At 62.4% G+C, this 199,074-nt stretch carries 182 protein-coding genes, 6 tRNA genes, 1 other RNA gene and 2 pseudogenes; 103 read left to right on the forward strand and 88 right to left on the reverse strand.

The annotated features are described in order from the left end of the window. The 11 genes and pseudogenes from BM438_RS23845 to BM438_RS23895 form a co-directional block, all read right to left on the reverse strand. Positions 1-643: pseudogene (locus BM438_RS23845) on the reverse strand (hypothetical protein); the annotation flags it as partial. 441 nt (positions 644-1,084) lie between these two features. Further along, positions 1,085-3,256, reverse strand: coding sequence for an ABC transporter ATP-binding protein (locus tag BM438_RS23850; RefSeq protein WP_093638856.1), 2,172 nt, complete (start codon positions 3,254-3,256; stop codon positions 1,085-1,087). Beyond that, a complete protein-coding gene (locus tag BM438_RS23855; protein WP_093638859.1) occupies positions 3,253-4,131 on the reverse strand; it encodes an ABC transporter permease in 879 nt (292 codons plus the stop codon). Before BM438_RS23855 ends, BM438_RS23850 begins: the two co-directional genes overlap by 4 nt. Further along, positions 4,128-5,138, reverse strand: coding sequence for an ABC transporter permease (locus BM438_RS23860; RefSeq protein WP_093638862.1), 1,011 nt, complete (start codon positions 5,136-5,138; stop codon positions 4,128-4,130). Before BM438_RS23860 ends, BM438_RS23855 begins: the two co-directional genes overlap by 4 nt. Positions 5,139-5,228: 90 nt before the next feature. Further along, the gene (locus BM438_RS23865; protein ID WP_093638865.1) at positions 5,229-6,893 is read right to left on the reverse strand and encodes an ABC transporter substrate-binding protein; all 1,665 of its coding nucleotides are present in this window, start codon (positions 6,891-6,893) and stop codon (positions 5,229-5,231) included. A 332-nt stretch (positions 6,894-7,225) separates the two neighbouring features. Beyond that, positions 7,226-8,245 (reverse strand): HoxN/HupN/NixA family nickel/cobalt transporter, encoded by a 1,020-nt coding sequence (locus tag BM438_RS23870; protein WP_093638868.1) that lies wholly within the window; start codon positions 8,243-8,245, stop codon positions 7,226-7,228. 18 nt (positions 8,246-8,263) lie between these two features. After that, positions 8,264-8,779, reverse strand: a complete 516-nt coding sequence (locus tag BM438_RS23875) for a cupin domain-containing protein (protein ID WP_093638871.1) — start codon at positions 8,777-8,779, stop codon at positions 8,264-8,266. Positions 8,780-8,993: 214 nt separating this feature from the next. Then, the gene (gene fusA / locus BM438_RS23880) at positions 8,994-11,099 is read right to left on the reverse strand and encodes an elongation factor G (protein ID WP_093638874.1); all 2,106 of its coding nucleotides are present in this window, start codon (positions 11,097-11,099) and stop codon (positions 8,994-8,996) included. 313 nt (positions 11,100-11,412) lie between these two features. After that, complete coding sequence (locus tag BM438_RS23885) at positions 11,413-11,919, reverse strand: DUF192 domain-containing protein (RefSeq protein ID WP_093638877.1); 507 nt, start codon at positions 11,917-11,919, stop codon at positions 11,413-11,415. A gap of 145 nt (positions 11,920-12,064) precedes the next feature. Beyond that, on the reverse strand, positions 12,065-12,259 hold the full coding sequence (locus tag BM438_RS23890; RefSeq protein ID WP_011489640.1) for a hypothetical protein: 195 nt from the start codon (positions 12,257-12,259) through the stop codon (positions 12,065-12,067). Positions 12,260-12,714: 455 nt separating this feature from the next. After that, on the reverse strand, positions 12,715-13,284 hold the full coding sequence (locus BM438_RS23895; protein WP_054042670.1) for a pseudouridine synthase: 570 nt from the start codon (positions 13,282-13,284) through the stop codon (positions 12,715-12,717). Between the two features lie 329 nt (positions 13,285-13,613). Here BM438_RS23895 and icd point away from each other — a divergent pair, with 329 nt between their 5' ends. Next, entirely contained in the window at positions 13,614-14,870 is a 1,257-nt protein-coding gene (gene icd, locus BM438_RS23900; RefSeq protein ID WP_093638881.1) for an NADP-dependent isocitrate dehydrogenase, read from the forward strand. A 251-nt stretch (positions 14,871-15,121) separates the two neighbouring features. Here the strand turns inward: icd and BM438_RS23905 are convergent, their stop codons facing one another. Next, positions 15,122-15,328, reverse strand: a complete 207-nt coding sequence (locus tag BM438_RS23905) for a cold-shock protein (RefSeq protein WP_007180614.1) — start codon at positions 15,326-15,328, stop codon at positions 15,122-15,124. A 553-nt stretch (positions 15,329-15,881) separates the two neighbouring features. Here BM438_RS23905 and clpS point away from each other — a divergent pair. Continuing rightward, complete coding sequence (gene clpS, locus BM438_RS23910; RefSeq protein ID WP_006050100.1) at positions 15,882-16,196, forward strand: ATP-dependent Clp protease adapter ClpS; 315 nt, start codon at positions 15,882-15,884, stop codon at positions 16,194-16,196. Further along, positions 16,193-18,490 carry an ATP-dependent Clp protease ATP-binding subunit ClpA gene (gene clpA, locus BM438_RS23915; RefSeq protein ID WP_074282414.1) on the forward strand — a complete coding sequence of 766 codons (2,298 nt, stop codon included), beginning with the start codon at positions 16,193-16,195 and terminating at the stop codon, positions 18,488-18,490. Before clpS ends, clpA begins: the two co-directional genes overlap by 4 nt. Positions 18,491-18,628: 138 nt before the next feature. Here clpA and dut read toward each other — a convergent pair whose 3' ends face one another. The 6 genes from dut to BM438_RS23945 form a co-directional block, all read right to left on the reverse strand. Next, positions 18,629-19,075, reverse strand: a complete 447-nt coding sequence (gene dut, locus BM438_RS23920) for a dUTP diphosphatase (protein WP_054042650.1) — start codon at positions 19,073-19,075, stop codon at positions 18,629-18,631. 14 nt (positions 19,076-19,089) lie between these two features. Further along, positions 19,090-20,109 (reverse strand): LLM class flavin-dependent oxidoreductase, encoded by a 1,020-nt coding sequence (locus tag BM438_RS23925; RefSeq protein ID WP_093638884.1) that lies wholly within the window; start codon positions 20,107-20,109, stop codon positions 19,090-19,092. A 75-nt stretch (positions 20,110-20,184) separates the two neighbouring features. Then, positions 20,185-21,399 carry a bifunctional phosphopantothenoylcysteine decarboxylase/phosphopantothenate--cysteine ligase CoaBC gene (gene coaBC, locus BM438_RS23930; protein ID WP_093638887.1) on the reverse strand — a complete coding sequence of 405 codons (1,215 nt, stop codon included), beginning with the start codon at positions 21,397-21,399 and terminating at the stop codon, positions 20,185-20,187. 37 nt (positions 21,400-21,436) lie between these two features. Next, positions 21,437-21,943, reverse strand: a complete 507-nt coding sequence (gene lspA / locus BM438_RS23935; protein ID WP_093638890.1) for a signal peptidase II — start codon at positions 21,941-21,943, stop codon at positions 21,437-21,439. Continuing rightward, the gene (gene ileS, locus BM438_RS23940) at positions 21,943-24,780 is read right to left on the reverse strand and encodes an isoleucine--tRNA ligase (protein ID WP_093639270.1); all 2,838 of its coding nucleotides are present in this window, start codon (positions 24,778-24,780) and stop codon (positions 21,943-21,945) included. Before ileS ends, lspA begins: the two co-directional genes overlap by 1 nt. A 170-nt stretch (positions 24,781-24,950) precedes the next feature. Continuing rightward, positions 24,951-25,946 carry a bifunctional riboflavin kinase/FAD synthetase gene (locus BM438_RS23945; protein WP_054042648.1) on the reverse strand — a complete coding sequence of 332 codons (996 nt, stop codon included), beginning with the start codon at positions 25,944-25,946 and terminating at the stop codon, positions 24,951-24,953. Positions 25,947-26,064: 118 nt separating this feature from the next. Here BM438_RS23945 and purN point away from each other — a divergent pair, with 118 nt between their 5' ends. From purN to nadC, 6 genes are all read left to right on the forward strand, one after another. Next, positions 26,065-26,718, forward strand: coding sequence for a phosphoribosylglycinamide formyltransferase (gene purN, locus BM438_RS23950; protein WP_093638893.1), 654 nt, complete (start codon positions 26,065-26,067; stop codon positions 26,716-26,718). Beyond that, the gene (locus BM438_RS23955) at positions 26,715-27,974 is read left to right on the forward strand and encodes an RsmB/NOP family class I SAM-dependent RNA methyltransferase (RefSeq protein ID WP_093638896.1); all 1,260 of its coding nucleotides are present in this window, start codon (positions 26,715-26,717) and stop codon (positions 27,972-27,974) included. The genes purN and BM438_RS23955 overlap by 4 nt, the downstream gene beginning before the upstream one ends. A gap of 79 nt (positions 27,975-28,053) precedes the next feature. After that, positions 28,054-29,409 carry a mechanosensitive ion channel family protein gene (locus tag BM438_RS23960; protein ID WP_093638899.1) on the forward strand — a complete coding sequence of 452 codons (1,356 nt, stop codon included), beginning with the start codon at positions 28,054-28,056 and terminating at the stop codon, positions 29,407-29,409. 202 nt (positions 29,410-29,611) lie between these two features. Continuing rightward, a complete protein-coding gene (locus tag BM438_RS23965) occupies positions 29,612-30,808 on the forward strand; it encodes a DesA family fatty acid desaturase (protein ID WP_054042639.1) in 1,197 nt (398 codons plus the stop codon). Positions 30,809-30,950: 142 nt separating this feature from the next. Beyond that, a complete protein-coding gene (gene nadA / locus BM438_RS23970) occupies positions 30,951-32,090 on the forward strand; it encodes a quinolinate synthase NadA (RefSeq protein WP_093638902.1) in 1,140 nt (379 codons plus the stop codon). Further along, on the forward strand, positions 32,090-33,001 hold the full coding sequence (nadC, locus tag BM438_RS23975; RefSeq protein WP_093638905.1) for a carboxylating nicotinate-nucleotide diphosphorylase: 912 nt from the start codon (positions 32,090-32,092) through the stop codon (positions 32,999-33,001). The genes nadA and nadC overlap by 1 nt, the downstream gene beginning before the upstream one ends. Positions 33,002-33,085: 84 nt before the next feature. Here nadC and nadB read toward each other — a convergent pair whose 3' ends face one another. The 4 genes from nadB to radC all read right to left on the reverse strand — a co-directional run bounded on the left by nadB (position 33,086) and on the right by radC (position 36,452). Then, positions 33,086-34,684 carry an L-aspartate oxidase gene (nadB, locus tag BM438_RS23980; protein WP_093639273.1) on the reverse strand — a complete coding sequence of 533 codons (1,599 nt, stop codon included), beginning with the start codon at positions 34,682-34,684 and terminating at the stop codon, positions 33,086-33,088. Positions 34,685-34,922: 238 nt separating this feature from the next. Further along, positions 34,923-35,090 carry a 50S ribosomal protein L33 gene (gene rpmG, locus BM438_RS23985; protein WP_006050116.1) on the reverse strand — a complete coding sequence of 56 codons (168 nt, stop codon included), beginning with the start codon at positions 35,088-35,090 and terminating at the stop codon, positions 34,923-34,925. A gap of 10 nt (positions 35,091-35,100) precedes the next feature. Continuing rightward, the gene (gene rpmB / locus BM438_RS23990) at positions 35,101-35,334 is read right to left on the reverse strand and encodes a 50S ribosomal protein L28 (RefSeq protein WP_007180631.1); all 234 of its coding nucleotides are present in this window, start codon (positions 35,332-35,334) and stop codon (positions 35,101-35,103) included. Positions 35,335-35,576: 242 nt separating this feature from the next. Beyond that, complete coding sequence (radC, locus tag BM438_RS23995) at positions 35,577-36,452, reverse strand: RadC family protein (protein WP_234487508.1); 876 nt, start codon at positions 36,450-36,452, stop codon at positions 35,577-35,579. A gap of 210 nt (positions 36,453-36,662) precedes the next feature. Here radC and BM438_RS24000 point away from each other — a divergent pair, with 210 nt between their 5' ends. From BM438_RS24000 to BM438_RS24030, 7 genes are all read left to right on the forward strand, one after another. Next, positions 36,663-37,118, forward strand: a complete 456-nt coding sequence (locus BM438_RS24000; protein ID WP_054042637.1) for an FKBP-type peptidyl-prolyl cis-trans isomerase — start codon at positions 36,663-36,665, stop codon at positions 37,116-37,118. Positions 37,119-37,120: 2 nt separating this feature from the next. Then, a complete protein-coding gene (gene ispH / locus BM438_RS24005) occupies positions 37,121-38,080 on the forward strand; it encodes a 4-hydroxy-3-methylbut-2-enyl diphosphate reductase (protein WP_093638909.1) in 960 nt (319 codons plus the stop codon). Between the two features lie 542 nt (positions 38,081-38,622). Next, positions 38,623-39,822 (forward strand): branched-chain amino acid ABC transporter substrate-binding protein, encoded by a 1,200-nt coding sequence (locus tag BM438_RS24010; protein WP_093638912.1) that lies wholly within the window; start codon positions 38,623-38,625, stop codon positions 39,820-39,822. Positions 39,823-40,052: 230 nt separating this feature from the next. Further along, a complete protein-coding gene (locus tag BM438_RS24015) occupies positions 40,053-41,003 on the forward strand; it encodes a branched-chain amino acid ABC transporter permease (protein ID WP_074282431.1) in 951 nt (316 codons plus the stop codon). 13 nt (positions 41,004-41,016) lie between these two features. After that, the gene (locus tag BM438_RS24020; protein WP_093638915.1) at positions 41,017-42,186 is read left to right on the forward strand and encodes an ABC transporter permease subunit; all 1,170 of its coding nucleotides are present in this window, start codon (positions 41,017-41,019) and stop codon (positions 42,184-42,186) included. Positions 42,187-42,201: 15 nt separating this feature from the next. Further along, a complete protein-coding gene (locus tag BM438_RS24025) occupies positions 42,202-42,975 on the forward strand; it encodes an ABC transporter ATP-binding protein (RefSeq protein WP_054043663.1) in 774 nt (257 codons plus the stop codon). Next, entirely contained in the window at positions 42,975-43,691 is a 717-nt protein-coding gene (locus BM438_RS24030; protein WP_093638918.1) for an ABC transporter ATP-binding protein, read from the forward strand. The genes BM438_RS24025 and BM438_RS24030 overlap by 1 nt, the downstream gene beginning before the upstream one ends. A gap of 88 nt (positions 43,692-43,779) precedes the next feature. On the opposite strand, the gene BM438_RS24035 is transcribed toward BM438_RS24030, so the two are convergent. Both BM438_RS24035 and BM438_RS24040 read right to left on the reverse strand, forming a co-directional pair. Further along, positions 43,780-44,247 (reverse strand): GNAT family acetyltransferase, encoded by a 468-nt coding sequence (locus BM438_RS24035; RefSeq protein WP_093638921.1) that lies wholly within the window; start codon positions 44,245-44,247, stop codon positions 43,780-43,782. Between the two features lie 18 nt (positions 44,248-44,265). Beyond that, entirely contained in the window at positions 44,266-45,450 is a 1,185-nt protein-coding gene (locus BM438_RS24040; protein WP_093638923.1) for an acetylornithine transaminase, read from the reverse strand. Between the two features lie 558 nt (positions 45,451-46,008). Here BM438_RS24040 and BM438_RS24045 point away from each other — a divergent pair. Then, the gene (locus BM438_RS24045) at positions 46,009-46,401 is read left to right on the forward strand and encodes a hypothetical protein (protein WP_093638926.1); all 393 of its coding nucleotides are present in this window, start codon (positions 46,009-46,011) and stop codon (positions 46,399-46,401) included. On the opposite strand, the gene BM438_RS24050 is transcribed toward BM438_RS24045, so the two are convergent. Further along, entirely contained in the window at positions 46,367-47,398 is a 1,032-nt protein-coding gene (locus BM438_RS24050; RefSeq protein ID WP_093638929.1) for a CDP-6-deoxy-delta-3,4-glucoseen reductase, read from the reverse strand. The genes BM438_RS24045 and BM438_RS24050 overlap by 35 nt on opposite strands. Positions 47,399-47,492: 94 nt before the next feature. Here BM438_RS24050 and BM438_RS24055 point away from each other — a divergent pair, with 94 nt between their 5' ends. Continuing rightward, positions 47,493-48,527: an NAD-dependent epimerase/dehydratase family protein gene (locus BM438_RS24055; RefSeq protein WP_093638932.1), complete on the forward strand. Its 1,035-nt coding sequence runs from the start codon at positions 47,493-47,495 to the stop codon at positions 48,525-48,527. A 102-nt stretch (positions 48,528-48,629) separates the two neighbouring features. On the opposite strand, the gene BM438_RS24060 is transcribed toward BM438_RS24055, so the two are convergent. Together BM438_RS24060 and BM438_RS24065 are read right to left on the reverse strand one after the other, a co-directional pair. Continuing rightward, positions 48,630-48,818: a hypothetical protein gene (locus tag BM438_RS24060; protein WP_093638935.1), complete on the reverse strand. Its 189-nt coding sequence runs from the start codon at positions 48,816-48,818 to the stop codon at positions 48,630-48,632. Between the two features lie 168 nt (positions 48,819-48,986). Then, positions 48,987-49,697, reverse strand: a complete 711-nt coding sequence (locus tag BM438_RS24065; RefSeq protein WP_093638938.1) for a pseudouridine synthase — start codon at positions 49,695-49,697, stop codon at positions 48,987-48,989. A 94-nt stretch (positions 49,698-49,791) separates the two neighbouring features. Between BM438_RS24065 and BM438_RS24070 the strand changes: the two genes are divergently transcribed. The 9 genes from BM438_RS24070 (at position 49,792) to BM438_RS24110 (ending at position 60,821) form a co-directional block, all read left to right on the forward strand. Continuing rightward, entirely contained in the window at positions 49,792-51,054 is a 1,263-nt protein-coding gene (locus BM438_RS24070) for an MFS transporter (RefSeq protein WP_093638941.1), read from the forward strand. A gap of 183 nt (positions 51,055-51,237) precedes the next feature. Further along, positions 51,238-52,203: a MurR/RpiR family transcriptional regulator gene (locus BM438_RS24075; protein ID WP_093638944.1), complete on the forward strand. Its 966-nt coding sequence runs from the start codon at positions 51,238-51,240 to the stop codon at positions 52,201-52,203. Beyond that, positions 52,200-53,192 (forward strand): isoaspartyl peptidase/L-asparaginase family protein, encoded by a 993-nt coding sequence (locus tag BM438_RS24080; protein WP_093638947.1) that lies wholly within the window; start codon positions 52,200-52,202, stop codon positions 53,190-53,192. Before BM438_RS24075 ends, BM438_RS24080 begins: the two co-directional genes overlap by 4 nt. A gap of 99 nt (positions 53,193-53,291) precedes the next feature. Continuing rightward, complete coding sequence (locus BM438_RS24085) at positions 53,292-55,214, forward strand: dipeptide ABC transporter ATP-binding protein (RefSeq protein WP_093638950.1); 1,923 nt, start codon at positions 53,292-53,294, stop codon at positions 55,212-55,214. Between the two features lie 118 nt (positions 55,215-55,332). Further along, complete coding sequence (gene gsiB, locus BM438_RS24090) at positions 55,333-56,895, forward strand: glutathione ABC transporter substrate-binding protein GsiB (protein WP_093638953.1); 1,563 nt, start codon at positions 55,333-55,335, stop codon at positions 56,893-56,895. 108 nt (positions 56,896-57,003) lie between these two features. Then, entirely contained in the window at positions 57,004-57,924 is a 921-nt protein-coding gene (gene gsiC / locus BM438_RS24095) for a glutathione ABC transporter permease GsiC (RefSeq protein ID WP_054037376.1), read from the forward strand. Between the two features lie 7 nt (positions 57,925-57,931). Then, complete coding sequence (gene gsiD, locus BM438_RS24100) at positions 57,932-58,837, forward strand: glutathione ABC transporter permease GsiD (RefSeq protein WP_054037373.1); 906 nt, start codon at positions 57,932-57,934, stop codon at positions 58,835-58,837. After that, complete coding sequence (locus BM438_RS24105; RefSeq protein ID WP_093638956.1) at positions 58,834-59,979, forward strand: DmpA family aminopeptidase; 1,146 nt, start codon at positions 58,834-58,836, stop codon at positions 59,977-59,979. Before gsiD ends, BM438_RS24105 begins: the two co-directional genes overlap by 4 nt. Before the next feature lie 8 nt (positions 59,980-59,987). After that, positions 59,988-60,821 (forward strand): M55 family metallopeptidase, encoded by an 834-nt coding sequence (locus BM438_RS24110; RefSeq protein WP_093638959.1) that lies wholly within the window; start codon positions 59,988-59,990, stop codon positions 60,819-60,821. 32 nt (positions 60,822-60,853) lie between these two features. Here BM438_RS24110 and BM438_RS24115 read toward each other — a convergent pair whose 3' ends face one another. Next, on the reverse strand, positions 60,854-61,807 hold the full coding sequence (locus tag BM438_RS24115) for an alpha/beta fold hydrolase (RefSeq protein ID WP_093638962.1): 954 nt from the start codon (positions 61,805-61,807) through the stop codon (positions 60,854-60,856). A gap of 214 nt (positions 61,808-62,021) precedes the next feature. On the opposite strand from BM438_RS24115, the gene BM438_RS24120 reads away from it, so the two are divergent. Together BM438_RS24120 and BM438_RS24125 are read left to right on the forward strand one after the other, a co-directional pair. After that, positions 62,022-63,407 carry an amino acid permease gene (locus BM438_RS24120; protein ID WP_093638965.1) on the forward strand — a complete coding sequence of 462 codons (1,386 nt, stop codon included), beginning with the start codon at positions 62,022-62,024 and terminating at the stop codon, positions 63,405-63,407. Between the two features lie 141 nt (positions 63,408-63,548). Continuing rightward, positions 63,549-63,773, forward strand: a complete 225-nt coding sequence (locus BM438_RS24125; protein WP_093638969.1) for a DUF6900 domain-containing protein — start codon at positions 63,549-63,551, stop codon at positions 63,771-63,773. Positions 63,774-63,870: 97 nt separating this feature from the next. On the opposite strand, the gene BM438_RS24130 is transcribed toward BM438_RS24125, so the two are convergent. Both BM438_RS24130 and hemN read right to left on the reverse strand, forming a co-directional pair. Further along, a tRNA-Leu gene (locus BM438_RS24130) sits at positions 63,871-63,955 on the reverse strand. Positions 63,956-64,063: 108 nt separating this feature from the next. Then, positions 64,064-65,449, reverse strand: coding sequence for an oxygen-independent coproporphyrinogen III oxidase (hemN, locus tag BM438_RS24135; RefSeq protein ID WP_093638972.1), 1,386 nt, complete (start codon positions 65,447-65,449; stop codon positions 64,064-64,066). A gap of 232 nt (positions 65,450-65,681) precedes the next feature. Here hemN and BM438_RS24140 point away from each other — a divergent pair, with 232 nt between their 5' ends. From BM438_RS24140 to BM438_RS24150, 3 genes are all read left to right on the forward strand, one after another. Further along, a complete protein-coding gene (locus BM438_RS24140) occupies positions 65,682-66,011 on the forward strand; it encodes a YkgJ family cysteine cluster protein (RefSeq protein ID WP_093639279.1) in 330 nt (109 codons plus the stop codon). An 87-nt stretch (positions 66,012-66,098) separates the two neighbouring features. Further along, complete coding sequence (locus tag BM438_RS24145; RefSeq protein WP_054037362.1) at positions 66,099-66,692, forward strand: DUF1439 domain-containing protein; 594 nt, start codon at positions 66,099-66,101, stop codon at positions 66,690-66,692. A 79-nt stretch (positions 66,693-66,771) separates the two neighbouring features. Then, entirely contained in the window at positions 66,772-67,608 is an 837-nt protein-coding gene (locus BM438_RS24150; protein WP_093638975.1) for an undecaprenyl-diphosphate phosphatase, read from the forward strand. An 85-nt stretch (positions 67,609-67,693) separates the two neighbouring features. On the opposite strand, the gene trmB is transcribed toward BM438_RS24150, so the two are convergent. Further along, positions 67,694-68,494 carry a tRNA (guanosine(46)-N7)-methyltransferase TrmB gene (trmB, locus tag BM438_RS24155; RefSeq protein WP_093638978.1) on the reverse strand — a complete coding sequence of 267 codons (801 nt, stop codon included), beginning with the start codon at positions 68,492-68,494 and terminating at the stop codon, positions 67,694-67,696. 398 nt (positions 68,495-68,892) lie between these two features. On the opposite strand from trmB, the gene BM438_RS24160 reads away from it, so the two are divergent. Continuing rightward, entirely contained in the window at positions 68,893-69,276 is a 384-nt protein-coding gene (locus tag BM438_RS24160; protein WP_093638981.1) for an aggregation-promoting factor C-terminal-like domain-containing protein, read from the forward strand. Between the two features lie 3 nt (positions 69,277-69,279). Further along, the gene (locus tag BM438_RS24165; RefSeq protein ID WP_093638984.1) at positions 69,280-69,759 is read left to right on the forward strand and encodes a hypothetical protein; all 480 of its coding nucleotides are present in this window, start codon (positions 69,280-69,282) and stop codon (positions 69,757-69,759) included. Between the two features lie 173 nt (positions 69,760-69,932). Here the strand turns inward: BM438_RS24165 and BM438_RS24170 are convergent. The 4 genes from BM438_RS24170 to BM438_RS24185 all read right to left on the reverse strand — a co-directional run bounded on the left by BM438_RS24170 (position 69,933) and on the right by BM438_RS24185 (position 72,211). Beyond that, positions 69,933-70,006: transfer RNA gene (locus tag BM438_RS24170), tRNA-Gly, on the reverse strand. Positions 70,007-70,092: 86 nt separating this feature from the next. Then, positions 70,093-70,656, reverse strand: coding sequence for a YggT family protein (locus BM438_RS24175; protein ID WP_093638987.1), 564 nt, complete (start codon positions 70,654-70,656; stop codon positions 70,093-70,095). A 218-nt stretch (positions 70,657-70,874) separates the two neighbouring features. Then, the gene (locus BM438_RS24180; protein WP_093638990.1) at positions 70,875-71,195 is read right to left on the reverse strand and encodes an EthD family reductase; all 321 of its coding nucleotides are present in this window, start codon (positions 71,193-71,195) and stop codon (positions 70,875-70,877) included. A gap of 77 nt (positions 71,196-71,272) precedes the next feature. Continuing rightward, entirely contained in the window at positions 71,273-72,211 is a 939-nt protein-coding gene (locus BM438_RS24185) for a Rossmann-like and DUF2520 domain-containing protein (protein WP_093638993.1), read from the reverse strand. 768 nt (positions 72,212-72,979) lie between these two features. Here BM438_RS24185 and BM438_RS24190 point away from each other — a divergent pair. Both BM438_RS24190 and BM438_RS24195 read left to right on the forward strand, forming a co-directional pair. Further along, positions 72,980-73,282, forward strand: coding sequence for a hypothetical protein (locus BM438_RS24190; protein ID WP_093638996.1), 303 nt, complete (start codon positions 72,980-72,982; stop codon positions 73,280-73,282). 157 nt (positions 73,283-73,439) lie between these two features. After that, complete coding sequence (locus BM438_RS24195; RefSeq protein WP_093638999.1) at positions 73,440-74,405, forward strand: threo-3-hydroxy-L-aspartate ammonia-lyase; 966 nt, start codon at positions 73,440-73,442, stop codon at positions 74,403-74,405. Positions 74,406-74,485: 80 nt separating this feature from the next. On the opposite strand, the gene BM438_RS24200 is transcribed toward BM438_RS24195, so the two are convergent. Further along, positions 74,486-75,163: a LysE family translocator gene (locus tag BM438_RS24200; protein ID WP_093639002.1), complete on the reverse strand. Its 678-nt coding sequence runs from the start codon at positions 75,161-75,163 to the stop codon at positions 74,486-74,488. Positions 75,164-75,296: 133 nt separating this feature from the next. Then, positions 75,297-76,865, reverse strand: coding sequence for a UbiD family decarboxylase (locus tag BM438_RS24205; protein WP_093639005.1), 1,569 nt, complete (start codon positions 76,863-76,865; stop codon positions 75,297-75,299). Positions 76,866-77,471: 606 nt separating this feature from the next. On the opposite strand from BM438_RS24205, the gene BM438_RS24210 reads away from it, so the two are divergent. Next, positions 77,472-78,665 carry a lytic transglycosylase domain-containing protein gene (locus BM438_RS24210; RefSeq protein WP_093639008.1) on the forward strand — a complete coding sequence of 398 codons (1,194 nt, stop codon included), beginning with the start codon at positions 77,472-77,474 and terminating at the stop codon, positions 78,663-78,665. Positions 78,666-78,777: 112 nt separating this feature from the next. Here the strand turns inward: BM438_RS24210 and BM438_RS24215 are convergent, their stop codons facing one another. The 4 genes from BM438_RS24215 to ribBA all read right to left on the reverse strand — a co-directional run bounded on the left by BM438_RS24215 (position 78,778) and on the right by ribBA (position 82,163). Beyond that, complete coding sequence (locus BM438_RS24215; protein ID WP_093639011.1) at positions 78,778-79,974, reverse strand: pyridoxal phosphate-dependent aminotransferase; 1,197 nt, start codon at positions 79,972-79,974, stop codon at positions 78,778-78,780. Between the two features lie 64 nt (positions 79,975-80,038). Further along, on the reverse strand, positions 80,039-80,473 hold the full coding sequence (nusB, locus tag BM438_RS24220; protein WP_028197808.1) for a transcription antitermination factor NusB: 435 nt from the start codon (positions 80,471-80,473) through the stop codon (positions 80,039-80,041). After that, a complete protein-coding gene (ribH, locus tag BM438_RS24225; RefSeq protein ID WP_054037335.1) occupies positions 80,470-80,976 on the reverse strand; it encodes a 6,7-dimethyl-8-ribityllumazine synthase in 507 nt (168 codons plus the stop codon). Before ribH ends, nusB begins: the two co-directional genes overlap by 4 nt. A gap of 50 nt (positions 80,977-81,026) precedes the next feature. Beyond that, positions 81,027-82,163, reverse strand: a complete 1,137-nt coding sequence (ribBA, locus tag BM438_RS24230; RefSeq protein ID WP_054037333.1) for a bifunctional 3,4-dihydroxy-2-butanone-4-phosphate synthase/GTP cyclohydrolase II — start codon at positions 82,161-82,163, stop codon at positions 81,027-81,029. 203 nt (positions 82,164-82,366) lie between these two features. Between ribBA and ilvD the strand changes: the two genes are divergently transcribed. Further along, on the forward strand, positions 82,367-84,229 hold the full coding sequence (gene ilvD, locus BM438_RS24235) for a dihydroxy-acid dehydratase (protein ID WP_093639014.1): 1,863 nt from the start codon (positions 82,367-82,369) through the stop codon (positions 84,227-84,229). Positions 84,230-84,318: 89 nt separating this feature from the next. Here the strand turns inward: ilvD and BM438_RS24240 are convergent, their stop codons facing one another. The 4 genes from BM438_RS24240 to BM438_RS24255 form a co-directional block, all read right to left on the reverse strand. After that, positions 84,319-84,954, reverse strand: coding sequence for a riboflavin synthase (locus tag BM438_RS24240; protein ID WP_093639017.1), 636 nt, complete (start codon positions 84,952-84,954; stop codon positions 84,319-84,321). Between the two features lie 15 nt (positions 84,955-84,969). Then, positions 84,970-86,139 carry a bifunctional diaminohydroxyphosphoribosylaminopyrimidine deaminase/5-amino-6-(5-phosphoribosylamino)uracil reductase RibD gene (ribD, locus tag BM438_RS24245; RefSeq protein ID WP_093639020.1) on the reverse strand — a complete coding sequence of 390 codons (1,170 nt, stop codon included), beginning with the start codon at positions 86,137-86,139 and terminating at the stop codon, positions 84,970-84,972. A gap of 70 nt (positions 86,140-86,209) precedes the next feature. Continuing rightward, complete coding sequence (hemL, locus tag BM438_RS24250) at positions 86,210-87,493, reverse strand: glutamate-1-semialdehyde 2,1-aminomutase (protein WP_093639023.1); 1,284 nt, start codon at positions 87,491-87,493, stop codon at positions 86,210-86,212. A gap of 91 nt (positions 87,494-87,584) precedes the next feature. Then, the gene (locus BM438_RS24255; RefSeq protein ID WP_093639026.1) at positions 87,585-88,082 is read right to left on the reverse strand and encodes a hypothetical protein; all 498 of its coding nucleotides are present in this window, start codon (positions 88,080-88,082) and stop codon (positions 87,585-87,587) included. 249 nt (positions 88,083-88,331) lie between these two features. On the opposite strand from BM438_RS24255, the gene BM438_RS24260 reads away from it, so the two are divergent. From BM438_RS24260 to BM438_RS24270, 3 genes are all read left to right on the forward strand, one after another. Further along, positions 88,332-89,552, forward strand: coding sequence for a Bcr/CflA family multidrug efflux MFS transporter (locus BM438_RS24260; RefSeq protein ID WP_054037418.1), 1,221 nt, complete (start codon positions 88,332-88,334; stop codon positions 89,550-89,552). 188 nt (positions 89,553-89,740) lie between these two features. Further along, positions 89,741-89,971, forward strand: a complete 231-nt coding sequence (locus BM438_RS24265; RefSeq protein WP_093639029.1) for a hypothetical protein — start codon at positions 89,741-89,743, stop codon at positions 89,969-89,971. Between the two features lie 87 nt (positions 89,972-90,058). After that, on the forward strand, positions 90,059-90,463 hold the full coding sequence (locus tag BM438_RS24270) for a RidA family protein (RefSeq protein WP_093639032.1): 405 nt from the start codon (positions 90,059-90,061) through the stop codon (positions 90,461-90,463). A 38-nt stretch (positions 90,464-90,501) separates the two neighbouring features. Here BM438_RS24270 and BM438_RS24275 read toward each other — a convergent pair whose 3' ends face one another. From BM438_RS24275 to rph, 6 genes are all read right to left on the reverse strand, one after another. Further along, positions 90,502-90,960, reverse strand: coding sequence for a hypothetical protein (locus BM438_RS24275; protein ID WP_093639035.1), 459 nt, complete (start codon positions 90,958-90,960; stop codon positions 90,502-90,504). Positions 90,961-91,104: 144 nt separating this feature from the next. After that, positions 91,105-91,278: a hypothetical protein gene (locus BM438_RS45595; RefSeq protein WP_167378452.1), complete on the reverse strand. Its 174-nt coding sequence runs from the start codon at positions 91,276-91,278 to the stop codon at positions 91,105-91,107. A 204-nt stretch (positions 91,279-91,482) separates the two neighbouring features. Next, positions 91,483-91,572, reverse strand: a tRNA-Ser gene (locus BM438_RS24280). 55 nt (positions 91,573-91,627) lie between these two features. After that, positions 91,628-92,857, reverse strand: a complete 1,230-nt coding sequence (hemW, locus tag BM438_RS24285) for a radical SAM family heme chaperone HemW (RefSeq protein WP_093639038.1) — start codon at positions 92,855-92,857, stop codon at positions 91,628-91,630. After that, entirely contained in the window at positions 92,854-93,501 is a 648-nt protein-coding gene (rdgB, locus tag BM438_RS24290; RefSeq protein ID WP_093639041.1) for an RdgB/HAM1 family non-canonical purine NTP pyrophosphatase, read from the reverse strand. The genes hemW and rdgB overlap by 4 nt, the downstream gene beginning before the upstream one ends. Then, positions 93,494-94,234 (reverse strand): ribonuclease PH, encoded by a 741-nt coding sequence (gene rph / locus BM438_RS24295; RefSeq protein ID WP_054037414.1) that lies wholly within the window; start codon positions 94,232-94,234, stop codon positions 93,494-93,496. The genes rdgB and rph overlap by 8 nt, the downstream gene beginning before the upstream one ends. 256 nt (positions 94,235-94,490) lie before the next feature. Here rph and BM438_RS24300 point away from each other — a divergent pair, with 256 nt between their 5' ends. From BM438_RS24300 to BM438_RS24320, 5 genes are all read left to right on the forward strand, one after another. Continuing rightward, positions 94,491-95,414 carry a YicC/YloC family endoribonuclease gene (locus BM438_RS24300; RefSeq protein ID WP_093639044.1) on the forward strand — a complete coding sequence of 308 codons (924 nt, stop codon included), beginning with the start codon at positions 94,491-94,493 and terminating at the stop codon, positions 95,412-95,414. An 18-nt stretch (positions 95,415-95,432) separates the two neighbouring features. Further along, positions 95,433-96,113 (forward strand): guanylate kinase, encoded by a 681-nt coding sequence (gmk, locus tag BM438_RS24305; protein ID WP_093639047.1) that lies wholly within the window; start codon positions 95,433-95,435, stop codon positions 96,111-96,113. Positions 96,114-96,173: 60 nt separating this feature from the next. Further along, positions 96,174-96,377: a DNA-directed RNA polymerase subunit omega gene (gene rpoZ, locus BM438_RS24310; RefSeq protein WP_006025620.1), complete on the forward strand. Its 204-nt coding sequence runs from the start codon at positions 96,174-96,176 to the stop codon at positions 96,375-96,377. A 91-nt stretch (positions 96,378-96,468) separates the two neighbouring features. Further along, complete coding sequence (locus BM438_RS24315; protein ID WP_054037314.1) at positions 96,469-98,823, forward strand: RelA/SpoT family protein; 2,355 nt, start codon at positions 96,469-96,471, stop codon at positions 98,821-98,823. 134 nt (positions 98,824-98,957) lie between these two features. Continuing rightward, a complete protein-coding gene (locus tag BM438_RS24320) occupies positions 98,958-99,446 on the forward strand; it encodes a phage protein NinX family protein (RefSeq protein ID WP_093639050.1) in 489 nt (162 codons plus the stop codon). Positions 99,447-99,552: 106 nt separating this feature from the next. Here the strand turns inward: BM438_RS24320 and BM438_RS24325 are convergent. Next, positions 99,553-99,629: transfer RNA gene (locus BM438_RS24325), tRNA-Arg, on the reverse strand. A gap of 89 nt (positions 99,630-99,718) precedes the next feature. After that, positions 99,719-99,795: transfer RNA gene (locus tag BM438_RS24330), tRNA-Arg, on the reverse strand. A gap of 120 nt (positions 99,796-99,915) precedes the next feature. On the opposite strand from BM438_RS24330, the gene greB reads away from it, so the two are divergent. After that, positions 99,916-100,494, forward strand: a complete 579-nt coding sequence (gene greB / locus BM438_RS24335) for a transcription elongation factor GreB (protein WP_093639053.1) — start codon at positions 99,916-99,918, stop codon at positions 100,492-100,494. Positions 100,495-100,545: 51 nt separating this feature from the next. Here the strand turns inward: greB and BM438_RS24340 are convergent, their stop codons facing one another. Next, on the reverse strand, positions 100,546-101,694 hold the full coding sequence (locus tag BM438_RS24340; RefSeq protein WP_093639056.1) for a porin: 1,149 nt from the start codon (positions 101,692-101,694) through the stop codon (positions 100,546-100,548). Between the two features lie 530 nt (positions 101,695-102,224). After that, the gene (locus tag BM438_RS24345; protein WP_093639059.1) at positions 102,225-102,473 is read right to left on the reverse strand and encodes a hypothetical protein; all 249 of its coding nucleotides are present in this window, start codon (positions 102,471-102,473) and stop codon (positions 102,225-102,227) included. A 445-nt stretch (positions 102,474-102,918) separates the two neighbouring features. Between BM438_RS24345 and BM438_RS24350 the strand changes: the two genes are divergently transcribed. Together BM438_RS24350 and BM438_RS24355 are read left to right on the forward strand one after the other, a co-directional pair. After that, a complete protein-coding gene (locus tag BM438_RS24350) occupies positions 102,919-103,122 on the forward strand; it encodes a cold-shock protein (RefSeq protein WP_054037310.1) in 204 nt (67 codons plus the stop codon). A gap of 353 nt (positions 103,123-103,475) precedes the next feature. Further along, the gene (locus BM438_RS24355; protein WP_093639063.1) at positions 103,476-104,630 is read left to right on the forward strand and encodes an exonuclease domain-containing protein; all 1,155 of its coding nucleotides are present in this window, start codon (positions 103,476-103,478) and stop codon (positions 104,628-104,630) included. Between the two features lie 102 nt (positions 104,631-104,732). On the opposite strand, the gene BM438_RS24360 is transcribed toward BM438_RS24355, so the two are convergent. The 3 genes from BM438_RS24360 to BM438_RS24365 form a co-directional block, all read right to left on the reverse strand. After that, positions 104,733-105,329, reverse strand: coding sequence for a chorismate mutase (locus BM438_RS24360; protein ID WP_093639066.1), 597 nt, complete (start codon positions 105,327-105,329; stop codon positions 104,733-104,735). A 297-nt stretch (positions 105,330-105,626) separates the two neighbouring features. Further along, positions 105,627-105,776 carry a hypothetical protein gene (locus BM438_RS45600; RefSeq protein ID WP_028200145.1) on the reverse strand — a complete coding sequence of 50 codons (150 nt, stop codon included), beginning with the start codon at positions 105,774-105,776 and terminating at the stop codon, positions 105,627-105,629. Positions 105,777-106,286: 510 nt separating this feature from the next. After that, complete coding sequence (locus BM438_RS24365; RefSeq protein ID WP_093639069.1) at positions 106,287-107,402, reverse strand: aldo/keto reductase; 1,116 nt, start codon at positions 107,400-107,402, stop codon at positions 106,287-106,289. A gap of 128 nt (positions 107,403-107,530) precedes the next feature. On the opposite strand from BM438_RS24365, the gene BM438_RS24370 reads away from it, so the two are divergent. Beyond that, positions 107,531-108,442, forward strand: coding sequence for a LysR family transcriptional regulator (locus BM438_RS24370; protein ID WP_244179444.1), 912 nt, complete (start codon positions 107,531-107,533; stop codon positions 108,440-108,442). Between the two features lie 224 nt (positions 108,443-108,666). Beyond that, positions 108,667-108,867: a hypothetical protein gene (locus BM438_RS24375; RefSeq protein WP_093639072.1), complete on the forward strand. Its 201-nt coding sequence runs from the start codon at positions 108,667-108,669 to the stop codon at positions 108,865-108,867. A gap of 116 nt (positions 108,868-108,983) precedes the next feature. Here BM438_RS24375 and BM438_RS24380 read toward each other — a convergent pair. From BM438_RS24380 to pepN, 5 genes are all read right to left on the reverse strand, one after another. After that, positions 108,984-109,059 (reverse strand) — tRNA-Thr (locus BM438_RS24380). Positions 109,060-109,114: 55 nt separating this feature from the next. After that, entirely contained in the window at positions 109,115-110,131 is a 1,017-nt protein-coding gene (locus BM438_RS24385) for a class 1 fructose-bisphosphatase (RefSeq protein WP_093639075.1), read from the reverse strand. 122 nt (positions 110,132-110,253) lie between these two features. Next, complete coding sequence (locus BM438_RS24390; RefSeq protein WP_093639078.1) at positions 110,254-110,709, reverse strand: HigA family addiction module antitoxin; 456 nt, start codon at positions 110,707-110,709, stop codon at positions 110,254-110,256. Between the two features lie 16 nt (positions 110,710-110,725). Continuing rightward, positions 110,726-111,007, reverse strand: coding sequence for a type II toxin-antitoxin system RelE/ParE family toxin (locus BM438_RS24395; protein ID WP_093639081.1), 282 nt, complete (start codon positions 111,005-111,007; stop codon positions 110,726-110,728). A gap of 196 nt (positions 111,008-111,203) precedes the next feature. Further along, entirely contained in the window at positions 111,204-113,900 is a 2,697-nt protein-coding gene (gene pepN, locus BM438_RS24400) for an aminopeptidase N (RefSeq protein WP_093639084.1), read from the reverse strand. 242 nt (positions 113,901-114,142) lie between these two features. Between pepN and BM438_RS24405 the strand changes: the two genes are divergently transcribed. From BM438_RS24405 to BM438_RS24495, 19 genes are all read left to right on the forward strand, one after another. Then, a complete protein-coding gene (locus BM438_RS24405; RefSeq protein WP_093639087.1) occupies positions 114,143-114,841 on the forward strand; it encodes a DUF4136 domain-containing protein in 699 nt (232 codons plus the stop codon). A 695-nt stretch (positions 114,842-115,536) separates the two neighbouring features. Then, entirely contained in the window at positions 115,537-116,250 is a 714-nt protein-coding gene (locus BM438_RS24410; RefSeq protein ID WP_093639090.1) for a beta-ketoacyl synthase chain length factor, read from the forward strand. After that, a complete protein-coding gene (locus tag BM438_RS24415) occupies positions 116,234-117,028 on the forward strand; it encodes a lysophospholipid acyltransferase family protein (RefSeq protein WP_093639093.1) in 795 nt (264 codons plus the stop codon). Before BM438_RS24410 ends, BM438_RS24415 begins: the two co-directional genes overlap by 17 nt. Further along, entirely contained in the window at positions 117,003-117,302 is a 300-nt protein-coding gene (locus BM438_RS24420; RefSeq protein WP_054037294.1) for a phosphopantetheine-binding protein, read from the forward strand. Before BM438_RS24415 ends, BM438_RS24420 begins: the two co-directional genes overlap by 26 nt. A gap of 2 nt (positions 117,303-117,304) precedes the next feature. After that, a complete protein-coding gene (locus BM438_RS24425) occupies positions 117,305-117,556 on the forward strand; it encodes an acyl carrier protein (RefSeq protein WP_093639096.1) in 252 nt (83 codons plus the stop codon). Then, on the forward strand, positions 117,556-118,218 hold the full coding sequence (locus tag BM438_RS24430) for a COG4648 family protein (RefSeq protein ID WP_093639099.1): 663 nt from the start codon (positions 117,556-117,558) through the stop codon (positions 118,216-118,218). Before BM438_RS24425 ends, BM438_RS24430 begins: the two co-directional genes overlap by 1 nt. Then, entirely contained in the window at positions 118,215-119,915 is a 1,701-nt protein-coding gene (locus BM438_RS24435; protein ID WP_093639102.1) for an ApeI family dehydratase, read from the forward strand. The genes BM438_RS24430 and BM438_RS24435 overlap by 4 nt, the downstream gene beginning before the upstream one ends. Further along, a complete protein-coding gene (locus BM438_RS24440) occupies positions 119,915-121,684 on the forward strand; it encodes a glycosyltransferase family 2 protein (RefSeq protein ID WP_093639286.1) in 1,770 nt (589 codons plus the stop codon). The genes BM438_RS24435 and BM438_RS24440 overlap by 1 nt, the downstream gene beginning before the upstream one ends. After that, a complete protein-coding gene (locus tag BM438_RS24445; RefSeq protein WP_093639105.1) occupies positions 121,671-123,278 on the forward strand; it encodes an HAL/PAL/TAL family ammonia-lyase in 1,608 nt (535 codons plus the stop codon). Before BM438_RS24440 ends, BM438_RS24445 begins: the two co-directional genes overlap by 14 nt. After that, a complete protein-coding gene (locus BM438_RS24450; RefSeq protein WP_093639108.1) occupies positions 123,275-123,706 on the forward strand; it encodes an acyl-CoA thioesterase in 432 nt (143 codons plus the stop codon). The genes BM438_RS24445 and BM438_RS24450 overlap by 4 nt, the downstream gene beginning before the upstream one ends. Next, on the forward strand, positions 123,694-124,377 hold the full coding sequence (locus BM438_RS24455) for an outer membrane lipoprotein carrier protein LolA (RefSeq protein ID WP_093639111.1): 684 nt from the start codon (positions 123,694-123,696) through the stop codon (positions 124,375-124,377). The genes BM438_RS24450 and BM438_RS24455 overlap by 13 nt, the downstream gene beginning before the upstream one ends. Beyond that, complete coding sequence (locus BM438_RS24460) at positions 124,377-126,788, forward strand: MMPL family transporter (protein ID WP_093639113.1); 2,412 nt, start codon at positions 124,377-124,379, stop codon at positions 126,786-126,788. The genes BM438_RS24455 and BM438_RS24460 overlap by 1 nt, the downstream gene beginning before the upstream one ends. Then, complete coding sequence (locus tag BM438_RS24465; protein ID WP_093639116.1) at positions 126,785-127,981, forward strand: beta-ketoacyl-[acyl-carrier-protein] synthase family protein; 1,197 nt, start codon at positions 126,785-126,787, stop codon at positions 127,979-127,981. The genes BM438_RS24460 and BM438_RS24465 overlap by 4 nt, the downstream gene beginning before the upstream one ends. A gap of 8 nt (positions 127,982-127,989) precedes the next feature. After that, on the forward strand, positions 127,990-128,475 hold the full coding sequence (locus tag BM438_RS24470) for a hotdog family protein (RefSeq protein ID WP_093639289.1): 486 nt from the start codon (positions 127,990-127,992) through the stop codon (positions 128,473-128,475). Beyond that, positions 128,472-129,197, forward strand: a complete 726-nt coding sequence (locus tag BM438_RS24475) for a 3-ketoacyl-ACP reductase FabG2 (protein ID WP_093639119.1) — start codon at positions 128,472-128,474, stop codon at positions 129,195-129,197. Before BM438_RS24470 ends, BM438_RS24475 begins: the two co-directional genes overlap by 4 nt. Then, positions 129,197-130,423: a beta-ketoacyl-ACP synthase gene (locus BM438_RS24480; protein ID WP_093639122.1), complete on the forward strand. Its 1,227-nt coding sequence runs from the start codon at positions 129,197-129,199 to the stop codon at positions 130,421-130,423. The genes BM438_RS24475 and BM438_RS24480 overlap by 1 nt, the downstream gene beginning before the upstream one ends. Next, entirely contained in the window at positions 130,420-131,649 is a 1,230-nt protein-coding gene (locus BM438_RS24485; RefSeq protein WP_093639125.1) for a beta-ketoacyl-[acyl-carrier-protein] synthase family protein, read from the forward strand. Before BM438_RS24480 ends, BM438_RS24485 begins: the two co-directional genes overlap by 4 nt. A gap of 35 nt (positions 131,650-131,684) precedes the next feature. Then, complete coding sequence (locus tag BM438_RS24490) at positions 131,685-132,107, forward strand: signal peptidase (protein WP_093639128.1); 423 nt, start codon at positions 131,685-131,687, stop codon at positions 132,105-132,107. A gap of 53 nt (positions 132,108-132,160) precedes the next feature. Further along, the gene (locus BM438_RS24495; RefSeq protein WP_093639132.1) at positions 132,161-132,607 is read left to right on the forward strand and encodes an excinuclease ABC subunit A; all 447 of its coding nucleotides are present in this window, start codon (positions 132,161-132,163) and stop codon (positions 132,605-132,607) included. 105 nt (positions 132,608-132,712) lie between these two features. On the opposite strand, the gene BM438_RS24500 is transcribed toward BM438_RS24495, so the two are convergent. After that, positions 132,713-133,441: a class I SAM-dependent methyltransferase gene (locus BM438_RS24500; protein WP_093639135.1), complete on the reverse strand. Its 729-nt coding sequence runs from the start codon at positions 133,439-133,441 to the stop codon at positions 132,713-132,715. 103 nt (positions 133,442-133,544) lie between these two features. Here BM438_RS24500 and BM438_RS24505 point away from each other — a divergent pair, with 103 nt between their 5' ends. Continuing rightward, positions 133,545-134,798, forward strand: a complete 1,254-nt coding sequence (locus tag BM438_RS24505; RefSeq protein WP_093639293.1) for an NAD(P)/FAD-dependent oxidoreductase — start codon at positions 133,545-133,547, stop codon at positions 134,796-134,798. A gap of 117 nt (positions 134,799-134,915) precedes the next feature. Here the strand turns inward: BM438_RS24505 and guaD are convergent, their stop codons facing one another. From guaD to BM438_RS24555, 10 genes are all read right to left on the reverse strand, one after another. Continuing rightward, entirely contained in the window at positions 134,916-136,262 is a 1,347-nt protein-coding gene (gene guaD / locus BM438_RS24510; RefSeq protein WP_093639138.1) for a guanine deaminase, read from the reverse strand. A gap of 106 nt (positions 136,263-136,368) precedes the next feature. Beyond that, the gene (locus tag BM438_RS24515) at positions 136,369-137,421 is read right to left on the reverse strand and encodes an adenosine deaminase (protein ID WP_093639141.1); all 1,053 of its coding nucleotides are present in this window, start codon (positions 137,419-137,421) and stop codon (positions 136,369-136,371) included. 97 nt (positions 137,422-137,518) lie between these two features. Next, positions 137,519-138,532, reverse strand: a complete 1,014-nt coding sequence (xdhC, locus tag BM438_RS24520) for a xanthine dehydrogenase accessory protein XdhC (protein ID WP_093639144.1) — start codon at positions 138,530-138,532, stop codon at positions 137,519-137,521. Between the two features lie 127 nt (positions 138,533-138,659). Beyond that, on the reverse strand, positions 138,660-141,125 hold the full coding sequence (xdhB, locus tag BM438_RS24525; RefSeq protein WP_093639147.1) for a xanthine dehydrogenase molybdopterin binding subunit: 2,466 nt from the start codon (positions 141,123-141,125) through the stop codon (positions 138,660-138,662). Beyond that, positions 141,125-142,672, reverse strand: a complete 1,548-nt coding sequence (gene xdhA / locus BM438_RS24530) for a xanthine dehydrogenase small subunit (RefSeq protein WP_093639296.1) — start codon at positions 142,670-142,672, stop codon at positions 141,125-141,127. Before xdhA ends, xdhB begins: the two co-directional genes overlap by 1 nt. Before the next feature lie 412 nt (positions 142,673-143,084). Continuing rightward, a complete protein-coding gene (locus BM438_RS24535; protein ID WP_093639150.1) occupies positions 143,085-143,594 on the reverse strand; it encodes a disulfide bond formation protein B in 510 nt (169 codons plus the stop codon). A 135-nt stretch (positions 143,595-143,729) separates the two neighbouring features. Further along, positions 143,730-145,109: an amidase gene (locus BM438_RS24540; RefSeq protein WP_093639153.1), complete on the reverse strand. Its 1,380-nt coding sequence runs from the start codon at positions 145,107-145,109 to the stop codon at positions 143,730-143,732. A 109-nt stretch (positions 145,110-145,218) separates the two neighbouring features. After that, positions 145,219-145,899: a GntR family transcriptional regulator gene (locus BM438_RS24545; RefSeq protein WP_093639156.1), complete on the reverse strand. Its 681-nt coding sequence runs from the start codon at positions 145,897-145,899 to the stop codon at positions 145,219-145,221. A 148-nt stretch (positions 145,900-146,047) separates the two neighbouring features. Then, the gene (locus BM438_RS24550; RefSeq protein WP_093639159.1) at positions 146,048-147,400 is read right to left on the reverse strand and encodes an MFS transporter; all 1,353 of its coding nucleotides are present in this window, start codon (positions 147,398-147,400) and stop codon (positions 146,048-146,050) included. A 7-nt stretch (positions 147,401-147,407) separates the two neighbouring features. Continuing rightward, positions 147,408-148,094, reverse strand: coding sequence for a DUF2848 domain-containing protein (locus tag BM438_RS24555; protein ID WP_093639162.1), 687 nt, complete (start codon positions 148,092-148,094; stop codon positions 147,408-147,410). 209 nt (positions 148,095-148,303) lie between these two features. Here BM438_RS24555 and BM438_RS24560 point away from each other — a divergent pair, with 209 nt between their 5' ends. The 3 genes from BM438_RS24560 to BM438_RS24570 all read left to right on the forward strand — a co-directional run bounded on the left by BM438_RS24560 (position 148,304) and on the right by BM438_RS24570 (position 152,794). Further along, positions 148,304-150,061, forward strand: coding sequence for a cation:proton antiporter (locus BM438_RS24560; protein ID WP_093639165.1), 1,758 nt, complete (start codon positions 148,304-148,306; stop codon positions 150,059-150,061). A gap of 127 nt (positions 150,062-150,188) precedes the next feature. After that, positions 150,189-151,700 (forward strand): gamma-glutamyl-gamma-aminobutyrate hydrolase family protein, encoded by a 1,512-nt coding sequence (locus BM438_RS24565; protein WP_093639168.1) that lies wholly within the window; start codon positions 150,189-150,191, stop codon positions 151,698-151,700. A 377-nt stretch (positions 151,701-152,077) separates the two neighbouring features. Next, the gene (locus BM438_RS24570; protein ID WP_093639171.1) at positions 152,078-152,794 is read left to right on the forward strand and encodes a DUF2968 domain-containing protein; all 717 of its coding nucleotides are present in this window, start codon (positions 152,078-152,080) and stop codon (positions 152,792-152,794) included. A 133-nt stretch (positions 152,795-152,927) separates the two neighbouring features. On the opposite strand, the gene BM438_RS24575 is transcribed toward BM438_RS24570, so the two are convergent. Then, positions 152,928-153,452: a GNAT family N-acetyltransferase gene (locus BM438_RS24575; protein WP_093639174.1), complete on the reverse strand. Its 525-nt coding sequence runs from the start codon at positions 153,450-153,452 to the stop codon at positions 152,928-152,930. Between the two features lie 310 nt (positions 153,453-153,762). On the opposite strand from BM438_RS24575, the gene tcuC reads away from it, so the two are divergent. Continuing rightward, positions 153,763-155,064, forward strand: coding sequence for an MFS transporter (gene tcuC, locus BM438_RS24580; RefSeq protein WP_093639177.1), 1,302 nt, complete (start codon positions 153,763-153,765; stop codon positions 155,062-155,064). A gap of 102 nt (positions 155,065-155,166) precedes the next feature. On the opposite strand, the gene BM438_RS24585 is transcribed toward tcuC, so the two are convergent. After that, positions 155,167-157,014: a tetratricopeptide repeat protein gene (locus BM438_RS24585; RefSeq protein ID WP_093639180.1), complete on the reverse strand. Its 1,848-nt coding sequence runs from the start codon at positions 157,012-157,014 to the stop codon at positions 155,167-155,169. 138 nt (positions 157,015-157,152) lie between these two features. On the opposite strand from BM438_RS24585, the gene BM438_RS24590 reads away from it, so the two are divergent. The 3 genes and pseudogenes from BM438_RS24590 to BM438_RS24600 all read left to right on the forward strand — a co-directional run bounded on the left by BM438_RS24590 (position 157,153) and on the right by BM438_RS24600 (position 160,588). Next, positions 157,153-157,500: an ArsR/SmtB family transcription factor gene (locus tag BM438_RS24590; protein ID WP_093639183.1), complete on the forward strand. Its 348-nt coding sequence runs from the start codon at positions 157,153-157,155 to the stop codon at positions 157,498-157,500. After that, positions 157,497-158,795: pseudogene (locus BM438_RS24595) on the forward strand (cation diffusion facilitator family transporter). The gene BM438_RS24590 and the pseudogene BM438_RS24595 overlap by 4 nt, the downstream one beginning before the upstream one ends. Before the next feature lie 68 nt (positions 158,796-158,863). Beyond that, positions 158,864-160,588, forward strand: coding sequence for an FAD-dependent monooxygenase (locus BM438_RS24600; protein WP_093639186.1), 1,725 nt, complete (start codon positions 158,864-158,866; stop codon positions 160,586-160,588). 22 nt (positions 160,589-160,610) lie between these two features. Here BM438_RS24600 and BM438_RS24605 read toward each other — a convergent pair whose 3' ends face one another. Genes BM438_RS24605 through BM438_RS24620 form a run of 4 tightly spaced genes read right to left on the reverse strand, consistent with a single transcriptional unit; the run spans position 160,611 to position 165,914 of the window. Continuing rightward, positions 160,611-160,862 carry a formate dehydrogenase subunit delta gene (locus BM438_RS24605; RefSeq protein WP_093639190.1) on the reverse strand — a complete coding sequence of 84 codons (252 nt, stop codon included), beginning with the start codon at positions 160,860-160,862 and terminating at the stop codon, positions 160,611-160,613. Between the two features lie 8 nt (positions 160,863-160,870). Continuing rightward, positions 160,871-163,846, reverse strand: a complete 2,976-nt coding sequence (fdhF, locus tag BM438_RS24610) for a formate dehydrogenase subunit alpha (RefSeq protein ID WP_093639193.1) — start codon at positions 163,844-163,846, stop codon at positions 160,871-160,873. Positions 163,847-163,860: 14 nt separating this feature from the next. Further along, complete coding sequence (locus BM438_RS24615; RefSeq protein WP_093639196.1) at positions 163,861-165,432, reverse strand: formate dehydrogenase beta subunit; 1,572 nt, start codon at positions 165,430-165,432, stop codon at positions 163,861-163,863. Continuing rightward, a complete protein-coding gene (locus BM438_RS24620; protein WP_093639199.1) occupies positions 165,429-165,914 on the reverse strand; it encodes an NAD(P)H-dependent oxidoreductase subunit E in 486 nt (161 codons plus the stop codon). Before BM438_RS24620 ends, BM438_RS24615 begins: the two co-directional genes overlap by 4 nt. A gap of 134 nt (positions 165,915-166,048) precedes the next feature. Between BM438_RS24620 and BM438_RS24625 the strand changes: the two genes are divergently transcribed. After that, positions 166,049-167,128, forward strand: coding sequence for a substrate-binding domain-containing protein (locus tag BM438_RS24625; RefSeq protein WP_093639202.1), 1,080 nt, complete (start codon positions 166,049-166,051; stop codon positions 167,126-167,128). A gap of 109 nt (positions 167,129-167,237) precedes the next feature. Then, complete coding sequence (locus tag BM438_RS24630) at positions 167,238-167,504, forward strand: hypothetical protein (RefSeq protein WP_054037237.1); 267 nt, start codon at positions 167,238-167,240, stop codon at positions 167,502-167,504. 123 nt (positions 167,505-167,627) lie between these two features. On the opposite strand, the gene BM438_RS24635 is transcribed toward BM438_RS24630, so the two are convergent. The 5 genes from BM438_RS24635 to ompA all read right to left on the reverse strand — a co-directional run bounded on the left by BM438_RS24635 (position 167,628) and on the right by ompA (position 171,112). After that, on the reverse strand, positions 167,628-167,996 hold the full coding sequence (locus BM438_RS24635) for a COG4315 family predicted lipoprotein (protein ID WP_093639206.1): 369 nt from the start codon (positions 167,994-167,996) through the stop codon (positions 167,628-167,630). A 254-nt stretch (positions 167,997-168,250) separates the two neighbouring features. Next, positions 168,251-168,620, reverse strand: a transfer-messenger RNA (tmRNA) gene (ssrA, locus tag BM438_RS24640). A 181-nt stretch (positions 168,621-168,801) separates the two neighbouring features. Continuing rightward, the gene (locus BM438_RS24645; protein ID WP_093639209.1) at positions 168,802-169,515 is read right to left on the reverse strand and encodes an HAD family hydrolase; all 714 of its coding nucleotides are present in this window, start codon (positions 169,513-169,515) and stop codon (positions 168,802-168,804) included. Between the two features lie 33 nt (positions 169,516-169,548). After that, positions 169,549-170,247, reverse strand: coding sequence for a bifunctional 2-polyprenyl-6-hydroxyphenol methylase/3-demethylubiquinol 3-O-methyltransferase UbiG (gene ubiG / locus BM438_RS24650; RefSeq protein ID WP_093639212.1), 699 nt, complete (start codon positions 170,245-170,247; stop codon positions 169,549-169,551). Positions 170,248-170,464: 217 nt separating this feature from the next. Next, positions 170,465-171,112 carry an outer membrane protein OmpA gene (ompA, locus tag BM438_RS24655; protein WP_054037229.1) on the reverse strand — a complete coding sequence of 216 codons (648 nt, stop codon included), beginning with the start codon at positions 171,110-171,112 and terminating at the stop codon, positions 170,465-170,467. 492 nt (positions 171,113-171,604) lie between these two features. Between ompA and gyrA the strand changes: the two genes are divergently transcribed. Continuing rightward, positions 171,605-174,241, forward strand: a complete 2,637-nt coding sequence (gene gyrA, locus BM438_RS24660; protein WP_093639215.1) for a DNA gyrase subunit A — start codon at positions 171,605-171,607, stop codon at positions 174,239-174,241. A gap of 123 nt (positions 174,242-174,364) precedes the next feature. Continuing rightward, a complete protein-coding gene (locus tag BM438_RS24665; protein WP_054037403.1) occupies positions 174,365-174,967 on the forward strand; it encodes a DUF2059 domain-containing protein in 603 nt (200 codons plus the stop codon). Between the two features lie 5 nt (positions 174,968-174,972). Here BM438_RS24665 and BM438_RS24670 read toward each other — a convergent pair whose 3' ends face one another. Next, positions 174,973-175,215 carry a hypothetical protein gene (locus tag BM438_RS24670; RefSeq protein WP_093639218.1) on the reverse strand — a complete coding sequence of 81 codons (243 nt, stop codon included), beginning with the start codon at positions 175,213-175,215 and terminating at the stop codon, positions 174,973-174,975. 79 nt (positions 175,216-175,294) lie between these two features. Between BM438_RS24670 and serC the strand changes: the two genes are divergently transcribed. The 15 genes from serC to cysM all read left to right on the forward strand — a co-directional run bounded on the left by serC (position 175,295) and on the right by cysM (position 191,280). Further along, entirely contained in the window at positions 175,295-176,377 is a 1,083-nt protein-coding gene (gene serC, locus BM438_RS24675) for a 3-phosphoserine/phosphohydroxythreonine transaminase (protein WP_093639299.1), read from the forward strand. A gap of 78 nt (positions 176,378-176,455) precedes the next feature. Then, on the forward strand, positions 176,456-177,538 hold the full coding sequence (gene pheA, locus BM438_RS24680; protein ID WP_093639221.1) for a prephenate dehydratase: 1,083 nt from the start codon (positions 176,456-176,458) through the stop codon (positions 177,536-177,538). 81 nt (positions 177,539-177,619) lie between these two features. Next, complete coding sequence (gene hisC, locus BM438_RS24685) at positions 177,620-178,732, forward strand: histidinol-phosphate transaminase (protein WP_093639224.1); 1,113 nt, start codon at positions 177,620-177,622, stop codon at positions 178,730-178,732. A 50-nt stretch (positions 178,733-178,782) separates the two neighbouring features. Next, positions 178,783-179,724: a prephenate dehydrogenase gene (locus BM438_RS24690; protein ID WP_093639227.1), complete on the forward strand. Its 942-nt coding sequence runs from the start codon at positions 178,783-178,785 to the stop codon at positions 179,722-179,724. Positions 179,725-179,742: 18 nt separating this feature from the next. Continuing rightward, positions 179,743-181,047: a 3-phosphoshikimate 1-carboxyvinyltransferase gene (gene aroA, locus BM438_RS24695; RefSeq protein ID WP_093639230.1), complete on the forward strand. Its 1,305-nt coding sequence runs from the start codon at positions 179,743-179,745 to the stop codon at positions 181,045-181,047. A 35-nt stretch (positions 181,048-181,082) separates the two neighbouring features. Then, positions 181,083-181,769, forward strand: coding sequence for a (d)CMP kinase (gene cmk, locus BM438_RS24700; protein ID WP_093639232.1), 687 nt, complete (start codon positions 181,083-181,085; stop codon positions 181,767-181,769). 170 nt (positions 181,770-181,939) lie between these two features. Then, the gene (gene rpsA, locus BM438_RS24705; protein ID WP_028200080.1) at positions 181,940-183,673 is read left to right on the forward strand and encodes a 30S ribosomal protein S1; all 1,734 of its coding nucleotides are present in this window, start codon (positions 181,940-181,942) and stop codon (positions 183,671-183,673) included. 104 nt (positions 183,674-183,777) lie between these two features. Then, complete coding sequence (locus BM438_RS24710; RefSeq protein ID WP_028200079.1) at positions 183,778-184,104, forward strand: integration host factor subunit beta; 327 nt, start codon at positions 183,778-183,780, stop codon at positions 184,102-184,104. Positions 184,105-184,478: 374 nt separating this feature from the next. Continuing rightward, positions 184,479-184,772 carry a LapA family protein gene (locus BM438_RS24715; protein WP_054037219.1) on the forward strand — a complete coding sequence of 98 codons (294 nt, stop codon included), beginning with the start codon at positions 184,479-184,481 and terminating at the stop codon, positions 184,770-184,772. Positions 184,773-184,841: 69 nt separating this feature from the next. Next, positions 184,842-186,017 carry a lipopolysaccharide assembly protein LapB gene (lapB, locus tag BM438_RS24720; RefSeq protein ID WP_093639235.1) on the forward strand — a complete coding sequence of 392 codons (1,176 nt, stop codon included), beginning with the start codon at positions 184,842-184,844 and terminating at the stop codon, positions 186,015-186,017. 126 nt (positions 186,018-186,143) lie between these two features. Continuing rightward, positions 186,144-187,559 carry a UDP-glucose dehydrogenase family protein gene (locus BM438_RS24725; protein WP_093639238.1) on the forward strand — a complete coding sequence of 472 codons (1,416 nt, stop codon included), beginning with the start codon at positions 186,144-186,146 and terminating at the stop codon, positions 187,557-187,559. Continuing rightward, the gene (rfaE1, locus tag BM438_RS24730) at positions 187,513-188,520 is read left to right on the forward strand and encodes a D-glycero-beta-D-manno-heptose-7-phosphate kinase (protein WP_093639303.1); all 1,008 of its coding nucleotides are present in this window, start codon (positions 187,513-187,515) and stop codon (positions 188,518-188,520) included. Before BM438_RS24725 ends, rfaE1 begins: the two co-directional genes overlap by 47 nt. Before the next feature lie 102 nt (positions 188,521-188,622). Further along, positions 188,623-189,615, forward strand: coding sequence for an ADP-glyceromanno-heptose 6-epimerase (rfaD, locus tag BM438_RS24735; RefSeq protein ID WP_093639241.1), 993 nt, complete (start codon positions 188,623-188,625; stop codon positions 189,613-189,615). A 77-nt stretch (positions 189,616-189,692) separates the two neighbouring features. Next, positions 189,693-190,091: a ComEA family DNA-binding protein gene (locus BM438_RS24740; RefSeq protein WP_093639245.1), complete on the forward strand. Its 399-nt coding sequence runs from the start codon at positions 189,693-189,695 to the stop codon at positions 190,089-190,091. A gap of 286 nt (positions 190,092-190,377) precedes the next feature. Then, positions 190,378-191,280 carry a cysteine synthase CysM gene (cysM, locus tag BM438_RS24745; protein WP_093639249.1) on the forward strand — a complete coding sequence of 301 codons (903 nt, stop codon included), beginning with the start codon at positions 190,378-190,380 and terminating at the stop codon, positions 191,278-191,280. A gap of 141 nt (positions 191,281-191,421) precedes the next feature. Here cysM and mltB read toward each other — a convergent pair whose 3' ends face one another. Continuing rightward, a complete protein-coding gene (gene mltB / locus BM438_RS24750) occupies positions 191,422-192,609 on the reverse strand; it encodes a lytic murein transglycosylase B (RefSeq protein ID WP_234487511.1) in 1,188 nt (395 codons plus the stop codon). A gap of 242 nt (positions 192,610-192,851) precedes the next feature. Between mltB and BM438_RS24755 the strand changes: the two genes are divergently transcribed. Both BM438_RS24755 and BM438_RS24760 read left to right on the forward strand, forming a co-directional pair. Further along, positions 192,852-193,775, forward strand: a complete 924-nt coding sequence (locus BM438_RS24755) for a histone deacetylase family protein (RefSeq protein ID WP_093639255.1) — start codon at positions 192,852-192,854, stop codon at positions 193,773-193,775. 61 nt (positions 193,776-193,836) lie between these two features. Further along, positions 193,837-194,637 (forward strand): enoyl-CoA hydratase, encoded by an 801-nt coding sequence (locus tag BM438_RS24760; RefSeq protein WP_093639258.1) that lies wholly within the window; start codon positions 193,837-193,839, stop codon positions 194,635-194,637. 88 nt (positions 194,638-194,725) lie between these two features. Here the strand turns inward: BM438_RS24760 and BM438_RS24765 are convergent, their stop codons facing one another. Then, positions 194,726-195,628 carry an alpha/beta hydrolase gene (locus BM438_RS24765; protein WP_093639261.1) on the reverse strand — a complete coding sequence of 301 codons (903 nt, stop codon included), beginning with the start codon at positions 195,626-195,628 and terminating at the stop codon, positions 194,726-194,728. Between the two features lie 251 nt (positions 195,629-195,879). Between BM438_RS24765 and BM438_RS24770 the strand changes: the two genes are divergently transcribed. From BM438_RS24770 to BM438_RS24785, 4 genes are all read left to right on the forward strand, one after another. Then, positions 195,880-196,914: a methionine ABC transporter ATP-binding protein gene (locus tag BM438_RS24770; protein ID WP_093639264.1), complete on the forward strand. Its 1,035-nt coding sequence runs from the start codon at positions 195,880-195,882 to the stop codon at positions 196,912-196,914. After that, positions 196,904-197,557: a methionine ABC transporter permease gene (locus BM438_RS24775; protein ID WP_054037200.1), complete on the forward strand. Its 654-nt coding sequence runs from the start codon at positions 196,904-196,906 to the stop codon at positions 197,555-197,557. Before BM438_RS24770 ends, BM438_RS24775 begins: the two co-directional genes overlap by 11 nt. Positions 197,558-197,590: 33 nt before the next feature. Further along, a complete protein-coding gene (locus BM438_RS24780; RefSeq protein WP_093639267.1) occupies positions 197,591-198,391 on the forward strand; it encodes a MetQ/NlpA family ABC transporter substrate-binding protein in 801 nt (266 codons plus the stop codon). A 249-nt stretch (positions 198,392-198,640) separates the two neighbouring features. Then, a partial coding sequence (locus tag BM438_RS24785; protein WP_143131748.1) for an electron transfer flavoprotein subunit beta/FixA family protein occupies positions 198,641-199,074 on the forward strand: 434 nt, incomplete at its 3' end.

A 199,074-nucleotide genomic window follows, 5' to 3' on the forward strand; every position in this document is an offset into this window, starting at 1 on the left:
CACCGCCGCTGCTGCCACCGCCGCTGCTTCCGCCACCGCTGCTTCCGCCACCGCCGCTGCTGCCACCGCCGCTGCTGCCACCGCCGCTGCTGCCACCGCCGCTGCTGCCGCCACCGCTGCTGCCGCCACCGCTGCTGCCGCCACCGCTGCTGCCACCGCCGCTGCTGCCACCGCCGCTGCTACCACCGCCGCTACTTCCACCGCCGCTACCGCTGCCGTTACCCTTGCCGCCGCCACTGCCCGAGCCCGCTGCGCCGCCGGCGCCATTACCGCTCGCACCTGCGCCACCGCTGCCAGCGCTCGCCGCGCCGTTGCCGCCGCGATGCTGCGTGCACCCGCCGATACTGGTGGTTGTGCAATCGCGCGGACTGAACACAATGGCCGCGTCGTCGGCAGCGGTCGGTTCATCAGGCGCGGTGCCAGTCGCCGCTGCGCCCGCCGCCGAACTGTCGTCCTGCACGCTTTGCGTCGCTGCGTGCGCGCCGCTCGCAGGCAGCGGTGCATCGGCAACCGTCATCAACTTGGGGACCGCATCCGTCGACGCCGAATACGCGACCTGGGTGATCAGCAAAGCTACACCCGCCGCGATTGCCGTACTCCGTAGTACCCCGAAGTAGTACTGATTGAATTTTGTGGTTTTCATCACGTCTCTCCCGAGGGGATGCCGACACCTCGCTGCCGCCATCTCCCACGCTGAATCGCCGACGCCGGGCCTGTCTGAACGCGAGCCTCGCCGTCCCCCGAGTCTGTTTTGCGGATGCAAGTCAAACACCATCACTGTCTTCCCGGCGCCGTAGCCGGTTTGCTGACAAACACTTACGTGCGCTTCAGCAGATACCGTTCAAACGCGCTTCGTCACGTACCGCTTCTTGTCACTGCGATTCGCGCAAGCGGCGCTCTCAGGCTCTCTTCCGATCTCTTCTGGATTCGAATGTCTGGACAGTACTTAGCGATATCCATGCCACGGTCCGCAAAGCCTTGCGGCGACGGGCGTCGAATAGGGGTGTGCGATGGCCGCGAGGAAAAAACGCAGGAAAATGTTTCGATGATGAAACGCGTGGCCGGAAAGCCGCCTTATTGCGCGTTATTCGTTGCGCGCGGCGTTTTCCGGCGTGTTTTCCGAGCCGCTGCCGGAGACCTTGCCGGCGTTGTCGCGCGCGGCCAATTGCAGTACACGCAGGTCGTCGACGGGGATATGACAGCGGATGCGATGCGCGGACGGCTGACCCGCGTCACCGCTGCCGGCTTCGAGGAAGGGCGGGTCTTCCTGCTCGCAGATCGCTCCGAGTTTGCGCGGGCAGCGCGTGTGGAACACGCAACCGGACGGCGGCGATGCGGCGCTCGGCAGATCGCCGGACAGCCGTATGCGGGCGGTGTTGTCGTGGGCGTCGAGGGTCGGCACCGAAGACAGAAGCGCTTCGGTGTAGGGATGATGCGGTCCGCCGAAAACCGCGGCTGCCGGTCCGATCTCCAGCAGCCGGCCGAGGTACAGCACTGCGATGCGATCCGACAGATAGCGCACCACATGCAGGTCATGCGAGATGAACACGTAGCTCACGCCGCGCTCGCGTTGCAGATCGGCGAGCAGGTTGAGGATCGCGGCCTGCACGGAGACGTCGAGCGCGGACGTGGGTTCGTCGCAAACCACCACGCGCGGCTCACCGGCAAACGCGCGCGCGATCGCCACGCGCTGCTTGAGTCCGCCGGACAACTGACGCGTGCGCGAACCGAGATAGCGTTCGGGCAAACGCACGGCCGCTGTCAACGTAGCGAGCCGTTCGTCGATTGCAGCGCCGCGCAGCGCGGTGAGGCGCGACAACGCACGACCGATCAGCCGCTTCACCGAATGCGCGCGATTGAGCGCCGAGTCCGGATTCTGGAACACGATCTGCAGCGACTTGACCTGCTCGTCGTTGCGTCGCGTGACGCGCGCGGCGAGCGGTGTGCCGTCCAGTTCGAGCACGCTGCCCGCGTCCGGTGTGAGCAGGCCGAGCATCAGCTTCGCGAGCGTCGTCTTGCCGCTGCCGGATTCGCCGACGAGGCCGAGCGTTTCGCCACTGGCGAGATCGATCGAAACGTTGTCGACCGCGCGCAGCGGAGCGCCGGATACGTGGAATGTCTTCGAGAGTTTTTCCGCGCGCAGCACGAGAGCAGGGCGCTCGCTCTCACGCAACGCATCGCCATGCAGAGGCAGTCCTTCCGCGGACGCACGCGGCAGTTCGATTGCGCGTTCGTGGTAATGGCAGCGCGACATCTGATCGCCGTGTGCGGCACTCACGCGATAGGGCGGCGGTGCTTCACGACGGCAGCGGTCGTCGGCGAGCCGGCACCGGTCGGCGTAAATGCAGCCTTGCGTGACCGAGCCGGGCAAGGGCAAATTGCCCGCGATGGTGTCGAGCCGCTCGGTGTCCTTGCTGCGTCCCGTGGTCGGCAAACAGCGCAGCAGTCCAACCGTATAGGGATGACGTGGCCGCGCGAATACGTCCTGGGTGGCGCCTTCCTCGACCAGCTTGCCTGCGTACAGCACGCCGACGCGCTCGCACATCCGTCCGATCACCGCGAGGTTGTGGCTGATGAACAGCACCGCAGTGCCGAGTTCTTCGCGCAGTTGCGCCACGAGATCGAGCACTTCGGCTTCGACGGTGGCGTCGAGGCCGGTGGTCGGTTCGTCGAGAATCAGCAAGGCCGGATTTGAGGCGAGCGCCATCGCGATCACAACGCGTTGCTGCATGCCGCCCGACAACTGATGCGGATAGCTGTCCATCACGCGTTCGGGTGCAGCAATGCGCACCCGCTGCAGTATCTCGACCGTGCGCCGCACGGCTTCGTCGCGCGAGACGCCGGCGGCTTCGAAGGCTTCCGTGACTTGCCGTGCGATCGTCAGTGACGGATTCAACGCGCGGCCTGGGTCCTGATAGACCATCGAAATCGCGTTCGCGCGCATCGTGCGTAACGCGTCCGCGTCGAGCTTCTGCACGTCCTGGCCGGCGATGATGATCTTGCCGGCCTTCACCTTGCCGTTACGCGGCAGATAGCGCAGCGCCGCCATTGCGACCGTCGACTTGCCGCAGCCCGATTCGCCGACGAGGCCATAGGCTTCGCCGCGCCGCACGCGAAACGAGACGTCCTGCAGCACTTCACGATCGCGTCCGCGCATCCGGTACGTGACCGTCAGGCCGACGACGGTCAGCGCATCCGTGCGATCGCTCTTCGAGACGTCGAAGGCGGGGAACGAGGCGGGCGGCGGGCCGTTCATCGGTCGAGCACTCCTTGCACGCTATCGGCGATCAGATTTACGCCGACCACGAGCGAAGCGATGGCGCCGGCGGCGAACACCACGGTCCACCATGCGCCACCGGCCATCAGCGTGTACGACTCGGACAGCGCGAGCCCCCAATCGGCCGAAGGGGGTTGAATGCCGAAACCAAGAAACGACAGCGTGGCGACCGCGAAAATGGCATACCCGAGCCGCACGGTCGCCTCGACGATGATCGGCGGCAGCACGTTCGGCAGAATCTCGGCGAACATGATGTACGGCGCGCGTTCGCCACGCAGTTGCGCGGCGGCGACGTAGTCCAGATGCCGTTCGGCGAACACGGCGGCGCGTACCGTACGCGCGGTGATCGGCGTGAAGGTAATGCCAATGACGAGAATCACGGTGAAGTTCGATGCGCCGACCGCGGCCAGCGCGAGCAACGCGACGATCACGAGCGGCAGCGCGAGCACGGCGTCGATTGCGCGGCCCACGACGTTATCGACCCAGCCCTCGAAGTAACCGACGATCAGGCCGAGGGCCGTTCCCGCGACCGTGCCGAGCAGGGTCGCCAAAGGTGCGATGGTCAGAATGTCGCGCGCGCCGACAATCACTCGAGAGAACACGTCACGGCCGAGCTGATCGGTGCCGAACCAATGCGTGCTATCGGGCGGCGTGAGCGAGTTGAGCGGATCGGAGGCATACGGGTCGATCCGTACGATCCATTGCCCGGCGATGGCACAAACGACCCACCATCCAACGATCAACACGCCGACCACAAACGTGGGCGAGCGCAGCAGCACGCGCAACTGGTCGAAGCGCGGTTCGGTAGCCGGGCGTGGCGCGGGCGGCGCGGCCGGCGGAACGATGGTGCTCATTCGGCGCTCCTCACTCGCAGTCGCGGATTGAGCAGGATATGCAGTGCATCGGCGACGAGGTTGGCGACGGTGTAGACCACGCCGATCGTCAGCACGCCCGCTTCTAGCATCGGAAAATCCTTGGCCTTGGCGGCGTTGTAGATCAGCGAGCCGATACCTTGGTAGTGGAACAGCGTCTCGACCACCACGAGGCCGCCGATCATGTAGCCGAGCTGCGTGGCGGCGACGGTGATGGTCGGGAGCAGCGCGTTGCGCAACACGTGCCGCCAGATCACGGTACGGCGCGGCAAGCCTTTGAGAATCGCGGTGCGGGTGTAGTCCGCATCGAGCGCTTCCACGGTGCCCGCGCGCGCCATTCTCGCGATGTAGCCGAAGAACACCAGCACCAGCGGCAGCACCGGCAGAATCAGATGCCGCAATTGTTCGAGCGCGTTCGCTTCGGGCGGATACGACGCTTCGATCGGCAACCAACGCAGCCACACGCCGAACACCAGAATCAGCACGATCGACGAGACGAACTCCGGCACGACGGTCGCCGACAAACCGGCGATGCTGATGGTGCGATCGAGCCAGCGTCCCGCGTGCATGGCCGACCAGACACCGCCCGCAATGCCGAGCGGCACGACGACGATAAACGCGAGCAGACCGAGCTTGGCCGAATGCGCCAGGGCGTCGGCGATAAACGGCGCAACCGGTTCACGGTACGCATAGGAGAGTCCCATGTCGCCGCGCACGAAATGCGAGATCCACTCGACGTATTGCGTCATGAGCGGCCGGTCCGCGCCGAGCTGATGATTGAGCGCGGCGACCGCGCGCGCATCGGCGAGCGGCCCGAGCACCGCGCGGCCGATATCGCCAGGCAGCAACTGGCCGCCCGCGAACACAATCACGGACAGCAGCCACAGCGTAATCAGCGACAAACCGACCCGCGTCGCCAGAAATCGCGCGACACGGCCGGCGTTGCCGCTGGGGACCGGAGAGGCGGAAGGGGTCACCGTGGTCGACATTGTGATCTCCTGCCGAAGAAGTGCCGTGCGCTCATGCTTTCAATGGCTTTCGCGCCCACTGCTTTCGCGTTCACCGCTTTTGCATCCACATCACGCGCTCAACACCGCGCGGTCGAAATAGAGTTGCGCGAGCGCGGTAAAGCGCACGCCGTTCACACCCTTGCGCATCGCGATCAACTGATCGTAAAAGAACGGAATGATCACGGGCGTTTCATCGAGCAGCAGCGTCTGGATCTGTCCGGAGATTTTCTTCTGCGTGCTGAGGTCGACCGCCGCGACGAACTGCGCGACCAGTTGATCGTATTGCGGGTTCTTGAAGTGCGCGGCGTTCCACGTGCCGGTGCTGGTAAGCGGCGCGTTCAGAAACACGTTCGGCACGCCGCGATGACCGTAATCGGTGATGCCGAGCGGCGAGTCGAGCCAATCCGATTTGCCCGGTGTGCCCGCGCCGTAGTACAGCGACTGACTCTCCACCTTCAGATTGATGCGCACGCCGATCGCCTTCGCTGCGTTCTGCACAACCACCGCAAGATCGGGAATTTCCATGTACTTCTCGGTGGTCAGCGTGACGTCGAAGCCGTTCGGCACACCCGCTTGCGCAAGCAGTTGCTTCGCCTTCGCGATGTCGATCTTGCGTTGCGCGACGCCTGCATCGGAAGACGGAAATACCGGTGCGAACGGGCTGTCGTTGCCGATCTGCGCACGGCCCTTGAACAGCCCTCGCACCAGCACGTCGCGATCGAGCGATAACGCCAGCGCCTGGCGCACGCGCTTGTCCTTGAACAGCGGGTTGTCGTTGCGCATATGAATCTGGCGATGCGCGCTCGACTTCACGCCGATTGCCTTGTAGTCCGGATTGTTCAGAATACCGGCGCCGCCCTGCACGGTGAACGTGCCCATTACATCGGCCTGATGGCCTTGCAGCGCGAGCATTTGCGCCTGTTCGTCGGCGTAGAACGAGAACTGTACGCGTTGTGGTAACGCTTTGTCGCCCCAGTAGTCCGGATTGCGCACGAACGAGGCGCCGACCTTCGCCTGATACTTTTCGAGCTTGAACGGACCGGTGCCGATGAAGCTCTTTTCATAACCACCCGCATAGTTCGCGGGCAGGATCACCGCGTTGAAATTGTCCGAGGAAACGTAGTACGGGAAGTTGCCGTTCGGTGCATCGAGATGGAAGGCGACCGTGTGCTCGTCGACGACCTTTGCACCGCCTTTCGACAGCACGCCCTTCAACACCGAGAGCGCTGCCGAACCGCTTGCCGGATCGGCGAGGCGATCGAAGGTGGCGACGACGTCTTTGGCGGTGAACGCCTGGCCGTCGTGGAATTTGACGTTCGGGCGCAGCGCGAAGGTCCACACGTCGCCCTTATCGTTCGCCTTCCACGACAAGGCGAGCGCCGGCTTCAGCATGAGCTTTTCGCCGTCGTCGTCGATCAGGAACTCGCCGGTCTGGTTCAGCAGCGCGAGGCTCGCCGCATCGTTCACGGTGAGCGGATCGACGGCGCCGGCCGGCGTCAGGTGGGCTACGCGGATTGTCTGGTTGGACGGACTCGCTGCGTTTTGCGCGCGGGCTCGCGGCGCATTCAGCACGCCGCCGCCAGCCAGCGACAAACCGATCACGCTCGCATAGCGCAGCAGATCGCGGCGCGTGATGCGGCCGGCGATGAATTCGTCGATGGCGTGATTGCCGTAGGCGTCGGCGGTGCGGCGGGCTAGGTCGAGTTCGAGAAATCGGTCCGCGGGAGTCTTCATCGATGGAGTGTCCAGTCCGTTCTGCTGTCGGTTCTGAAGGGCCGCGCCGGATAGGCGCGACAAGGCGACTTATTGCAATGACGAAAAGCTGCAGCGCGCTGCAGTGCTGAAAAGCGATTTCAGTGTAAGCGATTGCCCGCCGGTTCGGCGCGCTTGCAGCGCGGTCCGGTCTCCGTTTGGCGTATAAAAGGGCCGGCGTGTGTCGTCACGACAACGCTCGTGGGCTGTCTCGCCCGGCCTGCGCGAAGCGCACGATGCCGCAGCGCGGAAATTGCCGTTACGCCGTCGCCGCCGTGGAAACCTTACCGATCCTCCGCGTAGGCAAACTGGATTTACCGCGCAACCGTGTCGGCGCGGCGCCAGCGATGGAACAGTACCGAGCCGATCCAGCACGCCATGAAGGTTGCGACGATGCCGTAGCCCAGCGCGCCGAAGTGCTCGTTGAGACTCCCCACTGCGTCCCAAACACCGCCGTTCAAACCGAGTTTGTCCGACAGCAGTCCCAGCGCTTCGACGCCGCCAATGACGATCGCCACCACCGCCGAAACGAACGTGATGCTCGCGTTGTAGTAGAGCTTGCGCTTCGGATCGTCCATGGCCCAGCCGTAGGCGTGGACCATCAGCACGTTGTCGGTCGAATCGACCAGCGTCATGCCCGCGGTGAAGAGCGCCGGGAACACGAGGATCGAATACAGCGGCAGTCCTTTGCCGGCTTCGGACGCGGCAATCGCCAGCAGGCCGATCTCGGTCGCGGTATCGAAGCCGAGGCCGAACAGCACGCCGACCGGGTACATGTGCCAGCTTTTCGTCACGAGCCGGAACATCGGCCGCAATGCGCGCGACAACAGACCGGCGGGCGCGATGTTTGCCGACGTTTCAGCAGCGAGTTCGCCGCCGCGTTGGACGTGGCGATAGCGGCGCCACACGTCGCGCAGAATCACGAGGTTCACGCACGCCAGCACCAGCAGAAACACCGCCGAGACGATGGTGCCGATCGGGCCGCCTACCGCCTTGAAGGTTTCGAAGCGGCCGTGCAGCGAGTGCGCGGTCCACGCAATGCCGATCGTCGCCATGATCACGATCGTCGAATGGCCCAACGAAAACGCCAGACCCACGCCGAGTGGCCGCTTACCCGCCTGCATCAGCTTGCGCGTCACGGCGTCGATCGCGGCGATGTGGTCCGCATCCACCGCGTGGCGCAGACCGAAGCCATAGGCGAGCAGCGCGGTGCCGAGCAGCAGCGGATAGTGGCGAAACGCGATCAGCGCCCACGCCCATGCGCCGAGATTGGCGGCGATCAGGACGGCATACAGCGCGATGAGGCGAGGGCGCAGCGAGGCGGTCGGCGTCATGGCTTACGTGAAAGAGGTTTAGTGATCGTGCGGATGCTTGTGAATCGGATCGACCCAGAAGACCGTTTCCGGGGCTTCCACCGCGTCGATATTCAGATTCACCACCACCGCTTCATTGTCGCTGCGCACCAGCACGCATTCGAGCGGATCGTCGGTGCTCGCGTTGATTTCCTGATGCGGCACATAAGGCGGCACGAAGATGAAGTCGCCCGGACCGGCTTCGGCGGTGAACTCGAGGTGCTCGCCCCAGCGCATGCGTGCCTGGCCTCGCACCACGTAGATCACGCTTTCGAGCGCGCCGTGATGATGCGCGCCGGTCTTCGCATTCGGATGGATCGTCACGGTGCCGGCCCAGATTTTCTGCGCGCCGACGCGCGCCGCGTTGATCGCCGCCGCGCGATTCATGCCCGGCGTTTGCGCGGTATTGCTGTCGAGCTGGTCGCCCTTGATGACCTTGACGCCGTGCTCGCGCCAATCGATTGGCGCCGCCGGTTGCTCGTCCTTGTAGTGCGGGTGTTCGTGATCCTGGCTCATGGTGCGTCTCCTCGTGGGCGTTATTCCGGGCGGTCAGCACGGCGCCGTCTGGCATTTTTGCACGTTCAAAAACGTGTGTGTTGCCGGCTGCCGCAGGCGGCGTCGCGGACGAAAAAAAAGCCCATCCACAGGGGATGGGCCTTTTGCTGTCTGCCTTCATTGCGTCGCATTCGATTGCCGGTTGCAGCACATGGCGTGTTGCAACCCGTAGCGCTTATTTATGCTTCGCGTTGATCACGGCTTCCGCGACGTTGTTCGGCGTTTCAGCGTAGTGCTTGAACTCCATCGTGTACGTCGCGCGGCCTTGCGTTGCCGAACGCAGCGACGTCGAATAGCCGAACATCTCCGCGAGCGGCACTTCGGCGCGCACCAGCTTGCCGCCACCGCCGGCGATGTCTTCCATGCCTTGCACCATGCCGCGACGGCTCGACAGATCGCCCATCACGTTGCCCATGAAGTCTTCCGGTGTTTCCACTTCGACGGCCATCATCGGTTCGAGCAGCACCGGCTTGGCCTTGCGCATCGCGTCCTTGAACGCCATCGAACCGGCCATGCGGAACGCGTTTTCGTTCGAGTCGACGTCGTGGTACGAACCGAAGGTTAGCGTCACCTTCACGTCGACCACCGGATAGCCCGCCAGCACGCCGGCCTTCAGCGTTTCCTGAATGCCCTTGTCGACCGCCGGAATGTATTCACGCGGAATCACACCGCCCTTGATCGCGTCGACGAATTCGTAGCCCTTGCCTTGCGCCGACGGTTCGAGCGTGATCACCGCGTGGCCGTACTGGCCGCGGCCGCCTGACTGCTTGACGAACTTGCCTTCGACGTCTTCGACCTTGTTGCGCACGGTTTCGCGGTAAGCCACCTGCGGCTTGCCGACGGTCGCTTCGACGCCGAACTCGCGCTTCATCCGGTCGACCAGAATCTCCAGGTGCAACTCGCCCATCCCGGAGATGATGGTCTGGCCGGATTCTTCATCCGTCTGCACGCGGAACGACGGGTCTTCCTGCGCCAGACGATTGAGCGCGATGCCCATCTTTTCCTGGTCGACCTTGGTCTTCGGCTCGACGGCCTGCGAAATCACCGGTTCCGGGAAAATCATCTTTTCCAGAATGATCACGTGTTGCGGATCGCACAACGTGTCGCCCGTGGTTGCTTCTTTCAGGCCGACTGCCGCGGCAATGTCGCCACAGTAAACTTCCTTGATTTCCTTGCGCTCGTTCGCATGCATCTGCAGGATCCGGCCAAGGCGTTCCTTCTTTTCCTTGGTCGCGTTGTAGACGGTATCGCCCGAATTCACCACGCCCGAATACACGCGGAAGAAAATCAGCTGGCCCACGAACGGGTCGGTCATGATCTTGAAGGCGAGCGCGGAGAACGGATCGTCGTCTTTCGGATGCCGCTCGATTTCGTTGTCGTGCTCGTCGTGACCGGTAATCGCGGGGATGTCGAGCGGCGAGGGCAGATAGTCGATCACCGCGTCGAGCATGGCCTGCACGCCCTTGTTCTTGAACGCGCTGCCGCACAGCATCGGCACGATCTCGTTGGCGATGGTACGCACACGAATACCGTGCTTGATTTCCTCTTCGGTCAGCGTGCCGCCATGCAGATATTTGTCGAGCAGTTCCTCGCTCGCTTCAGCGGCGGCCTCGACCATCTTGTCGTGCCATTCCTTCGCGGTAGCCTCGAGCTCGGGCGGAATGTCGCGGTACTCGAATTTGATGCCCTGGTTCTCTTCGTCCCAGTAAATCGCCTTCATCTTGACGAGGTCGACCACGCCCTGGAAATGATCTTCCGCACCGACCGGAATCTGGATCGGCACCGCGACGCCCTTCAGGCGATCGCCGATTTGCCGCTGCACACGGAAGAAGTCCGCGCCGACGCGGTCCATCTTGTTGACGAACGCAATGCGCGGCACCTTGTACTTGTTCGCCTGACGCCACACGGTTTCGGATTGCGGCTGTACGCCGCCAACCGAGTCGTACACCATGCAGGCGCCGTCGAGCACGCGCATCGAGCGCTCGACCTCAATCGTGAAGTCGACGTGACCCGGGGTGTCGATGATGTTGATCCGGTGTTCCGGATAGTTGCCGGCCATACCCTTCCAGAAAGCAGTCGTGGCAGCCGATGTGATCGTGATGCCGCGCTCCTGCTCCTGTTCCATCCAGTCCATCGTCGCAGCACCGTCGTGAACCTCGCCGATCTTGTGGGTCACGCCTGTGTAGAACAGGATGCGTTCAGTGGTGGTGGTTTTGCCGGCGTCGATGTGAGCGCTAATGCCGATATTCCGGTAGCGCTCGATGGGAGTCTTGCGGGGCACGTGAACCTCCTTGAAATGGCGCGCCTGAAACGCTTGCCGGGCGGCAGTCTGTGCTGCCCGGGGAGCCTTGGATGCTGCTTTGCCAAGAATACTAGGATAGCGCGTCGGCCTGTCTTTTGCAGGAATCTTGCCAGCTCCGTGTGAAGGCCTGCTGGTATGGGCTCGCGCGACGCCGCCGGCCTCCGCCGCGTGCTGCCGCGCATCGCCTGCCCCGCGCCGAATGGAAAAAAGCCGGTGCCTCGCGAAAGGCACCGGCTTTTTTCAAAGGCGGCTGCTGAAGAATCGGCAGGGTGTTGTCGTGGTCGACGCGCCTTTATTGCGCGGCCGGCAAGCCCTGGATCTTCATGCCCGGTTTGATGCCTTTCGACGAGAACCAGCCCTTGCTCATTTCCAACGCATACACGCCGTTGTTCTTCGGGCAGTGATTGTTGGTGGTCTCGGCCTGCATCTCGTCGATGTCGGTGACCGTGCCGTCGGCGCGCATGAACGCGATCGACAGCGGGATCAACGTGTTCTTCATCCAGAAGCAATGCACGGCGGTTTCATTGAAGACGAACAGCATGCCTTCATTCGGCGCGAGGTTCGTGCGATACATCAGACCTTGTTCGCGATCGGCGTCGTTAGCGGCGACGGCTGCGTCGATCACGAACATGCCCGCGGTCAGCTTTGCGCGCGGAAAGTCGCCGGGCTGCTTCGCACCGGCCGGCATCTGTTGCGCATGAGCGGGGGCAGCGGTGGTCGCGGCGAACGACATCGCGGCGAGCGGCAGTGCAACGGCAACAGCGAAACGCGCAATCAACGAGCGCATGGGAAATCGCACGGCATGACTCCTTGCTGGAATTTAACTCGCGAATGTTACGCGAGCGCGTCAAAAACAAAAAGGCAGATCGCCTTGCGGTGATCTGCCTTTCAACGCCGTAAGAACGGCAATGAAGCTAGTTCTTGACTGCGTTTTTACAACAAACTTACTCCGAAGCGCCCGAAGCTGCAGCTGCTGCTGCTGCCTTCTTGTGCGACTTCTTGTGAGCGTGCTTCGTGGTCTTCTTTGCCGACGAAGCTGCTGCTGCCGGAGCTGCCGAAGCTGCTGCCGGTGCCGAAGCTTGTGCGAATGCTGCCGTTGCGAAGAGACCAGCGACCAGAGCGGCGATCAGTTTGTTCATTTTGTAAATCCTCAGCTTTAGTTGATTAACCAAATGACCCGGTTATATGTAGAGTCATGTCGGTAAACGTGCCATCCACCTTTCGGTTGACAGCCGCATCGAACATTTTTCTCGACGCGTCTGCTTAGCGCTCAGACTCCCCGTACTCACCGCCAGAGCGGCGTGTGCAAAGGCCCTTAAGGCTGAATGCCGGATAGCTTCGGGCGGCATCTGCGTCGAATAACGCGTGAGCTCGCGCACCGGTTGACGTGAATTTCGTGGAAAATTTATATGCCGACGTGCTGAAGCAAATGAATGGCTGCAGAGTGATCGTGAACGCAATTGTTTCACGCGTTTTTCATATTGGTTTCACGCGCTATTTTGTTTGCGGATACAACGAGTTAGCTATTTCGACGCGGGTCGAAATAGCGGTTCGATGCAGGTTCCGTGCAGACATGGCGCGCATGCAAATGCGTTCAGGCGATGCCTTCCCATGGGGCCTTCAGCGGCAACTCGACGCTCTCTCCAGGCTGCAACCCGAGCGAAAAAATATCGAGTGCACCGATACCGGCGCGCACGAGACGCAATGTGGGGAAACCCACCGCGGCGGTCATGCGTCGCACCTGGCGGTTCTTGCCTTCCGTGATCGACAATTCGATCCACGTGGTCGGAATCGCTGCGCGATAGCGGATCGGCGGCGTGCGGGTCCAGAGCGAGTCGGTCGGCTCGACGTATTCGGCGCGGCAGGGCCGCGTCACGTAGTCGCCGAGATCGACGCCGCGCGCGAGCTTCTTCAAGGTGGCATCGTCGACTGCGCCTTCCACCTGTGCCCAATAACGTTTGACAAGTTTGTGACGCGGCTCCGCGATGCGTGCCTGCAGCGCGCCGTCGTCGGTGAGGAGTAGCAGCCCTTCGCTATCGGAGTCGAGCCGGCCCGCCGGATAGATGCCGGGCACTTTCACCCAGTCGGCCAGCGACGCCCGCGTTTCGTGCGGCGAAAACTGACAGATGGTGCCGAACGGTTTGTTCAGGGCGAGAAGTCGCATAGAGGAATCAATGAAGGTCGAGCGGCGGCGGGAGCGTGCCGCGCAGGCCAGGAAGGGCGCTGCTCGGTAGTAAATGGCGGAATAATAATGCATAATGAGCCACGCCAAGTCTTATGTCTTATATAAGATAGATGAGTAAGCGGCGTTGCTAACTTTGATTTTCGACAATGTTGGAAAACCCCGAGCCGTATGCGGACTCGGGCCTGCGTCAGCGTGGGCTAGAATAGACGACCAGGCCGCTCGCAGGCGTCCGGCATTGCGTAGCGAGGAGCACCCAGTTTCCGCAGTCTCCCATCAGCTTTCAGCACAGCCTTCACTGGAGTCCGATCATGCCGTACCAGCACATCAAGGTTCCGACCGGCGGTGACAAGATCACCGTCAACGCAGATTTCTCGCTCAACATTTCCGACCAGCCGATCATTCCGTATATCGAAGGCGACGGAACGGGCCTCGACATCACGCCGGTGATGCTGAAAGTGGTGGATGCCGCGGTAGAAAAAGCCTACGCGGGCAAAAAGAAAATCCACTGGATGGAAATCTACGCCGGCGAAAAGTCGACCAAGGTGTACGGCCCGGACGTGTGGCTGCCGGAAGAAACGCTGCAGGTGCTGAAGGAATACGTCGTCTCGATCAAGGGTCCGCTCACCACGCCGGTCGGCGGCGGCATCCGCTCGCTGAATGTCGCGCTGCGTCAGGAACTCGATCTGTATGTCTGCCTGCGCCCGGTGCAGTACTTCAAGGGCGTGCCTTCACCGGTGCGTGAACCCGAAAAGATCGACATGGTGATCTTCCGCGAGAATTCGGAAGACATCTATGCCGGCATCGAATGGCCTGCCGGGTCGGAAGATGCGAAGAAGGTCATCAAGTTCCTGCGCGAAGAAATGGGTGTGAAGAAGATCCGCTTCCCGGAAACCTCGGGGATCGGTGTCAAGCCGGTGTCGCGCGAAGGCACGGAGCGCCTCGTGCGCAAGGCGATCCAGTATGCGCTCGACAACAATCGCCGCTCGGTCACGCTGGTGCACAAGGGCAACATCATGAAGTTCACCGAAGGCGCGTTCCGCGACTACGGCTATGCGCTGGCGCAGAAGGAATTCGCTGCGGAGCTGATCGACGGCGGTCCGTGGATGAAGATCAAGAACCCGAAAACGGGTGGTGACATCGTTGTGAAAGACGTGATTGCGGACGCGTTCCTGCAGCAGATCCTGCTGCGTCCGGCGGAATACGACGTGATCGCCACGCTGAACCTGAACGGCGACTACATTTCAGACGCGCTGGCCGCGCAGGTCGGTGGTATCGGGATTGCGCCGGGGGCGAACATGTCGGATTCGGTCGCGATGTTCGAAGCCACCCACGGCACGGCGCCGAAGTACGCCGGCAAAGACTACGTAAATCCGGGTTCGGAAATTCTTTCGGCTGAAATGATGCTGCGTCACATGGGCTGGACTGAAGCGGCCGACCTGATCATCAAGTCGATGGAAAAGTCGATTCTGCAAAAGCGGGTCACCTATGACTTCGCGCGCTTGATGGAAGGCGCGACGCAGGTGTCCTGCTCGGGCTTTGGCCAGGTGTTGATCGAAAATATGTAAGCGATTCGCGCTGGTTTTTCCAGCCTGAGTCAAAACCCCGGCGCCGTAAGGCGGCCGGGGTTTTTTTACGGCCGGCGGCAGCGGTTGAGCATCGAAAGCGTTCGGAAAGAGAGACGGGTGTCCGATATTTGGGTATTCGCGTTATCCCCGCCTCAAGCAATGGTCACGATTTGCCGTAAATCAGAATGTGCCGCCCAAAAAAAGAAACCCGGCATGAAGCCGGGTTTCAAAAGGACGGGTAACGAACAGGTTCAGGCAGGTGCCTGGATGTTCGATGCCTGTTTGCCTTTCGGGCCTTGCACGACCTCGAAGGTTACTTTTTGACCTTCCTTGAGGGTCTTGAACCCATTCATCTGGATGGCCGAGAAGTGTGCAAACAGATCCTCACCACCTTCGTCAGGCGTGATGAATCCGAAACCTTTTGCGTCATTGAACCATTTGACCGTACCAGTTGCCATTCCAACTTCCCCTGTAACTCATGTCACTACCACGAGCCCTCGAAAAGCTCGACGACCGCGCGATGCAGCCGCTCCCTCCTCACAAGCTCACCATCGGCATTTTTTCGATTTATGGCGCAGTGAAAAAAGTGCCAGCTTGATTGTTGAGGCTCTTTATTCGAGTGTCAAGAAAATTTTGAGACGTCGTTGTCGCGTTGCAAACAGGCGTTTTCCAGGGTTTTTCCCGCTTTTGTTTTCTTATGTGCGGTTGCCCAAGCGTGCTGTCTTGAAAAGTCGCATAATCGACTCACATGCTGTTCTGCGGGTCGCACACCGTCCGCTGGCCGGGGGCGTGCCGTCAGCCAGCATGGGCAGGTTGTGCGATACTCGATCCGACTGCGGCGCAGCACGGCCGCGACGCATCACAGGATAGGGGCCGGCTCCGCAATCGGCTCGTCGAATGACGCACCGCTTTGGGGTATTTACCCATCAGGCGGGAGCGAACGGGCTCACCGGCCGGTCGGCTGGGTTTTGACAGGATTGCGGGCCTGTCCTAGTTGTTTAGAATGGGTGTATGGCGATTATCCCGGACAAGCAGGACGGCACCGTACTGGAGCGGCAGGAAAAGAAGCTGAAGCCGCCTTCCATGTACAAGGTAGTGCTGCTGAATGACGACTTCACGCCAATGGAATTTGTCGTGATGATCGTGCAGGAATATTTCAATAAAGATCGTGAAACCGCAACGCAGGTGATGTTGAAGGTGCATCGCGAGGGCAGGGGAGTTTGTGGGGTCTATACGCGGGACATCGCGTCGACCAAAGTCGAGCAAGTCGTTACCCACGCACGGCAGGCCGGGCATCCGCTGCAGTGTGTGATGGAGGAAGCATGATTGCCCAGGAACTGGAAGTCAGCCTGCACATGGCGTTCATGGAAGCACGCCAGGCGCGGCACGAGTTCATAACGGTCGAACATCTTTTGCTGGCACTGTTGGACAATCCAACAGCGGCGGAGGTGTTGCGTGCATGCGCGGCCAATATCGAGGATCTGCGCCAGAACCTGCGCAACTTCATTCATGACAACACGCCGACCGTGCCTGGCACGGACGACGTCGACACGCAACCCACGCTGGGTTTCCAGCGTGTGATCCAGCGCGCGATCATGCATGTGCAATCCACCTCGAATGGCAAGAAGGAAGTGACCGGCGCGAACGTGCTGGTGGCGATCTTCGGCGAGAAGGATTCGCATGCGGTGTACTACCTGCAGCAGCAGGGCGTGACGCGTCTGGATGTGGTGAATTTCATCTCGCATGGCATTGCCAAGACCAGCAGCACGGACGCCGCGAAAGCGAGCGACGCGAATGCTGAGTCCGACGAAGCCGCCGCGCAGAAGGAAACGCCACTCGCCCAGTTCACGCAGAACCTGAACCAGATGGCGAAAGACGGCCGCATCGACCCGCTGATCGGGCGCGAGTCGGAAGTCGAGCGCGTGGTGCAGGTGCTATGCCGTCGCCGCAAGAACAATCCGCTGCTGGTTGGCGAGGCCGGCGTCGGCAAGACCGCGATCGCCGAAGGGCTCGCCTGGCGCATTACGCGCGGCGAAGTGCCGGATATTCTGGCCGATGCGCAGGTGTATTCGCTCGACATGGGCGCGCTGCTCGCCGGCACCAAGTATCGCGGCGACTTCGAACAACGCCTGAAGACGGTCCTCAAGGAATTGAAGGAACGTCCGCACGCAATTCTGTTCATCGACGAAATTCATACGCTGATCGGCGCGGGCGCTGCGTCGGGCGGCACGCTGGACGCATCGAATCTGCTGAAGCCGGCGTTGTCGTCGGGCACGCTCAAGTGCATCGGTGCGACCACGTTCACCGAATATCGCGGCATCTTCGAAAAAGACGCGGCATTGTCGCGTCGTTTCCAGAAGGTCGACGTGACCGAGCCGACCGTCGAGCAGACGGTGGCGATCCTGCGTGGCCTGAAGTCGCGCTTCGAAGAGCACCACGGCGTGAAGTATTCGTCGGGCGCGCTGTCGGCGGCGGCTGAGTTGTCGGCACGCTTCATCACGGATCGTCATCTGCCGGACAAGGCGATCGACGTGATCGACGAAGCGGGTGCTGCGCAACGCATCCTGCCGAAGTCGAAGCAGAAGAAAACCATTGGCAAGAACGAGATTGAAGAAATCATCTCGAAGATTGCTCGCGTCCCGCCGCAAAGCGTGTCGCAAGACGATCGCAGCAAGCTGCAAACGCTGGATCGCGATCTGAAGAGCGTGGTGTTCGGACAAGACCCGGCCATCGACGCGCTGTCGGCTGCGATCAAGATGGCGCGTGCAGGCCTCGGCAAGCTGGACAAGCCGATTGGCGCCTTCCTGTTCTCCGGCCCCACCGGCGTCGGCAAGACGGAAGTGGCGAAGCAACTGGCGTTCACGCTGGGGATCGAATTGATCCGCTTCGACATGTCGGAATACATGGAGCGTCATGCGGTGAGCCGTTTGATCGGCGCGCCGCCGGGCTATGTCGGTTTCGACCAGGGCGGTCTGTTGACCGAAGCTGTCACGAAGAAGCCGCATTGCGTGTTGCTGCTCGACGAAATCGAGAAGGCGCATCCGGACATCTACAACGTGCTGCTGCAGGTGATGGACCACGGCACGCTGACGGACAACAACGGCCGCAAGGCGGATTTCCGCAACGTCATCATCATCATGACGACGAACGCGGGCGCCGAGGCAATGGGCAAGGCGGTGATCGGCTTCACGAATCGTCGGGAAACCGGCGACGAAATGGTCGACATCAAGCGCATGTTCACGCCGGAGTTCCGTAACCGTCTGGACGCAACGATCAGCTTCCGCTCGCTCGATGAAGAAATCATCATGCGCGTGGTCGACAAGTTCCTGATGCAGTTGGAAGATCAGTTGCATGAGAAGAAGGTCGACGCGCTCTTCACCGACGCGTTGCGTGCTCACCTCGCGAAACACGGTTTCGATCCGTTGATGGGTGCGCGGCCGATGCAACGTCTGATCCAGGACACGATCCGTCGTGCGCTGGCCGACGAGTTGCTGTTCGGCAAGCTGATGAACGGCGGGCGCGTGACGGTCGACGTGGATGCGGAAGACAAGGTGCAGTTGACCTTCGACGAGCATCCGGCACCGCGTAATCCGAATCCGGAAGCGGTCGAGGTTGAATAAGTCGGTCGAGTAAGCGTTTCAGTCTCACCTGAAAGCAGAACGGCGCGGGTTGAACCCCGCGCCGTTCTGCTTTTTGCGTTGTGCGAAACGCTTGTTGCTAGTTGGAAGCAAGCGAAGCTTCAACGCTTATCGATACGCTTAGTGCTTGCCGGTGCTGCCGAATCCGCCCGCGCCACGCTCGCTGGTTTCGAAATCGTCGACGATATTGAACTCGGCCTGCACGACGGGCACGATCACCAGTTGCGCGAGGCGCTCCATCGGATTCAGCACGAACGTGGTTGTGCCGCGATTCCACGTCGAAATCATCAGTTGCCCTTGATAATCCGAATCGATCAGCCCGACCAGGTTACCGAGCACGATGCCGTGCTTATGACCCAGACCCGAACGCGGCAGAATCAACGCCGCATAACCCGGATCGCCGACGTGAATCGCCAGACCCGTCGGCACCAGCGCGGTTTCGCCGGGTTTGAGGGTCAACGGTTCGTCGAGGCAGGCGCGCAGGTCGAGGCCCGCGCTGCCGGTGGTTGCGTAGGCCGGGAGTTGTTCGCGCATGCGCGCATCGAGAATCTTCAGGTCGAGTTTCATGCAGGTTCGAAGGTTTAAGGATTGGAGGCCGGGCGTCCGAGTTCGAACGCGTCGGCGAGAAGTTCATAGGAGCGCAGCCGGGCGCGATAGCTGCCCGCTACGGTGAGCACGATCAATTCGTCGGCCTGGAACTGCTCCTGCAAGGCATGCAGCCGTTCAGTGACGGTTTCTGGCGTGCCGATGATACTGCGCGGCTTCTCGCGGTCGATCACCAGTCGCTCGCGTTCGCCGTATTCTTGCGCGATGCCTTGTTCGATTGTCGGGATCGGCTCGTTCAGGCCATAGGCCATTTGCACGCGACGCAGGTCGACGGCCTTTTCCAGATCGGCGGCTTCCTGCTCCGTGTCCGCGCAAATCACGAAGACGGCGGCGGCGAGATACGGCTGTTGCGTTTCCAGACTGGCTTTGAAGCGCTCGCGATAGGCAAGCGCCACCTGGTGCCCGAAATGCGCGTTGATGAAATGCGCGAACGCAAAGCGGATACCGAGTTGTGCCGCCAGGAGGCCACCGAATTCGCTGGAGCCGAGCATCCACAGTTGAGGGCGTGTCGCGATCTGCGGCTGCAGCAGCACACCGTGCGCAATGTGATCGGTGGGCAATGTGCCGTGCATCAGGCCGACGAGATCGGCAACCTGCTGCGGGAAAATGTCGCCGCGGTTGTAGGCGCCGGCTGCGACCGCCTGCGCTGTTTGCATGTCGCCGCCTGGCGCGCGGCCTACGCCGAGATCGATCCGATTCGGGAATAACGCCTCGAGCATCATGAACTGCTCGGCGACTTTGAACGGGCTGTAGTACGGCAGCATCACGCCGCCGGAGCCCAGGCGAATGCGTTGGGTGACGCTGCCGAGGCGCGCCAGCATGACCTCGGGGCATGGGTTCGACACGCCGCGCAAGCCGTGATGCTCGGCGCACCAGTAGCGCGTGTAGCCGAGATCGTCAGCCAGCTGTGCGAGTTCGACGGTGGCGGCAATTGCGTCCGCCACTGAGTGCCCGCCGATCACGGGCGTTTGATCGAGCACGGAAAGTAGCGTCATGTCAGTACTGCTCCAGATAATTCGGTGCGCTAAAGGCGCGCGCGGCGAAAGCAGTTTGCGCCGCGACGCGCAGCTTTAGCGGATCAGACTTGTGTCGGGCAGACGCCTGGCAATTTCCACGATCAAGGCGCGCGCGAGCGTCTGCTTGTCGGCGCGCGGCAGTTTGGTTGCACCGCCTGCTTCGAACAGAATGACCTCGTTGTCGTCGAGACCGAAAGTGAGCGGGCCGAGATTGCCGATCAGAAGCGGCACGTTCTTGCGCGCGCGCTTTTCTTCACCGTGCACTTCGAGATCGCCGCTTTCCGCTGCAAAGCCGACTGCGAAAGGTGGATGCGGCAGCTTGGCGACTGCTGCCAGGATGTCAGGATTCTCGACGAACGTGAAGGTGGGCAGTGCGCGCTCGGCGGTCTTCTTGATCTTGTGTTCGCTGGCGTGATCGACGCGCCAGTCTGCCACCGCGGCCACGCCGATGAAGATGTCTGCGTCCGCGACCGAGCGCATCACCGCGTCGTGCATTTGCTGTGCGGTTTGCACGTCCTGGCGGAACACGCCCCACGGCGTTTCCAGCGCGACGGGGCCGGCGATCAGATGCACTTCGGCGCCGGCTTGTTGCGCGGCGCGTGCCAGCGCAAAGCCCATCTTGCCGCTCGAACGATTGGTGATGCCGCGCACCGGATCGAGCGGCTCGAAGGTCGGGCCGGCGGTCAGCAACACGCGGCGGCCGGACAGGATCTTCGGCGAGAAGAATGACGCGATCGCTTCGTAAGTCGCGGCCGCTTCGAGCATGCGACCGTCGCCGACTTCGCCGCAGGCTTGCGGACCCGAATCGGGGCCGAGCACTTCGATGCCGTCCGCGCGCAACTGCGTGACGTTGCGTTGGGTGGCCGGGTTTTGCCACATCTGCCGGTTCATCGCCGGCACAACGAGCAGCGGGCAATCGCGCGCGACACACAGCGTCGACAGCAGGTCGTCGGCCATGCCGTGCGCAAGTTTGGCGAGGAAGTCGGTGGAGGCGGGCGCAATGACGATCGCGTCGGCTTCACGCGAGAGATCGATATGCGCCATGTTGTTCGGCACACGAGCGTCCCACTGGCTCGTGTAGACCGGCCGGCCGGACAGCGCCTGCATCGTAACGGGGGTGATGAACTGCGTGGCCGCTTCGGTCATGACGACCTGCACGGTCGCGCCGGCCTTGGTCAACAGACGCGTGAGTTCGGCGATCTTGTAGCAGGCAATGCCGCCCGTCATGCCGAGGACGAGGTGTTTTCCTGCGAGTTCTGCGGTTGCCAACGAAAGCCTCCGACAAAGCGTGGTCTACCTATACGCGTTACCGCGAGCCGCGCACGCGCCGCAACTCGTCGAGCACGAGCAGGATCGCGCCGATCGTGATCGCGCTGTCGGCGAGATTGAACGCCGGCCAGTGCCACGTGCGTACGTGAAAATCGAGAAAGTCGATCACATGGCCGTACGCCAGCCGGTCGATCACGTTGCCAAGCGCGCCGCCCAGAATCAGCGCGAGCGCCGTGCAGAACATCTTCTGCCCGCCGTGGCGCTTGAGCAGATAGCAGATCACCAGCGCCGCGACCACGCCGAGCGCGGTGAACGCCCAGCGCTGCCAGCCACCCGCCATCGCGAGGAAGCTGAAGGCGGCGCCGCGGTTGTACACGAGGATCAGGTTGAAAAACGGCGCGACCTCATGCGGAACACCGTAGGCGAACACCTTCTGGACCGCGATCTTGGTGAGCTGATCGAACAGGATCACGATCAGCGCGACGCCGAGCCACGGCGCCAGCGAACCACCGGCAGCTGACGATTTCGACATGGTTTTCGCCATTATGCCGCGCTCCTCACTTCACCGTTGCCGAACAGATTGCTGAAGCAGCGGCCGCACAGGGTGGGGTGCTCGGCGTTGGCGCCGACGTCCGCGCGGTAGTGCCAGCAGCGTTCGCACTTCAGATACTTCGAGGCGATCACCTCAACGCTTTCTTCCGCTTCGCTATCGACCTTCACAACGCTCGCCGCCGACGTGATCAGCACGAACTTCAGGTCGTCGCCGAGGCTCGTGAGCGCGTCGTAACGCGCGCCGCTCGCGCGGATTTCGACTTCCGCCTGCAGCGACGAACCGATCAGGTTCGCGACGCGTGCTTCTTCCAGCGCCTTGGTCACATCGCTACGCGCGGCGCGCAGCAGCGTCCATTTGTCGAGCAGCTCGCCAGCTTGCGGCACTGCCGGGAACGCGTGATACGTCTCGGTGAAGATCGTTTCGCTGTTCGGCTGGAACACCTTCCACGCTTCTTCCGCGGTGAACGACATGAACGGCGCCATCAGGCGCAGCAGGCCGTGTGCGATGTGATACAGCGCGGTCTGAGCCGAGCGGCGCGCGACGGAGTCAGCCGCCGTGGTGTACAGACGGTCTTTCAGCACATCCAGATAGAAGCCGCCCAGGTCTTCCGAGCAGAACGTCTGCAGCTTGGCGACCACCGGGTGGAACTCGTATTTGTCGTAGTGCGAGAGGATGTCGTTTTGCAGATTTGCCGACAGCGCCACCGCGTAACGATCGATCTCGAGCCAGTCTTCGACCGGACGCGCGTGTTGCGCGAAGTCGAAATCCGACAGGTTCGCGAGCAGGAAGCGCAGCGTGTTGCGGATACGGCGATAGCCTTCCGTCACGCGCTTCAGGATCTCTTCGGAGATCGCCAGCTCGCCCGAGTAATCGGTCGAGGCGATCCACAGACGGATGATTTCCGCGCCAAGGCGGTTCGCCACTTCGTGCGGGTCGATACCGTTGCCGAGCGACTTGCTCATCTTGCGGCCTTCGCCGTCGACGGTGAAGCCGTGCGTCAGCAGCGCGTTGTAGGGCGGGCGGCCGTCGAGCATCGAAGCGGTCAGGAGCGACGAATGGAACCAGCCGCGGTGCTGGTCCGAGCCTTCCAGATACAGGTCAGCCGGGAATTGCAGTTCGTCTTTGTGCGAGCCGCGCAGGACGTGCCAGTGCGTGGTGCCCGAATCGAACCAGACGTCGAGCGTGTCGCGGTTCTTTTCGTACATGTTGGCGTCGTCGCCTAGCAGTTCGCGCGGGTCGAGCGTTTGCCACGCTTCGATGCCTGCCTTCTCGACGCGTTGCGCAACTTCCTCAAGCAATTCCAGCGTGCGCGGATGCAGCTCGCCGGTTTCTTTGTGCACGAAGAACGCCATCGGCACGCCCCATTGACGCTGACGCGACAGCGTCCAGTCCGGGCGGTTGGCGATCATGCTGAACAGGCGCTGTTTGCCCCACGACGGATAGAAGGCGGTGTTCTCGATGCCTTCGAGCGCGGTTTCGCGCAGCGTCTTGTCGGTGTCGTTCGGCTTCACGTCCATGCCGGCGAACCATTGCGAGGTCGCACGGTAGATGATCGGCGTCTTATGGCGCCAGCAGTGCATGTAGCTGTGCGTGTACTTCTCGGTGCGCAGCAACGAGCCGGCCGCTTGCAGGGCTTCGACGATCTGCGGATTCGCCGCCCAGATCGACAGGCCGCCGAACAGCGCGAGCGATTCGATGTAACGGCCGTCGCCCATCACCGGATTAATGATGTCCGAATCGGCCATGCCGTGCGCCTTGCACGACACGAAGTCTTCCACGCCGTACGCCGGCGACGAGTGCACCACACCCGTACCGGATTCAGTCGTCACGTAGTCGCCGAGATAAACCGGCGCCGTGCGCTTGTAGGCCGGATGCGCGGAGGCGAGCGGGTGATTGAAGCGCAGGTTGACGAGCTTCGCGCCCGGCGTGGTCGCGATGACCGTACCTTCCAGTCCGTACAGTTGCAGGCACGCTTCAACGCGCTCTTCAGCCAGGATCAGCAAGCCGCGCGGCGTATCGACCAGCGCGTAGACGATTTCCGGATGCAGGTTCAGCGCCTGGTTGGCGGGGATGGTCCACGGCGTGGTGGTCCAGATCACGATGCCGCCTTCGTTGCGCGGCAGTGCATTCAGGCCGAACGCCTGCGCGGTCTTTTCCGGCTCGGCGAAGCTGAACAGCACGTCGATGGTCGGATCGGTCTTGTCCTTGTACTCAACTTCCGCTTCGGCCAACGCCGAGCCGCAGTCGAAACACCAGTTGACCGGCTTCAGGCCGCGGAAGACGTAACCCTTTTCCATGATCTTCGCGAGCGCGCGGATTTCACCGGCTTCGTTCGTGAAGTTCATCGTCTTGTACGGGTTATCCCAATCGCCGAGCACGCCCAGACGGCGGAAGCCGACCTTCTGCTTCTCGATCTGTTCGGTCGCGTAAGCGCGCGCCTTCTGCATCACTTCGGCCGCCGGCAGCGACTTGCCGAACTGCTTTTCGATCTGGATTTCGATCGGCATGCCGTGGCAATCCCAGCCCGGCACATAGACCGCGTCAAAGCCCGCCAGATTGCGCGCCTTGACGATCATGTCCTTAAGGATCTTGTTGACCGCGTGGCCCAAGTGGATGTCGCCGTTCGCATACGGCGGGCCGTCGTGCAGGATGAATTTCTTACGGCCCTTGGAGGCGGCGCGGATCTTCTCGTAGACCTTGCGTTCCTGCCATTCCTTGACCCATTGCGGCTCGCGCTTGGGCAGGTCGCCACGCATCGGGAACGGCGTGTCGAGCAGGTTGACCGGGTAGCGTGACTGCGGTTTCGAATCGGCTTTCTTGTTGCTCATGATGAGGTCGCGGTGAATTCTTTCTAAGCGCAGCGAAGCTGCGGTATGCGCAAGATGCGCAGGGCGTTGGGCGCGCCCGGCAGGCATGTCGCGTAATCCACGGACGCCCTTCGATGCGCGCAGCAGTGGGTACATGCAGCGCTTCAGCGCGCTCACATGTACCGCGGCGGCTATCTAATTCGGTCAGTGGCCGAAGTGGCGAAACCGGTGGATCGGCTGCCCGGCGTGCCGGCGCCGACGGCCGCGAACCACGCGCGCGCATTGGCGACGTCGCGCGCGATGGCGGCGGTCAGTGTTTCGAGGTCGACGTATTTTTCCTCGTCGCGCAGCTTCTTCAGGAATTCGACGCGCACGAGTTTGCCATACGCGTCGCCGTGCCAGTCGAGCAGGTGTACTTCGAGCAGCACGCGGCCGGAATCGTCGACGGTGGGGCGCAGGCCGAGGCTGGCGACGCCAGGCAGCGGTTCGTCGGCCACGCCATGCACGCGCACCACGAAAATGCCGGCCAATGCCGGGCGTTTGTGCGCGATCGCCAGATTGAGCGTGGGGAAGCCGAGGTCGCGACCGAGCTTCATGCCATGTACGACATGGCCGCTGATCAGGTAATCGCGGCCCAGCGCGGCACGCGCGGAGTCGAGATCGCCCGCTACCAGCGCCGCGCGCACGCCCGAGCTGGAAATGCGCGCGCCGGACGGATCGGCCACGGTTGCCATCTGCTCGACTTCGAACCCGTGCAGTTGGCCCGCGGCCTTGAGCGAGGCGAAATCGCCCGCGCGCTTGGCGCCGTAGCGGAAGTCGTCGCCGATCATCACCCAGCGAGCATGCAGCCCGTTGACGATGATCCGTTCGACAAACGCATCCGGCGACTGGCTCGCGAAGGTATGGTTGAAATGCTCGACCACGACCCGGTCGACACCGTTGGTGCGCAGCGCCTCGAGCTTGTCGCGTAGCATGGCGATTCGCGGCGGCGCGCCGGCGGGGTTGAAGAATTCGCGCGGGTGCGGCTCGAAGGTCATCACGCAGACGGGCAGGCCGCGAGCATCGGCGGCGGCCCGGACGTGGGCGAGCAAAGCCTGATGGCCGCGGTGGACACCGTCGAAGTTGCCGATGGTCAGTGCGCAGGGCGCACGGCTTTCGGCATTGGGAAGACCGCGGAAGACTCTCACGATAGCGGGTTTGAGGTAGGGCGGCCGATATGCCGCAAAACAAACGATTATAAACGCTCAGCGCACGAGACGGCGGCGCGTCGCCGTTTCAGTGTTCCCCGAATGATAAAATCCGCGGATGAAAAAACTCGTCATCCTGATTTCCGGACGGGGAAGCAACATGGAAGCTATCATTCGCGCCTGCGCGGACGAAGGCTGGGCGGCGCAAGTCGCCGCTGTGATTGCCAACCGTCCTGACGCCGCGGGCCTTGCGTTCGCAGCGTCGCACGGCATTGCCACGGCGGTGGTCGACCACCGCCAGTTTCCCGATCGCGACAGTTTCGACGCCGCGCTGGCGCAAGAAATCGACAGCTTCGCACCTGATCTCGTCGTGCTCGCCGGCTTCATGCGGGTGCTCACGGCCGGTTTCGTCGACCATTACGCCGGACGCATGCTGAACGTGCATCCGTCGCTGCTGCCGAGCTTTCCGGGCCTGAAAACCCATCAACAGGCACTTGACGCCGGTGTGCGGCTGCACGGCGCGTCGGTGCATTTTGTCACGTCGCAGCTGGATCACGGGCCGATCGTCGCGCAGGCGGCCGTCCCCGTTGAGGCTGGCGACACCCCCGCCACGCTCGCCGAACGCGTGCTGGCAACCGAACACATTATCTATCCACGCGCGGTGCGCTGGTTCGTCGAAGGGCGTCTTGCTCTCGACGGCTTGCGTGTCACGCTTACGCCGCCGGAGCCGCAATGGCTCTTTGCCGGTCACACCGCCGGAGAGGGCGCATGAGATTACATGGTTTTTTGATTGGACAAACCGAGACTTTGCTGGCTGAAGTCCTGAAGCTGAATGGCCCGGCCGACGCCACGACGAGCCGCTTTTTCCGCGCGCATCCGAAGCTCGGGCACGGCGAGCGCGGCGTAATCGCCGAGGCGGTCTTCGCCGTACTGCGCCGCCGGATGGAATTCGCCCATCTGGCCGAAGGCGGCGCGGGCAGCCCGGCGCGCCGCATGGCCTTGCTGGGATTGATGCAGACAGCCGGCCGCACGGCCCTCAAGCCGTTCTTGACCGATACCGAATCGCACTGGCTCGAACACGTCGCGAAGATCGACCCGGAGAGTCTGCCGCTGCGGATTCGCCTGAATCTGCCCGACTGGATCTATCAGGCGCTTTCCAAGCGCTTCGAACCCGCGGAGCTGGCGCAGCTGGCCGCTGCGCTGAACTATCCGGCGCCGCTGGACCTGCGCGCGAACCCGATCAAGGCAAGCCGCGACGACGTGCTGAACGCGCTGTCGAAGGCCGGCATCGAAGGTGGCGCGACGCCTTTCGCTCCGTTCGGCGTGCGGGTGGTCGGCAAGCCGCCGCTTACCAAGCTGGACGCGTTCCAGCACGGCTGGGTCGAAGTCCAGGACGAGGGCAGCCAGCTGCTGTGCTCGCTGGTCGCCCCCAAGCGCGGGGAAATGATCGTGGACTTCTGCGCTGGCGCCGGCGGCAAGACGCTGGCGCTGGGCGCGGCGATGCGTTCCACCGGGCGTCTGTACGCCTTCGACGTCTCCGAGCGGCGTTTGGCCAAGCTCAAGCCGCGCTTGGCGCGTAGCGGGCTGTCGAACGTGAATCCGGTGCTGATCGATAGTGAGCACGATGCCAAGATCAAGCGTCTCGCCGGCAAGATCGACCGGGTGCTGGTCGACGCGCCGTGCAGCGGGCTGGGTACGCTGCGTCGTAACCCGGATCTGAAGTGGCGCCAGTCGCCGGAATCGGTCGCCGAACTGGCGCCGAAGCAGGCGTCGATTCTGGCCAGCGCCTCGCGTCTGGTGAAGAAGGGCGGCCGTCTCGTCTACGCAACCTGTTCGATTCTGGAAGCGGAAAACGAAGCCGTCGTGCAGCAATTCCTCGCCGACCATCCGGACTTCGCATTGGTGCCGGCGCGCGACGTGCTCGCTGAGCAGCGCATCGAGCTGGAAATGGGCGATTACCTGTCGTTGTGGCCGCACCGCCACGCTACTGATGGCTTCTTCGCAGCCGTGCTGGAACGCCAGAGCTAAACGCAACCGGCTATCTGTCGGCGCAACCGGGTTCCTTTTCTGAATTGAACCCCGCTGCGCCGGCGATTTCGGCGACATCATGCAAAACCGCATTTTTCCTCATATGTTCGGCGACCTCGCGCGCGACTTCGGCCAGCCGGTGATGCTGTGGCAGGTCGGCGTCCTGCTCGTGACGCTCGCCATTGCCTGGCTGCTCGCGCGCCTGTTGCGCCGCACGCTCGATCTGCGGCGCCAGACGCGTTATCAGACCCTGCGTTTCGGCGCGGAGAGCCTGAACCGCGCATTCTTTCCGTTGATCGGCGCGGCGCTTGTGTGGGTCGCACAGGCGATCACCAGCCAGTTCATGCACACCGCGCTGCTCGATCTGGCGCTGGTGCCGCTGTTCGGTATCGGCCTGATTTACATCGTGTTTTTCTTCGCGCGACGGGTCTTCAGTCAGGACGGCGCGAACCATCCGTGGCTGTTCCTCGTCGAGAAAATCGTTTCGCTGGTCGTCTGGATCGGCATGGTGCTTACCGTGATGGGCATCCAGGACGACGTGATCACGTGGATGGGCAGCGTGCGCTTCCGGGTCGCGAATGCGCACATGACGCTGCTTTCGCTTACCACGGGGCTTCTGTGGGTGTGTGTGACGATGATCGTCGCGATGTGGCTCGGCGCCACGTTCGAAGATCGTCTGATGCGCTCAAAGACGCTCGACGCCAACCTTAAGGTGGTGGTGGCGCGAGTCGGGCGTGCTGCGTTCGTGCTGGCGGCCATCCTGATCAGCCTGTCGCTGGTCGGCATCGACATCACGGTACTGGGCGTGTTCGGCGGTGCGCTGGGTGTCGGGCTCGGGTTCGGTTTACAGAAGATCGCCAGCAACTACGTCTCGGGCTTCATCATCCTGATCGACCGCTCGCTGCGCATCGGCGACACGATCAATGTCAGCGGCCTGCAGGGCATGGTCACGCAGATCCGCACGCGGTATACGGTGGTGCGCGGTCTCGACGGCATCGAAACGCTGATTCCGAACGAAAAGCTGATTACGGACGTGGTGCAGAACCAGTCGTCCTATCTGACGCGCGGCTACGCCAAGGCGGCCGTGCAGGTCGCCTACTCCACCGACGTGGAGCAGGCGATGGCGTTGCTCGCCGAGGCCGCTCAGGGCGTCGCGCGGGTGTTGCAGGAACCGGCGCCTACGCCTTATCTGGTTGGCTTCGGCCCCGACGGCATCAACCTCGAACTGGGTTTCTGGATCGAAGATGCGGCAACAGGCACGTCAGGCGTTCGCTCGGCCGTGAATCGCAACATCTGGCGTCTGTTCTCCGAACACGACATCGCAATTCCTTTCGCGCAACGCGAAGTGCGAATCGTCGGCAACATCAGCGACGCGATGCCGCAAGCGGTAACAATGACCGCTCCCGCGGCCAATCAGGCGGACAGCGCCCACTGACGGGCACTGCGAACGCGCCGGAGGTCCAAAAACGACCTCCGGCGCGTTCCATCTGGTTGATAGCGCACAAAAAATCCCTATTTGTTACAAACACTTGGAACGCTTCAAGTAGAATATCGTCCAATCCCGCTGTATGCTTTCACTTTCTTGACACGCGCATTTCGCGTGTGTCTGGCGTCTCTTGTTCCACAGGTAAATTGCCTTGTTGAATTCCTTGCTCGATTTCCTTGCTCACGGTTTGCTGCACTTTTCGTGGTGGCAACTTGTGCTGTACACGCTGGTCGCGACGCACATCACGATCATTGGCGTAACGGTCTATCTGCATCGCTGCCAGGCGCACCGCGCGCTGGAGCTGCATCCGATCGTCAGTCATTTTTTCCGCTTCTGGCTGTGGATGACCACCGGCATGCTGACCGGCCAATGGGCCGCGATTCACCGTAAGCACCACGCCAAGTGCGAGACCGAAGAAGATCCGCACAGCCCGCAAACGCGCGGCATCTGGAAGGTGCTGCTCGAAGGCGCGGAACTGTACCGTTCCGAAGCCAAGAATGAAGAAACGATGCGCAAGTTCAGTCACGGCACGCCGAATGACTGGATGGAACGCAACGTCTACACCAAGTACCCGATCCTCGGGGTGAGCCTGATGATGGTGCTGAACGTCGCGCTGTTCGGTGTCGTCGGCCTGACGATCTGGGCCGTGCAGATGGTGTGGATCCCGTTCTGGGCGGCTGGCGTGGTGAACGGCCTCGCGCACTGGTGGGGCTACCGCAACTTCAACTCGTCGGATGCCAGCACCAACATCTTCCCGTGGGGCATCATCATTGGCGGCGAAGAACTGCACAACAACCACCACACGTATGCGACGTCGGCCAAGCTGTCGAACAAGTGGTACGAGTTCGATATCGGCTGGATGTACATCCGCATCATGTCGGCGTTCCGTCTGGCCAAGGTGAAGAAGATCGCGCCTACGCCGCGTCTGACCACCGGCAAACTGGTTCTCGATCAGGATACGTTGCAAGCCGTGCTGGCAAACCGCTATGAAGTGATGGCGCGTTACGGCAAGGCGCTCAAGCGTGCTTATCGCCAGGAACTGGCACATCTGAAGGAAGTAGGCGCACGCGAGAAGTATCAGGTGATGCGCGGTGCGCGTAGCTGGTTCCACAAGGAAGAAGCGGGTCTCGATGAGCCGCAGAAGCGCCAGTTGCCGCAGATCTTCGCGAACAGCCAGAAGCTCAAGACCTACATCGACATGCGCAATGAACTCGCGGCGATGTGGGAGCGCTCGAATGCGTCGCGCGACCAACTTCTGGTTCAGTTGCAAGACTGGTGTCATCGCGCGGAACAGAGCGGTATCAAAGCACTGCAGGACTTTGCAATGCGTTTGCGCCGTTATGCCTGATCGTATGCCTTAGCGCGAAATCTATTAAAATTTCGTTACGTCACAAAACCCCGCGTTGGCGGGGTTTTGCTTTTTGGGCCGCGGCAATTTCAACGACACACGATTGACAGTCCGCGGCGGCAGAGCGAAGGCAGAGGAGATCATGGATCAGCAGGCGATCAGGACCGTCGAATACGACCGGCCACAGGCGCAGGGCACGACCTGCGGGATCGGGCAGGCGTGGGCGAAGGTGCCCGACGTGCCGTCGGCGGAACAGAAGGTGGCGCTGAAAGAGCGCATCCGCGCATTGCTTAAGCGCGAGAAAGCCGTGCTCGTCGCGCACTACTACGTCGACGCGGAACTGCAGGAACTCGCCGACGAAACCGGCGGTTGCGTGGCCGACTCGTTGGAAATGGCGCGCTTCGGCCGCGATCACGAGGCGCAGACGTTGGTGGTGGCGGGCGTGCGCTTCATGGGTGAGACGGCGAAAATCCTGAGTCCGGACAAGCGCATTCTGATGCCGGATCTCGACGCGACCTGTTCGCTCGACCTCGGCTGTCCGGTCGATGAATTCTCGGCGTTCTGTGACGCGCATCCGGATCGCACGGTGGTCGTGTATGCGAATACCAGTGCGGCAGTCAAGGCGCGCGCGGACTGGATGGTGACGTCGTCGATCGGGCTGGAAATCGTTGCCGATCTGCACGCACGCGGCGAAAAGATCATCTGGGCGCCGGATCGGCATCTCGGTAGCTATATCCAGAGCAAGACCGGTGCGGACATGCTGCTGTGGCAGGGCTCGTGTCTCGTGCACGACGAATTCAAAGGCATCGAACTCGATCTGCTGCGCGCCGAGTATCCGGGCGCGAAAGTGCTGGTGCATCCGGAGTCGCCGGCTAACGTGGTCGCGCAAGCAGATGTGGTCGGCTCGACCACGCAGTTGATCGACGCCGCGCAAAAACTCGACGCGACGCATTTCATCGTGGCGACCGATCTCGGCATTCTGCACAAGATGCAGCTCGCCGCGCCGGGCAAGACGTTGATCGCCGCGCCCACGGCCGGCAACAGCGCGACCTGCAAAAGCTGCGCGCATTGCCCGTGGATGGCGATGAACGGCCTCGCCAATCTGGCCGAGGTGCTCGAACGCGGCCACAACGAAATCTTTGTCGATCGAGCGATCGGCGAGCGCGCGCGTCTGCCGATCGACCGGATGCTCGACTTCGCGGCGCGTCACAAGAAGCGCGTGCAAGCCAGCGGCGATCTCGCACGCGACGCGCAACTGTATTCGAACGTGGGAGCGGCGTAATGGGGGCGGTTGAAGGGGCAGTTGAGCGCAATCAGGTCGAGGCGGTATCGCCGCTGTTCGCGGAGATTCATGCGCAGTACGGCGCGGCATTCGATGCGGCGTTGGCGCGTAACGTCGCTGACGCGCTGGCAGAAGATGTTGGCGCAGGTGATCAAACCGGCCGCCTTGTTCCTGCGGACGACGTGCGCGATGCACGCATCATCGTGCGTGAAGATGCCGTGCTGTGCGGCGTGCTCTGGTTCAACGCGGTGATGCGCCAGGTCGATCCGCGCATCGAAGTGCAGTGGCGTTATCGCGAGGGCGATCGGATGACCGCGGATACGCCGGTCTGCGAACTGCGTGGCCCTGTCCGTGCGCTGTTGACTGCGGAACGCAATGCGTTGAATTTCTTGCAGCTGCTGTCGGGCGTGGCGAGCGCAACGCGCCGCTATGTCGACGCAATCGCCCACACTCAAACGCGCATCCTCGATACGCGTAAGACCTTGCCGGGCTTGCGGCTCGCGCAGAAATACGCCGTGCGCGTGGGCGGCGGTGCGAATCAGCGGCTCGCTTTGTACGACGGCATTCTGATCAAGGAAAACCACATCGCTGCAGCGGGCGGTGTCGGGGCCGCAATGGATGCGGCGCTCGCGCTGAATGCAGGCGTGTCGATTCAGATCGAAGTCGAAACGCTCGCACAATTGGAAACTGCGTTGGCGCATCGCGCCCAATCCATTTTGCTGGATAACTTTTCGTTCGACGCGATGCGCGAAGCAGTGCGTATCACGGCAGGGCGGGCGGTGCTGGAAGTGTCTGGTGGGGTGAACTTTGAGACGGTGCGTACCATCGCGGAAACGGGTGTCGACCGCGTGTCGATCGGCGCGTTGACCAAAGATGTACGTGCAACGGATTACTCGATGCGGATCGTTTGAGCCGCGCGCGCCTAAGCGTTCGCAATCAATGAAAAAGCCATCGCAGGGAAACCGGCGATGGCTTTTTCACTTCAGCTTCAGAAATCACACGTTGCGGTTACGCACATGTTCCGGCGATAGCACAGTCGGCAGCGCTTTCGGCAACGTCGCCGGCCAATCGCGGCTAAAGTGCAAGCCGCGGCTTTCGCGCCGTGAGCGAGCGCCTTCGACGATCAGCGACGCCACGTCGACCAGATTGCGCAGTTCAAGCAAATCGCGGCTCACCTTGAAGTTCGCGTAATACTCATGAATCTCGTCACGCAGCAAGGCGAGCCGATGCTTGGCTCGCGCCAGCCGTTTGTCGGTGCGCACGATGCCGACGTAGTTCCACATCAGGCGGCGCAGTTCATCCCAGTTGTGCGCGACTACCACTTCTTCGTCCGGATCGGACACACGGCTTTCGTCCCAGTCAGGCAGCGGAGCATGGACGGCGGCGCTGAAGCCTTCTTCCTCGATCGCCTGCGCGGCGGAGCGCCCGATCACGAGACACTCGAGCAAGGAATTGCTGGCAAGCCGGTTCGCACCGTGCAGGCCTGTGCATGACGTTTCACCGACCGCATAGAGACCGGCGAGATCAGTCCTGCCGGCCAGGTCCGTCACGACGCCACCGCACGTGTAGTGCGCGGCGGGCACAACCGGAATCGGCTCTTTGGTGATGTCGATGCCGAATTCCAGGCAGCGGGCCAGAATCGTCGGGAAGTGCTCGCGCAGGAATTCGGGCGGCTGATGGCTGATGTCGAGATAGACGCAGTCGATGCCGCGCTTCTTGATCTCGAAGTCGATTGCGCGCGCGACGATGTCGCGCGGCGCGAGTTCGGCGCGCTCGTCGTGGTTCGGCATGAAGCGCGTGCCGTCCGGCAGCTTCAGAATGCCACCTTCGCCGCGTACCGCTTCCGAGATCAGGAACGACTTCGCATAAGGATGGAATAGGCAGGTGGGATGGAACTGGATGAATTCCATGTTCGACACGCGGCAGCCGGCGCGCCAGGCCATTGCGATGCCGTCGCCGGTCGCAGTGTCGGGGTTGGTGGTGTACAGATAGACCTTGCCGGCGCCGCCGGTGGCGAGCACGGTATGCGGCGCTTCGATTGTCACGGTGCGGCCGCTTTGCAGATCGAGTGCATACAGACCATGGCAGCGACGCCCCGGCAAACCGAGACGGTCGGACGTGATCAGGTCGATCGCGTAGTGGTCCTCGAGCAGGGTGATGTTCGGGTGGCGGCGTACACGTTCGCTGAGCGTGGTGACCACGGCATGTCCCGTTGCATCCGCAGCGTGAATGATCCGACGATGGCTGTGGCCGCCTTCGCGTGTCAGATGAAAGCCGAGTTCGGCTGCGTCGTCTTTGGTGAACGGCACGCCTTGCGCGATTAGCCATTCGATCGCAGCGCGGCCATGCTCGACGATAAAGCGCGTCGCCGCCTCATCGCACAGGCCGCCACCGGCGATCAGTGTGTCGCGCACGTGGTTTTCGATGCTGTCTGCCGAATCAAGAACGGCGGCGATTCCTCCTTGCGCCCAATCGCTCGCGCCTTCGGTCATCGATCGCTTGGCGACCACCGCAACCCGCCGGGTCTCCGCGAGGTTGAGCGCGACGCTCAAGCCTGCCAGACCGCTACCGACAATCGCTACATCGAATTCCATCGCCTGCATCTCCGTCTTTCGTTTTGCCATGACGGCATGCTGTGTGCATGCCGCTAAAACGAGAAAGGATACGCGTCGCGACGAATGAGGGAAAGCTGGCCGAACGGGATAAGACTGTCCTAAGTGGGCAAAGGACAGCTAATCAGCGCGATATTGGGAAGTTGAAAACAAAAAAGCCTCGCACGAATGCGAGGCTTTTTTGCGAATCTTTTTGCCTTCGTCAGGCAGGAGCCAAGATTTATTTAATCTTGGTTTCCTTGTAGTCAACGTGCTTACGGACGACCGGATCAAATTTCTTGATCAGCATCTTTTCCGGCATGTTGCGTTTGTTCTTCGTCGTCGTGTAGAAGTGACCCGTGCCTGCGGTCGATTCCAACTTGATCTTGTCGCGTGCGCCTTTCGCCATGATTTACTCCTTAGGCTTCACCGCGTGCGCGCAGATCTGCGAGCACAGCGTCGATACCGTTCTTGTCGATCAGGCGCAGGCCGGCGTTCGAAACGCGCAGACGCACCCAACGGTTTTCGCTTTCCACCCAAATACGGCGGTTTTGCAGGTTCGGCAGGAACCGGCGCTTGGTTTTGTTGTTCGCGTGGGAAACGTTGTTGCCGCTCATCGGCGCTTTCCCAGTTACTTGGCATACGCGTGCCATGAGAGCACTCCTAATACGCTAATTCTGAGTTCGAACGCCGTGAAAGTTTCCCGAAAAGAGCCGCGCTTGAGAGTTTATTGAAACTCGAGGCACGTTTCCTTTCCGGAACGCCTTGGTGGCTTCGGAACAGGGGGTTGGAAATAGGCAAACCGGAATTCTAGCAGAAAAAAAGCCGCAAAATCAAACCTTATTTGCGATGCTGAACTCGGCACGACGTTGCTGCGACCCTGGTTGGCGCCGTGTCAGGGCCAGCCGGCGCGGGCAAACGAGTACGTGTGATCCGCGCCGATCACCAGATGGTCGATCAATTGTACGTCGATCAGCGCAAGGGCTTCGCGCAGCGTATGCGTCAGCCGGCAGTCGCTAGCGCTCGGCTGGACGGCGCCGGAAGGGTGATTATGCGCGACGATCAGGCTGGCCGCATTCAGGTTTAGTGCCCGCCGCACGATTTCGCGCGGATAGACGGCCATGCGCGTGAGCGTGCCTCGGGCGCTCTCCTCGCAGCGGATCAGGCGGTGGCGGGCGTCGAGAAAGAGCGACAGGAAGACTTCGTGGGGACTTCCGCCGATACGAAGGCGCAGATAGTCTTGCACGGCCTCAGGCGAGTTCATTAGCGAGCGGTCACGCATTTTATCGACCAGCGAACGCCGCGCCATTTCCATAATGGCCATCAGCTGGGTTTTTTTCGCCGGCCCGATACCGCGCAGGCCGTCGAAGTCCGAGTAAGTTGCGTCGAGCATGGCGCGTAGCGAGCCGAAGCGGTCGAGCAGGGTGCGTGCAACGTTGAACACGTCGTGGCCCGGCAGCCCCGCGCCGAGCACCAGCACGATCATTTCGGTGTCGGACAGGACGCTGGGCCCTTCCTCGATCAGCCGCTCGCGTGGCATGTCGTTCTTGTGCCATTTGCCGCGTACAAGCGGCCGGGTCAGAGGTGTGGCGCCGTCCGCGGCGGCTTTGGCAGAGCTGACACTGGCTTCCGCTGCAGTGTGACCAGCCGCGGCGCCAGCGCGTGGCGGCGCCGGGGCGGGGGCCGCGAGTACGGCGGCGTCGGGCGCAGCGGGCTCCGGCAACGCCGCTTCCAGTGTCGCTTCGTCCATCGTGCAGGCATAGTCAGCCATATAGATATACATCCTCCAGTTCGGATTTGTGGCGGCGCGCGGTGCGCGGCCGTGCCGCGATGCGCGCGACGGCCAAGCCGCCGCCCGCTATGTGGCTTACAATAGACGCTTTGCGCACGGCACCCCGAGGGTTTGCCACGCGCGTCAACTGCGGCGTCAACTGCGCCCGCGGCGCACGCGTGCAGAGCGCTTCGACTGAGCGAGCATTGCATGAGCATCATCGACATTTCCGAAGTGAAACCCGGTTCACACGTCACGCTTCATTACCGGCTTTCCCTTGCCGATGGCGCCGAAGTCATCAATACGTTTACCGACAATCCGGCTACGCTGCTGCTCGGCGCGGGTCAACTGGCGCCGCCGCTGGAAGACATTTTGCTGGGTTTGAAGGTGGGCCACCATTCGACCTTTCAGCTAACGCCGGGTCAGGCGTTCGGTCCGCGCAATCCGGAGTTGATCCAGCGGGTCTCGCTGGCCACGCTGCGCGAAAACAGCATGATCGGCGAGGATTTTTCGCCGGGTGACCTGGTCGAATTCAACGCGCCGGGTGGCGGCCGCTACGCGGGCGTCCTCAAGGAAGTTGGCGAGACGTCGGCGTTGTTCGATTTCAACCATCCGCTTGCCGGCCAGGCGCTGGCGTTTGAAGTGAAAATCATCGGGATTCTGTAAACATGAGCATCACGGATACGACTCTTGCCGAAACCGAGATCCTGCTGGCGCAGCCGCGTGGGTTCTGTGCCGGCGTCGATCGGGCCATTGAAATCGTAGAGCGGGCCATCAAGCTGCACGGCTCGCCGATTTACGTGCGCCACGAAATCGTCCATAACGCCTATGTCGTCGAGGATTTGCGCAAGAAGGGCGCGATCTTCATTGAGCAACTGGAAGAAGTGCCGGCCGGCAATACGGTCATTTTCAGCGCGCATGGCGTGTCGAAAGCGGTGCGTTCGGAAGCCGAGTCGCGCGGCCTGCGTGTGTACGACGCCACGTGTCCGCTCGTGACCAAGGTGCATATCGAAGTCGCGAAAATGCGCCAGGACGGCTTCGACATCGTGATGATCGGCCACAAGGGCCACCCTGAAGTCGAGGGCACGATGGGGCAGGCGGGCGAAGGCATGCATCTGGTGGAAGACATCAAAGACGTGCTGGCCTTGCAGTTGGCCGATCCCGAGCGGATCGCGTTCGTGACGCAAACCACTCTGTCGGTCGACGACGCAGCCGAGATCATCGGCGCCCTGAAGGCGAAATATCCGGCGATCCGCGAGCCGAAGAAGCAGGACATCTGCTACGCCACGCAAAACCGCCAGGACGCGGTCAAGTTCATGGCGCCGCAATGCGACGTCGTGATCGTGGTTGGCAGCCCGAATAGTTCGAACTCGAACCGGTTGCGCGAGCTGGCCGAAAAGCTTGGTGTGCCTTCCTATATGGTTGACTCGCCAGACCAGATCGATCCGGTATGGGTCGAAGGCAAGCGCCGGATCGGTGTGACGGCGGGCGCCTCGGCGCCGGAAGCGCTGGCGCAAGCGGTGATTGGCCGGTTGCGTGAGCTTGGCGTGCGCAACGTGCGCGCGCTCGACGGCATCGAGGAAAACATCGCGTTTCCGCTGCCGCGCGGGCTGGGTCTGCCTGCCTGACAATCAGCCAACGTTTCTGAAAGGAAAGCGCGCCCAAGGGCGCGCTTTTTTTACGTCCGCAGATTCGTGGGCCCGTCCAAAATAAAGTGCCAGATCAGCGTCCTGGGCCGTTTTAAGTGTTCTCCCACACAAATTCCTTTGAATTGTGATTTGGCTTTTAAACAATTTTTCGGCGATGTGGCCCCGTTTAAATCGTTTCAAACGTGTTGCCCCGATTTTTGACGCACTAAAATAGTGCGCGCGTTACGATATCAATGGAAACGTAATACTTAACGCGAACCACGGCGCAATCAGGGATCGGGCCAGATCGCTGCAACACTTGATGCCATTGGGTGCGACGATGGTGCAACTGATGCACGAAAAATAGTCGCAACCCGGTTGCGCCTTTTGCGGAATTCCTCTCTCAAAATAAGGTTGCAATGCAGGAAAACCCCACCGTTTCAACAATATTGCCCGTCGCATAATTGGAGTTACAATGCGCGCGTTCTCAAGGCCTCCGGGTCCCGAACAATAGATTTTGCAAGGCGCAGGAGACCTACTTAATGCGAGTCAAGTTTGCTTACGCCGTGTCCATCGTGACCGCGGTTGCGATGTTGACCGCGTGCGGCAAAAAGCAGGAAGGCGAGGCGGGAGCAGGTGCATCGGCTGCCACGGCGGCAGCGGCACCGGCGAGTGAAGCAACTGTTGTGAAGATCGGTCATGCGGCCCCATTGACGGGCGGCATTGCGCATCTTGGCAAGGACAATGAAAACGGCGCGCGTCTGGCGGTCGAGGAAATCAATAAGCAGGGCTTGACCATCGACGGTCACAAGATCCAGTTGGAGCTCGACGCACAAGATGATGCAGCGGACCCGAAAACGGGTACGGAGGTCGCTGAAAAATTTGTCGACGATCACGTTGTCGCCGTGGTCGGCCACCTGAATTCAGGTGTCTCGATTCCGGCGTCAAAGATCTATAGCGATGCCGGGATCGTGCAGATCTCGCCGTCGTCGACAAATCCGGGGTACACGCAGCAAGGTTTCAAGACGACTTATCGGGTGGTCGCGACCGATGCCCAGCAGGGCCCGGCGCTGGCCAACTACGCGACGAAGGTGCTCGGCGCGAAACGCATCGCGATTGTCGACGACTCGACCGTATACGGTAAGGGACTGGCCGACGAGTTCGCGAAGACGGTACAGGCGAGCGGGGCGAAGATCGTCGCGCGTGAAGCCACGAATGACAGGGCTACGGAGTTTCAGGCCGTCCTTAAAAAGATCAAGAGTGTTCAGCCGGACGTGATCATGTTCGGCGGAATGGACGCAACGGGCGGGCCGTTTGCCAAACAGGCGGCGGCGCTCGGTATCAGGGCAAAAATCCTTGGCGGCGACGGTGTGTGTACCGACAAGGTGGGTGAGCTGGCGGGAACCGCCGTGCAAAACCTGGTCTGTTCGGAGGCGGGACTCGCGCTTTCGAAAATGGACAAGGGAGCGGACTTCGAACAGAAGTACGTAGACCGCTTCCACACACCGGTGCAGATTTACGCACCGTTCACGTATGACGCTGTGTACGTGATTGTCGATGCAATGAAGCGCGCTAATTCTATCGAGGCGCCCAAGGTGCTGGCTGCGATGCCGTCCACCGATTACAACGGGGTAATCGGCCACATCGCGTTCGACGACAAGGGTGATTTGAAAGAGGGCGCCATTACGCTTTACGACTTCAAGGACGGCAAGAAAGCGGTTCTCGACGTCGTGAAGATGTGATGACGGGACGTACAGCCTGACGGCACCGAAACCACCCAACGGTGCCGTTTTTGCATCCGCCATCGATTCGTCCACGACTGCATCCCAGTCGTAAGGCGAGCCGGGCAGCGGATAACCCTTACCGGTCTTTTACATCAGTACCCGCAGTGCCGTTGAGATTGGCGTACCGCATCACCGCCCACCGGCTGATGAAGAACGCGAATCCAGTCGCACGGGCTAAGGAGCATTAAATGGATATCTTCATCCAGCAGGTCCTCAACGGGCTGGTGCTTGGCAGCGTTTACGCCATCATCGCACTGGGCTATACGATGGTTTACGGCATTCTGGGCATCATCAACTTCGCGCACGGCGATGTGTTGATGGTGGGCGCGATGGTTGCGCTCTCAGCCATAGGCGTGCTTCAGAACCACTTCCCCGGCCTCGGCAATGTGCCGACGCTCATCATCGCGTTGATCATCGCGGCAGTGGTTTGCTCGCTGGTCGGCTACACGATTGAGCGCGTGGCCTACCGGCCGTTGCGTAAAGCACCGCGTCTCGCCCCGCTGATCACCGCGATCGGTGTGTCGATCCTGCTGCAAACCCTCGCGATGATGATCTGGTCGCGCAACCCGCTGCCGTTCCCGCAGCTGTTGCCTACCGACCCGATCAACGTGATCAAGGCCACCGACACGACGCCTGGCGCCGTGATCTCGATGACCGAAATCGTGATCATCGTGGTGGCGTTCCTCGTGATGGGCGGTCTGCTGCTGCTGGTCCACAAGACCAAGCTCGGCCGCGCGATGCGTGCGATCGCTGAGAACCCGGGCGTTGCCAGCCTGATGGGCGTGAACCCGAACTTCGTGATTTCGGCGACCTTCATGATCGGCTCGGCGCTGGCCGCTCTTGCCGGCGTGATGATCGCGTCCGAATACGGTAACGCACACTTCTATATGGGCTTCATCCCAGGTTTGAAGGCCTTTACCGCGGCGGTGCTGGGCGGGATCGGCAACCTCGGCGGGGCAATGGTGGGCGGCGTGCTGCTCGGCCTGATCGAACAGTTGGGGGCGGGGTATATCGGCAACCTCACGGGCGGTGTATTCGGCAGTAACTACCAGGACGTGTTCGCATTCATCGTGCTGATTATCGTGCTGGTGTTCCGTCCGTCGGGCCTGTTGGGCGAACGTGTTGCTGATCGAGCATAAGGAGTAGACAGACATGACCTCAATTCAACCGATCGAGCCGTCCACGACGCTCATCCCTGAAAAGAACCTGACGAAGACGCTGACCGTCGGCATCATCACCGCGATCTTCGTGATCGCGGCACCGATGATCATCGGCGCGGCAGGCGGCAACTACTGGGTCCGCGTGCTCGACTTCGCGATGCTGTACGTGATGCTCGCGCTGGGTCTAAACGTGGTGGTTGGCTTCGCCGGCCTGCTGGACTTGGGCTACATCGCGTTCTACGCAATCGGCGCCTACGTTGCTGCTCTCCTGAGCTCGCCGCACCTGACCTCGCAGTTCGAGTGGATCGCGCACCTGTTCCCGGGCGGCCTGCATACGCCGATCTGGATCATCGTGCCGATCGCGATGGCGCTAGCCGCGACCTTCGGCGTCCTGCTCGGCGCGCCGACGCTGCGTCTGCGTGGCGACTATCTCGCGATCGTGACCCTGGGCTTCGGGGAAATCGTGCGGATCTTCATGAACAACCTCGACCGTCCGGTGAACATCACCAATGGTCCGAAGGGGATCACGGGGATCGATCCGGTCAACGTCGGGGGTTTCAGCCTCGCGCAAACCCACTCGCTGTTCGGCTTGCAGTTCCCGTCTGTGTACTCGTACTACTACCTGTTCGTGTTGTGCGCGCTGTTCGTGATCTGGACCTGTACGCGTTTGCAGCACTCGCGGATCGGCCGCGCATGGGCCGCTATTCGTGAAGACGAAATCGCCGCCAAGGCAATGGGCATCAACACCCGTAACGTGAAGCTGCTGGCTTTCGCGATGGGCGCGTCGTTCGGCGGCCTGTCGGGCGCGATGTTCGGTTCGTTCCAGGGCTTCGTGTCGCCGGAATCGTTCACGTTCTGGGAATCGGTCGTGGTGCTGGCCTGCGTGGTGCTGGGCGGTATGGGCCACATCCCTGGCGTGATTCTCGGTGCGGTGCTGCTCGCCGTGTTCCCGGAATTCCTGCGCTCGACGATGGGTCCGCTGCAGAACGCGATCTTCGGTCATGAAATCGTCGATACCGAAGTGATCCGTCAGTTGCTGTACGGCCTCGCGATGGTCGTGATCATGCTGTACCGCTCGGAAGGCCTGTGGCCGTCGCCGAAGCACGAAGACAAGATTGCGAAACTGGCGAAGCGCAGCGGCAAGAAGCCGGTGCGTGCCTAACGGACGGAGAAAAATATGAGCGATAACATTCGACTGTCCGTCAAGGGCGTGAACAAGCGCTTCGGCGGCCTGCAGGCGCTGTCCGACGTCGGCCTGCAGATCAAGTCGGGCCAGATTTACGGCCTGATCGGCCCGAACGGCGCCGGCAAGACGACCTTCTTCAACGTGATCACGGGTCTGTACACGCCGGATTCGGGCGAGTTCAAGCTCGACGGCACGGAGTACACGCCGACCGCCGTCTATCAGGTGGCGAAGGCGGGGATTGCGCGTACGTTCCAGAACATCCGTCTGTTCGGCGGTATGACTGCGTTGGAAAACGTGATGGTCGGCCGTCATGTGCGTACCAAGCATGGTCTGATCGGCGCGGTGTTCCAGACACCGGCCGAGCGCAAGGAAGAGCGCGAGATCAAGGAACGCGCGATCGAACTGCTGGAATACGTCGGCATTGCGCAGTACGCGGACTACACGTCGCGCAATCTGTCGTACGGTCACCAGCGCCGTCTGGAAATCGCCCGCGCGCTGGCAACGGATCCGAAGCTGCTCGCACTGGATGAACCGGCTGCCGGCATGAACGCAACGGAAAAGGTCGAGCTGACCAAGCTGCTCGACAAGATCCGCAGCGACGGCAAGACGATTCTGCTGATCGAACACGACGTGAAACTGGTGATGGGTCTGTGCAACCAGATGACGGTGCTCGACTACGGCAAGGTGATTGCGCAAGGTCTGCCTTCAGACGTGCAGAAGGATCCGAAGGTGATCGAAGCTTATCTGGGTGCGGGGGTCCACTAATGGCAACGGCAATGTTGAAAATCAAGGGCCTGCAGGTCAATTACGGCGGCATCCAGGCAGTCAAGGGTATCGATCTCGAAGTTGCGCAGGGCGAACTGGTCACGCTGATCGGCGCGAACGGCGCAGGCAAGACCACGACGATGAAGGCGATCACGGGTCTGAAGCCGTATTCGGCAGGCGATATCGAGTACATGGGTGAGTCGATCAAGGGCATCCCGGCGCACGAGCTGCTCAAGCGCGGTCTCGCGATGGTGCCGGAAGGCCGCGGGATTTTCTCGCGCATGTCGATCGTCGAGAACATGCAGATGGGTGCGTATCTGCGCAACGACACCGACGCCATCAAGGCAGACGTCGATCGTATGTTCGGCTTTTTTCCGCGCCTGAAGGAACGTGCGACGCAATATGCGGGCACGTTGTCGGGCGGCGAACAGCAGATGCTGGCAATGGCGCGCGCGATCATCAGCAAGCCGAAGCTGTTGTTGCTGGATGAGCCGTCGATGGGTCTGTCGCCGATCATGGTCGAGAAGATCTTCGAAGTGGTGCGGGCGATCTCGGCTGAAGGCATGACGGTGCTGCTGGTCGAGCAGAACGCGCGTCTCGCGTTGCAGGCGGCGAACCGCGGCTACGTGATGGACTCGGGCCTGGTGACGATGTCCGGTGATGCGAAGCAGATGCTGGATGATCCGAAGGTGCGGGCAGCTTATCTGGGTGAATAACTCGGGTTAAATTTGCTGTAGACGCAAAAAGGCCGCATGCGCGATCGAAGCGCATGCGGCCTTTTTCTATTCAGGCGATTGCCTGCGCCTAAGCCGCCGGTGTTTCCGCCAGTTCACCCAATCGTTTGCCGAGACTGATCACCGCATCCGCACGATACCCGAGCGCTTCATAGAACGTGCGCACGTCGTCCTTCGCGGAGAGCACCTGCAAGTTCAGCTTCGGGCAGCCACGTTCGGTCAGCGCGTTTTCGACATGGGCGACGAGGCGCGTGCCGATGCCGTGACGTCGCAACGATTCATCCACCGCGAGCGAATACAGCCAGCCTCGGTGCCCGTCATAACCGCCCATCACCGTGCCGACGATGCGCTCGTCGAACACCGCGACAAAGAACAGTTCGGGTTGCGTCGCCAGCTTGTTGGCGATCGACAGATGCGGATTGCGCTGTGGTCTCGTCACGTCCCGATACTCGGGGAACGCTTCCTGCCACAGCGCGACCACGGCGTCGGTGTCGCTCGCTTCGAAGCGGCGGATCGATAGCGTTGCGGTCGTCGTCATACGCGCTTTCCTGTGTGATTACAGCGTGTCGAGAATCGAACGCAGCATCGCCATCATCTGGTCGATTTCTTCATTCGTGACGTTCAGTGCCGGCATGAAACGCAGCAGGTTCGGACGCGCCGCGTTCAGCAGCAGGCCGTCGGGCTGCATCAGGCGAGCCTTCTCGACGATCTGGTTGCCGATGTCCTTGCCGAGCAGCAGGGCGCGCAGTAGACCTTCACCGCGTTCGCCTTCGAAGCCGCGCTCTTCCGACAGTTCGAGCAGCTTGGCGCGCAGATATTCGCCGCGTGCACGCACGCCTTCGAGGAAGCCCGGCGCGGTCAGCTGCGAGATCACCGAGTAGCCGACCGCAGTCATCAGCGGATTGCCGTTGTAAGTACCGCCCTGGTCGCCTGCTTCGAACACGGCGATTTCAGCTTTGGCGAGCAGCGCCGCGAGCGGCACGCCCCCACCGATGCCCTTGCCGAGCGTCATGATGTCCGGCTCGATGCCCGACAGTTCATACGCGAACAAGGTGCCGGCGCGGCCGCAACCGCTTTGCACTTCGTCGACGATCAGGAGCAGGTTGTGTTTCTTGGTCAGCGCGCGCAGTTGCTGCATGAACTCGTGCGTGGCGGGAATCACGCCGCCTTCGCCCTGAATCGGCTCCAGCATCACCGCGACGGTCTTCGCATTGATCAGCTTTTCGACCGATGCGATGTCGTTCAGATCCGCCTTCGGGAAACCCGGCACTTGCGGTGCGTAGATCGTGTCCCAACCCGGCTTGCCGCTTGCCGACATGGTGGCGAGCGTGCGGCCGTGGAAGCTGTGATCGAACGTGATGATTTCGAACGCGCCGTCCTTGAACTTCTTGCCCCACTTGCGCGCGAGCTTGATTGCGCCTTCGTTCGCTTCGGCGCCGCTGTTCGCGAAGAACACCTTGTCGAAGCAGCTGTGCTGGGTGAGCAGTCCGGCGAGCTTCGCCATCGGCTCGTTGTAGAAGGCCGGCGACGGATTCAGCAGCAGCTTCGATTGCGTGTTGAGCGCTTCGATCATGCCGTCGTTGCAATGGCCGAGGCTGTTGACCGCCCAGCCCTGGATGAAATCCAGATATCGCTTGCCGTTATTGTCGTAGAGCCACGAGCCCTTGCCGTGCGTGAAAACGATTTCGGGCCGGTTCGTGATGTACATCAGCGACTCGATCGGGTACTCATTGAAATTCATGACGGCAAGCTCCAGACAGCGGGGTGAAGGGTGAGTGAGCGGTTGGCCTCAAATGAAGCAGCGGCCGGTGAAAACAAAAAAAGCAAACAAAAAAGCCACGGCATGCCGTGGCTTTCATGATTCGAACTGCTTGCGCCGTTGTGCGGCGCGAATCCGTGACGAAGCCAGCGGCGCCCCTAAGGGAGCGGCGAGCGGCGACGTCGGAGTTCGGACTGGATGCGGTTCATGCGCGAAAGAATACGACAAGAAAAGCGCTGGTGTAAACCATGAATTTGCATTGGGCGGATATTTTTTGTCCGCAGCGGCAGACCAGGTTGTACGCCGATTATGAGATCGGCGGCTGACTAAAATGTGACATTGGCTGTTTGAGCGGCTGTCCGGCAGGGCGGAACAAGCCGGCATAAAGCGGTACAAACGGCCGCCAGAAATGCAAATGGGCGCTCAGGAGAGCGCCCATTTTTAAATCAGGAAGCCGGGGGTCCGCCCATCCGAAGATAGCTGCCGACGCTGATCCCGACTTATCGCAAGCAACTCTAAAAGCACAGGAGCCAAAGGTCAATGAAGCACCTGACAGATGAAGAAATTACTGCAGTCGCCGCACTGCTTTCGGGCGAATGTCTCGGTACGTTTCAGGCAATGGCAGGCAGCACTCGTGCAGCCGTCGCTCTTCATCAGGAGATGTTGCAGCTTGCCGGTGCACTGATGAGCGTTACTGCGGTGGTCGAAATCGCACTGCGCAAGCTGCTCAAGCCAGAGCATGCGGCGCTAGAAAATCAGGCGCACGCGTTGCAGATCAGACTCGACGCGTTCGTCCGTGCAAATCATCCATGCGCAAAGCACGGCCATATGCATAGCCGTGCTTTCAGAACTCCGCTTCGCGAGCATCGACGCACCTGCGCCGATGCTACGCACTCCCTCAAACCGCGTTCGCCAGATCCGCCGCGCTCGTGAAGGAGTCCGCGTAGAACTCCTCTTCCGGCAGCCCATGATGCTGGGTGAAATCGCGCTGTGCCGACTCGACCATCACCGGTGCGCCGCACGCGTACACCTGATACGGCGACAGGTCCGGCAGATCCTCGATCACCGCGCGATGCACGAAGCCGACGCGACCCGTCCACGCGTCGCCCGCGTCCGGTTCCGACAGCACCGGCACGAACTTGAAGTTCTGAATCTCGCGAGCCCATTGCTCGGCGAGCTCGAGCAGGTACAGGTCCTTCTTGCGGCGCGCGCCCCAATAAAGCGTCATGGGCCGGTTCAGGTTCTTGAACACCGCATGTTCGACGATCGCCTTCAGCGGCGCGAAGCCCGTGCCCGAGGCCAGCAGCACGATCGGCTTGTCCGAGTCTTCACGCAGGAAGAAGGTGCCGAGCGGGGCTTCGAAGCGCAGGATGTCACGCTCTTTTATCGTGTTGAACACGTGGTCCGTGAATGCGCCGCCGGGCATATGACGGATATGCAATTCGATCGGGCCTTCGGTGTGCGGCGCGCTCGCCATCGAATAGCTGCGGCGCTTGCCGTCTTTCAGAATGAATTCGAGGTACTGGCCGGCCAGATATTGCAGACGCTCGTTAGCGGGCAATTGCAGCTTCAGCACGACGACGTCGTCGGCCTTGCGCTCGATCGCGTTCACGCGGCATGGCAGTTTCTTGACCTGCACATCGCCTACGCCGGCTACTTCGCGGATATCCACTTCGAGATCGGAGCAGGCCGTCGCGCAGCAGAAGAGGGCCATGCCGCGCGTCTTTTCGTCGTTCGACAAAGCCGACGACGAATGCTGACGCTGTTCGATCTGACCGCTGACCACGGTGCCTTTGCATGAGCCGCAGGCGCCGTTCTTGCAGCCGTACGGCAGACCAATGCCCTGGCGCAAGGCCGCGATCAGGACCGGTTCGTCCTGTTCCACCTGAAACTGCCGGCCGCTTTGCCGGAGCGTGACGTTAAATGCCATAGAGTGTTCGAAATCGAAAAGTCGGTAATCGTTATCGGACCCGCTGTGCAACTGTGCGGTACCTGCCGCGCTTGACGGCTACAATGCGTCCACCATGAAAGCGACACGAAATTTACGCCGGCCGCGCGTGTTGATTGTTGGCTGCGGGGACGTTGGCATGCGCTGCGTGCCCCTGTTGCGGCCACACGCGCATGTCTTCGCGCTCACCAGCCACGCCGAGCGCGGTGCCGAATTGCGCGCCGCCGGCGTCACGCCGCTGGTCGGCGACCTCGACGCGCGCCGCAGCCTGAAACGGCTTGCCGGCCTCGCGCCGACGGTGCTGCATCTCGCGCCACCGCAAAAGACCGGCGACGATGACCGCCGCACCCGCGCTTTGCTCGCTACGTTGAGCACACGCCGTGATCGGGCGATGCGCGCCGCGCGCGGCGCGGTGGCGCCGGTAGGGCGGCTGCGCCGCGAGTTGCGCAACATGAGTGCCTCATGGGCGGAATCTGAAGCAGCCAATATTGTACCCGACAGGGTGCGCTGGACCGCCGCTCCGCAAGTGCCTGTGAGGCTGGTGTACGCGAGCACGACAGGCGTGTACGGCGATTGTGGCGGCGCGTGGATCGACGAGACGCGCGCGCCGCAGCCGGCCAATGCACGCGCCAAACGGCGCGTCTCGGCCGAGCGGCAATTGCGGCGCGCCACCGCGCGAGGTGTGGTCGCTGCCAGCATCGCGCGGATTCCGGGCATCTATGCAAGCAACCGCCTGCCGCTCGCGCGGCTGGAAAAGCGTACTCCTGCCCTGATCGACGCCGACGACGTCTACACCAACCATATCCACGCCGACGACCTGGCCGCGATCCTCGTGCGTCTCGCGACACATGGGCGGCCGGGGCGCGTGATTCACGCGTCCGACGATACGTCGCTGAAAATGGGAGAGTACTTCGATGCGGTGGCCGATGCGTTCGGTCTCGAGCGTGCGCCGCGCATTACGCGGGCAGAGGCGGAGCAGCAGATCGAGCCGACCTTGCTGTCCTTCATGCGTGAATCGAGGCGGCTCGTGAATCGGCGCCTCAAAGAAGAGTTGCGCGTGCGCTTGCAATATCCGAGTGTCGCGGATTTTTTCGCGAAGCGTGGAAATTGAAAACGCGCCGGCAGGCGGCGCGTTTTCAAGGTATTCGGCCGAGGGAAAATCAAATGCTCGCTGCGCCAGGTATGACCCGGTCAGATTCCCTGCCGCGCTGGCTTACGTCAGCGCCGGCAATGCCTCCAGCAACAGGAAACACAGCATGGCGCCGATCAGCGCGCCGATCAGGTTCGGATGATATTTGTGCCGCAGCCGCATCATGACCAGCAGTCCGCCGACCAGGACGATCCCGAGACACGTGAAAGCAATCATCACGGTCGAAATTTGAATAGTGTCGTGGATGACCATGGCGCCCCTCCCTGAGACCTTTGTAGTCTTCGTTTAAACGAGTATAGAGCGACTTGTAAGGAAGAGCATGCTGCGATGCAGCGTGCAATCAGGTGTCCGCGAGAGCCTATGTGTGGGGGCGCACACGATTCTCCTGACGCATCAAGGCTCTAAAGGGGTCCTACCTGTTTACCCGCTCCGTAAAGATCCGAGGTCGGTTTCGTCGAGCCATTGCCACGCACCTTCCGCGAGCGTCGCGGGCAACGTAAGTCCGCCAATCCGCTCTCGATGCAGCGCTTCGCACCGGTTGCCCGCTGCCGCGATCATCCGCTTGACCTGGTGATACTTGCCTTCCATCACGGTGAGGGCCAGCGCGTGCTCACCGCGCGCCTCGGCGTCGACGGCGACGATCGGCTTGGGCTCGCCGTGCAGCAAGACGCCGTCGCGCAAGGCATGCAACTGGGCGTCGTCGATGGGATGACGCGTGGTCGCGATATACAGCTTCGGCACTTTGCGTTTCGGCGACGTGAACATATGCACGAACTTGCCGTCGTCGGAGAGCAGCAGGAGGCCGGTCGTGTCCTGATCGAGGCGGCCCACGCACTGCACGCCGCGTTCGGCGAACTGCGGCGGCAGCAGGCTGAACACGCTCAGATGATGCTGCGGATCGCGCGAACATTCGTAGCCGGCAGGTTTGTTCAGCAACAGATAGGCGTGCTCGCGATACGGCCAGACGACTCCGTCCACGCTGAAGCAGAACGTGCTGTCATCGGTTGGGAAATCGGCGTCGGCATCGGCGCAGACGGAGCCGTCGATGCTCACGCGGCCGTCGCCGATCAGCGCCCGGCATTGGCGGCGCGAGCCGAAACCTTGTGTGAAGAGGATGCTTTCGAGATTCATGGCGAGCGAAGAATAACACCGCAAGAAGCGGAGCGCCGCGCCGCGCCTTAGCGACCACGATGGTCTTTCCCCATCCCGTCGCAGGAGTTCATCGATGCACGCCGCTTCCTCTTCGTCGTCTTCATCCGCGCTTCGTCTGCCGGCCGCATTCCAGCGGCTCGCATGGTCGAATCTGGTCGCGCAATCCGCTGAGCAGATCAGCCTTGCCGCCGCGCCGCTCGTCGCCGTGTTCGCGCTCGGCGCCGGCGCACGCGAGACCGGTCTGCTGCAAACCGCGCAGACCTTGCCGTTCCTGTTGTTGTCGATTCCGCTCGGCGTATGGGCCGACCGCCGCTCGCGCCGCACGTTGATGACGCTCGCCGAAAGCGTGCGCGTGATCGCAATGTTGTGCGTGCTGCTGCTCCTGATGACGCATGCGCTGAGCTTGCCGCTGCTCGCCGCGCTCGGCTTCATTGCTGCGACCGGCACGGTTGCCTATAACGTCGCTGCGCCTTCGCTGGTGCCGTCGATCGTGCCGCGCGAGGCGTACGCCCAGGCCAACGGCCGGCTCGAACTGGCGCGCAGCGTCGCGTATTCGGCGGGACCGGCGCTCGGCGGACTGTTGGTCGGTTGGATCGGCGCGGGATGGGCGTATGGCTGCGCGGCCGGCCTATCGGCGCTGGCCGTCGTCTTGCTCGCGGGGCTGCGCGAACCGCTGCGAGCGGCTGCTCCCCAGCGTCACTTCCTGCTGGAACTGCGCGACGGTACGCGCTTCGTGCTGCGCGACGCGCTGCTGCGTCCGATGCTCGCCACCGCGATCTTCTTCAACCTCGGTTTCTTCGTGCTGCAGGCGGTGTATGTGCCGTACGCCGTGCATCGTTTGGGCTTGAGCGCTTCGATGGTCGGTGTGACGCTCGGCGCGTATGGCGTCGGCATGGTGTGCGGCGCGCTCGCTGCACCGGCCATCGCGCGGCGTCTCGCGTTCGGTCGCGTGCTGATCATCGGACCGTCGTGCGGTTTGCTCGCTTCGCTCGTGATGGTGGCGACGATCGTCACGCCGTCGTTCTGGCTCGCGATGCTGAGCTTCTTCCTGCTCGGCGCCGGACCGATTCTGTGGGTGGTCGGCTCGACCACGCTGCGTCAGGCGATCACACCTGAACGGATGATGGGTCGCGTCTCAGCGCTCAACAGCACCGCGACCTATGGCGCGCGGCCGCTGGGCGCGTTGCTCGGTGCGGCGATCAGTGCGCGCTGGGGGATGGACGCGTGTCTGGTCGCGGCTGCGGCGGCTTTTCTTGTGCAGGCGTTGATCATCGTCATGTCGCCGGCGGCGCGGCTCGCGCATATTCCTGAAGGCGCAGCAGTCGTCGTGCAATGAAAACTGATTTTCATTGGATGGCACGCGTCGCGTGCCAAGGCGGCTCCGAGCGTCCGTGAAAACCCTCGAAAATGAAAATGAATTTTTTTCGGCGAGATTTCTATGTAAATATACTTTCATGCATTTTGCTTACACCCCGAAGGAAGTCCTCTTTGAGGACAGTTACCAGGCCGCCTTGCTCGCATGATCCATCACTCGTCCGTTGCTTCGAACCTCGCCGAGCAGGCCATCGCCACGCGCATCGCTGCTGCGATGCCGACCCTCACGCCGATTCATCGGCGCATGGGCGAATACGTGCTGGCGAATCTGTTCCGTGCGGCGACCATGCGAATCGACGAACTGGCGAGTGTGGTCGGTGCGTCGGTGGCGACGGCGAATCGCTTCGCCCGCGCGCTCGGCTTCGACGGTTATCCGCAGTTTCGGGAAGCGCTTGTACGTGGCTTCGAAGCGACGCTCGCGCCGGTAGAGCGGCTGCGTAGCGCGCAGGAATCGCTTGCTTCCGGCGACGATGTGATTGACGCGTCGCTCGAACAGGCCGCAACCAATCTGCAATCCACTCGCTCAGCGATCGACAGCGCCGCCGCCGAGGCCGCCGTAGAAGCGATCATCTCCGCGCGTCGCGTCTTTGTGCTCGGCGCGGGTTCGAGCGCGTTCCTCGCCGGCTTGATGGAGCACGGCCTGATGCCGTATCACGACAACGTGCAGTCGCTCGCGTTAGTCGGCGGACCCTCGCATGCCGCGCGGCGTCTGTTCGCTTCGAATGAAGGCGATCTGGTGATCGGGATCGTGTTTCCGCGTTACGTCGAAGACACAATCGAACTTGCGCGGCGTGCGGCAAGTCGCGGGGCGCGCGTGCTCGCTTTGACCGACGGCCCGCGCTCGCCGCTCGCGCAATTCGCCGATCTCTCGCTCTATATCCGCTCTGAACGGCGACTTGCGGCCAATGCTGATGCCGCCGTGCTGGCCGTTATCGAAGCGCTGTGCGACGCGGTCGCCTACCGGGCGAAACGCTCGGTGAAGGCCGCGGCCGAAGTCACCGAATTCGTGCTGCCGTGGCTTACCGATCCGCAAGCTGCTGTCGCCAGCACAAGCGAGCAGTCTGTGAACGCTTCCACTCGCATTTCCCGCACTACCAAAGCCAAAAAATGAACCCCAACGCAGTCATTGCCATTCACGGCGGGGCAGGCACGATCCTTCGCGCGTCGATGTCGGCCAGCGCCGAAGCCGACTATCACGCTGCCTTGCACGCTGTGCTGAGCGCCGGACAGCGCGTACTCGCCGACGGCGGCAGCGCGCTCGACGCCGTTAGCGAAGCCGTCCGTCTGCTCGAAGACTGCCCGCTCTTCAACGCAGGCCGCGGCGCGGTCTACACAGCGGCCGGCACGCATGAACTCGACGCGGCCATCATGGACGGCAGCACGCTCGACGCCGGCGCAATCTGCTGCGTGACGCGCGTACGCAATCCGATTCTGGCAGCGCGCCGCGTACTCGAACGCAGCGAACACGTGCTGTTCACGGGCGCAGGCGCCGAAGCCTTCGCGGCCGCGCAAGGACTCGAATTCGTCGAGCCCGAGTATTTCCATACCGAAGCGCGTCATCGCCAATGGCAACTCGCACGCGGTCAGAAGCGCGCAATGCTCGATCATGACGGCGCGACGCTGGCCTCGGCGCCATCGTCGAGCGATGACGATCCCACGCCGCACGAGCCGATCGATCCGAATCGCAAATTCGGCACCGTCGGCGCGGTCGCGCTCGATCAGCATGGCCACATCGCGGCGGCGACATCGACGGGCGGCGTCACCAACAAGCAGGTGGGCCGGGTCGGCGATACGCCGCTGATCGGCGCGGGTTGCTACGCGGACGACGCGACCTGTGCGGTCTCGACCACCGGTTCTGGCGAGATGTTCATGCGCATGGTGGCCGCCTACGACGTGGCGGCGCAGATGGCGTACCGCAACGTCTCGCTCGAAGAAGCAGCGCAAGACGTGGTGATGAACCGCTTGCCGAAGATCGACGGACGCGGCGGTCTGATCGCCGTCGATGCACGCGGCAACGTCACGCTGCCGTTCAACACCGAGGGCATGTATCGCGGTTTCGCACGGATCGGCGAGTCGCCGGTGACGGCGATCTATCGCTGATGCGGTCTTGCTGCGTCGTCGCTCGAACTGCCGCTTGAGTTGTCGCTTAAGTTTTCGTTTGAATCACCGTTAGCCGCGTCCGAATCCAAAGGAACCATCGTGCCGACTTCATCGCACACCGCTCGTCCGCTTATCGAAACCTTGCCGCCGCAACGCGTGCTTGCGGTCGACAATCTGTCGGTCGCATTCCGCAGCGGCGACAAGACCGTCAACGCGGTGCGCAATCTCTCGCTGACGGTCGAGCGTGGCGAGACGCTGGCGATCGTCGGCGAATCGGGTTCAGGCAAATCGGTGACATCGCTCGCGTTGATGCGGCTGATCGAGCATGGCGGTGGGCGCCTTGCCGGCGGCAGCATCGCTTTCCGGCGCCGCGACGGCAGCGTGCTCGACCTCGCGAAAGCGTCGTCCGGCACGATGCGTTCGATTCGCGGCGCCGACATCGCGATGATCTTCCAGGAGCCGATGACCTCGCTCAATCCGGTGTTCACGGTCGGCGACCAGATCAGCGAAGCGATTGCCTTGCATCAAGGCAAGAGCCGTTCCGCCGCGCACGCCGAAACGCTGCGTCTGCTCGAACTCGTGCGCATTCCGGAAGCGCGCCGGGTGGCCGCACGTTTTCCGCATCAGCTGTCCGGCGGTATGCGTCAACGCGTGATGATCGCGATGGCGCTGTCGTGCAAGCCCGCACTACTGATTGCCGACGAGCCGACGACCGCGCTTGACGTCACGATCCAGGCGCAGATCCTGCAATTGATTCGCGGCTTGCAGGACGAGATGAACATGGGCGTGATCTTCATCACGCACGACATGGGTGTGGTGGCCGAGGTGGCCGATCGCGTGCTGGTGATGTATCGCGGCGAGAAAGTGGAAGAGGGGGCGTCGGATACGCTGTTCGCCGCGCCGTCGCATCCTTATACGAAAGCATTGCTTGCGGCGGTCCCGCGCCTTGGCGCGATGCAGGGCACCGATCAGCCCGCCAAGTTTCCGATTCTGACCGTCGAGCAGGCGGCGCTGACCGGCACCGACGATGCCGTTCGTCCGGCAGCCGCCGTCGCACAAGAAACCCAACCGTTGATCCACGACAGCACGCCGCCGATTCTGCGCGTGCGCGATCTGGTCACGCGCTTTCCGGTCAAGAGCGGCGTGTTCGGGCGTTTGACCGGCCGCGTGCATGCGGTCGAAAAAGTCAGCTTCGATCTGCGCCCGGGTGAAACGCTCGCGCTGGTCGGCGAATCGGGTTGCGGTAAATCGACGACGGGCCGTTCATTGCTGCGCCTCGTCGAAAGCCGGAGCGGCTCGATCGAATTCGACGGCAAGGAAATCAGCTCGCTCACCGGCCCTGCGTTGCAAGCGTTGCGCCGCAATATCCAGTTTATTTTTCAGGACCCGTTCGCTTCGCTGAATCCGCGCTTGACGGTCGGCTTCTCGATCATGGAGCCGCTGCTCGTGCACGGCGTCGCTCAAGGCGCCGAAGCACAAGCGCGCGTGGCGTGGCTGCTCGAAAAGGTCGGACTGCCGCGCGAAGCTGCAGGCCGCTATCCGCACGAATTTTCAGGCGGACAACGTCAACGCATCGCGATTGCGCGTGCGCTGGCATTGAATCCGAAAGTCGTCATCGCCGACGAATCCGTCTCCGCACTGGACGTCTCCGTGCAGGCGCAGATCGTCAACCTGATGCTCGATCTGCAACGCGAACTGGGCGTTGCGTATCTGTTCATTTCGCATGACATGGCGGTGGTGGAGCGTGTCAGCCATCGCGTGGCGGTGATGTATCTCGGCCAGATCGTCGAGATCGGCCCGCGCCGCGCGGTGTTCGAAGCGCCGCAGCACCCGTACACGAAGAAGCTGATGGGCGCGGTGCCGGTCGCCGATCCGGCGCGCCGTCACGCGAAACGCATGCTCGCCGCCGATGAGATTCCGAGCCCGATCCACGCGCTAAACGACGAACCGGTCGTGGCGCCGCTGATTGCGGTCGGACCGGATCATTTCGTGGCCCAGCATCGGGTCGGGGGCGCTTACTAGGCGCGATAGACGCCGCGTACCCGTGCGCAGAACTGAACCACGCACTAAGCCTGAAGCAAAAACCATTTTCTCTCGCAGCACATAACCCTGTTTCAATTCGCAGCCTGGAGCCAACCTCATGAACCTGCTGGTCCCGTCTTCTCCGTTTCGTTTGCGCGCGCTGGTCAGCGGTGGCGCGGTGGTGTTCGCGATGCTCGCGGGCAGTGTGGCGCACGCCGATACCACGGCCGTGATGGCTGTTGCGTCGACCTTCACGACGCTCGATCCATACGATGCGAACGACACGCTGTCGCAAGCCGTCGCCAAGTCGTTCTATCAAGGCCTGTTCGGTTTCGACAAGGACATGAAGCTGGTCAACGTGCTAGCCGATAGCTACGAAGCGAGTCCGGATGCCAAGGTCTACACGTTCAAGCTGCGTCACGGCGTGAAGTTCCAGGACGGTACCGACTTCAACGCAGCGGCCGTGAAAGCGAACTTCGACCGCGTGACCGATCCGGCGAACAAGCTCAAGCGCTACAACATGTTCAACCGCATCGAGAAGACCGAAGTGGTCGACCCGTACACGGTGAAGATCACCTTGAAGGCGCCGTTCTCGGCGTTCGTCAACGTACTGGCGCATCCGTCGGCGGTGATGATTTCGCCTGACGCGCTGAAGAAGTACGGCAAGGACATCGCGTTCCATCCGGTCGGCACAGGTCCGTTCGAACTGGTGAAATGGGACCCGGCTGGCGACCTGACCGTGAAGAAGTTCGCGGGTTACTGGAAGAAGGGCTACCCGAAGGTCGATGTGATCGACTGGAAACCGGTGGTCGACAACAACACACGTGCTGCGTTGATGCGCACCGGTGAAGCGGACTTCGCGTTCCAGGTGCCGTTCGAACAGGCGGCGCAATTGCAGTCGAGCCCGAAGGTCGATCTGATTGCTTCGCCGTCGATCATCCAGCGCTATATCAGCATGAACGTCAACCAGAAGCCGTTCGACAATCCGAAAGTGCGTGAAGCGCTGAACTACGCGGTCAATAAGGATGCGCTGATCAAGGTCGCGTTTGCCGGGTACGCGACGCCGGCTGAGGGCGTGGTGCCGCAAGGCGTTGAGTACGCGACGAAGCTCGGCCCCTGGCCGTACGATCCGGCGAAGGCGCGTGAGTTGCTGAAGGAAGCGGGCTATCCGAACGGTTTCGAAACGACGCTGTGGTCCGCGTATAACTACTCGACCGCACAGAAGGTGATTCAGTTCGTGCAGCAGCAACTCGCGCAAGTCGGCATCAAGGCGCAGGTCGAAGCACTCGAAGCGGGTCAACGCGTCGCCAAGGTGGAAAGCGCGCAGGACCCGGCAACCGCTCCTGTGCGCATGTACTACGCGGGCTGGTCGTCGTCGACGGGTGAAGCGGACTGGGCGATTACGCCGCTGCTCGGATCGGTCTCATTCCCGCCGAAGATGGTCAACACCGCGTACTACAAGAACGACACGGTCGATACCGATCTGAAGCAGGCGCTCGAAACCACCGACCGCACGCAGAAGGCCGCGCTCTACACCGACGCGCAAAAACGCATCTGGGCCGACGCGCCGTGGATCTTCCTCGTTAAGGAAAAGGTCGTGTTCGCGCGCAGCAAGCGCTTGTCGGGCGCCTATGTCGCGCCGGACGGCTCGTTCAATTTCGACGAGATCGCGATCAAGTGATGAGCCGACCGTTCGGCGCCGTGTGTTCTTCACGAACGCACGGGCCGGACAGTCGCGTACTGCTCTGAAAGATCTTTCGTTGCCCGCATCATTGCCGGATTGGGTTTCATGCTGAACTTCCTCGTCAAACGTATCTTTGGCCTGCTGCCGACGCTCTTCATCGTCGCCGTGCTGGTGTTCCTGTTCGTGCATCTGTTGCCCGGTGATCCGGCGCGTCTCGCGGCCGGTCCTGAAGCGGATGAGGCGACCGTTGCGCTGGTGCGTGCCGATCTCGGTCTCGATAAACCGATGCCGCAGCAATTCGCCAACTTCTTCGTGAAGATCGCGCACGGCGACTTCGGCACGTCCACGCGCAGCAAGCGGCCGGTCAGCCAGGAAATCGGCGAGCGCTTCATGCCGACGTTGTTGCTCACGCTCGCGAGCATGGTGTGGGCGGTGGTGCTCGGCATGGGGATCGGCATCGTCTCGGCGGTGTGGCGCAATCGCTGGCCGGACCGGCTCGGCATGACGCTCGCGGTGTCGGGTATTTCGTTTCCCGCGTTCGCGCTCGGCATGCTGCTGATGGAAATCTTTTCGGTGAAGCTCGGCTGGCTGCCGATCGTTGGCGACGGGTCGTGGAAGAGCTACGTGCTGCCTTCGCTCACGCTTGGCGCGGCGGTCGCGGCGGTGATGGCGCGCTTCACGCGTGCTTCGTTCGTCGAAGTGATGAATGAAGATTTCGTGCGCACCGCACGCGCCAAGGGCGTGCCCGAACGGCTCGTCATCATCAAACACTGCTTGCGCAACGCAATGATTCCCGTCATTACGATGATGGGGCTGCAATTCGGCTTTCTGCTGGGCGGCTCGATCGTGGTCGAAGTGGTATTCAACTGGCCGGGGCTCGGGCGCCTGCTGGTGGATGCCGTGGCGATGCGCGACTATCCGGTGATTCAGGCGGAAGTGCTGTTGTTCTCGCTTGAGTTCATCATCATCAACCTGGTTGTGGACGTGCTGTACGCCGTCATCAACCCGACCATCCGTTTCAAGTGAGGCCCGCATGAGCATCTCAGCCACCGAGGCGAATGCGGCCAAGGCCGCTCTCGTAGAAAACGCGATCCGCACACCGTGGAGTGAATTCTGGCGCAAATTCCGCAAGCAGCATGTGGCGCTGGGCGCCGGTATTTTCGTGCTGCTGCTGGTTGCGGTTGCGATTCTCGCGCCGCATATCGTGCCGTACGATCCGGAAAATTTCTTCGACTACGACGCGTTGAACGCGGGGCCATCGGCCGCGCACTGGTTCGGTGTCGATTCGCTGGGCCGCGATATTTTCAGTCGCATTCTGGCGGGTTCGCGTATTTCGCTCGAGGCCGGTTTCCTGTCGGTGGCGATCGGTGCGGTGATCGGTACGTTCTTCGGTTTGCTGGCCGGTTACTACGAAGGCTGGTGGGACCGCATCACGATGCGTGTTGCCGATGTGCTGTTTGCCTTCCCCGGCATTCTGCTGGCGATCGGTGTGGTCGCGATTCTCGGCAACGGCATGATCAATGTGATCTGCGCGGTGGCGATTTTCAGCATCCCGGCGTTTGCGCGGCTCGTGCGCGGCAATACGCTGATGCTTAAGCAACTGACCTATATCGAAGCGGCGCGCAGCATCGGCGCATCGGATTGGACCATCATCGTGCGGCATATTCTGCCGGGGACGATTTCGTCGATCGTGGTGTACTTCACGATGCGGATCGGTACGTCGATTATCACGGCGGCGAGCCTGTCGTTTCTCGGACTCGGCGCGCAGCCGCCGATGCCGGAGTGGGGCGCGATGCTCAACGAAGCGCGCGCGGATATGGTCACCGCGCCGCATATCGCGCTGTTTCCGAGTCTGGCGATTTTCCTCACCGTGCTCGCATTCAATCTGCTCGGCGACGGTTTGCGCGATGCGCTCGATCCGAAGCTTGACCGGCCATGAGTTTTACCGAAACTGCCGATGAGAACGCACCGCATATCGGCGTGTTACCAAGCGGCCCACGTGGCACGATTGCCGACGTAGAAGGCGTGACGGTCGGACATTGCACGCTGGATGAAGGCGTTGTGCAAACCGGCGTGACCGTGATTCGCCCGCATCGTGGCGATCCTTTTGTGAGCAAGGTGCCTGCTGCGGCTTCTGTGATCAACGGATTTGGAAAGAGCATTGGGCTCGTGCAGGTTGAGGAGCTCGGCCTGCTGGAGACGCCCATTGCGCTGACCAATACCTTTGGCGTCGCTGCTGTCGCACAAGCTCAGATTCGTGCGGCTATTCAAGGCAATCCTAAAATCGGACGCGAATGGTCGACGGTCAATCCGCTGGCGTTCGAATGTAATGATGGATACCTGAACGATATTCAGGCTTTAGCGGTAAGCGAACGGCATTACAGCGACGCGTATGAGGCGGCAAGCGTCGACGTTGCGAGCGGTTCGGTTGGCGCAGGCCGCGGTATGTCTTGCTTCGATCTGAAGGGTGGTATCGGCAATGCGTCGCGTGTTGTTGAGGTAGCAGGGCAGACTTATACGGTCGGCGCGCTGGTGCTGGCGAACTTTGGTCGCCTGCCGATGCTGACGATCGACGGCACGCCGCTCGGTCGTGTGCTCGCAGAACGCGCTGCCAAAGCTGTCGCCGCCGGCGCGGCGACCTTAGCAACATCGGAGAGCGCAGAGACCTCGGTGAACTCAGCGGCCTCAACGACATCAGCGCCACACTCAAAACCCGAACAAGGCTCGATCATCATGATCGTCGCCACCGACGCGCCGCTCGACGCTCGTGAACTCAAACGTCTGTCATTGCGCGCCGCGGCCGGTCTTGCACGAACCGGGTCGGTGTACGGCCACGGCAGCGGCGACATCGCGTTGGCGTTTTCGACCGCCTACACCGTGCCGCACGAATCCGACTTCGTCGCCTTACCGCCCATACTCGCCGACGCACGCCTCGATCCGCTATTCCGTGCCTGCGCGGACAGCGTCGAGCAAGCGATCGTCGATGCGCTATGGAGCGCCACGTCTGTGACCGGTCGCGACGGCCATCGTCGCCTGTCGCTGCACGACACCGCACCCGATCTCGCTCAACTTCTCAAGTAATCTTCCTGATGAAAGTCCTGATTTCCGTCGACATCGAAGGCGTGGCCGGCGTGTTCCATCCTGAACAAACGCGCGCGGGCAACGGCGAATACGAAGCCGCGCGCCGCTGGATGACGCTCGAAGCCAACGCCGCAATCGAAGGGGCGTTCGCGGGCGGCGCAACGCACGTGTGGGTCAACGATTCGCATGGCGGCTTTCGCAACCTGCTGCCCGATCTGCTCGATGCGCGTGCCCAGATCGTGCTCGGCAAACCACGCACGCTTGGCATGATGGCTGGCCTTGAATACGGCGCGGCGCTGGTGTTCATGATCGGCTATCACGCGAGGTCGCAAACGCACGGCATCCTCGCGCACACGATCAACAGCTTCGCGTTTGCGCGTGTCTCGCTAAACGGCGTCGAAGTCGGCGAGGCAGGGTTGTATGGAGCGCTGGCAGAAGAATATGGCGCACAGGTAGCGCTTTTATCCGGCGACGATGTATTCGCCGAGGAAACTGCGCCGCGTTTTCCGGGCGCACGTTTTGTTGTCACCAAGAGCGCGACGGGGCATGCGAGCGGCGTCACGCAAACACCGGCAAGCGCTCGCGATGCGATCGAAAGTGCCGCGCGCGAAGTGGTGCGGCATTACATCGACAAGGGTCATGCGCCGCAAGCCACGCGCGCTGCCACGAAGCCCGTCGAATGCGAGCTGCGCGTGCAAACTACCGCGCTCGCCGATCTGTTCTGCCAATGGCCGACGCTCACGCGTGTCGACGCCGTCACGTTGCGTTTTAGTGCGGAGTCTGCCGAACATGCGGTGCGCATGCTGAACTGCCTGTCGGCGATGTCGTTCATGCTGCGCTGAACCGTGTGACGGAAGGCGTGACCGGCGACAGCCTACTGTTGCCGGCTCAGCTCCCGCGCAGCCCGATCGATCACATCGGCAACCGCCCCCGCATGCGACACCGGCACGAGATGGCTCGATGAGATCGGCACGATCTTCGCACCCATCCGGTTGGCCATGAACTGTTCGACTTCAGGCGATATCGCGCGATCCCTCGTCGTCACGATGTACCACGAAGGCTTTTCTCTCCACGCCACCTGGCTGACCGTTTCGCTGAAGGCCCTGGCAGAGATCGGCTGTTGCGCGGCGGAGAGCACGCGCGTCAGATTCTCGGGCACGTCGGCGGCGAAGTCGGCGTGGTATTTGCTGCGGTCAAGCCAAAGAAAGCCTGTGGAATCCGCGGTGATGGCTTGACCCGCTGGCGCCGGCGCCGCGCGTTTCATCAGGTCCATTGTCGATTCGTGCAGGTCCGGTGCAATCGCCGCCACATAGACGAGACCGGCGACGTTCGGCGCGTTCGCGCCCGCTTCGGTGATCACGACACCGCCCCATGAATGTCCTACGAGGATGGTCGGGCCATCCTGACGCGCGAGAACGCGGCGGGTGGCGGCGACGTCGTCGGCGAGCGACGTGAGCGGGTTCTGCACCGAACTCACGTGATAACCCTTCTGCTGCAATTTCGCGACGACACCGTTCCAGCTCGACCCGTCGACGAACGCGCCATGAACCAGCACGACGTTGCGCACGGGGCCGGTTATCGGCGCTGCGGGAGGTTTGGCGGCGGTCGCTTTTGGAGTGGCAGGCGTGGGGACGGCGGCGGGAGTCGCAGGCATTGCGGCCGGCGCCGCGGGCGGCTCCGGTGCTTCCGGTGCGCTCGATTCCATGCCCGGCATGTCGGCCGGCTCGGCGGCGGGTTCTGCCGTGGGCGCCGCGGTTTGCGCGAGGGCACCCGCCGCAGCGAAGCAGAGACACAAAGCAGCGGCGCAAAGCAAACGTTTGGGCGACATGTTGAATCTCCGAAGGCAAAAACCTCGACTAGGGCAACATACAGAAGCCCCACGCCAGTGACAATCACTATCCTCGCCGTTAAGTGCGGCGCAGAACCAAGCGCGGGTTGCTCCCAGTATTTAGGTAATATCGGCCGCGGTAAAATTTCAGGTTCTGCCGGGGCAGACCATAAGTCTGATCGGGCGATCGATATCCATACACTGGGGCGCAATTTTGAATAGTGCACAGCAGCAAGACGGCCTGAAGCGCGGGCTCAAAAATCGTCATATCCAGCTGATCGCGCTGGGCGGGGCGATCGGCACCGGCCTGTTTCTCGGCTCCGCCAGCGTGTTGAAGGCCGCCGGCCCGTCGATGATTCTCGGCTACGCGATCGGCGGCATCATCGCGTTCATGATCATGCGCCAACTCGGCGAAATGGTCGCGCAGGAACCGGTTGCCGGTTCGTTCAGCCACTTCGCGTACAAGTATTGGGGTGATTTCCCCGGCTTTCTGTCCGGCTGGAACTACTGGGTGCTGTACGTGCTCGTGAGCATGGCCGAGCTGACCGCTGTTGGCACCTACGTGCACTACTGGTGGCCGGGCGTGCCTACGTGGATATCGGCGCTGGTGTGCTTCGCCGTCATCAACGCAATCAATCTCGCCAACGTCAAAGCGTACGGCGAAACGGAATTCTGGTTTGCGATCATCAAGGTAGTGGCGGTGATCGGCATGATCCTGTTCGGCGGCTATCTGCTGATCAGCGGCCATGGTGGTCCGCAAGCATCGATCACCAATCTCTGGGCCGACGGCGGCTTTTTCCCGCACGGCTTTCATGGCCTGTTCATGATGCTCGCGGTCATCATGTTTTCGTTCGGCGGGCTCGAGTTGATCGGCATTACGGCTGCTGAAGCGGCCGATCCGCAAAAGAGCATTCCGAAGGCCGTGAATCAGGTGATCTACCGGATTCTGATTTTCTACATCTGCTCGCTGGCGGTACTGCTCTCGTTGTATCCGTGGAATCAGGTCGCGGCCGGTGGCAGCCCGTTCGTGTTGATCTTCTCGCAGATCGGCTCGACGTTGACGGCGAACATCCTCAACGTGGTGGTGTTGACTGCGGCGCTGTCGGTCTACAACAGCGGCGTGTATGCGAATAGCCGCATGCTCTACGGTCTCGCGGAACAGGGCAACGCACCGCGCGCGCTGATGAAGGTCGACCGGCGCGGCGTGCCCTATATGGCGATTGGTTTGTCGGCGCTCGCCACGTTCACCTGCGTGATCATCAACTATCTGATTCCGGCCGAAGCGCTTGGCCTGCTGATGGCGCTGGTGGTGGCCGCGCTGGTGCTGAACTGGGCGCTGATCAGCCTGACGCATCTGAAGTCGCGCAAGGCGATGGTGGCGGCGGGCGAGACGCTCGTGTTCAAGTCGTTCTGGTTCCCAGTCAGCAACTGGATCTGCCTCGCTTTCATGGCGCTGATCCTCGTGATTCTGGCAATGACGCCGGGCCTGTCGGTTTCGGTATGGCTCGTGCCCGCGTGGCTGGTCGTGATGTGGCTTGGCTACATGTTCAAGCGCCGGCGTGCAGCGACGCATGGTGGCGCACAGGTGGCAGGGCGGTAAGGCGGGGAGTGGGCACCGGCGCCATTGGCGTCGGAGCGCTCAATGTCGAGAAGAGCTTCAATATGCGGCCGAACGTCACATATTGCTTAAGCAATTATTGCCTAAGCTGATAAGTGCAATGTCGCACGTCAGGAGCCGAATATGAACACCACCATCGAACACGACGCACGTCTGGAATTGTTGCTGTCGATCGCGCATGAAACGCTCGGCATCGCGACGTTCGAACTGAGCGGCAAGCCGAGCGCCGATTTACGCATCGTGCGTGTCGATAGTCTCGCGCGAGCGCTGGAAGCGGCCTACGATGCCGGCCTCATGGTCGGTCATCGAGTGAGCTCGAATAAATGTCCGGCTGACCATCTTCAGTAGTGCGCTTTAGCCGCTTCGCAGAAGACAACAAAAAACCCCGCGCAGCATGACTGGGCGGGGTTTTCTGATCTTTATACGGTACTGCTGGAATTTCTTTTGGTGCCCAGGGCCGGAATCGAACCGGCACGCCTTGCGGCGGGGGATTTTGAGTCCCCTGCGTCTACCAATTTCACCACCTGGGCAGGTCTTGCAGCGCACGCGCCAGAGTATATGGCTCGCGGCGAAGACGCAGATTATGGCGGAAAATTCGACGACGGGCAAGCCGGTCGCTTTCTTCGCATACCCAGCCGTCAAACCGTGCGTGAAAATCGTTCGAGCGCCTGCTGACCGAGATAGCGGTCGAACACCATCGCGATGTTGCGCACGAGCATGCGTCCGGCCATCCGCACTTCGAGCTTGCTGTTGCTTACCGACACCAGCCCGTCCTGCTCGAAGCCTCGCAAGCGCTCCAGTTCCGGTTCGAACGTGTCGGCAAAGCGGATGCCGTACGCGGCTTCGAATTCGTCGAAGCGCAGTTCCAGATTGCACATCAATTGCGTGATCACATCGCGACGCAGACGGTCGTCCGCAGTGAGGCGCACGCCGCGTGTGATCGCGAGCTTGCCCGCATCGATTGCCGCGGCGTAGTCCGGCAGGTCCTTGATGTTCTGCGCGTACACGTCGCCGACTTTACCGATCGACGACGCGCCGAAGCCGATCAGGTCGCATTCCGCTCGCGTGCTGTACCCCTGGAAATTCCGATGCAACGTGCGCTGCGCTTGTGTGCGCGCGAGTTCGTCGGTGGGCAGCGCGAAGTGATCCATGCCGATGTAGACGTAGCCCGCGTCGGTCAGACGCTCGACCACCCTTTGCAGGATCGCAAGGCGCACGGCAGGTGAGGGTAGCGTGGCCTCATCCATCTGCCGTTGCATCTTGAATAGCTGTGGCATGTGCGCATACGCGAACACCGAAAGACGATCGGGTGCGAGTGCGATCATCGTGTCGAGTGTGCGGCTGAAGCTATCGACCGTTTGATGCGGCAGTCCGTAAATCAGATCGACTCCGATCGAGTGGTAGCTCGTATCACGCGCGGCTTGCATCACCGACGCAGTCATCTCGAGCGGCTGAATGCGATTGATCGCCTGCTGCACCACCGGATCGAAATCCTGTACACCGAGACTGAGCCGGTTGAAGCCGAGCGTGCGCAAATGTGTAATGGTCTCGGGCGACGCTTCGCGCGGATCGACTTCGATCGAATATTCGCCTTCAGTATCGGGCAGCAACGTGAAGTGCTCGCGCGCTGCGGCCATGAGTTCCGCCATTTCATCGTGCGACAGAAACGTGGGCGTGCCGCCGCCCCAGTGCAATTGCGAAACGGGGCGTCGCGTGTCGAAACACGTGGCCTGCAAAGCCATTTCACGCTTCAGATGCTCGACATAGGGACGCGCGTGCGCGCGGTTCTTTGTGGCGACCTTGTTGCAACCGCAGTAGAAGCACACGGTGTCGCAAAAGGGGATGTGGAAGTACAGCGAGAGATCGGTGGCAGAGGAGCCTGGGTCCGCCGCGGCGCGCAGATAGTCGGCGGGATCGAAATCGTCGCGGAACTGCAAGGCCGTTGGATAGGACGTATACCGTGGACCGTTCGCGCTGTATTTGGTGAGCAGGTCGGGGCGGAATAGCGTGTTGGCGGTGGTCATGGGGCGCTCGGGTTTGACGGCCACCCTTGAAGAGGCACGAGCCGGAGGATTCTCGGGACCGGTTCGAACAGCGCAAACGCCTCTTGAGCGTGGCCTTTCGTATCCAGCAAGTTTACGTGAGCGACCCTTCGCGTAATTGTGTAAAAAGGTCGCACGAGATGCGATGGCACAATGCGGGTCTGGCGCTGCGTTGTATGTTGTATTGCCTGTTTTCGAGTTCAGGAAAAATGTCGTGAGTGATGTGCCGAACAGCGTTGTGAAGCGCGAGTCCCCGTTCCATGTGGCCGGTCATGCGTGCCGCCCCGATTGTGGCGCGTGCTGTATCGCGCCGTCGATTTCGAGCCCGATCCCCGGCATGCCGAATGGCAAACCGGCGGGCGTGCGCTGCGTGCAACTCGGCGATGATCTGCGCTGCGCGATCTTCGGTCAGCCGGAGCGGCCGGCGTGCTGTTCCGGTCTGCAACCACAGACGGAGATGTGCGGCACGAGCCGCAGCGAGGCGCTTGCGTGGCTCACCCAGCTTGAAACGCAGACTCAACCGCAACCGGCGGTGCGCCGATAACGCGTGAACGATTCCGCCACGTCATCCACCCGGACAAACAATCCAACGCAATCGCATACTCGAGAAGGCTTCCACAGGAGATTTCGCATGACTCGACCCGCTGCGCCGACCCGGCGCCGCTTCCTGCTTGCCGCGCTGACAGGCTGCACCGCGCTTGGCATCACCGTGTCGCTGGCGGCCTGCGCGACATCGACTTTCCCTTTTATCCCCTCGCATTACACGTTCTCGCAGCAGCAGGTGCAGGACGCGGTGCAGCGCAAATTTCCCTATCAGCGCACAGTTTCGCAAGTGTTCGACGTCGCGCTGACCAACCCGGTGGTCGGCTTCCTGCCGGACGCGAACCGCGTCTCGGTGAAGCTCGACGCCCGGCTCGCGAGCCCATTCATGCCGCAACCGGTCGACGGCGTATTCACACTGTCGAGCGAACTGGCCTACGACGCCGCCAGCAAGTCGGTCGTGCTGAAGTCGCCGAGCGTCGACAACGTCAGCGTGAGTGGTCAGGCCCAGGCCTACACGCAGCAGATCAACGCCGCCGCGGCAGTGCTCGCCACGCAGTTGCTGACCAACTATCCGATCTACACCTTCAAGCCCGAACAGCTGCAATTTGCCGGGGTGAATTACGAACCCGGTACAATCACCATCCTTACAAACGGCATACGCGTGCAAATCGTCGAGAAATGACGCTGCGCGCGGCCGGCAGGGCCGCGCACACCGTGCCGCCCCTGTTCGTTTCGGCTATCTATAACAACGAGGGTCACGGATGGACTGGCTATTGGCTTGCAAGGCGCTGATTCTGGGCGTCGTCGAAGGGCTGACGGAATTTTTGCCGGTGTCGAGTACCGGCCATTTGATCGTCGCGGGCAGTCTGCTCAATTTCACGGATGAACACGCGAAAACCTTCGATGTCGTGATCCAGCTCGGCGCGATTCTGGCCGTGTGCTGGGAGTTCCGGCGCCGCATCGGCAGCGTGGTGGTCGGCTTGCCTAGCCGGCCCGATGCAAGGCGCTTTACGCTGAATGTGATCATCGCGACGATTCCGGCGGTTGTGCTCGGTCTGCTGTTCGAGAAGGCGATCAAGGCGGCGCTGTTTTCGCCCGTGCCGGTCGCGTTCGCGTTAGTGGCGGGCGGGGTGGTGATTCTGTGGGCGGAAGCGCGTCAGCGCACGCGAGGCGACGTGCCGGCACGTGTTCAGAACGTCGACGATCTGAGCCCGCTGGACGCGCTGAAAGTCGGCCTCGCTCAATGTTTTGCGTTGATCCCAGGCATGTCGCGCTCGGGTTCGACGATCATCGGCGGGATGCTGTTCGGTCTCGATCGGCGCGTTGCTACGGAGTTTTCTTTTTTCCTCGCGATTCCGATCATCTTCGGCGCGACGGCTTACGAGCTCTATAAAGACTGGCATCTGCTGTCCGTCGACGCGCTTGGCAGTTTCGTGCTCGGCTTCGTGGCGGCCTTCATCAGCGCGTTCGCCTGCGTGCGCTGGCTGCTGCGTTACATCGCCGCGCACGATTTCACCGTGTTCGCGTGGTACCGGATCGCCTTCGGACTGTTGATCCTGCTGGTGGGTTACAGCGGCGCGTTGAGCTGGGCGGACTGAGTCTCCGCATGTTTTCCGCGTCATGAGAAAAGGCCCGCGTTTGCGGGCCTTTTTGCTTATGGCGGGCACAACTGCGGTGCGGTTTTTATACCGCGGCGCGCTTCCTGAACACCAGATCCCACACGCCATGCCCGAGCCGCAGCCCACGGCGCTCGAACTTCGTCACGGGACGATACTCGGGACGCGGTGCGTAGCCGTCGGCGGTATTTTCCAGCGCAGGATCGGCGCCCAGCACTTCGAGCATCTGCTCGGCGTAGTTCTGCCAGTCGGTCGCGCAATGCAGATAGGCGCCCGGCTTCAGACGCGAAACCAGCAATGCGACGAACTTCGGCTGGATCAGCCGGCGCTTGTGGTGGCGCGCCTTGTGCCAAGGATCGGGAAAGAAGATATGCACGCCGTCGAGGCTGTTCGGCGCGATCATCTGCTCAAGCACTTCGACCGCATCGTGCTGAATGATGCGGATGTTCGACAGCGTCTGCTCGCCCATCAGCTTCAGCAGCGCGCCGACGCCTGGCTCGTGTACTTCGACGCCGAGGAAGTCGTCGGCGGGACGGTGCGAGGCGATCTCCGCAGTGGTCGCGCCCATTCCGAAGCCGATTTCCAGCACACGCGGCGCGGCGCGGCCGAACACGCTGTTCCAGTCGGGTTGTTGCGGCGTGAAGGGCACGACGAAACGCGGACCGAGTTCGTCCATTGCGCGGCGCTGGCCGGTCGATACGCGACCAGCGCGCGTGACAAAGCTGCGGATGCGGCGTCGATGTAAGGCTTCATCTTGCGAGGTGCCGGCAGTCGCGTCGGCGTCGGCCGGTTGGCCCTCGGCTTCTGCTTCAGTTGAAGGCGGCGGGAGTTCGTCGGGCAGGCCGGCGTCGTTTGGATCGTGGATCATTATCGATACTGCTACTAGGGTGAGGGCCTGGCGGCTTGCATGGCGTGTTGCGAGGCGCCTTTTGCGTTTGTGCTTACGCTTGCCGCGGCATGGGCCGCAGTTCGCAGGCGCGGTTCGCTCGAATCGCTATGCCGGGCCGCTGCCACTACAAAAAAGCCGCCTTCATGGGAGGCGGCTCGTGCTGGACTCCGCTGAAAGCTCAGCAGGAAGGTGGAGCGGGCGTTGCAAGTGCGCGTAAGGTAGCACACCCGAAAAGGGTGCGTCCAGACGGTGGCCGACGCGGAGGGAGCCTGAATTCGGCATCAAGATTACGTTTTCATAACCGTGACAGCCATTCGTATGATTTAATCCCACTGTAAGCCATTCCGTTGCAACGATTATCAAAACGAAAATCCACCATGGGCAAACACGCACACAATCATCGTCACGCAAAAGCCGCCAAAACGGATTGGGTCGCTATCGATCCAACTGCAGTTCCAACTACTTCCCAGAATGCACTTCGCAAGGCAATGGCAATTGAAGGCGTCGCCCTCACTCAATTCAACGATTTACTGTGGCTCATGGCGCAGGAGTCGAGCGGTGTGGTCGACGTGCGCAATGGGAAGTCGTCCGCACGCGGGCTTTATCAGTTGCTGCGGCCTCAATATGAATTGAATCCGAATGGCGAAAAATCTTTCGGTAATGCGGTCGAAGAATGTCAGGGCGGGATTCGCTATATTCTCGGGCGATATCACACTGCGGCATCAGCACGGCTGTTCTGGGAAAAACACCACTGGTATTGAGCAATGAAAAAGTTTCTATTGATGGGCTTTGTGTCCGCCATGTGCTGGATGGGCGTCGCGCAAGCCGCCGATGCCGGCGTGCCGCGCTTTGAAGATTTCGCGGTAAGCGACACCTTCGCGGGCAAAGCGGCGAAAGTGCGGCTCGTATCCGCGGACGACAAGGAATATGCGACGCGTATCCGCGAAGCCAGCCGGCAGAAGCCGAACTTCGCCGGGCATTACGTGCTGGCAAGCTGGGGCTGCGGGGCGTCCTGCGTGTCCAGCGTGGCGATCGACGCGAAGACCGGCCGCGTCACGTGGCTGCCGTTTACGGTGTGCTGCTGGGACGTGGATGTGCAAGAGCCGATCGAATTCCTGCGCGACAGCCGCCTGCTGGTGGTTCACGGCAGCAGGAATGAAGCGGGTGGCGGGACGTACTACTACGCGTTGGACAAAGACGAATTCAAGCTGGTCAAGGCGGTCGAGAAAGCTGCGAAGAACTAGCGGCGGCCCCCGCAATGGCGCGTTGACACCACGCACGCTCATCTCGCGTTTTTGCGACTTCTCAAATGACAGACGGAGAGGGCGTAGCGGGTGGGAAATGCGGCGAGGTGCTGCAGATTCAGATCCTTTTCGCGAAGCCGCCTGGTTAATCGCCAGGCTGGCTGAAAAGAGTCTGGAGCGGGCGATGGGAATCGAACCCACGGCTCTAGCTTGGGAAGCTAGGGTATTACCATTATACGACGCCCGCAGAACGCACGATTCTACTCGGGAAGGGGCGGTTAGCGCAAATCGCACTGCCGCCACCCTTGTTCCACAAGGCGCACGAAGCGCCGTTCAGATCACGAAGTAGGTCAATTGAACGGCCGCACGTGTGACCACCATCAGCAGCACCTGCACGATCACGAACAGCAGGATCGGCGAGAGGTCGATGCCGCCGAGTTGCGGCACCACTCGGCGCAGCGGATTCAGGAACGGCGCGGTCAGCTGGTACAGAATCGGCATGGCCGGCGAGCGCGGATTGAGCCACGACAGCAGCGCCATCAGGATCGTCATCCAGATGATCAGGTTCAGCGCCCACTTGATCACGGTCAGCACGGCAACGATCAGCAGTGTCGGCACGAGCGTGAGCGGATCGGCGCCCGTGAGCACCACCATCAGCACCACGTAAACGATCGCCGCAATCAGCGCTGCGACGAGACTCGCCCAGTCGATGTTGCGGGTGCTGTGCAGAATGTGCCGCAAAGGCAGCACGATCCAGTTGGTGGCTTGCAGCACGGCGTTCGTCACGGGATTGTACGGCGGCATGCGCACGACCTGCAGCCATGCGCGCAGCAGCAGCGCGGCGCCGAACAGCGTAAAGACGGTATTGAGCAGAAAACGGGCGATATCGCCAAACATCTCGTGTCCTTATCCTTCGGAAGGCGGCCGTCGATCGGCCGCAGGGTGCCGGCGCTGACCGATCGGTGCGCCGGCGGGTTCATTTGGATTGCCTGCGCCGTTCCCAGGGGAGGGCGCGTTACGCGTCACAAATGGGGACGCAGTGCTTCAATTTCCAGATGCTCGAGTCAGGCCGATCGGAGAATTGCATACCGTCAGGCCACACCCGCCATGAGACATCACACAGAAATCTTGATTTCGCTGATCAGAATCGTGCCGTTGCCGCCGTCGGTGTAATTCGGAATGTCGGCAACCAGCTGCTCCGAGGCCGACTTGAAGACTTTATAGAAGTCGTCCGTGCTATCGAACAGGAAGTGGCCCGCGGCGACATACGGCGGTGGCGTTCCCGGCGGCCCTGCATTGATGCCGACGTCGACCGACCAGCCTTTGAGCGACGGCCCGAACAGCCTGGCCGCGAGCGGCATGTGCGTGACGCAGTAATAGTCCACGTCGAAGTGGCCGTTTTCCCGATACGGATAAAGGATGCTGACCTTGATCATTGTGCGTTCTCGTCTGTTGGTCCCGAAGCGCGGCGCTGGCGGATTGCGCGCGGCGCCGGACGTCACATTATCACGGCTTACTTGACGCTTGCACCTGCTGCGGCCTGATTCAGCGACCGGTTAAGCGATTCTTCCACCGCCTCGGCAATCGTCTCGATCGCGGCGGGCGGTTTGACGCGGCGTTCGGCCAGTCCGACCGCGCGCCGCGTCAGCAAACCGTACAGCGCGGCATGATCGCCGCCAAGGCCTTCCAGCAACGCCAACTGCTTTTCCACCACGCCCGTATCACCGCGCGACACAGGGCCGGCGAGCGCGTTGGGCAGGCCCTTGTCGCGAGCGGTTTCGATGGTGCCGGAGAGCATGGGCAGCAGCGCGCGCAACGCGTCGTCTTCGGCAAAGCCCAGCGTGCGCCACAGCGCCACGCATTCCGCGAGGCTGCAGAGCGCGAAGCTGGCGGCGTAATGCGCAGCGGCGTGGTACAGCATGCGGCCGCCCGCAGGGATCGACAGCGGATGGCAGCGCAGGGCGACGGCCAGCGCCGTCAGCGCCTCCATGAGCGCGCCGTCAGCCTCGATCGTCACCGAACAGCCGGCGATCCGCTCCAGATCGGCGAGATCGCCGCTAAAGAGGTACAGTGGGTGAAAGCCGCCGATCGAGGCACCCTGGTCGCGCGCCGGGGCCAGCAACTCCACCGGCGAGGCGCCGCTGCAATGCACGAGCGCTTTGCCGCATGGGCCGCTCGCCGCGTCTGCCGTGAATCGCAGTGTGTGCGCTGTCGTACCGATGCTGTCATCGGGAACGGCTAAAAAGACGATATCGGCTGCGTCGACAACCTGTTGTGGATCGTCGAATGCGGCGCAATGTTCGATTTGACTGGCGAGCCGGCCGGCCGAGGCCGCCGAGCGGCTCGCCACCGCCGTGACAGGATAGCCGGCGCGTGAAAAGCTCAGCGCGAGACAGCGCGCGAGCCGACCCGCACCGATGAAGCCGAGGCGCGGCAGAGGGGGCTGGGACATGGTTGCGTGCTCCAGGCGGGATACTTGAACGGGAATGCAGCAGTATCGCCCATCCGTTCGGCAGTAGTGTGTCCCGGTGTGGGTATTCCTCTGATCAGTCCGCGCGCGATATGGCGCGTCTGGTCGGTCATCCGGCCACACACGCCCCGCGGGTCCGAAAACTGCTCACAATTTCCTTCATGAGCCGGTTTTGCAGTTGCTGTTCTGGGTTTTTCGTCTCGCAGTCAGATTCGGGAGGTAGCGATGAATATTTTTTCTTACCGAAAGCACTTGCGGTTCCTGACGCACTCACAGCGCCGTCGCTGGTGGGATCAGAAAAAGCGCCTGACGCCACGCGTGCGCATCAGTGGCGCGTATGTTCCGCCCAGCGTCTCCCGAGAATTCGCCTATGTGAAGGTAGGCTGACAATACCGTCTGCTGATGGGTAAGAAATGCCCGGTGCGATTGCACCGGGCATTTTTCATTTGGACCGTCAGGATTGAAGCTAATTTGTAATCAAAGATTACTGACAAGTGAGAACCGGGAGCCGCAAGACCCTCAGGGCAGGGGGTTCACGCGCATTTCACCGCTGGCAAACCCTTAGTTCTCAGTCTGTTGCGCGGCATGTCCTGGCGGCCTCGCGCCGACGCACTTTCCGACCTATTGCCGCCAATTGCAATTTGCAACAAATGCGAACATCTATGCACGGTCTTTTTCGATACATTGAATTCATAGCATGCAAGGCATGCGAAGTCGGCGACCTTAGTGGGCCGCGCCAGGAGAATAAAAGTGAAAAAGATCGTTCCGTTTGTCGTTGCCGCCGCACTCGGCGTGGGGTTCGCTACTGCTGCTGAGGCGCACGTTTCTGTCGGTATCGGTATTGGCATTCCGGTTGCGCCCGCGTATCCGGTTTATGCCGCGCCGCCGCCGGTCTATTACGCTCCGCCGCCTCCGCCTGTGGTCTATGCGCCGGGCTACTACGCGCCGCCGGCAGTCGTGGTGGGTGGGTATTACGGTGGCTACGGCCGTCCTTATTATCATCACGGTTACTACGGTCGCGGTTATTACGGCCACGGCTACTATCGCCGCTAATCGCGGGCAGAGCACAGCATGGGTTGACGGCGTAACGCCGGCTTGATCGCCGGGTTACGCCGTTTGTGTTTCTGCTGCGGCATACCGCGCGACATACCAAAGCATCGTCGAAGCTGGGAGAATGGCAGTTTCGCCACCGCTCTGGAGAGTTTCGTCAATGCAAGCGCTTCCCGCTCCCACTTTCGACGACGTACTCGACGCCGCTGCGCGTCTCGAAGGCGTCGCTCATCGCACCCCCGTTCTAACCTCGAGCACGTTCAACGAGCGCACGGGCGCGTCGGTGTTCTTCAAGTGCGAAAATTTTCAGCGCATGGGCGCTTTCAAGTTTCGCGGCGCCTACAACGCGATTTCGCACTTCGACGCGGAGCAACGTAAAGCGGGTGTGCTGACGTACTCGTCGGGCAATCACGCGCAAGCGATCGCACTGTCGGCGCGTCTTGCCGGGATTCACGCCACGATCATCATGCCGCACGACGCGCCCGCCGCCAAAGTCGCGGCGACCAAGGGCTATGGCGGCGAAGTGATCAGCTACGACCGCTACACCGAGAATCGCGAAGAGATCGGCCGGCGGCTCGCCGAAGAGCGTGGCATGACGCTGATTCCGCCTTATGACCATCCGCATGTGATCGCGGGGCAGGGCACGGCGGTGAAGGAATTGATCGAAGAAACCGGCCCGCTCGACATGCTCTTCGTTTGTCTCGGCGGCGGTGGACTGATCGGCGGCAGCGCACTGTCGGCGGCGGCGTTGAGTCCGGCGTGCACCGTCATCGGTATCGAACCCGAAGCGGGCAACGACGGCCAGCAATCGCTCGCACGCGGCGAGATCGTGCATATTGACACGCCGCGCACGATTGCCGACGGCGCTGCTTCCACGCATCTCGGCGACTACACGTTCGCGATCATCCAGAAGCTGGTCGCGCAGATCGAAACGGTCAGCGACGAGCAGTTGATCGAGACCATGCGTTTCTTCGCGCAGCGCATGAAGATCGTGGTCGAGCCGACGGGTTGTCTCGCCGCGGCTGCCGTGCTCAATGGCATCGTGCCGGTGAAGGGCAAGCGCGTGGGTGTGGTGGTGAGCGGCGGCAACGTCGATCTGGCGAAGCTGGCGCAGTATCTCGCCTGATACGCTGCTTGATCGTTATTGCGCCGAGCTGCGCACGTTGAAATTGAGGGAAGACGGCTCGCCAAGGCGAGCCGTTTTTTCTAGCTTGCCACCTGTGCGGTCTGCACGATCAGATCGCGATATCCGTTCACGATCACGCTATATGAGAAGTAGGCGAACAGCAGCGCCGACAACACATGGCACGCACGCAGCAAACCGGTGCCGGCGCGTTTGCGTCCATGGCTACCGAGTCCGCAGATAAAGATCGTCCAGCACAAGCCACCCAGGAAGAAGCCGCCGAGAAATACCGGTGCAGTGGTCGCGCTGGTGGCGCCGGCTTTCGCAATCAACGCACCGCCGACTGCGGCGAACCATAGAATCGCTGACGGCGATGACATTGCCAGCAACGCGCCGCGCAAGAAACCGCGCCACGGGGAAAGATGCGATGCGTTGGCATCCGCTTCGCCGGCAACTGCAGGCGCCGTCGCCGGGAACAGCGCTTCACGCGCCATCTTCCATGTGAGAAACAGCAGGACCGCCGCGCCGCCGATCCACACCACCCAGCGTACCGATTCGAACTGCAGCAGCGCAGCCATTCCCGCGAGCGCGAGCGCCGCGTAAACGAGATCGCCGAAACAGGAACCCAAGCCCAGCCAGAAGCCCGGTTTGAAGCCGTGCGACAGCGTCAGCGAAATCATCGCGACGTTGACGAGACCGATATCCAGACATAACGACAACGACAGAAAGAAACCATCCGACATCATTGAAAAGGCATGCATCCGCGCAACTGCTCCATCAGTTTTGTTATTCAGACTTGTTCAAGCGGGAGCGATCCGGCTGGTGAACGGATCGCTTCGATGCCGACAGAATCAGGAATTCAACGGTGTGACCTGTGTGATTCAAGGCCCGTTTTTACAGCCCCAACTCATTCCACAAGGTGTCGATGCGTTTTTTGACCGCGCCGTCCATCTCGATCGGGCGGCCCCATTCGCGATCGGTTTCGCCGGGCCATTTGTTGGTGGCGTCGAGTCCCATCTTCGATCCGAGACCCGCGACCGGCGAAGCGAAATCGAGGTAGTCGATCGGCGTGCGATCGACCAGCACAGTGTCGCGCGCCGGATCGATGCGCGTGGTGATGGCCCAGATCACTTCCTTCCAGTCGCGGATATTCACGTCCTCGTCGACCACGACGATGAATTTCGTATACATGAATTGCCGCAGGAAACTCCACACGCCGAACATCACGCGCTTGGCGTGACCCGGATAGCTCTTCTTCATCTGCACGATCGCCATCCGGTAGCTGCATCCTTCGGGCGGCAGATAGAAATCGGTGATCTCGGTGAACTGCTTCTGCAACAGCGGCACGAACACTTCGTTGAGCGCGACGCCGAGCACGGCGGGCTCATCGGGCGGTTTGCCGGTGTAGGTGGAGTGATAGATCGCGTCGCGCCGCATGGTGATGCGCTCGACCGTGAAGACGGGAAACCACTCCTGCTCGTTGTAGTAGCCGGTGTGGTCGCCGTAGGGTCCTTCCAGCGCATGTTCGTAAGCGGCGGACGCGCCCTTGGCCGGACGCGGCGGCGCGCCTGCGGGAGCAGGTGAGGGCGTGCCTTCCTGCGGATAGATGAAGCCTTCCAGGACGATTTCCGCGCGCGCGGGCACCTGCAAACCGTCGACGCCCGGCGTGATGCACTTCGCGAGTTCGGTGCGGCCGCCGCGCAGCAGCCCGGCGAACTGGTATTCGGAGAGCGTGTCGGGCACCGGCGTCACCGCACCGAGGATGGTCGCCGGGTCGGCGCCCAGCACCACGGCTACGGGATACGGCTTGCCCGGATTCTGCAGCGCGAACTCGCGGAAATCGAGTGCGCCGCCGCGATGCGCGAGCCAGCGCATGATGAGTTTGTTACGCCCGATCAGTTGCTGGCGATATATGCCTAAATTTTGTCGGCTCTTATTCGGGCCTTTTGTGACGGTCAGGCCCCATGTGATCAGCGGCCCTGCATCGCCCGGCCAGCAGGTTTGAATTGGCAGCTTTCCGAGGTCGACGTCGTTGCCTTCCCAGACGATTTCCTGGCAGGGCGGCGCGCTCACTGTTTTGGGCGCCATGTCCCACACCGCCTTCGCGAGCGAGAACAGTTTGCCAGCGTCCTTGAGGCCCTTCGGTGGCTCCGGTTCCTTCAATGCGGAGAGCAGACGGCCGACGTCGCGCAGCGACTCCAGCGCGGCGCCATCGCCTTCACCTGCTTGCGCGTCGATACCCATGCCGAGCGCGACGCGGCGCGGCGTGCCGAACAGGTTGCCGAGCACCGGAAACGCATGCTGCTGCTGGCTCTCAAACAATATCGCGGGACCGCCGGCGCGGAGGACGCGGTCGCACAGTTCGGTCATTTCCAGGACGGGCGAGACGTTTTGCGAGATGCGGCGCAGTTCACCGATCGTTTCGAGACGGCCGACGAAATCGCGCAGGTCTTTGTATTTCATCTGGTGCGGTAGAGAGCCGCGCAAGCGGCAAAAAGGTAGGGCACGGCAGGGCTTCGCGGTGCCAGAACGATTGTCGATTTTACCTGTGTTGGCAGTCGCACGTAGATTGGCCAAACGGCCTGCTTCGGGAGGACTAATTGAGATAGCTCAAGAAGCGCGCACCGCGCGGTTCTTAACGGACTGAACACTGTTCATTATTACAATTAGTTATACATTTGCCTATCTATAGTGTTGACGATCTATAAAACCCTGCATAAAATCCGTCCACATTGGTTGCAGGGCGTGAACGTTTTTACCGCCGCCCCGGTCCCTTCAGACGCAACGCGTCACCGCTTACCGACCCCCTGCACGGTATTTGACGGTCTTACTGAAGTCCTCGCCAGCGCCTGTTGACGCTGGTTTTTCGCGTGGGAGCCTCCGCCCGCATGTTTTTTGGCATGCCGCGGGCCTCTTTTCAAGATGGCTCCCCACAAACGGTATTTGCCGTTTTCCCGACGTCGCTGCTGCCCTAACCAGACAGAGCGCGCGATGTCTTGACTCTGCGAATGTGTGTTACCGCCTGTTCTACTGGCGGAGTTCGCGGATCATGCAACATGGGAGATCTGAATGAACGCCTGGTTATCGTGGCGTCCCGATGAACGTATTGCGCAAGTTGTGCGTGGTGCGTTGCGTCGCGGCACGCGAATGAGTCATCACCTGTTCAGCATTGTCGGCGGAATCGCCGTCGTGCTGGCCGTTACGCTGTGGCTGATGCCAGCTTTGCGCGGCACCCTTGCCGCCAAGCTGATGCCGGTCATTTCCGCCGCTGTGCAAGCCGGTCCCGCCCGTCTGCTGCAGGGCCACCCGCTGCCGGCTTTCGGGCCCCCTGGTGCGTCCTCTGACGACTCGCTGGCCGCGAATTCGACAAGTAGCGACACCGCGAGCGGTGCGAACAACGGCAACAATGGCAACAACGGCGTCACCGCCAGCAATACCAGCTATGACGGCGCCTTCGACGGCACCGGCACGTCCGGTATGGGCGTGGCCGCACTGAACGGCCTCGACCCGCGCACCATGCAAAGCGTTTCCGCGCTGGCACGGCTGATCCCGGCGCAGCGCGTCTCGGCCGATGCACGCGACGATCGCGTGCTGGTTTCGACCCGCGAGCAGGATCTGGTTTCGTCTTACCTGGCGCGGCGCTATCGCGTTGCTCAGGAGCCCGTTAGCGAGCTCGTGAAGGCAGCGTTCGACACCGGCCGCGAAGTCGGTCTCGACCCGCTTCTCCTGCTGTCCGTGATGGCAATCGAATCGGGCTTCAACCCGTACGCCGAGAGCGGCGTGGGCGCGCAGGGCCTGATGCAGGTGATGTCCAAGGTTCACTCGGACAAGTTCCAGTATTTCGGCGGGCAGAGCGCGGCGCTTGAACCGGTCGCGAACATCAAGGTTGGCGCGCTGGTGCTGAAGGATTGCATCGCACGCGGCGGTTCGCTGCCGGGCGGCCTGCGTCTCTACGTCGGCTCGACCTCGCAGGACGACGGCGGCTACGGCGCCAAGGTGATGGCCGAGCGTGGCCGTCTGCGCGATGTGGCGCGTGGCCGCAAGGTGCCGATCAACGCACCGCAGGCTCCGGTTTTGACGGCGTCGAACACGACGACGACGGCTGCAGCGGCATCGACCAACGGCAAGCGCGTGCAGGTGACGCTCGACGCAGGTCATCCGCTGAGCGCGGCAGCGCCGGTGAAGACGCCGGTGTCCGAGCAGGACGATGCCAGTTCCAATGCGACCAAGCACGTGGCATCGGCTTCGGAGTTGGGCGCTTGAGGTTGATGTAACCTGTTTCGCCCGGCACGAGAGCGGCCGATACAGAAAAGGACACCCGAGGGTGTCCTTTTTCTTTTGTGGCTTGCGTTTGTACTCTGATGCCCCTATCCAGTCACTGCCGTCCGAAAAGCTTCGCCAGCCTCTCGACCGCTTCTTCCAGCTTCGGCAGGGCAGTGGCATACGAGAGCCGGATGTAGTCCTTCGGCGCGTGCGTACCGAAGTCCATGCCGGGCACCAGCACCACTCCAGCGTCGTGCAGCATCGCCTTCGTGAGCGCCGCGCTGTCTCCGGCCGCCGGATGCGCGACCGTGCGGCAATCGGCGTACACATAGAACGCGCCGTCCGGCATCACCGGCACAGAGAAGCCCAGCGATTCGAGCGCCGGCGCAATGAAGTCGCGGCGGCGCTTGAATTCGAGGCGGCGCGCTTCGTAGATAGCGATCGTTTCCGGTTCGAAGCAGGCCATCGCCGCATGCTGCGCGAGCGCCGACGCGCAGATGAACAGGTTCTGCGCGAGCTTTTCGAACGCGCCGACCATGCCGGGCGGCACCACCAGCCAGCCCAAACGCCAGCCGGTCATGTTGAAGTACTTCGAAAAGCTGTTGACGGTGATGACGTCTTCACCGAACGAGAGCGCCGAGACGGGCTTCGCGTCGTAGCTCAGGCCCTGGTAGATCTCGTCGACGATCGTAAAGCCGCCACGCGCCCGCACGGCCTTAACGATGCGTTCGAGTTCAGCCGGTTCGATCGACGTGCCCGTCGGGTTAGACGGCGACGCCAGCAGCACGCCGCGGGTGTGTTCGTTCCACAGGCGTTCGACGTCGGCAGCGGTCAGCTGGAAGCGTTCGGCCGGCCCGCTCGGCACCATCACCGGCTTGCCTTCCGCAGCTATCACGAAGTGGCGGTTGCACGGGTAGCATGGGTCGGGCATCAGCACTTCATCGTCGCGATCGACCAGCGCCGCGCAAGCCAGCAGCAGCGCGGCAGACGCGCCGGCGGTGACAACGATCCGCGAGGGATCGACGCTCACGCCGTAGAACTCGGCATAATGCGCCGAGATCGCCTCGCGCAGCGCGTGCAGGCCAAGTGCGTTCGTGTATTGCGTAACGCCGCGGCGCAGGGCGCTCGCGGCCGCTTCGATGACCGGCTCGGGTGCGGTGAAATCGGGTTCGCCGATTCCCATGTGGATGATGTCGCGCCCTTCGCGCTCGAGTAGCGCAGCTTCCTTGGCCAGTTCCATCACATAGAAAGGCTGGATGGCGTCAACGCGGGCAGCAAGCCGCACCAAGGGTTCGGTCACGGAGTTCATACGATCAAATCCAGTTCAGAAGCAACAGCGGGACGGCGCATGGCGCGCTCGCCCCGCCTCAAGCTCAATGCTTGCGGGCTGCCTGCGTTTCGGCAGCGCGCAATTGCGCTGACAGCTTGTCCAGCACGCCGTTCACGTACTTATAGCCGTCCGCGCCGCCAAACGTCTTGGCGAGTTCGACGGCTTCATTGATGACCACGCGATAGGGGATATCGAGGTGATTCTTCAGTTCGAACGCGGCGACCAGCAGCACGGCGCGTTCGACCGGCGAAAGCTGATCGATCGGGCGGTCGAGGCACGGTGCGATATCGGCGGAGAGCGCTTCCGAATCGCGGATCACGCCGTGCAGGATGGCGTCCAGATGTTCGTGGTCGGCCTTGTCGAAGCCCTGCGCGCCGCGCAGTTGCGCGTCGATTTCACCGCCGGGCGAACCCGACAGCAGCCACTGGTAAAGCCCCTGCGTGGCCAGTTCGCGGGAGCGTCGGCGTGCGCTCTTCATGCCTCTTCCTCTTCTTCGTCTTCTTCCTCGTCGTCACCGCCGAGCTGCTCGAGCGCGACCGAGAGGTTCGCCATTTCGACGGCCACGCGCGCTGCGTCACGACCCTTCTCGGTCATGCGCGCGACGGCTTGTTCGTCGTTTTCGGTGGTCAGCACGGCGTTCGCGACCGGAATGCCGAAGTCGAGGCCGATGCGGGTGATGCCCGCGCCGCTTTCGTTCGATACCAGTTCGAAGTGGTACGTCTCGCCGCGAATCACCGCGCCCAGCGCGATCAGTGCGTCGAATTGCGCGCTTTCGGCGAGCTTTTGCAGCGCCAGCGGGATTTCCAGCGCGCCCGGCACGGTGACCAGCAGCACGTCTTCGCCGGTCACACCGAGGCGTTCGAGTTCTTCGATGCACGAATCCGCGAGACCGTTGCAGACGGGTTCGTTAAAACGCGCCTGGACGATGCCGATACGCAGTCCGTCGCCGTCGAGATTCGGTTGGTATTGTCCGATTTCCATGTGAATTCCGTAGTGTTTTGAGTTGGCGCTTAAGCGCGTGAATGGTCGGATCAGCCTTGTTGCGGAGCCTGTGCGGTGCTGCCCGGCATCGGCACGAAGCCGGTGACTTCCAGGCCGTACCCCGACATGCTGCCGAGCTTGCGCGGGTTCGACAGCACCTGCATCTTGCCGACACCCAGCTCACGCAGGATCTGCGCGCCGATGCCGTACGTCTTGAAGTCGACCGGCCGGCGTTTGAGCGCCTCGGCTTTTTCCTTCGAATCGAACGCCTTGAACACGTCGACCAGATGCTCCTTCGAATCGCCGCAGTTCAGCAGCACGATCACACCGAGATCGCGCTCGGCGATCTCTTTCATCGCCGCATCCAGCGTCCACGAGTGAGTCGATTTGCCGACTTCGAGCAGGTCCAGCATGGACAGCGGCTCGTGCACGCGCACCAGCGTTTCCTGCTCCGGGTTCGGCGTGCCGCGCACCAGCGCGATGTGCGGCTGGCCGCTCGGCTGGTCGAGATACATCACCGCGCGAAACGCGCCGTGCGCGGTTTGCATGGTGCGTTCGCAAATGCGCTCGACGATCGATTCGGTGCGGCTGCGGTAATGAATCAGATCCGCGATCGTGCCGATCTTCAGATCGTGCTCTTTGGCGAATTCCATCAGGTCCGGCAGGCGCGCCATCGTGCCGTCGTCTTTAATGACTTCGCAGATCACCGCGGCCGGCGTGAGGCCTGCCAGCGCGGTGAAGTCGCAGCCGGCTTCGGTATGGCCGGCGCGCACCAGCACGCCGCCGGGCTGCGCCATGATCGGGAACACGTGTCCCGGCTGCACGATGTGCTCGGCCTTGGTGTCCGGTGCGACCGCCACGGCGATCGTGCGGGCACGGTCGGCCGCCGAGATGCCCGTGGTCACGCCTTCGGCTGCTTCGATACTGACGGTGAACGCCGTGCCGTACTGCGTGCCGTTGCGATAGGTCATGAGCGGCAGGTTCAGCAGCTTGCAGCGTTCCTGCGTGAGCGTCAGACAAATCAGGCCGCGGCCGTAGCGGGCCATGAAGTTGATCGCTTCCGGTGTGACGAATTCGGCGGCGATCACGAGGTCGCCCTCGTTTTCGCGGTCTTCTTCGTCGACGAGGATCACCATCCGGCCTGCTTTCAGTTCGGCAATGATCTCTTGAGTGGAGGCGAGCGTCATGTTGGCGGAGTTTTTCGAAGAAAGCGCGTATTTTACGCCACGCGCGCCCTCAAGTCGCCTGGGCCGGATGGCATAGGCCGTTTGGCGAGGCACTTACGGCTGTCCGGCGGCGGTTTGACAGGGCGGCGTTGCTATAATTCGCCGCGCCCGCGAAGGCCGCCTCCAGAAAACAACTTGCCCGCTAAACCCGTTCGAGAAAGATCATGCCGCACTATCGCTCACGCACATCGACTCATGGCCGCAACATGGCCGGCGCCCGCGCCCTGTGGCGCGCTACCGGAATGAAAGACGACGATTTCGGCAAGCCGATCATCGCGGTGGTGAACTCGTTCACCCAGTTCGTGCCGGGCCATGTACATCTGCGTGACCTGGGCGCACTGGTCGCGAAGGAAATTGAAGCAGCCGGCGGTGTGGCCAAGGAATTCAACACCATCGCGGTGGACGACGGCATTGCCATGGGCCACGGCGGCATGCTGTATTCGCTGCCCTCGCGCGAGCTGATCGCCGACTCGGTGGAATACATGGTCAACGCGCACTGCGCCGACGCCATGGTCTGCATTTCCAATTGCGACAAGATCACCCCGGGCATGCTGATGGCCGCCATGCGCCTGAACATTCCAGTTGTGTTCGTGTCCGGCGGTCCGATGGAAGCGGGCAAGGTCAAATCGCCCACCGATGGCCAGGTGATCGCCAAGATCGACCTGATCGACGCGATGATCAAGGCCGCGGACCCCAAGATCAGCGATGCTGAAGTGGCCGAAGTCGAGCGCAGTGCCTGCCCGACGTGCGGTTCCTGCTCGGGCATGTTCACCGCGAACTCGATGAATTGCCTGACCGAGGCGATTGGTCTCGCGTTGCCGGGCAACGGCACGATCGTCGCCACGCATGCATGGCGTAAGGGCCTGTTCGAACAGGCCGGGCGCCTCGTGGTGGACCTGTGCCGCCGTTACTATCAGGAAGAAGACGCGTCGGTCCTGCCGCGCAGCATCGCCACCAAGCAGGCATTCGAGAACGCCATGGCGCTCGACGTGGCCATGGGCGGTTCGACCAATACCGTGCTGCACCTGCTGGCTGCCGCGCAGGAAGCCGGCGTCGATTTCACGATGTCCGACATCGACCGCATCTCGCGCAAAGTGCCGTGCCTGTGCAAAGCGGCGCCCGCCACCGACAAATACCATATCGAAGACGTGCACCGTGCCGGCGGCATCCTCGGCATTCTCGGCGAGCTGGCCCGCGCGGATCTGCTGGACCTGTCGTGCGGCAACGTGCATAGCGGCACGCTGGGCAATGCCATCGCCAAATGGGACGTCGCCGGTGGTGCGGGTGAAGAAGCGCAGAAGTTCTTCCGTGCGGCTCCGGGCGGCATTCCGACTACCGTCGCGTTCAGCCAGGAAGCCACGTTCGCGTCGCTGGATACCGACCGCAAGACCGGCTGTATCCGCAGCAAGCAGGACGCGTATTCGAAAGACGGCGGCCTCGCCGTGCTCTACGGCAACCTCGCGGAGAAGGGCTGCATCGTCAAGACCGCGGGTGTCGACGAATCGCAATGGATCTTCTCCGGGCGCGCGCGCGTCTTCGAGAGCCAGGACGACGCTGTCGACGCCATTCTGGGCGACAAGGTCGTAGCGGGTGACGTGGTCGTGATCCGTTACGAAGGTCCCAAGGGCGGTCCGGGCATGCAGGAAATGCTGTACCCCACGTCGTATCTGAAGTCCAAGGGCCTGGGCAAGACCTGTGCGCTGTTCACTGATGGCCGTTTCTCCGGCGGTTCGTCAGGGCTCGTGATCGGGCATGCGTCGCCGGAAGCGGCCGAAGGCGGCACGATCGGTCTGGTGGAAGATGGCGATGTGATCGAGATCGACATTCCCAAGCGCAAGATGCATCTGGTGGTGTCAGACGACGAATTGGCGCGCCGTCGCGAGGCCATGGAGGCTCGTGGTGATAAGGCGTGGATGCCGGTGGATCGTGAACGCGTGGTGTCGCAGGCGTTGCAGGCCTATGCGGCACTGGCGACTTCAGCGGATCGTGGCGCCGTGCGGGACCTCTCGCAATTGAAGCGCAAGTAAGGTGTAGTTGAAGCTTGGCTGACCGGCTCGCTGAGATAGGAGCCGTGAGGCTGGGCGGCGTCCGCAACGGACGCCGCCCGTCAATCCGATTACTTCAAAGGCTGTTGTCCGTCCTGCGATGCCGAGAGCATCCGCTCTACATACCGCGCGATCAGATCGATCTCCAGATTCACCTGCGAACCCTCGCGTAGATTCTTCAGCGACGTCACCTGTACCGTGTGTGGAATCAGGTTGATCGAGAATTCGCAGCCGTCGTCGCGATCGTTAACCGAGTTGACAGTCAAGCTCACGCCGTTGACCGTGATCGAGCCTTTGAAAGCCAAATAGCGGCCGATTTCACGCGGCGCCAGCACGCGCAGTTCGTGCGACTCGCCTACCGGCGCGAAACGTGTGACCGTGCCGAGACCATCGACGTGACCGGAGACGATATGGCCGCCGAGCCGGTCGTGCGCGCGCAGTGCTTTCTCCAGATTCACTTCACCCTGCTCGCCGAGACCGACTGTGCAGTTCAGGCTTTCGCGCGACACGTCCACTTCGAACGAATGCGCGGTCTTTTCCACCACCGTCATGCAGGCGCCCTGGATCGTGATGCTGTCGCCGAGCTGCACGTCTTCGAGATCGAGGCCGCCGGCTTCGACGTTCAGGCGCACACCCGCGTCGCCATCCGTGCCGAGGGGTTTGACTGATTCGATGCGGCCCACCGCCGCGACGATTCCTGTAAACATCGTGCTAATCCTTGATCAATTCGAAGTTGGTTGGGGTGCGGGCTCGGTGCCGGTTTCGGGTGCCGGATCCGGCACGGCGCGGGGCACGAAGCGAGCAAGAATCCGCAGATCGTCGCCGATCCGGTCGACTGCGTGGAAGTTCAGTTGCGTGCGGCCGTCGAGCGTTTCGGGCGCGTTCAGATTGAACATGCTCATCGAGTCTACGCCAAGCAGGCTGGGCGCGAGATAGACCAGCAGTTCGTCGACGCAGCCTTCGCGCAGCAGTGAACCGTTGAGCTTGTAGCCCGCCTCGACGTGCAGTTCGTTGACGTTACGCTCGCCGAGTATTTTCAGCATGGCGGGCAAATCGACCTTGCCGGATGCGTTCGCCAGTTGCACGATCTCCGCACCGCGATCGCGCAGTGCGGCGGCTCGCTCGGTGTGACGCTCGTCGAGATTGCCGCAGAAAATCAGCGTGGGTGCGCCGGCCAGAATCTGCGCGTCAGGCGGCACGTCGAGCTGGCTGTCGATCAGCACGCGTTGCGGCTGGCGCGGCGTGTCGACGGCACGCACGGTCATGCGCGGATCGTCTTCCCTGACGGTGCCGATGCCCGTCAGAATCGCCGACGCACGGGCGCGCCACGCATGACCGTCGGCGCGTGCCGCTTCGCCGGTAATCCATTGACTGACGCCCGACGGCAAGCCGGTGCGGCCATCCAGCGAGGCGGCCACTTTCATGCGCACCCATGGGCGGCCGCGCGTCATGCGCGACACGAAGCCGATGTTCAGTTCGTGCGCTTCGTTGGCGAGCAGTCCGCACCGTACTTCAATGCCGGCGTCGCGCAGCATTTTGAGGCCACGCCCGGAGACTTGCGGATTCGGGTCTTCCATCGCCGCGACCACGCGCTCGACCTGCGCCTCGATCAGCGCGTTGGCGCACGGCGGTGTGCGGCCGAAATGGCTGCATGGTTCGAGCGTCACGTAGGCCGTGGCGCCGCGCAGATCATGGCCGCGCGAGCGCGCGTCCTTCAACGCGCGAACCTCGGCATGATCCTGACCGGCCGGTTGCGTGAAGCCTTCGCCGATCACCTCGCCGTTCTTGACGAGCACGCAACCGACGCGCGGATTCGGGTCGGTCGTGTACATGCCGCGCTTGGCTAGCGCGAGCGCGCGTTCCATATGGACGAAGTCGGTTTGCGAAAACATCGGTGTCCGGTCGGGTACGGTGGCTAGGCAGTATTGAACCTGGGGTCAGGGGTTGCGTGTCTTACCGGCTTCAGGCCGCGAGCGAGGCGAACGCGCCGCGCGCCGCGTCGATTGTCGCGTCGATAATCGCGTCGTCGTGCATGATCGACACGAAGCCCGCTTCATAGGCCGACGGCGCGAAGTACACGCCCGCGTCGAGCATTTTGTGGAAGAACGCATTGAAGCGCGGCACGTCGCTCTTCGTGACTTCTGCAAAGCTGGTCGGGACCGACTCGGTGAAGTACAGGCCGAACATGCCGCCGAGCGAATCGGCCGCGAACGGCACCTTCGCTTCACGCGCGACATTGGCGAGACCTTGCGCAAGACGCGTGGTGCGGGCGGCGAGCGTGTCGTAGAAGCCCGGCGCCTGGATCAGTTGCAGCGTCTTCAGACCCGCGGCGACCGCGATCGGATTGCCCGACAACGTGCCCGCCTGGTAGACGCCGCCGAGCGGCGCGAGGTGAGCCATGATGTCGCGCCGGCCGCCGAAGGCCGCCGCCGGCATGCCGCCGCCGATCACCTTGCCCAGACACGTCAGGTCCGGCGTGATGCCGTAGACCTCTTGCGCGCCGCCCAGGGCGACGCGGAAACCGCACATCACTTCGTCGAAAATCAGCACTGAGCCGTACTCGGTGCACAGGCGCCGCAAGGCTTGCAGGAATTCAGGCGTGGCGCGCACGAGGTTCATGTTGCCTGCCACCGGCTCGACGATCACCGAGGCGATCTCATTGCCGAACGCCTTGAACGCTTCTTCGAGTTCCGCGACGTTGTTGTACTCGAGCACCGTGGTGTGCTTGGCGATATCGGCCGGCACGCCCGCCGAAGTCGGATTGCCGAACGTGAGCAGGCCCGAGCCGGCTTTGACCAGCAGGCTATCCGCGTGACCGTGATAGCAGCCTTCGAACTTGACGATGCGGCTGCGGTTCGTGAAGCCGCGTGCGAGACGCAGCGCGCTCATGGTCGCTTCGGTGCCGCTCGAGACCATGCGAACCTGTTCGATCGACGGGACCAGTTTGCAGATTTCTTCGGCGATTTCGATTTCGGATTCTGTCGGCGCGCCGAACGAGAAGCCGTTAGCCAGCACGCGCTGAACGGCTTCCAGCACTTCGGGATGGACGTGGCCGAGGATCATCGGGCCCCATGAGCCGATGTAATCGATATAGCGTTGGCCGTCCGCGTCCCAGAAGTACGCTCCTTCGGCGCGTTCGATGAAGCGTGGCGTGCCGCCTACCGAACGGAAGGCGCGGACCGGCGAGTTCACGCCGCCGGGGATGGTGCGCTGCGCGCGTTCGAAGAGGGTCTGATTATTGGACATGATGATGGCTGGAATTTGGGTTGCGCAGCGGCGCGGATAGCCCGGAAGCGGCTGGCGCAGCGCTGGGATGAGTACAGAAATTGTACCGGAGTCAGCGTGAAGAGGTTTTGGGTTCGCCCATGCCTGCGGATGTGTCGAGCTTTGGCGGCTTGCGCTTGCCCGTGAGCTCGGCCCAGCGCTTCTCCAGCGCGCCTTCCGCCATTGGCTTGATCACGGTGCCTGAACTCTGCGCGTCCCATGTCTGCACCGAAAACGGATGCGTACGCAACATCTCGCGTGGAATCACGACACTCTCGTGTGCGTCGACCAGCCAGTCGTAGACGAAGTCGATGCACAACCGGTAGCCGCGCTTCGTCGCCGGGTCGGGGACCTCGTACGGCGCGCGCGTTACGTAGCCCGAGCCGAAAATGCCCTTGGGTTCCTGCGCGACACGGTGCAGGAACACGCGGTCGCCCGGCAGGATGCTGCGGGCAAATCCGCAACCCCACACATCAGCCACCGCTACGCCTGCGGCGACACGTTTCGCCACGTCGGGTAACTCGGGCCACGGCCATTTCTTGGGGCTCCAGATCAACAGGAAGGCAGTCATGACAAGGTCGGAACAGGGCAGTGTGGAAGGCGTAGCGGACAGGTTTGTGTCACGCCCCGAAGCGTTCTGGCGGCAGCTTAACCGATCGACGGCGCGCTTGTCGCGGAGCATGAACGGCCCGTGATCATTCGAACCTGGACGCCTCGGACGGTTTAGCTGTCGCGTACAATCGAGGTCGTCAAGCTGCTGCTTTCCCTGTTTCACCGTGTGTCGCTGCCGATAAAGGCGCGGCGCTTCATCTGGATTCCCATGTCTCACGTCACCCGAAGCCGGCCCGATGGCCGGCTGATTCTGTTGCTCGGTGCGCTTGCCGCATGCGGGCCGATTTCGATCGATATGTATTTGCCGAGCCTGCCGACTATTTCGCAGGCATTCGCCATCAGCAACGGCGCCGCGCAAACCACGCTTACCAGCTTCATGTTCGGCTTTTCGATCGGCATGCTGCTCTATGGTCCGTTGTCGGATACCTATGGCCGCCGGCCCGTGCTGCTCGGCGGCATCATCATGTATGCGCTGGCAAGCGTGGCCTGTGCGCTGTCGTTTTCGATCGGATCGCTGGTGATATTCCGCTTCGTGCAGGCGCTCGGCGCGGGCGCGGCCTCGGTGCTGGCGCGCGCGATTGCCCGCGACGCGCACGGGCCGACCGATGCCGCGCGTGTGCTGTCGATGCTCGCCATCGTCACGTCGATCGGGCCGTTGCTCGCGCCGCTGATCGGCGGGCAGTTGCTGTTGCTCGGCGGCTGGCGTGTTGTCTTTGTCGTGCTGACGCTGTTCGGTACGGTGTGCGCGGTGACTGCATTTCTCAAGGTGCCGGAAACGTGGCCGCCCGAAAAGCGTGCGCATTCAGCGCTGCTGAAATCGTTCGGCGCCTATGGCAAATTGCTGCGCGATCCGGTCGCGTGGGGGCACATGCTGTGCGGGGGCATGGCGTTCGCGTCGATGTTCGCGTACATCACGGCGACGCCGTTCGTGTACATCGAATATTTCCATGTATCGGCGCAGCACTATGGCTTTCTGTTCGCGTTGAATATCGTCGGCATCATGTTCGGCAACTTGATGAATACGCGTCTCGTCGGCCGGCTCGGTTCGCTGCCGATCATTTCGTTCGCCGCGACCGTGAGTTGCATTGCGTCGCTGTTCGTCTGTCTCGTCTCGCTGACGGGGTGGGGCGGTTTGTGGTCGATCGTTTTCGGATTGTTCTTCGTGGTTGGCGTGGTGGGCTTGTTGTCCGCTAACTGCACGACCGATCTTATGCATCGGTATCCGTTGAATGCCGGCGCCGCCGCCGCTGTGTTCGGCGCGGTGCAGTTGGCGCTCGGCGCGTTGGCGAGCCTCGCCGTTGGACTCTGGCAGGATGGCTCGCCCAAGGGTATGGGCATCGTCGTGGGCGTCGCGGGCGTGCTGTGTTACGTCGGGCGGATTCTGGTAGTCAAATGGCACGGGATGAAGGTACCTGTCGCTGCTGTTTGACGGCATCGCGAGCAGGCATTCTTCGCTGAACGCGGATCATTGTTCCTTTGCCGAAACGCGCGGCATGCCTGCTTCTTCATCCTGCGCGAACAACGTGTCTACGGAAAACACCAGGTGTTGCGTGCGCGCGACCGTGCGTTTTGATTTGCGTTGCTATGATGGAGTCACTGTTCCTCGGAGCGGCAATCATGGCGATCAGAGATTTGATGAATGGCGAACGGCAACATGCTGCCTTCGCTGAAGCGCAGAAGCTGGCAGACAGCGGCGCCTATCACGATTACACAGACATCGAATACGTCTTGCGCTTTGATTACGGTTTGTCTGATGTATCGGCGCTGCTCGACAGTCAGCTGATGCATCGCGACCTGAATCGCCGTTGCGCCGATGCGCGTGAGAAGCTGAATGCGCTTAGCGTGTGACGCGTCTGACGTGGGCGGTGAGCGGCATGCAGCGTCCCGTGCATAGTCACGCGCCACCAAGGCGCCATCCACTTTGGAGTTGCATTCATGGCTGTTAGCCAGCACGCCCCGCATCTGCCGCACATGGACAATCCCGCTGGTTTGGCAAAGCCGGGTGGCCATTACAGTCACGTCACGATTGCGAATGGTTTTGTATTCGTCTCCGGACAGTTGCCGATCAACGCACAGGGTGAGAAGCTTGCTGACGCCCCGTTCGAGGTCCAGGCCGAGCAGGTGTTGGCGAATGTTCAGGCTGCGCTCGAAGGTGCCGGTAGCAGCATTGCGCAACTGGTGCAGGTGCGCGTCTATATCGCCGATGTCGAACACTGGGCGAGCTTCAATCAGATCTACGCGCGTTGGGCAGGTGAGGCACGGCCGGCGCGGGCCGTCGTGCCGGTTCCACACCTGCATTACGGATTGAAGGTCGAGGTCGAGGCGACCGCGCTGGTTTAAGTCGTTGCCTGATTCGTTGCGATGCGAGGCGTTGCGACTCAGTGAATGATGAGCCCGTTGAACTGGGCGTTGCCCACACCGGACGCGATATTCACGCCGACATTGCCGCTTACCGCCGCTAGTGAGCCGGCACCGAGTTTGGCGGAGGTGCTGCCCGTCACTTGCGCGACGGCATGCACATTCTGTTGCGAGGTGACCGAGGCTTGCGGTGTCGTGATGAGGATGATCTGGTTGGATTGAGCATTCAGCGCACCGGCTGAGACGTTCACGCCGATGTTGCCGCTCGCGCCTTTCAGCGTATTGGCGCCCAGGGTAGCGGCGGATGAGCCGACGTTCGCGCTGCCGCCGACGTCCTGCAGATTCGACAGCCTGGCCGAGCCGAATACCGCTGCGCTATCGTCGTCGGACAGCGCCGTTGGCGTGCCGGCGAGCGCGGACGATGCGCCCGCGCTCGCGGCAACCCAAATTAGTGCACAGGCTAAAGTACTGACTTTCATGAGCGACTCCCTGGCGTGCTGAGGCACAGATAGTCTTGATATCGACCATGGGAGCGAGATGTTGAGGGAGGGGTTCCCCTTAATGCGGGTGGTGCCGAGAGATTGACCGATACGAACTTGGCCGGGAATCAGCTCAGTCAGAAATTACCACCGCCCGCGGCCACCGTAATAACCGCCGACTCCAACACCCACGCTGACGCTCGGGGCGGCGTAGTAGCCGGGCGCATATCCGTATGCCGGGTAGCCGCCATAGGGCGGTGCAACGACACACCCGGTAAGGCCCACTGCGAAACCCATCGTTAACAGTAATTTGAGCATGGTTCCTCCCTTGTCATGAGTTGGAGGAGCCGGGCGCCGCGTTCGTTCGGGCTAGCTTGTGACGGCAAATTACGCAGCCTCGGTGCTAGCGGGTTTTATTTACAGTTGCTTACCCGTTCGACACATTGGACATTTGCCGATCGGCGGGTGCTTTGATGTGCAGAAGTGAAAAACGGGCCGATCGGCCCGTATTCATTGATTGTCTGGCGGAGGCGGTGAGATTCGAACTCACGGAAGGATCACTCCTTCGCCGGTTTTCAAGACCGGTGCCTTAAACCGCTCGGCCACACCTCCAAGCCCTAAATTGTAACCTGAAAAATCCTCGTTGCGGCGCTTGGCGGGGCTGCAATCACTGCGGATCTTTCAGAAACAGCGCCTGCAGATCGTTCAGGAAGGCCTGGCCAAGCGGCGTCGGCGCGATCTTTTCGTGGTCGCGCGTAATCAGCTTGCGCCGTTCCGCCTCCTGCAAAGCCGGTTCGATGGAGGTCATCGAGAGCCCTGTGCGCTCAATAAAGCGATGCACCGGAAATCCTTCCACCAGCCGCAGCGCGTTCAGCATGAACTCGAACGGCAGATCGCGCGGCCCGACCTCGTTCTCTTCCTGCACTGCCGTGTCGGCCAACGCTCGCTCGATGAAGGTAGTGGGGTGCTTATAGCGCACCTGACGCAGCACGCGGTTCGGAAACGACAGTTTGGTATGCGCACCCGCGCCGATGCCGAGATAGTCGCCGAAGCGCCAGTAATTCAGATTGTGCTTGCTCTGCCGATGCGGCTGCGCATACGCGGACACTTCGTAGCGTTCGTAGCCGGCGGCCGTCGTGCGTTCGTGAATCCAGTCTTGCATGTCGGCGGACGCATCGTCGTCGGGGAGCGCAGGCGGGAATTTCGCAAACAGCGTGTTCGGTTCCAGCGTCAGGTGATACAGCGACAAATGCGGCGGCGCGAACGACAAGGCCGTCTCCACATCGGCCTGACACTCTGCAAGCGTCTGCTGCGGCAGCGCGAACATCAGATCGAGGTTGAAATTGTCGAAGGTGTTTGCGGCCACTTCCACCGCGTGGCGCGCCTGCGTCGCGTCGTGAATCCGGCCGAGCGCCTTCAGATGCGCTTCATTGAAACTCTGGATACCCACCGACAGACGATTCACGCCGCTCGCCCGAAACTGCGCGAACTTGGCGGCTTCGAAAGTGCCAGGGTTGGCTTCGAGCGTGATTTCCGCGTCGGCGTCGAGCGGCAGCAATGCGCGGATGTCGGACAGCATGCGGTCGAGCCCCGCCGCCGACAGCAAGCTGGGCGTGCCGCCGCCGATGAACACGGTATGCACCTGGCGCCCCCACACGAGCGGCAACGCCATCTCGAGATCGGCGCGCAGCGCGTCGAGATACTCGGTCTCCGGAAACGTGTCGCCTTTCCATTCGTGCGAGTTGAAATCGCAGTACGGGCATTTGCGCACGCACCAGGGGAAGTGCACATACAACGCCAAGGGCGGCAACGACGTCAGGCGAATGGCGCCCGGCGACGTGAAGGCCTTGATGACGCCGTTGCCGATATCGGCAGGCGCCGGTTTGATCGGAATCACGCTTCCTCCGTCAAACGCGCGAGCAGATGGCGCAAGGCAATCGCGCGATGGCTGCTGGCGTTCTTTACCGCCGGTTCAAGTTCCGCGGCGCTCGCATTCAGCGACGGCAGGAAGAAGTACGGGTCATAGCCGAAGCCATGCGCGCCGCGCGGCGCATCCAGCATTTCGCCATGCCAGCGGCCTTCGGCGATCAGCGGTTCGGGATCGTCCGCATGACGCACGAGCGCCAGCACGCAGTAGTAATACGCGCGACGATCGGTTTCACCTTGCAAGGCTGAAACGAGCTGCGCGTTGTTTGCCGCATCGCTCTTTTCACCGCCGGCGAGTTGAGCGTAGCGCGCCGAATAAACGCCAGGCGCGCCGCGCAGCGCGCGTACGCACAAACCGGAATCGTCGGCGAGGGCGGGCAGGCCGGTGAGCTTTGCCGCGTGACGCGCCTTGGTCAGCGCGTTTTCGACGAACGTCGGATACGGTTCTTCCGCTTCCGGCACGTTCAACTCGCCTTGCGGAATCAGGTCAATGCCGGCCGCGCCGAGCAGCGCCGCGAACTCGCGCAGCTTGCCCGCGTTGTTCGACGCCAGCACGACTTTCTTCAACGGCGAGTCAGACGCAACTGCGCCGTTGCCTTGACGAACTTCACTCACTCTTTTGCTCCAGCGCTGCTTTCTGCTTCGCGATCAGCGTGTTGATGCCGTCGCTCGCCAGATCGAGCAGCGAATTCATTTCATCGCGCGAGAAAGGCACGCCTTCGGCCGTGCCCTGAATCTCGACGAAGCCGCCCGCGCCCGTCATCACCACATTCATGTCGGTGTCGCATTGCGAATCTTCGTCGTAGTCGAGATCCAGCACCGGCAGACCGTCGTACACGCCGACCGAAATCGCCGCGACGTAATCGGTAATCGGCGAGCTTTCGATGCGGCCCGTAGCCAGCAATTTGGCCACGGCATCATGCGCCGCCACGAATGCGCCCGTGATGCTGGCCGTGCGCGTGCCGCCGTCGGCCTGGATCACGTCGCAATCGATATGCAGCGTGCGCGCGCCGAGCTTCTCGAGATCGAACACCGAGCGCAGCGCGCGGCCGATCAGGCGCTGGATTTCCTGGGTGCGGCCGGTTTGCTTGCCGCGCGCGGCTTCGCGGTCGCTGCGGGTATGCGTGGCGCGCGGCAGCATGCCGTATTCGGCGGTCAGCCAGCCCTGGCCGCGGTCGCGCAGGAACGACGGCACGCTCTCGGCAATGCTCGCCGTGCAGATCACCTTGGTGTCGCCGAACTCGACCAGCACCGAGCCCTCCGCATGCTTCGTGTAGTGGCGCGTGATGCGCACGTCGCGCAGCTGATTGGCCTGGCGGCCGCTGGGGCGTTGGGTGTTGTCGGTCATGTTGGGATTGGTCTGGAAGAAGAGCAGGGGGAAACCGCGATTTTACCGCCGATCGCGTCGGGCGCGGCGCGGCCTGTCGATCGGACGGCCGCCCGCATGTGCCGGGGCTTTGCGCGGGGTAGTACTTCGCGCGTATGAAGCGGCCTTGTCGGTAAAAATGGGATAATGCGGATTCTCCGCCCCGCGTCTCGTACACGCCGGGCGATTCGACTCTCCGGCCATCGTCGAACGCATGGCCACAATCGCGAGAAATACGATGATCTACAGCATGACTGGCTATGCGAGCGCCACGCGCGAACTCGTCCCGGCCTCAGGCACAGGCGGCGTGAGCGTATCGGTCGAATTGCGCACGGTGAACTCGCGCTTTCTCGATCTGAACTTCCGAATGCCGGAAGACGTGCGCGTCTGCGAACCGACGTTGCGCGAAATGCTGATGAACAAGCTTTCGCGCGGCAAGGTCGACATCCGTATCAACCTGCAACGCAGCGAACAATCGGCTAACGCGGGCTCGGTGAATCGCGAGGCGCTGACGCAACTCGCGCTGCTCGAGCGCACGGTGTTGTCGACGTTCCCGGAAGCAGGGCGCCTGCGCACCGGAGAGATTCTGCGCTGGCCGGGCGTGCTGGCCGAAACCGGCGTAGCGCCGGACGTGCTGCGCGATGCGGTGCTCGCATGCGGCAAGCAGGCGATTACCGATCTGATCGACGTGCGTGCCCGCGAAGGCGCGCAACTGGCGACGGTGCTGCTCGCCAACGTCACCGAGATGGAAACGATCGTCACGAAGATCACGCCGCTCGTGCCGGAACTGATCGCCAAGCATCAGCAGAAGATCGTCGAACGTCTGCAGGAAGCGCTGGGTATCGCCGCGCCGGACACGACGGCAACGAGCGTCTCGCGCGAAGAAATCAACGAACGGATTCGCCAGGAAGTCACGATGTACGGCATTCGCATCGACATCGCCGAAGAACTGTCGCGCCTCACGGCTCACCTGAACGAAACGCGTCACGTGATCGAGAAGGGCGGCAAGGTCGGCAAGCGGCTCGACTTCATGATGCAGGAACTGAATCGCGAAGCGAACACGCTCGGCTCGAAGGCGGCGGCGAAGGAACTGGCCGATTCGTCGATGACCCTGAAGCTGCTCATCGAACAGATGCGCGAGCAAGTACAGAATCTGGAGTAAGGCAGGAGCCCCGAGAACATGACCGACCACACACGCGAAACCAGCGCACCGCGCAACCCTTACGCCGGTGCTTATCCCGGCAACCTGTTCATGGTGGTCGCGCCTTCGGGCGCGGGCAAGTCGACGCTCGTGAACGCGCTGCTCGCCGGCGACGACGCGATCCGTCTGTCGATTTCGTACACGACGCGCCCGCCGCGCCCGAAGGAGCAGGACGGCGAGCACTATCACTTCACGACGGTCGACGATTTCCTGACCCGTCACGCTGCTGGCGAGTTTCTGGAAAGCGCGGAAGTGCACGGCAACTACTACGCCACTTCGCGCGTGTGGATCGAAGAACAGATGAAAAGCGGCCATGACGTGCTGCTCGAAATCGACTGGCAAGGCGCGCAGCAGGTGAAGAAACAGTTTCACAACGCTGTTGAAATCTTCATCTTGCCGCCGTCCCTGGACGCACTCGAAGAGCGTTTGAAAAAGCGCGGCCAGGACGAACCGAACGTGATCACGCGCCGTCTGCTCGCAGCCGGCAGCGAGATGGCGCACGCGGCCGAAGCGGAGTACGTCGTGATCAACGACAACTTCGAACGCGCGCTCGGCGAACTGCGCTGCCTCGTGGCGGCGACGCGTTCGCGCTTCGCCTCGCAATACGCCCGTCACACGCAGCTTTTCGTGCAGCTTGGCATTCACCTGCCACACGCGTGAACGCGGCGGCATGTCGAGCACATAAGGTAGAATAAGCAACATACTGAGAAGGAACCCAACATGGCCCGCATTACCGTCGAAGACTGCCTCAAACAGATTCCGAACCGTTTCGAACTCGCGCTTGCCGCGACCTATCGCGCGCGTCAGCTCGCACAAGGTCACACGCCGAAGATCGAAAGCCGCGACAAGCCCACGGTCGTCGCATTGCGCGAAATCGCAGCTGGCCAGGTTGGCGTCGAAATGTTGAAGAAGGTGCCTGTTTAAGGCGCACCCTTCCGTTTTCGATTGCCCCATTGCCATGTAATTGCATCAACGTACAGACCGGCGTCCAACCCTAACCGCTACGGAGGCGAAATTGAGTGCTACCCCGCCCACCGCCACGGAAGTGGAACACGACGCCGATTCGCCCTCGTCTGCACGGAAGTACATCGACGCGGTCCTCGAACAGTCGTTTCGCCATCTGTTCGGGCCGACCGCCACGCCGGAGCAACCGCGCCGGCATGACGTCGTTTCGATCGCCAAGCTGACAGGTGTTCTGTCCGGTTACCTGCAGCCGGAAGAAATCAAGGACATCAAGGCGGCGTTCCATTTCAGCGACGAAGCCCACCTTGGCCAGTATCGCCAGAGCGGCGAGCCCTACATCACGCATCCTGTCGCCGTCGCGGAAATCTGCGCCGGCTGGAATCTCGACGCCCAGTCGATCATGGCGGCGCTGCTGCATGACGTGATGGAAGACCAGGGCGTGACCAAGGCCGAACTCGCCGAGCGATTCGGCGCGAAGGTCGCGGAACTGGTGGACGGGTTGTCGAAGCTGGACAAGATGGAGTTTCGCAATCGCGAAGAGGCGCAAGCGGAAAACTTCCGCAAGATGCTGCTCGCGATGGCGCGCGACGTCCGCGTGATTCTCGTCAAGCTCGCTGACCGGCTGCATAACATGCGCACGCTGGGTGCGGTGCCGCACGAAAAGCGCCGCCGCGTGGCGCGCGAAACGCTGGACATCTACGCACCGATCGCCCACCGGCTTGGCCTGAACAATACCTATCGCGAGCTGCAGGACCTGAGCTTCGCGAACTTCAACCCGCATCGCTACGCCACGCTCGAAAAAGCCGTCAAGGCCGCGCGCGGCAACCGGCGTGAAGTGGTCGGCAAGATTCTGGAGTCGGTGCAGCGCGCGATTGCCGACGCGAAGCTCGACGCCGAAGTCACTGGCCGCGAGAAAACCATCTTCAGTATCTATAAGAAGATGCGCGACAAGCAGTTGTCGTTCTCGCAGGTGCTCGACGTGTACGGCTTCCGCGTGGTGGTCGAAAGCGCGCTCGAGTGCTACACCTGCATCGGCGCGCTGCATGCGCTCTACAAGCCGGTGCCGGGCAAGTTCAAGGATTACATCGCGATCCCGAAGGTGAACGGCTATCAGTCGCTGCACACCACACTGGTTGGCCCGTTCGGCGCGCCGATCGAGTTCCAGGTGCGCACGCGCAAGATGCACGAGATCGCCGAAGCGGGCGTCGCCGCGCACTGGCTGTACAAGAATGGCGGCGCGGATCTGAACGATGTGCAAAAGCGCGCGCACCAGTGGCTGAAGTCGTTGCTGGACATTCAGAGCGAAGCGGGCGATTCGAGTGAATTCCTCGAGCACGTCAAGATCGATCTGTTCCCGGATGCGGTCTACGTGTTCACGCCGAAGTCGAAGATCATGGCGCTGCCGCGCGGGGCCACTGCACTCGACTTCGCGTATTCGATCCACAGCGATCTGGGCAACCAGTGCGTCGCAGTGAAGATCAACAATGAACTCCTGCCGCTGCGTACCGAGCTGAAGAGCGGCGATATCGTCGAAGTCATTACGGCGCCGTATTCGAAGCCGAATCCGGCCTGGCTTGGATTCGTGCGTACCGGCAAGGCGCGTTCGGCGATCCGCCACTACCTGAAGACCATGCGTCTGAACGAGTCCGTGCAGCTCGGCGAGCGTCTCGTCGACCAGGCGCTGAAGGGCTACGGGCTGGCGCTGTCGGACGTCACGCCGGAAGCGTGGGAAAAGCTGGTGCAGTGGACGGGCAACAAGAACCGTCAGGAAATCTTCGCGGATATCGGCCTCGGCCGCCGTGTCGCCGCAGTCATGGCCAAGCGCATCGAAGTGCTGATGAGCGGCCGCGATGCCGACGACGACGGTTCGCGCGACGGCACAGCATCGCATGCGCCGCCGGTCGTTATCACTGGTACAGAAGGCATGTCGGTGCAACTGTCCGCGTGCTGCCGTCCGATTCCGGGCGACGACATCATGGGCTACATCGGCATCGGCCTCGGCATGGCGATCCACACCACGGACTGCCGCGTTGCGCAGCGTATCCACCGCCGCGATCCGGGCCGCTGGATCGACGTGGCATGGGCGCCGCAGCCGGGGCGTCTGTTCGACGTCGCGGTGAAGGTGCTGGTCAAGAACACCAAGGGCGTATTCGCCCGCGTGGCGGCCGACATCACATCGGCGGATGCGAACATCGTCCACATCGCGATGGACGAGGACCTGTCGCAGGAATCCACGGTGCTGCGCTTTGTGATCCAGGTCAGCGATCGCGTCCATCTCGCCAACGTCATGCGCCGCGTGCGTACGAATCCGGACGTGATGCGTATTGCGCGCGAACGGCCGAGCGAGGAAGGGCATCACCGCCACGACGGCGGGATGCGGATTGACCGCGAGCGCGCGGACTACTGATCTGACGGCTGGGCTGGGTCTGCTCGACTACACATTGACGTCTGCTTGCCTCGGGCGGCTTCAGGCGGCCTTTGTTCGAATCTGAACGCACCTGCCAGCCAGCGAGTCTCACCGGAACTTCAGGGAGAACGCTTATGAACGTAGCTGACCTCACCGGCGTGGCGCTCGATTATTGGGTGGCCCGCAGCCTGCATGACTTCGTGCGCGAAATCTACTTTACCGATAGCGGCGAAACCGTCTCGATCCGCGGCAATGACCGCGGCCGCCCGTGGGATGGCCGTTTTACGCCTTCCGCGTCGTGGGAAGCGGCCGCGGCGGTATTGGAGCGCGCGCAGCGGCTGGAGGTGCGTGAGCGGACCGATCATGGCGCGGCACATTGCATCGCGGAGTTCGAAGGCGGCCATCGAACCGTGGAAGGGCGGGGAGACTCGTTGCGGATCGCGCTGCTGCGGGCGTTTGTTGAAAGCCGTTTCGGCGCAAGTGTGGGCGAGGTGTTGTGGCAGGCGCAGGCTGTGGCTGGCGAGCGCGCGGCGCTGATCGGCGAGGAATCGGCGGAAAGGCCGTTCGCGGATGTGCCGAGTCCCGATGGGCAGATCGGTGATATTCAGTCGATACCGCGGTAGCTGCGGTGACGCCGCCAAGGCTTGAGGGGCTGGCCGGGTGGACCGGTTAAAGCAGAACCGGTCACGCAAAAACAAAGGGCCTTCCGATCGGAAGGCCCTTCATAGGTGGTGCGGCTGGCAGGATTCGAACCCACGACCCCTTGGTTCGTAGCCAAGTACTCTATCCAACTGAGCTACAGCCGCACGCGAAACGGGTGACGCTAAATATGATGATACTGCAATGAGGCTCGGTAAAACGTAAGGGCCTCCCCGGAGGGAGGCCCTCGAATAAGTGGTGCGGCTGGCAGGATTCGAACCCACGACCCCTTGGTTCGTAGCCAAGTACTCTATCCAACTGAGCTACAGCCGCACGCAGAAACGAGATTATAGCAAAGGTTTTCAAAAAAGGAAGCATGTAACTGCGATTTGTCTCATTGCCCTGATCGTGTACCCTTGATAGGCAGTCGCTTGCTGCAGTTAACGGACCATCATGAATAAGGCCTTTGTCAAAGAGTCGAGTGAAGAGAATGACGACGATCTCGACGTCGCCCAGCCCGAAATCCCCCCGGGTACAAAAAACTACATCACGCCCGCCGGCTACCGGCGGATGCGCGATGAATTGCTGCATCTGATCGATGTCGAGCGGCCGGAGGTGGTCAGACTGGTGTCGTGGGCGGCCTCGAACGGTGACCGCTCGGAAAACGGCGACTACATCTATGGCAAACGCCGTTTGCGAGAAATCGATCGGCGGATTCGCTTTCTGACCAAGCGCCTCGACATCGCTGAAATAGTCGACAGCAGCAAACAGGAAAACGTCGATCAGGTTTTCTTCGGCGCGACCGTGGAATACGCGACGGAAGATGGCGAGGTGCATACGCTGACGATTGTCGGCGTCGATGAAGTCGACCTGGATGTCGGCCACGTCAGCTGGATCTCGCCGATCGCGCGGGCACTGCTCAAGGCCAAAATCGGCGATACGGTGACGTTATACACGCCGGCCGGCCCGCAGCCGATCGACATCCTGGACGTCAAATATCCCCCGCCCGATACCGGCGGCGGTGCAGCATAAAAAAAGGCGCCGCGAACGGCGCCTTCGATACTGCAGGTGTTGCCAACTGCTTTAGAAGCGGTGACGCAGACCTGCGGTTACAGCGACTTGCTTGTTGTTGCCCGAAGCGCCCAGACCGTTGATGTCTGCATCGACGACGGCGTTTTCGTTGACTTGCTGGTATTCGCCTTGCAGGTACACGTCCGTACGCTTGGACAGCGCGTACGCGGTTTGCAGGTTGAACTGGTTCCAGTGCGGACGCGTGCCGGCCAGGCTTGCACGCGTGTACGTGTACGAACCGGCGATGCTTACTGCCGGCGTCAGCGCGTAGCGAGCGTTAGCTTCGAAGTTCTGGAAGTGAGCGCTGCTGCCGCCGAAGCCGCCGATACCGGCCGATTGACCCGATGCGCCTGCACCGATGCCAGCCAGACCCGACAGATTCGTTTGCGAGTACACGAGGCCGACGGTAGCCGGGCCGAATGCATAGTTAGCACCTGCGCCCCACGTTTGCTGGCGAGCAGCAAAGAACGTGTTGTCGCTCGACACTGCGCCGCCCGAATTGAACGCTGCAGCTGCGCCAGTTGCGCCGTTGCTGTTCAGTTGCAGGTAAGCAGCAGCGAGGTTCAGGCCGCCCCAGTTATACGATGCGCCCGCGCTGTAAGCACGGTTGTTGGCGAAGCCGTCAGCCTGGTTCGAGAAACCGTACATGCCGCCGAACTTGAAGCCGCCGTAGTTCACGCTCTGGTACTTGACCGAGTTGTTGACGCGGAACGAGTTGTTCAGGTTGTCGTTATCGAACGGATGCGCGAACTGCGTGCCGCCGTATTGCGTGCCGGTCAGTGCCAGCGGGCCCACGTAGTCGACCATGCTGTCGTATTGACGGCCGAGGGTCACGGCGCCGAACTGGTCGCTCGTCAGACCGACGAACGCTTGACGACCAAATTCGCGGCCACCTTGTTTCAGCGTGCCGTCATTGATGCCGAAGCCGTTTTCCAACGTGAAGATGGCCTTGAGACCGCCACCGAGGTCTTCAGAACCACGCAGGCCCCAACGGCTGCCGTTCACCGAGCCGCTCGTTTCTTGCCAGTTGCTGTGGCCGTGCTGGTTATTGGTATAGGTGATGCCGGCGTCGATCAAGCCATACAGCGTGACGCTGCTCTGGGCATGCGCTGCCGTTGCAAAAACGCCCGTGAGGGCCGCGACCATGAGAGTCTTTTTCATCTTGTAACTCCGAGAGCTAGAGTGGGCGTTGAACCCAGGCTTAAGGAGACCATCACGCGGGCGCTGCGAGAGGCGAAATCCGCATGAGAAGCGCGCTGTACAGCACGCGCGCCGGTTTCCGGTTACGCAGAGTGTAGAGAGACGCTTGCAAAGCGGATGTTCCGATTTTCGCAATAAAGTATTACTGGATATGAAACGATATGCGAATACCGTTTAAGCCTTGCTGATAAAGGCTTGCAGCGTTATTGAGTGGGGGGTGAGAGGGGAGTCAACTGAATCGCGTTGCGCATTTGCTACAGCAATCGATGCAAAAAAACAACGCAATAAATCGTAAAAAAGGATTGTTGTCGCTATAGCAATAGATGGTTGTCGATTATGCGAATAATCGATTTCGACTAAGCCGTTATACTGAAATCTCTGCTTTCCGAAGCAGACTTTTTCGTTGACGAAAAAGATCTCCAAACCTTTGTCGGCGCGACTTCCCAGTCGCGCTTTTTTTTGCCTACCGATTGTGGGTTCGACGGCGTTAGTCAGTGCGCCGGCGCGGCACCGTCCACATCACTCCAGTCGGTTGCCACCGAGACACTCCAGTCTTCCATCACGTAGCGACGCGCATCCATGGGGGACGAGAGCAGGTTTTGCCAGTGGTCCCCATGCCACATGGGATCGACTTCGAAGGCCGAGGGTGACGGGGCGGCCGGCTCGGATTGCGCGGGAACTGTCCTTCTGTGCGATTGGGTGAACCAGGCGATGAGGCGACGGAATTCATTGAACAGCATGGCAATCTCCTGACGCGCATTACTTCTCGGTACTGATTTCCATCATGCTGGCATGAGTGCGGCGCAACAACTCGGACAAACACTTACTGAAAACATCCTTTGTTACATATTCGCGTGGGCATGCCGAAATTTTTTCCGATATCGCTGATGGGTGATATCGAGCGAGTAATATTGACGTGAAAAGTTATCCGGTTTTTGCTGAATATGCTGTTGGAATTCCTCTGATTCATTTGGCATTGACTTATCGCGCGGCGTGCTAAGTGAATATGCAAAATTCGCTTGACGTTGATTCTTCGTTCCTCGTATAACAGCAAAGCTGAATTTCAATTGCCAGATATGGAAGTGCTGAGGGCTTCACAAATGCCCGATCGCGGATGAAATGGCCAGGAAATGCAGTTTGAGGGCAATGCCCCGATTTTGATAAATCCTCGAGGGAAGCTGGAATATGGAAACTGGTATTGTTAAATGGTTCAACGATGCTAAGGGCTTTGGCTTCATTACATCGGATTCGGGTGGCGAAGACCTGTTCGCGCACTTTTCGGAGATCCGCACTGAAGGCTTCAAGTCGTTGAAGGAAAGCCAGCGCGTCTCCTTTGAGGTCAAGGCAGGCCCGAAGGGCAAGCAAGCGGCGAACATTCAACCGCTGTAAGTCGCACCGCGCTGCTCCGAGTATGTCGCCGGGCAGCCTGATCGCCGGAAAGCCTTCGCAAGACGCGGAGGCTTTTTTTTATGGGCATTGGTTATTATCATCGCGGCATACGCGATTAACTACCTGGTTCGAATTAATCTGGGGAAGATTAGGGGCGTAAAATTTCGCCCTGGAATCTAAAATCGCCAGCATAAAAATATAATAATTAACGGCTTTATGAGGGAGTCGCAGGTCGTGCAGGAATGCAGTCTTTGCGCCGCACGACGACAAGGGCAAAGCAATACTGGCTGGGTGCGCAGCGGCTAACTGGTGCATACTTGCCGCAAAGCCACGCGTCCAAAGTATCCTTTTCCATGTCTGAACAGTTTCTGCCGCAACCGGCCCTAGATGTGCCGATCGTCTTCGTCGACCTTGAAACCACCGGCGGCTCGACCAGTGAGCATCGCATCACCGAAGTCGGCGTGGTTGAAATAGGACCGGCCGGTGTGTCGCGTTGGAGCAGCCTGGTCGACCCGCAGCAACCGATTCCTTCCTTCATTCAGCAGCTCACCGGCATCACGAATGCGATGGTGCGAGGCGCGCCTACTTTCGACGTTATCGCGCCGGCATTGTTCGAGCGCCTGAACGGCAAACTGTTCGTCGCGCACAACGCCAGTTTCGATCGTGGTTTTCTGCGTGGGGAGTTTCGCCGGGCCGGACTCGCGTTTGATCCGGATGTGTTGTGCACCGTGCGGCTGTCGCGCGCGTTGTTTCCGGCGGAAAAGCGCCATGGGCTCGATGCGTTGGTGGAGCGTCATGGTCTCGTCCCGTCCGATCGTCACCGTGCACTCGCCGACGCCGATCTGATCTGGCAGTTCTGGCAACGTCTGCATGGCGGTCTTGTACCTCCGGACATCTTGCAGGCGCAGATCGAGCGCACTACGCGGCGCTACCGGCTTGCCGGCGATATCACCGAAGATCTGTTCGACACGGCGCCGGCCGGATGCGGTGTCTATGCGTTCTATGGAGAAGACGATCTGCCGCTCTATGTCGGGCGAAGCGTGCGTGTGCGTCAGCGGCTGCGCTCGCACTTAACGGGTGAGCGGCGTTCGTCGAAGGATGTGAGGCTTGCGCAACAGGTGCGGCGTGTCGAGTGGCGCGCGACCGGTGGCGAACTGGGTGCCATGCTTGCGGAGGCGCAATGGATCGCAACGCTGCGTCCGGGCCATAACCGGGTGCCACGTGTCTTGAAGAGCGATCCGGTGGATGCACCCTGGCCGTTCGAAGGTCCGATCGTATTTGAGGAGCGTGAAGACGTGTCGCACGCGCGCGCTTTTCATGTTGTCGACCGGTGGCGTTACCTTGGGCATGCGCCCTCGCTCGCCCAAGCGGCGGAACTGTATGCGTCGAGCGCGGGCGGAGCGTTCGAACTGTCGACCTATCGTCTTCTGCAAAGCCATCTGGCGCGCGGCTTGCGCGTGATGCCCTTGAGCGTTTCCAGCGGCACGCCTGTGCCGAGTCTGGCTTAACTCGGGTTTGAGCAATAACCCGCTCCACAGGGCGGGTTCAATCCACACCTGAGAGCGGCTGACCGATCGGTGTTTCAGACACCGTTCGACCGCCCCAAGCGATCAGCCCGTCGCACCGACTCCACCGGCTTCGCACACGTGACCGAGAGCACGCGTCAACGCGCTCGAATGGGCCGAGTCGTAGCGCGTCAGCGATTTCCAGTTAGCGAGTGATTGCGCCACGCGCGACGGACAATCCGACGCCGTGCGCAGCGGTTGCACGCGCGCGAGTCCGGCCACGAGCGACTGCGTCAGCCGGTCTAATTGCGGCCTCGTGCTGCTAGCGAGGTCGGGCGCAGGACCTTCGGGCGGCCGCGTGCTGCGCCAGGTATCAAACAGCGCGTTTTGCACATCCTTGCTGGCGTCGATCTGATCCTGGAAGAAGGCGCGCGCAAACGCTGGATCGACGTTCGCTGCAACGGCGCGCTTTTCGACGTCGGCGAGCAATGCATTCTCGCGCGGCGTGTCCGTAATCGCCTGGTGATTCGCCCACTTCCAGCGCGCAACGGGCTCCGCTAGCGCGAGACGTTGCGAAGCCAGTGCGATCAGATTGGTGAGAGCGGTGTCGTCGCCATCCGCGACGGCTGGGGCGGGCGCGAGCGCAAGCGCGGCGAACAACGCGAGCGCGCATGACGCTCCAAAGCGATACGAGCGATTCATGGAAGGCGGGAGTGGCCAGTGGCCGCGGAAGAAAAACCAGAAGAATAGACGATGCGCGGATCAAGCGGGCGTGCTGAACAACCGAATAGCAAACTGCGGGGATATTTAAAGGCGCCTGGCAGAGACGAGTGAGAGACGAGTGCTATCACTTGCGCCGGGCCAGATCAGCTCGGCGTCACAATCAGGCAGGCGTAACCCGCACCCCGAAAGCGGCAAACGACAATCGTAGGGGCGCGTAGCAACGTTCGCCACGCGCCGGACGCGCGGACGCTGATGCTGCATCGCGCCACTGCACAATTACTTCGAGTCGCACGACTTACGTTGTTCGTCGAAAAATGCGCGAACATGCTCGGGCAGTTCGGCACCCAGAAACTCGACGCCAGCGGGTTCCGGATCCGGACTAAAAACTTTATCCGGGGTCGGAATCTTCGGTGGTTTGGCATCCATGATCTCTCTCCTTTACAAACCGATTATCTGCCTCGGTCCCCGTTTTGCACCAGCGTCTGATGCGGCTCACATGATGTGTGTTGCTTTAACGGTACAGCCTTACATTGGAACGGAATGTTTGAATAGAATTTACCGGTTGACTGCGCAGAACTGAATTTGCCGCGGCCAATCAAAAACAGTCCGATATCTCTTCCGTTCCCCCTCTCAGCCTTGCCCCATGCGCCTTCCGCGCATTATCTCTGTTGCGTCACAGCATCGCATGTTCAAATCCGTTGATATGAACAAATCACGGCGATTTTTGTGCACTGCCGCATCGGAAGGATTTTCTCCGCGTAAGTCCGAACGTTCGTTTATTACCGATTGGTTCAGCGCGTTCATTCAGCCCCCTAATTGTTTGTAAACGAACGATTGCGCGACTTCGTTGACGAATGGGAATACTTTTCTGACTATTTTTTGCAAATAAAAAGCACCGCGCTCCAGACGAAGGGCGGTGCTTGAGGTGGACGATTTTTACGCGATCGGCGCTGGAATTGTCACGGGTGCGGAGTAGGCCGCAGGTTTGTCGGCGACTTCGACCTGGCCATGAATCCGCGCCTGATGGCCATCGGCAAACATGTAATACGGGAATGGACGGGCAGGTGCCGAGATGGCGTCAAGCCGCGCGACCAATTCCGGTGCGAGCGTGAAATCGAGCGAGCCGAGCGACTCCTGCAGCTGTTCTGGCCGGGTCGCCCCAACAATGATGCTCGAGACGCCGCGCTTCTGATTCAGCCAGTTCAGTGCAACTTGCGCCATCGGCCGCCCCGCCAGCTTCGCAACAGCCTCCAGTTCCGCGACGATGCGGAAGTTGCGCTCGGTCAGCTTGTCGAATCCCGGCGGCGGCGCGCTGGCCATGCCCGCAAGGCGCCCCTCGCCGGACACAGCGCTCGCCGCTCCGCCTTGCGACGGACGGTATTTGCCCGACAACACACCCATACCCAGCGGACTCCAGGGCACGAGCCCCATGCCCAGATTGGCGGCGAGATCGGCGAACTCGTTTTCGGCGTTGCGTTCGATCATCGAGTATTCGAGCTGCATCGCCGCGACCGGTTCGAAGCCGCGCCAGTCGGCCAGCGTCTGCGCCCGTCCGGCAAACCACGCGGGCGTATCCGACAGGCCGACGTAGCGGATCTTGCCCGCGCGCACGGCGTCGTCCATCGCGCGCATGACTTCGTCCACCGGCGTGACGCGATCCCATGTGTGCAGGTAATACAGGTCGATGTAGTCGGTGCCCAGACGCTTGAGCGAGCCGTCGAGCGCGCGCAGCAGATTCTTGCGATGGTTGCCGCCCGCGTTCGGATTGCCGGTCTCGGCGTTGTAACCGTACTTGGTGGCGATCACGAGCCGGTCGCGCAGGCCGCGCGCCGCGACGAATTTGCCGAGCCATTTCTCGCTGGTGCCTTCGGTGTACATGTCCGCGGTGTCGACGAAGTTGCCGCCGGCATCCACGTACAGATCGAACAGGCGTTGCGTCGCTTGTTCGTCGGCGCCCCAGCCCCATTCGGTGCCGAAGGTCATCGTGCCCAGTGCGATCGGGCTCACGCGAAGGCCCGAGCGGCCGAGCAGGGTGTAGCGATCCATCGTCATGTCAGTCTCCTTGAGCGGTCAGGCGGAAAGTGTTGAATCGATGGCGCTATCGTGCGCCGATTCTTTACTTGGAAAAACGCCGTCTGTCTGCAAGGATTGTGAAGTCCGACTTAATAATGGAGATCGCGATGGCCCCAGCCCAGTTGCCGGCGTTGATGGCATTCGCGAGCGTGGCGCGCCACGGCAGCTTCACGCACGCGGCTGCGGAAACCGGTGTGACGGCCTCGGCGTTGTCGCAAAGCATTCGTTCGCTCGAGATGCAGTTGAATGTGCGCCTGTTCAACCGGACCACCCGGCGTGTCGCCCTGACGGAAGCTGGCGCGCAGTTTCTCGCCCGCGTGCTGCCTGCGTTGGGTGAACTGGAGGCGGCCTTCGAGGCGCTCGACGAAACCCGCGACCAGCCTGCCGGCACGCTGCGCATCAATTTGCCGAGGGTCGCGAGCGAGCTGCTGGTGTTGCCGCATCTGGCCGAGTTCACGCGCCGCTATCCGCAGATCCGGCTCGATCTGACACTCGACGATGGTTTCGCTGACGTGGTCGGCGAAGGATTCGACGCGGGCATCCGGCTCGGCGAACGGATCGCGAAGGACATGGTGGCGGTGCCCTTGAGTGGTGACATCCGTATTGTCGTAGCCGGTTCGCGGGCGTACTTCGAGCGCTATCCAGCGCCGGCGACGCCAACTGATCTCGCTGCTCACGATTGCCTGCGCTACCGCTTCTCGACTAGCGGCGGCATCTATCGATGGGAGTTCGCGCAGCCTGATGATCCGTCGCGCGTGTTCCAGGTCGAGACACGCGGGAGCCTCGTCACCAACGATCTGCGCACGATGGTGCGGGCGGCGGAGCAGGGCGTGGGTCTCCTTCACGTGATCGACGACTACGTGAAGGAGCAACTTGAAGACGGCCGCCTGGTCCGCGTGCTGGAGGCGTGGTGTCCGAGCTTTCCGGGGTTTTTTCTGTACACCGCGAGCCGTGCGCAGATGCCGTTCAAGCTGCGCGCGCTGATCGATTTCCTACGGGAGAAGCGCGAAGTCCGATAGACCTCGCGTGGTACTGCAGCTTCAGGCTGCGAATCGTTGCGTCGGATACGCTGCCGTGCGGCTCTCCCCGGGTGGTGTCTGCAACTGCCGTTGGTTTGTCGTTCGCCTCGATCGTGCCGCCGACTATCATTGAAGCGGCTATCTGCGGCACAGGGTGCGGTGGATAACGGAAGCGCCGACACCGGCGCGGAAGATGGCAGTCTTCGCCCTTCAGAGAGTTCGCCATGGAAAACGCTGTCTATTGGAAAGGACGTCAGGTCGGTATCGAGTGCGCCGGCCGGATCTCGTGGTTCTCGTCAGCGCCGCAGGAAGCGGTGTTGGCCTATGGCATGAAGCCGGCTGAGAACGTGATCGTTGAAGACGCCATGATCGTTCGCAATCTCGGCGTGACCGCGCGAAGCGATCGACTGGATTTTGGCGGCTGAAGGGGCGCTATCGTTGGTCGTTGCGACGGCCGGTTGAAGCGAGAACCGCGTTGAAAACCGGCAACAGAAAAGCAAAAAGCCCAGTCGCAAGGACTGGGCTTTTTGCTTGAATCTTGTGGTGCCGGAAAGAGGAATCGAACCCCCGACCTTCGCATTACGAATGCGCTGCTCTACCGTCTGAGCTATTCCGGCATCAGGAGAAACGAGATTATAGGGACTTCTTCAGGAACTTGGCAAGCCCCCGCGGTCATTTTTTTGCTTCGAGATGGTAGCGCGTGACGCGGTCGACTTCGTTCTTCGAGCCGAGGAACACGGCGACACGCTCGTGCAGGCTTTTCGGCTGGATATCCAGAATCCGCTTCTCGCCATTGGTCGCGGCGCCCCCGGCCTGCTCGACGATGAACGCCATCGGGTTCGCTTCGTACATCAGGCGCAGCTTGCCCGGCTTGTCCGGTGTGCGCTTGTCGGCCGGGTACATGAAGATGCCGCCGCGGTTCAGGATACGGTGCACGTCGGCCACCATCGACGCGATCCAGCGCATGTTGAAGTCGCTCTGGCGCGAACCGTCCTTGCCGTCTTTCAACTCGCCGATGTATTTCTCAACCGGCGGATACCAATGACGCTCGTTCGACGCGTTGATCGCATATTCACGCGTTTCAACCGGAATGCGCATATCGCTTTGCGTGAGCACCCACGAACCCAGTTCGCGGTCGAGCGTGAAGCAGTTCACACCGTTGCCGGTGGTCAGCACCAGCACGGTTTGCGGGCCGTACACTGCATAACCTGCCGCAACCTGCTGCGTGCCGGGTTGCAGGAACGATTGTTCGGTGGGCTGCTGGCCGTCCGGGCAGCGCAGCACCGAGAAGATCGTGCCGATCGACACGTTGACATCGATGTTCGACGAGCCGTCGAGCGGATCGAACACCAGCAGGTATTCGCCTTTCGGGTAGTTGGCGGGGATCGGGAAGAACTGCTCCATTTCCTCGGACGCCATGCCCGCGAGGTTGCCGCCCCATTCATTCGCTTCGAGCAGGATTTCGTTCGACAGGATGTCGAGCTTCTTCTGCACTTCGCCCTGAACGTTCTCGCTGCCCGCCGTGCCGAGCGCATCGCCCAGCGCGCCCTTGCTGACGTGGTAGCTGATCGCCTTGCACGCGCGCGCGACGACTTCGATCAAAAGGCGCAGGTCGGCCGGCAGGTTGTTGGTTTCGCGCTGCTGCTCGATCAGGTACTTCGTGAGAGTGGTACGACGTTGCAAAGCCATTGCTGTACTCCGGGAAGGCTTAGGGAATGTCTCGATTTTAACCGCTCGCTGTGTCGGTTCCGTGCTTTTGAGATACAAGGGCGTGCGACCGTCTTGCCAGGGGCTGTAAAGGCGCGCGAAATTCAGGCTTTTCGGCGAGCCTTGATGGCCGTGACATGGCCGGCCACATGGGTGGCAAGCGCCGCGGCACGGGCGTGTTCGGCCGGGACCTTCGGCATTTTGGGCCGGTTCGCCTTGGGCATCGGCTCGATCTCGCGTTCGATCTGCTCGCCGGCCGCCGCGGTGGCGACCCGCAGGTCGTAGGCGATCTGCAGATTCAGCCAGAATTGCGCACTCGCGCCGAAGTAGCGCTCGAGCCGCAGCGCGGTGTCAGCCGAGATGGCGCGTTTGCCGCGCACGATGTCGTTGATGCGCGGCGCCGGTACGCGCAGCGCAAGGGCGAGCGCGTTGACGGACATGCCGAGCGGCTCGAGGAACTCGCACCGCAGAATCTCGCCGGGGTGGATTTCCGCGATGCTTTCGCCGGTGCTGATGTCGGAGAAATCGATGCTGCCCAGATCGGAGCGTTTGATGACCATGCCGGTCTCCCAATAGTCAGTGATAGTCGACAATTTCGACATTCAGCGCCTTGCCGTCGACAAAGTGAAAACAGATGCGCCACTGTGCGTTGATGCGAATACTCCACTGCCCGCTGCGCTGGCCTTGCAAGGATTCGAGCCGATTGCCCGGCGGCGCGTGCAGGTTGCGGATCGACCTGGCGGCGTCGATCATGAGCAGCTTGCGGCGTGCGAGCGCCTGCATATGAAGCGGCAGTGAATGCACGAACTTGCCCTGAAAGATTGCCGCCGTAGCCTTGTCGCCGAATGTCGTGATCATGGGATGATATAACGCATCGCGTTAAACGTAAACCGTTAAATGAATGCGTTTACTTTCACCCTGTCGAGCCGATACGAATGGTCGTCCAGACGGCTAACGTTGACGTCCGCACATCGCCTCATCGCGAAATTGAGGACGAGAAAAAGCCGGCAACACGTGCCGGCTTTTCGCTGCGTAAAGCGCTGTCAGACGATCGTCACGCCAACGCTTTTTCCACGATCTCGCGCACGTCGCGCGACTTCACCTGCGACGCCACTTTCTCCAGCGCCGCGCGCATGCCGTCGCGCAGTGTCGGCGTGAAGCGGCGCCACAATTCCAGCGAGCGGGCGAGGCGCGCGGCCACTTGCGGATTGATGGCGTCGAGCGCGATCACCTGCTCGGCCCAGAACGCGTAGCCCGAGCCGTCTTCGGCATGGAACTGCGCAGGGTTCGCGGCGCAGAAGCTGAAAATCAGCGAGCGCGCGCGGTTGGGGTTCTTCAGGTTGAACGCGGGATGCGCCATCAGCTTGCGCACGATCTCGATCACCGGACGCTGCGCGCTGCCACGTTGCGTGGCTTGCAAGGCGAACCACTTGTCGATGACGAGCGGTTCCTTTTCGAAGCGCCGGTAAAAGTCGTCCAGCGCCTGGTGCGCCTCAACGCTGCCGCCGTTCGCCGCCGACGCATTGAGCAACGCCGAGAGCGCCGCCGAGCGGTCGGTCATGTTGTTGGCGGCGTCGTATTGCGCGGATGCAAGCCGCACGGCTTCAGCCGGATCGTCCAGTTCCGCGAGATACGACAGCGCAAGATTCTTCAACGCACGATGACCGGAAGCCTCCGGCGTCGCTTCATACGCACCTGGCGTGCGGTGCTTTTCGTACACGGCAAGCCAGTCCTTCCTGAGCGCATTCGCGAGGCGCTTGCGCACAAACTGCCGTGCGGCGTGTACGGCAGCCGGATTCGATTCGGCCATCTGTTCAGCCAGATACGCTTCCGACGGCAGCATCAACGCCAGTTCGCGGAAGGCAGGCGAGAGCGTCTCGTCGGTCAGCACGCGAGCGAACGCCGCGACCACCGAGTCGTCGAGTTGCAGCGGCACGCCCGTGGCGGCGCGCCCGGCGAGCGTCAGCAGCTCGCGCGTGGCGAGCCGTTGACCGGCTTCCCAGCGGTTGAACGGATCGCTGTCGTGCGCGAGCAGGAAAGCGAGCTGATCGGCCGAGTAGTCGTATTCGACGATCACCGGCGCCGAGAAATTACGCAGCAGCGAGGGCAGCGGTTCCTGCGCGACGTTGACGAACGTGAAGGTCTGTTCGGTCTGCGTGAATTCCAGCACGCGAGTGGTGGCTTCCGACGCCCTGGTTTCGCCTTCCAGCTGCAGCGGCAGGTCGTGGCCGTCCTTGCCGATCAAACCGATCGCGAACGGAATCAGAAGCGGGCCTTTTTGCGTTTCACGCGCGGCCGGGGCGGTGTCGCCGTAGCCTTGCGTGAGCGTCACGCTGTAGCGCTGCTGCGCGGCGTCGTATTGCGTGCGCACGGACACGCGCGGCGTGCCGGCCTGGCTGTACCAGCGCTCGAATTGCGCGAGATCGCGGCCGTTCGCATCGGCGAGCGCGTGACGGAAGTCGTCGCAGGTCACAGCCTGGCCGTCATGACGCTTGAAGTACAGGTCCATGCCTTTGCGGAAACCGTCGCGGCCGAACAGCGTCTGATACATCCGCACGACTTCGGAGCCTTTTTCGTAGACCGTCATCGTGTAGAAGTTGTTGATCTCGACGTAGCTTTCCGGGCGCACTGGGTGCGCCATCGGACCCGCGTCTTCGGCGAACTGCATCTGCCGCAGTACGCGCACGTCTTCGATGCGTTTGGTGGCGCGCGCGGCTTCATCGGTCGCGCCGCCCGCCATGTCGGCCGAGAACTCCTGATCGCGGAACACCGTCAGGCCTTCTTTCAGGCTCAGCTGGAACCAGTCGCGGCACGTCACGCGGTTGCCGGTCCAGTTGTGGAAGTACTCGTGGCCGACCACCGCCTCGATGTTCGCGAAGTCGGTGTCCGTTGCCGTTTCGGGGTTCGCCAGCACGTATTTCGTGTTGAAGATGTTGAGCCCCTTGTTCTCCATCGCGCCCATGTTGAAGTCGCTCACCGCGACGATCATGAAGCGGTCCAGGTCCAGTTCCAGCCCGAAGCGCGACTCGTCCCAGCGGATCGAGTTGATCAGCGAATCCATGGCGTGACGGGTCTTGTCCAGGTCGTGCGGTTCGACCCACACCTGCAACAGCTTTTCCTTGCCCGAACCGCTCTTCACGCGTTCCTCGAGCGCGACCAGTTTGCCGGCGACCAGGGCGAACAGATAGCTCGGCTTCCGGAACGGATCTTCCCAGCGGGCGAAATGGCGGCCGTCCGGCAGATCGCCTTCTTCGAGCAGATTGCCGTTCGACAGCAGCACCGGATAGTCGGCCTTGCTGGCGCGCAGCGTGACCGTGAAGGTCGCCATCACGTCGGGGCGGTCGAGGAAATAGGTGATGCGGCGAAAGCCCTCGGCCTCGCACTGCGTGAAGAAGTTGCCGCCCGACACATACAGGCCCGACAGCGTGGTGTTTTCCGCCGGATTGCAGATGCTGGTGAGCGTGAGCTCAAAGTTATCCGGCACGTTATCGAGCGTAAGGCCGTGTTCGTGCGCATGCGCTTGGGCGAATGGGGCGCCGTCGATCGTGGCGCTGACGAACTCGAGTTGTTCGCCCATCAGTTCGAAATTCGCGGCGTGGGACGCGTCCGGGTTGCGGCACACCCGCATCGTGTTCCTGACGACGGTGCGTTCGGGGATCAGATCGAACTCGAGTGCGACGGTGTCGATCAGGAAGGCGGGCGGCGCGTAATCGGCGCGGCGGATCACATTGGGCGTTGCGGTATCGGCCATGGCGTTCTGTAGTGATGGGACTCGAGCCGTCAAGCGTGCTTATGGCGCGCGAGCCGGGCTTGTCGAGCCATTGTACAAAGGCTCGGCGGATTGTGCGGCTCGAACTTTTTGCCGATTCGCCTGGTCAGCGTATTATCGGCGCGCGCGTGGAATAAAAAAGGCCAGCGCGTCGTTGAAATCGAGTGGCGACAGGCGCAACGCTAACAATCCAGAAGCAAACTAAAGGCCTTAAGAGGTAGACCATGAACATTAATCGATGGACCCGCCGCGCCACACTGCTGCTGGCCACGCTGACGGTGCTGCTGTCGGGCTGCACGAGTTACGTGACCTCGCAGGTCACGGCGTTCTCCGACTGGAGCGGCAACGACGCCACCCGTACCTATGCGTTCACACGGGCGGGCGATCAGCAAAACAATCTCGAACTCACCACCTACGAGCGCCTCGTCGCCAACGAACTCGCCACGCATGCGTTCCGTCAGGTCGACACGTCCCAGGCGCGTTATCTGGTCGGGCTCTCGTACGGGATTCGCTCGGACATGGTGACGGTTGCGCAGCCGGTGTATTACAACCCCTGGCCGGCGCCGTACTGGGGCCGGCCGTTCGATCCGTGGGGACCGTGGGGTGCGTTTCCGACCGCCTATGTGAACCAGAGTTACCCGATCTTCACGCACCTGCTCGGCGTGCGGATTACCGAGCGAGCCAGCGGCAAAGAGGTCTATAACGTGACGGCGCGCAACTCGGACGAAGAATCGTCGCTGGTGAGAGCCATGCCGTATCTGGCGCGCAGCGCGCTGGCGGACTTCCCGCTCGGCAACGGCGTCGTCCATACCGTGAAGCTTCCCGTCGACAAGAACGGCGGGGTCTCGAACGAAGTCGCGACGACGGGTGCCGCGCCCGCAGCCGCGCCGGCCTCGGCGCCGGGTGCGAAGGTTGTGCAGTAAGCGCTGCACCTTCGCGGCGAACCGCATACGTTGCAGCGCAACAAAAACGGCCCGGCAGGTCACCCTGCCAGGCCGTTTTGCTTTGCAGCCGGCGCGAGCGTGTCTTTGACCGGAAGTGGGTAGCGCCACCGCGATATGGCAAAAACGACGTTACGGTAAGCCTCCGTAAGTCGCGCACGAGAATCGAAAAATGCACGGCATTTCACTCAGCAGGCCGGCCCAAAGCGTTGAAATGTTCCGAAACGAAACACTTGTTTAGAAAGTTAAATGAAAGTATTCGCGTCTATTTGCTGACGTAGCAGCGCCCATTTGGCCCGCAGAGCTCGCCGCAAGGCGGCTTTGCAGACTGCTCACGATCGCGCAAGGGCCGCCAGGCCTATATTTTGACGTTGTCCAGGCATCCGTCGCACCTGCGATACGGATACAGATAGATACGTCTTTTGTGGCTGATTTAATCCACAATATTCAGTATGATTCCGGCGACCACAGGGAGCCTGAGTCAATCCATCAGACTAATTGGCGAAGGCGCCTAAATAATCGGGGCCACGTGCCGTTAAAACGCTGAACCCTATATAAGAAGATTGGATTGACCCCGGCTGGAGATTGTCGTTCCGCGCGGCGCGCATACGCTGTGACGGCTGCGTATTCCGTCAGGCGCCCTCAGCCTCTCCTCGCTTCTACGCGCGAACACCGATATGCCCGATCTGCACTGGACCATTCCGGTCGCTCGCTGGTCTAGCTGGCCTGCTGCCGCATCTGCCGCACCCGACATCGGCTTCATCGAGCCGATCGTGCGGCGTCGCCTGAGCACGCTGTCCAGAGTCGCCCTGAAGGTAGCGCACGACTGTGTGGCGCAAGATGAGGTCCGGGTCGTGTTCGCTTCACGTCACGGCGAATTGCGGCGCACCACGGACATCCTGCGCGCCATCAGCGCGGGAGATCCGGTCTCGCCGACCGCTTTCAGCCTCTCGGTGCTGAACGCCATGACCGGCGTGTTCGGCATCGCGCGCGGCGACCGTTCCGCTGCCAGCGCGATCTCGGCCGGCGCCGAGACGCTCGGCTACGCGCTGCTGGAAGCGTACGCGCAATATGCAACGCAGCCCGGGGCACCAGTATTGCTGGTGTACGCTGACGAACCGGCCGATCAGGCGTACGGCACGATCGAAGACGAAGTGCAGGGCGGCGCGATCGCGATCCTGCTGAATGGCGAAGCGGCGACGGGGCAACTGGTCTGCACGTTGTCCGGCGCGGGTGACGAGGCAGCCGTGGCCGCGCAGGAGGCAAGCACGGAAGAACGTTTCACGACCCAGAGTCAGGCGCTGCAGCACTGTCTGGAAACGGGTAGGCCCGCCGTCTGGCAAGGCGCCGGCGCGGCCTGGCATTGGAGGTGGCATGAACGCGCGGCTTGATTACGTTTGGCGGTTCTGCGCGACAGGCATGGCCTTCGTGGTGTTCGGCATCTGCGGCGTGCTGTTTTCGGTGCTGGTGTTTCCGCTCGCGTGGCTGTGGCCGCACCGGGCGTCGCGTCAGCGCGTGGTGACGACCGTGATTCACTGGTTTTTCCGCGCGCTGGTCGCGGTGTTGCAGCGCATCGGCGTGATGGAGCTCGAGGTATCGGGTGGGCAGGCATTGCGCGCCGGCGGCCCGGCGATCGTGGTCGCCAATCACCCGACCTACCTGGACGTGATGGTGTTGTTGTCGCTCACGCCGCGCGCCTGTTGCGTGGTGAAAAACGCGCACTGGGGCAACCCGTGTTTCTGGGGGATCGTGCGCTCGGCGGAATATGTGAGCAACGCGGATCCGTCGGAACTCGTCGAAGCCGGCGCGCGACAGCTGGCAGCGGGCTACACGATGATTATTTTTCCCGAGGGCACGCGCAGCCCCGCGCCGAACCGGCTGCACGCGTTTTCACGCGGGTTCGCGCACATGGCATTAAAGGTCGGCGCGCCGATCGTGCCGGTGCTGATGGACTGCGATCCGCCGGCGTTCACGAAGCAGATGCGCTGGTATGACGTGCCGGCGCGCGCTTTCAGGATCCGTGTGAACGTACTCGAGCCGCTTGGCGTCGAGCAACTCGCCGACCACGACACTTCACCGTCTCTCGCGGCGCGCAGCGTGACCAGCGCCATCGAAGCTCACATTACTCAGCACCTGTTCGATTATGGATTCTTTAAAACTGGAAATTAAACAGCTTCTGATCGAAGCCCTCGATCTGGAAGACCTGAGTCCGGCCGATATCGACGACGACGCCCCGTTGTTCGATACCGACGGCATCGGTCTCGACTCGATCGACGCGCTCGAGATCGGCATCGTGCTGCGCAAACAATACCAGCTGACCATCGCCGCAAACGACGAACGCACCCGCGAGCACTTCCGCTCGATCAGCACGCTGGCCGCGCTGGTCGCGAGTCAACGCGAAACGGCGCATGCTGTGAACGAAACCACAAGAAAAGGGGATTAATCGTGAACGAGGCAGAGATTCTTGAGCGCATCCGCGCCATCTTCAAAGAGAACTTCGCGATCGAGCCGGAGCGCGTGACGCCAGACGCGCATCTCTTCGAGGACCTCGATCTCGACAGTATCGACGCCGTCGACCTCGCGATCAAACTGCAGGAAATGACCGGCCGCCGCATCAAGCCGGAAGAATTCAAGTCGGTGCGCACGGTCGGCGATGTGATCGGTGCGGTCGAATCGCTGCTGGCGGCACAAGGCTGATGCCATCCGTGCGCTCGCGAATGCAAGCGGCGGCGAGCCGGCCCGCTGAGGCTTCGCCCGGCACTGAGCGCCACTGGGCCAAAACGGTGGTGCAGGTTCTGTTGAAACTCGCGTATCCCGCGTTGATTCTGTGTGCCTGGCGCTGGGACACGCCGCGCTATGTCGGCTGCATGCTGTTTGCGATTCTGTGGCTGCAACGCTGGGCCGGCAGCGGTCCAGTCGCGACCTCGCTGCGCCGGCTCTCCACGATCGACTGGACCGTGGTCGGCTTGCTGAGCTGCGCCTCGGCGGCCATCGTGTTCACCAACAGCGAACTGCTGCTGCGCCTCTATCCTTCGCTCGTCAATCTGGGTCTGCTGATCGCGTTCGGTGCGACGCTCGTGCGCGGGCCGTCGATGATCGAAAAATTCGCGCGGCTGGGCAATCCGGATCTGCCGCCGGGCGCCGTGCGCCATACGTGGCGCGTGACCCAGGTGTGGTGCGTTTTCTTCGCGCTGAACGGCGCGTTCTCCGCTTATACGGCGCTCTATTGGAGCCGCGCAAACTGGTCGCTCTATAACGGCGCGATCGCTTATGGGTTGATCGGCGTGCTGCTGGTAGCCGAGGTCATCTGGCGTTATCTGGTGGTGCTGCCGCGAGCCGCGCGTTCGGAGGCGGCATGATCGCGTTGCACGACCTGTTGTCGGCGGGCCATGGGGCCGCCGTCGTGAATGCGCCGGTATGCCGCGACGGCGCGACGGTGCTCGACCGCACAGCGTTTCGCGCTCGTGTGTCGACGCTGGTCACGCTGATGCAAACGCAAGACGCGCGCCGCTATGCGTTGTGTATCGATGATCCGTTCGATTTCGCCTGCGCGCTGTTTGCGCTGTTCGCGTGCGGCAAGGAGCCGGTGATTCCGGCCAACGCGACGCCGGGCTATCTCGCCGATCTGGCCGATGTGTACGACGCCGTGCTGACCGACGCCGACCTGCCACTTGGCGTGCGAGACGTCGACGCCACACGCACGCCGGGCACCTCACAGACGATCGATCCGCAAGCTCCGTTGACGCTCTACACCTCCGGCAGCAGCGGCGCTCCCAAACCGATCCGCAAGACCCTCGCGCAATTCAACGCCGAGGTGCACACGCTCGAAAAGCAGTGGGGCGTTCTGGTCGGCGATGCGACGATGCTCGCGAGCGTGCCGCATCATCACATCTACGGTTTGCTGTTTCGCGTGTTGTGGCCGCTTGCAGCGGGCCGCGCATTCGACCGTGCGATCAGCATCGAGCCTTTGCATCTGCAAACACAGATCGAGCAATGCGGCGCGACGGTGGTTGTCTCGACGCCCGCGCAATTGTCGCGTTGGCCTGCGCTGCCCGGCTTCGCCGCGTTGACGCCGGCGCCGCGCGCATTCTTTTCTTCGGGCGGCCCGCTCGCCCTGGAAGCCGCGCAGGAATACGCCGCGGCTTATGGCGCTGCGCCGCTCGAAATCTACGGCAGTACGGAAACCGGTGGCATCGCGTGGCGTCGTCAGGACCAAACCGATGCCTGGCAGCCGGTCGTCGGCATTGAAGTGCGCCGCGACGAAGACGGCGCGCTGAATGTCCGCTCGCCGCATCTGGATCACACCGGCTGGCATCGCACGGACGACAAGATCGCGTTCGACGCCGATGGCCGCTTCCGCCTGCAAGGCCGCCTCGATCGCGTGCTCAAGCTGGATGGCAAGCGCGTGTCGTTGCCGGAGCTCGAAGCGCGTCTCGCGCTGCATCCGTATGTTGCGCAAGCGGCGATCGTGCCGCTGGAAGGCGCCTCGCGCGAGCGCGTCGGCGCCGTCGTGGCGCTGACGGAAGCCGGCTGCGAGGCATTGCGCGGCGATGGCCGCGTGCAACTCGCGCGCACCCTGCGCCGACATCTCGCTGCCTATTTCGATGTGGTGGTGCTGCCGCGTCATTGGCGTTTCCGCCTCACGTTGCCGTTCGACGCGCGCGGCAAGCTGCCGGTGGCCGCTGTCGCGGCGGCATTCGAACCGCGCGCGGATGGCGTGGAAGTGCTCGCCGAAGCCCGCAGCGCCGACACGTTGCACTACGAACTGCGCGTGCCGCCGACGCTCGTGCATTTCGCCGGCCACTTCCCCGGTCTGCCGATCCTGCCGGGCGTTGTCCAGGTGCACTGGGCCATGCATCTGGCCGCTGAACACGTGCCCGCCGTGCGAGCACTGGCATCGGTCGATCGCCTCAAGTTCATGGCGCCGGTGCCACCGGGCGCGGTGCTGAATCTCACGCTCGCACACGACGCCGCGCGTGGCCGCGTGCAGTTCGCGTACCGGCTGAGCGGGCGTGAATGCGCGTCCGGTGTGATCGTGTATCGGGAGCCCGCATGATGCGCTTCGCTCCTTGCATCGTCATTCCGATTTATAACCACAAGGACGCGATCGGCGCGACCGTTGCCCATCTCGCGGTGCACGGCTTGCCGATCTTTGTCGTCGACGACGGCAGCGATGAAGCGACCCAGTTGGTGCTCGCTTCGCTCGCGCAACAGTACGCGGAGCAGCTTACGCTCCTACGTTTGCCGGTCAACGGCGGCAAAGGCGCGGCGGTGATGGCGGGACTACGTGCCGCACGCACCGCGGAGTACACGCACGCTCTGCAGATCGATGCCGACGGCCAGCACGACGCGACGGACGTGCCACGTTTCATCGACGCGGCGCTTGCCGAACCGGGCGCGGTGATCCTCGGCCGCCCGGTCTACGACGAGAGCGTGCCGAAATCGCGCCTCTACGGCCGTTATCTGACACACGTGTGGGTGTGGATCGAAACGCTCTCGCTGACGATCCGCGATTCGATGTGCGGCTTCCGTCTGTATCCGCTTGCGCTTGCTTGCGAGCTGATCGACAGCGTGCAACTGCCGACGCGCATGGACTTCGACATCGAAATTCTCGTGCGTCTGCACTGGCGGCGCGCCGCGTTCCGTTCGATTCCGACGCGCGTCATCTATGCAAGCGACGGCGTCTCGCATTTCGACGTGCTGTGGGACAACGTGCGCATCAGCCGCAGCCACACGCGCCTCGTGTTCGGCATGCTGTGGCGTCTGCCGATGCTGCTCGCGCACAAAGTGATGCCACGCCGTTCGGCTATTGCAAGTGAGGCGGTCAAGCAGGGCGATCAGAACGAACCCGGCCAGCACGCTGAACAAAACGAACAAAGCCCCCAGGACTGGTGGCGAATCGCCGAACGCGGCAGCCATCTGGGCATGTCCTTGCTCGCCCTCAGTTGCAAGTTATTCGGCCGCCGTTTCACCGCGCTCTGGCTGCATCCGATCGTCGCGTATTTTCTGCTGACGGGTCGTGCCGCACGCGAGGCGTCGAGCAACTACTTCACGCGTCTCGGTGCGGCCGCACCGCACGGCGATACGCCGCGCCCGGGTTGGCTGTCCGCCTATCGCCACATGCTGGCGTTCGCGCAATCGGGTTTCGATAAGCTCGCGGCGTGGTCCGGTCGTGTCAACAACGCCGACGTCAAATTCGAAGACCCATCGGCATTCGAAGCCTTGGTGGCGAGCGGCAAAGGCGCGCTCGTGATCGGCGCACATCTCGGCAATCTGGAAATGACCCGCGCGCTCGCCGCGCAGGGCGCCTACGCGAAAGTCACCGCCGTGGTCTACACCGAACACGCGCGGCGTTTCAATAGCGTGCTGGCGTCGGCGAATAGCCAGTTCGCGCGGCATCTGCTCGAAGTCAGCGACTTCGGTCCCGAGACTGCGATGATGATGCAGGAGCGCGTCGATGCGGGCGAGCTGCTGGTGATCGTCGGCGACCGCGTGCCGGCCCACGAAGCGGGTCGCACGACCGAAGCGCAATTTCTCGGCTCGACTGCGCCGTTCGCGCAAGGCCCCTACGTGCTCGCACATGCGTTGGGCTGCCCTGTCTATCTGTTCTTCTGCCTGAAAGAGCGCGACGGTTATCGTTTGTATTTCGAACCGTTCGCCGAGCGCATCGAGTTGCCGCGCCGCGAACGCGCGCAGCATCTTGCCGCGTGGGCGCAGCGGTACGCGGCGCGCCTCGAACACTATTGCCGCAAGGCACCTTATCAATGGTTCAATTTCTTCGATTTCTGGGCCAGCCCCAAGCGAGGCACACATGGCCGAACATGATCTGATCGAGGCGCAGAGCGCTAGCGCAAGTGAGAACACCCGCGCGAACGCGGCAGCGGTAACGATCGGCGGCCGCAAGCTGACGATCGAAGAAGTCGTTGCGATCGCTCACCATCGCGCACCGGTTGCGTTGAGCGCCGATCCGGCGTGGCGTGCGCGCATCCAGCGCGGCGCGGATTTTCTGCGCCGGCATCTGGCGTCGGGCGCGACCGTGTACGGCGTCAACACCGGCTATGGCGACGCGTGCGTGGTCGACGTGCCGATGGAACTCGTCGAAGCGTTGCCGTTGCAGTTGACGCGTTACCACGGCTGCGGCATGGGCCAGTATCTCGACGACGCACAAACGCTCGCGGTGATCGCCGCGCGACTCAACTCGCTGGCCTATGGTTTCTCCGGCGTGCGCCCCGTGTTGCTTGAACGCCTTGCCGATCTGATCAATCATCGCGTGTTGCCGCGCATTCCGTCGGAAGGCTCGGTCGGCGCAAGCGGTGACCTGACGCCGCTCTCGTATGTAGCCGCCGCGCTCGCCGGCGAACGCGATGTGATGTTCGAAGACAGTCTGCGCAACGTGCGCGAAGTCTGGGCCGAACTGGGTCACGAGCCACTGACGCTCGCGCCGAAAGAAGGCCTTGCGCTGATGAACGGCACCGCGGTGATGACGGGCCTCGCCTGTCTCGCGTTCGCGCGCGCCGATCATCTGACGCGCCTCACCGCACGTCTCACCGCGCTCTCTACCGTGGCACTCGACGGCCGCGCCGCGCACTTCGACGCAATGCTGTTCGAAGTGAAGCCGCATGCAGGCCAGGCCGAAGCCGCGGCGTGGATTCGCGACGATCTGAGTGGGCGCGACGATACGCCGGGGCATCGTCTGCAGGACCGCTATTCGATTCGCTGCGCGCCACATGTAATCGGCGTCGCGCGCGATGCCTTGTCATGGGTGCGCCGCGATGTCGAGAACGAACTGAACAGCGCGAACGACAACCCGCTGATCGATCCCGACAACGGGCGCGTGCTGCACGGCGGCAACTTCTACGGCGGCCATATCGCGTTCGCGATGGACTCGCTGAAAGTCGCGGTCGCCAATCTCGCCGATCTGATGGACCGGCAGCTCGCGCTGCTGGTCGACGTGAATTTCAACAACGGTTTGCCGCGCAACCTGTCGGGTGCTGCGCCCGCGCGCGCAGCGATCAATCACGGTTTCAAGGCGGTGCAGATTTCGTCGTCCGCATGGACGGCCGAAGCGTTGAAGAACACGATGCCCGCCAGCGTGTTCTCGCGTTCGACAGAAGCGCACAATCAGGACAAGGTCAGCATGGGCACGATCGCCGCGCGCGACTGTTTGCGTGTGCTGGAGTTGACCGAACAGGTCGCCGCCGCGCATACGCTGGCGACGGTGCAAGCCGCGCGCCTGCGCTTGAAGATCGACAGCGCCACGCCTGTTCCCGCGCCGCTGCAAGCGTTCATCGATAGCGTGACGGCGCAGTCGCCGTTCGTCGACGAAGATCGCGCGCTGGAAAGCGACCTGCGCGCGCTGACTGCGCGCATCGCCGCCTGCGAGCTGTTGGACGACTATCGCGGAGGTCCGAACGCATGAGCGGCTCCCCTAAAGTGCTGACAGCCAGCGCGATGGTCGAAGTGCCGTTTCACGACGTCGACGCGATGAACGTGTGCTGGCATGGCCACTATCTGAAGTACTTCGAGATCGGCCGCGCGGCGCTCCTGCGTACGTTCGATTACGACTACCGCGAGATGCAGGCTTCGGGTTACCTATGGCCGATCGTCGAAGCACATCTGAAGTATGTGCGCCCGGCTACTTACGGGCAGGCGCTCGAAGTGCGCACGCAACTGCTCGAACACGAAAACCGCCTGAAAATAGGCTATGAAATTGTCGACTGCGCATCCGGTACGCGATTGACGAAGGGCTACACGATCCAGGTCGCGGTCGATGCCGCGACGCAGGAATTGCAGTTCGTGTCGCCGCCCGTCGTATTCGAAAAGCTGGAGCGCGTATGGGGACGATGAGCTTGCGCGGTGTGGCAGCGGGGGCGTTGCTCACGCTAGGCACCCTAAGCGTATCGAGCCTGGCAGCATGGCCGCTGGTGGCGTCTGCGGCTGAAGCCGCGCAGTCCGCCGGCAACCCCGCGCTCGTCTCGCAGATCGCCTCCCACCTCGCCCAGGCCAAGGGCGTTCGCGCGCAATTCACGCAAACGCAAACGCTCGCCGCGATGAAGCAGCCGCTCGTCAGCACGGGTTCGCTGCTGTTCTTCCGCGATCGTGGTGTGATCTGGCAGATCGACACGCCTTACAAAGCCACCTACGTGATCACCGACGCGGGCGTCGCCGAAGTCGACGCCAACGGCCAGCGTGTGACCGCTCACAGTGCCCAGGGCACACGCGGCGTCGCGCAGGTTTCGAAGATGATGCGCGCGATGCTGGGCGGCGATCTGTCGGCGCTCTATTCGCAATTCGACGTGCAGGCCGAAGGCAGCGCCGCGCAGTGGCGCATGCAGCTCACGCCGAACCAGCCGCAGATTGCGCAGTCGATCAAAGGTTTGCAAATGAACGGCGGCGACTATCTGCAGAGCTTGCGCATCACGCTCGCGAACGGCGACATCACGAAGCTCGACTTTGCGAAAAGCGCTGCGGTGAGCGAACCAACGCCGGCTGAGCGTAGCCTTCTCGGAGCGCCGTAATGCAGGTGCTGCAACAGCGGTCCGCGAAACAGGCGTGGGGCATGCGCGCCGCGTGGCTGCTGCTCGCGCTCGCCGCAGCGCTGTATTGCGGCTGGCGTTTTGCGGGACCCTCACCGCTGCAGACCAATCTGTTGGCGTTGCTGCCTGCCACGGAAGCGGATCCGATCGCCGAAAAGGCGGTCGATACGCTGGCGAGTGCGCTGGGCGACCGCACGGTTTTCCTGGTCACCAGCAACGATGACGCGCACGCCAAAACGGCTGCGAAACAACTCGGCGCATCGTTGCAGAAGAGCGGGGCGTTCGGCTCGGTGACGGCGGAGCTGCCGCCGTTCGATCTGTCGCAGATCGCCGCGCTGTATATGCCGTATCGGTTCGGTTTGCTGGCGCCCGCTGACCGCGCGGCACTCGCGCAGAGCAATGCTGCAAGCCCCACGCTGCACGACGCACTTGCACAACGCATCTACAGCCCATTGCACGGAGGCCTGACCACGCCGCTCGCCGACGATCCGTTCGGTTGGCTCGAACACTGGCTCGGCGGTTTGCCGCTCGCCACGTCGAATCTCGAACTCGAAGACAACATGCTGGTGTCGCATCGCGGCAGCGCGACCAGCGTGCTGATCGTCGCCACGCTGCCGGGCTCCGCCTACGAATCGAAAACGCAGCACGCCGTGCTCGCCGCGCTTGCGCAGGGTGAAAGCAGCCTGAAGCAGGCGTTCCCTGACGTGTCGGTGGCGAGAACCGGTGCGGTGTTCTACGCGGAGTCGGCACGTAGCGCATCGGAACATGAGGTGCATCTGATCGGCGTCGCGTCGCTGTGCGGGATTGCGTTGCTGATGATGTGGGTGTTCCGCTCGCCGCGTCTGTTGCTGCTCGGTTTCGTTTCGACGGCGCTCGGCATTGTCTGTGCTCTCGCGGTGACGATGCTGGTGTTCGGTCAGTTGCATCTGTTGACGCTGGTGTTCGGCGCGAGCCTGATCGGCGAAGCGGTCGATTATTCGATTCAGTATTTCGTGGTCTATCTCGGCGCGGAGCGCGATTGGGATTCGCGCCGTGGCGCGCGTGCCGTGCGCCCGGCCTTGACGGTCGCGCTTGCCACCAGCCTGCTTGGCTACGCGATCCTCACGTGGGTGCCGTTCCCGGCGCTCAAGCAGATAGCATGCTTCGCGATTGCGGGCATTGTGACGGCGTATGCCTCCGTGCTGTGGCTGTTGCCCGCGTTGCTCACGCGCCCGCCGAAGCGCGGCCCGCGGCACCTGTTCGCTGGTGCGGCGCGTCTGCTGACGGTCTGGCATCGCACGATCGGCGGCGAGCGCGCGTGGTTTGTCGCGGCGCTATTGCTGATCGTGGCGATTCCCGGCTGGTTGCGTCTGACGAGCGACGACGATATCCATCTGCTGATCCAGCGTGATCCTTCGCTGGTCGCGCAGGAAGACAAGGTGCGCGCGGCGGTGGGTGTCGATAACAGCGCGCAGTTTTTTGTCGTGCGCGGCGAGACGCCGGAAATCGTTATGCAACGCGTCGAAGCGCTGGGTACGAAGCTCGACGGGTTGAACGGCACCGCGAACAAGGTGGGCAGCTATCAGTCGGTGGCGCAATTCGTGCCGTCCGTGAAGCAGCAAAACGCAGACCGTGCATTGCTTGCGCAGCACGTATTCAACAATCCCGCGGCGTTGCGTGCCACGCTGCTGCAGGCGGGCTTTAAAGACGAAGTCGCCGATGCCTGGCTCGCCGCGTATGCGAAACCGCAGCCGCTGCTTACGGTCGAGACGTGGCTCGCCGCACCGTGGTCGCAGCCCTACAGGCATTTGTGGCTGGGTGAAGTCGATTCGGCTACCAAAGCGTATGCAGCGGTCGTGATTCCGCAGGGCGTGACGCCGCAGAACGAACCTGCGCTGATCGCCACCGCGCAGGCGCTGCCCGGCGTCGTATTCGTCGACAAGGCGGCGAGCGTCTCGAAGCTGTTCGGCGCGTATCGCGTGGATAGCGGGTGGTGGCTCGGCGGTGCGCTCGCGCTCGTACTCGTCCTGCTGATGCTGCGCTACCGCGCGCGCGGTGGCATTGCCGTGACGCTGCCGGTGCTGCTCGCGGTCGTCGTCACGCTTGCGGTGTTCGGTTACGCTCACGTGCCGCTCAATCTGTTCAACTGGCTCGCGCTGATGCTGGTGCTCGGCGTTGGCGCAAACTATGCGGTGTTTCTGCGCGAAGGCTGCTTGCGCGCGGACGCCGATCTCGGCGCGGTGTGGACCGGTGTGCTGCTGTCGTCGGCCACCACGCTGTTGTCGTTCGGCATGCTCGGCATGAGTGCGATGCCCGCGCTGAAGAGTTTCGGCGCCACGCTCGCGCTCGGCATCCTCGTATCGGTGCTGCTCGCGCCGATCGGCATGCCATCGGAATCAAGGAGGGCCGCATGAAGGCGCCATCAGTTTATTTGCACGCGCTCGGCATGATCAATGCGCTCGGCGGCGACCTCGATGCAATCGTCCCGGCGCTTGTCGCCGGTCACGCACCCGGTATGGCGCACGTACATACGGGCATCGGCGAAGCGTTCGTCGGCAGCGTGCTCGCGCCGCTCGATCTGGCACCGCCCGCCGGGCTCGCACGCTACGATTGCCGCAATAACCGCTTGCTGCTGGCGGCGCTGACGCAGATCGCGCCCGCGGTCGACGCGGCGCGCGAGCGTTACGGCGCGCAGCGGATCGGCGTGGTGCTCGGCACCAGCACGTCGGGTATCGAAGCGGCCGAAGCCGCATTCGTCTATCAGGCACAAGCGGGCAAGCTGCCCGCAAACTTCAATTACCGGCAGATGGAGATCGGCACCGCCGCGCCGTTTGCCGCCGCCGCGCTCGGCGTGCAGGGCCCGGCCTTCACGATCTCGACCGCTTGCACCTCGAGCGCGAAGGCCTTTGCGTCGGCGCGCCGTTTGCTGCAATTACGACTGTGCGACGCGGTGGTGGTGGGCGGTGTCGATTCGCTGTGCGAGTTGACGGTGCAGGGTTTCGCCTCGCTCGAATCGACCAGCGGCGTACGCACCAATCCGATGAGCCGCAATCGCAGCGGGATCAACGTCGGCGAAGGCGCAGCCGTGTTTCTGATGAGCCGCGAAGAAGCGGCGGTGCGGCTCGCGGGTGTCGGTGAATCGAGCGATGCACATCATATTTCCTCGCCGGACCCCCAGGGTGTGGGCGGCGAACTCGCGTTGCAGGCGGCGTTGGCCGATGCGGGCGTCGCATCGTCGGCCATCGGCTATGTGAATCTGCATGCCACCGCCACACGCAAGAACGACGAGATGGAAGCGAAGCTGATGGCGCGTGTCTTCCCCAACGGCGTGGCAACAAGCGGCACGAAGCCGCTGACGGGTCACCAGCTCGGCGCGGCAGGCGTGACCGAACTCGCCTTCGCATGGCTGACGCTGGCGGGCGCGAATGGCTCGCAACCCGTGCCGCTGCCGCGCCATCTGTGGGACGGCGAGGCGGATCCGGCGTTGCCGACGTTGGACCTGGTCGAAACGGAACGCTTTTTGCCGCAAGGCGCGGGACCGCAGTACGTGATGAGCAATTCGTTTGCGTTCGGCGGCAGCAATGTCAGCCTGATTCTTGGACGGTGACGCGCACGATGACCCAGACGCCCTCCATTCAGGATCTCATCCGGCAACCGATCGAAACGATCATCCCGCATCGCGGCACCATGCTGCTGATCGATGCCGTGAGTACGTTCAGCGAAGAGGCACTGAGCGCCCGCGCGACCGTCCATGCTGACGCCTGGTATGCCGACGCAGACGGTGCGATGCCCGCGTGGATCGGTATCGAGCTGATGGCGCAGACCATCGCCGCGCACGTCGCGCTGCTGGCCATGCGCGGCGGTGGACAGGCGCGCCCCGGTGTGCTGCTCGGCTCGCGTAGCTATCGCGCGTTGCAACCGTCGTTTGCTAGCGGCGCCCAGTTGCTGGTTCACGCAACAGAATTACTGCGCAGCGAAGAGGGCCACGGCGCCTACGAATGCACGATCCACCATGGCGACGTGTGTTGCGCCGAGGCGGTCATCAAGGTCTTTCAGCCGCGCGATTTTCAGTCATTCATCGAAGGGAGTTTCAGTTCATGAGCCGGCGTGTTCTCGTTACCGGCGCAAGCCGCGGCATCGGCCGCGCGATTGCGTACAAGTTGGCCGCCGACGGTTTCGCGGTGTCGGTGCATTGCCGCACGGGCCGCACCGAAGCCGAAGCCGTGGCAACGGGCATCGCCGCGCAAGGCGGCACCGCGCGCGTGCTGCAATTCGATGTGCGCGATCGCGCCGCGTGCCGCGAAGTGCTCGAAGTAGATGTCGTGGCGCACGGCGCGTATTACGGCATCGTCTGCAGCGCGGGCGTGACGCGCGACGCCGCGTTCCCCGCGCTCACCGAAGAAGACTGGGACATCGTGATCGAAACCGGTCTCGACTCGTTCTACAACGTCGTCCATCCGCTGACCATGCCGATGGTGCGGGCGAAGAAGGGTGGCCGCATCGTCACGATCGCGTCGGTCTCCGGCGTGATGGGTAATCGCGGCCAAGTCAACTACAGCGCGGCGAAGGCTGGGCTGATCGGCGCGTCCAAAGCGCTCGCCGTCGAACTGGCGACGCGCAACATCACCGTCAATTGCGTCGCGCCGGGTTTGATCGATACTGGCATGCTCGACGACATGCCGCTCGAACAGGCATTGAAGACGGTGCCGATGAACCGCGTCGGCCAGCCTGCCGAAGTGGCGTCCGTGGTTAGCTTCCTGATGTCGGATGCGGCTTCGTATGTCACGCGTCAGGTGATCGGCGTCAATGGTGGGATGGTGTGATGAAGCGCGTCGTCATTACCGGCATGGGGGGCGTCACGGCGTTCGGTGACGACTGGAACGCAATCGAAGCGCGCCTGAAGAGCGGCGTGAACGCGGTGCGCCGCATGCCCGAGTGGGATTACTTCGAGTCGCTGCACACGCGGCTCGCGTGCCCGTTGCCGGGCTTCACGGTGCCCGCGCACTATCCGCGCAAGAAAACCCGCTCGATGGGGCCGGTGTCGATGTACTCGGTGCGCGCGAGCGAACTGGCGCTCGCCGATGCGGGCCTCGCCGACGACACCAGCATCAAGGATGGCCGCATGGGCGTCGCCTATGGCTCGTCGTCGGGCTCGGTGCAGCCGATTCGCGCATTCGGCACGATGCTCGAAACCGGCTCGATGAGCGATGTCACGTCGAACAGCTACGTGCAGATGATGCCGCACACCACGGCGGTGAACGTCAGCCTGTTCTGGGATCTGAAAGGGCGGATCATTCCGACCTCGTGCGCATGCGCATCGGGCAGCCAGGCGATCGGCTACGCGTATGAAGCGATCCAGAGCGGCAAGCAGACGCTGATGCTGGCTGGCGGCGCGGAAGAAATGTCGGGCCCGGCGGTCGCCGTATTCGACACGCTGTATGCAACCAGTACGCGTAACGACGAGCCGCATCTCACGCCACGTCCGTTCGATGCAGCGCGCGACGGTCTTGTGGTCGGCGAGGGCGCGGCGACGCTGGTGCTCGAAGAATACGAACACGCGGTGGCGCGCGGCGCGCGGATTCATGCGGAGATCGTTGGCTTCGGCTGCAATTCGGACGGCGCGCATATGACCCAGCCGACCGCCGAAACCATGGCGCTGGCCATGCAGCTCGCTTTGAAAGATGCGCAACTGCCACCCGAGGCGATCGCCTATGTGAACGCGCACGGCACCTCCACGGACCGCGGTGACATTGCCGAAAGCCATGCAACCGCGCAGACCTTCGGCGCGCGCATGCCGATCAGCTCGCTCAAGAGCTATGTCGGCCATACGCTTGGTGCATGCGGTGCGCTGGAAGCGTGGTGGACCATCGAGATGATGAAGCGCAACTGGTATGCGCCAACCTTGAATCTGGAGAACGTCGATCCGGCCTGCGCGCCGCTCGATTACATCGTCGGCACGGGTCGTGAGATCGACGCCGAACATGTGATGAGCAACAACTTTGCATTCGGCGGCATCAACACGTCGCTGATTTTCAGGCGCGTTCGATGAGCGTGCCGCTGCAACGCGTGGTCGTCACCGGCATGGGGATCGTGTCGTGCCTCGGCAATACGCTCGACGACGTGTCCGCCGCGCTGCGCGCGGGCCGCTCACGCATCGAGCGGATCGACGCGTGGCGTGAGCGCGGCTTCGGCTCGCAGGTGGCGGGCGTCGCCTCGGTCGCGCAGGAGCCGCCGTTCGATCGCAAGCTCGAACGCTTCATGGGCGACACCGCGCGCTTTGCGTGCCACGCGGCGAAGAAAGCGATCGACGATGCCGGGCTCGACCTCGCCGCCTTGCGCTTGCCGCACGCCGGCACGGTGATCGGCTCGGGCGTCGGCACGATGTCGAGTTACGACGTGTCCATGTCGATTGCGAATACCCGCGGCGTCGATAAAGTGCCGCCGTATACGGTTCCGCATGCGATGAGCAGCACCGCGTCGGCCAACGTCGCGCAGGTGTTCGGTCTCGAGGGCGTGAGCTATTCGCCATCGTCGGCGTGCACGACGTCGGCGCTCGCGATCGGCCAGGCGATGCAGTTGATCCAGACCGGCCGCCAGCAAATCGTGCTGGCCGGTGGCAGCGAGTCCTTGCACGACAACATGACGCTGATGTTCGACGCGATGGGCGCACTGTCGCGCAACTTCAACGACACGCCGCAGCATGCTTCGCGTCCTTACGACACGGCGCGCGACGGCTTCGTGATCGCCTCGGGCGGCGGCGTGCTGGTGCTCGAATCGCTCGATCATGCGTTGGCGCGTGGAGCCCGCATTTACGCCGAGCTGACCGGTTTCGGCGACTGCACCGACCGCGCGGGCATGGTCACGCCGCATGCGGCAGGCATCGCACGTGCGATGCGTGGCGCGTTGGGCGAAGCGGGCAAGCGCCCGGATTACGTCAACACGCATGCACCGTCGACGCCGCTCGGCGACGTCGAGGAATTGCGCGCATTAGTTGGCGTATTTGGCGCCGACGTCCCCTCGTTCTCGTCGACCAAAGGCATGACCGGACATCCGCTCGGCGCATGCGGTGCGCACGAGGCGATCTACACCTTGCTGATGATGCGCGACGGTTTCATTGCGGGGACAACGGGCATCGAGACGCCGGAGCCGGGCGTCGACGGCATGCCGCTCGTGCGCACGACGCGCGACGCTCGCATCGGTTCGGCGATGTCGATTTCATTCGGGTTCGGCGGCAGTTGCGCAAGCCTGATGTTTGAAGGGTGGCAGGGCGGTTGAACCGGCCGCGATTTTAAAAAACGAGGGCAATAAAAATGAAAAAAGTTTTTGTGCTGGGTGCGTTGGCGGCGGTGGTGCTGACGCAAGCGGGATGCGCCACAGATGTTAAATCGGTACCGCTCGCGGCGGCCGGCGGTCAGTCACGCGGGGGCGTGCCGGTGTATTTCGGTCAGCAGAGCCACCCGGCGGTGACGGAGAGGCTTGGCGACGTGTCCTACTCGGTGCGGATCGCGCGCAAGGTGGCAAGTCCCGACGATGCATGTCATGAGGCGCTTGCCGAAGCCGTGCAGAAGCTGCGCGCGGCAGCTCGCGAACGCAACGCCAACGCCGTGATCGACGTATCGACACGTTTTCATAGCACCCAGAGCAACTCGTCGACCGACTTCACCTGCGGCGTGAGCCCGAGCGCGGCGGCCATCGCCGTGAGCGGCCAGCTCGTCGTACTGGAAGCGAACTAGGTCGAATCGAATATAGAACTCACAAGACCAACAAAAACCACTCAGGAGTCTCGATGAAACGCAATCTGCTGTTTGCAGCACTGTTCGCTTCGCTCGCCACGCTGAGCGCCACTCAGGCCTTTGCCCGCGACACGGTTGATAACTATCCGGTTGCGCCGGCGCTGCAGAGCGAACCGGGCAAGGTCAGTGACGACATCGCGTTGTATTTCGCGGGTCAGCGGCATCCGGCCGCGGTCAAAACGATGGGCGAATTCGCGACCAACAAGAAGACCAACGCCTTCGGCAAGAGCGACCTGGAAGCGTGCCAGCACGTGTTCCTTTCGGCGGTGATCGAGTTGCAGGACCGCGCGCGTAAGGAAGGCGGCAATGCCGTGATCAACATCAAGAGCAACTACAAGAACGAAGTGCGTGAGAGTGCGACGGAGTTCACGTGCGGCGCGGGCGCGGTAATTGCTGGTGTGGCGCTGAAGGGCGATGTGGTGACACTGCGCGGCAAATGATCACCGAAGTGGTGTTGAGCGTGCAAACAAGCACGCAAATTGGCACACAAACAGGCAAGTCGTGATGCTTACCAGTGCGGTGGCATGCCGCCGCACTGGTGAAATTCAATTCGCCTTGACTGCCGCGACATTGACCAGCGTTTCACGGCGCTTGCCAGGTTGCGGATGGTACAGGCCGAGGCGCTCGAGAAGGCCGAAGTCTTTCGCGCGGCTCCACCAGAGATAGGGCAGCGAGACGTTGCGCTGCTCGAAGCGGAAACCGCCGCGGCGGATCATGTCGAGATAGCCATCCGCGCTTTTTTGCACGTGCATGGGATGACGGAACAGCAGTCGGATCACCCAAGATTTGATGTACGCGTCGGTGGATTCGGCGAACAGCAGGATGCCGCCCGGTTTGAGCACGCGGCGGAATTCGGCGAGTGCGCGGTCCTGCTCGACGAGATGGTGGAAGGTTTGATGACAGAACACGATATCGGCGCTGGCATCGGGCAGCGGCAATTGCGCGCAGTCGCCGTGCAGTACGTCGATGTCGGCGAGCTTGTCGCGGCACGCGCGCGCTGCATTGGCGGCAAGCGCGAGCGACGGTTCGTGGAAATCGACGCCGACAAGGCGGCGCGGCTTGAACGCGTCGGCAAGCAGGTGAAATGAAATGCCTTGCCCGCAGCCGACGTCGACGATCACCGGCGCGGCAGGCAAGGGCGCGTCGATCAGGCGTTTGAGGTCGTTGATCGCGACCCGCAGGACGTGATGTTCCCACGTGTAGGTGCGCAGGAACCAGATTCCGAAGGCCGTTTCCGGCACGAAAGACACGCTGGATGTTTCGGATGGCGACACGCTGGGCTCCGACGAAATTTGTTCTTGCTGTGAAGCGTAATTGTAACGAAAAGTAAGGATGCAGCGTAATGCTGTTCAGTGCAAGCAAACGATTGAGGCAACCTTGAGTACACATTCGTCAAAGCGCATAACCGTCGACGTAGCGATCATCGGTGCGGGTCCGGCAGGCGCAGTCGCGGCGGCGCTCCTGCGCCGGGCAGGCCGTTCGGCGCTGGTGCTGGAGCGCCAGCATTTTCCGCGCTTCTCGATCGGCGAAAGTCTGCTGCCGCAAAGCATGGCCTACCTCGAAGAGGCGGGCATGCTGCAGGCGGTGGTCGAAGCCGGTTTCCAGTACAAGAACGGCGCGCATTTCATTCACCGCGGCCAGTCGTCGGCGTTCGACTTCCGCGACAAGCATTCGCCGGGGTGGGGTACCACGTACCAGGTCGAGCGCGCGGTGTTCGACGATATTCTGATTCGCTGCGCGGCCCAGCAGGGCGCCGACGTGCGCTTCGGTCACACGGTGCGCGCGATGCAAACCGGGGAGAATGGCAACAAGCCGGTACTCGACGTGATCGACGAAGCGGAAAACGCGTATGAAGTGGAGGCGCACTTCGTGTTCGACGCGAGTGGCTTCGGCCGCGTGCTGCCACGCTTGCTGAATCTCGAAGCGCCTACGCGCATGCCGACACGTGCCGCGATCTTTACGCACGTACGCGATGGCATTCCGGTCGGCGTGACCGATCGCAACAAGATCTGCGTGGCGACGCACCCGGAGCGCCGCGACGTGTGGTTCTGGATGATTCCGCTGGCGGGCGGCCGTTCGTCGGTGGGTTGCGTGGCGGAGGCCAGTTTCCTCGATGTGCCGGAAGCCGAGCGCGACGCGAAACTGCGGGCGTTGATCCAGCAGGAGCCGACACTCGGGCCGTTGATCGGCAATGCGCCGTTCCTGATGCCGGTGCGTCATATCGGCGGTTACGCGGCGAACGTCGAGCGTCTACATGGACCCGGCTATGCGTTGCTCGGCAATGCGGGCGAATTTCTCGATCCGGTGTTCTCGTCCGGCGTAACGATCGCGTTGCGTTCCGCGCATCTCGCGGTGCAGACGTTGAACCGGCAACTGAATGGCGAGCAGCTCGACTGGTCGGCTGCTTACGACGTGCCGTTGCGTAAGGGGATCGATACCTTCCGCGCGTTTGTCGAACGCTGGTACACGGGCGAACTGCAGGACATCATTTTCTATCCGGACCAGACGCCGTCGATCCGCCGCATGATCAGCGCGGTATTGGCGGGTTATGCGTGGGATGAGTCGAATCCATATGTCGCCGATCCGGTGCGGCGTTTGAATGCGTTGCACGACGTGTGCACCCACGCTTGAGCATTGATCGTTGATCGGGCCGCACGGTACCGGCAAATGAAAACGGCGCTTCCTCAAGGAAGCGCCGTTTTTTATTCAAAGGCCTGATTCAATTCACACGTCGGCTTACGAATCCAATCAGGCCGCGATCTTCGCCGCGCGCGGCGCATGCTGACGCACGTCGTCGCGACGATGCACGCGCTTGCCCGCGGCATACGTTTCATAAATCGCGCGGTCGTCGCCGAGTAGCGCGAACGCGAACAGCAGTTCTTCGAGCGACTCGGTGCGTGCGGTACGGCGCGCGAGCAGCGGCGTGGCTTGCGGATCGAGCACGACGAAATCGGCTTCCGACTTTGGCTTCAGGGTGCCGACCTTGTCGGCCAGATCGAGCGCTTCAGCGGCACCCGCGGTGGCGAGATAGAACATCCGCGTGGCCGTCAGATGATGACCCGTCAGACGCGCGACCTTATGCGCTTCGTTCATCGTTTGCAGCATCGAGAACGAGGTGCCGCCGCCAACGTCCGTCGCCAGCGCGATCGGCATGCCGGCTTCATCGGCCTTGTCAAAGTCGAACAGGCCGCTGCCGAGGAACAGGTTCGAGGTCGGGCAATGCGAGGCGACCGTGCCGGTTTGCGCCATGCGCTTGCGGTCTTCCTCGTCGAGGTAGATGCAATGGCCGTACACCGCGCGGCGGCGCAGCAGGCCGTAGTGATCGTAGATGTCCAGATAGCTGCGGTGGCCTGGGAACAGATCGGCGACCCATTTCACTTCGTCGGTATTCTCGGCGACGTGGCTCTGGATGAAGATGTCCGGATGCTTGCCGGCCAGAACGCCACACGCTTCGAGTTGTGCTTCGGTCGAAGTCGGCGCGAAACGCGGCGTGAGCGCGTACATCTGGCGGCCACGGTTGTGCCAGCGGCCGATCAGCTCGGCGCTGTCGTCGTAACCCGATTGCGCGGTGTCGCGCAGAAACTCGGGGCAGTTGCGGTCCATCAGCACCTTGCCGGCTACCATGCGCAGATTGCGCGCTTCGCTTTCGGTGAAGAGGGCGTCGGCCGATTCCTTGTGGACCGTGCAATACACGAGCGCGGTGGTCGTGCCGCAAGCCAGCAGTTCTTCGACGAAGAAGCTCGCCGTATCGCGCGCATACGCCGGATCGGTGAAACGGCGCTCCGTCGGGAACGTGTACGTGTCGAGCCACGGCAGGAGACCCGGCGCCGGCGACGCGATCATGTCGGTCTGCGGGTAATGGATGTGCGTATCGATGAAACCCGGCACGATCAGCTTGTCGCGCATTTCCTGCACATGGGTGCCCGGCGCGAGTTGCGACGCGAGCGCTGCATACGCGCCCGCCGCGACAACATGGCCGTCTTCGACGATCAGCAAACCGTCCTCGTTGAAGACCGCCGCGTTGGGCGATCGCGCAGGGTCGCCGTTGAAGGTCAGCAGTTGTGCGCGGAACGCTGATTGTGTCGGTTGAGTCATGGAAAAACCGTCTCCGTATTTGTGAGGAGCTAAACAGCGCAGACGGCGGCTTGATTCTGGGTGTGAAACGAACCCGTGCCGCCGCCGGCTGCCATTCATTGGCCCGTCAGTGCGGGCCGCCTGGGTGCCAGTGCGCGTCGAGCTTCGCGATCAGTTCGCTGCGTTGCTCGGGCGTGACGAACGACGCTTCGAAGCTGTTGCGGATGATCGTGTAGACCTCGGCATCGTTGAGCTTCAACGCGTCGATCGTGGCGAAATAGTTGGCGTTCACGTAACCGCCGAAATAAGCCGGATCGTCGGAATTCACCGTGACGGCGACGCCGCGATCGAGCAGGTCCTTCAGCGTGTGCTTGGTCATGTCGTCGAACACGCAGAGCTTGAGGTTCGACAACGGACACACGGTCAGCGCGACGCGCGAATCGGCGAGGCGCGTGACCAGCGCCGGATCTTCGATACTGCGCACGCCGTGGTCGACGCGGTCCACTTTGAGCAGATCGAGCGCTTCGTAGATATACGACGGCGGACCTTCTTCGCCCGCATGCGCGACCAGTTTCAGACCGAGCGCGCGTGCCTTGGCGAAGACGCGTTCAAACTTCGAAGGCGGATGGCCGCGTTCGGACGAATCGAGACCCACGCCGATCAGGCGATGCTTGTACTGCTCGAACAGCGGCAGCGCTTCTTCGAACGTGGCGAGCGCGTCTTCTTCCGATAGGTGGCGCAGGAAACACAGAATCAGCTTGCTCGTCATGCCGCGCTTTTCCGCATCGGCCAACGCGCGATCAATGCCGGCGACGACGGTCGCGATCGGCACGCCACGTTCCGTATGCGTCTGCGGATCGAAGAAGATTTCGCTGTGGATCACGTTATCGGCGAGGCAGCGTTCGACATACGCCGTCGTCATGTCGTAGAAGTCCTGCTCGTGCAGCAGCACGCTCGCGCCGGCGTAGTAGATGTCGAGGAACGATTGCAAATCGGTGAACGCATACGCGGCGCGCAGCCCTTCGATTGACTCGTACGCGAGCTTCACGCCGTTGCGTTCGGCGAGCGCGAAGATCAGCTCGGGTTCGAGCGAGCCTTCAATATGGATGTGCAACTCGGCCTTCGGGGCGCGAGCGGCTTTCTCAATGAGTGCCGTGGGGGTAGCGGTTGTTGTATTCATGGTCGGTCAGCATTTAGTTTGGAGTCGGTTCGCGCCGGATGCGGGATGCAGGACAGGATGCAATCGCTGTGAGGCGGCAGGTCGATTGTGCGGCAAATCAGACCGTCTGCGCTGCGTGCGCGCCCGCATTCGCCTCCACTGCCTGCAACACTTGAGCCGCCGCGGAGATCGCAATGATCTCCGGCGACTTGTCGACGATACCGTCGACGCCGAGCGGGCACTTCATCCGTGCAATCTGCGAAGGATCGATGCCACGCGCGGCCAGCCGATGTTCGAACTGCTTGCGCTTGCTGTGCGAGCCGATCATGCCGAAGAACGCGAAATCGCCACGCCGCAGAATGCGCTCGGCCAACTCGAGATCGAGCGCATGGTTGTGCGTCATCACGATGAAGTACGTGTGCGGCGCAGCCTGATCGATGGCTTCGTCGGGTGCATCGTTCGGATCGATCGTTACGTTCGGCGCATGCAGCGTTTCCACGGGCGGAAACTGCGCGTCGCGCTCGTCGACCCAGCGCACGGTGCAAGGCAGCGTGGCCAGCACGCGAACGAGCGCCGCGCCCACGTGACCGGCGCCGAACAGCACGACCTGGAAGTCGCCTGGCGCGATGGTCTCGGTGAGCAGCGCGCCGCTGTCGTCGAAGCCGGCGCCGTCCCACAGCAGGCAGTCGGAGGCATCGACACCCGGCTCGGGGTCGGACAGCATCACCGCATCCGGTGCGGGGCCGAATGATACGCTACGCACCGTCGAAAGGCCCGCGGCCACGCGTTTCGCGAGGGAGGTGATCCAGCCGAGGTCGCCGATGTCGAGGCGCTCGAAGGCGAGAATCACGGCGCCGCCGCAGCACTGACCGAGACTGGGGCCAAGCGCGAAACGTTCGAGGCGGCGCATATGCGGCGAGCGCATGCCGTCGCGCAGCACCTGGCGCGCGGTCTCGATGGCTTTCCATTCGAGGTGTCCGCCGCCGATCGTGTGCTTGGCCGAATCGCGCGTGACGATCATCTTGGTGCCGGCTTCGCGGGGCGCCGAACCTTCGACGCGTGCGACCGTCACCAGCACGGCGGCGTCGCCGTGCGCGAGCAGTTGTTGCAGGTCAGGTAGCCAGGCTTGCATCCGGCGGTTCTCCATACGTGGCCGCACGGGGTGTCCGTGCGGTCGGTTGAGTGTGGCGCAACGCGTTCGTGTCGCGTCGGGCCCAGGTTTTAAGTTGCTTAACGTCGTTCAACGCTTCATCAAATTGCTAAACCGGCGTGGTGGCGGTTGTGGTTGTGACTCCCACCGTCGCTTCCGTTGCTTGTTCCGTTGGCTGTCCTGTTGCGGGTTCCGTCGCCGTCGCGGGCGATTGCAAAGCATCCAGCGCGTCGAGAATCGCTTCGGGCGTCGCCGGTGCACGAAGCTGCGGCGCGTTTTCCGCACCCGGCACCGCGGCCGCAACCGCGTCGCGAATCGCGAGAAACACCGAGAACGGCAGCAGCAGTGGCGGCTCGCCTACTGCCTTCGAATGGAACACGGTCGGCTCGACGTTCTGATTCTGATAAAGCCGCACATTGAACGCCGCGGGCGTATCGCTGACGGCAGGAATCTTGTACGTCGACGGCGCGTGCGTCATCAGGCGGCCATCGCGGTTCCACCACAATTCCTCGGTGGTGAGCCAGCCCATGCCCTGGATGAAGCCGCCTTCCACCTGGCCGAGATCGATCGCCGGATTGATCGATTGGCCGGCGTCGTGCAACACGTCCGCGCGCACCAGTTTCCATTCGCCGGTCAGCGTGTCGATCACCACTTCCGACACGGCCGCACCGTACGCAAAGTAATAAAACGGGTGACCGGTCAGCGTTTTCGCGTCCCAGTGCACTTTCGGCGTCGTGTAGAACCCGTCCGACCACAATTGCACGCGCGCCAGATACGCGGCGGCGACCAGTTGCTCGAATGGCATGGCGCCGCCGTTCACCGACACTTCACCGCCGGCGAATTCCACTGCGTCGGCGCTGCCGCCGAGTTGCTTCGCCGCGAGTGTGGCGAGCCTGTCACGAATGGTCCGCGCAGCGGCTTCGGCGGCTTTGCCGTTCAGGTCGCTGCCCGTTGAGGCGGCGGTCGCCGAGGTGTTGGCGATCTTCGACGTATCGGTCGCCGTCACGCGCACGCGGGAAAGCGGCAGGCCAAGCTGGTTCGCGACGACTTGCGCGACTTTCGTGTTCAGCCCCTGGCCCATTTCGGTGCCGCCGTGATTGACGAGTACGGAACCGTCCTTGTACACGTGCACCAGCGCGCCGGCCTGATTCAGAAACGGCACGTTGAACGAGATGCCGAACTTCACCGGCGAGAACGCGAGGCCGCGTTTGAGCACCGGACTTTTCGCATTGAACGCGGCGATCGCTTCACGGCGCGCGCGGTAGTCGCTGGTTTCGAGCAACTCATCCGTTAGCGGCGCGATGATGTTGTCGTCGACGCGTTGTCCATACGGCGTCGTGTCGCGTTCGCCGATGCCGTAGTAGTTGGCGAGCCGCACGTCGAGCGGATCGCAGTGCAATTGACGTGCGATGCTGTCGAGCATCACTTCCATCACCAGTGCGCCTTGCGGGCCGCCGAAGCCGCGGAATGCGGTGTTCGATTGCGTATTCGTCTTGCAGCACAGCGCGACGATGTCGACGTCGGACAGGTAGTACGCGTTGTCGAAGTGACAGACGGCACGGGTCGCGACCGCACCGGACAAGTCAGCGGAATAGCCGGCTCTCAAGGCGATTTCGACGCGCGCGCCGAGAATGCGGCCGCTATCGTCAAAGCCTGCTTCGTACTCGTAGACCGCGTCGTGGCGCTTGCCGGTGATCATGAAATCGTCGTCGCGGTCGGCGCGCAGTTTGACCGGCCGGCGCAGCAGTTTTGCCGCTAGCGATGCCACGCACGCGAACACCGCCGATTGCGATTCCTTGCCGCCGAATCCGCCGCCCATCCGCCGGCATTCGCACACGACGTTGTGCGCCGGCCAGCCGAGCATATGCGCGACGACCTGCTGCATTTCGCTCGGATGCTGCGTCGAACTGTAGACGAGCATGCCGTCCATTTCCTTCGGCACGGCGTAGGCGATCTGGCCTTCGAGATAAAACTGTTCCTGGCCGCCGACTTCGAATGTGCCGCGGATTTTATGCGGCGCGGCGGCGATTTTCGCATCGGGTTCGCCGCGCCTCAGATGCAGCGGCGGCAGGACGAATTGCTTATTGGCTTTCGCTTCGGCGGGAGTGAGGACGACCTCGAGCGGTTCATATCGCACGACGTCGTCGCTTTTGGCCAGCGCTGCGGCGCGCCGCGCGAGCTCATGACTCTCGGCGATCACCGCGAACACCGGTTGGCCGAGATACAGCACTTCGTCTACAGCGAGAATCGGATCGTCGTGCAGCACAGGTCCGCAATTGTTCTCGCCAGGGATGTCTTCGGCGGTCAGCACGGCGATCACGCCAGGCGCTTTTCTGACAGCGTCCAGATCGAGCGACACGATCCGCGCGTGCGCATGCCGCGACAGCCCAAGCGCTGCGTGCAGCGTGCCTTGCAATTCGGGGACGTCGTCGGTGTAGGTGGCTTCGCCGCTCACATGCAGCGCAGCCGATTCATGCGGCAAGGAGATGCCGATCGCCGTATCGCTCTCCTGAATGGCGGCGTGCTTTTCAGCCTGGTGCGCAGCATGTTCGACGAAAGCATCGGTCCGGTTCATCACGACGACTCCTTCGCAACGGCCGCGTCGGGCGCGCCGGTTTCGTACGCGAACGCATTCACGTCGAAGAGGGCGAGCGGCGCGTCATCGCGCGTTTCGAGGTGGAAGCGCCACAACACATTGCGCGCCACCTTCAGTCGATAGGCGCTCGAGGCGCGCATGTCAGTGAGCGGCTGGTAATCGGCGACGAGTGCGTTCATCGCTTGCCGCGCGGTGCTTTCGTTCCATGTTGCGCCAATCAGCGCGGCCTCGGTTTGCGCGGCGCGTTTGGGCGTCGCGGCCATGCCGCCGAACGCGATGCGGGCGTCCCTGATCGCGCAGTTTTCGCCGATGTGCAGCGCAAATGCGGCGCACACCGCGGAGATGTCCTGATCGTAACGCTTTGACACTTTGTACGTGCGGAAGCGCAGATCGCGGGCCGGACGCGGCACGCGCAGCGCCGCAACGAATTCGCCTGCCGCGAGGGCGGTTTTCTGATAGCCGAGGTAGAACGCATCGAGTTTCAGCGCGCGGGTTTTGGCGCCGTGGCGCAACACGACTTCGGCGTCGAGCGCGAGCAGCGCAGGCATCGAATCACCGATTGGCGAGCCGTTCGCGACGTTGCCGCCGAGTGTGCCGGCATTGCGGATCGGCAGCGACGCAAAGCGCGTCCACAGTTCGGCCAGTTCGGGGTAATCGGCGGCGAGCGCCGCGTAGGCGTCTTCGAGCGTGACAGCGGCGCCGATCGTCAGCGTCTGCGCATCGCGCTCGATCGTCTTCAATTCGGCGACGTTGCCGATGTACAGGATGTCGCCGAGATCGCGGAACTGCTTGGTGACCCAGAGGCCGACGTCGGTGCTGCCTGCCAGCAGGCGCGCTTGTGGATGCTCGGCGCGCAGTTTGGCGAACGCGTCGAGCGAGACCGGTGCATGGAACGTGGGCGAGCCGAACGCAGTGCCGCGCGTATCGGGCGCGCTGTACTCGAAGGTGTCGCGGCGTTGGATCTCACGCAGCTTGTCGGCGACCGCTTTGCGGTCCAGCGTCACGCGTGGGTATTGCGGGTAGTCGAACATCTTCTGCGACGCGTCGACGATCGGCCGGTAGCCGGTACAGCGGCACAGATTGCCGGACAGCGCGGCGTTGATCTCATCGCGGGTGGGCAGGCCGGCGGCGGCCGGCTGGTTTTCATACAGCGCCCACATCGACATCACGAAGCCGGGGGTGCAGAAACCGCACTGCGAGCCGTGGCAATCGACCATGGCCTGTTGGACGGGGTGCAGGGCGCCGTCGGCGGCGCGCAGGTCTTCGACGGTGAAAAGGGCTTTGCCGTCCAGCGTCGGCAGGAACTGAATACAGGCGTTGACCGCTTTCAGCGCGAGCCCGCCTTGTGCATCCAGTTCGCCGATGACCACCGTGCAGGCGCCGCAGTCGCCTTCCGCGCAGCCTTCCTTGGTGCCCGTGCAATGCAAATCCTCGCGCAGGTGCTGCAGCACGGTGCGCGTCGCCGGGACGCCCGCGACCTCACGGACGGACCCCTGGTGATAAAAGCGGATGGTTTGCGTTGTCATGGCGAATCCGAAAGACAGTGCGGACCGGGCGCGCGTTACGCATGGGGTCGCGCCAAAGCCGGCCTCGCGCACGTAGATCGCCATCCAGTTCCGAAGATAGCATTACCTTGTCCCGAAAAGATTTCCCAACCCGCATGAAGCTTATTCGGAAGCGGTCATGTAATTAATACGATTCGCGCCGCGGTGGGAAGTTGCTTAAAGCGTGGCGGATCGGGGAAAACGAGGCAGGATGGGGCAGCGCGGAGAATGACGGAGGCCGGGTGCTGACTCGCGGGCGGCCGGAAAGAGGGGCTGGCTGTATTTACGGGGCCGGAGCAGATGTGAAAACGCCGGCCTTCGAACCGCCCTGGCAGGCGGGGCAAAGGTCGGCGTGAGGCCGGCTATTCCGATCGGAGCGGCTGGAACAGCCGGTTCAGGCGATCCGGCGGCGATTCTTGATCAGGCTCAGCGCCAGCGGCACGAAAGCGACGACGAAAGCCACCAGCGACCAGGTGGGCAGCGACAGGCCGAGAATCGGCGGATAGGCCGTTTCGCAGAGGCCTGCCACCTTGAAGACGCCGGGCAGCCACTGCGCGGGCGGCAAGCTGTCGACCACCGGCTGCAGCGCGTCAAAGCCACAGCTGAAGCCCGGATTGGCCTGCACATACACGTGCCGCGCGGCAGTCACGATGCCGCCCAGAGCCGACAGGGCCGCCAGCACTTCCAGCAGCCGCACGCCGCGCCAGCTGTTAAAGCGTGCGCCGAGGAATGCAAAAATCGCGATCAGCAGGAAGAAATAGCGCTGGATGATGCACAGCGGGCACGGGTCTTCGTGCAAGCCGTATTGCAGATACAACGCGCCGGCGACGAGGCCGACGCAGATCAGGCCAAGCAGAACCAGCAGGGAGCGCTCGCGGCGCAGCATCGCATTGTCGTTATTCATGGGTCGTGTGGCTGTCTGGAAACGGAAAGGGCAGGTGCCCGCGATTCTAGCGCGAACCCCCGCCCTGGCGCTTATCACGCTTTTAAGGCGCAATCCTCGCTCGGCGTCTGCTCCGTGTCCCGTTTAGCGCCCCACTCAGCGAATCGCGTTGAGCACCGCCTCAGCGCCGCGGCCGATGGCCAGCAAGGCGTCGTCGGTGTGCGGTGCGCCTGCCAGCATCAGGCCGACGGGCGCGTCGCCGCGCAGATGGCAAGGCAGCGACAGCGCGCAGGTGTCGAGGAAGTTGAACACGCTCGGGTTGCGCAGGATCAGCGCGTTGGTGCGGCCGAAAGCTTCATCGTCGTCGATCAGGTCGGCTACGCGCGGCGGGACAACCGGCACGGTCGGTGCGACGACCGCGTCGAAACGCTGCCACAGCGTGCGCGCGGCTTCGTCGAGCATGGCCTGGCGCTCGGCGAGCAGATCCAGATAGTCGACGGCGCTGGCCGGCTGGCCTTTCAGGATGCGCACCAGCACGCGCGGATCGTATTGATCGCGGTGCTTTTCCAGCAGCGGACGGTGCCATGCATAGGCTTCGATCGGCGAAAAGCCGAAGCGGTTGATCTCGGGCAGACGGTCGAGCGGCGCGAAGCGCACTTCCGTGACGATCGCGCCGGCCGCTTCCAGATGCTTGAGGGCAGTATCGATCGCGGCGGCGACCGCCGGTTCGACGCCGTCGGTCACGAAATTGGTCAATACGCCAAGGCGCACGCCTTCGAGCGGCCGGGCCGCCGGAATGCGCGGTTCGAGTCCGGCCAGCATGCGGTCGACCAGCGCGCAGCACGCCACCGAGACGCCGATCGGCCCGAACGAATCCAGCGTGGAAGAAAGCGGTACGCCGCCTTGCTTCGGAATGCGATCAGCGGTCGGCTTGAAGCCTGTCAGGCCGCATAGCGCAGCCGGAATGCGGATCGAACCGCCGGTATCGGTGCCGAGTGCGACGGCCGCCATGCCGTCCGCGACCGACGCCGCCGCGCCCGACGACGAACCGCCCGAAATCCGCTCGTCACCCTTCACACCGCGCTGATACGGCGACAGCGGATGCCCGTAATGCGGATTCAGGCCGAGCCCGGAAAACGCGAACTCGCTCATATTGGTACGCCCGACGATTACCGCGCCCGCCCGTTTCAGGCGCGCAACCGCGACCGCGTCCGCCTTGGCGGCGGGCGCGTCGGCCAGCACCACGGAACCCGCTCGGGTCGGCTGGCCTTCGATATCGAACAGGTCTTTGACCGACACCGGAATCCCGGCAAGCGGCGAGAGCACGGTGCCGGCGGCGCGCAGGCGGTCGTGCGCATCGGCGGCGGCGCGGGCGCTGTCGGCGTCGACGTGCATGAAGGCGACCGCACCCTGGCCGGCCGGATCGGCGATCCGTTCGAGCGCGGTTTCAACGAGCGCGCGGCTGGTGGTGCGGCCCGCGGCGAGGTCGGCGGCAAGCTGGGCTAGCGGCGGGAAGGGCGTGAATTCGGTGGCCATGATGTCGGGAAGGACCAGGTTAGATGCGCGATTAGATGCGCGGTTAGCTTGAGATCACTTTGTAGCGGGTTCCCGCTGACTGCGCAGCCGGGCCCGCGTTCAGGGTCGGTCAAATCCGGTTGAATAATGTCGAGCGGAACGCTTCGATATGCTTTTGCACCGATTGGCGGGCGCCTTCGGCATCGCGTTCGCGCAGCAGGCGAAACAGCTCCAGATGTTCTTCGTGGACGTCTTCGAGATGATGCGGCTCGGACAGAGAAATGAACCAGAAGCGCAGCGAGCGTTCGTGCAGCCCACGCAGGATGTCGGCCAGCACAGGGTTGCGCGACGCCGCCGAAATCGCCAGATGAAACTCGCGGTCGATATCCATCATGCCCTCGATATCATGCGCGGCGACGCACACCGACGAGCGGTCCAGCAAGGCCTGCATCGCGTCGAAATCGTGTTGCTGCGCATGGCGAGCGGCCAGCTCGACGCAGTAGCTTTCGTTGACGAGCCGCACGTCGATGATCGCCAGCACGTCGTCGAGCGAAACTGGGCGGACCATGATGCCTTTTCTCGGCATGATGGTGAGCATGCCTTCGTGCACCAGCCGGTGCAGCGCCTGATGTACCGGTGTTCTGCCGATGCCCGTCAGCACCATCAATTCCGCTTCGTTGAGCACCTCGCTCGGCCGCAAACGCATCGTGATGATCTCGCGCTTGACGAAGGCATAGGCCTGCTCGGCGAGACTCGCCGAGCCGGTTTCGCGGGGGGCACTGGAACGGCGGGCAGTCTGCAAAAGCGTCATGTGAAGAAGGTGCGGGCGGTGTCGTCCGCATTGTAGAGCAAGGTTTTGCGCGGACGGCGCCGGGTGGACGGTTGCTCACCCGGCGCCGTTTGCGCATGACGCGTGCTTGGTTCTCACACGTCACAGCAATCACGGAAATCCTGGCGTGTCAGGCGCTCCTCGGCGTCACCGCCGCGGCATGTTGCACCTTGACGCGCGGCATCATCAACGTGACCAGCCCGCCGACGATCAATGCTCCCGCGATCAGCACCAGCCCGAAGGTCACGCTATGCGTCGCATCCTTCACGATGCCGAGCACATACGGGCTCACATAGCCGGCCAGATTCGCAATCGAGTTGATCACGGCGATGCCGGCCACGGCCGCGGTGCCTTGCAGGAACGTAGTGGACATCGACCAGAAGATGCCGAAGCCCGCCAGAATGCCGATATAGGCGATCGACAAACCGGTGACGGCGAGCGGAATCGAGTTGGTCACCGAGGCGCTGCCGAGCAGGCCCGCCGCGCCGATGAAGCAGCATACGGCGTAATGCCAGCGTCGTTCGCCCGTGATATCCGACGAGCGGCCGATCAGGATCATGCCGATGCCCGCCGCGAGATAGGGAATCGCGGTGACGAAGCCGTTCGTGACGAGATTCGTGACGCCGAGGTCCTTGACGATCTGCGGCAGCCAGAACGAAAAACCCGCGTTGCCGGTGACGAGGCAGAAGTAGATCAGCGTCAGCAGCCAGAAGCGGCCCGAGCGCAACGCAACCGCCAGACTCTGCTCAGCGCCGGCCGCTGCCGCCGCCGTGTTTTCCCGCGATAGGCGGCCGAGGATTACGCGCTTTTCGTCGTCGGTGAGCCAGGCGGCTTCGGCGGGCGTGTTGCGCAACACGGCGAGCGCCCAGAAGCCGGCGAGGATCGACGGAATGCCTTCGATCAGGAACATCCACTGCCAGCCGCGCAAGCCGTGCGCTTCATGCAGCGCCGACATCAGAAAGCCCGATAACGGCGCGCCGATGATTCCTGCCACCGGAATCGCCGCCATGAACACGGCGACCATCCGCGCGCGCCGGTCGGACGGAAACCAGAAGGTCAGATACAGCACCACGCCCGGCACCAGTCCGGCCTCGGCGACGCCGAGGAAAAAGCGCAGCACGTAGAACATCGTTTCCGAGCGTACGAACATCATCAGACATGACAGCAACCCCCACAGCATCGTGATGCGGGCGATGGTGGCGCGCGCACCGAACTTCTTCAGCAGCAGATTGCTCGGCACTTCGAACACGAAATAGCCGAAGAAAAAGATCCCCGCGCCGAGTCCATACGCCGCGTTCGAAAGGCCGAGGTCGCCGGTGAACTGCAGCTTCGCGTAACCGATGTTGACGCGGTCCAGGTACGACAACACGTAGACGAGAAACAGGAACGGCATGATGCGCCAGGTGATCTTGCGCAGGGCGGCGGCTTCGAGCCACGCGTCGGAAGACGCGTCGGCGTCGGCGGATAGCGAAGGGGAATTCATGGATGCCTCATTCGACGATAGGTAACGCGTGCACGCGGTAAGCGTGGCGCAGCGTGCGGTTCAGGACGGGGTCGTGCAGTTCGAGTTCGAGCGCGTCGCCGTCGGCCATCCCGACGATGCCGCCTTGTACCGCCAGCGTGCCGCAGAACATCGCGGCGCCTTCTGCCACGGGTGCGCGTTCCAGCAGATCGGCGGCCGGCAGCAGCGACGCGACGCTGCCTTGCTGATAGACGCGTCGCTCGCCGTTCTTTGTCGCCGCGAAGCCGCGCAGTTCGAGTTGATCCCAGTGACCGGCGACATCGTCGAAACGCCATGCGTCGCGTGCGACCGGTTTCGGGCAAACCTGTTTGGAGACCGTGACGCCATAAGCCTCGACTTCGCGGTCGGTATGGTCGGAGCCGACGGTGACAAGTAGCCCCGCTTTCGAGCGCACCAGCACGCACTCTGCTTCACCGCTCGACTTCACGCCCACCACGTCGATCTGTTCGGCCTGTGTCAGCAGTTCGGCGCCGAGGCGGTAGAAGCAGGGCGTGGTAGACGGCCGCTTCACGCCGAGCTCTGCCAGTTCGGCGATGTGATGCTCGATCGCTGCCTGATCGCGCCCGGCCCAGCCGGCGATCGTCAGACGATTCACTTCGACGATATCGGCGCGACTGTCGCCGGAACGATCTACAACATTGAAGGACACCTGCATCACTCGACTCCCAAGAAAATATGCAGCAAATATTATTGTGATATTTCACAGGTGTCCAGCGTGTCAAAAAAGTTTCGGGTCAACGGCCCCGCCGTAAGGTTAGCGATCCGGCCAACCCCACGTCCTTTCGGCTTTTGCGCGATTTGGTGCGCCGCACGAGTACGTTACACTGCGTTTTTGAGACATTACTTTTTGTAAGGGACATATCCATGCATCACGGCATCGGCTTCATTCAGGATCTGGCGGTCGTGATGGCGCTCGCCGGCGTCGTCACCGTGCTGTTCCATCGCCTGAAGCAGCCGGTGGTGCTGGGCTACATCGCGGCGGGCGTGATCATCGGGCCGTACACGCCGCCGTTCCAACTGATCCACGACGAGCAGACCATCCAGACGCTCGGTGAACTCGGCGTGGTGTTCCTGATGTTTTCGCTCGGACTCGAATTCAGCCTGCGCAAGCTGTTCAAGGTCGGCGCGACGGCGATCGTCGCGGCGCTCTCCGAAATCGTGCTGATGCTATGGATCGGCTACGAGATTGGCAGCGCGTTCGGCTGGAGTTCGATGGACTCGCTGTTCCTCGGCGCGATTCTCGCGATCTCGTCGACGACCATCATCGTCAAGGCGCTCTCCGAACTGGGCCTGAAGCGCGAGAGCTTCGCGCAACTGGTGTTCGGGATTCTGATCGTCGAGGATATTCTCGCCATCGCGATGCTGGTGCTGCTCTCCGGCATCGCGCAGACAGGGCAGTTGAGCGCGGGCGTCGCCGTCGTGACACTTGGCAAGTTGTTGCTCTTCATGACGGTGTCGTTGGTGGTGGGCATTCTGCTCGTGCCGCGCGCGTTGAACTACGTGGCGCGCGCCAAGAGCGACGAGATGCTACTGGTCTCGGTGCTCGGCTTCTGCTTCGGCTTCTGTCTGCTGGTGGTGAAGCTCGATTACAGCATTGCGCTCGGCGCGTTCCTGATCGGCGCGATCATGGCCGAGTCGCGCCATCTGCATCGGATCGAGCACCTGATCGCGCCGCTGCGCGACGCCTTTTCCGCGATCTTCTTCGTGACGATCGGCCTGATGCTGAACCCGGCCGTGTTGGTCGACTATGCCTGGCCGATTGCGGTGATTACGGTGGCGGTGATCATCGGCAAGATCGTGTCGTGCGGGCTCGGCACTTTTCTCGCAGGCAAAGATGGGCGCACGGCGATGCGGGTCGGCATGACCGTTTCGCAGATCGGCGAGTTCTCGTTCATCATCGCGTCGCTCGGTTTGACCTTGAAGGTGACGAGCGCGTTTCTGTATCCGATCGCGGTGGCCGTCTCCGCGTTGACCACGCTTTTCACGCCTTACCTGATTCGTGCCGCCGATCCGCTGACGCAGCGTCTCGGGCAGGCGATGCCACGCACGCTAGTCAACGTGTTCGGCATGTACGGGCAATGGCTGCGTAGTTTGAGTACCGGAACCGGCGAGCCGACGTTGTTCGGTATGACGCGGCGGATCGTTTTGCAGATCGCCGTCAATCTCGCGCTGGTCGCGGCGATTTTCCTGATCGTGTCGTATAGCGCGCCTCACACCAGCACCTTGCTCGCGCACTGGATGAGCTCCGAGCCGATGCAGCGCGTCGTTTTATGGAGCATCGCGCTGGTGCTGTCGATGCCGTTCCTGGTCGCGGTCTATCGTAAGACCAAGTCGCTCGCGCTGTTGCTCGCCGAGGTGAGCGTGCAGCCGGCGACAGCGGGGCGCTTCACCAGCGCGATTCGTTACGCGATCTCCGATCTGGTGCCGGTGGTCTCGATGGTCGGCGTGTTTTTGCTGGTCGCGGCGCTCTCCAGCAGCATCTTGCCGCCGACGGGCCTCCTGACCGTCGTGCTGGTGTGCGCTGCGCTACTGTTGGCGCTGGTGTGGCGCTGGTGTGTGAAAATCCACGCCGCGATGCAGATCGCCCTGCGCGAAACGTTCGAAGAACAGCCGGATCCTTGAGTTAGACGACCTGCGTCCTGAATCGCAACAATGTGAGCAATTGTGTGCGGGTTTGCCGGGCTTGCCGCGCTAGCGGATAATCAGGGCATATTCATTCGTTCGCGTGGAAGGCGCCTGTCTGACTGTCATGAGCGAAAACAAACCTGAAAACGCCGGTAAGCCCGGCAGCCCTTCGTCGCCTTCGGCGACGCCAACGCCCTCGACGTCGTCAACACCGTCCGGCGCAACTCCCGGCGCGTCGAAGTCCGACGTCTTGCCGCCTGAGCCGGCGGTCACGTTACCGCTTTCCCACGAAGATTCCATCCAGTCGCCGATCAAGGACGTAGTCACGCCGTCGGCTGCATCGCCTGCTGCCGAGGAGGCCGCGGCGAGATCGTCGACCGACGACCCTGACAGCGCATCCACCGTCACCCCCACCGATGCGCAAACGGCGCGGCAACGCGACGCGGCTGAAGCACGCAGTTCAGCGGCTGCATCGACTGCTCAGCAGGAGGCCGAGGTTCACGAGCGCGCGGCACGCAAGGCGGGACAGGTCTACAAGAGTCCCGTTACACGCCCCAGCACGCTCGGGAGCAGCGAACCGCTCGCCGGTGAATTGAGCGCTCCGGCCGACGAAGCTGCCCTCACCGCAAACGAGGAGAAAGCGGAAGAAGCGGCCGCTGGCGCCCGTCGAGCCGGCTCGCCGCCGCCGGGTTTCGGCGCCGCGCCTGACTTCACCGCAACGAACCCGCCGCCGCCGAATGCGTTGCCGCCTTCGCCGCCGCGCTATCTGAAGCAAAGCGATTCGGCGTGGACCGTGTTCGGCCGCATCATCGCGGCGCGCGCGCGTCAGCTGTTCGATCGCGCGGGCCAACGGATCACGCAGCGCACGCTGCGCATCGGCGTGTCGGCGCGTATCTTTCACCCGGAACCGGGCGCGAAGGGACTGCGGGGGAAGACGCTGCAATACCTCGAGGAATCGATTGCGCACTGGGTGATGTCGCGCGATGTGCTGGTGTTCATGATTCCGACGGTCGGCCATCAGGGCATGCTGCATCCGAGCAATATCCGTTTGCGCGACTACGCGAAGCATCTCGACGGTCTGCTGCTGCAAGGCGGCGCGGACGTCTCGCCGCAATCGTACGCAGAACAGGCGACGAGTCCCGAGTGGCCGGGCGACCGCGTGCGCGACATGTACGAACTTGAGCTGCTGCATGAGTTCATCGAGTCGGGCAAGCCGGTGCTCGGCGTGTGCCGTGGTTGCCAGTTGATCAACGTGGCGTTCGGCGGCACCTTGTATCAGGACATCGCCACTGATGTGCCGACTGCCGGCGCGCACGTCAACGAGAACTACGATCAGCATCGGCACAGCATTCATTTCCCGGATGGCTCGACGCTGGCCAATATGTTCCCGGGCCGGCGCGAGGCGATCGTCAACTCGATTCACCATCAGGCGGTCAAGACCATTGGCCGCGATCTGAATATCGAGGCGGTGTCGGCGTCGGACGGCATCATCGAGGCTGTGCGCTATCGGCGTGCGCCGTTTGTGATGGGCGTGCAGTGGCACCCGGAGTTTCATCGCGCGGGTGGTCCGGAGCTGCTCGATTGCACGCCGTTGCTCGATACCTTCCTGCGGGTGGCGCGCGAAACGCGGTTTTAAGGGCGCGCCTTTAAGCTGCGCTTTCGAGTTTCGAGTCTGGTCTTTCAAGCACGATTGTCACGGGCCGCTGCCATGTTTGGCGGCGGCTCGTTATCACGCTACCTATCTCCATATTTCTGCACTTCTTCATGTTGGATTCGCGCGAACGCCATGCAGATTGGGAAACGTCTGCACGACGTCATGCGCGAGTCAAATCGTTGCGTTTTTGTCTTATCTGAAATCTTTTATTTCGCGACGGATCCGTCCATCCAGCCAAATCATTCGTTATCGATTTATCTCGATTTAAAGTCCGTCAGCGAGGCACTTGAATGCTTCGCTTAGTAGCTAATCCGCGCGATAATCCAAGGCTGTTTTGGATTTGCATGGAGCATGCACGTATGAAGTACCCCTTAATTGTACGGCGCGCCATGTTGCTCGCGGCCTCGTGTGCGCTGTTGCAGCATGGTGGTTTCGTACTGGCAGCGCAAAGCGACGAGACCGCGCCGCTGGTCGGCACGCGGCCGGCCATCAACACGCTCACGCCGCAACCGGTCGCCGCCGCGCTGCGTAGCGCAGCATCCGCCACACCGGCTAACGTCAGCGATGCGCAAGGCAACGTCGCCGAACTGATGCAGATGATTCACGAAGCGAGGCTGAGCGAACTGCGCACCACATATAACGGCAGCTATGGCGCGAGTCTGTTTTTCTATCCACAGGAAATGACGTACTACGTCGCGCTTTTTCAGGACAAGCATTTCTGGCGCGTAATCAAGTCGGAAGACGTAGGCCGTGCCGAAGCGGTCTATGCAGGTTTCGTCCAGCAGACGGCGCAACTCGCGGACGTCGAGATTCGCCGTACGCAGTTGCAGGCGCAGAAGGCGTATATCGAAGACATCATCGCGTTATCGGAAGATCGCGCGAAGCGCTTGCAGGCCGATCTCGATGTCGCGCGCACGCAGCAGGCCAAGGTCAACGACTACCAGCGGCAGGCGCAAGGCGAGGCGGCGGCGCTGCGCGCGGAAAAGGAAAAGGCACAGGCGCAGTTGCGTCAGGTACAGGGCGAAGTGATGCAGTTGCAGCGGCAAACCGAGTTCGGATTGCCGACACAGAAGTAGGCGTAAGAGCGTAAAAAAGCCCGGCCATGAAGGGCCGGGCTCAGACCGCTGATCAACCCCACGTTTTTCGGAGCGTGGGGTTTTGTTTTTTTGCGCCCCGCGTTGGATGACGATCAAACCAGGCGCACGTACCTCATCGATCCAGCCGGTACACATAGCGCAACGCAGTAATATCCACGCCGCCCATATGATCCGGTTCGGCGCCGACGAACTGCCAGCCTTGCCGTTCATAAAAGCCGATCGCCGGTGTGTTGCCTTCGAGCACGTAGAGATACAACTGCGTTTCGCCTTGCGCGCGCGCCCAGTCTTCGGCAGCACGCATCAACAGCTTGCCAGCGCCGATGCCCTGGTGCCCAGGCAGCGCATGCAGGTTGTCGAGCAGGACACCCCACGCGGACTCCGGCTGTCGTTCGACGCAGACAAAACCGATCGGCTCGTCCGCGAGCTCGGCGATCAGCACGATGCGGCGTTCGCCGCCCGGTGCGCGCAGGCGCGCTTCCCAATAGGCGGCGCGCTCCCGCGTCACCTCGCCGTCGAGGAACGCGTCCGGCAGCAGGCCGCGATAGGTCGCCTGCCAGCTGGCGCTATGAATCGAAGCGATCAGCGCCGCATCCGCGAGGGTCGCAGGGCGCAGTGAAAGTGCGTGGGAGGTTTGCATCGGGATGGTGGTCAACGGGAATGGCCTGTCTGCGAAAAGTCTACCGCAAGGGTGAGCAGATGTTGACTGTAATGAAACTGTATGGAATACGCGACAGCGCCAGGAACGGTAACATTACGTGTTGCGGGTTCCCGGTATTTCACAACGTTTACCCTGATACCATGCAAATGTGTTCAGCATGAAAATGCAGCGCCCCCGGCGCGTTCTAATAATTGAGTTGCCCGCGGCATCCGCTTGCCGAACGCAGTGGATCGTTTCAACTGCCTGAGCGCCGCCCGTCTGCGTGGCGACAGGCTTATCAGAGAATGTCATGTCTACTGCGTCACACGCTACTTCCTCATCCGAAGAATCCAAGTTCAAGACAGTTTTCCGCGTGGTCAGCGGCAACTTTCTTGAGATGTACGACTTCATGGTCTACGGCTATTACGCATCCGCGATTGCCAAGACCTATTTCCCAAGTGGTAACGAATTCGCCTCGCTGATGCTGTCGCTGTCGGTATTCGGCGCGGGCTTCCTGATGCGTCCGCTTGGCGCAATCGTGCTGGGCGCTTACATCGACCATCACGGCCGGCGCAAAGGCCTGATCCTCACCCTCGGGCTGATGGCGCTCGGTACCCTCACGGTCGCGTCGATACCAGGCTACGCGACCATCGGCGTGCTCGCGCCCGTGCTAGTGCTGGGCGGCCGGCTACTGCAAGGCTTCTCGGCCGGGGTCGAACTGGGCGGCGTGTCGGTCTATCTGTCGGAGATCGCCACCAAGGGTAACAAGGGCTTCTATTGCGCATGGCAGTCGGGCAGCCAGCAGGTTGCCGTGGTGTTCGCCGCGCTGATCGGCGTGGTGCTCAACAAGGTGCTGCCGGCTGACCAGATGACCGCCTGGGGCTGGCGCGTGCCGTTCCTGATCGGCTGCCTGATCGTGCCGTTCCTCTTCCTGATCCGCCGTTCGCTGCAGGAAACCGAGGAATTCAAGGCGCGCAAGCATCGTCCGAGCATGGGCGAGATCATGAAGACGATGGCCGCGAACTGGGGCATCGTGCTGGGCGGTATGGGCATGGTCATCATGACCACCGTGTCGTTCTACATGATCACGGCCTACACGCCGACCTTCGGCAAGGAAGTGCTGAAGCTGTCGTCGATCGATACGCTCGTCGTCACCGTCTGTATCGGTTTGTCAAACCTGATCTGGCTGCCGCTCGCGGGCGCGTTGTCGGATCGCGTCGGCCGCCGTCCGGTGCTGATCGCCTTCACGATCCTGACGATCATCACCGCATACCCGGCGCTGCAATGGCTGGTCGCCGACCCGTCGTTTGCTCGCCTTCTGGCAGTCGAGCTGTGGTTGTCGTTCCTGTACGGCAGCTACAACGGAGCGATGGTGGTGGCGCTGACCGAAGTGATGCCGGTCGAAGTGCGGACCGCCGGCTTCTCGCTGGCCTACAGCCTGGCTACGACGATCGGCGGCTTCACGCCGGCCATCTCCACCTTGCTGATTCACACCACCGGCAACAAGGCCGCGCCTGGCCTGTTCCTGGGCGTGGCGGCGATTTGCGGACTGATCGCGACGCTGGTGCTGTATCGCACGCCGGAGTCGCGCAATCAGTATCGCGCGGCTTAAGCGTCACCGTTCACCCGGACAAACAAAAACCCCGCGCTCGTGAGAGCGCGGGGTTTTTTCTTGAGCGTTGCGTCGGCACCGAATTCGCTGAATCCGGCCCAGTTAGCCGCGGCGCAATTCGTTAGCCACTGCCTCCACCACGTCGCCCCATTCGCCGGGTTGCGGCTGGCGCAACAGCGTTACGCCCGGATACCACGGACTGCGCGACTCGCCGACGAACCAGCGCCAATCCGCAGCGAACGGCAGCATCAGCCATAGCGGTTTTTTCAGGGCGCCGGCCAGGTGAGCGATCGACGTATCGATCGACACGACCGCGTCGAGCCGCTCGATGATCGCCGCGGTATCCGCAAAATCGCCGATCCGCTTATCGAAGCGATGAATCGACGCCGCATGCGGATGCGCGTCGAGCGCCGCGTGTTCCTCGGCGCTCAGTTCAGGTTGCAGCACGATCCAGTCGATCCCTTCGAGCGCGAACAGCGGAGCGAGCGCGGCGAGCGGCATCGAACGGGTTTCGTTCTGCTGGATGCGTCCTGACCACGCGATGCCGATCTTGCGCTTTGCGTGACCGCCGAGCGAGCCGCGCCATTTGCGGCCATAAGCCGGCGGCGCGCTGAGGTAGGGCGTGCGATCGGGAATCGTGTCGTAGGTTGTGCCGAGCGCGAGCGGCAAGCTCAACAGCGGGCATTGCAGATCCGCTGCTGGACGCGGCGTGCCCTGGGCGATCAGTGTCACGCGCCACGCTTGTGCGGCCGGTGCAAGCAGCGGCAGCAGTTGCGGTTGCACTTCGAGCACAACGCGCGCGGCACGCTGGGCGGCCAGTGGCACGAAGCGCACGAATTGCAAGGTATCGCCGAAACCCTGTTCGGCATGAACGAGGAGCGTGCGTTGTTCGATCGGCTCGCCGTGCCAGCGCGGCAACGTCTGAATGACCGGATGCGCGGTGGTTTGCAGCCGCCATTCGTATTCCGGAAGCCCACGCGCGAAATCGCGCAGCGCGAGCCAGGCCAGCGCGCGGTTCATGTGCGCGGAGGCGAGATCGGGGCGCAAGCGCAGCGCCTGATCGAAGGCCCGCACTGCAGCGGCGTGCGCGCCCAGTGCCTGGTGTGCGGTGCCGAGACTCAGCCATGCAAGCGCGAACTGCGGATCGAGGCCCACCGCGCGTTCGAGATACGGCAGCGCTTGCGCATGGTGTCCCAGCGCCGCGAGCGCGTTGCCGAGCCCGAAGATGGTGGGCGGCAGGTTCGGCTGCAGGGCGAGCGCTGTCTGGAAAGAGGCAACCGCTTCCGCGTGGCGGCCGGTGGCGTCGAGCGTATTGGCGAGATTGAAGTGCGCGGCGACGAAGCGCGGTTCGGCTGCCAGTGCGGCCTGAAATCGCGGAATCGCCTCGTCCGCACGGTCGAGCGCGTTCAGCGACATGCCCATGTTGTTGAGCGCACCCGCATGCCCAGGGCGCAATTCAAGCGCGCGCTGGAACGACGCGATCGCCTCCGTATGCCGGCCGAGCGCGTGCAATGCATTGCCGAGATTGTTGTGCGAAGACGGGTCGTTCGGTTGCAGGCGCAGCGACTTCTCGAAGGCGTCGGCGGCGTCTTCGTGGCGGCCCACCGACGCGTACGCATTGCCCAGGTTGTAGTGCGCCATCGGGAATGACGGCGCCAGCGTGAGCGCATTGCGAAACTGTTCGATGGCGTCGTCGATCTGGCCGAGCGCCTTCAGCGCATTGCCGAGGTTCAGCTGCAGCGCGGCGTCTTCCGGGCGCAGGTTCACCGCGCGCCGCACGAGCTCGGCGGCTTCGGCGTGCTGACCCTGCTGGTGGCGCAGGACGCCCAGCAGGTGCAACGCATCGACGTGCACGGGGTTGCCGTCGAGCGTCGCGCGGTAGCCGCGTTCGGCGTCGTCGAGGCGGCCGTCACGATGCGCCGCGAAGGCGCGGTCAAATACTTGTTGCATGACGGAGGGGTGGCATTCGGGTGAGGCAGAGGCCGCATTTTCCCACACTCGCCGGGCCGCTCTCCAAATTGACCTGTTGTCTCGATATCTATAACATATGAATACCTGTTCATATGTATGTCAATGATGCCGCTTACCATGGCTTCCGCTATCTCACCCGTCAGCGTCGAAGACCGCCCGGTGGAGACGATCGTGCCGCTGGCCGACCTGTTCCGCCTGCTTGGCGATCCGACGCGTTTGCGCATCGTGCTCGCGTGCGTCGACGAGCGGCGCGCGGTCGGCGCGATCGCGGAGGGGCTGGGGCTGTCGCCGTCGCTGGTGAGCCACCATTTGCGGCTGCTGCGCGCGGCGCGGATCGTGCGCGCAGAGCGGCAGGGCAAGCAGGTGTTCTATCTTGCCGCCGATCGCCACATCAGCGCGATGCTGGCCGGCATGCTCGAGCATGTCGCTGAGCCGGCCGGCGAATTTTCTTTGGACCCGTCATGAAGAAAATCACCGCCCCGCACCGGGCCGCCGAAGAGCGCGAGGACGACCACGCGCCGGTGTGGCTCGAGGGGGAATTCGATGGCATCGATGGGGAAGATGCGCAAGGCGAGGGGAAGGAAGTCGAGGCTCGCGATCAGGCCGGGCTTCGGCACGGCGCGGGTCATCCTGATGCAGACGATGCACGTGCGAGCGGCTTGCAGGGGCACGAAGCGCATGAGCGCGAGGCAAGCACGCACGGTATTCGTGAGCAGGGCGCGCATGATCACGGCGCGGACCACAGCCGCAGCATCGACGGTCATAGCAGCCACGCCGGGCACAATCACGGCAGTCATGCCGACCATAGTCACAGCGACCACGCCCACGGCAGCCACGCCGGCCACAGCCACAACCACAGCGGCCACAGCCACGCCCACGCACCCGCCCCAGGCCACGGCCGCGCGTTCGCACTCGCCGTCGGGCTGAACGTAGCAATCGTGGTGGTTCAAGCCGTCTACGGCGTGATCGCGCATTCCACCGCGCTGCTCGCCGACGCCGGCCACAATCTCTCCGACGTGCTCGGCCTGCTGCTCGCCTGGGGCGCAACCTGGCTGGTCGCGCGTCGTCCGTCAGCACGCTACACCTTCGGCTATGGCAGTTCGTCGATCCTGGCGTCGCTCGCCAACGCGGGGCTGCTGTTGTTCGCGTGCGGCGTGATCGTCGCCGAGGCAATCGGGCGCCTGATGAATCCGGCACCCGTCGCAGGGCTGGTGGTGTTCGTCGTCGCGACGGTCGGCGTGGTCGTGAACGGCTTCTCGGCGTGGCTCTTCATGCGCGGCTAGAAGGAAGATCTGAACATTCGCGGCGCGTTCCTGCATATGGCCGCGGACGCCGCCATCTCGGCCGCGGTCGCGATCAGCGGCCTCGTGATTCTCTACACCAACTGGACGTGGCTCGACCCGGTGATGAGCCTCTTCGTGGTCGCGGTGGTGGTAGTCGGCACGTGGGGACTGCTGCGCGATTCGGTGCGCATGGCGCTCGACGCCGTGCCGCCAGGCGTCAGTCTGCAGGATATCCGCGACTATCTCGCCGGACAGCCTGGCGTCACCGACGTGCACGACCTGCACGTCTGGGCCTTGTCGACTACCGGCAACGCGCTCAGCGCGCATCTGGTGATGCCGGCAGGTCACCCCGGCGACGAGTCGATCGACGCCATCGTCGTCACTCTGCGCGAACGTTTTTCGATGCAGCACGCTACGCTGCAAGTCGATCTCGGCACCACCGAGCACCGATGCGCGATGGATCATTCCCACGATTGATGCAGCGCACCGTTGAGCGGCTTATCGGCGGCGTACACTAGAACGGTCTGTTGTCTCCGGAGTCCCGCATGGACGCTGCCGCACACGATGCGTCGCCGGTGCTGATCGTTGGGGCGGGTCCGACCGGACTCGCCGCGGCAATGAGTCTGGCGCGTGCCCACATCCCCGTGCGTCTGATCGACAAAGCGCTGCAACCGAACCCGTATTCACGGGCCATCGGCATTCAGGCGCGCACGCTCGAACTGTTTGAACAGCACCGCCTGATCGAGCCGTTTCTCGACCTCGGTCATCGCGCGCGCATCGCCAATCTTTTTTCCAATGGCATGCGTCTCGCGCGCCTCGATTTCGATCCGCTGCGCACGCGCTATCCCTATCTGCTGTTTCTCGATCAATCCGTGACCGAACGTTTGCTGACGGAGCATCTCGCGACGCTCGGCGTGACAGTCGAACGCGGCGTTGAGCTGATGATGTTCGTGCAGGGTTCCGCCAGCATTCAGGTGACGCTGCGCCGCGCGGACGGCCATACCGAGACTCTGCGCCCGTCGTACGTGATCGCGGCTGACGGCGCGCATAGCACGATCCGCCATCGGCTCGGTTTGAGCTTTGCGGGCAGCACCTTCGAGCAGACGTTCCTGCTGGCCGATGTGCATGCCGAAACCGATTGGCCCGAGGACGAATTCCATATCTTTGCGTCGGGCGAGGGTCTCGTCGCGCTGTTTCCGATGGGTCATGGCCGTCATCGTCTGATTGCGGACCATCCGGTCGAACCGACCCCGGTCCCGCCGCCGGCCACGCCCGCGGTGCTCGGCGAGCCGCCGCTCAACCACGTCTCGCCGCCGTCGCTCGAAGAATGCAAGGCGCTGATCACCCGGCGCGTGCGGGAACGCGTCGACGTGTCGGACCTGGCATGGTCGTCGTATTTTCATCTGAACAGCAGAATGGTGGATCGGCTGCGTGTAGGCCGCATCTTCCTTGCCGGCGATGCGGCTCACGTACACAGCCCGGCCGGCGCGCAAGGAATGAACACGGGCATTCAGGAAGCGTTCAATCTCGGCTGGAAGATCGCGCGCGTTCTGAAAGGCGCGGCGCCTGACCGTCTGCTCGACACGTACCACAATGAACGGCATCCGATCGAACGCGACGTGCTGCGGCAAACGGGCTTCATCACGCATATGGCCGAGGCCGATCATGGACCGCTGAAGCTGCTGCGTGAGCGCGTGATGCCGGTGCTGGCCGCGCTCGGTCCGCTGCGCGATGCGGCGCGTATGACGATCAGCGAGTTGTCGGTCCAGTATCGGCGCAGCCCGCTAACGCTTGAACGCCTGCTCGACGGCGGCCCGCGTGCCGGCGAGCGCGCACCGGATGCGTTGGTGCACGTAGTGGATGGGCCGCTTGGCCGTGCGCCGGGCGTCGGTTGCATTTTCGATCTGCACGATCCGGCGTTCTTCTCGTTGTTCCTGCTGGTCCCGCCGCTCGCAGTGGACGACACACCGCTTGATCCGGCCGCGAAGCACGCACCGCCGCCGGACCCGGAACTGGAGCGGCTGGCTGTGGAAGTCGAGCGATTGTTGCCGGGCGCGGTGCGGATCTGGCGCGTGACCGATACGAGCGGCGAGGGCGGTCCGGCGCTGTCCGAATCGTATGGACGCACACGGCCGTCGTTCTATCTGGTGCGGCCGGACGGCTACATCAGCGCGCGCGGCCGCACGGGGTCCGACCTGCACGGCTTGCTGCGCCACTGCGAAGCGTGGTTCGCAGTGGGCGGCGTGATACCGGAGCAGGCGGCGCTGTGAGGATGCGCTGACAGCCCTTCGCTTAAACCGCAGCCGCCGCAGCGGGCGTCAAGCTGTCACGATGCTTGACGAGTGCTTCCCTGACGATGCCCGACATCTCGACGCCGCTCGCATCCGGCTCATCGAGTTCCGCCAGCAAAGCGCGCCGCATGCGCGGCTCCCAGAAGCGGCGGATATGATCGGCGATGCCGGCGAGCGCTTCCTCACGATCCGGCATCGAATCGAAAAAGTCGCCGATCCGGTTCGCCATGTCGATCAGATTCTGATTGTCCATGGCTTGCCTCACTTACCCGACGTTGCGTTGGCCAACTCGCGCTGCTTCAGCAGATCGAGCTGCTCCGTGTTGAAGCGCGAATAGTCCTGCTGCCATTGCGACGGCTGTTCGACCGGCATCACCTGCACCGCCGTCACCTTGTACTCGGGACAGTTGGTGGCCCAGTCCGAGCTATCGGTGGTGATCACGTTCGCGCCCGATTCGGGGAAGTGGAACGTCGTGTAGACGACACCCGGCTGCATCCGCTCGGTCACCTTCGCGCGCAACACGGTTTGTCCCGCGCGCGATTCGATGCCGACCCAATCGTCATTCCTGATACCGCGTTCTTCCGCGTCGTGTGGATGGATCTCGAGACGGTCTTCGTCATGCCAGCGCGAATTCTCGGTGCGGCGCGTCTGTGCGCCGACGTTGTACTGCGACAGGATGCGGCCCGTGGTGAGCAGCAGCGGGAACTTGCGCGTGACCTTTTCCGGCGTGGCGATGAACTTCGTGATCACGAACTTGCCCTTGCCGCGCACGAAGGTGTCGATGTGCATGGTCGGCGTACCGTCGGGCGCGTTCTCGTTGCATGGCCACTGGATGCTGCCGAGTTCGTCGAGCTTCTTGTACGACACACCATGGAAGGTCGGCGTGAGACGTGCGATTTCGTCCATGATCTGCGACGGATGCGCGTAGTCCATTTCATAACCGAGTGCGCGCGCGAGCATCACCGTGACTTCCCAGTCGGCGTAACCCGGCACCGGCGGCATCACCTTGCGCACGCGCGAAATGCGACGTTCCGCGTTGGTGAAGGTACCGTCCTTTTCGAGGAACGACGAGCCCGGCAGCAGCACGTGCGCGTACTTCGCGGTCTCGTTGAGGAAAATGTCCTGCACGACGATGCATTCCATCGAAGACAGCGCGGCCGACACGTGATGCGTGTTCGGATCGGATTGCACGATGTCTTCGCCCTGGCAGTACAGGCCCTTAAAGGTGCCGTGCACGGCGGCGTCGAACATATTCGGAATGCGCAGGCCCGGTTCGGGCTGCAGCGTGACGTTCCATGCTTCCTCGAACAAGGCGCGCGTGATCGAATCGCTGATGTGGCGATAGCCCGGCAGTTCGTGCGGGAACGAGCCCATGTCGCACGAACCCTGCACGTTGTTCTGGCCACGCAGCGGGTTCACGCCGACACCTTCGCGGCCGATGTTGCCGGTGGCCATCGCCAGATTCGCGATACCCATCACCATCGTCGAACCTTGCGCGTGTTCGGTGACGCCGAGGCCGTAATAGATCGCGGCGTTGCCGCCGGTGGCATAGATGCGCGCGGCTTCGCGGATGGACGCGGCGGGCACGCCGGTGAGTTCCTCCGTCGCTTCCGGGGCATTCTCGGGCAGGGCGACGAACGCACGCCATTGCTCGAACGCGCGCGTTTCGCAGCGCTCGGCAATGAACGTTTCGTTCAGCAAGCCTTCGGTCACGATCACATGCGCGAGCGCATTGACCACCGCGACGTTGGTGCCCGGACGCAATTGCAAATGATGCGACGCTTTGACGTGCGGCGTATCGACGATATCGATGCGGCGCGGATCGACCACGATCAATTTCGCGCCTTCACGGATGCGGCGCTTCATGCGCGAGCCGAACACCGGGTGGCCGTCGGTCGGATTCGCGCCGATCACCATGATGACGTCCGCCTTGTCGACCGAGGCGAAGGTTTGCGTGCCGGCCGATTCGCCGAGCGTGGTCTTCAGACCGTAGCCGGTCGGCGAATGGCACACACGTGCGCAGGTGTCGACGTTGTTGTTGCCGAACGCGGCGCGCACGAGCTTCTGTACGAGATACGTTTCTTCATTTGTGCAGCGCGACGACGTGATGCCGCCGATCGAATCGCGGCCGTGCTTCGCCTGAATGCGGCGGAATTCCGACGCCGCGTACGTGAGCGCTTCTTCCCAGCTGACTTCACGCCACGGATCCGTGATCTTCGCGCGGATCATCGGCTTGGTGATGCGGTCCTTGTGCGTCGCGTAGCCCCAGGCGAAGCGGCCCTTCACGCACGCGTGGCCTTCGTTGGCCTGACCGTTCTTGTGCGGCACCATCCGCACGACCTGGTTGCCCTTCATCTCCGCCTTGAACGAGCAGCCCACACCACAATACGCGCACGTGGTGACGACCGAATGCTCGGCCTGGCCGAGCATGATGACGGTCTTTTCCTGCAAGGTCGCGGTCGGGCACGCGGCGACGCACGCGCCGCACGATACGCACTCCGATTCCATGAACGGCTTGTTTTCGCTCGCGGCGACGCGTGATTCGAAACCGCGCCCGGCGATGGTCAGCGCGAACGTGCCTTGCGTTTCTTCACACGCGCGCACGCAGCGATTGCAGACGATGCACTTCGATGGATCGTACGTGAAGTACGGATTCGATACGTCCTTCTTGTCCTTCAGATGGTTCGCGCCGTCAAAGCCGTAGCGTACTTCGCGCAAGCCGGTGACACCCGCCATGTCCTGCAATTCGCAGTCGCCGTTGGCGGGACAGGTCAGGCAGTCGAGCGGGTGATCGGAGATGTACAACTCCATCACGTTACGGCGGAGCGATTGCAGACGATCGGTTTGCGTGCGGACCTTCATGCCGGCTTCGACAGGCGTCGTGCACGAAGCGGGGTAGCCGCGCTTGCCTTCGATCTCGACGAGGCACAAACGGCACGAGCCGAACGGTTCGAGCGAATCGGTTGCGCAGAGCTTGGGCACGTTGACACCGGCTTCGACGGCGGCGCGCATCACGGAAGTGCCGGCCGGAACCGTCACTGCCTGGCCGTCGATTTCCAGCGTGACGTCGACGTCGGCATGACGCGCGGGCGTGCCGTAGTCGGTGTCGTCAAAGAACGAACGGGGCGCACGTTGCGCTTGTGCTTGCGATTTGCACGCGCAATTACCGGAGCCGCAGCCGCCACTCAAAGGGACTTCCTTCGGGGTACCGGCAGGGGAGTTGAGCACATCGGACATGTGAGGCTCCTGGGTCAGGCCGCAGCCGCTTTGGGCGCGAGGTCGTGTACGTTGTCGAGACCGAAGTCTTCGGGGAAATGGTCGAGCGCGGACAACACCGGGAACGGCGTCATGCCGCCCATCGCGCAGAGCGAACCGGATACCATCGTGTCGCACAGATCGCGCAACAACTGCACTTGCCGCGTGGACGTATCGCCATTGCGGATCCGTCCGATCACTTCGACGCCGCGCGTCGAGCCGATCCGGCACGGCGTGCATTTGCCGCACGATTCCAGCGCACAGAAGTGCATCGCGTACTGCGCGAGTTCGGCGAGATTCGACGTGTCGTCATGCACGACGATGCCGCCGTGGCCGACCACCGCGCCGACGGCCGCGTACGCTTCGTAGTCCATGGGGATGTCCCACTGGCTTTCCGGCAGATACGTGCCGAGCGGGCCGCCAACCTGCACGGCGCGCGCCGGGCGTCCGCTTGCCGTGCCACCGCCGTAGTCGTAGAGCAATTCGCGCAGCGTGACGCCGAACGCCAGCTCGACCAGACCGCCTTGCTTCACATTGCCGGCGAGCTGGAACGGCAGCGTGCCACGCGAACGGCCCATGCCGAAATCTTTATAGAAAGTAGCGCCACGCGCGAAGATGATCGGCACCGTCGCGAGTGTGATGACGTTGTTGATCACCGTCGGCTGGCCGTAAAGTCCGACTAGCGCCGGCACCGGCGGCTTCGCGCGCACAATGCCGCGTTTGCCTTCGAGCGATTCGAGCAGCGCGGTTTCCTCGCCGCAGACATAGGCGCCTGCGCCCTTCGCGACGAACAGTTCGAAGCGATGCGCCGCCGAGCCGAGCACGCTATCGCCGAGCCAACCGGCGGCGCGTGCTTTCGCGATCGCGGCTTCGAGCGTCGCGATCGAGTGCGGATATTCGCTGCGCACGTAGATGTAGCCGACTGTCGCGCCGGTCACGACGCCCGCGATGATCATCCCTTCGATCAGCACGTACGGATCGCTTTCCATCACGAGGCGGTCGGAGAAGGTGCCGGAGTCGCCTTCGTCCGCATTGCAGACGATGTATTTCTGCGCCGCTTTGGCGCCGCGCACCGTGCGCCATTTGATGCCGGCAGGGAAGGCTGCACCGCCGCGGCCGCGCAGGCCGGATTCGATCAGCGCTTCGCAGGCGGCGTCGCCGTCGGTTTGCAGGGCTTGCTTGAGACCTTCGAGACCGCCGTGGGCGACGTAATCGTCGACGGACAGCGGATCCGTGATGCCGATCCGCGCGAAGGTCAGGCGCTGCTGCTTCTTCAGATACGGGATGTCATCGACCACACCGACACGGCGGGAATGCTCGCCACCTTCGATGAAGCCGGCGTCGAACAGCGCGGCAACGTCGCTCTCTTCGATGTTCGCATAGCCGATGCGGCCTTCAGCTGTCGCCACTTCGACGAGCGGTTCGAGCCACAGCAAACCGCGGGAACCGTTGCGAACCAGTTCGATTGCAATGCCGCGGCGTGCGGCTTCGGATTCGATCGCTTGAGCCAGTGCATCGGCGCCGAGCGCAAGCGCCGACGAATCGCAGGGAACGTAAATGCGCGTCATGCCGTTACCTCCACACATTTGCTGGCGGCGGCAAAGAGCGCGTCGAATTTTTGCGGTGTCACTTTCGCGTGCAGGGTGCCGTTGACCATCATCGCCGGCGACAGCGCGCATTGTCCGAGGCAGTAGACCGATTCCAGTTCGACCGTCTCACCATGCCGATGCTCCGCGTCAAAACGGCAGCCGGTATGCGCTTCGATATGCTGCGCGAGCGCCTCGGTGCCCATGCTGCGGCATGCTTCGGCGCGGCACAGTTGCACCGTGACGGGCGCCGCGGGCTGCGTGCGGAAGTGGTGGTAGTAGGTGATGACGCCATGCACTTCCGCGCGCGACAGGTTCATGGCACGCGCGAGAGGCGCAACCGTGTCGGGCGGCACGTAGCCGAGTTCGTCCTGAATGGCGTGCAGTACCGCTAGCAGCGACCTGCCCGGTTGCGCGTGACGCTGCACCAACTGCTCCGGCGCGACGGCGATGGAATCGTCCAAGTGGGGGCTCCTCCAAAGTCATATATGCACTTGTTATTCATAATGCGTGCACTTATGCTTCGTATATTCGATATGGGATAGCCGAACAATAGGCGGGTGATTCGCCTCATGCAATAGGAAAGAGTTGAACATATATGATCAGGATCGAGTGCCAGGCGCAGCTGGTTGTGAAGGGCCCGGATGGCCGTGAGGCAAGCCTGTCGGACGTCGTGCCGTTGCTCGCGCTGGTGGACGAGTCTGGCAGCATCGCGCAGGCGGCGACGCTTAAGGGTTTGTCCTACCGTCACGCGTGGGGTTTGTTGCGCAGCATCGAGGAGCGTTTGGGTGGTCCGCTGATCGCGAAGGAGCGTGGACGCGGCTCGGTGCTGTCCGAGCTCGGGCAGGCCGTGTTGCGCGCGCAGCGTCTGTGCGGCGAGCGGCTCGACGGCAACATGCAGGCGCTCGCGAGCGAAGTCGCCAGCGAATTGAACCGCTGGCTCGCGCCGGCCGCCGACGACGTGCGGATCTACGCGTCGCACGGTTACGCCGTGGCGGCGCTGGTGACGGCATTGGTCGCGAACGACCTCCCGGTCGATATCAAATACCGCGACAGCGCGGACGCGGTGAGCGCGCTCGCCCGGGGCGAATGTGATCTGGCCGGTTTTCACTTGCCGCTAGGCGAGTTTCGCGCGGCCTGCGCGGATACCTATCGACGTTGGCTCGATCCGCAGCGCCACGTGCTTGTGCATCTCACGAAGCGCAAGCAGGGCCTCTTTCTCGGCAAGGGAAATCCAAAGGGCATCGGCGGCCTGAGCGATCTCGCGCGCGACGACATTCGCTTCGTCAATCGTCAGCCTGGTTCCGGCACGCGCATGCTGCTCGATCTCGCGCTACGAAAAGTCGGAGTCGATCCGGATCGGGTCAACGGCTATGCATCGGCGGAACTCACGCACTCGGCGATCGCGGCGTTCGTGGCAAGCGGCATGGCGGATGTGGGTTTCGGCGTCGAGCCGGCAGCGCATCACTTCGGGCTCGACTTCATTCCGATCGTCGACGAAGACTATTACTTCGCCTGCGACCGCGCCCGGCTGGAGCGCGCGCCGCTCGCAACGGTGATCAACTTGCTGCGCGGCGCGGCATTTCGGCATAGCGTTGAACAGCTCGAAGGTTACGATCCACGCGACTGCGGCAAGCTGCTCGATCTCGATGCGGGGCTAGGCCCTGGTGCGGCGTAAGCGACTGTAAACAAATTGGTGCCGTCGCCGCTGCGAGGGGCGTTTGTTTGGGATAATCTCTATCCTTCCGCTTACGCCTTAACCGCGCGCTACGCCGCGCTGAACCGATATGAAAGTTCTTCTTCACGCATGTGCTGCGGCAGCGACGGCCGGGGTGCTTCTCGCCACCGCTTCGGTTGCTTTCGCACAGAATTCGCCGGGTGTGCCGGGCGGTATCCTGCAAGATCAGTTCCGTCTTGCCGAACATCCGCAGATGCCGTTTGCGGCGTCCGCGCCCTCGGACAAATACCAGTCCAACAAAAAATCAGCCATGCGCAAGCGCGGCGACAATGGCGATCCGAACGGGTGTAATTTGCAGTGTCCTAAAGACGAATAAGCGAATCAGCGCTTTCGTGTTCCGTTTTGTATTCGTTCGAGACGCCGGCTTGCAGCCGGCGTTTTTCGTTTAAGTTTTTTTATAAAGTCTCTCGGTTCTGGCCCATCGTTCAGCGGCTGTCGGTTATGGCTTCGCCGTGTGCCACATGTCCTTGAAGCCGTCCCCCTTCATGTCGCCCGCTTGCTTGTCGGCCGCGTAGCGATACAGCGGATGTCCTTTATAAGCCCATTGCTGTTTGCCGTCGGCCGAAGGAATCACGGTCCAGTCGCCTGAGGGCTTGTCCGACGTGCTCGCCATGGCTGCCGGCCAGTTAGTCATGCAGCCGCCGGTGCAGGCGCTCATGCCGGGCTTGGTGTCTTTGTCGAAGGTATAGAGCGTCATGCCGTCCGCGGTGACGAAGCGGCCGTCGACGATCTTCGGGGCCTCGGCAAAAGCAGTCTGTTGCAGTGCGAGGAGAGTCAGCGTGGTGAGGCATAAGAGAGTCTTGCGCATGATGTCGGCTCCTGGTTTTGATGTTGGTCTCGCGCGGAACGCAGTGTGCGGTCGTGCGTGCGGAATAAACGATTGGACGGATGCGTTTATTCCCTTGGCCTCACGCGGCTTTTTTCGACACCCGCCATACGCGCCAGCAAAAAGGCCCGCTCGATGAGCGGGCCTTCTGTTTTATGCGCAGGCAACAAAAAACCCGCAAGCAGCAGGCCGCTTACGGGTTTTGAGTCTTGATGATGCAGCTTGAAACGATGTTCTGGTGGAGGCGGCGGGAATCGAACCCGCGTCCAGAAGCACTCTACGACTAGTTCTACATACTTAGTTCTGTCATTTGATTTAACCACCACGACGCGGACGAACACGCTGCGTGACGGCGATTCACTAGATTTTCGACCTTGGCGTCGTGACGCCACCAAGACTTAACTGACGTATATGACCTCTGTCGGTATTGCTACCGGTCTTGCGACTCTAGCCCGTCAGTGAACTAGGCAGAGGACGGCGGCCCTTAGGCTGCCAGTGCGAACGTTTCGTCGTTTGCAGTTACGTTTTTCCCATTGATTAACGAGGTGACGGGTCCTCGGTATGCCCTAGCCGCTTCGCAACCCCTGTCGAAACCAGGTCGCCCCCGCGGTTCGTTGCCCAAAACATCTGGGCCAGACGGAGATTTTACAATAGTTTGACGGCCACGTCCTGGGTGATTGGCTTGATGGCTGGCCGTGTGCTGGTGCGCTGTCAATGCGAAGCCGCAAGCCGCCGCCATGCATTGCGTGTGGCGTGCCTGTGGTGTTCGCTATTTGCGTTCAGCGGTTCAGCCGATGTCGCGCAACAGCTTCTGCAACTCCGCGGGCGAGTGCACGACATGCTGCGCGTGCCATTGCGTCGGCGGAATGTCGTTGCCGCAGTAACCATAGGCGGCCGCGATGGTCTTCATGCCGGCCGCGAAACCCGCCTGCACGTCGCGCAGGTCGTCGCCAACGTAGACGATGCGCTCGGGCACGACATCCAGCTCACGCGCGGCGTGCAACAGCGGCGCGGGGTGCGGCTTCGAATGCGGGGTCGTGTCGCCGCTCACCACGCAGCCGGCGCGCTCTTCGAGGCCGAGTTGCGCGATCAGCGGCTCAGTGAGCCTTGCCACCTTGTTCGTCACGATGCCCCAGCGCACGCCCCGCGCATCGAGATCGTCGAGCAATTCGGGAATGCCGGGAAACAGCGTGGTCTCGATGCATAAGTCCGCTTCATAGTTGGCGAGAAACTCCTCACGCATCGACGCGAACTCGTGATCGTCAGGGCCGATGCCGAACGCCCCCCCGATCAGACCGCGCGCGCCCGCCGACGCGAGCGGCCGCAGGTCTTCGAGCGGCACCATCTCGAGGCTGCGATCGTGGCGCATCTTGTTGACTGCGGCCGCGAGATCGGGCGCGGTGTCGGCCAGCGTGCCGTCGAGGTCGAACAGGACAGCCTGGCAAAGACCGAGCGCGTCGTCGTTGTCTTCGCGTTGGGGCAGGGGCGTGGGATCGCTCATTGATTGGATTGAGTCCGGGCAGGTCGAGGCGGATCAGACGTCGCGGCGGCAGGCGAGCATGTAGTTCACGCTCGTGTCGGCGGACAGCGTGAAGTGCTTGCTGAGCGGGTTATAAACGATACCTTTGATGTCGACCGTACGCAGGTCGGCAGCGCGCACAAAGCCGGCCAATTCCGAGGGGCGGATGAAGCGCGCGTAGTCGTGCGTACCCTTGGGCAGCATCCGCGCGATATATTCGGCGCCGATCACCGCAAACAGATACGACTTCACATTGCGGTTCAGCGTGGAGAAAAACACCCAGCCGCCGGGTTTCACGAGCGTTTTGCATGCTTCGACAATGGCGGCCGGTTGGGGCACGTGTTCGAGCATTTCCATGCAGGTGACGACGTCGTAAGTGCCCGGTTCGCGGGCGGCGAGTGCTTCGGCGGCGATTTCTTCGTAACTGACGGTTACACCACTTTCAAGGCTGTGAAGATCCGCCACGCCGAGCGCTTGGGTCGACAGATCGATTCCCTTCACATGCGCCCCCAATCCCGCCATCGACTCCGACAGAATGCCGCCGCCGCAGCCGATATCCAACACGGTTTTGCCGGCGAGATGTGCGTGCGCGTCGATCCAGCTTAGACGAATCGGGTTGAGTTCATGCAGCGGTTTGAATTCGGCATTCGGGTCCCACCAACGATGCGCGAGGTCGCTAAATTTCTGCAGTTCGTGGGGATCGGCGTTGGTCATAGCGGAAGCTGCCTCGATGAGAGCGTTGAGCGGGCGCTCGAGGATAAACCCTGAGTATATAGGCCGGGCGACGGGGCGGCAAAATGCCGCGCTGTGGCTGGTGCGTCCTGTTCCAGCGGGTCGGGCGCGCTCGGAGGAGAAGGCGAGCGGCGCCCGCAGCTGCGGCATAAAAAAAGCCCCGCCGAAGCGGGGCTTTGATACTGCGGTAATTTGTAGCTTACTGCTTCGAAGTACCGACAACTTCGACTTCCACGCGACGATCCGGTGCGAGGCAAGCGACGAGTTGCTTGTGGTTCTTCTGGTTGCAACCGGTCGTGACCGGGTTGCGCTTGCCCTTGCCTTCCGTATAGATACGGTTGGATTCGATGCCCTTGCTCACGAGGTACGACTTCACAGCTTGAGCACGGCGCAGCGACAGGCGGTCGTTGTACTTGTCCGAACCGATACGGTCCGTGTAACCCGTTGCAACGATGACTTCCAGGTTCAGCGAGCCGACCTTCGATGCCAGATCGTCCAGCTTTTCCTTGCCAGCCGGCTTCAGGATGGCCTTGTCGAAGTCGAACAGAGCGTCAGCTTGATACGTAATCTTTTGGCTCGTAATAGCCGGTGCAGGTGCGACCGGAGCCGGCGGGGTCGGAGCCTGGGCAACCAGGGCGCCATCGCACTTAGCGTTGGCCGTTGCCGGCGTCCAGAATGCATCGCGCCAGCAAAGCTCGTTCGTGCCGTTCATCCACACGTATTCGCCGGTACCATTCACCCAGTTGTCGTTCGTAGCTTGTCGCGACGCCGGCACCGATTGCGCCATGGCGGATGCAGCCATAACTGCGGTAGCTGCAATGAACGCGAGCTTTGAAAGTTTATTCATATTTCTCCTCTCGAAATTGAGATTACCGCAGGTTTACTGCGAGCCTGTTGACGAAGACAAGTCATACATTGCTCGAAGTATAACATCGGTGTAGAACAAAAAACGTGCTGTGTAGACTTCGAGCAGTGTCTAACTCTTTGTGCGTTGGCATTTTGCCATATCGTTCCCTTCCAACGATAAAAAAATCTGCCCCCGATCAAATCACCCTCCAATTGTGGTGCATGCGCAACAGAAGCAATCCGCTGTAGGCACCGCCAGTCATGGCTGAGCGGCGAATTGCCCCACGCACAAATCGAGCCTGCCCCGACTTCATCTTGGGGCGTTCAGGCGCCGTTCCCGCTCGTCTGCTAATAGGTATACGTACCCCAGCCGGGGGCGGATGCGCGGCATGTTAGAATCGCGTGATGCGTTGCGCCTGCAATGCTTACGCGAAGGCGCGGCGAGGTGAGGTCAGCTTCACGCCGTCGCCTTGGCACGTAAAAGATACGGATAATGGATCAATTCGCCAAAGAGACTCTGCCAATCTCCCTAGAGGAGGAAATGCGCCGTTCGTATCTCGATTACGCGATGAGCGTGATCGTGGGGCGTGCGCTTCCCGATGTTCGCGATGGCCTGAAGCCGGTGCACCGGCGCGTGCTGTACGCGATGCACGAACTGAACAACGACTGGAACCGGGCGTACAAGAAGTCGGCGCGTATCGTCGGCGACGTCATCGGTAAATATCACCCGCACGGCGACACGGCTGTTTACGACACCATCGTCCGGATGGCGCAGAACTTCTCGCTGCGCTACATGCTGGTGGACGGTCAGGGCAACTTCGGTTCGGTCGACGGCGACAACGCCGCGGCAATGCGGTACACCGAAATCCGCATGGCAAAGATCGGCCACGAGCTGCTGGCCGATATCGACAAGGAAACCGTCGACTTCACGCCGAACTACGACGGCAGCGAAAACGAACCGGCCATCCTGCCGGCGCGTATTCCCAATCTGCTGATCAATGGCTCGTCCGGTATTGCGGTCGGCATGGCGACCAACATCCCGCCGCACAACCTCAACGAGGTTGTCGACGCATGTCAGCATCTGCTGAAAAACCCGGAAGCCACGATCGACGAACTGATCGAGATCATTCCGGCGCCTGACTTCCCGACCGCCGGCATCATCTACGGCGTGGCCGGCGTGCGCGATGGTTACCGCACCGGCCGCGGCCGTGTGGTCATGCGCGCGCTCACTCACTTCGAGGAAATCGACCGCGGTCAACGCATGTCGATCATCGTCGACGAGTTGCCGTACCAGGTGAACAAGCGCTCACTTCTGGAGCGCATCGCCGAACTGGTCAACGAGAAGAAGCTCGAAGGCATCTCCGATATCCGCGACGAATCCGACAAGAGCGGCATGCGCGTCGTGATCGAGCTGAAGCGCGGCGAAGTGCCGGAAGTGGTTCTCAACAATCTGTATAAGGCGACCCAGCTTCAGGACACCTTCGGCATGAACATGGTCGCGCTGGTCGACGGCCAGCCGAAGCTGCTGAACCTGAAGGAAATGCTGGCGTGCTTCCTGTCGCATCGCCGGGAAGTGCTGACGCGGCGCACTGTATACGAACTGCGCAAGGCCCGCGAACGCGGTCACGTGCTCGAAGGTCTGGCAGTCGCGCTCGCCAACATCGACGAATTCATCGCGATCATCAAGGCCGCGCCGACACCGCCGATCGCCAAGCAGGAATTGATGGCGCGTCCGTGGGATTCATCGCTGGTGCGCGAAATGTTGTCGCGCGCCGAGACGGAAAACGCGTCGGCCGGTGGTCGTGAGGCTTATCGCCCTGACGGTTTGAATCCGTCGTTCGGTATGCAGTCCGATGGCCTCTACCGCTTGTCCGACACCCAGGCTCAGGAAATCTTGCAGATGCGTCTGCAACGCCTGACGGGTCTGGAGCAGGACAAGATCATCGGCGAGTACCGCGAAGTGATGGCGCAAATCGCTGACCTGCTGGACATTCTGGCTCGCCCGGAACGCATTACGGCGATCATCGTCGAGGAACTGACGTCGATCAAAGCCGAATTCGGCGACGCGCGCCGCTCGAAGATCGAGCTGAACGCAACCGAACTGAACACCGAAGACCTGATCACGCCGCAAGAGATGGTCGTGACCATGTCGCACGCGGGCTATGTGAAATCGCAGCCGTTGTCCGAATACAGTGCGCAGAAGCGGGGCGGCCGCGGCAAACAGGCCACGGCGATGAAGGAAGACGACTGGATCGACACGCTGTTCATCGCGAACACGCACGATCACATTCTGTGCTTCTCGAATCGTGGTCGCGTGTACAGCGTGAAGGTCTACGAAGTGCCGCAAGGTTCACGGAACTCGCGCGGCCGTCCGATCGTCAATATCTTCCCGCTGCAGGACGGCGAGAAGATTACGGTTGTCTTGCCGGTCAAGGAATTTTCGGCTGACAAATTCGTCTTTATGGGCACCGCGTTAGGAACCGTAAAAAAGACGCCGTTAGAAGCCTTTGGCCGCGTGCTGCGCAAGGGTATTATTGCGGTCGGTCTGGATGACGGCGACTACCTGATCGGCGCCGCGATCACAGACGGTCAGCATGACGTGATGTTGTTCTCGGATTCCGGCAAGGCAGTTCGCTTCGACGAGAACGACGTGCGCCCGATGGGCCGCGAGGCGCGTGGCGTACGCGGCATGCAACTCGAAGACGGCCAGAGCGTGATTGCGTTGCTGGTGGCCGGCGACGAGCAGCAGTCGGTGTTGACCGCAACCGAAAACGGCTACGGCAAGCGCACGCCGATCATCGAGTACACGCGTCACGGGCGCGGCACGAAGGGAATGATCGCGATCCAGACGTCGGAGCGTAACGGCAAGGTCGTCGCCGCGACGCTGGTGGATCAGGAAGCGCAGATCATGCTGATCACCAATACGGGCGTGCTGATTCGTACGCGCGTATCGGAAATCCGCGAAATGGGGCGCGCAACCCAAGGTGTTACACTCATCAGCCTTGACGAAGGGACCAAGCTTTCAGGTCTGCAACAGGTTGCTGAGGCGGAAGCAGATATCGATGTGGAAGGCGACACCGAAGGTCCTGCCGAAGGCGACAACGGCGGTGAAGACGGTGGTGCGGCCTGATTCGCGTCGGCAGCTTTCAGTCTCAGTTATTGGTTGAAAGCTGCGCAGGGAACAATGGCGTGTCGGGCCGATACGCATCCCGCGCAGCTTGCAGTTCAAGTTAATTTCTCTTAGGGAGTAATGATGCAAAAACGATTCAAACAACTGATGTTGCTGGCTGCTCTCGTGCCGACCTTCGCTATGGCTCAAGCGCTTCAGAGCCCGGCCCCGGCGGCTCCGGCTGCTGCCGCTGCACCGGTTGATCCGGCCAAGCAGGCTGCAATCAAGGACTTGCTGGACGCAATCGACGCACAGAAGCTCGTCGGCGCGATCGGCAACAGCGCCCAGATGCAAGCCAAGCAGCTGGTTCCGGCTATCCTGTCGGACGCCCTGAGCGAAAACAAGACGATGACGGACAAGCAGAAGCAGGCTTCCGTCCCGACGCTGCAAAAGAACGCAGTGCCGAAGCTGGTTGACGGCGCAGGTCAAGTGTTCGCAACGGACAGCTTCCGCCAGGACGCCATGCAAGCTCAGTACGACGCTTACGCGAAGTACTACAGCACGTCGGAAATCAAGGATCTGACCGCGTTCTACAAGAGCCCGACTGGCCGCAAGTTCATCCAGGTGCAAGACCAGGTTGGCCGCGACGTCGTGAATGGCTTGATGCAAAAGTACATGCCGCAATCGATCAAGGCAACGCGCGACCAGGCTGACAAGGAAGTCGCTTCGGTCAAGCCGGCTAAGTAAGTTGGTTAAATGAGTTGGCTAAAAAAGCCGGCGAGTTGAACCAAAGGGTCGAAAGGCTGCGCTGACATCGCGCTAGCCGCCGCTCCGCAAGCCATATGGCGTGTCGGGTTTGGCGGGTTGGCGGTGACAATGCGATAATGGCCGTTTGCGCACACGCGCAGACGGCCATTTTCTTTTTGGGTGCGGAAATATTGCCAAACGCGCGTCGTCAAACTCGCGTTGTCGAGTTCGCGTTGCAAGCTTTGCAATGGCTGCCTTCGCGGCTGCCAACTTCGCCGATTTTTGCGCGATCTGTTCGTTTTTCGCGCCAGCTTCCAGGATCTCACGATGCGCGTCTTTAATTTCTCCGCCGGCCCCGCGGCCATGCCCGAAGAAGTGCTGCGTCAGGCAGCCGACGAGATGCTCGATTGGCACGGCAGTGGCATGAGCGTGATGGAAATGAGCCATCGCGGCAAAGAATTCATGTCGATCCACGAGGAGGCGCTCGTCGATCTGCGCGACTTGCTCGCGGTGCCAGCCAGCCACCGCATCCTGTTCCTGCAAGGCGGCGGTCTGGGCGAAAACGCAATCGTGCCGATGAATCTGATGGGCGCGAAACCGCGCGCGGATTTCGTCGTGACGGGTTCCTGGTCGCAAAAGTCGCTGAAAGAAGCACAAAAGTACGGCACCGTGCATCTGGCGGCGAGCGGTCAAACGGCCGAGGGCTTCACGCGCGCACCGGCGCGCTCGGAATGGCAGTTGTCGGACGATCCGGCATACGTACATCTGTGCACCAACGAAACGATTCACGGCGTCGAGACGTTCGAGATTCCCGACCTCGGCGATATTCCGCTGGTGGCGGACGCCTCGTCGCACATCCTGTCGCGCCCGATGGACATTGCCAAATACGGCGTGCTGTTTGGCGGTGCGCAGAAGAACATCGGCATGGCGGGTGTGACCGTCGTGATCGTCCGCGAAGATATGCTAGACCGCGCGCAGGCGATCTGCCCGTCGGCGTTCGAATGGAAAACCGTCGCCGAGAACAACTCGATGTACAACACGCCGCCCACGTATGCGATCTACATCGCGGGGCTGGTGTTCAAGTGGTTGAAGAAGCAGGGCGGCCTTACCGCGATGGAAGCGCGTAACCTCGAGAAATCGAAGCTGTTGTACGACACGATCGATTCGAGCAGCTTCTATCTGAACAAGGTCGAGCGTGGCTCGCGCTCGCGGATGAACGTACCGTTTTTCCTCGCCGACGAGTCGCGCAACGAAGATTTCCTGGCCGGCGCGAAAGCGCGGGGAATGGTGCAGCTAAAGGGCCACAAGTCCGTCGGCGGCATGCGGGCGTCGATTTATAACGCCGTCCCGCTCGAAGGCGTCAAAGCGCTTGTCGAATACATGAAGGAATTCGAACAGCGCAGCGCCTGATCGTCTTCGATATTCAGGCACGCGCATCCTTTCCAGCACGCATTTGTGCAGTAGCTACCGGCAGGGCCGTTTTCACGCATGGACGACGAACTCAATACCCGACTCAAACCCCTTCGCGAACGCATCGACGCGCTCGACGCGCAGCTGATCGCGCTTCTCAATCAGCGTGCCGCGGTGGCGCTCGAAGTGGGCGAGGTGAAGAAGCATTTCAACGCACCGGTGTTCCGCCCCGAGCGCGAGCAGCAGGTGATCGCGCGCTTGCAGGATATGAGCGCGGGCCCGCTGGCCAGCGAGCATATCAGCGCGATCTGGCGCGAAATCATGGCCGCGAGCCGGGCGCTCGAAAAGAGTATCAAGGCCGCGTATCTTGGCCCGGTTGGCACGTACAGCGAACAGGCGATGCACGAGTACTTCGGTCAGTCGATCGAAGGTCTGCCGTGCCCGTCGATCGACGAAGTATTTCGCTCGGTCGAAGCAGGCGCCGCCGAATTCGGCGTCGTGCCGGTCGAGAATTCGACCGAAGGCGCGGTGTCGCGCACGCTGGATCTGCTGTTGCAAACCCAGCTCACGATCGGCGGCGAACTTGCCTTGCCGATTCACCACAATCTCCTGACGCTGAACGGCGGCCTCACTGGCGTGACGCGAGTGTGCGCGCACGCGCAGGCGCTTGCCCAGTGCCAGCGCTGGCTTGCGACCAACGCGCCGCATCTCGAGCGTCAGGCGGTGTCGAGCAATGCCGAAGCCGCGCGCATGGCGGCGGAAGATCCGACGGTTGCGGCCATCGCAGGCGACCGCGCGGCGACTCATTACGGTCTGCAAGTCGCGTACGCCCTGATCCAGGACGATCCGCACAACCGCACGCGTTTCGTGATGATCGGCAAGGAGCGCACCGGCGTCAGCGGGCACGATCAGACGTCGTTGATCGTCTCCGTGGCGAACGAGCCGGGCGCCGTGTTCAAGTTGCTGGAGCCCTTGGCGCGCCACAGCGTGTCCATGACCCGTTTCGAGTCGCGTCCGGCGCGCGTCGGCACGTGGGAGTACTACTTCTATATCGACGTCGAAGGCCATCGCGACGAGCCGGCGGTTGCCGCCGCACTCACCGAACTCGGTCAGAAGGCCGCGTTCCTGAAGATACTCGGCTCGTATCCGCGCGCCCGTTGATGTCGGCCCAGGCGCGCGCACGCGGTCTGGGCGCGCCTGTCGCAGGTCCACTTACTACTAATTAGTCGTTCGGAGATTTTCATGACAACGTCCTTCGGTCCTTCCTATGTGCGCGCGATCGCGCCTTACATCGCCGGCAAGCCGATTTCGGAAGTGGCCCGCGAGTTTGGCCTCGACGAAGCGACCATCGTGAAGCTCGCGTCGAACGAAAATCCGCTGGGCATGCCGGAATCGGCGCAACGCGCCATGGCGCAAGCGGCCAGCGAACTCGGCCGCTATCCGGACGCGAATGCATTCGAACTGAAGGCAGCGCTGAGCGAGCGCTACGGGGTGCCGGCCGAGTGGGTCACGCTCGGCAACGGCAGCAACGACATTCTCGAAATTGCCGCGCATGCGTTCGTCGAGAAGGGTCAGTCGATCGTCTACGCGCAGTACTCGTTCGCGGTCTACGCGCTCGCCACGCAAGGCGTGGGCGCAAATGCGATCGTCGTACCGGCCGTCAAGTATGGCCACGACCTCGACGCGATGCTCGCCGCGATTACCGGCGACACCCGCCTGATCTTCGTCGCGAATCCGAACAACCCGACTGGCACGTTCATCGAAGGCGCCAAGCTCGAAGCGTTTCTCGACAAGGTGCCGCGCAACGTGGTCGTCGTGCTCGACGAGGCGTACACGGAATATCTGCCGGAAGAAAAGCGCTACGACTCGATCGCGTGGGTGCGCCGCTATCCGAATCTGCTGGTCTCGCGCACGTTCTCGAAGGCGTTTGGCCTGGCCGGCCTGCGTGTCGGCTTCGCCATCGCGCAGCCGGAGTTGACCGATCTGCTGAACCGTCTGCGTCAGCCGTTCAACGTGAACACGCTGGCGCAAGCCGCGGCGATCGCAGCGCTGAACGACAAGGCGTTTCTGGAAAAGAGCGCGGCCCTGAATGCGCAGGGCTATCGCCTTTTGACCGAAGCGTTCGACAAACTCGGCCTTGAGTATGTGCCGTCGGACGGCAACTTCGTGCTGGTGCGCGTCGGCAATGACGACGCAGCGGGCAACCGCGTCAACCTCGCGTTGCTCAAGCAGGGCGTGATCGTTCGTCCGGTCGGCAACTACGGTTTGCCGCAGTGGCTGCGCATCACGATCGGCCTGCCGGAAGAAAACGAAGCGTTCCTCGCGGCGCTCGAAAAGACGCTCGCCACCGCGTAAGCGGTTGACCTTGACCCGCGCGCCTCACTTTCTGAAGGCGCGCTTTTTCAGTGACCGACGTGGCCGCGTTTTCTTTTAATAAGCTGGTGATTTTCGGTGTCGGCCTGATCGGCGGATCGCTTGCGCGCGCGTTGCGTGAGCGGGGTGAGGCGGCAGGCGCGCGAACCGTGGTGGGTGTCGGGCGTTCGTCCGCGTCGACGGCGCGCGCGCTCGAGTTGGGTGTGGTCGATGAAACCGCGGCGTTGGGTGACGACGCGGCGTTGCGGGCGGCGTTGTCCGGCGCCGATTTCGTGCTGCTTGCCGCACCAGTCGCGCAGACACAGCCTCTGCTCGAACGTATTGCGCCGTTTCTCGACGCAGGCACGATCGTCACCGATGCCGGCAGCACCAAGTCGGACGTGGTGGCTTCCGCGCGCGCGGCACTCGGCGCACGCATCGGCCAGTTCGTGCCGGGGCATCCGATTGCCGGCCGTGAGGCGAGCGGCCCGGATGCGGCGTTGCCCGATTTGTATGTGAATCGCAATGTCGTGTTGTGCCCGCTGCCGGAGAACGCGCCGGAAGCGGTCGAACGCGTTGCCGCGATGTGGCGTGCAACCGGCGCTTGTGTGCGGGAGATGACGCCCGAGCAGCATGATCGCGTGCTCGCATCGGTCAGCCATTTGCCGCACGTTTTGTCGTTCGCGCTGGTCGAGCAGATTCTCAATTCGCCCGACGCCGCGCTGAAATTTTCATTCGCCGCCGGTGGCTTCCGTGACTTCACGCGTATCGCCGCGTCGAGCCCGGAAATGTGGCGCGATGTGTGCGTGGCGAATCGCGCCGCGCTGCTCGACGAACTGGATGCCTACACGGCGGTGCTCGCGCGCTTGCGCGCGGCGATCGAATCCGGCGACGGCGCAGCGCTCGAAGCGGTGTTCGCGCGCTCGCGCGTCGCGCGCAGCGAATGGCAGGAACAGCGCAGTGCAGGGGCCGCCCTCGGCGACGCCTCGAAATAACCGGAACTGGACTCAATCATGGAATTCCTCGATCTCGGACCATTTTCTCGTGCGTCCGGCACGGTTCGTTTGCCCGGCTCGAAAAGCATTTCGAATCGCGTGCTGCTGCTCGCGGCGCTCGCCGAAGGCGAAACGACGATCACGAACCTGCTCGACTCCGACGACACCCGCGTGATGCTCGACGCGCTCGAAAAGCTCGGCGTGCGTCTGAAGCGCGAAGGCGACACCTGCGTCGTGACCGGTACACGTGGCGCGTTCACGGCGCGCACGGCCGATCTGTTTCTTGGCAATGCCGGCACGGCGGTGCGCCCGCTGACTGCGGCACTCGCCGTGAATGGCGGCGACTATCGTATCCACGGCGTGCCGCGTATGCACGAGCGGCCGATCGGCGACCTGGTCGACGGTTTGCGGCAGATCGGCGCGAAGATCGACTACGAAGAGAACGAAGGCTATCCGCCGCTGCGGATCCGTCCGGCGCAAATCACGGCTGACGCACCGATCCGCGTGCGCGGCGACGTGTCGAGCCAGTTCCTGACTTCGCTCTTGATGACGTTGCCGCTGTTGCGCACGGAAAGCGGCGTGACGACCGTGCAGGTGGACGGTGAGCTGATCTCGAAGCCGTATATCGAGATCACGATCAAGCTGATGGAGCGCTTCGGCATCAAGGTCGAGCGCCATGAATGGCACCGGTTCATCGTGCCGGCGGGGCAGCGCTATCAGTCGCCGGGCACGATCATGGTGGAAGGCGATGCGTCGTCGGCGTCGTATTTCCTCGCGGCCGGCGCGCTTGGTGGCGGCCCGCTGCGGGTGGAAGGCGTGGGCCGCTCCAGCATCCAGGGCGACGTCGGTTTCGCCGATGCGCTCATCAAGATGGGCGCGAACCTGCAGATGGGCGACGACTGGATCGAAGTGCGCGGTGTCGGCAACGACAACGGCAAGCTCGATCCTATCGACATGGACTTCAACCTGATTCCGGACGCCGCGATGACGATCGCCGTCGCCGCGCTGTTCGCGGACGGCACGACCACGCTGCGCAACATCGCGAGCTGGCGTGTGAAGGAAACCGACCGGATCGCCGCGATGGCCACCGAGCTGCGCAAGGTCGGCGCGAAGGTGCAGGAGGGCGAGGATTTCCTCGTCGTCACGCCGCCTGAAAAGCTGATTCCGAACGCTTCGATCGACACCTACGACGATCACCGCATGGCGATGTGCTTCTCGCTCGTGAGCCTGGGCGGCGTGCCGGTCCGGATCAACGACCCGAAGTGCGTCGGCAAGACGTTCCCTGACTATTTCGAGCGCTTCACCGCGCTCGCTCAACCCTGATTCGCTCCTGAATCGACTGACGTGCGACTTTTTCGATGAAACCGATCCGTCCCTTTCACCAAACGCCCGTCATTACGATCGACGGCCCCAGCGCCTCGGGCAAAGGCACCGTGGCCGCGCTGGTTGCCGCGAATCTAGGCTTCCATTTGCTGGATAGCGGCGCGCTGTACCGGCTCGCCGCGCTGGCCAGCATGCGCTACAACATTGTGGCGGATGACGTCGAGGCGCTGGTCAAGCTGATCGACGACCTTCACATCACGTTTCGCGAGGGGCTGGCGCAACTCGACGGCGCCGACGTATCCGCCGACATTCGCGCCGAAGAAGTCGGCAGCCGGGCCTCGGCGATTGCCGTGCACGCGCCCGTGCGAACCGCGCTGGTGGCCCGTCAGCGGGCTTTCCGTAAGGAACCGGGGTTGGTCGCCGACGGCCGCGACATGGGCACGGTGATCTTCCAGGACGCCGTGCTGAAGGTCTTCATGACCGCCAGCGTCGAGGCCCGTGCGGCCCGCCGGCATAAGCAATTGATCCAAAAAGGATTTTCTGCTAATATAGATGACTTGCTCCGGGATTTGCGTGAGCGCGACGAGCGTGACAGTCAGCGCACGGCCGCGCCGCTCAAGCCCGCAGCGGATGCAAAGCTGCTTGATACCTCCGCATTGTCGGTCGACCAGGCGGTCGAACAGGTGGTGCAGTGGTATGAAGCATTGGTCCCGCATGCCTGATGTCCGAGTGGCATCTGAACAGCGGGCGCAGTAGAAAGTAGTGAGAAGTAACGTTGTCAGTAGGTGCTCCGCGAGTGTCGTGGAGCGTGTATTAACCCCTTAACCCCGCGTGGCATTCGCATTCTTGCCGAAGTTGCTGACCGTCCGGCCAGCCGGGCACCGCGAGCACCATGCAAATTTTGATTTTTATGTCCGACCTGCAAACTTCCAACCCGAATACCGAATCTTTTGCGGCTCTGTTCGAAGAGTCGCTGACCAAGCAAGACATGCGCGCTGGCGAGGTGATCTCCGCCGAAGTCGTGCGTGTTGACCACAACTTCGTGGTTGTCAACGCTGGTCTCAAGTCCGAAGCCTACATCCCGCTCGAAGAGTTCCTGAACGACGCGGGCGAGGTAGAAGTGCAGGCGGGCGACTTCGTTTCCGTCGCGATCGACGCGCTGGAAAACGGCTATGGCGACACGATCCTGTCGCGCGACAAGGCGAAGCGCCTGGCTTCGTGGCTGTCGCTGGAAAAGGCTCTCGACAACAACGAACTCGTGACCGGCACGATCACGGGCAAGGTCAAGGGCGGCATGACCGTCATGGTCAACGGCATCCGCGCGTTCCTGCCGGGTTCGCTGGTTGACACGCGTCCGGTCAAGGACACGACCCCGTACGAAGGCAAGACGCTGGAATTCCGCGTCATCAAGCTCGACCGCAAGCGTAACAACGTCGTGCTGTCGCGCCGTGCTGTGATCGAAGCGACCCAAGGCGAAGAGCGCGCAAAGCTGCTCGAAACGCTGAAGGAAGGCGCGATCGTGGAAGGCGTGGTGAAGAACATCACCGATTACGGCGCGTTCGTGGACCTCGGCGGTATTGACGGCCTGCTGCACATCACCGACATCGCATGGCGTCGTGTGCGTCACCCGAGCGAAGTTCTGTCGGTTGGCCAGGAAGTCACCGCGAAGATCCTTAAGTTCGATCAAGAAAAGAACCGCGTTTCGCTGGGTATCAAGCAACTGGGCGACGATCCGTGGGAAGGCATTTCCCGCCGTTACCCGTCGGGCACGCGCCTGTTCGGTAAGGTCACCAACATCACCGACTACGGCGCATTCGTCGAAGTCGAATCGGGCATCGAAGGCCTGGTTCACGTGTCGGAAATGGACTGGACGAACAAGAACGTTGCACCGTCGAAGGTTGTTCAGCTGGGCGACGAAGTCGAAGTCATGGTTCTCGAAATCGACGAAGACCGCCGCCGTATCAGCCTCGGCATGAAGCAATGCAAGCCGAACCCGTGGGACGACTTCAGCCGCAACTTCAAGAAGGGCGACAAGCTGCAAGGCGCAATCAAGTCGATCACCGACTTCGGCGTCTTCATCGGTCTGCCGGGCGGCATCGACGGTCTGGTTCACCTGTCGGACCTGTCGTGGTCGGAAACGGGCGAAGAAGCAGTTCGCAAGTACAAGAAGGGCGACGAAGTGGAAGCGATCGTTCTCGGCATCGACGTCGAGAAGGAACGCATTTCGCTGGGCATCAAGCAGCTCGAAGGCGACCCGTTCAGCAACTTCGTTGCAATGAACGACAAGGGTTCGATCGTCGACGGCGTGGTCAAGACGGTAGATGCGAAGGGTGCAGTGGTTCAGCTGTCGGCGGAAGTCGAAGGCTACCTGCGTGCTTCGGAAATCGCACAAGACCGCGTGGAAGATGCTCGCAACGTGCTGAAGGAAGGCGACAAGGTCAACGCGATGATCATCAACATCGATCGCAAGTCGCGTGGTATCAACCTGTCGGTCAAGGCCAAGGATTCGGCTGAGCAACAGGAAGCGATCCGCGGCCTGGCTTCGTCGGATTCGAGCTCGGCTGCTACCGGCACGACGAACCTTGGCGCGCTGCTGAAGGCCAAGCTCGACGGTCAGAACCAGTAATTGAGGAACGCCCCCAAACCTGGCGCCTCGCGCCAGGTCCCCCGCGAGGGGGAGCATAAGAACATGGGGGCGGCCCGGCGTTTTCTTGCGAGGTCTGCTGCAGTATGACCAAATCGGAATTGGTCGCCCAGCTGGCTACGCGATTTCCGCAGCTTGTACTTAAAGATGCGGATTTCGCGGTGAAGACGATGCTTGATGCGATGTCGGAGGCGCTTGCCAACGGTCATCGCATTGAAATTCGTGGCTTCGGCAGCTTCGGCCTTAATCGTCGTCCCTCCCGTGTCGGGCGTAATCCGAAGTCGGGCGAGAAGGTGCTGGTACCTGAGAAGTACGTACCGCATTTCAAGCCGGGCAAGGAATTGCGCGAGCGGGTAGATCGACGTTCGGGCGAGCCGTTGAAGGCCGACGAGCCGGATGACGACGACCTGTAAATGCTTCGCTGTGCGGGTTCGCAGCACGGCATTGGTAGCGTCAGCGGCCAAAGCCAGACGGCAAAAGACCAGAAAAAGCGCCTTCGGGCGCTTTTTTTTCGTCCGCATCTTTTCGCCGCCTTTTGTCCGTTTTTTGTTCGCTTTTTCGTCCGCTTTTTCGTCCCTTATAAGCCCGGCACATTCCCCAATCGAACACACCTGCCCATGCATCCGCTTGCGGTAAGGTAAACCTCGCGTAAGTCCTCTATCAGCCAGTTCCTGCCCAGCCGCGAGGGCATCCATTACAATACGGGTCACTTCGGCGCGGGCAACACCGTGGCGCGACGCGTCATCAAGCCGGCGTCACCCCGCAACTGCCGTCAAGAGACCTATTCATGAAATTTATCGTTTGGCTGATCCGTGTGCTGGTGTTCGTGCTCCTGCTGGTGCTCGCACTCTCCAATACACAAACTGCTACGCTGAATTTCCTCGCGGGTTACGCGTGGTCGGCGCCTTTGATTCTGATCGGCCTCGCGTTCTTCGTGGTGGGGCTGCTGGCCGGGCTGGTGTCGTCCATGCCGGGCATGGTGCGCCTGCGCATGGAGAATGGCCGGCTCAAGCGTGAGTTGCGTGTGGCGCGCGAAGCTCCGGTGGTGGTCGAACAGCCGCCCATGCCGCCGCTGATCTAAGTTGTCTTCTGCCGCGCTTCTGAAGCGCGGCTTCCCGCTTCCGCTTTCCCGCACATTTGCATTAATCGCATGGATCTAGACTTCTGGTGGCTGCTTGTCATACCCGTCGCTTTTGCGTTCGGCTGGATGGCCGCGCGCTACGACCTCAAGACGCTGCTGTCCGAAAGCGCCAACCTGCCGCGTTCGTATTTCCGCGGCCTGAATTTCCTGCTCAATGAGCAGCCCGACCAGGCGATCGACGCGTTTATCGAAGTCGTCAAGCTCGACCCGGAAACGATCGAGTTGCACTTCGCACTGGGTAACCTGTTCCGCCGCCGCGGCGAGACGGACCGCGCGATTCGCGTGCATCAGAACCTGTTGAGCCGCACCGATCTGCCGGTCACCGAGCGCGATCACGCGCTGTACGAACTGGGTCAGGACTTCCTGAAGGCCGGTTTGCTCGATCGCGCAGAGGAAACCTTCCGCTCGCTCGAAACCGGCAATTACGCGTTGGGTGCGCAGCGTGCGCTGCTCACCATCTACCAGATCGAGAAAGATTGGGTTAAGTCGATCGATATCGCGCGCCATCTGGAAACAATGGGCGCCGAGTCGCTCGACAAGGACATCGCGCAGTTTCATTGCGAGCTCGCCCAGGAAGCGCTTCAGCAGAAAAACGCAGATGAGGCGCGCCGTCAGCTTGGCTTTGCATTGAAGGCGAACCCGACCAACGTACGTGCCACGATCCTGTTCGGCGACGTTGACGCGACGGCCGGCTCGCAAGAGGCCGCGATCATCCAATGGCGGCGCGTCGAGGAACAGAATCCTGCCTATCTGCCGCTCGTCGCTGAAAAGCTGATGAAGGCCTATGAGGCGCTCGGCCGTCCGCAGGATGGCGCCGATCTGCTCATCACGTGGGTGGACCGCTATCCGTCGAACGATCTGCTCGACGTGACCTATCAGCACATTGCGGCGGTGCGCGGGCCCGACGCCGCTCACGCGCTGGCACGCTCGCAGATGCAGAAGTCGCCGAATCTGGCGGGCATGACGCGTCTCCTGGAAGCGCAGGAAGCCGTCGCGGAAGAGCCGCGCAAGAGCGAGCTCGAACTGATGCGTACGCTGATTCGCCAGCGCACAAAAAATCTGCCACGGTATACGTGCCAGAATTGTGGTTTCAGGGCGCGGCTGTTCTACTGGCAGTGCCCGGGTTGCAGCGGTTGGGAAACCTATGCCCCGCGTCGCGTCGAACCGATCACGGCGTCGAACTGACAGCGAATGGAATTGCATAGCCGCGCCGCAACGACGGCGGCCCGTCGGGCGGAATAGGCCAGGCGGGATCATGACGGCCTTGTTCACTACGAGAAACCCTCACCGGAACCCTCTACCGGAAAGCGTATGAAAATCACCATTATCGGCACGGGCTATGTTGGCCTCGTCACCGGCGCGTGCCTCGCCGAAATCGGCCATGACGTCTTCTGTCTCGACGTCGATCCGCGCAAGATCGAAATCCTCAACAACGGTGGCGTGCCGATCCACGAGCCGGGTTTGCTGGAGATCATCGCTCGTACGCGCGCGGCTCGCCGCATCACGTTTTCGACGGATATCGAAGCAAGCGTGGCGCACGGCGAGGTGCAGTTCATCGCTGTCGGCACGCCGCCCGACGAAGACGGCTCGGCCGATCTGCAATACGTGCTCGAAGCGGCGCGCAATATCGGCCGTACGATGAACGGCTTCAAGGTGATCGTCGATAAGTCGACGGTGCCGGTCGGCACTGCGCAACGTGTGCGCGCGGTGGTCGAAGAGGAACTGGCCAAACGCGGGCTTGCCAATAGCGAACAGCATCGCTTCTCGGTCGTGTCGAATCCTGAGTTTCTGAAGGAAGGCGCGGCGGTCGACGACTTCATGCGTCCCGATCGCATCGTGCTCGGCAGCGACGAAGATGAAGCCGGCCTGCGCGCGCGCGAGCTGATGAAGCGTCTGTACGCGCCGTTCAACCGCAACCACGAACGCACGCTGCACATGGATGTGCGCTCAGCCGAGTTCACGAAATACGCTGCCAATGCGATGCTCGCTACGCGCATCTCGTTCATGAACGAGATGTCGAATCTGGCGGACCGGGTTGGCGCGGATATCGAAGCGGTACGCCGCGGGATCGGCTCGGACCCACGCATTGGCTACCACTTCCTGTATGCCGGCGCTGGCTACGGCGGTTCGTGCTTCCCGAAAGACGTGCAGGCGCTGATCCGCACCGCCGCCGAAACCGGCCACAATCTGCGCATCCTCGAAGCCGTCGAGGAAGTGAACTACAAGCAGAAAGACGTGCTGGTGAACAAGATCACGGGCAAGCTCGGTGAAGATCTGAGCGGCCGCACATTCGCCGTGTGGGGTTTGGCATTCAAGCCGAATACCGACGACATGCGCGAAGCGCCGAGCCGCCGCGTGATCGCTGAATTGCTGGCGCGTGGCGCGCAGGTTCGCGCGTACGATCCGGTCGCGGTGGCCGAAGCGCGCCGCGTGTTCGCCATCGATCTGCACGATGCACCGGACCAGCTCGCGCGTCTCACGTTCACGAGCACCCAGGACGAAACGCTCACCGGCGCCGACGCGCTGGTGGTCGTCACCGAATGGAAGGAATTCAAGAGCCCGGATTTCGTGCACCTGAAGTCGGTGCTGAAGTTACCGCTGATTTTCGACGGCCGGAATCTGTACGAGCCGGACGCGATGACCGAACTCGGCATCGACTATCACTCGATCGGACGACCCTATGCCCAGCCCTCTGAACTTCCGGCCGATGTCTCCAGCAATGCCTGAAGCCGCTCAATCCACACCCACGTCCGCACTGACCGTAGTGCCGCGCGAACGCCTCGGTGCGGCGCGCGTGCTGGTGGTTGGCGACGTGATGCTCGATCGCTACTGGTTCGGAGACGTGAACCGTATTTCGCCGGAAGCGCCGGTGCCGGTCGTGCATGTGCAGCGCCAGGAAGACCGCCTCGGCGGCGCGGCGAACGTCGCGCGCAATGCGGTGGCGCTCGGCGCGCAAGCGGGTTTGCTGTGCGTGGTCGGGCACGACGAGCCCGGTGAGCGCATCGTGCAACTCCTCGCCGAAAGCGGGGTGGCGCCGCATCTGGAGCGCGATCCGGATTTGCTCACTACCATCAAGCTGCGCGTGCTATCGCGTCAGCAGCAGTTGCTGCGCGTCGACTTCGAAAACTCGCCGGCGCACGAAGTGTTGCTCGCGGGTCTCGCGCGTTTCGACGATCTGCTGCCGTCGCACGACGTGATCCTGATGTCCGATTACGCGAAGGGCGGTCTCACGCACGTCACGCAGATGATCGCCAAAGCGCATGCAGCGGGTAAGCCGGTGCTGGTCGATCCGAAGGGCGACGACTGGGAGCGCTATCGCGGCGCCACGCTGATCACGCCGAATCGCGCCGAGTTGCGCGAGGTGGTCGGGCAGTGGAAATCCGAAGAAGATCTGATCGCGCGCGTGACCAAACTGCGTGCCGATCTCGAGTTCAAGGCGCTGCTGCTGACGCGTTCGGAAGAGGGCATGACGCTCTTCGCCGACGACGGCATCCTGCACACATCGGCCGTTGCACGCGAAGTGTATGATGTATCGGGCGCGGGCGACACCGTGATCGCCACACTCGCCGCCATGCTCGGCGCGGGTCTTACGCTGGTCGAGGCGGTCGGGCTCGCGAATCGCGCGGCCGGCATCGTGGTCGGCAAACTCGGTACTGCCACCGTCACCTACGACGAACTTTTTCATTGATGCAGCCCGCCGGGTTCCCTTCTTTTCGCTCCAGTTTCAGCGGCGCAAAAGAGGAACCCGCGCGGCGTCAACTGAGCTCATTACCGCAACCGCAGGATCATCATGACCCTCATCGTCACCGGCGCGGCCGGCTTTATCGGCAGCAATCTCGTGAAGGCGCTCAATGAGCGCGGTGAACAACGCATCATCGCGGTCGATAACCTCACGCGCGCGGACAAGTTCAAGAATCTCGTCGACTGCGAGATCGACGACTATCTCGACAAGACCGAATTCGTCGAGCGCTTCAAGCGTGGCGACTTCGGCAAAGTGCGCGCGATTTTCCACGAAGGCGCCTGTTCGGACACGATGGAAACCGACGGCCGCTACATGATGGACAACAACTTCCGCTATAGCCGTGAAGTGCTCGATGTCTGTCTCGCGCAGAATATCCAGTTTCTGTATGCGTCTTCGGCGGCCACGTATGGCGGCTCGAGCCGCTTCGTCGAAGAGCGCGAAGTCGAGCAGCCGCTGAACGTGTACGGCTATTCGAAGTTCCTGTTCGACCAGGTGATTCGCCGCGTTCTGCCCACCGCGAAGAGCCAGATCGCCGGCTTCCGCTATTTCAACGTCTACGGGCCGCGCGAGACGCACAAGGCGCGCATGGCGTCGGTGGCGTTTCACAACTTCAACCAGTTCCGCGCCGAGGGCAAGGTCAAGCTGTTCGGCGAATACAACGGTTACGCCGCAGGCGAGCAGACGCGCGATTTCGTCTCGGTCGAAGACGTGGTGAAGGTCAACCTGTTCTTCTTCGACAATCCGGACAAGTCGGGCATCTTCAATCTGGGTAGTGGCCGCGCGCAGCCGTTCAACGACATCGCGAGCACGGTGGTTAACACGTTGCGTGCTTTGGACAATGAGCAGCCCTTGTCGCTCGCGGAGCAGGTGCAGCGCGGGTTGATCGAATACATTCCGTTCCCCGATGCATTGCGCGGCAAGTACCAGTGTTTCACGCAGGCCGACCAGACGAAGCTTCGTGCCGCCGGTTACGACGCGCCGTTCCTGAGCGTGCAGGAAGGTGTCGATCGCTACGTACGTTGGCTATTCGGCCAGGTGTAAATCTTTCGGATACCTCTTTAAACTGGAATCTCCCGGTTGGTGATGGTCGCCAACCGGTTGTACGAGGGAGATTCCATATGTTTCGAAAAATTCTGGTTACCGCGGCCATGCTGGCCGCTTTTGGCCACGCATACGCGGCGGTCGACGTCAACACGGCTAACGAGGATGCGCTGCGCGGCATCAAGGGCATCGGTCCTGCCAAAGCGAAAGCCATTCTCGACGAGCGTGCAGCACATGGTCCGTTCAAGGACCCGGCCGATCTCGGCAAGCGCGTCAAAGGCATGGGCGGGCATACCGTCGAGCGCCTGCAGGCGGAGGGTCTCGCTGTCGGTCCGGCTGGCGCGGCTGCTAACCCGCAGGCTGCGGCGTCTGCACAGAGCAAAGGCGCGGCCGCTGCGGGTAATGGCACCAACGCGGCCAACTCGACTAGCGCGGCCGCAACTCCAAAGAACGCCACTGTGGCGGTGAAGAAATAGCCTGACGCGGGCCGTGCGCGCGAGGCGGGTCACCTCGCGCGCACGGTCTCGCGCCTGGCCTGTTACCGTCGTTCCCCTTCATGGTCGGAGTGGGTAAGAACACTCCTTCAGCTGTCATGCAGATGACTGGCTCCCGCGGTTCTCAGCCGCGGGCTTTTTGCGTTGCGCGCGCCCGTCGGTCAGCACCTGCATCCATGCGGCCAGAAGGGCCGCACGGCAGCCGTGCGCACGGTGGTTTAGAATCAATAGATTGAAGACTCCGCGCATCGACAGCACCAGAACCCATATGGCTTACAAAACGATTGAAGACACGATCGGCAATACGCCGCTCGTGCAACTCGTCCGGCTCCCTGACGACGAGATCCGCAGCCGCAATAACGTGATCCTTGCGAAGCTCGAGGGCAACAATCCTGCGGGCTCGGTGAAGGACCGTCCGGCGCTGTCGATGATCAAGAAAGCGGAAGCACGCGGGCGTATCAAGCCGGGCGACACGCTGATCGAATCGACCAGCGGCAATACCGGCATCGCCTTGGCGATGGCTGCGGCGATCCGTGGCTACAAGATGGTGCTGATCATGCCGGAAGACCTGTCGGTGGAGCGCCGTCAGAGCATGGCCGCGTACGGTGCGCAGATCGTGCTGACACCTGTGACGGGCGGCATGGAATACGCACGCGATCTGGCCGAACAGATGCAGCGCGAAGGCAAGGGCATCATCCTCGACCAGTTCGCGAACCCGGACAATCCGGCCTCGCACGTCGAAGGCACCGGTCCGGAAATCTGGTGCGACACCGAAGGGCGCATCACGCACTTCGTCTCGTCGATGGGCACGACCGGCACGATCATGGGCGTGTCCACCTATCTGAAGGAACAGAATCAGGCGATCGAGATCATCGGCGCGCAGCCGGAAGAGGGTTCGCGCATTCCGGGCATTCGCAAGTGGCCGGAGGCCTATCTGCCGAAGATTTTCGATCGTAGCCGTGTGGACCGCGTCGAGAACGTGAGCCAGGCCGCAGCCGAAGCGATGGCGCGGCGCATGGCCTCGGTCGAAGGGATCTTCGCCGGCATCTCGTCGGGCGGGGCCTGTGAGGTGGCGTTGCGCGTCGCGCGCCAGGTCGAGAACGCGACGATCGTGTTTATCGTCTGCGATCGGGGTGACCGGTATCTGTCGACGGGTGTGTTCCCGGCTTGATTGCCCTGCGGCGCATTGAGTGCGCCCTCAAAACGAATTGGTCAATAAAAAAGCGCCGGTTTAACCGGCGCTTTTTTTATGTCGCTTGCTCCCGCTCGTGATGCAGTGAGGGTCTGACAACCGCCACCGCTCTGCTCGTGCTCATTGCGACGCGGCGACCGGCGGCGCAGCACTGCTGCTGGCGCTTGCAGCATCGCTTGCTTCCATCTGAGCCTTGACCCGCTCGCCCAATTGATAAACCGCAAGCGCATAAAAGAAACTGCGGTTATAGCGCGTCAGCACGTAGAAGTTCTTCAAGCCCAGCATGAACTCGGTACCACGCCCCGGCGACGGCAGATCCACCACGGTCACCGGCGTGCCGGCTTCCGACGCGATATCGACACCCGGTTCGTTCAGCAGCAGTCCGGCACGCAGCAATTGGTCCAGCGGCCAATGCGGCTCCGGCTTACCGTCGGCGGCCGCTTGCGCCACGCCCAGGCTGCCGGCGTCTGTGCCGATCTTCCACACCACCGGCCGGCCGTTTTCCCAGCCGTTCTGGCGCAGATAATTCGCCACGCTGCCGATCGCATCCGCCTGGCTCGTGCGCAGATCGATCTGCTTGTTGCCGTCGTAGCTCACCGCGTATTGCACGATGCTGCTCGGCAGAAACTGCGGAATGCCGATCGCGCCGGTGTAGGAGCCGAGCACGGTGGTCGGATCGATTTGCGAATCGCGCGTCCAGACCAGGTAATCTTCAAGATTCTTGCGGAAGGTCGCCTGGCGATCTGCGCGATTGGCGGTGTTCGGGTAGTCGAAACTGAGCGTGGTCAGCGCGTCGAGCACGCGGAAGTTGCCCATGAAGCGCCCATAGATCGTCTCCACGCCGATGATGCCGACAACCACTTCCGGCGGCACGCCAAACTCTTCGTAGGCGCGCTGCAGCGTGGCCTGGTTGGCGCGCCAGAAGCGCACGCCGGCGTTGATGCGCACCTGATCGAGAAAGCGCGACTGATACACGCGCCAGTTCTTGACCGACGGCGAGGGCGACGGCGTGACGAGCTTGACCGCGGTGGCCGAATAGCTCACGCGAGCGAACAGCGCGTGCAATGCGGCTTCGTCGAAGTCATAGCGCGCGGACATGTCGCTGATGAACGCATCGACATTCGGATTATTCGCGTAGCGCTGCGGAATGATCTCTTCTTCGAAGGTTTGCCCTTGCGGCACTGCCGGCTGCGGTTGGCTTTGCGCGAGCAGCACCGGTGGCTTTTTCGCGGCGCTTTGCGCCATTGCCGGACTGGTTGCCATGAACATGCACGATGCGACAGACAGTGCGGCGGTTGCGGTCTTCATGCGTAGCCGGTTTCGTGCAGACAGAGCAAGCTTGACGGTCATAGTGAGCTAGGGGCGCAGTGCGAAAGAGACAGGGGGAAACGGACAGGGCAGTATACCCGACGCTTTCTGCAAAACTGTGCCCGGCGTGTCACAGTCGCATGGTGTGGTAACTTGGCAAATGTTGGCGCGCCCAGTGTGTGCGCCCATGGACGGAGACACGCCGCGCGCGCCTTGAAAGCGCCGCGCCGCAGACGAGAATCATGGCAACAGGCTTCTATTCCCACGCCGATTGTTTGCTGCACGATATGGGGCAATGGCATCCCGAATGCCCGGCGCGCCTGCAGGCAATCGAAGACCAACTGATCGCGAGCCGCATCGACTCGCTGATCGAGCGCGAGTCGCCGCCGCTCGCCGATGACGCCGCGCTGTTGCGCGTGCATACGCAAGCCCACGTCGATTACGTCCGCAGCCGGTCGCCGGTTGAAGGTCTTGCCGAAATCGATCCCGACACGTCGATGAACCCGTACACCTTGCAGGCCGCGTTGCGCGCGGCCGGCGCCGCGGTGGCCGCGACCGACGCCGTGATCGAAGGCCGCTACGACAACGCGTTCTGCAGCGTGCGCCCGCCGGGCCACCACGCGGAACCGGCGCGTGCAATGGGCTTCTGCTTCTTCAACAACGTCGCGATCGCCGCACGTCACGCGCTTGAGGTGCACGGCTTGCAGCGCGTGGCGATCATCGATTTCGACGTCCATCACGGTAACGGCACCGAAGCAGCCTTTTCGGGCGATTCGCGTGTGCTGATGTGCAGCATCTTTCAGCACCCGTTCTATCCGTTCAGCGGCGCCGACAATCAGGCGCCCAACATGTGCAATGTGCCGATGCCGGCACGCTCGAAAGGCATGGCGGTGCGCGAGGCGGTCGACATGATGTGGCTGCCGCGCCTGCATGAATTCAAGCCGGAGATGATCTTCATCTCGGCCGGCTTCGATGCGCATCGCGAGGACGATCTCGGCAACATGGGTCTCGTCGAAGACGACTACGCTTGGATCACCGATCAGATGCGCGAGATCGCGAAGCGCTATGCGCAGGGACGGATCGTCAGTTGTCTCGAGGGCGGGTACAACCTGTCGGCATTGGGGCGCAGCGTGGTGGCGCACGTGCGCTCGCTGGCCGGAATCTGAGTTGTCACGCGACAGAATGCACTAACGTCGCGAAATGCAGGAATTCAACGAGGAGCGAGCCATGAATGCCGAGGTGCGCAGTGCGTCGCTGGTCGACATCGAACACGACGCCTACGGCGTGCCGGGCGCCGTCCGTTTGACGATGAACCGGCCCGATGCCTTCAACGCGCTTTCCGAGGCTCTGCTCGACGCGTTGCAGTCGGCGCTGACGGCGCTGGCGGAGTCCGACGCGCGGGTGGTGGTGATCGCCGGCGCGGGCCGCGCGTTCTGCGCGGGACACGATCTGAAGGAAATGCGCGCGGAGCCGTCGTTGGCTTACTACCAGGCGTTGTTCGCGCGCTGCACGAAACTGATGCTGACGATCCAGCGCTTGCCGCAACCGGTGATCGCGCGCGTGCACGGCATCGCCACGGCGGCCGGCTGTCAGCTGGTTGCGATGTGCGATCTGGCAGTCGCTGCCGACACCGCGCGCTTTGCCGTCTCGGGCGTCAACCTGGGTCTTTTCTGCGCGACGCCTTCGGTGCCGCTGTCGCGCAATCTGTCGCGCAAGGCGGCGCTCGAAATGCTGCTCACCGGCGATTTCATCGACGCTCTTCAGGCGAAGCAGCAGGGACTCGTGAATCGCATTGCGCCGGCGGATGCGCTCGACGCAGAGGTCGCGCGGCTCGCGAAGAGCATCTGCGCGAAACCCGTCGAAGCGGTGAGCGCCGGCAAGGGCCTGTTTTATCGCCAGCTCGAAATGGGGATCGAAGCGGCGTACCAGTTAGCCGGCCAGACCATGGCCTGCAACATGATGGACGACTCCGCACTCGAAGGCGTACAGGCCTTCATCGACAAACGACCGCCCGACTGGAAGCGCTAGCCAAGCCGTTTCTGGCGGCGGGCCGGGTTTAGTACTCGTGTGTGCGGAAGCCCGAACTTCTGCATACCGTGCGGCGCTCAGGCCTTACTCAGACTTTAGGCAGCCGTTTCTCGATCCAGTCGATCAGCGCGCCGATCACCCGATCCCGGTCGAGATCGTTCATCGTCTCGTGATAGCTGTCTTCGTGCATCGTGAGCGTCTTGTCGGGCGATCCCGCATGCGCACCGAAATCGCGGCTGCCCTCGGGCTCGGTGAGCTTGTCGGCAGTGCCGTGATACACCAGCAGCGGCACGCGCAGGCCCGCGCGGCCGCGTTCGATGCGCGCCATCGCCAGCAACAACTCCGCGCCTGTGCGCGCGGGAATCGCGCCGTGATGAACCAGCGGGTCATTGCGATTGGCGTTCACCACCGGCTGAAGACGCGACAGTAAAGCCGCGTCGATTTTCATCGCCGGGAAGGTCGGCCAGATGCGGCTGATCACCTGGCTTACCTTGAGCATCCAGCGCGGCACATCGCGGCCGGGCGCGAGCGCGGGGCTCGACAGGATCAGACCGCTCAGCCGACGCCCGCTTGCCTCGAGCCGTTCGATTGCGTAAAGCGCCGCAACAGCGCCGCCCATGCTGTGGCCCATCAGGAACAGCGGAGCGCAACTGGTCGCCGCTTCATCGAGCAAGGCCTGAGTATCGAGCAGATAGTCGTCGAACCGGTCGACCCACACGCGTTTGCCCGGCGCATGCCCATGTCCGCGCAAATCGATAGCGACGAGTTCGATGCCGGCCGAGTTCAGCCGATCCGCCAATGCCGCATAACGCCCGGCGTGCTCCGCGAGCCCGTGTACCAGCGCGACCGTGCCGCGCAGCGGCGTCGTAGCGGGCCAGCGATACAACGGCAGTTCGACGCCGTCGCTCGTCGTGACCGTGGAGCGCAGCGCGGGGGCGCCTTTCGGGGCGTTCGCTGCGGGACGCACATTGCCGGATCGGGTTGTTTCCATGTCTGCCGTTTATCCTGGATGGGTCCTGATTTCGATTCGCCCGATCATAGTCGCAGCGGGCGCACACGCGCGAGCATCTCGCGCCGGGCATGCCTCTAATGCTCTGTGGTTATGAAAAGATCGAAATTGATTATTAAAGGGAATGACGACGCTGCGGTAGAATTGCGGCCTCAAATCCCAATAAAAGCAACGGCGGCCGCTTGTCGGGAGCGCACAACGCTCGTTGGCAAACTCCGCCGTTTCGTTTTTCCATGATCGAAATACGCAATATCTCTCAGCGGTTCGCCGGACCCCGGGGCTGGGTCGAAGCGCTGCACAACGTCAATCTGTCGATTCCGGCGGGTGAGGTGTTCGGCATCATCGGCCGCAGCGGCGCGGGCAAGAGTACGCTCGTGCGCACCATCAATCTGCTGACGCGTCCGAGTGAAGGCAATATCGTCGTCAACGGCCGTGATCTGACGACGCTGCCCGCCGCGCAATTGCGCGAGGCGCGTCGCGAAATCGGCATGATCTTCCAGCACTTCAACCTGCTGTCGTCGCGCACGGTGTACGAGAACGTGGCGTTGCCGCTCGAACTCGCCGGCATGAAGCGCGACGAGATCGAGGCGAACGTGTTGCCGCTGCTCGAACTGGTCGGCTTGTCGGCGCAGAAGGATCGTTATCCGGCGCAGATCAGCGGTGGGCAGAAGCAGCGTGTGGGTATCGCGCGCGCGTTGGCGAGCAAGCCGAAGGTACTGCTCTCCGATGAAGCGACGTCGGCGCTCGACCCGGAAACCACGCGCTCGATCCTCGATCTGCTCAAGCGTATCAATCGCGAACTCAACCTGACGATCGGGCTGATCACGCACCAGATGGACGTGATCAAGCAGGTCTGCGACCGCGTCGCGGTGCTGGATGCCGGCCGTGTAGTCGAAGAAGGCAAGGTCATCGACGTCTTCCTGCAACCGCATCATGAAGTGACGCGCGCGCTGATCGGCGACGTGATCGCGCAGGAACTGCCGCCCGCGATGAAGGCGCGCGTGGCCGAACGCCTGAAGACCGGCAGCGGCCACTTGCTGCGCCTCGCGTTCACCGGTTCGGGTGTCGATCAGCCGATCCTGTCGGAAACGATTCGCCGCTACGAACTCGACTTCAACATCCTGCATGGCCAGATCGACGAGATCCAGGGGCAGGCGTTTGGCTCGCTCGCGGTGCTCGCGGGCGGCGAACCGGGGAAGGTCGCACAGGCGCTGACCTATCTGCGCGAACAGGGTGTGGTGGTAGAGGAGCTGTCGTATGTTGAGTGAAATGTTCGATATGTTCGTCCAGTCGTTCTGGGAAACGCTCGTGATGGTGGGCATCTCCGGACTGGTCGGCGCGGCGGTCGGTTTGCCGCTAGGCGTGCTGCTGTATCTGACGGACCGTCAGGGCGTCTTGCAGAACATCGCCGTGAATCGCGTGATGGGCGTGATCGTCAATGCCGTGCGTTCCACGCCGTTCATCATCTTGCTGGTCGCCGTGATTCCGTTCACGCGCCTCGTGGTGGGTTCGTCGATCGGTACGGCTGCGGCCGTGGTGCCGCTGACGATCGCTGCGGCGCCGTTCATTGCGCGTCTGGTCGAGACGGCTCTGCGCGAAGTCGATCGCGGTTTGATCGAAGCGGCGCAGGCGATGGGCGCGACTACCAGCCAGATCGTTTTCAAGGTGCTGTTGCCGGAATCGCTGCCGGGCGTGGTCGCTGGTTTGACGATCACGTTTGTCTCGCTGGTCGGCTATTCGGCGATGGCCGGTGCGATCGGCGGCGGTGGGCTCGGCGATCTGGGCATTCGTTACGGGTATCAGCGTTTCTTGCCGGAAGTGATGGTGACGGTCGTGGTGATCCTGATCGTCTTCGTGCAACTGGTGCAGTCGTTCGGGGATTGGCTCGTGCGTCGTTTGAGCCATAAGTAAACAACAGAATCGATAGGTTCGGAAAGGTCCATCATGCAACGTCGTTTCATTCTCAAACTGGCCGCCACACTCGGCGCCGCGTCGCTGTTCGCTGCCGCCACCGTGGCTCACGCTGAAGACACGATCAAGGTCGGCGTCACCGGCGGCCCGCACGCGCAGATCATGGAAGTCGTGAAGACGGTCGCGGCGAAGAACGGTCTGAACATCAAGATCGTCGAGTTCTCCGACTACGTGCAGCCGAATGCGGCGCTCGCCGGCGGCGACCTGGACGCGAACAGCTACCAGCATGACCCGTACTTGCAGGCCCAGGTGAAAGACCGCGGCTACAAGCTGATCCGCGTCGCCGATACCGTCACGTACCCGATGGGCATCTATTCGAAGAAGGTGAAGACGCTGGCTGAATTGCAGCCGGGCGCGAAGATCGCAGTGCCGAACGATCCGACCAATGGCGGCCGGGCACTCCTGTTGCTGCAGAAGCAGGGTCTGCTGAAGCTGCGCCCGGACGCGGGCCTCAAGGCGACGCCGCTCGATATCGTCGACAACCCGAAGAAGCTGAAGATCGTCGAACTCGACGCCGCGCAGATCCCGCGCTCGCTGAACGACGTGGACGCGGCCGCGATCAATACGAACTTTGCGATGGAAGCGGGTTTGAAGCCCAAGCAGGACGCGATCGCGATCGAAGACCCGAAGGGTCCGTACGTGAACATCATCGCAATCCGCGAAGCTGACAAGAGCAAGCCGTGGGTCGCGAAGCTGGTCGCGGCGTATCATTCGCCGGAAGTGAAGCAGTTTGTCGAAAGCAAGTTTGGTGGGGCGGTGATCACCGCCTGGTGAGTTGGCGGCCGGTTTATCGGCCGTTTCGCCTGACAAGACACGACGGCAATGCAAAATTAGAGTCGTAGGTCTTAACCCGGGGTTGTCTCCCGGGTTTTTTCGAGATTAAAATAGAACGATCGTTCGTTATTGCCGTCACGCCGCTGAGGAGCGATATCCTTCTGCTAGAGCGCCCGCGACCAGGCTGCCATGAGGGCAGTCGCTATAATGTCCGTTGGGTTGACGTATTCGTAACTTTGGAGCGTGTGCATGAAAATCCTGGTGCCAGTCAAGAGAGTGGTCGACTACAACGTGAAAGTTCGAGTGAAATCGGACGGCACGGGCGTCGACATCGCGAACGTGAAAATGTCGATGAATCCGTTCGACGAAATCGCGGTTGAAGAAGCGGTACGTCTGCGTGAAGCGGGCGTGGCGACTGAAGTGATCGCCGTGTCGGCGGGTGTCACGCAAGCGCAGGAAACGCTGCGCACGGCGCTGGCAATCGGCGCGGATCGCGCGATCCTGATCGAGTCGGGCGAAGACCTGCAGCCGCTGGCCGTCGCCAAGCTGCTCAAGGCGCTGGTCGACAAGGAACAGCCGCAGCTCGTCATCCTCGGCAAGCAGGCCATCGACGACGATTCGAACCAGACCGGCCAGATGCTGGCTGCACTGGCGAACCTGCCGCAAGCTACGTTTGCCTCGAA

The sequence above is a fragment of the Paraburkholderia aspalathi genome, assembly GCF_900116445.1.
Classification (GTDB): Bacteria; Pseudomonadota; Gammaproteobacteria; order Burkholderiales; family Burkholderiaceae; genus Paraburkholderia; species Paraburkholderia aspalathi.

Bases quoted from the DNA above. Each gene is read 5' to 3' on its own strand.
- BM438_RS23850 (WP_093638856.1), bottom strand. From the start codon at position 3,256: ATGAACGGCCCGCCGCCCGCCTCGTTCCCCGCCTTCGACGTCTCGAAG.
- BM438_RS23855 (WP_093638859.1), bottom strand. From the start codon at position 4,131: ATGAGCACCATCGTTCCGCCGGCCGCGCCGCCCGCGCCACGCCCGGCT.
- BM438_RS23860 (WP_093638862.1), bottom strand. From the start codon at position 5,138: ATGTCGACCACGGTGACCCCTTCCGCCTCTCCGGTCCCCAGCGGCAAC.
- BM438_RS23865 (WP_093638865.1), bottom strand. From the start codon at position 6,893: ATGAAGACTCCCGCGGACCGATTTCTCGAACTCGACCTAGCCCGCCGC.
- BM438_RS23870 (WP_093638868.1), bottom strand. From the start codon at position 8,245: ATGACGCCGACCGCCTCGCTGCGCCCTCGCCTCATCGCGCTGTATGCC.
- BM438_RS23875 (WP_093638871.1), bottom strand. From the start codon at position 8,779: ATGAGCCAGGATCACGAACACCCGCACTACAAGGACGAGCAACCGGCG.
- BM438_RS23890 (WP_011489640.1), bottom strand. From the start codon at position 12,259: ATGAACAAACTGATCGCCGCTCTGGTCGCTGGTCTCTTCGCAACGGCA.
- BM438_RS23895 (WP_054042670.1), bottom strand. From the start codon at position 13,284: ATGCGACTTCTCGCCCTGAACAAACCGTTCGGCACCATCTGTCAGTTT.
- icd (WP_093638881.1), top strand. From the start codon at position 13,614: ATGCCGTACCAGCACATCAAGGTTCCGACCGGCGGTGACAAGATCACC.
- BM438_RS23905 (WP_007180614.1), bottom strand. From the start codon at position 15,328: ATGGCAACTGGTACGGTCAAATGGTTCAATGACGCAAAAGGTTTCGGA.
- clpS (WP_006050100.1), top strand. From the start codon at position 15,882: ATGGCGATTATCCCGGACAAGCAGGACGGCACCGTACTGGAGCGGCAG.
- clpA (WP_074282414.1), top strand. From the start codon at position 16,193: ATGATTGCCCAGGAACTGGAAGTCAGCCTGCACATGGCGTTCATGGAA.
- dut (WP_054042650.1), bottom strand. From the start codon at position 19,075: ATGAAACTCGACCTGAAGATTCTCGATGCGCGCATGCGCGAACAACTC.
- BM438_RS23925 (WP_093638884.1), bottom strand. From the start codon at position 20,109: ATGACGCTACTTTCCGTGCTCGATCAAACGCCCGTGATCGGCGGGCAC.
- lspA (WP_093638890.1), bottom strand. From the start codon at position 21,943: ATGGCGAAAACCATGTCGAAATCGTCAGCTGCCGGTGGTTCGCTGGCG.
- ileS (WP_093639270.1), bottom strand. From the start codon at position 24,780: ATGAGCAACAAGAAAGCCGATTCGAAACCGCAGTCACGCTACCCGGTC.
- purN (WP_093638893.1), top strand. From the start codon at position 26,065: ATGAAAAAACTCGTCATCCTGATTTCCGGACGGGGAAGCAACATGGAA.
- BM438_RS23955 (WP_093638896.1), top strand. From the start codon at position 26,715: ATGAGATTACATGGTTTTTTGATTGGACAAACCGAGACTTTGCTGGCT.
- BM438_RS23960 (WP_093638899.1), top strand. From the start codon at position 28,054: ATGCAAAACCGCATTTTTCCTCATATGTTCGGCGACCTCGCGCGCGAC.
- nadA (WP_093638902.1), top strand. From the start codon at position 30,951: ATGGATCAGCAGGCGATCAGGACCGTCGAATACGACCGGCCACAGGCG.
- nadC (WP_093638905.1), top strand. From the start codon at position 32,090: ATGGGGGCGGTTGAAGGGGCAGTTGAGCGCAATCAGGTCGAGGCGGTA.
- nadB (WP_093639273.1), bottom strand. From the start codon at position 34,684: ATGGAATTCGATGTAGCGATTGTCGGTAGCGGTCTGGCAGGCTTGAGC.
- rpmG (WP_006050116.1), bottom strand. From the start codon at position 35,090: ATGGCGAAAGGCGCACGCGACAAGATCAAGTTGGAATCGACCGCAGGC.
- rpmB (WP_007180631.1), bottom strand. From the start codon at position 35,334: ATGGCACGCGTATGCCAAGTAACTGGGAAAGCGCCGATGAGCGGCAAC.
- radC (WP_234487508.1), bottom strand. From the start codon at position 36,452: ATGGCTGACTATGCCTGCACGATGGACGAAGCGACACTGGAAGCGGCG.
- BM438_RS24000 (WP_054042637.1), top strand. From the start codon at position 36,663: ATGAGCATCATCGACATTTCCGAAGTGAAACCCGGTTCACACGTCACG.
- ispH (WP_093638909.1), top strand. From the start codon at position 37,121: ATGAGCATCACGGATACGACTCTTGCCGAAACCGAGATCCTGCTGGCG.
- BM438_RS24010 (WP_093638912.1), top strand. From the start codon at position 38,623: ATGCGAGTCAAGTTTGCTTACGCCGTGTCCATCGTGACCGCGGTTGCG.
- BM438_RS24015 (WP_074282431.1), top strand. From the start codon at position 40,053: ATGGATATCTTCATCCAGCAGGTCCTCAACGGGCTGGTGCTTGGCAGC.
- BM438_RS24020 (WP_093638915.1), top strand. From the start codon at position 41,017: ATGACCTCAATTCAACCGATCGAGCCGTCCACGACGCTCATCCCTGAA.
- BM438_RS24025 (WP_054043663.1), top strand. From the start codon at position 42,202: ATGAGCGATAACATTCGACTGTCCGTCAAGGGCGTGAACAAGCGCTTC.
- BM438_RS24030 (WP_093638918.1), top strand. From the start codon at position 42,975: ATGGCAACGGCAATGTTGAAAATCAAGGGCCTGCAGGTCAATTACGGC.
- BM438_RS24035 (WP_093638921.1), bottom strand. From the start codon at position 44,247: ATGACGACGACCGCAACGCTATCGATCCGCCGCTTCGAAGCGAGCGAC.
- BM438_RS24040 (WP_093638923.1), bottom strand. From the start codon at position 45,450: ATGAATTTCAATGAGTACCCGATCGAGTCGCTGATGTACATCACGAAC.
- BM438_RS24045 (WP_093638926.1), top strand. From the start codon at position 46,009: ATGAAGCACCTGACAGATGAAGAAATTACTGCAGTCGCCGCACTGCTT.
- BM438_RS24050 (WP_093638929.1), bottom strand. From the start codon at position 47,398: ATGGCATTTAACGTCACGCTCCGGCAAAGCGGCCGGCAGTTTCAGGTG.
- BM438_RS24055 (WP_093638932.1), top strand. From the start codon at position 47,493: ATGAAAGCGACACGAAATTTACGCCGGCCGCGCGTGTTGATTGTTGGC.
- BM438_RS24060 (WP_093638935.1), bottom strand. From the start codon at position 48,818: ATGGTCATCCACGACACTATTCAAATTTCGACCGTGATGATTGCTTTC.
- BM438_RS24065 (WP_093638938.1), bottom strand. From the start codon at position 49,697: ATGAATCTCGAAAGCATCCTCTTCACACAAGGTTTCGGCTCGCGCCGC.
- BM438_RS24070 (WP_093638941.1), top strand. From the start codon at position 49,792: ATGCACGCCGCTTCCTCTTCGTCGTCTTCATCCGCGCTTCGTCTGCCG.
- BM438_RS24075 (WP_093638944.1), top strand. From the start codon at position 51,238: ATGATCCATCACTCGTCCGTTGCTTCGAACCTCGCCGAGCAGGCCATC.
- BM438_RS24080 (WP_093638947.1), top strand. From the start codon at position 52,200: ATGAACCCCAACGCAGTCATTGCCATTCACGGCGGGGCAGGCACGATC.
- gsiB (WP_093638953.1), top strand. From the start codon at position 55,333: ATGAACCTGCTGGTCCCGTCTTCTCCGTTTCGTTTGCGCGCGCTGGTC.
- gsiC (WP_054037376.1), top strand. From the start codon at position 57,004: ATGCTGAACTTCCTCGTCAAACGTATCTTTGGCCTGCTGCCGACGCTC.
- gsiD (WP_054037373.1), top strand. From the start codon at position 57,932: ATGAGCATCTCAGCCACCGAGGCGAATGCGGCCAAGGCCGCTCTCGTA.
- BM438_RS24105 (WP_093638956.1), top strand. From the start codon at position 58,834: ATGAGTTTTACCGAAACTGCCGATGAGAACGCACCGCATATCGGCGTG.
- BM438_RS24110 (WP_093638959.1), top strand. From the start codon at position 59,988: ATGAAAGTCCTGATTTCCGTCGACATCGAAGGCGTGGCCGGCGTGTTC.
- BM438_RS24115 (WP_093638962.1), bottom strand. From the start codon at position 61,807: ATGTCGCCCAAACGTTTGCTTTGCGCCGCTGCTTTGTGTCTCTGCTTC.
- BM438_RS24125 (WP_093638969.1), top strand. From the start codon at position 63,549: ATGAACACCACCATCGAACACGACGCACGTCTGGAATTGTTGCTGTCG.
- hemN (WP_093638972.1), bottom strand. From the start codon at position 65,449: ATGACCACCGCCAACACGCTATTCCGCCCCGACCTGCTCACCAAATAC.
- BM438_RS24145 (WP_054037362.1), top strand. From the start codon at position 66,099: ATGACTCGACCCGCTGCGCCGACCCGGCGCCGCTTCCTGCTTGCCGCG.
- BM438_RS24150 (WP_093638975.1), top strand. From the start codon at position 66,772: ATGGACTGGCTATTGGCTTGCAAGGCGCTGATTCTGGGCGTCGTCGAA.
- trmB (WP_093638978.1), bottom strand. From the start codon at position 68,494: ATGATCCACGATCCAAACGACGCCGGCCTGCCCGACGAACTCCCGCCG.
- BM438_RS24160 (WP_093638981.1), top strand. From the start codon at position 68,893: ATGGGCAAACACGCACACAATCATCGTCACGCAAAAGCCGCCAAAACG.
- BM438_RS24165 (WP_093638984.1), top strand. From the start codon at position 69,280: ATGAAAAAGTTTCTATTGATGGGCTTTGTGTCCGCCATGTGCTGGATG.
- BM438_RS24175 (WP_093638987.1), bottom strand. From the start codon at position 70,656: ATGTTTGGCGATATCGCCCGTTTTCTGCTCAATACCGTCTTTACGCTG.
- BM438_RS24180 (WP_093638990.1), bottom strand. From the start codon at position 71,195: ATGATCAAGGTCAGCATCCTTTATCCGTATCGGGAAAACGGCCACTTC.
- BM438_RS24185 (WP_093638993.1), bottom strand. From the start codon at position 72,211: ATGTCCCAGCCCCCTCTGCCGCGCCTCGGCTTCATCGGTGCGGGTCGG.
- BM438_RS24195 (WP_093638999.1), top strand. From the start codon at position 73,440: ATGCAAGCGCTTCCCGCTCCCACTTTCGACGACGTACTCGACGCCGCT.
- BM438_RS24200 (WP_093639002.1), bottom strand. From the start codon at position 75,163: ATGCATGCCTTTTCAATGATGTCGGATGGTTTCTTTCTGTCGTTGTCG.
- BM438_RS24205 (WP_093639005.1), bottom strand. From the start codon at position 76,865: ATGAAATACAAAGACCTGCGCGATTTCGTCGGCCGTCTCGAAACGATC.
- BM438_RS24210 (WP_093639008.1), top strand. From the start codon at position 77,472: ATGAACGCCTGGTTATCGTGGCGTCCCGATGAACGTATTGCGCAAGTT.
- BM438_RS24215 (WP_093639011.1), bottom strand. From the start codon at position 79,974: ATGAACTCCGTGACCGAACCCTTGGTGCGGCTTGCTGCCCGCGTTGAC.
- nusB (WP_028197808.1), bottom strand. From the start codon at position 80,473: ATGAAGAGCGCACGCCGACGCTCCCGCGAACTGGCCACGCAGGGGCTT.
- ribH (WP_054037335.1), bottom strand. From the start codon at position 80,976: ATGGAAATCGGACAATACCAACCGAATCTCGACGGCGACGGACTGCGT.
- ribBA (WP_054037333.1), bottom strand. From the start codon at position 82,163: ATGACGCTCGCCTCCACTCAAGAGATCATTGCCGAACTGAAAGCAGGC.
- ilvD (WP_093639014.1), top strand. From the start codon at position 82,367: ATGCCGCACTATCGCTCACGCACATCGACTCATGGCCGCAACATGGCC.
- BM438_RS24240 (WP_093639017.1), bottom strand. From the start codon at position 84,954: ATGTTTACAGGAATCGTCGCGGCGGTGGGCCGCATCGAATCAGTCAAA.
- ribD (WP_093639020.1), bottom strand. From the start codon at position 86,139: ATGTTTTCGCAAACCGACTTCGTCCATATGGAACGCGCGCTCGCGCTA.
- hemL (WP_093639023.1), bottom strand. From the start codon at position 87,493: ATGTCCAATAATCAGACCCTCTTCGAACGCGCGCAGCGCACCATCCCC.
- BM438_RS24255 (WP_093639026.1), bottom strand. From the start codon at position 88,082: ATGACTGCCTTCCTGTTGATCTGGAGCCCCAAGAAATGGCCGTGGCCC.
- BM438_RS24260 (WP_054037418.1), top strand. From the start codon at position 88,332: ATGTCTCACGTCACCCGAAGCCGGCCCGATGGCCGGCTGATTCTGTTG.
- BM438_RS24265 (WP_093639029.1), top strand. From the start codon at position 89,741: ATGGCGATCAGAGATTTGATGAATGGCGAACGGCAACATGCTGCCTTC.
- BM438_RS24270 (WP_093639032.1), top strand. From the start codon at position 90,059: ATGGCTGTTAGCCAGCACGCCCCGCATCTGCCGCACATGGACAATCCC.
- BM438_RS24275 (WP_093639035.1), bottom strand. From the start codon at position 90,960: ATGAAAGTCAGTACTTTAGCCTGTGCACTAATTTGGGTTGCCGCGAGC.
- BM438_RS45595 (WP_167378452.1), bottom strand. From the start codon at position 91,278: ATGCTCAAATTACTGTTAACGATGGGTTTCGCAGTGGGCCTTACCGGG.
- rph (WP_054037414.1), bottom strand. From the start codon at position 94,234: ATGACCGACAACACCCAACGCCCCAGCGGCCGCCAGGCCAATCAGCTG.
- BM438_RS24300 (WP_093639044.1), top strand. From the start codon at position 94,491: ATGATCTACAGCATGACTGGCTATGCGAGCGCCACGCGCGAACTCGTC.
- gmk (WP_093639047.1), top strand. From the start codon at position 95,433: ATGACCGACCACACACGCGAAACCAGCGCACCGCGCAACCCTTACGCC.
- rpoZ (WP_006025620.1), top strand. From the start codon at position 96,174: ATGGCCCGCATTACCGTCGAAGACTGCCTCAAACAGATTCCGAACCGT.
- BM438_RS24320 (WP_093639050.1), top strand. From the start codon at position 98,958: ATGAACGTAGCTGACCTCACCGGCGTGGCGCTCGATTATTGGGTGGCC.
- greB (WP_093639053.1), top strand. From the start codon at position 99,916: ATGAATAAGGCCTTTGTCAAAGAGTCGAGTGAAGAGAATGACGACGAT.
- BM438_RS24340 (WP_093639056.1), bottom strand. From the start codon at position 101,694: ATGAAAAAGACTCTCATGGTCGCGGCCCTCACGGGCGTTTTTGCAACG.
- BM438_RS24345 (WP_093639059.1), bottom strand. From the start codon at position 102,473: ATGCTGTTCAATGAATTCCGTCGCCTCATCGCCTGGTTCACCCAATCG.
- BM438_RS24350 (WP_054037310.1), top strand. From the start codon at position 102,919: ATGGAAACTGGTATTGTTAAATGGTTCAACGATGCTAAGGGCTTTGGC.
- BM438_RS24355 (WP_093639063.1), top strand. From the start codon at position 103,476: ATGTCTGAACAGTTTCTGCCGCAACCGGCCCTAGATGTGCCGATCGTC.
- BM438_RS24360 (WP_093639066.1), bottom strand. From the start codon at position 105,329: ATGAATCGCTCGTATCGCTTTGGAGCGTCATGCGCGCTCGCGTTGTTC.
- BM438_RS45600 (WP_028200145.1), bottom strand. From the start codon at position 105,776: ATGGATGCCAAACCACCGAAGATTCCGACCCCGGATAAAGTTTTTAGT.
- BM438_RS24365 (WP_093639069.1), bottom strand. From the start codon at position 107,402: ATGACGATGGATCGCTACACCCTGCTCGGCCGCTCGGGCCTTCGCGTG.
- BM438_RS24370 (WP_244179444.1), top strand. From the start codon at position 107,531: ATGGCCCCAGCCCAGTTGCCGGCGTTGATGGCATTCGCGAGCGTGGCG.
- BM438_RS24375 (WP_093639072.1), top strand. From the start codon at position 108,667: ATGGAAAACGCTGTCTATTGGAAAGGACGTCAGGTCGGTATCGAGTGC.
- BM438_RS24385 (WP_093639075.1), bottom strand. From the start codon at position 110,131: ATGGCTTTGCAACGTCGTACCACTCTCACGAAGTACCTGATCGAGCAG.
- BM438_RS24390 (WP_093639078.1), bottom strand. From the start codon at position 110,709: ATGGTCATCAAACGCTCCGATCTGGGCAGCATCGATTTCTCCGACATC.
- BM438_RS24395 (WP_093639081.1), bottom strand. From the start codon at position 111,007: ATGATCACGACATTCGGCGACAAGGCTACGGCGGCAATCTTTCAGGGC.
- pepN (WP_093639084.1), bottom strand. From the start codon at position 113,900: ATGGCCGATACCGCAACGCCCAATGTGATCCGCCGCGCCGATTACGCG.
- BM438_RS24405 (WP_093639087.1), top strand. From the start codon at position 114,143: ATGAACATTAATCGATGGACCCGCCGCGCCACACTGCTGCTGGCCACG.
- BM438_RS24410 (WP_093639090.1), top strand. From the start codon at position 115,537: ATGCCCGATCTGCACTGGACCATTCCGGTCGCTCGCTGGTCTAGCTGG.
- BM438_RS24415 (WP_093639093.1), top strand. From the start codon at position 116,234: ATGAACGCGCGGCTTGATTACGTTTGGCGGTTCTGCGCGACAGGCATG.
- BM438_RS24420 (WP_054037294.1), top strand. From the start codon at position 117,003: ATGGATTCTTTAAAACTGGAAATTAAACAGCTTCTGATCGAAGCCCTC.
- BM438_RS24430 (WP_093639099.1), top strand. From the start codon at position 117,556: ATGCCATCCGTGCGCTCGCGAATGCAAGCGGCGGCGAGCCGGCCCGCT.
- BM438_RS24435 (WP_093639102.1), top strand. From the start codon at position 118,215: ATGATCGCGTTGCACGACCTGTTGTCGGCGGGCCATGGGGCCGCCGTC.
- BM438_RS24440 (WP_093639286.1), top strand. From the start codon at position 119,915: ATGCGCTTCGCTCCTTGCATCGTCATTCCGATTTATAACCACAAGGAC.
- BM438_RS24445 (WP_093639105.1), top strand. From the start codon at position 121,671: ATGGCCGAACATGATCTGATCGAGGCGCAGAGCGCTAGCGCAAGTGAG.
- BM438_RS24450 (WP_093639108.1), top strand. From the start codon at position 123,275: ATGAGCGGCTCCCCTAAAGTGCTGACAGCCAGCGCGATGGTCGAAGTG.
- BM438_RS24455 (WP_093639111.1), top strand. From the start codon at position 123,694: ATGGGGACGATGAGCTTGCGCGGTGTGGCAGCGGGGGCGTTGCTCACG.
- BM438_RS24460 (WP_093639113.1), top strand. From the start codon at position 124,377: ATGCAGGTGCTGCAACAGCGGTCCGCGAAACAGGCGTGGGGCATGCGC.
- BM438_RS24465 (WP_093639116.1), top strand. From the start codon at position 126,785: ATGAAGGCGCCATCAGTTTATTTGCACGCGCTCGGCATGATCAATGCG.
- BM438_RS24470 (WP_093639289.1), top strand. From the start codon at position 127,990: ATGACCCAGACGCCCTCCATTCAGGATCTCATCCGGCAACCGATCGAA.
- BM438_RS24475 (WP_093639119.1), top strand. From the start codon at position 128,472: ATGAGCCGGCGTGTTCTCGTTACCGGCGCAAGCCGCGGCATCGGCCGC.
- BM438_RS24480 (WP_093639122.1), top strand. From the start codon at position 129,197: ATGAAGCGCGTCGTCATTACCGGCATGGGGGGCGTCACGGCGTTCGGT.
- BM438_RS24485 (WP_093639125.1), top strand. From the start codon at position 130,420: ATGAGCGTGCCGCTGCAACGCGTGGTCGTCACCGGCATGGGGATCGTG.
- BM438_RS24490 (WP_093639128.1), top strand. From the start codon at position 131,685: ATGAAAAAAGTTTTTGTGCTGGGTGCGTTGGCGGCGGTGGTGCTGACG.
- BM438_RS24495 (WP_093639132.1), top strand. From the start codon at position 132,161: ATGAAACGCAATCTGCTGTTTGCAGCACTGTTCGCTTCGCTCGCCACG.
- guaD (WP_093639138.1), bottom strand. From the start codon at position 136,262: ATGACTCAACCGACACAATCAGCGTTCCGCGCACAACTGCTGACCTTC.
- BM438_RS24515 (WP_093639141.1), bottom strand. From the start codon at position 137,421: ATGAATACAACAACCGCTACCCCCACGGCACTCATTGAGAAAGCCGCT.
- xdhC (WP_093639144.1), bottom strand. From the start codon at position 138,532: ATGCAAGCCTGGCTACCTGACCTGCAACAACTGCTCGCGCACGGCGAC.
- xdhB (WP_093639147.1), bottom strand. From the start codon at position 141,125: ATGAACCGGACCGATGCTTTCGTCGAACATGCTGCGCACCAGGCTGAA.
- xdhA (WP_093639296.1), bottom strand. From the start codon at position 142,672: ATGACAACGCAAACCATCCGCTTTTATCACCAGGGGTCCGTCCGTGAG.
- BM438_RS24535 (WP_093639150.1), bottom strand. From the start codon at position 143,594: ATGAATAACGACAATGCGATGCTGCGCCGCGAGCGCTCCCTGCTGGTT.
- BM438_RS24540 (WP_093639153.1), bottom strand. From the start codon at position 145,109: ATGGCCACCGAATTCACGCCCTTCCCGCCGCTAGCCCAGCTTGCCGCC.
- BM438_RS24545 (WP_093639156.1), bottom strand. From the start codon at position 145,899: ATGACGCTTTTGCAGACTGCCCGCCGTTCCAGTGCCCCCCGCGAAACC.
- BM438_RS24550 (WP_093639159.1), bottom strand. From the start codon at position 147,400: ATGAATTCCCCTTCGCTATCCGCCGACGCCGACGCGTCTTCCGACGCG.
- BM438_RS24555 (WP_093639162.1), bottom strand. From the start codon at position 148,094: ATGCAGGTGTCCTTCAATGTTGTAGATCGTTCCGGCGACAGTCGCGCC.
- BM438_RS24560 (WP_093639165.1), top strand. From the start codon at position 148,304: ATGCATCACGGCATCGGCTTCATTCAGGATCTGGCGGTCGTGATGGCG.
- BM438_RS24565 (WP_093639168.1), top strand. From the start codon at position 150,189: ATGAGCGAAAACAAACCTGAAAACGCCGGTAAGCCCGGCAGCCCTTCG.
- BM438_RS24570 (WP_093639171.1), top strand. From the start codon at position 152,078: ATGAAGTACCCCTTAATTGTACGGCGCGCCATGTTGCTCGCGGCCTCG.
- BM438_RS24575 (WP_093639174.1), bottom strand. From the start codon at position 153,452: ATGCAAACCTCCCACGCACTTTCACTGCGCCCTGCGACCCTCGCGGAT.
- tcuC (WP_093639177.1), top strand. From the start codon at position 153,763: ATGTCTACTGCGTCACACGCTACTTCCTCATCCGAAGAATCCAAGTTC.
- BM438_RS24585 (WP_093639180.1), bottom strand. From the start codon at position 157,014: ATGCAACAAGTATTTGACCGCGCCTTCGCGGCGCATCGTGACGGCCGC.
- BM438_RS24590 (WP_093639183.1), top strand. From the start codon at position 157,153: ATGGCTTCCGCTATCTCACCCGTCAGCGTCGAAGACCGCCCGGTGGAG.
- BM438_RS24600 (WP_093639186.1), top strand. From the start codon at position 158,864: ATGGACGCTGCCGCACACGATGCGTCGCCGGTGCTGATCGTTGGGGCG.
- BM438_RS24605 (WP_093639190.1), bottom strand. From the start codon at position 160,862: ATGGACAATCAGAATCTGATCGACATGGCGAACCGGATCGGCGACTTT.
- fdhF (WP_093639193.1), bottom strand. From the start codon at position 163,846: ATGTCCGATGTGCTCAACTCCCCTGCCGGTACCCCGAAGGAAGTCCCT.
- BM438_RS24615 (WP_093639196.1), bottom strand. From the start codon at position 165,432: ATGACGCGCATTTACGTTCCCTGCGATTCGTCGGCGCTTGCGCTCGGC.
- BM438_RS24625 (WP_093639202.1), top strand. From the start codon at position 166,049: ATGATCAGGATCGAGTGCCAGGCGCAGCTGGTTGTGAAGGGCCCGGAT.
- BM438_RS24630 (WP_054037237.1), top strand. From the start codon at position 167,238: ATGAAAGTTCTTCTTCACGCATGTGCTGCGGCAGCGACGGCCGGGGTG.
- BM438_RS24635 (WP_093639206.1), bottom strand. From the start codon at position 167,996: ATGCGCAAGACTCTCTTATGCCTCACCACGCTGACTCTCCTCGCACTG.
- BM438_RS24645 (WP_093639209.1), bottom strand. From the start codon at position 169,515: ATGAGCGATCCCACGCCCCTGCCCCAACGCGAAGACAACGACGACGCG.
- ubiG (WP_093639212.1), bottom strand. From the start codon at position 170,247: ATGACCAACGCCGATCCCCACGAACTGCAGAAATTTAGCGACCTCGCG.
- ompA (WP_054037229.1), bottom strand. From the start codon at position 171,112: ATGAATAAACTTTCAAAGCTCGCGTTCATTGCAGCTACCGCAGTTATG.
- gyrA (WP_093639215.1), top strand. From the start codon at position 171,605: ATGGATCAATTCGCCAAAGAGACTCTGCCAATCTCCCTAGAGGAGGAA.
- BM438_RS24665 (WP_054037403.1), top strand. From the start codon at position 174,365: ATGCAAAAACGATTCAAACAACTGATGTTGCTGGCTGCTCTCGTGCCG.
- serC (WP_093639299.1), top strand. From the start codon at position 175,295: ATGCGCGTCTTTAATTTCTCCGCCGGCCCCGCGGCCATGCCCGAAGAA.
- pheA (WP_093639221.1), top strand. From the start codon at position 176,456: ATGGACGACGAACTCAATACCCGACTCAAACCCCTTCGCGAACGCATC.
- hisC (WP_093639224.1), top strand. From the start codon at position 177,620: ATGACAACGTCCTTCGGTCCTTCCTATGTGCGCGCGATCGCGCCTTAC.
- aroA (WP_093639230.1), top strand. From the start codon at position 179,743: ATGGAATTCCTCGATCTCGGACCATTTTCTCGTGCGTCCGGCACGGTT.
- cmk (WP_093639232.1), top strand. From the start codon at position 181,083: ATGAAACCGATCCGTCCCTTTCACCAAACGCCCGTCATTACGATCGAC.
- rpsA (WP_028200080.1), top strand. From the start codon at position 181,940: ATGCAAATTTTGATTTTTATGTCCGACCTGCAAACTTCCAACCCGAAT.
- BM438_RS24710 (WP_028200079.1), top strand. From the start codon at position 183,778: ATGACCAAATCGGAATTGGTCGCCCAGCTGGCTACGCGATTTCCGCAG.
- BM438_RS24715 (WP_054037219.1), top strand. From the start codon at position 184,479: ATGAAATTTATCGTTTGGCTGATCCGTGTGCTGGTGTTCGTGCTCCTG.
- lapB (WP_093639235.1), top strand. From the start codon at position 184,842: ATGGATCTAGACTTCTGGTGGCTGCTTGTCATACCCGTCGCTTTTGCG.
- BM438_RS24725 (WP_093639238.1), top strand. From the start codon at position 186,144: ATGAAAATCACCATTATCGGCACGGGCTATGTTGGCCTCGTCACCGGC.
- rfaE1 (WP_093639303.1), top strand. From the start codon at position 187,513: ATGCCCAGCCCTCTGAACTTCCGGCCGATGTCTCCAGCAATGCCTGAA.
- rfaD (WP_093639241.1), top strand. From the start codon at position 188,623: ATGACCCTCATCGTCACCGGCGCGGCCGGCTTTATCGGCAGCAATCTC.
- BM438_RS24740 (WP_093639245.1), top strand. From the start codon at position 189,693: ATGTTTCGAAAAATTCTGGTTACCGCGGCCATGCTGGCCGCTTTTGGC.
- cysM (WP_093639249.1), top strand. From the start codon at position 190,378: ATGGCTTACAAAACGATTGAAGACACGATCGGCAATACGCCGCTCGTG.
- mltB (WP_234487511.1), bottom strand. From the start codon at position 192,609: ATGAAGACCGCAACCGCCGCACTGTCTGTCGCATCGTGCATGTTCATG.
- BM438_RS24755 (WP_093639255.1), top strand. From the start codon at position 192,852: ATGGCAACAGGCTTCTATTCCCACGCCGATTGTTTGCTGCACGATATG.
- BM438_RS24760 (WP_093639258.1), top strand. From the start codon at position 193,837: ATGAATGCCGAGGTGCGCAGTGCGTCGCTGGTCGACATCGAACACGAC.
- BM438_RS24765 (WP_093639261.1), bottom strand. From the start codon at position 195,628: ATGGAAACAACCCGATCCGGCAATGTGCGTCCCGCAGCGAACGCCCCG.
- BM438_RS24770 (WP_093639264.1), top strand. From the start codon at position 195,880: ATGATCGAAATACGCAATATCTCTCAGCGGTTCGCCGGACCCCGGGGC.
- BM438_RS24775 (WP_054037200.1), top strand. From the start codon at position 196,904: ATGTTGAGTGAAATGTTCGATATGTTCGTCCAGTCGTTCTGGGAAACG.
- BM438_RS24780 (WP_093639267.1), top strand. From the start codon at position 197,591: ATGCAACGTCGTTTCATTCTCAAACTGGCCGCCACACTCGGCGCCGCG.